The sequence below is a fragment of the Dyella mobilis genome, assembly GCF_016904945.1.
Classification (GTDB): Bacteria; Pseudomonadota; Gammaproteobacteria; order Xanthomonadales; family Rhodanobacteraceae; genus Dyella_B; species Dyella_B mobilis.
On sequence record NZ_JADIKF010000039.1, the window covers coordinates 903,238 to 1,133,923 of the forward strand.

The 230,686-nt window shown below is 60.6% G+C and carries 201 protein-coding genes, 13 tRNA genes and 1 pseudogene (2 of these 215 running past the window's edge); 131 read left to right on the top strand and 84 right to left on the bottom strand.

Annotated features, from left to right (window positions below):
• The 4 genes from phaC to gyrA all read left to right on the top strand — a co-directional run.
• Positions 1 to 904, top strand: partial view of a class III poly(R)-hydroxyalkanoic acid synthase subunit PhaC gene (gene phaC, locus ISS99_RS15205; RefSeq protein WP_204632429.1) — the 3' portion only. It extends 164 nt beyond the left edge of the window; the window shows 904 of its 1,068 coding nt (coding positions 165-1,068); its start codon lies off the left edge, out of view; it ends in the stop codon at positions 902 to 904.
• Between the two features lie 90 nt (positions 905 to 994).
• Entirely contained in the window at positions 995 to 2,023 is a 1,029-nt protein-coding gene (gene mtnA, locus ISS99_RS15210; RefSeq protein ID WP_204632430.1) for an S-methyl-5-thioribose-1-phosphate isomerase, read from the top strand.
• The gene (locus tag ISS99_RS15215; RefSeq protein WP_204632431.1) at positions 2,020 to 2,430 is read left to right on the top strand and encodes a GtrA family protein; all 411 of its coding nucleotides are present in this window, start codon (positions 2,020 to 2,022) and stop codon (positions 2,428 to 2,430) included. The genes mtnA and ISS99_RS15215 overlap by 4 nt, the downstream gene beginning before the upstream one ends.
• Positions 2,431 to 2,566: 136 nt before the next feature.
• On the top strand, positions 2,567 to 5,161 hold the full coding sequence (gene gyrA / locus ISS99_RS15220; protein ID WP_204632432.1) for a DNA gyrase subunit A: 2,595 nt from the start codon (positions 2,567 to 2,569) through the stop codon (positions 5,159 to 5,161).
• Positions 5,162 to 5,209: 48 nt separating this feature from the next.
• Here gyrA and ISS99_RS15225 read toward each other — a convergent pair whose 3' ends face one another.
• Together ISS99_RS15225 and ISS99_RS15230 are read right to left on the bottom strand one after the other, a co-directional pair.
• Complete coding sequence (locus tag ISS99_RS15225) at positions 5,210 to 5,494, bottom strand: hypothetical protein (protein ID WP_204632433.1); 285 nt, start codon at positions 5,492 to 5,494, stop codon at positions 5,210 to 5,212.
• Between the two features lie 174 nt (positions 5,495 to 5,668).
• Positions 5,669 to 6,157, bottom strand: coding sequence for a peroxiredoxin (locus ISS99_RS15230; protein WP_204632434.1), 489 nt, complete (start codon positions 6,155 to 6,157; stop codon positions 5,669 to 5,671).
• Between the two features lie 138 nt (positions 6,158 to 6,295).
• Here ISS99_RS15230 and ISS99_RS15235 point away from each other — a divergent pair, with 138 nt between their 5' ends.
• A complete protein-coding gene (locus tag ISS99_RS15235) occupies positions 6,296 to 6,745 on the top strand; it encodes an Hsp20/alpha crystallin family protein (RefSeq protein WP_204632435.1) in 450 nt (149 codons plus the stop codon).
• Between the two features lie 96 nt (positions 6,746 to 6,841).
• On the top strand, positions 6,842 to 7,741 hold the full coding sequence (locus ISS99_RS15240) for a DnaJ C-terminal domain-containing protein (RefSeq protein WP_204632436.1): 900 nt from the start codon (positions 6,842 to 6,844) through the stop codon (positions 7,739 to 7,741).
• Between the two features lie 76 nt (positions 7,742 to 7,817).
• Here ISS99_RS15240 and pilH read toward each other — a convergent pair whose 3' ends face one another.
• The 8 genes from pilH to ISS99_RS15280 all read right to left on the bottom strand — a co-directional run bounded on the left by pilH (position 7,818) and on the right by ISS99_RS15280 (position 17,680).
• The gene (pilH, locus tag ISS99_RS15245) at positions 7,818 to 8,183 is read right to left on the bottom strand and encodes a twitching motility response regulator PilH (RefSeq protein WP_192674868.1); all 366 of its coding nucleotides are present in this window, start codon (positions 8,181 to 8,183) and stop codon (positions 7,818 to 7,820) included.
• Between the two features lie 78 nt (positions 8,184 to 8,261).
• Complete coding sequence (locus ISS99_RS15250; RefSeq protein WP_204632437.1) at positions 8,262 to 9,266, bottom strand: acrylyl-CoA reductase family protein; 1,005 nt, start codon at positions 9,264 to 9,266, stop codon at positions 8,262 to 8,264.
• 14 nt (positions 9,267 to 9,280) lie between these two features.
• Positions 9,281 to 9,877: an LOG family protein gene (locus ISS99_RS15255; protein ID WP_204632438.1), complete on the bottom strand. Its 597-nt coding sequence runs from the start codon at positions 9,875 to 9,877 to the stop codon at positions 9,281 to 9,283.
• 161 nt (positions 9,878 to 10,038) lie between these two features.
• Entirely contained in the window at positions 10,039 to 11,463 is a 1,425-nt protein-coding gene (lpdA, locus tag ISS99_RS15260; RefSeq protein ID WP_204632439.1) for a dihydrolipoyl dehydrogenase, read from the bottom strand.
• A gap of 118 nt (positions 11,464 to 11,581) precedes the next feature.
• Positions 11,582 to 12,781 (bottom strand): 2-oxoglutarate dehydrogenase complex dihydrolipoyllysine-residue succinyltransferase, encoded by a 1,200-nt coding sequence (odhB, locus tag ISS99_RS15265; RefSeq protein WP_204632440.1) that lies wholly within the window; start codon positions 12,779 to 12,781, stop codon positions 11,582 to 11,584.
• A gap of 81 nt (positions 12,782 to 12,862) precedes the next feature.
• Complete coding sequence (locus ISS99_RS15270; RefSeq protein ID WP_204632441.1) at positions 12,863 to 15,706, bottom strand: 2-oxoglutarate dehydrogenase E1 component; 2,844 nt, start codon at positions 15,704 to 15,706, stop codon at positions 12,863 to 12,865.
• A 247-nt stretch (positions 15,707 to 15,953) separates the two neighbouring features.
• Positions 15,954 to 16,472, bottom strand: coding sequence for a DUF7931 domain-containing protein (locus ISS99_RS15275; protein WP_239537944.1), 519 nt, complete (start codon positions 16,470 to 16,472; stop codon positions 15,954 to 15,956).
• Positions 16,469 to 17,680 (bottom strand): cupin domain-containing protein, encoded by a 1,212-nt coding sequence (locus ISS99_RS15280; protein ID WP_204632442.1) that lies wholly within the window; start codon positions 17,678 to 17,680, stop codon positions 16,469 to 16,471. The genes ISS99_RS15275 and ISS99_RS15280 overlap by 4 nt, the downstream gene beginning before the upstream one ends.
• A gap of 126 nt (positions 17,681 to 17,806) precedes the next feature.
• Between ISS99_RS15280 and ISS99_RS15285 the strand changes: the two genes are divergently transcribed.
• The gene (locus ISS99_RS15285) at positions 17,807 to 18,406 is read left to right on the top strand and encodes a hypothetical protein (RefSeq protein ID WP_204632443.1); all 600 of its coding nucleotides are present in this window, start codon (positions 17,807 to 17,809) and stop codon (positions 18,404 to 18,406) included.
• A gap of 22 nt (positions 18,407 to 18,428) precedes the next feature.
• Here the strand turns inward: ISS99_RS15285 and ISS99_RS15290 are convergent, their stop codons facing one another.
• The gene (locus ISS99_RS15290) at positions 18,429 to 19,178 is read right to left on the bottom strand and encodes a sulfite exporter TauE/SafE family protein (protein WP_204632444.1); all 750 of its coding nucleotides are present in this window, start codon (positions 19,176 to 19,178) and stop codon (positions 18,429 to 18,431) included.
• 67 nt (positions 19,179 to 19,245) lie between these two features.
• Positions 19,246 to 20,613 carry an adenylosuccinate lyase gene (gene purB, locus ISS99_RS15295; protein WP_204632445.1) on the bottom strand — a complete coding sequence of 456 codons (1,368 nt, stop codon included), beginning with the start codon at positions 20,611 to 20,613 and terminating at the stop codon, positions 19,246 to 19,248.
• Between the two features lie 168 nt (positions 20,614 to 20,781).
• On the opposite strand from purB, the gene ISS99_RS15300 reads away from it, so the two are divergent.
• Entirely contained in the window at positions 20,782 to 22,176 is a 1,395-nt protein-coding gene (locus ISS99_RS15300) for a class II fumarate hydratase (RefSeq protein ID WP_204632446.1), read from the top strand.
• Positions 22,177 to 22,211: 35 nt separating this feature from the next.
• Here the strand turns inward: ISS99_RS15300 and ISS99_RS15305 are convergent, their stop codons facing one another.
• From ISS99_RS15305 to ISS99_RS15335, 7 genes are all read right to left on the bottom strand, one after another.
• A complete protein-coding gene (locus ISS99_RS15305; RefSeq protein WP_204632447.1) occupies positions 22,212 to 22,826 on the bottom strand; it encodes a hypothetical protein in 615 nt (204 codons plus the stop codon).
• Complete coding sequence (locus ISS99_RS15310) at positions 22,823 to 23,347, bottom strand: YggN family protein (protein WP_204632448.1); 525 nt, start codon at positions 23,345 to 23,347, stop codon at positions 22,823 to 22,825. The genes ISS99_RS15305 and ISS99_RS15310 overlap by 4 nt, the downstream gene beginning before the upstream one ends.
• A gap of 51 nt (positions 23,348 to 23,398) precedes the next feature.
• Positions 23,399 to 24,355, bottom strand: coding sequence for an ABC-2 transporter permease (locus tag ISS99_RS15315; protein WP_204632449.1), 957 nt, complete (start codon positions 24,353 to 24,355; stop codon positions 23,399 to 23,401).
• Complete coding sequence (locus ISS99_RS15320; protein WP_204632450.1) at positions 24,352 to 25,209, bottom strand: ABC transporter ATP-binding protein; 858 nt, start codon at positions 25,207 to 25,209, stop codon at positions 24,352 to 24,354. Before ISS99_RS15320 ends, ISS99_RS15315 begins: the two co-directional genes overlap by 4 nt.
• Positions 25,206 to 25,580 carry a GntR family transcriptional regulator gene (locus ISS99_RS15325; protein ID WP_204632451.1) on the bottom strand — a complete coding sequence of 125 codons (375 nt, stop codon included), beginning with the start codon at positions 25,578 to 25,580 and terminating at the stop codon, positions 25,206 to 25,208. Before ISS99_RS15325 ends, ISS99_RS15320 begins: the two co-directional genes overlap by 4 nt.
• A 4-nt stretch (positions 25,581 to 25,584) precedes the next feature.
• Entirely contained in the window at positions 25,585 to 25,890 is a 306-nt protein-coding gene (locus ISS99_RS15330; protein WP_204632452.1) for a hypothetical protein, read from the bottom strand.
• A 259-nt stretch (positions 25,891 to 26,149) separates the two neighbouring features.
• Positions 26,150 to 26,806, bottom strand: coding sequence for a YidC/Oxa1 family membrane protein insertase (locus ISS99_RS15335; protein WP_204632453.1), 657 nt, complete (start codon positions 26,804 to 26,806; stop codon positions 26,150 to 26,152).
• Positions 26,807 to 26,954: 148 nt separating this feature from the next.
• Here ISS99_RS15335 and ISS99_RS15340 point away from each other — a divergent pair, with 148 nt between their 5' ends.
• The 4 genes from ISS99_RS15340 to zipA all read left to right on the top strand — a co-directional run bounded on the left by ISS99_RS15340 (position 26,955) and on the right by zipA (position 32,178).
• On the top strand, positions 26,955 to 27,257 hold the full coding sequence (locus ISS99_RS15340) for a YciI family protein (protein ID WP_204632454.1): 303 nt from the start codon (positions 26,955 to 26,957) through the stop codon (positions 27,255 to 27,257).
• Entirely contained in the window at positions 27,254 to 27,514 is a 261-nt protein-coding gene (locus ISS99_RS15345) for a BolA family protein (protein WP_204632455.1), read from the top strand. The genes ISS99_RS15340 and ISS99_RS15345 overlap by 4 nt, the downstream gene beginning before the upstream one ends.
• A gap of 135 nt (positions 27,515 to 27,649) precedes the next feature.
• Complete coding sequence (smc, locus tag ISS99_RS15350; RefSeq protein ID WP_204632456.1) at positions 27,650 to 31,159, top strand: chromosome segregation protein SMC; 3,510 nt, start codon at positions 27,650 to 27,652, stop codon at positions 31,157 to 31,159.
• Positions 31,160 to 31,170: 11 nt separating this feature from the next.
• Positions 31,171 to 32,178 (top strand): cell division protein ZipA, encoded by a 1,008-nt coding sequence (gene zipA / locus ISS99_RS15355; protein WP_204632457.1) that lies wholly within the window; start codon positions 31,171 to 31,173, stop codon positions 32,176 to 32,178.
• Positions 32,179 to 32,257: 79 nt separating this feature from the next.
• Here zipA and ISS99_RS15360 read toward each other — a convergent pair whose 3' ends face one another.
• A complete protein-coding gene (locus ISS99_RS15360; protein ID WP_204632458.1) occupies positions 32,258 to 32,839 on the bottom strand; it encodes an FMN-dependent NADH-azoreductase in 582 nt (193 codons plus the stop codon).
• A 113-nt stretch (positions 32,840 to 32,952) separates the two neighbouring features.
• Here ISS99_RS15360 and ISS99_RS15365 point away from each other — a divergent pair, with 113 nt between their 5' ends.
• The 17 genes from ISS99_RS15365 to ISS99_RS15445 all read left to right on the top strand — a co-directional run bounded on the left by ISS99_RS15365 (position 32,953) and on the right by ISS99_RS15445 (position 45,926).
• Complete coding sequence (locus tag ISS99_RS15365) at positions 32,953 to 33,942, top strand: LysR substrate-binding domain-containing protein (protein ID WP_204632459.1); 990 nt, start codon at positions 32,953 to 32,955, stop codon at positions 33,940 to 33,942.
• Positions 33,943 to 33,987: 45 nt separating this feature from the next.
• Positions 33,988 to 35,133, top strand: a complete 1,146-nt coding sequence (locus tag ISS99_RS15370) for a pyridoxal phosphate-dependent aminotransferase (RefSeq protein WP_204632460.1) — start codon at positions 33,988 to 33,990, stop codon at positions 35,131 to 35,133.
• Complete coding sequence (locus tag ISS99_RS15375; protein WP_204632461.1) at positions 35,121 to 35,924, top strand: amidohydrolase; 804 nt, start codon at positions 35,121 to 35,123, stop codon at positions 35,922 to 35,924. Before ISS99_RS15370 ends, ISS99_RS15375 begins: the two co-directional genes overlap by 13 nt.
• Positions 35,925 to 36,064: 140 nt before the next feature.
• Positions 36,065 to 36,141, top strand: a tRNA-Arg gene (locus ISS99_RS15380).
• Between the two features lie 172 nt (positions 36,142 to 36,313).
• Positions 36,314 to 36,390 (top strand) — tRNA-Pro (locus ISS99_RS15385).
• A gap of 22 nt (positions 36,391 to 36,412) precedes the next feature.
• Positions 36,413 to 36,489: transfer RNA gene (locus ISS99_RS15390), tRNA-Arg, on the top strand.
• Between the two features lie 14 nt (positions 36,490 to 36,503).
• Positions 36,504 to 36,580, top strand: a tRNA-His gene (locus tag ISS99_RS15395).
• 28 nt (positions 36,581 to 36,608) lie between these two features.
• Positions 36,609 to 36,684, top strand: a tRNA-Lys gene (locus ISS99_RS15400).
• Between the two features lie 224 nt (positions 36,685 to 36,908).
• Positions 36,909 to 36,993: transfer RNA gene (locus tag ISS99_RS15405), tRNA-Leu, on the top strand.
• A gap of 82 nt (positions 36,994 to 37,075) precedes the next feature.
• A complete protein-coding gene (tig, locus tag ISS99_RS15410; protein ID WP_204632462.1) occupies positions 37,076 to 38,368 on the top strand; it encodes a trigger factor in 1,293 nt (430 codons plus the stop codon).
• An 81-nt stretch (positions 38,369 to 38,449) separates the two neighbouring features.
• Positions 38,450 to 39,079: an ATP-dependent Clp endopeptidase proteolytic subunit ClpP gene (gene clpP, locus ISS99_RS15415; RefSeq protein ID WP_204632463.1), complete on the top strand. Its 630-nt coding sequence runs from the start codon at positions 38,450 to 38,452 to the stop codon at positions 39,077 to 39,079.
• Between the two features lie 110 nt (positions 39,080 to 39,189).
• Entirely contained in the window at positions 39,190 to 40,491 is a 1,302-nt protein-coding gene (clpX, locus tag ISS99_RS15420; protein ID WP_204632464.1) for an ATP-dependent Clp protease ATP-binding subunit ClpX, read from the top strand.
• Between the two features lie 168 nt (positions 40,492 to 40,659).
• Positions 40,660 to 43,155 (top strand): endopeptidase La, encoded by a 2,496-nt coding sequence (gene lon, locus ISS99_RS15425; protein ID WP_204632465.1) that lies wholly within the window; start codon positions 40,660 to 40,662, stop codon positions 43,153 to 43,155.
• A 334-nt stretch (positions 43,156 to 43,489) separates the two neighbouring features.
• On the top strand, positions 43,490 to 43,762 hold the full coding sequence (locus ISS99_RS15430) for an HU family DNA-binding protein (RefSeq protein ID WP_204632466.1): 273 nt from the start codon (positions 43,490 to 43,492) through the stop codon (positions 43,760 to 43,762).
• Positions 43,763 to 43,779: 17 nt separating this feature from the next.
• Positions 43,780 to 43,854, top strand: a tRNA-Val gene (locus ISS99_RS15435).
• 6 nt (positions 43,855 to 43,860) lie between these two features.
• Positions 43,861 to 43,937 (top strand) — tRNA-Asp (locus tag ISS99_RS15440).
• Positions 43,938 to 44,018: 81 nt separating this feature from the next.
• On the top strand, positions 44,019 to 45,926 hold the full coding sequence (locus tag ISS99_RS15445) for a SurA N-terminal domain-containing protein (RefSeq protein WP_204632467.1): 1,908 nt from the start codon (positions 44,019 to 44,021) through the stop codon (positions 45,924 to 45,926).
• Between the two features lie 56 nt (positions 45,927 to 45,982).
• Here ISS99_RS15445 and ISS99_RS15450 read toward each other — a convergent pair whose 3' ends face one another.
• From ISS99_RS15450 to gloB, 3 genes are all read right to left on the bottom strand, one after another.
• Positions 45,983 to 46,765, bottom strand: a complete 783-nt coding sequence (locus ISS99_RS15450; protein WP_204632468.1) for an enoyl-ACP reductase FabI — start codon at positions 46,763 to 46,765, stop codon at positions 45,983 to 45,985.
• Between the two features lie 67 nt (positions 46,766 to 46,832).
• Positions 46,833 to 47,864, bottom strand: coding sequence for a LysM peptidoglycan-binding domain-containing protein (locus ISS99_RS15455; protein ID WP_204632469.1), 1,032 nt, complete (start codon positions 47,862 to 47,864; stop codon positions 46,833 to 46,835).
• A gap of 221 nt (positions 47,865 to 48,085) precedes the next feature.
• On the bottom strand, positions 48,086 to 48,850 hold the full coding sequence (gene gloB, locus ISS99_RS15460; RefSeq protein WP_204632470.1) for a hydroxyacylglutathione hydrolase: 765 nt from the start codon (positions 48,848 to 48,850) through the stop codon (positions 48,086 to 48,088).
• A gap of 201 nt (positions 48,851 to 49,051) precedes the next feature.
• On the opposite strand from gloB, the gene ISS99_RS15465 reads away from it, so the two are divergent.
• From ISS99_RS15465 to dnaQ, 3 genes are read left to right on the top strand one after another with little or no spacing between them, the layout of a single operon-like run.
• On the top strand, positions 49,052 to 49,729 hold the full coding sequence (locus tag ISS99_RS15465; RefSeq protein ID WP_204632471.1) for a class I SAM-dependent methyltransferase: 678 nt from the start codon (positions 49,052 to 49,054) through the stop codon (positions 49,727 to 49,729).
• Positions 49,730 to 49,774: 45 nt separating this feature from the next.
• Positions 49,775 to 50,218 (top strand): ribonuclease HI, encoded by a 444-nt coding sequence (rnhA, locus tag ISS99_RS15470; RefSeq protein WP_204632472.1) that lies wholly within the window; start codon positions 49,775 to 49,777, stop codon positions 50,216 to 50,218.
• The gene (dnaQ, locus tag ISS99_RS15475) at positions 50,215 to 50,931 is read left to right on the top strand and encodes a DNA polymerase III subunit epsilon (protein WP_204632473.1); all 717 of its coding nucleotides are present in this window, start codon (positions 50,215 to 50,217) and stop codon (positions 50,929 to 50,931) included. The genes rnhA and dnaQ overlap by 4 nt, the downstream gene beginning before the upstream one ends.
• Positions 50,932 to 50,946: 15 nt before the next feature.
• On the opposite strand, the gene ISS99_RS15480 is transcribed toward dnaQ, so the two are convergent.
• The 4 genes from ISS99_RS15480 to ppsA form a co-directional block, all read right to left on the bottom strand.
• Complete coding sequence (locus ISS99_RS15480; protein ID WP_204632474.1) at positions 50,947 to 51,648, bottom strand: PP2C family protein-serine/threonine phosphatase; 702 nt, start codon at positions 51,646 to 51,648, stop codon at positions 50,947 to 50,949.
• A gap of 137 nt (positions 51,649 to 51,785) precedes the next feature.
• Positions 51,786 to 51,875: transfer RNA gene (locus tag ISS99_RS15485), tRNA-Ser, on the bottom strand.
• A 76-nt stretch (positions 51,876 to 51,951) separates the two neighbouring features.
• Positions 51,952 to 52,647: a signal peptidase I gene (lepB, locus tag ISS99_RS15490; protein WP_204632475.1), complete on the bottom strand. Its 696-nt coding sequence runs from the start codon at positions 52,645 to 52,647 to the stop codon at positions 51,952 to 51,954.
• A gap of 142 nt (positions 52,648 to 52,789) precedes the next feature.
• On the bottom strand, positions 52,790 to 55,165 hold the full coding sequence (gene ppsA, locus ISS99_RS15495; protein ID WP_204632476.1) for a phosphoenolpyruvate synthase: 2,376 nt from the start codon (positions 55,163 to 55,165) through the stop codon (positions 52,790 to 52,792).
• Between the two features lie 226 nt (positions 55,166 to 55,391).
• Here ppsA and ppsR point away from each other — a divergent pair, with 226 nt between their 5' ends.
• Both ppsR and ISS99_RS15505 read left to right on the top strand, forming a co-directional pair.
• Complete coding sequence (ppsR, locus tag ISS99_RS15500) at positions 55,392 to 56,207, top strand: posphoenolpyruvate synthetase regulatory kinase/phosphorylase PpsR (RefSeq protein ID WP_204632477.1); 816 nt, start codon at positions 55,392 to 55,394, stop codon at positions 56,205 to 56,207.
• 23 nt (positions 56,208 to 56,230) lie between these two features.
• Positions 56,231 to 56,695, top strand: coding sequence for a DUF1249 domain-containing protein (locus ISS99_RS15505; RefSeq protein ID WP_204632478.1), 465 nt, complete (start codon positions 56,231 to 56,233; stop codon positions 56,693 to 56,695).
• Positions 56,696 to 56,773: 78 nt separating this feature from the next.
• Here ISS99_RS15505 and ISS99_RS15510 read toward each other — a convergent pair.
• From ISS99_RS15510 to ISS99_RS15520, 3 genes are all read right to left on the bottom strand, one after another.
• Positions 56,774 to 56,850 (bottom strand) — tRNA-Asp (locus ISS99_RS15510).
• Between the two features lie 84 nt (positions 56,851 to 56,934).
• Positions 56,935 to 57,010, bottom strand: a tRNA-Glu gene (locus tag ISS99_RS15515).
• An 8-nt stretch (positions 57,011 to 57,018) separates the two neighbouring features.
• Positions 57,019 to 57,094: transfer RNA gene (locus tag ISS99_RS15520), tRNA-Ala, on the bottom strand.
• A gap of 157 nt (positions 57,095 to 57,251) precedes the next feature.
• Here ISS99_RS15520 and ISS99_RS15525 point away from each other — a divergent pair.
• The 5 genes from ISS99_RS15525 (at position 57,252) to ISS99_RS15545 (ending at position 62,287) form a co-directional block, all read left to right on the top strand.
• Positions 57,252 to 59,018, top strand: a complete 1,767-nt coding sequence (locus ISS99_RS15525; protein WP_204632479.1) for a cation:proton antiporter — start codon at positions 57,252 to 57,254, stop codon at positions 59,016 to 59,018.
• A 166-nt stretch (positions 59,019 to 59,184) separates the two neighbouring features.
• On the top strand, positions 59,185 to 59,991 hold the full coding sequence (locus tag ISS99_RS15530) for an FKBP-type peptidyl-prolyl cis-trans isomerase (RefSeq protein WP_204632480.1): 807 nt from the start codon (positions 59,185 to 59,187) through the stop codon (positions 59,989 to 59,991).
• A 147-nt stretch (positions 59,992 to 60,138) separates the two neighbouring features.
• A complete protein-coding gene (locus ISS99_RS15535) occupies positions 60,139 to 61,482 on the top strand; it encodes a UDP-glucose dehydrogenase family protein (protein ID WP_204632481.1) in 1,344 nt (447 codons plus the stop codon).
• Positions 61,483 to 61,484: 2 nt separating this feature from the next.
• Positions 61,485 to 61,697 (top strand): SlyX family protein, encoded by a 213-nt coding sequence (locus ISS99_RS15540; protein ID WP_204632482.1) that lies wholly within the window; start codon positions 61,485 to 61,487, stop codon positions 61,695 to 61,697.
• 29 nt (positions 61,698 to 61,726) lie between these two features.
• Positions 61,727 to 62,287 (top strand): DUF2058 domain-containing protein, encoded by a 561-nt coding sequence (locus ISS99_RS15545; protein ID WP_204632483.1) that lies wholly within the window; start codon positions 61,727 to 61,729, stop codon positions 62,285 to 62,287.
• A 77-nt stretch (positions 62,288 to 62,364) separates the two neighbouring features.
• Here ISS99_RS15545 and ISS99_RS15550 read toward each other — a convergent pair whose 3' ends face one another.
• Complete coding sequence (locus ISS99_RS15550) at positions 62,365 to 64,440, bottom strand: 3-hydroxyacyl-CoA dehydrogenase NAD-binding domain-containing protein (protein WP_204632484.1); 2,076 nt, start codon at positions 64,438 to 64,440, stop codon at positions 62,365 to 62,367.
• Positions 64,441 to 64,665: 225 nt separating this feature from the next.
• Here ISS99_RS15550 and ISS99_RS15555 point away from each other — a divergent pair, with 225 nt between their 5' ends.
• From ISS99_RS15555 to recO, 11 genes are all read left to right on the top strand, one after another.
• Positions 64,666 to 65,145, top strand: coding sequence for a hypothetical protein (locus ISS99_RS15555; RefSeq protein ID WP_239537945.1), 480 nt, complete (start codon positions 64,666 to 64,668; stop codon positions 65,143 to 65,145).
• Positions 65,133 to 67,730: a putative bifunctional diguanylate cyclase/phosphodiesterase gene (locus ISS99_RS15560; protein WP_239537946.1), complete on the top strand. Its 2,598-nt coding sequence runs from the start codon at positions 65,133 to 65,135 to the stop codon at positions 67,728 to 67,730. Before ISS99_RS15555 ends, ISS99_RS15560 begins: the two co-directional genes overlap by 13 nt.
• Before the next feature lie 144 nt (positions 67,731 to 67,874).
• Complete coding sequence (rpoE, locus tag ISS99_RS15565; RefSeq protein ID WP_204632486.1) at positions 67,875 to 68,471, top strand: RNA polymerase sigma factor RpoE; 597 nt, start codon at positions 67,875 to 67,877, stop codon at positions 68,469 to 68,471.
• The gene (locus tag ISS99_RS15570) at positions 68,468 to 69,154 is read left to right on the top strand and encodes a sigma-E factor negative regulatory protein (RefSeq protein WP_204632487.1); all 687 of its coding nucleotides are present in this window, start codon (positions 68,468 to 68,470) and stop codon (positions 69,152 to 69,154) included. The genes rpoE and ISS99_RS15570 overlap by 4 nt, the downstream gene beginning before the upstream one ends.
• 128 nt (positions 69,155 to 69,282) lie before the next feature.
• Entirely contained in the window at positions 69,283 to 70,758 is a 1,476-nt protein-coding gene (locus ISS99_RS15575; RefSeq protein ID WP_204632488.1) for a DegQ family serine endoprotease, read from the top strand.
• Positions 70,759 to 70,920: 162 nt separating this feature from the next.
• A complete protein-coding gene (gene lepA / locus ISS99_RS15580; protein WP_204632489.1) occupies positions 70,921 to 72,711 on the top strand; it encodes a translation elongation factor 4 in 1,791 nt (596 codons plus the stop codon).
• A gap of 22 nt (positions 72,712 to 72,733) precedes the next feature.
• The gene (gene lepB / locus ISS99_RS15585; protein ID WP_204632490.1) at positions 72,734 to 73,630 is read left to right on the top strand and encodes a signal peptidase I; all 897 of its coding nucleotides are present in this window, start codon (positions 72,734 to 72,736) and stop codon (positions 73,628 to 73,630) included.
• A gap of 123 nt (positions 73,631 to 73,753) precedes the next feature.
• Positions 73,754 to 74,140 (top strand): DUF4845 domain-containing protein, encoded by a 387-nt coding sequence (locus tag ISS99_RS15590; RefSeq protein ID WP_204632491.1) that lies wholly within the window; start codon positions 73,754 to 73,756, stop codon positions 74,138 to 74,140.
• 8 nt (positions 74,141 to 74,148) lie between these two features.
• Positions 74,149 to 74,808 carry a ribonuclease III gene (gene rnc, locus ISS99_RS15595; RefSeq protein WP_204632492.1) on the top strand — a complete coding sequence of 220 codons (660 nt, stop codon included), beginning with the start codon at positions 74,149 to 74,151 and terminating at the stop codon, positions 74,806 to 74,808.
• A gap of 121 nt (positions 74,809 to 74,929) precedes the next feature.
• Entirely contained in the window at positions 74,930 to 75,868 is a 939-nt protein-coding gene (gene era / locus ISS99_RS15600; RefSeq protein WP_204632493.1) for a GTPase Era, read from the top strand.
• A gap of 30 nt (positions 75,869 to 75,898) precedes the next feature.
• A complete protein-coding gene (recO, locus tag ISS99_RS15605) occupies positions 75,899 to 76,609 on the top strand; it encodes a DNA repair protein RecO (protein WP_204632494.1) in 711 nt (236 codons plus the stop codon).
• Between the two features lie 5 nt (positions 76,610 to 76,614).
• Here recO and ISS99_RS15610 read toward each other — a convergent pair whose 3' ends face one another.
• Positions 76,615 to 77,358, bottom strand: a complete 744-nt coding sequence (locus ISS99_RS15610; RefSeq protein ID WP_239537947.1) for a response regulator — start codon at positions 77,356 to 77,358, stop codon at positions 76,615 to 76,617.
• 39 nt (positions 77,359 to 77,397) lie between these two features.
• Between ISS99_RS15610 and ISS99_RS15615 the strand changes: the two genes are divergently transcribed.
• From ISS99_RS15615 to ISS99_RS15645, 7 genes are all read left to right on the top strand, one after another.
• Positions 77,398 to 79,425, top strand: coding sequence for a DUF748 domain-containing protein (locus ISS99_RS15615; protein WP_204632495.1), 2,028 nt, complete (start codon positions 77,398 to 77,400; stop codon positions 79,423 to 79,425).
• A 108-nt stretch (positions 79,426 to 79,533) separates the two neighbouring features.
• Positions 79,534 to 80,847 (top strand): 23S rRNA (uracil(1939)-C(5))-methyltransferase RlmD, encoded by a 1,314-nt coding sequence (gene rlmD, locus ISS99_RS15620; RefSeq protein WP_204632496.1) that lies wholly within the window; start codon positions 79,534 to 79,536, stop codon positions 80,845 to 80,847.
• Positions 80,848 to 80,856: 9 nt separating this feature from the next.
• Positions 80,857 to 81,396 carry a CYTH domain-containing protein gene (locus ISS99_RS15625; RefSeq protein ID WP_204632497.1) on the top strand — a complete coding sequence of 180 codons (540 nt, stop codon included), beginning with the start codon at positions 80,857 to 80,859 and terminating at the stop codon, positions 81,394 to 81,396.
• A complete protein-coding gene (gene nagZ, locus ISS99_RS15630; protein ID WP_204632498.1) occupies positions 81,396 to 82,397 on the top strand; it encodes a beta-N-acetylhexosaminidase in 1,002 nt (333 codons plus the stop codon). The genes ISS99_RS15625 and nagZ overlap by 1 nt, the downstream gene beginning before the upstream one ends.
• A gap of 9 nt (positions 82,398 to 82,406) precedes the next feature.
• Positions 82,407 to 82,964: a hypoxanthine-guanine phosphoribosyltransferase gene (locus tag ISS99_RS15635; protein ID WP_204632499.1), complete on the top strand. Its 558-nt coding sequence runs from the start codon at positions 82,407 to 82,409 to the stop codon at positions 82,962 to 82,964.
• Positions 82,965 to 83,013: 49 nt separating this feature from the next.
• The gene (locus ISS99_RS15640; protein ID WP_204632500.1) at positions 83,014 to 83,763 is read left to right on the top strand and encodes an S-methyl-5'-thioinosine phosphorylase; all 750 of its coding nucleotides are present in this window, start codon (positions 83,014 to 83,016) and stop codon (positions 83,761 to 83,763) included.
• A 161-nt stretch (positions 83,764 to 83,924) separates the two neighbouring features.
• Positions 83,925 to 84,131: a cold-shock protein gene (locus tag ISS99_RS15645; protein ID WP_204632501.1), complete on the top strand. Its 207-nt coding sequence runs from the start codon at positions 83,925 to 83,927 to the stop codon at positions 84,129 to 84,131.
• Positions 84,132 to 84,319: 188 nt separating this feature from the next.
• On the opposite strand, the gene ISS99_RS15650 is transcribed toward ISS99_RS15645, so the two are convergent.
• Together ISS99_RS15650 and ISS99_RS15655 are read right to left on the bottom strand one after the other, a co-directional pair.
• Positions 84,320 to 86,092: an ABC transporter transmembrane domain-containing protein gene (locus ISS99_RS15650; RefSeq protein ID WP_204632502.1), complete on the bottom strand. Its 1,773-nt coding sequence runs from the start codon at positions 86,090 to 86,092 to the stop codon at positions 84,320 to 84,322.
• Positions 86,093 to 86,285: 193 nt separating this feature from the next.
• Positions 86,286 to 86,882 (bottom strand): IMPACT family protein, encoded by a 597-nt coding sequence (locus tag ISS99_RS15655; RefSeq protein ID WP_204632503.1) that lies wholly within the window; start codon positions 86,880 to 86,882, stop codon positions 86,286 to 86,288.
• A 69-nt stretch (positions 86,883 to 86,951) separates the two neighbouring features.
• On the opposite strand from ISS99_RS15655, the gene ISS99_RS15660 reads away from it, so the two are divergent.
• Complete coding sequence (locus tag ISS99_RS15660) at positions 86,952 to 87,713, top strand: YdcF family protein (RefSeq protein WP_204632504.1); 762 nt, start codon at positions 86,952 to 86,954, stop codon at positions 87,711 to 87,713.
• Positions 87,714 to 87,753: 40 nt separating this feature from the next.
• Here ISS99_RS15660 and ISS99_RS15665 read toward each other — a convergent pair whose 3' ends face one another.
• Positions 87,754 to 88,815, bottom strand: coding sequence for an NAD(P)-dependent alcohol dehydrogenase (locus ISS99_RS15665; protein WP_204632505.1), 1,062 nt, complete (start codon positions 88,813 to 88,815; stop codon positions 87,754 to 87,756).
• Positions 88,816 to 88,996: 181 nt separating this feature from the next.
• Between ISS99_RS15665 and ISS99_RS15670 the strand changes: the two genes are divergently transcribed.
• Positions 88,997 to 89,956 (top strand): AraC family transcriptional regulator, encoded by a 960-nt coding sequence (locus ISS99_RS15670; protein ID WP_204632506.1) that lies wholly within the window; start codon positions 88,997 to 88,999, stop codon positions 89,954 to 89,956.
• A gap of 55 nt (positions 89,957 to 90,011) precedes the next feature.
• On the opposite strand, the gene ISS99_RS15675 is transcribed toward ISS99_RS15670, so the two are convergent.
• Together ISS99_RS15675 and ISS99_RS15680 are read right to left on the bottom strand one after the other, a co-directional pair.
• Positions 90,012 to 91,442, bottom strand: a complete 1,431-nt coding sequence (locus ISS99_RS15675; protein WP_204632507.1) for an aldehyde dehydrogenase family protein — start codon at positions 91,440 to 91,442, stop codon at positions 90,012 to 90,014.
• Positions 91,443 to 91,459: 17 nt separating this feature from the next.
• Positions 91,460 to 93,103 (bottom strand): acetolactate synthase large subunit, encoded by a 1,644-nt coding sequence (locus tag ISS99_RS15680; RefSeq protein WP_204632508.1) that lies wholly within the window; start codon positions 93,101 to 93,103, stop codon positions 91,460 to 91,462.
• A gap of 761 nt (positions 93,104 to 93,864) precedes the next feature.
• Between ISS99_RS15680 and ISS99_RS15685 the strand changes: the two genes are divergently transcribed.
• Positions 93,865 to 96,807: a TonB-dependent receptor plug domain-containing protein gene (locus ISS99_RS15685; protein WP_204632509.1), complete on the top strand. Its 2,943-nt coding sequence runs from the start codon at positions 93,865 to 93,867 to the stop codon at positions 96,805 to 96,807.
• A 92-nt stretch (positions 96,808 to 96,899) separates the two neighbouring features.
• On the opposite strand, the gene xseA is transcribed toward ISS99_RS15685, so the two are convergent.
• The gene (gene xseA / locus ISS99_RS15690) at positions 96,900 to 98,267 is read right to left on the bottom strand and encodes an exodeoxyribonuclease VII large subunit (protein ID WP_204632510.1); all 1,368 of its coding nucleotides are present in this window, start codon (positions 98,265 to 98,267) and stop codon (positions 96,900 to 96,902) included.
• Between the two features lie 290 nt (positions 98,268 to 98,557).
• Here xseA and ISS99_RS15695 point away from each other — a divergent pair, with 290 nt between their 5' ends.
• The 3 genes from ISS99_RS15695 (at position 98,558) to ISS99_RS15705 (ending at position 103,527) form a co-directional block, all read left to right on the top strand.
• Complete coding sequence (locus ISS99_RS15695) at positions 98,558 to 100,552, top strand: acyltransferase family protein (protein WP_204632511.1); 1,995 nt, start codon at positions 98,558 to 98,560, stop codon at positions 100,550 to 100,552.
• Between the two features lie 49 nt (positions 100,553 to 100,601).
• Complete coding sequence (locus tag ISS99_RS15700) at positions 100,602 to 102,545, top strand: acetyl-CoA hydrolase/transferase C-terminal domain-containing protein (RefSeq protein ID WP_204632512.1); 1,944 nt, start codon at positions 100,602 to 100,604, stop codon at positions 102,543 to 102,545.
• A gap of 169 nt (positions 102,546 to 102,714) precedes the next feature.
• Entirely contained in the window at positions 102,715 to 103,527 is an 813-nt protein-coding gene (locus tag ISS99_RS15705) for an HD-GYP domain-containing protein (protein WP_284343743.1), read from the top strand.
• On the opposite strand, the gene aat is transcribed toward ISS99_RS15705, so the two are convergent.
• The 3 genes from aat to trxB form a co-directional block, all read right to left on the bottom strand.
• Positions 103,496 to 104,260 carry a leucyl/phenylalanyl-tRNA--protein transferase gene (aat, locus tag ISS99_RS15710; protein WP_204632514.1) on the bottom strand — a complete coding sequence of 255 codons (765 nt, stop codon included), beginning with the start codon at positions 104,258 to 104,260 and terminating at the stop codon, positions 103,496 to 103,498. The genes ISS99_RS15705 and aat overlap by 32 nt on opposite strands.
• Entirely contained in the window at positions 104,257 to 105,396 is a 1,140-nt protein-coding gene (locus ISS99_RS15715; protein WP_204632515.1) for a GNAT family N-acetyltransferase, read from the bottom strand. The genes aat and ISS99_RS15715 overlap by 4 nt, the downstream gene beginning before the upstream one ends.
• Before the next feature lie 69 nt (positions 105,397 to 105,465).
• Positions 105,466 to 106,428, bottom strand: a complete 963-nt coding sequence (gene trxB, locus ISS99_RS15720) for a thioredoxin-disulfide reductase (protein WP_204632516.1) — start codon at positions 106,426 to 106,428, stop codon at positions 105,466 to 105,468.
• 306 nt (positions 106,429 to 106,734) lie between these two features.
• Here trxB and ISS99_RS15725 point away from each other — a divergent pair, with 306 nt between their 5' ends.
• Positions 106,735 to 109,098: a DNA translocase FtsK gene (locus tag ISS99_RS15725; RefSeq protein ID WP_425490474.1), complete on the top strand. Its 2,364-nt coding sequence runs from the start codon at positions 106,735 to 106,737 to the stop codon at positions 109,096 to 109,098.
• An 89-nt stretch (positions 109,099 to 109,187) separates the two neighbouring features.
• Positions 109,188 to 109,847, top strand: a complete 660-nt coding sequence (gene lolA, locus ISS99_RS15730; protein ID WP_204632518.1) for an outer membrane lipoprotein periplasmic chaperone LolA — start codon at positions 109,188 to 109,190, stop codon at positions 109,845 to 109,847.
• Positions 109,848 to 109,884: 37 nt separating this feature from the next.
• Here lolA and ISS99_RS15735 read toward each other — a convergent pair whose 3' ends face one another.
• The 4 genes from ISS99_RS15735 to ISS99_RS15750 all read right to left on the bottom strand — a co-directional run bounded on the left by ISS99_RS15735 (position 109,885) and on the right by ISS99_RS15750 (position 114,235).
• Positions 109,885 to 110,475 carry a hypothetical protein gene (locus tag ISS99_RS15735; protein ID WP_204632519.1) on the bottom strand — a complete coding sequence of 197 codons (591 nt, stop codon included), beginning with the start codon at positions 110,473 to 110,475 and terminating at the stop codon, positions 109,885 to 109,887.
• Positions 110,472 to 111,029, bottom strand: coding sequence for a hypothetical protein (locus ISS99_RS15740; protein ID WP_204632520.1), 558 nt, complete (start codon positions 111,027 to 111,029; stop codon positions 110,472 to 110,474). Before ISS99_RS15740 ends, ISS99_RS15735 begins: the two co-directional genes overlap by 4 nt.
• Before the next feature lie 204 nt (positions 111,030 to 111,233).
• On the bottom strand, positions 111,234 to 111,959 hold the full coding sequence (locus tag ISS99_RS15745) for an acid phosphatase (protein WP_204632521.1): 726 nt from the start codon (positions 111,957 to 111,959) through the stop codon (positions 111,234 to 111,236).
• A complete protein-coding gene (locus tag ISS99_RS15750) occupies positions 111,959 to 114,235 on the bottom strand; it encodes a TonB-dependent receptor (RefSeq protein WP_204632522.1) in 2,277 nt (758 codons plus the stop codon). Before ISS99_RS15750 ends, ISS99_RS15745 begins: the two co-directional genes overlap by 1 nt.
• Positions 114,236 to 114,561: 326 nt before the next feature.
• On the opposite strand from ISS99_RS15750, the gene ISS99_RS15755 reads away from it, so the two are divergent.
• The 13 genes from ISS99_RS15755 to ISS99_RS15815 all read left to right on the top strand — a co-directional run bounded on the left by ISS99_RS15755 (position 114,562) and on the right by ISS99_RS15815 (position 129,599).
• Positions 114,562 to 115,896: a replication-associated recombination protein A gene (locus ISS99_RS15755; RefSeq protein WP_204632696.1), complete on the top strand. Its 1,335-nt coding sequence runs from the start codon at positions 114,562 to 114,564 to the stop codon at positions 115,894 to 115,896.
• A gap of 141 nt (positions 115,897 to 116,037) precedes the next feature.
• Positions 116,038 to 116,550, top strand: a complete 513-nt coding sequence (locus ISS99_RS15760) for a hypothetical protein (protein ID WP_204632523.1) — start codon at positions 116,038 to 116,040, stop codon at positions 116,548 to 116,550.
• Positions 116,551 to 116,712: 162 nt separating this feature from the next.
• Positions 116,713 to 117,993, top strand: a complete 1,281-nt coding sequence (gene serS / locus ISS99_RS15765) for a serine--tRNA ligase (protein WP_204632524.1) — start codon at positions 116,713 to 116,715, stop codon at positions 117,991 to 117,993.
• Positions 117,990 to 118,367, top strand: coding sequence for an LrgA (locus ISS99_RS15770; RefSeq protein WP_204632525.1), 378 nt, complete (start codon positions 117,990 to 117,992; stop codon positions 118,365 to 118,367). Before serS ends, ISS99_RS15770 begins: the two co-directional genes overlap by 4 nt.
• A gap of 378 nt (positions 118,368 to 118,745) precedes the next feature.
• Positions 118,746 to 118,835: transfer RNA gene (locus ISS99_RS15775), tRNA-Ser, on the top strand.
• A gap of 85 nt (positions 118,836 to 118,920) precedes the next feature.
• The gene (locus tag ISS99_RS15780) at positions 118,921 to 120,360 is read left to right on the top strand and encodes a DUF6538 domain-containing protein (RefSeq protein ID WP_204632526.1); all 1,440 of its coding nucleotides are present in this window, start codon (positions 118,921 to 118,923) and stop codon (positions 120,358 to 120,360) included.
• Positions 120,361 to 120,595: 235 nt separating this feature from the next.
• A complete protein-coding gene (locus tag ISS99_RS15785; RefSeq protein ID WP_204632527.1) occupies positions 120,596 to 121,753 on the top strand; it encodes a HEPN domain-containing protein in 1,158 nt (385 codons plus the stop codon).
• A 90-nt stretch (positions 121,754 to 121,843) separates the two neighbouring features.
• Complete coding sequence (locus tag ISS99_RS15790) at positions 121,844 to 123,511, top strand: ApeA N-terminal domain 1-containing protein (protein ID WP_204632528.1); 1,668 nt, start codon at positions 121,844 to 121,846, stop codon at positions 123,509 to 123,511.
• 42 nt (positions 123,512 to 123,553) lie between these two features.
• On the top strand, positions 123,554 to 124,276 hold the full coding sequence (locus tag ISS99_RS15795; RefSeq protein WP_204632529.1) for a DUF5677 domain-containing protein: 723 nt from the start codon (positions 123,554 to 123,556) through the stop codon (positions 124,274 to 124,276).
• A gap of 130 nt (positions 124,277 to 124,406) precedes the next feature.
• Positions 124,407 to 124,958 carry a hypothetical protein gene (locus ISS99_RS15800; protein ID WP_204632530.1) on the top strand — a complete coding sequence of 184 codons (552 nt, stop codon included), beginning with the start codon at positions 124,407 to 124,409 and terminating at the stop codon, positions 124,956 to 124,958.
• A gap of 35 nt (positions 124,959 to 124,993) precedes the next feature.
• A complete protein-coding gene (locus ISS99_RS15805) occupies positions 124,994 to 125,965 on the top strand; it encodes a hypothetical protein (RefSeq protein ID WP_204632531.1) in 972 nt (323 codons plus the stop codon).
• A 102-nt stretch (positions 125,966 to 126,067) separates the two neighbouring features.
• Entirely contained in the window at positions 126,068 to 127,807 is a 1,740-nt protein-coding gene (locus ISS99_RS15810) for a hypothetical protein (RefSeq protein ID WP_204632532.1), read from the top strand.
• Positions 127,808 to 127,955: 148 nt separating this feature from the next.
• Positions 127,956 to 129,599, top strand: coding sequence for a MobA/MobL family protein (locus ISS99_RS15815; RefSeq protein ID WP_204632533.1), 1,644 nt, complete (start codon positions 127,956 to 127,958; stop codon positions 129,597 to 129,599).
• A gap of 12 nt (positions 129,600 to 129,611) precedes the next feature.
• On the opposite strand, the gene ISS99_RS15820 is transcribed toward ISS99_RS15815, so the two are convergent.
• Positions 129,612 to 129,929, bottom strand: coding sequence for a hypothetical protein (locus ISS99_RS15820; protein WP_204632534.1), 318 nt, complete (start codon positions 129,927 to 129,929; stop codon positions 129,612 to 129,614).
• Positions 129,930 to 129,949: 20 nt separating this feature from the next.
• Entirely contained in the window at positions 129,950 to 130,576 is a 627-nt protein-coding gene (locus ISS99_RS15825; RefSeq protein WP_204632535.1) for a hypothetical protein, read from the bottom strand.
• Between the two features lie 120 nt (positions 130,577 to 130,696).
• On the opposite strand from ISS99_RS15825, the gene ISS99_RS23795 reads away from it, so the two are divergent.
• Entirely contained in the window at positions 130,697 to 130,993 is a 297-nt protein-coding gene (locus ISS99_RS23795) for a helix-turn-helix domain-containing protein (RefSeq protein WP_204632536.1), read from the top strand.
• On the opposite strand, the gene ISS99_RS15835 is transcribed toward ISS99_RS23795, so the two are convergent.
• Both ISS99_RS15835 and ISS99_RS15840 read right to left on the bottom strand, forming a co-directional pair.
• Entirely contained in the window at positions 130,990 to 132,654 is a 1,665-nt protein-coding gene (locus ISS99_RS15835; protein ID WP_204632537.1) for a site-specific integrase, read from the bottom strand. The genes ISS99_RS23795 and ISS99_RS15835 overlap by 4 nt on opposite strands.
• 820 nt (positions 132,655 to 133,474) lie before the next feature.
• Complete coding sequence (locus ISS99_RS15840) at positions 133,475 to 133,900, bottom strand: H-NS histone family protein (RefSeq protein ID WP_204632538.1); 426 nt, start codon at positions 133,898 to 133,900, stop codon at positions 133,475 to 133,477.
• 91 nt (positions 133,901 to 133,991) lie between these two features.
• Between ISS99_RS15840 and ISS99_RS15845 the strand changes: the two genes are divergently transcribed.
• Positions 133,992 to 134,780 (top strand): DUF6602 domain-containing protein, encoded by a 789-nt coding sequence (locus tag ISS99_RS15845; RefSeq protein WP_204632539.1) that lies wholly within the window; start codon positions 133,992 to 133,994, stop codon positions 134,778 to 134,780.
• A gap of 74 nt (positions 134,781 to 134,854) precedes the next feature.
• Here the strand turns inward: ISS99_RS15845 and ISS99_RS15850 are convergent, their stop codons facing one another.
• Positions 134,855 to 135,958, bottom strand: a complete 1,104-nt coding sequence (locus ISS99_RS15850; RefSeq protein WP_204632540.1) for a tyrosine-type recombinase/integrase — start codon at positions 135,956 to 135,958, stop codon at positions 134,855 to 134,857.
• A gap of 231 nt (positions 135,959 to 136,189) precedes the next feature.
• Positions 136,190 to 136,366 (bottom strand): annotated as a pseudogene (locus ISS99_RS23800) (DUF6538 domain-containing protein); the annotation flags it as partial.
• A 415-nt stretch (positions 136,367 to 136,781) separates the two neighbouring features.
• Here ISS99_RS23800 and ISS99_RS15855 point away from each other — a divergent pair.
• The 5 genes from ISS99_RS15855 (at position 136,782) to ISS99_RS23805 (ending at position 140,404) form a co-directional block, all read left to right on the top strand.
• Positions 136,782 to 137,627 (top strand): hypothetical protein, encoded by an 846-nt coding sequence (locus ISS99_RS15855; protein WP_204632541.1) that lies wholly within the window; start codon positions 136,782 to 136,784, stop codon positions 137,625 to 137,627.
• 207 nt (positions 137,628 to 137,834) lie between these two features.
• A complete protein-coding gene (locus ISS99_RS15860) occupies positions 137,835 to 138,419 on the top strand; it encodes a hypothetical protein (protein ID WP_204632542.1) in 585 nt (194 codons plus the stop codon).
• Entirely contained in the window at positions 138,416 to 139,333 is a 918-nt protein-coding gene (locus ISS99_RS15865) for a Kiwa anti-phage protein KwaB-like domain-containing protein (RefSeq protein WP_204632543.1), read from the top strand. The genes ISS99_RS15860 and ISS99_RS15865 overlap by 4 nt, the downstream gene beginning before the upstream one ends.
• Before the next feature lie 11 nt (positions 139,334 to 139,344).
• The gene (locus ISS99_RS15870) at positions 139,345 to 139,734 is read left to right on the top strand and encodes a DUF4160 domain-containing protein (RefSeq protein WP_204632544.1); all 390 of its coding nucleotides are present in this window, start codon (positions 139,345 to 139,347) and stop codon (positions 139,732 to 139,734) included.
• A gap of 460 nt (positions 139,735 to 140,194) precedes the next feature.
• Positions 140,195 to 140,404: an HNH endonuclease gene (locus ISS99_RS23805; RefSeq protein WP_369418039.1), complete on the top strand. Its 210-nt coding sequence runs from the start codon at positions 140,195 to 140,197 to the stop codon at positions 140,402 to 140,404.
• Positions 140,405 to 141,319: 915 nt separating this feature from the next.
• Here ISS99_RS23805 and ISS99_RS15880 read toward each other — a convergent pair.
• Both ISS99_RS15880 and ISS99_RS15885 read right to left on the bottom strand, forming a co-directional pair.
• Positions 141,320 to 141,640: a hypothetical protein gene (locus ISS99_RS15880; RefSeq protein WP_204632546.1), complete on the bottom strand. Its 321-nt coding sequence runs from the start codon at positions 141,638 to 141,640 to the stop codon at positions 141,320 to 141,322.
• Positions 141,641 to 141,657: 17 nt separating this feature from the next.
• A complete protein-coding gene (locus tag ISS99_RS15885) occupies positions 141,658 to 142,152 on the bottom strand; it encodes a Tse2 family ADP-ribosyltransferase toxin (protein ID WP_204632547.1) in 495 nt (164 codons plus the stop codon).
• 1,800 nt (positions 142,153 to 143,952) lie between these two features.
• On the opposite strand from ISS99_RS15885, the gene ISS99_RS15890 reads away from it, so the two are divergent.
• Positions 143,953 to 145,464, top strand: a complete 1,512-nt coding sequence (locus ISS99_RS15890) for a hypothetical protein (RefSeq protein ID WP_204632548.1) — start codon at positions 143,953 to 143,955, stop codon at positions 145,462 to 145,464.
• 1 nt (position 145,465) lies between these two features.
• Here ISS99_RS15890 and ISS99_RS15895 read toward each other — a convergent pair whose 3' ends face one another.
• Positions 145,466 to 145,921, bottom strand: a complete 456-nt coding sequence (locus tag ISS99_RS15895; RefSeq protein WP_204632549.1) for a hypothetical protein — start codon at positions 145,919 to 145,921, stop codon at positions 145,466 to 145,468.
• A gap of 213 nt (positions 145,922 to 146,134) precedes the next feature.
• Positions 146,135 to 146,647, bottom strand: a complete 513-nt coding sequence (locus ISS99_RS15900; protein WP_204632550.1) for a PH domain-containing protein — start codon at positions 146,645 to 146,647, stop codon at positions 146,135 to 146,137.
• A 581-nt stretch (positions 146,648 to 147,228) separates the two neighbouring features.
• Between ISS99_RS15900 and ISS99_RS15905 the strand changes: the two genes are divergently transcribed.
• From ISS99_RS15905 to ISS99_RS15975, 15 genes are all read left to right on the top strand, one after another.
• Positions 147,229 to 147,528: a hypothetical protein gene (locus ISS99_RS15905; RefSeq protein WP_204632551.1), complete on the top strand. Its 300-nt coding sequence runs from the start codon at positions 147,229 to 147,231 to the stop codon at positions 147,526 to 147,528.
• Positions 147,529 to 148,267: 739 nt separating this feature from the next.
• A complete protein-coding gene (gene glmS / locus ISS99_RS15910; RefSeq protein ID WP_204632552.1) occupies positions 148,268 to 150,097 on the top strand; it encodes a glutamine--fructose-6-phosphate transaminase (isomerizing) in 1,830 nt (609 codons plus the stop codon).
• Positions 150,098 to 150,652: 555 nt separating this feature from the next.
• Positions 150,653 to 151,087, top strand: a complete 435-nt coding sequence (locus ISS99_RS15915; protein WP_204632553.1) for a low molecular weight protein-tyrosine-phosphatase — start codon at positions 150,653 to 150,655, stop codon at positions 151,085 to 151,087.
• 34 nt (positions 151,088 to 151,121) lie between these two features.
• Positions 151,122 to 153,329, top strand: a complete 2,208-nt coding sequence (locus ISS99_RS15920) for a polysaccharide biosynthesis tyrosine autokinase (RefSeq protein ID WP_204632554.1) — start codon at positions 151,122 to 151,124, stop codon at positions 153,327 to 153,329.
• Between the two features lie 220 nt (positions 153,330 to 153,549).
• Positions 153,550 to 154,506, top strand: a complete 957-nt coding sequence (locus ISS99_RS15925) for a Gfo/Idh/MocA family protein (RefSeq protein ID WP_204632555.1) — start codon at positions 153,550 to 153,552, stop codon at positions 154,504 to 154,506.
• 5 nt (positions 154,507 to 154,511) lie between these two features.
• Entirely contained in the window at positions 154,512 to 155,099 is a 588-nt protein-coding gene (gene wbpD / locus ISS99_RS15930) for a UDP-2-acetamido-3-amino-2,3-dideoxy-D-glucuronate N-acetyltransferase (RefSeq protein ID WP_204632556.1), read from the top strand.
• Positions 155,096 to 156,205 (top strand): DegT/DnrJ/EryC1/StrS family aminotransferase, encoded by a 1,110-nt coding sequence (locus ISS99_RS15935; RefSeq protein WP_204632557.1) that lies wholly within the window; start codon positions 155,096 to 155,098, stop codon positions 156,203 to 156,205. Before wbpD ends, ISS99_RS15935 begins: the two co-directional genes overlap by 4 nt.
• A gap of 87 nt (positions 156,206 to 156,292) precedes the next feature.
• Positions 156,293 to 157,531, top strand: coding sequence for a glycosyltransferase (locus ISS99_RS15940; RefSeq protein ID WP_204632558.1), 1,239 nt, complete (start codon positions 156,293 to 156,295; stop codon positions 157,529 to 157,531).
• 129 nt (positions 157,532 to 157,660) lie between these two features.
• Positions 157,661 to 159,100, top strand: a complete 1,440-nt coding sequence (locus ISS99_RS15945; protein ID WP_239537948.1) for an oligosaccharide flippase family protein — start codon at positions 157,661 to 157,663, stop codon at positions 159,098 to 159,100.
• 142 nt (positions 159,101 to 159,242) lie between these two features.
• Positions 159,243 to 160,520, top strand: coding sequence for a glycosyltransferase family protein (locus ISS99_RS15950; RefSeq protein ID WP_204632559.1), 1,278 nt, complete (start codon positions 159,243 to 159,245; stop codon positions 160,518 to 160,520).
• Complete coding sequence (locus tag ISS99_RS15955; RefSeq protein WP_204632560.1) at positions 160,517 to 161,836, top strand: hypothetical protein; 1,320 nt, start codon at positions 160,517 to 160,519, stop codon at positions 161,834 to 161,836. Before ISS99_RS15950 ends, ISS99_RS15955 begins: the two co-directional genes overlap by 4 nt.
• On the top strand, positions 161,764 to 162,930 hold the full coding sequence (locus tag ISS99_RS15960; protein ID WP_338081587.1) for a glycosyltransferase family 4 protein: 1,167 nt from the start codon (positions 161,764 to 161,766) through the stop codon (positions 162,928 to 162,930). The genes ISS99_RS15955 and ISS99_RS15960 overlap by 73 nt, the downstream gene beginning before the upstream one ends.
• Positions 162,918 to 164,885: an asparagine synthase (glutamine-hydrolyzing) gene (gene asnB, locus ISS99_RS15965; RefSeq protein ID WP_204632561.1), complete on the top strand. Its 1,968-nt coding sequence runs from the start codon at positions 162,918 to 162,920 to the stop codon at positions 164,883 to 164,885. Before ISS99_RS15960 ends, asnB begins: the two co-directional genes overlap by 13 nt.
• A gap of 67 nt (positions 164,886 to 164,952) precedes the next feature.
• Positions 164,953 to 166,128, top strand: a complete 1,176-nt coding sequence (locus tag ISS99_RS15970; RefSeq protein ID WP_204632562.1) for a glycosyltransferase family 4 protein — start codon at positions 164,953 to 164,955, stop codon at positions 166,126 to 166,128.
• A gap of 135 nt (positions 166,129 to 166,263) precedes the next feature.
• On the top strand, positions 166,264 to 167,703 hold the full coding sequence (locus ISS99_RS15975) for a glycoside hydrolase family protein (protein WP_204632563.1): 1,440 nt from the start codon (positions 166,264 to 166,266) through the stop codon (positions 167,701 to 167,703).
• A 56-nt stretch (positions 167,704 to 167,759) separates the two neighbouring features.
• Here ISS99_RS15975 and ISS99_RS15980 read toward each other — a convergent pair whose 3' ends face one another.
• On the bottom strand, positions 167,760 to 168,866 hold the full coding sequence (locus tag ISS99_RS15980) for an undecaprenyl/decaprenyl-phosphate alpha-N-acetylglucosaminyl 1-phosphate transferase (RefSeq protein ID WP_204632564.1): 1,107 nt from the start codon (positions 168,864 to 168,866) through the stop codon (positions 167,760 to 167,762).
• Between the two features lie 514 nt (positions 168,867 to 169,380).
• Positions 169,381 to 170,418 (bottom strand): polysaccharide biosynthesis/export family protein, encoded by a 1,038-nt coding sequence (locus ISS99_RS15985; RefSeq protein WP_204632565.1) that lies wholly within the window; start codon positions 170,416 to 170,418, stop codon positions 169,381 to 169,383.
• A 782-nt stretch (positions 170,419 to 171,200) separates the two neighbouring features.
• On the opposite strand from ISS99_RS15985, the gene ISS99_RS15990 reads away from it, so the two are divergent.
• From ISS99_RS15990 to ISS99_RS16000, 3 genes are all read left to right on the top strand, one after another.
• Positions 171,201 to 172,235 (top strand): NAD-dependent epimerase, encoded by a 1,035-nt coding sequence (locus ISS99_RS15990; protein WP_204632566.1) that lies wholly within the window; start codon positions 171,201 to 171,203, stop codon positions 172,233 to 172,235.
• A gap of 447 nt (positions 172,236 to 172,682) precedes the next feature.
• Entirely contained in the window at positions 172,683 to 173,663 is a 981-nt protein-coding gene (locus ISS99_RS15995) for a polysaccharide deacetylase family protein (protein WP_204632567.1), read from the top strand.
• Entirely contained in the window at positions 173,653 to 174,423 is a 771-nt protein-coding gene (locus ISS99_RS16000) for a formyl transferase (protein WP_204632568.1), read from the top strand. Before ISS99_RS15995 ends, ISS99_RS16000 begins: the two co-directional genes overlap by 11 nt.
• Before the next feature lie 6 nt (positions 174,424 to 174,429).
• Here ISS99_RS16000 and ISS99_RS16005 read toward each other — a convergent pair whose 3' ends face one another.
• A complete protein-coding gene (locus ISS99_RS16005; protein ID WP_204632569.1) occupies positions 174,430 to 175,404 on the bottom strand; it encodes a DMT family transporter in 975 nt (324 codons plus the stop codon).
• A gap of 177 nt (positions 175,405 to 175,581) precedes the next feature.
• On the opposite strand from ISS99_RS16005, the gene ISS99_RS16010 reads away from it, so the two are divergent.
• The 6 genes from ISS99_RS16010 to ISS99_RS16035 all read left to right on the top strand — a co-directional run bounded on the left by ISS99_RS16010 (position 175,582) and on the right by ISS99_RS16035 (position 180,572).
• Complete coding sequence (locus ISS99_RS16010) at positions 175,582 to 176,070, top strand: Lrp/AsnC family transcriptional regulator (RefSeq protein ID WP_204632570.1); 489 nt, start codon at positions 175,582 to 175,584, stop codon at positions 176,068 to 176,070.
• 118 nt (positions 176,071 to 176,188) lie between these two features.
• Positions 176,189 to 177,292, top strand: coding sequence for a hypothetical protein (locus ISS99_RS16015; RefSeq protein WP_204632571.1), 1,104 nt, complete (start codon positions 176,189 to 176,191; stop codon positions 177,290 to 177,292).
• A gap of 96 nt (positions 177,293 to 177,388) precedes the next feature.
• Positions 177,389 to 178,435, top strand: a complete 1,047-nt coding sequence (locus tag ISS99_RS16020; RefSeq protein WP_204632572.1) for a Dyp-type peroxidase — start codon at positions 177,389 to 177,391, stop codon at positions 178,433 to 178,435.
• Complete coding sequence (locus tag ISS99_RS16025) at positions 178,428 to 179,234, top strand: family 1 encapsulin nanocompartment shell protein (protein ID WP_204632573.1); 807 nt, start codon at positions 178,428 to 178,430, stop codon at positions 179,232 to 179,234. The genes ISS99_RS16020 and ISS99_RS16025 overlap by 8 nt, the downstream gene beginning before the upstream one ends.
• A 38-nt stretch (positions 179,235 to 179,272) precedes the next feature.
• Positions 179,273 to 179,470, top strand: a complete 198-nt coding sequence (locus tag ISS99_RS16030) for a hypothetical protein (protein ID WP_204632574.1) — start codon at positions 179,273 to 179,275, stop codon at positions 179,468 to 179,470.
• A 178-nt stretch (positions 179,471 to 179,648) separates the two neighbouring features.
• Positions 179,649 to 180,572 carry a bestrophin family protein gene (locus ISS99_RS16035; protein WP_204632575.1) on the top strand — a complete coding sequence of 308 codons (924 nt, stop codon included), beginning with the start codon at positions 179,649 to 179,651 and terminating at the stop codon, positions 180,570 to 180,572.
• 48 nt (positions 180,573 to 180,620) lie between these two features.
• Here the strand turns inward: ISS99_RS16035 and ISS99_RS16040 are convergent, their stop codons facing one another.
• The gene (locus ISS99_RS16040) at positions 180,621 to 180,896 is read right to left on the bottom strand and encodes a hypothetical protein (RefSeq protein WP_204632576.1); all 276 of its coding nucleotides are present in this window, start codon (positions 180,894 to 180,896) and stop codon (positions 180,621 to 180,623) included.
• A 107-nt stretch (positions 180,897 to 181,003) separates the two neighbouring features.
• Here ISS99_RS16040 and ISS99_RS16045 point away from each other — a divergent pair, with 107 nt between their 5' ends.
• A complete protein-coding gene (locus tag ISS99_RS16045) occupies positions 181,004 to 181,207 on the top strand; it encodes a hypothetical protein (protein ID WP_204632577.1) in 204 nt (67 codons plus the stop codon).
• On the opposite strand, the gene ISS99_RS16050 is transcribed toward ISS99_RS16045, so the two are convergent.
• Complete coding sequence (locus tag ISS99_RS16050) at positions 181,204 to 182,115, bottom strand: LysR family transcriptional regulator (RefSeq protein ID WP_204632578.1); 912 nt, start codon at positions 182,113 to 182,115, stop codon at positions 181,204 to 181,206. The two genes, ISS99_RS16045 and ISS99_RS16050, sit on opposite strands and share 4 nt — an antisense overlap.
• A 130-nt stretch (positions 182,116 to 182,245) precedes the next feature.
• Between ISS99_RS16050 and trpB the strand changes: the two genes are divergently transcribed.
• The 3 genes from trpB to accD all read left to right on the top strand — a co-directional run bounded on the left by trpB (position 182,246) and on the right by accD (position 185,372).
• Positions 182,246 to 183,457 (top strand): tryptophan synthase subunit beta, encoded by a 1,212-nt coding sequence (gene trpB, locus ISS99_RS16055; protein ID WP_204632579.1) that lies wholly within the window; start codon positions 182,246 to 182,248, stop codon positions 183,455 to 183,457.
• Positions 183,454 to 184,254, top strand: coding sequence for a tryptophan synthase subunit alpha (gene trpA, locus ISS99_RS16060; RefSeq protein ID WP_204632580.1), 801 nt, complete (start codon positions 183,454 to 183,456; stop codon positions 184,252 to 184,254). The genes trpB and trpA overlap by 4 nt, the downstream gene beginning before the upstream one ends.
• Before the next feature lie 248 nt (positions 184,255 to 184,502).
• Entirely contained in the window at positions 184,503 to 185,372 is an 870-nt protein-coding gene (gene accD / locus ISS99_RS16065; RefSeq protein WP_204632581.1) for an acetyl-CoA carboxylase, carboxyltransferase subunit beta, read from the top strand.
• Between the two features lie 809 nt (positions 185,373 to 186,181).
• On the opposite strand, the gene ISS99_RS16070 is transcribed toward accD, so the two are convergent.
• Positions 186,182 to 186,754 carry a phosphatase PAP2 family protein gene (locus ISS99_RS16070; protein ID WP_204632582.1) on the bottom strand — a complete coding sequence of 191 codons (573 nt, stop codon included), beginning with the start codon at positions 186,752 to 186,754 and terminating at the stop codon, positions 186,182 to 186,184.
• Positions 186,726 to 187,883, bottom strand: a complete 1,158-nt coding sequence (locus ISS99_RS16075; RefSeq protein ID WP_204632583.1) for a glycosyltransferase family 4 protein — start codon at positions 187,881 to 187,883, stop codon at positions 186,726 to 186,728. Before ISS99_RS16075 ends, ISS99_RS16070 begins: the two co-directional genes overlap by 29 nt.
• A gap of 176 nt (positions 187,884 to 188,059) precedes the next feature.
• Here ISS99_RS16075 and ISS99_RS16080 point away from each other — a divergent pair, with 176 nt between their 5' ends.
• From ISS99_RS16080 to ISS99_RS16110, 7 genes are all read left to right on the top strand, one after another.
• Entirely contained in the window at positions 188,060 to 188,494 is a 435-nt protein-coding gene (locus ISS99_RS16080) for a DUF4399 domain-containing protein (protein ID WP_204632584.1), read from the top strand.
• Between the two features lie 100 nt (positions 188,495 to 188,594).
• Positions 188,595 to 189,995 carry a glutamate--tRNA ligase gene (gltX, locus tag ISS99_RS16085; RefSeq protein ID WP_204632585.1) on the top strand — a complete coding sequence of 467 codons (1,401 nt, stop codon included), beginning with the start codon at positions 188,595 to 188,597 and terminating at the stop codon, positions 189,993 to 189,995.
• 54 nt (positions 189,996 to 190,049) lie between these two features.
• Positions 190,050 to 190,319 (top strand): hypothetical protein, encoded by a 270-nt coding sequence (locus ISS99_RS16090; RefSeq protein WP_204632586.1) that lies wholly within the window; start codon positions 190,050 to 190,052, stop codon positions 190,317 to 190,319.
• A 69-nt stretch (positions 190,320 to 190,388) separates the two neighbouring features.
• The gene (locus ISS99_RS16095) at positions 190,389 to 190,847 is read left to right on the top strand and encodes a transcriptional repressor (RefSeq protein WP_425490483.1); all 459 of its coding nucleotides are present in this window, start codon (positions 190,389 to 190,391) and stop codon (positions 190,845 to 190,847) included.
• A gap of 123 nt (positions 190,848 to 190,970) precedes the next feature.
• Positions 190,971 to 191,402: a MerC domain-containing protein gene (locus ISS99_RS16100; RefSeq protein ID WP_204632587.1), complete on the top strand. Its 432-nt coding sequence runs from the start codon at positions 190,971 to 190,973 to the stop codon at positions 191,400 to 191,402.
• A 71-nt stretch (positions 191,403 to 191,473) separates the two neighbouring features.
• Complete coding sequence (locus ISS99_RS16105) at positions 191,474 to 192,433, top strand: cation diffusion facilitator family transporter (RefSeq protein WP_204632588.1); 960 nt, start codon at positions 191,474 to 191,476, stop codon at positions 192,431 to 192,433.
• Between the two features lie 79 nt (positions 192,434 to 192,512).
• Positions 192,513 to 192,677 (top strand): 30S ribosomal protein THX, encoded by a 165-nt coding sequence (locus tag ISS99_RS16110; protein ID WP_204632589.1) that lies wholly within the window; start codon positions 192,513 to 192,515, stop codon positions 192,675 to 192,677.
• Positions 192,678 to 192,727: 50 nt separating this feature from the next.
• Here the strand turns inward: ISS99_RS16110 and hutI are convergent, their stop codons facing one another.
• The 3 genes from hutI to ISS99_RS16125 all read right to left on the bottom strand — a co-directional run bounded on the left by hutI (position 192,728) and on the right by ISS99_RS16125 (position 197,031).
• The gene (hutI, locus tag ISS99_RS16115) at positions 192,728 to 193,942 is read right to left on the bottom strand and encodes an imidazolonepropionase (protein WP_204632590.1); all 1,215 of its coding nucleotides are present in this window, start codon (positions 193,940 to 193,942) and stop codon (positions 192,728 to 192,730) included.
• A complete protein-coding gene (locus tag ISS99_RS16120; RefSeq protein WP_204632591.1) occupies positions 193,939 to 195,399 on the bottom strand; it encodes a chloride channel protein in 1,461 nt (486 codons plus the stop codon). The genes hutI and ISS99_RS16120 overlap by 4 nt, the downstream gene beginning before the upstream one ends.
• Positions 195,400 to 195,468: 69 nt before the next feature.
• Positions 195,469 to 197,031 carry a bifunctional GNAT family N-acetyltransferase/carbon-nitrogen hydrolase family protein gene (locus ISS99_RS16125; protein WP_204632592.1) on the bottom strand — a complete coding sequence of 521 codons (1,563 nt, stop codon included), beginning with the start codon at positions 197,029 to 197,031 and terminating at the stop codon, positions 195,469 to 195,471.
• Between the two features lie 87 nt (positions 197,032 to 197,118).
• On the opposite strand from ISS99_RS16125, the gene ISS99_RS16130 reads away from it, so the two are divergent.
• On the top strand, positions 197,119 to 198,489 hold the full coding sequence (locus ISS99_RS16130) for a formimidoylglutamate deiminase (RefSeq protein WP_204632593.1): 1,371 nt from the start codon (positions 197,119 to 197,121) through the stop codon (positions 198,487 to 198,489).
• Between the two features lie 410 nt (positions 198,490 to 198,899).
• Complete coding sequence (locus tag ISS99_RS16135; protein ID WP_204632594.1) at positions 198,900 to 199,064, top strand: hypothetical protein; 165 nt, start codon at positions 198,900 to 198,902, stop codon at positions 199,062 to 199,064.
• Here ISS99_RS16135 and ISS99_RS16140 read toward each other — a convergent pair.
• Positions 199,061 to 200,011 carry a LysR family transcriptional regulator gene (locus ISS99_RS16140; protein ID WP_204632595.1) on the bottom strand — a complete coding sequence of 317 codons (951 nt, stop codon included), beginning with the start codon at positions 200,009 to 200,011 and terminating at the stop codon, positions 199,061 to 199,063. The two genes, ISS99_RS16135 and ISS99_RS16140, sit on opposite strands and share 4 nt — an antisense overlap.
• A 195-nt stretch (positions 200,012 to 200,206) precedes the next feature.
• On the opposite strand from ISS99_RS16140, the gene ISS99_RS16145 reads away from it, so the two are divergent.
• The 3 genes from ISS99_RS16145 to ISS99_RS16155 all read left to right on the top strand — a co-directional run bounded on the left by ISS99_RS16145 (position 200,207) and on the right by ISS99_RS16155 (position 203,647).
• Positions 200,207 to 201,325, top strand: coding sequence for an aldo/keto reductase (locus tag ISS99_RS16145; protein ID WP_204632596.1), 1,119 nt, complete (start codon positions 200,207 to 200,209; stop codon positions 201,323 to 201,325).
• A 63-nt stretch (positions 201,326 to 201,388) separates the two neighbouring features.
• Complete coding sequence (locus ISS99_RS16150) at positions 201,389 to 202,222, top strand: alpha/beta fold hydrolase (RefSeq protein WP_204632597.1); 834 nt, start codon at positions 201,389 to 201,391, stop codon at positions 202,220 to 202,222.
• Positions 202,223 to 202,369: 147 nt separating this feature from the next.
• Positions 202,370 to 203,647, top strand: coding sequence for an MFS transporter (locus tag ISS99_RS16155; RefSeq protein WP_204632598.1), 1,278 nt, complete (start codon positions 202,370 to 202,372; stop codon positions 203,645 to 203,647).
• 4 nt (positions 203,648 to 203,651) lie between these two features.
• Here the strand turns inward: ISS99_RS16155 and ISS99_RS16160 are convergent, their stop codons facing one another.
• From ISS99_RS16160 to ISS99_RS16170, 3 genes are all read right to left on the bottom strand, one after another.
• On the bottom strand, positions 203,652 to 204,554 hold the full coding sequence (locus ISS99_RS16160) for a LysR family transcriptional regulator (protein WP_204632599.1): 903 nt from the start codon (positions 204,552 to 204,554) through the stop codon (positions 203,652 to 203,654).
• Positions 204,555 to 204,642: 88 nt separating this feature from the next.
• Positions 204,643 to 205,938 carry an alkaline phosphatase family protein gene (locus ISS99_RS16165; RefSeq protein WP_204632600.1) on the bottom strand — a complete coding sequence of 432 codons (1,296 nt, stop codon included), beginning with the start codon at positions 205,936 to 205,938 and terminating at the stop codon, positions 204,643 to 204,645.
• Positions 205,939 to 206,114: 176 nt separating this feature from the next.
• A complete protein-coding gene (locus tag ISS99_RS16170; RefSeq protein ID WP_204632601.1) occupies positions 206,115 to 206,837 on the bottom strand; it encodes a carbonic anhydrase in 723 nt (240 codons plus the stop codon).
• Between the two features lie 226 nt (positions 206,838 to 207,063).
• Between ISS99_RS16170 and ISS99_RS16175 the strand changes: the two genes are divergently transcribed.
• Positions 207,064 to 207,540, top strand: coding sequence for a nuclear transport factor 2 family protein (locus ISS99_RS16175; protein ID WP_204632602.1), 477 nt, complete (start codon positions 207,064 to 207,066; stop codon positions 207,538 to 207,540).
• Between the two features lie 271 nt (positions 207,541 to 207,811).
• On the opposite strand, the gene ISS99_RS16180 is transcribed toward ISS99_RS16175, so the two are convergent.
• The 3 genes from ISS99_RS16180 to ISS99_RS16190 all read right to left on the bottom strand — a co-directional run bounded on the left by ISS99_RS16180 (position 207,812) and on the right by ISS99_RS16190 (position 211,220).
• On the bottom strand, positions 207,812 to 209,062 hold the full coding sequence (locus tag ISS99_RS16180; RefSeq protein ID WP_204632603.1) for a TIGR03862 family flavoprotein: 1,251 nt from the start codon (positions 209,060 to 209,062) through the stop codon (positions 207,812 to 207,814).
• Between the two features lie 116 nt (positions 209,063 to 209,178).
• Complete coding sequence (locus tag ISS99_RS16185) at positions 209,179 to 209,706, bottom strand: methylated-DNA--[protein]-cysteine S-methyltransferase (RefSeq protein WP_204632604.1); 528 nt, start codon at positions 209,704 to 209,706, stop codon at positions 209,179 to 209,181.
• Complete coding sequence (locus tag ISS99_RS16190; protein ID WP_204632605.1) at positions 209,703 to 211,220, bottom strand: DNA-3-methyladenine glycosylase 2 family protein; 1,518 nt, start codon at positions 211,218 to 211,220, stop codon at positions 209,703 to 209,705. The genes ISS99_RS16185 and ISS99_RS16190 overlap by 4 nt, the downstream gene beginning before the upstream one ends.
• A 208-nt stretch (positions 211,221 to 211,428) precedes the next feature.
• Between ISS99_RS16190 and ISS99_RS16195 the strand changes: the two genes are divergently transcribed.
• Entirely contained in the window at positions 211,429 to 213,063 is a 1,635-nt protein-coding gene (locus tag ISS99_RS16195; protein WP_204632606.1) for a tetratricopeptide repeat protein, read from the top strand.
• A 90-nt stretch (positions 213,064 to 213,153) separates the two neighbouring features.
• Here ISS99_RS16195 and ISS99_RS16200 read toward each other — a convergent pair whose 3' ends face one another.
• Both ISS99_RS16200 and ISS99_RS16205 read right to left on the bottom strand, forming a co-directional pair.
• A complete protein-coding gene (locus ISS99_RS16200; RefSeq protein WP_204632607.1) occupies positions 213,154 to 213,696 on the bottom strand; it encodes a cytochrome b in 543 nt (180 codons plus the stop codon).
• The gene (locus ISS99_RS16205; RefSeq protein WP_204632608.1) at positions 213,693 to 214,778 is read right to left on the bottom strand and encodes a catalase family peroxidase; all 1,086 of its coding nucleotides are present in this window, start codon (positions 214,776 to 214,778) and stop codon (positions 213,693 to 213,695) included. The genes ISS99_RS16200 and ISS99_RS16205 overlap by 4 nt, the downstream gene beginning before the upstream one ends.
• Positions 214,779 to 215,068: 290 nt before the next feature.
• On the opposite strand from ISS99_RS16205, the gene hutU reads away from it, so the two are divergent.
• The gene (gene hutU / locus ISS99_RS16210) at positions 215,069 to 216,739 is read left to right on the top strand and encodes a urocanate hydratase (RefSeq protein WP_204632609.1); all 1,671 of its coding nucleotides are present in this window, start codon (positions 215,069 to 215,071) and stop codon (positions 216,737 to 216,739) included.
• 131 nt (positions 216,740 to 216,870) lie between these two features.
• On the opposite strand, the gene ISS99_RS16215 is transcribed toward hutU, so the two are convergent.
• The 10 genes from ISS99_RS16215 to dbpA form a co-directional block, all read right to left on the bottom strand.
• Complete coding sequence (locus tag ISS99_RS16215; RefSeq protein ID WP_204632610.1) at positions 216,871 to 217,191, bottom strand: hypothetical protein; 321 nt, start codon at positions 217,189 to 217,191, stop codon at positions 216,871 to 216,873.
• A gap of 204 nt (positions 217,192 to 217,395) precedes the next feature.
• Positions 217,396 to 218,727 (bottom strand): amidohydrolase family protein, encoded by a 1,332-nt coding sequence (locus ISS99_RS16220; protein WP_204632611.1) that lies wholly within the window; start codon positions 218,725 to 218,727, stop codon positions 217,396 to 217,398.
• Between the two features lie 70 nt (positions 218,728 to 218,797).
• Positions 218,798 to 219,820: a class A beta-lactamase gene (gene bla, locus ISS99_RS16225; RefSeq protein WP_204632612.1), complete on the bottom strand. Its 1,023-nt coding sequence runs from the start codon at positions 219,818 to 219,820 to the stop codon at positions 218,798 to 218,800.
• A 147-nt stretch (positions 219,821 to 219,967) separates the two neighbouring features.
• On the bottom strand, positions 219,968 to 220,852 hold the full coding sequence (locus ISS99_RS16230; RefSeq protein WP_204632613.1) for an AraC family transcriptional regulator: 885 nt from the start codon (positions 220,850 to 220,852) through the stop codon (positions 219,968 to 219,970).
• A 78-nt stretch (positions 220,853 to 220,930) separates the two neighbouring features.
• The gene (locus ISS99_RS16235) at positions 220,931 to 221,503 is read right to left on the bottom strand and encodes a YbhB/YbcL family Raf kinase inhibitor-like protein (protein ID WP_204632614.1); all 573 of its coding nucleotides are present in this window, start codon (positions 221,501 to 221,503) and stop codon (positions 220,931 to 220,933) included.
• A 133-nt stretch (positions 221,504 to 221,636) separates the two neighbouring features.
• Complete coding sequence (locus ISS99_RS16240) at positions 221,637 to 222,860, bottom strand: M48 family metallopeptidase (protein ID WP_204632615.1); 1,224 nt, start codon at positions 222,858 to 222,860, stop codon at positions 221,637 to 221,639.
• 153 nt (positions 222,861 to 223,013) lie between these two features.
• On the bottom strand, positions 223,014 to 224,411 hold the full coding sequence (locus ISS99_RS16245) for a PepSY-associated TM helix domain-containing protein (RefSeq protein WP_204632616.1): 1,398 nt from the start codon (positions 224,409 to 224,411) through the stop codon (positions 223,014 to 223,016).
• Entirely contained in the window at positions 224,383 to 226,686 is a 2,304-nt protein-coding gene (locus tag ISS99_RS16250; protein WP_204632617.1) for a TonB-dependent receptor, read from the bottom strand. The genes ISS99_RS16245 and ISS99_RS16250 overlap by 29 nt, the downstream gene beginning before the upstream one ends.
• Positions 226,687 to 226,849: 163 nt before the next feature.
• On the bottom strand, positions 226,850 to 227,233 hold the full coding sequence (locus tag ISS99_RS16255; protein ID WP_204632618.1) for a DUF2946 family protein: 384 nt from the start codon (positions 227,231 to 227,233) through the stop codon (positions 226,850 to 226,852).
• Positions 227,234 to 227,539: 306 nt separating this feature from the next.
• Entirely contained in the window at positions 227,540 to 228,916 is a 1,377-nt protein-coding gene (gene dbpA, locus ISS99_RS16260) for an ATP-dependent RNA helicase DbpA (protein ID WP_204632619.1), read from the bottom strand.
• A 114-nt stretch (positions 228,917 to 229,030) separates the two neighbouring features.
• Here dbpA and panE point away from each other — a divergent pair, with 114 nt between their 5' ends.
• Positions 229,031 to 229,966, top strand: a complete 936-nt coding sequence (panE, locus tag ISS99_RS16265) for a 2-dehydropantoate 2-reductase (RefSeq protein ID WP_204632620.1) — start codon at positions 229,031 to 229,033, stop codon at positions 229,964 to 229,966.
• A gap of 170 nt (positions 229,967 to 230,136) precedes the next feature.
• A protein-coding gene (locus ISS99_RS16270) for an FAD-binding oxidoreductase (protein ID WP_204632621.1) crosses the window boundary here: on the top strand, positions 230,137 to 230,686 show its 5' portion. 1,265 nt of this gene lie beyond the right edge of the window; only the first 550 of its 1,815 coding nucleotides appear in the window; its start codon is at positions 230,137 to 230,139; its stop codon lies off the right edge, out of view.

A 230,686-nucleotide genomic window follows, 5' to 3' on the forward strand; every position in this document is an offset into this window, starting at 1 on the left:
GCACATCAAGGGCAGCGACCGGCCTACCGCAAAGGTGCCGACGCTCATCGTCTACGCGCTCGTCAACACCGTCTGGATGACCGACCTGCAGGATGACCGCTCGCTGGTGCGCAATCTGCTGGCGCAGGGCGAAGACGTCTACCTGATCGATTGGGGTTATCCGGACGGCGCGGACCGCTGGCTGACGCTGGACGATTATCTCAACGGATACTTGGATCGCTGCGTCGACATCATTCGCCAACGCCATGGTCTGGAAGCTATCAACCTACTCGGCATCTGCCAGGGCGGCACATTCTCGCTGTGCTACACCGCGATGCACCCGGAAAAGGTGAAGAACCTCATCACCATGGTGACGCCGGTGGATTTTCGCACCCCCGACAACATGCTTTCGCACTGGGTGCAAAGCATGGACGTGGATCTGTTCGTCGACGCCATGGGCAATATCCCGGCAGAGCTGATGAATTGGGTGTATCTGATGCTCAAGCCGCTGCGCTTGAATCAGCAGAAATACATCAGCATGGTCGACATTCTCGACAATCCCGCCGAGTTGAAAAATTTCCTGCGCATGGAGCGCTGGATTTTCGACTCACCCGATCAGGCCGGCGAAGCGTTCCGCCAGTTCATCAAGGAATTCTTCCAGCAGAACAAGTTGATCAAGGGCGATTTGCAGATCGGCAGGCAGCCGGTCGACCTGGGCATGATTTCCCAGCCCATTCTCAACATCTACGCCACGCAGGACCATCTGGTGCCGCCGGATGCTTCCCGGCCACTGGGGCGCCACGTCAGCACCACCGATTACACGGAGCTTGCTTTCAAGGGAGGACACATCGGTATCTATGTGTCCAGTCGAGCTCAGCGCGAAGTGGCGCCGGCCATTCATCAGTGGCTGCGCGATCGCACCTGAAACGACACTCCCCAAACGGCACCGGCCGTAGCGGCGTAGGCTGGGTTAGCGCAGCCTGCCGCCTGCGGTCGGGCCTGATAGAATGGGGCGATGACGACCGCCTCCGTTACCCAACAAACCCACGACACCATTCGCGCCGTGCAATGGCATGGTGATTACCTGCAATTGCTGGATCAGCGCCTACTGCCGGCCGAGGAACGGTGGCTCGACTGCCGTGACGCAGCTGCAGTCACGTTAGCCATCAAGGATTTGGCCGTGCGTGGTGCGCCCGCCATCGGCATTGCCGCGGCCTGGGGCGTGGTGCTTGCCGCCAAACAGGGAGCACCGCTTGACCAGGCGCTGGCGCAATTGCGTGCAGCCCGCCCGACGGCAGTAAACCTGATGTGGGCACTCGACCGCATGAAGTCGCGCATCTCGGCTGGCGCGGACGCCGATGCGCTGGAGTGCGAGGCGCAAGCCATTCAGGACGAAGACCTGGCCGCCAACCGTCACATGGGCGAACTGGGTGCTGCGCTTATCGCACCGGGTTCCTGTGTGATGACCCATTGCAATACCGGTTCGCTAGCAACCTCAGGCTACGGCACCGCGTTGGGAGTGATTCGTGCAGGTGTCGCAGCCGGCCGCATTGAGCACGTCTATGCAGGCGAGACCCGGCCTTGGCAACAAGGCGCGCGCCTCACCATGTGGGAGCTGGTTCGCGACGGGATTCCTGCCAAGCTGATCGCCGACTCCGCCGCCTCGCACCTGATGAAAGCGGGTGAGGTGAAGTGGGTGATCGTCGGCGCCGACCGCATCGCGGCCAACGGCGATACTGCCAACAAGATCGGCACCTACCAGCTGGCCATTGCCGCGCGCCATCACGGCGTGAAGTTCATGGTGGTGGCGCCATCATCGACCGTCGACATGGCCACCGCCTCTGGCGACGACATCGAGATTGAATTGCGCGATGCGGCGGAGCTGCTAAGCGTGGCCGGGCGCCGCACCGTGGTGGAGGGTGCGCAAGCCTGGAATCCGGTTTTCGACGTCACGCCGGCCTCGCTGATCGATGCCATCGTTACGGAGCGCGGCGTGATCGAACATCCCACCACGGAACGTATGCGAGCCGTTTTCTCGGTATGAAATTGCGCCACGAAGTGATGCTGTTTGCCGTCGGCGGCGCCATCGGCTTCGTCGTCGATGCCGGCATCGTGCAGATGCTGGTCAGTTTCGTGCATTTCAATCCGTATGGGGGCCGGGTGATTTCGTTCCTCGCCGCGGCCACGGTCACCTGGTGGTGGAATCGAAGCCAGACCTTTGCGGCCCGTCAAAGCAACCGGTCGCTGGTCACCGAATGGCTGCATTGGATGGCCTTGATGGGGGGCGGTGCGGCCATCAATTACGCGGCCTATGTGGCATGTCTCGTCGAGATTCCAAGCTGGCACAAGTGGCCCGTGCTGGCAGTTGCCGTGGGATCGTTTTTCGCGGCATTCGTCAATTTCGTAAGCGCCCGGACACTCCTTTTCAAGCGCGCCAAAACTCATTCATAACTCTTTGATTGGGAAGGGTTATTTGGGCGCCCTCCAAGCCCTTTTGTGGTACACTCCGAAGCTACCGTCTGATCCTTGCCGACAAGCGCACCGCGCCTGTCGCGAGGCTCCTATTTGTTACCAGGGAAGCTGATTGATGGCAGAGCTCGCCAAAGAAGTCATCCGCGTCAATATCGAAGACGAAATGCGCCAGAGCTATCTCGATTACGCCATGAGCGTGATCGTGGGACGCGCCCTCCCGGACGTCCGTGATGGTCTGAAACCCGTGCATCGCCGCGTGCTGTTTGCGATGAACGAGCTGGGCAACGCCTGGAACAAGCCTTACAAGAAATCCGCCCGCGTCGTCGGTGACGTCATCGGTAAATACCATCCGCATGGTGACGCGTCCGTTTACGATGCCATCGTGCGCATGGCTCAGCCATTTTCGTTGCGCTACATGCTGGTCGACGGGCAAGGCAACTTCGGTTCGGTCGACGGCGACAACGCTGCGGCAATGCGTTACACCGAAGTGCGCATGGCCAAGCTTACGCACGAGCTGTTGGCCGATATCGACAAGGAAACCGTCGATTTTGGCCCCAACTACGACGAAAGCGAGCACGAGCCGCTGGTATTGCCCACGCGTGTGCCGAATTTGCTCGTCAACGGCTCGGCTGGCATCGCGGTGGGCATGGCCACCAACGTGCCGCCGCACAATCTGACGGAAGTCGTCTCGGCAACCATTGCGTTGATCGACGAACCGTCGCTCAGCATCGACGACCTCATGCAGCACGTGCCCGGTCCGGATTTTCCGACCGCCGGCATCATCAATGGTGCAGCCGGTATTGTCGAAGCCTATCGCACCGGCCGTGGTCGCATTCTGGTGCGTGCACGCACCGAGATTGAAACCGAATCCAACGGCCGCGAGACGATCCTCGTCCACGAGCTGCCGTACCAGGTGAACAAAGCGCGCCTGATCGAAAAGATCGCCGAACTGGTCAAGGAAAAGCGCCTCGAAGGCATTTCGGAGCTGCGCGACGAATCCGACAAGGACGGCATGCGCATCGTCATCGAGATCCGCCGCGACTCGATGGCCGACGTGGTACTGAACAACCTGTTCCAGCAGACGCAGCTGCAGGTCACGTTTGGCATAAACATGGTGGCGCTGGTCGACGGCCAGCCGCGCACGCTTAATCTGAAGGAAATCCTCGAGGCGTTCATTCGCCATCGCCGCGAAGTCGTCACGCGCCGCACGATTTTCGAGCTGCGCAAGGCCCGTGCCCGTGCGCACATCCTGGAAGGCCTGACGGTTGCGCTCGCCAACATCGACGAGATGATCGAGCTGATCAAGACCTCGGCCTCGCCGCAGGAAGCACGCGAGCGCATGCTGGCGCGCAAGTGGGAACCGGGCATGGTGGGTGCGATGCTCGCCGCCGCGGGTGCAGAGGCTTCGCGCCCCGAAGACATGGATCCGCGCGACGGACTCAAGTCCGGGGGGTATCAGCTTTCCGAAACGCAGGCGCAGGAAATCCTCGCCATGCGCCTGCATCGCCTCACCGGGCTGGAGCAGGAAAAGCTGTCCGACGAATACCGCGAGATTCTGGAAATCATCCGCGGCTTGATCCAGATCCTGGAAGATCCCGCGCGATTGCTCGCCGTGATCCGCGAAGAGCTGGAAGCGGTCAAGACCGAGTTCGGCGACAAGCGCCGCACCGAGATCCAGCATTCGCAAGAAGATCTCAACGTACTCGACCTGATTGCGCCGGAAGATGTAGTTGTCACGCTATCGCACGCAGGTTACGTGAAGCGCCAGCCTGCGAGCACCTATCGCGCACAACGGCGCGGCGGCAAAGGCCGGTCGGCATCGGCGCTGAAGGAAGAGGATTTCGTCGAACAGTTGTGGGTGGTCAATACCCACGACACCTTGCTCACGTTTACCAGCACCGGTCGCGTTTACTGGCTGAAGGTTTACCAGATGCCGGAGGCGGGCCCGAATGCGCGCGGAAAGCCGATGGTGAACCTGCTGCCGCTGGCGGAAGGCGAAAAGGTTCAGGCTGTGTTGCCGGTACACGAGTACAGCGAAGATCGTTTCGTCTTCTTCTCGACGGCGCAAGGCACGGTGAAAAAGACGCCGCTGACCGAATTTGCTTATCAATTGCAGAAGGGCAAGATCGCCATCAATCTGGATGAAGGCGATGCGCTGGTCGGCGTCGAGCTTACCGACGGCAATAGCGACGTACTGTTGTTCGCATCGAACGGCAAGGTGGTACGTTTCGACGAAGGCGAAGTGCGTTCCATGGGACGTACCGCCACCGGTGTGCGCGGCATGAAGCTCGCCGACGGTGCGAACGTGGTGTCGCTGATCGTGGCATCCGAGGGCGATGTTCTGACTGCTACCGAACGCGGTTACGGCAAGCGCACGCAGCTCGAGGAATTCCCCAAGAAGGGGCGTGGTACGCAGGGTGTGATCGGTATTCAGTGCTCGGAGCGCAATGGCGCGCTGGTCGCGGCGGTGCAGGTCACCGATGCACACGAATTGATGCTGATTTCCAATCAGGGAACCCTGGTGCGCACCCGCGTCACCGAGATTTCCCAGCTGGGCCGCAATACCCAGGGCGTGACCCTGATCCGCCTGCCTGCCGAAGAAGCGCTCGTCAGCGTGGTGCGTCTGGACGCCGACGAAAGCAACGGCGAAGAGACGGAAGCCGGCGACGAGCCTGCCCCGGAGCAGGGCGACGCAAACGAAGCATCGTGATGACGCACGTGAGCTTCCCTCTTGAGAGGGAAGCTCACGTCGGCAACATCAACGGTAGGTCACGCTGATCAATTGGGCGTTCTTCGGAGCGTACGTTGCAAAATAATCGAGCACGTCGCTCGACAATTTTCGCTGGGCATCACGGAGCGCGTAGGCTTGGCTGGTTTGTGCCAACTCGGCATGGTTGTGTGGTGTTGCCGGCGAAGACGCTGAGGCCATCTGAACGATGCCCCCTCTGAACGTGATGATCCCGCCGGATGTCGTGCTCGCCTGCACATCGGCCATACACAAAAGGCACAGGGTTGCTGTGGCCAATACGTTGCGAATTTTCACACCGGATCCCCTTGAATCCGGCATGGCCTTGGCGCCCTTTCGGAAATGTCGGCGGGGCGTTGCCAACACGTGCGCAATACAAAGCAGGCGCGGATCGCTATAAGTTGCCCGCTGCTACTTTGTAGGAAAATGACTGCAGACAAATGTGATATTCATCTCGTCATTTTGTAGGGTCTAGCTCAGCAGTTGCTGCAGAACCGCTTCCGCACCGCTCACTCGTAACTCTCCGGGACTCTCGACGCCAATCCATTTGACGATACCGTTTTCGGCATGCAGTGCGAACCGGCGTGAGCGGATGCCCATGCCGTAAGCGCTACCGTCCATCTCCAAGCCCAGAGCCTTGGTCAGTGATGCATTACCGTCTGCGAGCAGCTTCAGGCCTTCCGGCACGTGTTGCGACGCGCCCCAGGCTTTCATGACAAATGCATCGTTGACTGACATGCCATAGACATCCATGCCGCGCGCCTTGAATGTCTGGTAGTGCTTCACGTAGCCGGGTAGATGGCGTTCCGAGCAGGTGGGCGTAAAAGCGCCGGGAACGCCGAACAACACGACGTTCCTGCCCGCGAAAAGCTCGCTGGACGGAATACGCTTGATCTCGGCTGCGCCGTCGACCACGGCAATTTCGACATCGGGCAGGGATTGGCCAATCTGGATGGGCATGAGGGAACTCACTGAAGTGAAGGCAACGGCCGCATGCTACTGCCGTGCGGGGCGGCTTGTCGCCTTGAAATGAAGCACTTCGGAACTATCTAGCTCTCAAGCGGTGGTCGCACCGCACCTATTTCGAGGTAGACAGCTATGAATCCGAGCCGCAGTGCCGTTTGGGGCGCCAACGCTTTTCCGTCGGATGTCCGTCACGTATTCGATCGCTTGTTTCAGCACGACGAGAGCGATGCATCCAATGTGCCGACCGGCCAGTGGGCTCCGCGTGTGGACATCAAGGAAGAAGAACGGCGTTTTGTGATCTTCGTGGACGTGCCCGGGGTCGACCCGTCTTCGATCGAGGTGAGCATGGACAAGGGCGTGCTCTCCATCAAGGGCGAGCGTGCCGTCGAGAAGAGCGAGCAAAACAGCCGCTTTACACGAGTGGAGCGTGCGCACGGTCGTTTCCACCGCCGCTTTACCTTGCCCGACAGCGCCGATGCCGAGAATGTCAGCGCCACCGGCAAACACGGTGTGCTGGAGATCGCGATTCCCAAGAGGGCGCAGGTCGCGCCGCGGCGCATCACCATTCATACCGCGCAGTAACGTCAGCTATCGCTTGATGTTGCATCGGCAGCCCGCCACGGACGATGATCCGTGGCGGGCTGCCTGTGTTGTGCAGATCAATGCTGGGGAGTGGCAGTGGAATTCAAAGATTATTACGACATCCTGGGTGTGAAGCCCGATGCCAGCGAGGCCGATATCAAGGCGGCTTATCGCAAGCTGGCGCGTAAATATCATCCGGACAAGAACAAGGACGCTGGCGCCGAAGAGAAGTTCAAGGCGATCAACGAGGCCAACGAAGTGTTGCGCGATGCCGAAAAGCGCCGTGCTTACGATCAGTTGCGTGCGGGCGGCTATCGGTCAGGCGAGCAGTTCCGCCCGCCGCCGAACTGGCAAGGCCAGGGCTTTGATTTCGGTGAGGCCGGGGAAGGCGATTTCAGCGATTTCTTCGAAAGCCTTTTTGGCCGGGCTGCAGGCGGAGCCCGTCAGGGAACGCCGAAGGCCCGCCGGGGCCGCGATGTGCAGGCTCACGTGCAGATCGACCTGCAGACCGCTTTCGATGGTGGCCGCACCCGCCTCAGTCTCGACGACGGCAGCGGCAGCGAGCGGGTGCTCGAGGTGAAGATTCCTGCGGGCATCCTGCCCGGCAAGGTGATCCGGTTGAGCGGCCAGGGCCAGCCCGGCATGGGAGGCGGCCCGAACGGCGATCTGCTGCTGGAAGTGGGCATACGCGAGGATGCACGCTTCAAGCTGGATGGACACAACGTGCTTTGCTCGCTGCCGATCAGCCCCTGGGAGGCTGCCCTGGGGGCGACCGTGCCGGTACCTACGCTGGCCGGCGCAGTCGACCTGCGTATTCCGGCGGCTACCCAGTCGGGCCGCAAACTGCGCCTGAAGGGGCGTGGCATGCCGGGGCACGTGCCTGGCGATCAACTGGTGGAAATATCGATCCGCGTCCCGGCGGTCGAGAGTGAGGCGCAACGTGAAGCCTATGAAGCATTGCGCGCGCAATTTGCGCACTACGATCCGCGTCACTGAGGGGCTGCCCTCGCGGGTAGGAAACAAAACGGCGCCGTAAGGCGCCGTTTGCGTTTATCGGGTTTGGCTGGACTCTTCAGGCCGGCAGCAGTTCCTTCAGCACCGCGACCAGTTCTTCTTCCTTGATCGGCTTGGTCACGTAGGCTTTTGCGCCCTGGCGCATGCCCCAGACTTTGTCGGTTTCCTGGTCCTTGGTGGTCACCAGCACGATCGGAATGTGCGCGGTTTCCGGATCCTTGCTGATGGTGCGCGTGGCTTGGAAGCCATTGAGATTGGGCATCACCACGTCCATCAGGATCAGGGCAGGCTTTTCCTGCTTGGCTACCGCGACACCTGCTGCGCCGTCTTCGGCGGTCAGCGTCTCATGGCCGAGTTTCTCGACGATGCGCTTGATACCGAGGAGCTGCGACGGCGAGTCGTCGACGATTAGGATGCGTGCCATAAGGTGGGGATCCCCTGTTGTTTCGTTAATTCTAAGTCGCCGTGACGGCGCTTCCAAGTTTAAACGCGGTCGCAGGCGTCAAACGGTGCCGACGCGCACAATGGTACGGCCAAACGACTCGCCTGCCAGCATACGCTCGAACACTTCTGGCAACTGCTCCAGCGTGACCTCCCGGGTGGCGATCCGGTCGAGATGGAGCGGCTTCCAGTCGCTGGCTAGATGTTGCCACACCTCATCGCGCTGGTCGCGGGGTGTGCCGGCGGAAGCGATGCCGAGCAGGCTGGCGCCGCGGATGATGAACGGCATGACGGTCCCGTCGAAGGCGATGCCGCCGGCATTGCCGCAGATGGCGACGTTGCCGTAGGGCACGATGAGCGGAAGCAGCCCGGCCAGCATCGCGCCGCCGACGTTGTCCAGCGCGCCGCCGAAGCGGGCCGAATCCATGGGTTTGCCGCTGAATGCAAGCTGGTGGCGGTCGATGCATTCGGTGGCGCCGAGGCTGCGCAGGAAATCGAATTGCGCAGCCTTGCCGCTGATGGCGTGTACCTCGTAGCCGGCCCGGCTGAAGACATCAATCGCAAGCATGCCCACGCCGCCGCTGGCGCCGGTGACGGCGATCGGGCCCTGCGCCGGTGTCTGGTGGTTGTCTTGCATGCGCAGCAGGCCCAGTGCGGCCGTAAAGCCGGCGGTACCAAGGATCATGCTTTCGCGCAGAGTCAGGCCCTGGGGCAGGGGGATGGTCCAGGCCGCCGGCAGGCAGATGTACTGCCCGTAGCCGCCGTCGCGCGTTTCGGACAGACCGCTGCCGGTGCACAGGACGGCGTCGCCTTCCTTGATGTGCGGGACGCTGGAGGCGGTCACCACCCCCGCCGCATCAATGCCGCCGTTGAGCGGGTATTGGCGAAGAATTTTGCCCTTGCCGGTGCCGGCCAAGGCGTCTTTGTAATTCACCGACGAGTAGGCGACCTTGACCTGCACTTCGCCTGCGCTGAGCTCTGCGGTGTTCATCGTCGCGATGCCGCCACGGTAGCCGGCAGTATCGTTGTGGATGCGAAAGGCGCGGAAATCGGTATTTGTGCTCATGATGGCGTTCTCGATCAGGCTTTGACGCTGTGGTTGTCGATCCATTTGGGCAGGTGATCGCCTTGATAATGCGACATCCATTCGAAAAGCTGCGTCACGTCGTCACCGAACCAGATGCCTTGGCGATTCTCGGTACGCACGAAAGACTCCGAAACCATGTGATCCATCATGTCGCGCAACGCGGTGTAATAGTTGCGCACATTGAAGAAAGCGCACGGGTATCGATGCAATCCCAATTGCGCCCAGGTGAGCATCTCGAACATCTCGTCCATGGTGCCGAAGCCGCCGGGGAGGGCGACGAAGGCGTCCGACAGTTCGTACATGCGGGTCTTGCGCTGGTGCATGGTCTCGACCACGTGCATCTCGGTCAGGCCCGGATGCGCCACTTCGCGTTCCACCAGTTGGCGAGGGATGACGCCGATGGCTTTGCCGCCGGCCGCCAGTACCGCGTCGGCCACCGTACCCATCAGGCCGACTTTGCCGCCGCCGTAGACCAAGGTGATGCCGCGACGGACCATTTCCGTTCCGAACGCACGAGCGGTTTCCACATAGTCGGGGTGATTGCCGGAACTGGAGCCGCAATAAACGCAAAGGGCGGTTGGAAGAGGCATGGTGAAGACGACTCCGTCAGGTGAACACGCACGATATCGATTCGTCGTTTTCGGCCAGACCGAAAACAAAGGCCCGCTCATGTCGCCACGAGCGGGCCATCGATGCTGTATCCCGGAGCCCCACGCGTTCGCGCGTTGTCCCGGGAGGGGTCATCCTGACCTCAGTTGCCCTTGTGAATGGCGCGCTTGTCGACCGAGAGCGCCGCTTCGTGCACGGCTTCCGACAGGGTCGGGTGGGCGTGAACAATGCGGGCCAGGTCTTCGGCGGAGCCCTTGAACTCCATCGCGACCACGGCTTCGGCGATCAGCTCGGATACGCCCGGGCCAACCATGTGCACGCCGAGCAGGCGATCGGTTTCGGCATGCGCAATGACCTTCACCTGGCCGATGGCTTCGTTCATCGCCACGGCGCGGCCGATGGCGGCGAACGGGAAGGTGCCGATCTTATACGGAACGCCGGCGTCCTTCAGTTCCTTTTCGGTTTTGCCGGCCCAGGCGATTTCCGGTTCGGTGTAGATCACCCACGGAATGGTGTCGAAGTTGATGTGGCCCGCCTTGCCGGCGATCCACTCGGCGACTGCAACGCCTTCTTCGGAACCCTTGTGCGCGAGCATCGGACCGCGCACGGTGTCGCCGATCGCCCACACGCCGTCCACGCCGGTGTGGTTGTGTTCGTCGACCACGATGCGACCACGCTCATCCAGCTTTACGCCGGTGTCGTCGGCCAGCAGGCCTTCGGTGTAGGCGCGGCGGCCCACGGCGACCAGCAGCTTGTCGACGGTGATTTCGTGCGAGCCGTCCTTGTCTTCGTAGGTCAGCGCGACTTCGTTCTTTTTGACTTCGGCCTTGGTCAGCTTGGCGCCGAGCTTGATGGCCAGGCCCTGCTTCTCGAATTCCTTCTTGGCGATCTTGGCCACGTCGGCATCGGCCACCGAGAGGAAGTCCGGCAGCGCTTCGAGGATCGTGACTTCCGAACCCAAGCGGTTCCACACGCTGCCCAGTTCCAGGCCGATCACGCCGGCGCCGATCACGCCCAGGCGCTTGGGCACTTCATTGATGTCGAGCGCGCCAGCGTTGTCGATGATGTTCTTGCCGTCGAACTTGGCGAACGGCAGCTCGATCGGCACCGAGCCGGAAGCGAGGATCACGTTGGTGGCGCTGATGGTCTGCTTGCTGCCGTCGTTACCAGTGATCTCGACGTTATTACCTTTCAGCAGCTTGCCCTTGCCGAAGAACGGCGTGATCTTGTTGGCCTTGAACAGCTGGCCAATGCCGCCGGTGAACTGCTTGACGATCTTGTCCTTGCGGCCGATGAAAGTGGCCATGTCGACCTTCGCGTTCTCCACCGAAATGCCGTGTGCCGGTAGGTTGTGCGCGAGGTTGAAATACTGCTTGGAAGAGTCGAGCAGCGCCTTGGACGGGATGCAGCCCACGTTGAGGCAGGTACCGCCGAGAGCCTGCTTGCCGTCCTTGCCCACAAAGGCATCCACGCAAGCGGTCTTGAGGCCGAGCTGCGCGGCGCGAATGGCGGCCACATAACCGGCAGGGCCGGCGCCGATGACGATGACGTCGAATTTGTCGCTCATGGTTTCGAGTTTCCTGGGGAGCGGATCGTGCCGTATATGGCGGCGCGTAAGGGATTTCGAAAGGGGTGTGCCGCGACGGACGGAAGCGCACCAGGGCGCTGCCGTCCGTCAGATCGCATTACATGCCCAGCAGCATGCGCTGCGGATTCTCGAGCTGGTTCTTGATGTCCACCAGGAACAGCACCGCGTCCTTGCCGTCGATGATGCGGTGGTCGTAGCTCAGCGCCAGGTACATCATCGGCGCGGCGATCACCTGGCCGTTCTCGACGATCGCACGTTCCTTGATGGTGTGCATGCCGAGAATCGCGCTCTGCGGCGGGTTGACGATCGGCGTCGACAGCAGCGAACCGAAGGTGCCGCCATTGGTGATGGTGAAGGTGCCGCCCTGCAGGTCATCCAGCCCGAGCTTGCCGTCGCGCGCCTTCTTGGCGTAGTTGACGATGCCCTTTTCGACATCGGCGAAGCTCATGTTCTGCGCATCGCGCAGCACCGGCGTGACCAGGCCCTTGTCGGTGGACACGGCGATGGAGATGTCCTGGTAGCCGTGATAGATGATGTCGTTGCCGTCGACCGAGGCGTTGATGACCGGATGGCGCTTCAGCGCTTCGGTGGCGGCCTTCACGAAGAAGCTCATGAAGCCGAGCTTCACCCCGTTGGCCTTTTCGAACTGCTCGCCCAGCGTCTTGCGCATCTTGCTGACTTCGGCAAGGTTCACTTCGTTGAACGAGGTGAGCATGGCGATCGAGTTCTTCGACTGCATCAGGCGCTCGGCAATGCGGGCGCGGATGCGGGTCATCGGCACGCGTTCTTCCGGACGCGAACCCGGCGTCGGTGCCACGGCAGCGGGAGCTGCGGCAGGAGCGCCGCCCTTGCCGTAGTTGACCAGGTCTTCCTTGGTCACGCGGCCATCGCGGCCGGTGCCGGCGACCTTGGACGCATCGATGTTTTGCTCGGTAGCGACGCGCAGGCCGGCCGGGGAAAGATCCGCGGAGCCCGCGGCAGCCTTCGGCGCGGTTGCAGCGGCCGGAGCGGCGGCGGGTGCCGGTGCAGCAGCGACCGGAGCCGATGCGGCAGCCACAGCGCCTTCCTCGATGACCGCGATCACCTGCTGGCTGTTGACGGTGTCGCCGCTTTGGAACTTGATTTCCTTCAGCACGCCGTCGACCGGTGACGGCACTTCCAGCACGACCTTGTCGGTTTCCAGATCGACCAGGTTTTCGTCACGCTTGACCGCTTCACCGGCCTTCTTGTGCCAGGTGGCGATGGTGGCGTCGGAGACGGACTCGGGCAGAACGGGGACTTTGACTTCGGTGGACATAGATGAATCCTTAGGTTTTAGCGCTCGTCCATGAACGCGTAGATCAAAAAGCGGTCATCCCGGCCGCACTCCTAAACACGTTTATTCTGCTGAGTGATCGAGACCGACCGCTGCAACCAGTGCCTGATCGACCAACGCGGCCTGTTCGGCGACGTGATCGTTGAGGTGGCCGGCGGCAGGCGCGGGCGAACGCGCGCGGCCTGCATAGGACAGGCTTTGCTTGGTGCCCACGCAGGCTTGCAGGTGATGGCGGATCTGGAACCAGGCGCCCTGGTTCATCGGCTCTTCCTGGCACCAGATCACTTCCTTCACGGAAGGATACTTTTCCAGTTCGGCCATGACTTCCGGACGCGGGAACGGATAGAGCTGCTCGACGCGCACGATGGCGACATCGTTGACGCCGCGCTTCTCGGCATCTTCCAGCAGGTCGTAGTAGACCTTGCCGGAGCACAGCACCATGCGCTTGACCTTCTTGGCCGGCAGGTCGCGATGTTCGCCGATCACCAACTGGAAGCTGCCGTTGGCCAGCTCGTCCAGCGTGGACACGGCCAGCTTGTGGCGCAGCAGCGACTTCGGCGTCATCACGATCAGCGGCTTGCGCACTGGGCGCAGCATCTGGCGGCGGATCATGTGGAAATCCTGCGCCGGCGTGGTCGGTACGCAGACCTGCATGTTGTCCAGCGCGCAAAGCTGCAGGAAGCGCTCAAGGCGGGCGGAGGAGTGCTCCGGACCCTGGCCTTCGTAGCCATGCGGCAGGTACAGCGCCAGACCGCACAGGCGATCCCACTTGGCTTCGCCGGAGCTGATGAACTGGTCGATCACCACCTGCGCGCCATTGGCGAAGTCGCCGAACTGCGCTTCCCAGATGTTGAGGGTGTGCGGATCGGTGGTGGCATGGCCGTATTCGAAGGCCATCACAGCCTCTTCGCTGAGCAGCGAGTCGATCACTTCGACATCGGCGTCGGGACGCAAGGTCGCCAACGGCATGTAGGTATGGCCGTCCTTCTGATCGTGCAGCACAGCGTGGCGATGGAAGAAGGTGCCGCGGCCGGCATCCTGGCCCACCATGCGCAGATTGTGGCCTTCGTCGATCAGCGTGGCGTAGGCGAGGTTTTCGGCAAAGCCCCAGTCGCCCGGCAGTTCGCCGCTGGCCATCTTGCGGCGGTCGTCGTAGATCTTGGCAACGCGCGACTGCAGCGTCAGATCCTTCGGCAGGTCGAGGATGCGGTTGGCCAGTTCGAGCAGTTTGGTCTTCGCCACGCCGGTATTGGCAGAGGCGGAAAGCTTCTTGCCGATGAACTGACTCCAGTCCACTTCCACGTCCTTGGTCAGCGACGGGTGCAGATCGGTCATCGCCGCGCCGGCTTCGAGGCGGTCGCGATAGGCGTCGAATTGCTTCTGGGCATCGCCTTCGGCCAGCAGGCCCTGCTTCACCAGTTCCTGGGCATACAGGTCGCGCGTGGTGGGACGCTTGCGGATGATCTGGTACATCACCGGCTGCGTGGCGGACGGTTCGTCGGCCTCGTTGTGGCCGTGGCGGCGATAGCACACCAGGTCGATGACCACGTCCTTGCGGAACTCCTTGCGGAATTCGTAAGCAAGGCGGGTCACCTGGATAACGGCTTCCGGATCATCGCCATTCACGTGGAACACCGGCGCGTTGACCATCTTGGCCAGGTCGGTGCAATAAAGAGTGGAGCGGGCGTCCTGCGGATTGGAGGTGGTGAAGCCCACCTGGTTGTTCACTACGATGTGCAAGGTGCCGCCGATCTTGAAGCCGCGGGCCTGCGACATGTTGAACAATTCCATGTTCACGCCCTGGCCGGCCAGCGCGGCGTCGCCGTGGATCAGCACGGCCAGCGACTGGGTGCGATCGTTGTCCTTGCGGCGGACCTGGCGTGCATGCACCGAACCGGCCACCACCGGATTGACGATTTCCAGGTGCGAGGGATTGAACGCGAGCGCCACGTGTACGCCGCCCTTGGGCGTACGCACGTCGGCCGAGAAACCCATGTGGTACTTCACGTCGCCGGAGTGGGCCGGGTCGTCCACGGCATGCTCGAACTTGCCTTCGAATTCATTGAACAGCGTCTTCGGCGGCTTGCCGAGGATGTTCACCAGCACGTTCAGGCGGCCGCGATGGGCCATGCCGATCACCAGGTCCTTGATGCCGTTGTCGCCGGCCGCGCGGACGACGTCGTCCACCATCGGGATCAGGCTGTCGCCGCCTTCCAGCGAGAAACGCTTCTGGCCGACGTACTTGGTGTGCAGGTAGCGCTCCAGTCCTTCGGCAGCGGTGAGGCCGTCGAGCACGCGCTGCTTGCCTGCCTTGTCCAGGCTGGCGGTGCCGTTGGCCTGCTCCAGGCGGGAGTAGATCCAGTTGCGCTGCGTGTGGTCGGAGATGTGCATGAACTCCGAGCCGACCGTATTGGTGTAGACGCGCTTGAGGCGCGAGAACAGCTCGCGCAGCTTCATGCGCTGGCCGCCACCGGCGAAGTTGCCGCAGTCGAATTCGGTATCCAGGTCGGCGTCGGACAGGCCGTGGAAGGGCAGGTCCAGGTCCGGGGCGTGGGTCTTGTGCGCCAGGCCCAGCGGATCGAGGTCGGCGGCGAGGTGGCCGCGCGAGCGATAGGCCGTCAGCAGGCGCAGGACGCCGGCCTGTTTGCGCGCATGTTCATCGCTGACCGGCGCCGCGACGGCGCCGCTGGGGCGCTGCTTTTGCGCCGCCTCTATACGCGCAATGGCCGCGGAATGAGGAACGTCCCCAGACTCGCGGCCTTTGAAGGTCTTGAAGTACGTATTCCACTCGGCGGGCACCGACTCGGGGTCGGCCAGCCAGGTTTCATACAAGGATTCAACATAATCGGCGTTGCCGCCTGCGAGTTGCGAGGATTCGGAAAACTCGCGGATTAGGTTTGTGCTCACGTCACCACCGGCAGGGAAGGGAGGCCCCCAGCGAGTCACCCGTCGAAGGCGCTTTCGCTGGCGAAAAATCCCGTTAATTATAGCCTGGGGCTGCTGCGACGCGGCAAGCTGATTGGCGATGCGGCATGACGATGGCTGCTACCCACCGACGAGGAAGAGCGCATGGGCAACAAGGCCTTAGCTCTCCCGATGGACTGTTGGAGCGCGAAACCCGCTTGTTTGCTGCGGTTATTGTTCAGCCTGCGGTTTACAAACCCAGCGGTTGGAGCTGGGTGGCTGGCGTGGCGCGCTCCCACATTCGCTCAAATTGCAGTTGCAACGGTGCCTGTCCGGGGCCGTCGCGCAGCGCGGTCCTGCCCTCGGCTCGATCTGCGTCGGGAAGGAACAGGTAGCCATAGACGTCATTGAGCAGCCAGGCGTGGTTGTCGCCTGTGCCTTCGTCCCCTTCTTCGCTGGCCGGGGTGCGGATCTGGAATGCCGTCGGCAGCCGCTGGACGAGATCGATCAGCCGGTGTCCGGCGCGCAGCGCGGCAGCCGGGTCGCCGAGCAGGATGCGGATCTCCGCTCCGCGCCCGGACGTCGCCAGGCGCCGCAACTGGTTCAGCTCAGCCTCGCTGCTGTACAGGTCGGGCGAGAGAACGGGCAGGCGGATGGCCAGCTTGTGCCGGGCGGCAGTCAACAGTTCCAGTCGTGCGGCAGCCAGGTCTTCGCGCCCCTTCGTGGCTCGCGGAGCGTGATCGGGCGAGGAAGGGACGATTTCACTCATTGGCGGCGTCCGCGCAGCTTGCGGGTGATCAGATGCCCGTCGTTGACCAGGGCCAGCATCAACTTGCGCTCGTCAGTTGTCAGCTGGTGCGGCGGTGCCACGACGCGCTGCCCACAGAGCCGCGCTGCCGCGGAAACCGACGCGGGATAGGCATGGCCGTTGGCGAACAAAGTGCAAGCCTGGCGGCGCTGGGTCCACGCCATGCGCGACCAGGGGTGGCGCAGCAACGAAGCACCGCCATCGAGTTGCTTCATCAAGGCCGCTTCGCTGAGCGGCTTGTCCGGCGGGAGCGGTGTTTGGGCGGCGCGGTAGCGGGTGATGAAGCGGCCGAACCAGTCGGCCAGGGTGGCTTCGTCCAACCCCGCGGCGAGCGGCACGGCTTCCTGGGCGCGGGCCAAGGCCGCCTTGTCGATCTCTCCGGGGCGTTTGGCTGGTGCCAGATCGGGATCGGCGTAGCGCTGGTCCTCGGATAGATGCTCGGCCAGATAGTCGGCCAGGTCACCGACCAGTTCGGCTTGCGAAGGCGCACGCATACCTACCGAAAAGGTCATGCAGGGGCCGCCGAAGGCGATGCCGTCGTGGGGCACGCCCGGGGGCAGGTACAGCATGTCGCCCGGCTCCAGCAGCCATTCGTGGGTGGGCTCGAACTGCTGCAATTGTTTGAGTTCCACATCGCTGCGGAAGTCCTTGGGCGCATCCGGGTCCGTGCTGATCGCCCAGTGGCGCTGCCCCAGTCCTTGCAGAAGGAATACATCATATTGATCGACGTGTGCCCCCACGCCGCCGCCCGGTTCGGCATAGGACACCATCACATCGTCCACGCGCCAACTGGGCAGGAAACTGAAATGTTCCAGCAGCGCGGCGACGTCCATATCCCATTTGTCGACGTCCTGTACCAGCAGGGTCCAGTTCGCGTCGCCGGTCTTGGCAAAATCCCCCTCGCTGAGCGGACCGGTTTTCATCCGCCAGCGCTCGCGATCCTCATCGTGCTGGATCAGCCGCGAGAGTGCGTTTTCCTCGCACGCCAGGCCGGCCAGGTCTTCCGGGGCAAGCGGCGGATGAAAGTCAGGAAACGCGTCGCGAATGAGCAGTGGACGTTTTTGCCAGTAATCGCGCAGGAATTGCGCGGTGGTCATGCCTAGTGGCAGCTTCGACGTGCCGCGCACCTCGATCGGTAGCGGCTTGCGGGGGGCTTGGGTCAGGGTCATGGCCGGCATTGTAGGGAATCTGTTTGCGGGAAAGCGCGGGCAGCCCATCTGGCACGTGAGGCGCGATCAAGGCCGGGCGTATGCTGCGGGACACCTTTTCTGCACGGCATGGCACGGGAGGAAGGCATGGCACTGGGAAAGCGGATTGCAACCACGTTCCTCCTACCCTCAATGCTGATGCTGATATCCCTCAGCGGAGCCGCTTTCGCGACCGCAGCGCCCGATCCCACGGCAGTCATGGCCGGACCGCAGCGCGACGGCTCGCACGATTTCGATTTCCTCATCGGGGATTGGAAGGCGCACGTCCGTCGCTTGCCCGATCGCCTGGTCGGCGCCCACGACTGGGTGGATTACGACGGCATCTCCAACCATCACAAACTGTTTGATACCAACGCGAACCTCGAGCAGTTCGACGTCACCAGCACCGACAAGACGCAGCGGCTCAGGGCTCAGACCCTGCGCATGTACAACCCGCACACCCACCAGTGGATCATTTACGGCATCGATGCGGACAACGGCGAGCTCGATCCGGCAGCTCCCGTGGTCGGTGAGTTTCACGGCAACCGCGGCGAGTTCTACAACCGGATTGTCTGGAACGGGCGTGTCGTGCTGGTGCGCTGGGTATGGCTCGACGTTTCGCCCCGTGCGGCGCACATGGAGCAGGCGTTTTCACCGGATGGCGGCAGAAACTGGGAAGTGAACTGGATCTGCGACCTGTCGCGCTAGGTCTGGCGCGGCTGCGCGGTGCTCAGCGCAACAAGTGATAGGCGTTGTACAAGCCCAGCGCCATCACGGTCAGGCCTGCCAGCAATGTCGATACGCGCGGCGGCAACCGGCGCACCAGCCATGCGCCAAAGGGGGCGGCAACGACGCCGCCAATGATCAGGCCGAGCACGATGTGGAGTTTGCTTTCGCCGATGCTCAGCAGGAACGTGATGCTGGCGGCCAGGCTGACGACGCATTTGGCCAGGTGCACGCTGCCGATCACCACGCGAGGTTCCTGCCCGCGCGCCACCATGGTGGTAACGGTCAAGGCGCTCCAGCCGCCGCCGCCTGCCGCGTCGAGTACGCCTGCCACGAAACCCAGCACACCGGTGCCGCGCGGGACGTCCTGCCGGCGCTCCTTGCGGCGAGTGGTGCGAAAGAGCAGGAAAAGCCCCATCAACAACAGATAGGGGGTAAGGAAATAGCGGATCCAGATCGGCGGCAGATGGGCAAGCAAGGTCGCGCCGATGACCGCGCCGATGACACCGGGAATCGCCAAGACCCAGAACAGGCGCTTCTGCACATTGCCGGCCCACCAGTGGCTCAGGCCGGAGGCCCCGCAGGTAAAGGTCTCCGCATAGTGCACGCTGGCGCTGGCCAGCGCCGGTGGCATGCCCATGCCCAGCAGCATGCCCGCGGAGGTCACGCCGTAGGCCATGCCCAGTGCGCCGTCCACCAACTGGGCGAGCGCACCGATGCCGGCAAAGATCAGGAATTCGGAAAGAGGCGACATGATGCTCGTTCAGACCGGGCAGGGGGCATGATGACAAATGCCGCCCCGCTTTGTCCGGTCCGGCGAATCAGATCCTTTTTGCCAGATTAGCGGCCAGACCGGTGTAGGTGCCGGGCGTCAGATCGAGCAGACGCTGCTTGGCGTCCGCGGGCAGCGCCAGGCTGCCGATGAACTGGCGCATGGAGTCGCGGGTAATGCCCTGGCCACGTGTCAGCGCCTTCAACTGCTCGTAGGGCTCCGGCAGGCCATAGCGACGCATCACGGTCTGCACGGCCTCTGCGAGCACTTCCCAGCTGGCATCGAGGTCGGCGGCGAGGCGGTCCGCATTGACGTTGAGTTTGCCCAGGCCCTTCTGCAGCGACTCCAGCGCCACGAGGGTGTGGCCGAAGGCGGTGCCGAGGGCGCGCAGCACGGTGGAGTCGGTGAGGTCGCGCTGCCAGCGGCTGATAGGCAGCTTTTCGGCAAAGTGGCCGAGCAGGGCGTTCGCCAGGCCGAAGTTGCCTTCGGCGTTTTCGAAATCGATCGGGTTGACCTTGTGCGGCATGGTCGAGGAGCCGACTTCGCCAGCCTTCAAGGCCTGTTTGAAATAACCCAGCGAGACATAGCCCCAGACGTCGCGGGCCAGATCGATCATGATCGTATTGGCGCGACGGATCACGTCGCAGTATTCCGCGACGCCATCGTGCGGTTCGATCTGCGTGGTGTAGGGGTTGTAGTCCAGGCCGAGGCTGGCGACGAAGCTCTGCGAAAACGCGCGCCAGTCAACTTCCGGATAGGTGATGGCGTGCGCGTTGTAGTTGCCCACGGCGCCGTTGATCTTGCCGGGTACTTCCAGCGCGGACAGCTGCTTGCGTTGGCGCTCAAGCCGGGCCACGACATTCGCCAGCTCCTTGCCCAGGGTGCTGGGCGAAGCGGTCTGGCCGTGCGTGCGCGACAGCATCGGCAGATCGGCATTGGCGTGCGACAGCTCGCGCAGCTTGGCGATGATCTTGTCGAGCCAGGGCAGCAGTACGTGGGTACGCGCATCGCGCAGCATCAGCGCATAGGAAAGATTGTTGATGTCTTCGCTGGTGCAGGCGAAATGTACGAATTCCTTGGCCTGGGCCAGTGCTTCATCGTTGCCGATGCGTTCCTTGATGAAATACTCCACCGCTTTCACGTCGTGGTTAGTGGTGGCTTCGATGGCCTTGATGCGGGCGCCGTCCTCGACACTGAAGTGGGTGGCAATCGCTTTGAGCTTGTCTGTCTGCGCCGGGGTGAAGGGGGGCAACTCGGCGATGCCTGCCTCGGCGGCCAGGGCCAGCAGCCATTCGATCTCCACATGTACGCGGCGATGCATCAGGCCGAATTCGCTGAAAATGGGGCGCAGCGCTTCGGTCTTGCTGGCGTATCGGCCGTCCAGCGGGGACAGGGCGGTGAGGGCGTGGGTGGACATCGGTCGAGTTCCGGCGGGCTTTGAGAATCCGGCATTTTACATTGCCGCCGGGTTTACGTCGGCGGCCCTATAGTTCCCAGGCCAGGATTGCGCCGTAGGAGCCTTGTGATTTCACGGCACGTTCCTCATCTCGGGCATTCAACCGGTTTCCCAGTACGAGGCACGGCCATGAGCGGTTTTCGCATCGAGCACGACAGCATGGGTGAGTTGAAGGTACCTGCCGACGCCCTGTACGGCGCGCAGACCCAGCGCGCCATCGATAACTTCCCCATCTCGGGTCTGCATCTGCCGCGGGCGTTCATCCGGGCTCTGGGCTTGATCAAGGCTGCTGCGGCCGAGGCGAATCTGGCGCTTGGCCATCTCAAGAAAGGGCAGGCGGCGGCGATCCGCAAGGCCGCGTTGTCGGTGGCCGAGGGGCAGTTCGACGCCCAGTTTCCGATCGACGTGTTCCAGACCGGATCGGGCACCAGCACCAATATGAACGCCAATGAGGTGATTGCGCACCTCGCCGCCAAAGCAGGTGCCAAGATCCATCCGAACGATCACGTCAATTATGGGCAAAGTTCCAACGACGTGATTCCGACTGCGATCCACGTCAGCGCGACGCTCACCGCACACGAGGATCTGCTGCCTGCGCTCAAGCATCTCAAGCGCGTGATCGATCGACGTGCGCAGCAATTGCGCAACGTACCCAAAACCGGGCGTACCCATCTGATGGATGCCATGCCGGTGACCTTCGGGCAGGAGCTTTCCGGCTGGTCGGCACAGGTCGAGTCGGCGATCGAACGCATCCAGGACGCCCTGCGGCGCATGCGGCAATTGCCGCTGGGTGGCACCGCGGTGGGCACTGGCATCAATGCGGATCCGAAATTCGGCCCGGCCGTAGCGCGTGAGCTGAAGAAGCTGACGGATGTGCGCTTCGAATCGGCGGCCAATTATTTCGAAGGCATGGCTGGGCAGGACGCGGCGGTGGAACTGTCAGGCCAGCTCAAGGCGCTCGCGGTGGGGCTGATGAAGATTGCCAACGACTTGCGCTGGATGAATTCCGGGCCGCTGGCAGGGTTGGGTGAAATCGAACTGCCGGCCCTGCAGCCCGGTTCGTCGATCATGCCGGGCAAGGTCAATCCGGTGATTCCGGAAGCCACCGCGATGGTGGCGGCACAGGTGATCGGCAACGATGCGGCGATCACCGTCGCCGGGCAGTCCGGCAATTTCCAGCTCAACGTGATGCTGCCCCTGATCGCCTACAACCTGCTGCAGTCGATCCACATTCTCGCCAACGTGTCGCGTCTGCTGGCGGACAAGGCGATTGCCGGCTTCCGTGTCAACACTGAGCGGGTGGACCAGGCGCTGGCCATGAACCCGATCCTGGTGACGGCCCTCAACCCGGTCATCGGCTACGAGAAAGGCGCGGCGATTGCCAAGCAGGCCTATAAGGAAAAGCGGCCGATCATGGATGTGGCGATCGAAAAGTCAGGCTTGTCCAAGGAGGCGCTGCGGAAATTGCTGGATCCCCGCGCACTCACCAAGGGTGGCATCCATGGCGGCGGTGGCGGTGGCTGACGGGTCGGTTGCAATGCCGCCCGCCATGGGCGGCATCAGTTGACGTAGATGTCTTTCTTGCAGTCGTTGACGTCGCCGCCGTTGACGATCTGGCCGTAGGGCTTGAAGGCCGGCAGCTGTGCTACGAGCTGATCCTGTGCAAGCTGGATGCTGCCCAGATCCTGGCAAATTTTCAGCGCTGCCTGCTTCACGGTTTGCGCCTTTGCTTCGACCTGTTGCTGGATCTGATCGGTGTGGCCGCTGGCCAGACCGCTGGCCACGCTTTTAAGGGCTTGCGCGCCCACTGCTGCACCGGCCTTGCCGGTGGCAATGCCGTCGTTACGGACCATCAATGCGTTCTGGTAATACGACTGGAGCAATGCGCGTACTGCCGGATCGACCGTAACCGCCTGGTCGTTGATTTTCAGATCGCCGTTGGCGCTGATGGTGGCATCCGGCGCGCTGGATGCTCGCAGCGTGATATATCCATCGTGGGCCTGGATGCTGCCATGCAGATTAAAGTCGCCATCGGAGTTGATGGATGCCTGGTTCGATCCGCTGCAGGCAGCGAGCAGGGTGCAAAGCGCCAAGCTAAACGAGACGACGGCTGTCTTCGTGGCGAGGCGTGTTATCTGGCCCACGCGGGGGAAGGTAATGCGGACGGTGCTCATGGTTTGGTGTTGTCCTGGCAGCTTGCGACGCTATCCTGCGTAATGATGTTTCCGTACGGTTTGAACTCCGCCAGTTGCGTGCTCAGCTGATCCTGCACCGTCTTGATGTTGGCGCGGTCCTGGCACATCTTCTGGCTAAGCACTTTCATTTGATCGCCGCCGTGCTGGGCATCGGCGTTCTGCTGCGCGTCCGACTTGCCTTCTATTTTGTTCTTGAGGGCTTCGCCGCCCATCTTGGCACCGACCCTGCCCATTTCCTTGCCGGTTTGATTGACGTCCAGCACGCTCTGGTAATAGAGCATCAGCAAACCACGCTGAGCGGCATTCACCGTCACCACCTTGTCGCCGATCTGCAACTGGCCGGATTCGTTGATGGACGCGTCCGGGTTGCCTTCGGGGTGCAGGCTCACGATGCCGTCTTTCATCGTGATGGCACCGTTCTCCATGGTGGTATCGGGTATGTTGCAGGCGCCGACCGCGGCACAAGCGGCAAGCAGCAGAATCGTGCGCTGGTACTTCATGATGCATCCCCCTCTCGGATCCATGAATGGTGCAGTGGCCAGTGTGTCGCTTCAGGCGTCGTTGCGCCAGCGGCGGAGCCAGATCGCGGCAACCAGCATGGCGCCGCCCACGATGATCCCGATCCATGCATCCGGCGCAGCCAGTGCAGCGTAGTTACCGGCCAGCCCCAACTGATCCAGCATGGTGACGTGGTCCGGCGAATGGACGTGGAGTTTGGATGAAAACTCCAGCCAGTTGACAGGGGGCAGAGCGAACAATAGACGCGCCGTGATGTGCTGGAAATACCAGCTTGCGTTGAGGTTCAGCAGGCCGATGACGTCCAGCCACCACACGATCAGGTTGCTTGCCAGGGGAATCACCAGCGCCCAGAGGAAGGGCATGCTGCGTGCGCTGGCGGAGCACAGCATCAGCCAGCCGATCGTGGGCAGTGCGCAGAGTGCATAGAGCGGGATCAGGGCGATGATGTCGAAGGTGACTTGGATGGGATGCGCGGCGCCCAGGAGATGCCAGGCATTGAATCCGTGGAACATCAGGTAGAAAAGCCCGAGGGCGAGCAGCACCAGCCCAAACAGAACACCGATGACGGTGGCGATGACCGGGGCTACGACGGTGGCACTCAGAACCTTGGAAAGAATCGTTTTCCAGTTCGAAATCGGCAGCGATTCCCAGAACAGAATGCTGCGATCCTTGCGATCTTCGTAAAGCGATCCCAGGCAATAAAAGAACACCACGATCGCCATCACTGCCAGCACCACCACGGCGCTGAAGCAGAGAAAACCGTCGAGTGTCGTCCCAACGTGTTGGAACTGTTCGGGAGTCAAGGGATCGTTGCCGCGCGGGATGTCATTCAGTGGGAACAACCCCATCCGCCGCCCCACGATCTCTCCGCCGATGATCGACATGAGCGCGATCGCCAGGAGGGTTGTGGCCGTGATCGCCGGCGCCCAGAGGAATCCGCCGCGATGTTCCCAATATTCGCGTTTCATCAACCAGTACAGGGTTTTCATGCGTAGGTCCCCTTCATGGTGGCGACGAACAGATCGCTGACCGACGGTCGGCGGATTTCACCAAGCGATTCCAGCCTGGCGTGGTCGACACCGTCGAACAGAAAGATGCTCTTGCCGAAGACTTGGCGTTCGTCCAAGGGATTCAACTGGCGTGCGGTCGAAGCCATCTCGGCGCTGACCATCACTTCGGCAAAGCGTTCTCCGACGGCTTCCATGTCGGTGTCCAGCACGATCTTGCCGTCGCGGATGAACATCAGGTCGGTGAGGATGTGCTCGATCTCCTCGACCTGGTGCGTGGTGACGATAATCGTCTTGTTATCGTCGAAATATTCTTCCAGCAGGCTTTGGTAAAACTGCTTGCGGTAAAGGATGTCCAGGCCCAGCGTGGGTTCGTCCAGCACCAGTACCTTGGCGTCGATGGCCATCACCAGGGCCAGGTGCAACTGCACGATCATGCCCTTGGACATCTGGCGTACGCGCTGGTTGGGCTGAAGCTTGGTACGGGCGAGAAAGGCTTCGCATTTGGCCCGGTTGAAGCGAGGATGCACATTGGCGACGAAGTCGATCGCCTCGCTCACGCGGATCCAGCGCGGCAATACGGCAACGTCGGCGATGAAGCACACTTCTTCCATCAGCTTGTCGCGCTGGGTGCGCGGGTCCAGCCCCAGCACGCTCAGGTGACCCTGAAAGTTGGTAAGCCCCAGCATGGCTTTCAAGGCGGTGGTCTTGCCGGCGCCGTTGGGGCCGATCAGGCCGACGATGCGACCGGGCTGGATGGTGAAGTTCACGTTGTCCAGCGCAACGGCGTCCTTATAGCGCTTGCTCAGACCATTGGCGGTGATGACCGCATTCATGACTGGTTCTCCGTATCCTGCGGCGCTTCGCGCATCAGGGTTTTCAGATCCAGGCCCAGGCGTTGCAGACGTGCGAACAGCGCCGGCCATTCTTCGCGCAGGAAGCGCTCGCGCTCGGACTTGAGCAGCGCCTCGCGAGCCCCATCGGTAACGAACATGCCCAGCCCCCTTCTTTTTTCCACGAGTTGATCGTCGACCAGTTCCTGGTACGCCTTGGAAACCGTCAGCGGATTGATTTGGAAATCCGCTGCCACCTGGCGTACTGACGGCAGCGGGTCGCCCTCGTTCAAGGCGCCGTCCAGGATCATGGCCACTACGCGTTCGCGCAATTGGCGGTAGATCGGGACGCTGTCGTTCCAGGTGATGGACATGGATTTATTCCTTGCTGATGCCGGCGAACTTGGTGGTGCCGAACGAATAGTAGGGCATGGTCAATTGCGCACTGAGCAGGCTGGCGTCGCTCGCGATTCCGCTGGCGGTGGTGAAGCTGGTGGCGGTCAGCAGAGCAGCAGCGCGCTCGTCGTCGGCCGAGGGGCGGACATCGACCGGGGCCAGGTTGATGACTTTCAGGCCATCGATTTCGGCGGCAGGAGACCGTGGGGTGCTCGGGCTCAAGGCAAGCAGGCTGATCGAGGTGAATAGAACCGCTGCGGTGATGGCGATCGGGTTCGGTGTTTTCATGACGGCTCTCCTTAGTGATGTCGTGGACCGGTGTTGTAGTGAACTATAACACCACTTCGAAGCCTGTCAACAAGGGCCTGCTGTGACTGATGGCCTAGGCGAACCTGGATGCCGGAAGCGGTGCTGGACCTGTGATTGAGCGGGCTGGCCAGATGGGCCAGCCCGGTCCGGGTCTGGAGAAAAGCATGCGCTGCGGCGGTCGGAGCGGGCAGCGGCGGATGTCAGATATCGTTCTTGACAGATATCACCCGCCAGGGCGTTACGAATGTTGCGATTGCGCGCCGTGGAGCGAACGGACCACGCGCCTGCGTAGCAGTGCGGATTGGAGCACCCCCACGCTACCGGCCCCCGCCCAGTAGAGGCATAGCCCGGCGCTCAGATGCCAGGTCACCAGCAGAGTCACGATGACCGGCAACCAGTGGAGCAGGGTTCGGACCTGCTCAGGCATCGTCGGATTGAGCAGGATGGCCACGCTGCTGAGCAGTGCCACGATCAGCGCCAGCGACAGATCCGGTCGCGCCAGCTTGGGAATCCACAGAAACGAGCCGGCCCCCGCCACCCCTTGGCGGATGGCTGCATAGATGCCGGCGCCGAGCGGCGCCTGCACGATGGCTGTCAACATGCCGCTGCCCAGCCCCCCGCTTATGCCGTGTTTGCGGTAGAGATCCTGCATCGCGCCCGCGTAGGCGGTCGGATCCTTGGCGTGACGCTCACGCAACCGTTCGAGTTCGGGTTTCAGCCGAAACAGTTTGTGCTGCCGGTGCCACGCCTGTTCGGCCACGCGCAAGGTCATGGGCAACAGGACCAGCCTCACGATCACGGCCATGACCAGTACGGCGAGGCCGTAACTCCCGTTCAGCCAGTGCGCGCCCTGCGCCAACAGCGTGGAAAGGCTCTCAACGAACATCGACCACATGACGACACTCCCCTCGATGAATACCGTACGCGCCAAGTGGGTACGTGGCAGGGCGATTCAAGGCGGCCTTACGCCGCAGGTCGCGCGAAGATCGTAGATGCGCGCTCAGTCGGCTAAAATCACGGATTGCACTTGGGAGCGCGACAGCATGTGGTACGCCATCATCGGCACGGATCATCCCGATTCACTCGAACGCCGCCTGGCTGCGCGTGGCGAGCACCTGGCCCGCCTGGAAAAGCTGCAGGGCGAAGGCCGCATGCTGCTGGCCGGCCCGTTTCCGGCCATCGATGCCGAGCAGCCGGGGCCTGCGGGTTTCTCCGGCAGCCTGATCGTTGCCGAGTTCGCCTCGCTGGCCGAGGCAGAGCAATGGGCCAAGGCCGATCCGTACGTGGCCGCAAACGTCTATGCCAGCGTCAGCGTAAAACCCTTCCGCAAGGTGCTGCCGGCATGACCGTGGCCATGGTGGAGGAAATCCGCCAGCGGCTCGTCACGGCCCTGCATCCCTTGGAGCTCGAAGTGCTGGACGAGGGCTACAAGCACGCAGGGCATGCCAATGAAGGCAAAGGGCATTTCCACGTGCGGATCGTCAGCCCCGCGTTCGCCGGCGCCTTGCCGATCAAGCGGCACCGGCTGGTTTATGCGGCGCTGGGGGAATTGATGGACAACGGAATTCATGCCCTGTCCATCGATGCCAAGGCACCGGATTGAGCCTAATCAATAGCTTGGGCCATTCTTCTCGAGATCGAATCGTCGATCCCGATGCATTGCGGCGCTGTCCCGCGTTTGGCACAGTGACCCGTCACCCGCGGTTGCGGGCCATCACCTTTTGAGCCGCTGATCTCAATGCGCCTAACCACGATCAAACTCGCCGGGTTCAAGTCTTTCGTCGACCCCACCACCTTGCATTTGCCGACCAACATGACCGGCGTGGTCGGTCCCAATGGCTGCGGCAAGTCCAACATCATCGACGCCATTCGCTGGGTGATGGGCGAAAGCGCGGCCAGCCGTTTGCGCGGAGACTCGATCACCGACGTGATCTTTTCCGGCTCGAACGCGCGCAAGCCGGTCGGACAGGCGACCGTCGAGCTGATTTTCGACAACTCGGACGGCACCATCCAGGGCGAATACGCCCAGTACGCCGAGATCTCCGTCAAGCGCCAGGTGACGCGCGATGGCCAGTCGTCGTATTTCCTCAATGGCGCCCGCTGCCGCCGCCGCGATATTACCGACCTGTTCCTGGGCACCGGTCTCGGGCCGCGCAGCTACTCGATCATCGAGCAGGGCATGATCAGCCAGATCATCGAGGCGCACCCGGAAGAACTGCGCACGCACCTGGAAGAGGCTGCCGGCATCTCCAAATACAAGGAGCGCCGCAAGGAGACCGAAAGCCGCATCAAGGCCACGCGCGAAAACCTCGATCGCGTGCGCGACGTGCGCGACGAGGTGGACAAGCAGCTCGAACACCTCAATCGCCAGGCGCGCGCAGCGGAACGCTGGAAAGCCTACAAGGAAGAGCAGATCCGCAAGGAAGCCGAACTGCGTGCCTTGGAATATCGCGGGCTCAAGAGCCAGCACGAAGGCAAGGGGCAGGGGCTCTCCGCCGCCGAGCTCGAAATCGAGAAGCAACTGGCAGCACAACGCCAGATCGAAGCGCAGATCGAAACCGCGCGCGAGCGTCATGGCGGGGCCAGCGAACATTTGAACGAAGTGCAGGCCGAGGTCTACAAGGTCGGCTCGGAGATCGCGCGCGTCGAGCAGCAGGTTCGCTTCAATCGCGAAACCGCCGATCGGCTGCAGCGCGCACAGGCCGATACGGAGCGCGAACACGGTGAGCTGGCCGCCCACATCACCACCGACCGCGATCAGGTGGAGACGCTTCGTCTGGCCTTGTCCGAAGGCGAGCCGAAGCTGGAATCCCTGCAGCAGATGCAGGACGAAACCGCCGAAACGCAGCGTGAAACCGAAATCAAGCTGGCCGATTGGCAGCAGCGTTGGGATACCTACACCCGCACCGCTGGCGAGGCGAGCCGGGCGGCCGAAGTCGAACGCACCAAGCTGGCCTACCTCGACCGCCAGTCGATGGATCTGGGCAAGCGCAAGGAAGCCCTGGAAAACGAGCAGAAAGCCACCGACGTGGCGGCGCTCGATGCGGCCGCCGAGCAAATGCATGGCGAGCACGATACGCAGCGCGAACGCGTTGAATCCCTAGGCGGCCTGCTCGATCAGCACAAATCGAGCTACGAAAAGGTGCTCGACGAGGAGCGCCAGGTTCAAGGCGTGCTGAATGAAGCGCGCCAGCAATTGCAGACGGCGCGCGGGCGCCTGGCGTCGCTGGAGGCGCTGCAGAACGCCGCGCTGGGGCAGGAAGAAAGTGCGGCCAGCAACTGGCTGTCGCAATTCGGGCTGGACAAGAAGCGTCGCCTGGGCGAAATGCTGCAAGTCGAAGCAGGTTGGGAGACGGCGGTCGAGACCGTGCTGTCCGGCTTCATCGACAGCGTGCTGGTCGACGGTGCGCACGATTTGGCGCGCGAATTCCCGGGCATCAAGGATGCCGACGTCGCGCTGCTCGATGCGGCAGAGGGCGGAGTGCCTGCCTCGGGAACGCTGGCGGCGCACGTGCGCGGCCCGGCCTCTGCGATTGCCATTCTCGGCCACGTGCTGATTGCCGAAACGATTGACGATGCGCATCGGCGCGTGGCGGAACTCTCCGCGTTGGCGCCGTATCAGTCGGTGATCACCCGTACCGGCGAATGGCTGGGGCCGGGCTGGGCACGCGTGCGCCGCGCGCAGGGCAATCAGGTCGGCGTGTTGGCCCGTGAACGCGAAATTCGCGTGCTGACCGAGCAGACCGAAACGCTGGAAGCGCAGATCGAGGAGGCCACGACGCGCCTCGATGCCTTGCGTACCAGCAAGTTCGAAGCCGAGCGTGCACGCGACGACGCGCAGCGCGAGTTGTACAACGCGCACCGCCGGCAGTCCGAATTGGCCGGCCAGTTGCAAAGCCATCGCGGCAAAGTGGAAACGGCGCGGGCCCGCGCCGAGAAGGTGGCCGGCGAAATTTCCGTACTGCTCGAGCAGATGGACGAGTTGCAGGTGCAGACGCGCGATGCGCGTGCACGCCTGGACGAGTCGGTCAACAACATGGGCGATCTGGAAGACCAGCGCCGCGAGCTGGAGAATGAGCGGCGTGCCCTGCTGGAGGCTCGCGAAGAGGCGCGCATGAATGCGCGTGAAGCGGCCGACCAGGCGCATGCCCTGGCACTGAGCCTGGAATCGAAACGGTCTTCGCTGACGTCGCTGGAACAGGCGCTGGCCCGCATGGACGGCCAGATTCGCCAGATCGAAGCGCGCCGTACCGAGATTGCCGAACAGCTTGCTGCGGGATCCGATCCGATCGCCGAGCTGGAGGCCGAGCGCCAGACTTACCTCGACCAGCGCTTGTTGGTGGACCGCCAATTGGTGGAGGCGCGCCGCGCACTGGAAGACTGCGACATCGAGTTCCGCAAGCTGGAACAGCAGCGGCACAATTTTGAGCAGGAGCTGTCCGGTCTGCGCGAAAAAGTTTCCGAGCAGAAACTCGCCGCACAGGCGCTGCAGATGCGCGCCGACCAGCTTGCCGAAGCCATTGCGGCTTCCGGCCTGGATCTGGAAACGTTGCTGACCGAATTGGCTGAGGACGTCGATGCGACGCAATGGCGGCAGCAGTTGGCCGATCTGGGGCAGAAGATCGCTCGCCTGGAACCGGTCAATCTGGCTGCGATCCAGGAGCATGCCGAACAGAGCGAGCGCAAGACCTACCTCGACAATCAGCTCACCGATCTGACCAGCGCGATGGAAACGCTGGAAAACGCGATCAAGAAGATCGATCGCGAGACCCGCCAGCGTTTCAAGGAGACTTTCGACCGCGTCAATGCAGGTGTGCAGGAATTGTTCCCGCGCCTGTTTGGCGGCGGCCATGCCTACCTGGAACTCACCGGCGACGACTTGCTGAGCACGGGCGTATCGATCATGGCGCGCCCTCCGGGCAAGCGCGTTTCCAATATCACGCTGTTGTCCGGTGGCGAAAAAGCGCTTACCGCCGTATCGCTGGTGTTCGCTATTTTTGCGCTGAACCCCGCGCCCTTCTGCCTGCTGGACGAAGTGGACGCGCCGCTCGATGAAGCAAACGTGGGACGCTTCTCGAACATGGTGCGCGAGATGAGCGAAAAGGTGCAGTTCATCTTCGTCAGCCACAACAAGGCCACGATGGAAGCGGCCAGCCAGCTTTGCGGCGTTACCATGCGCGAGGCGGGCGTTTCGCGCCTGGTGCAGGTCGATCTTGCCGAGGCGGCCAAATTGGCTGGCGCTGCCTGAGGAGTTACATCATGTCTGGAATTGATTTGGCGTTTGCGTGGAATCCTTGGGTCGGCGTCCCGTTGATGATCATCGGGCTCGTCGTGCTGGTGCTGGTGTGGCTGTTTGGCGAACCGAAGAAAGAGCAGGGCAAGCGTCGCCCCATGCCTGAAGCCGGCGCAGAGCGCCGCGAGCCTACGCTGGGCGGTTCCGCTGACGACGTGGATGCTTTCGGCGACGTGGCCGACGATCGGCGTGATCCGCTGTTTTCGGAGTCGGGTCCGCACCAGGGCGAACTGGATGTCGGCCTGCGCGAGGAGTTGGAGAAGCTGGGCGCGACCCTGGCCGAGGAGCGCCACGGCGGCGCCGCGCACATGCCCAAGCCCACCGGGCACGCCGCTTCCATCGTTGAGGCATTGCGCTCGCCTTCGTTTCCGGAAGCGACGTCCAAGCCCTCCGTCGAGCCGGCGACCACCGCATTTGATCTTCACGAAGCCCCGGTAGTCGCGCCAGCGCCGGTTCCCGCGCCGACGCCTGCGCCAGCTCCTCGTGTTCCGCCTCGTTCCGATCTGGGCAAGCGTCCGGCGCAGATGCCTGTCGAGCGCATCGTCAGCCTGTTTGTGGTCGCCCGCGAGGGCCATGCTTTCAATGGTGCCGACTTGGTCGTCGCGGCGGAAAAGGCCGGGTTGGAATACGGAGACATGGGTATCTACCATCGCCTAGTCGATGGCAAGCGCGAAGTGGGACCGATCTTCAGTGTCGCCAACATGCTCAAGCCGGGCAGTTTCGACCTGACGCGAGTCGATGCGTTACGCACTCCGGGTCTGAGCTTCTTCATGGCTTTGCCAGGAGCGGTGCCTGCCTTGGACGCCTGGGATGCCATGCTGCCGACGGCGCAGCGACTGGCCGAATTGCTGGATGGCCAGGTGCTGGACGAAGAGCGCAACGCGCTCGGTCGGCAGCGCATAGCCCACATTCGCGATGAGCTGCGCGGCTGGGATCGCGATCACGATGGCGGCGAAATCCGCTTCGGACGCTGACCGTTCGTTTGCGCCACGAAAAAAGAGCGCCCGCAAAGGGCGCTCTGCATGCCATCGGGTATTTCTCAGGGGTTTCGGATCAGGCGGCCTTGCTAACCAGGTTACCGATCGTGATGTGGGCGGAGGCGATGGCGTTGGTCTTGTGATCGGCGCTCATATTCACGCCTTCGGCGCGGATGAATTCGATGTCCGTCACGCCCAGGAAACCAAATACCGTACGCAGATACGATTCCTGGAAGTCCATTGCCGCGGCCGGGCCGGTGCTGTAGACGCCGCCGCGCGAGGAAGCCACGATCAGGCGCTTGCCGCTCACCAGGCCCTTCGGACCCGACTCGGTGTAGCTGAAGGTTTTGCCGGCCACCGCGATGCGGTCGATCCAGGCCTTGAGCTGGCTGGGAATGGAGAAGTTGTACATCGGGGCGCCAATGACCACGATATCGGCGGCAAGGAATTCGTCCATGATCGCCTCGCCGAGCTTGGCCGCTTCGCTTTGGGCGTCCACGACCGGTGTCCAGTGAGGCAGCGGCTGCGCGGTAAGGTCGCGGTAGGTCACGGAAAGGTCGGGGGTTTCCCGGGTGATCTGGGCGACGACCGCGGCCGTCAGCGCGCGCGACACGGAATGCTGGCCCAGCGAGCTTGCGTCAAGATGCAGCAGTTTCATGGTGATACCTCGATTCCAGTCGGGTAGTCCGACGTTGGGAATAAGATAAATTCAGAACAAATGAGCGATAAGATGGATCTTTTTGAACTTATTGTTCTAAATAAGGAACGACGATGACGGCCTTACCGGGTGCCATGCAGGACCTGAATGACCTGTACTTCTTCGCGGCCGTGGTGGAGCACGGTGGCTTCTCGGCGGCGGGGCGCGCGTTGGGTGTGCCCAAGTCCCGCCTGAGCAAGCGGATCGCCCAGTTGGAGGACCGCCTTGGTGTCCGTCTGCTGCAACGGACCACCCGGCGCTTCGTGGTCACCGAAGTAGGGGAGCGCTTTTATGGACACTGCCGTGCGGTGCTCGAGGAGGCCAGGGCGGCCCAGGATGCCGTGGATGAACTGCGCGCCGAGCCGCGGGGCGTGGTGCGGCTGAGCTGTCCGATATCGATAGCCCAGACCGTGCTTGCGCACATCCTGCCCGAATTCATGGCGCAGTATCCGAAGCTACAGGTACGCGTACTGTCTAGCGACCGCCGCGTCGACCTGATCAGCGAAGGGGTCGATCTGGCCATCCGCGTGCGTGCCAAGCTCGATACCGATGCCAATATGATCGTGCGCAGCTTCAGCCAATCGCGCGTGCTGCCGGTGGCCAGCCCGTCTTTGCTCAAAACGCATGGTTATCCCAAGCACCCGGATGACCTGGCTCGCTTGCCGGCTCTGTCAATGCAGGAGCACGAAGGTGCGCAGATATGGGAGCTGATCGATGCGCAAGGCGAGCGGGTCAATGTGGAAGTGCAGGCGCGCCTGATCACTGGCGATTTCGCCGTCTTGCTGCAAGCGGCCAGAACCGGGCTTGGCGTGACCTTGCTGCCGGAGTTCATTTGTGCGCCAGCGATCACCGCCGGGGAGCTCGAGGTCGTGCTGCCCGAATGGAGCGCGCCGCAAGGTGTCATGCACTTTGTCTACCCTAGTCGGCGAGGCATGCTGCCGGGCGTGCGCGCATTGGTGGATTTTCTTGCCGAGCGCCTGCCGGAGGCGACGCGCCTGAAGCACGAGCAATGCATGCGGCGGTCGTTGGAATCGCTGGAGATTCCGGGTCAGCCGGCCCCCTGAACGAGCCGTGTTAGTCTTTGCGTTTGGACATCCATACTGCCGCCCATGACCATCGAAACCAAGCTTCCGAAAGTAGGCACCACCATTTTCAGCGTGATGAGCCATCTGGCCGTGCAGCACCGGGCGGTCAACCTCGGCCAAGGGTTTCCGGATTTCGAGCCGCCGCAACCGTTGCGCGATGCGTTGAGCCGCGCCATGGCAAACGGACTCAATCAATACGCGCCGGGTATCGGTACGGCCGCACTGCGCGAGCAGATCGCGTTGAAGACCGGGCGGCTTTACGGCTACGAGGTAAGTGCGGATAGCGAGGTCACTGTCACCTCCGGGGCTACGGAGGCGTTGTTTGCGGCCATTGCGGCGGTGGTGCGCGCGGGCGACGAAGTGATCGTGTTCGACCCGGCTTACGACTCTTATGAGCCCGCGATTGATCTGCAGGGCGCACGAGCGGTGCACATTCCGCTGACGGTGCCGAGTTTCTCGATCGACTGGCAGCGGGTGCGCGACGCCATCACGCCGAAGACGCGCATGATCCTCATCAACAGTCCGCACAATCCGTCGGGGGCGGTGTTGTCAGCGGCGGATCTGGATGAGCTTGCTGCCATCGTGCGCGATACGTCGATTGTGGTGCTGTCGGACGAAGTGTACGAACACATCGTGTATGACGGCGCTGCGCATCAGAGCGTGCTGCGCCATCCGGAGCTCGCCGCGCGCAGCATCGTGGTTTCCAGTTTCGGCAAAACCTATCACTGCACCGGCTGGAAGGTCGGCTACGCCGTGGCGCCGGCCAAACTGTCGGCCGAGTTTCGCAAGGTGCATCAATACCTCACGTTTTGCACCTTTCATCCGGCTCAGGCGGCATTCGCGGAATTTCTCGCCAGCACGCCGGAGCACTACCTGGAACTGCCTGCGTTCTATGAGGTCAAGCGCGACCGCTTTCGCAAGTTGCTGGCTCCTTCGCGGCTGAAGCTGCTGGATGTGCCGGGCGGCTATTTCCAACTGGTGGACTATTCGGCGATTCGCGATGAAGACGACATCGCGTTCTGCGAGTGGCTGGTGAAGGAGGGCGGAGTTGCGGCGATCCCGCTGACGCCTTTCTACGACAAGGCGCCGGGTACGCGTCTGGTGCGACTGTGTTTCGCCAAGAGCGACGCCACCATGGATGCGGCAGCGGAGCGTCTATGCAAGCTCTGAATGTTTCACTGGTGCAGGGCGCGACGCGCTGGCACGACGCCCCTGCCAATCGCGATTACTACGGTGCGCTGGTGCGATCGGTCGCAGGACGCAGCGATCTGATCGTGCTGCCGGAGACATTTCTCTCCGGTTTCAGCAACGACACGGGAAGCGCCGCCGAAGGCATGGACGGCGAAGGCGTGGCATGGATGCGTGCGCTGGCCGGCGAAGTCGACGCCGTCATTACCGGCAGCCTGGCGATCAGGGAAGGCGACAAGGTTTATAACCGCCTGATCTGGGCGCGCCCCGATGGCAGCTTTGCGCAATACGACAAGCGCCATCTGTTTCGCATGGCAGGCGAGCATACCCGCTATGGTGGCGGTTCGACGCGCCTGATTGTGGAATTGAAGGGTTGGCGCATCCTGCCGCAGGTCTGCTACGACTTGCGCTTTCCTGTTTGGTTGCGCAATCGACGGATGGAATCGGCAACGGGCGGCATGGATTACGACCTTGCCTTGTTCGTCGCCAATTGGCCTGCACCGAGACGGCAACCTTGGCGTACTTTGTTGCGTGCACGCGCCATCGAAAACCTGGCCTATGTCATCGGCGTCAACCGGGTTGGCACGGATGGCAATGAGCTTCCTTACGCGGGCGACAGTGCCGTCATCGATCCTGTTGGCGAGCCGCTGGTGGAACTCGGCGTGCAAGAGCAGGTGGTTACGGTGCGGCTTGATCCTGCGCCGCTGCAGGCGCATCGACAGCGTTTTCCAGCCTGGATGGATGCGGACGATTTCGCGCTCGACCTGACCTGAGCAAGCACGAGTTGAACCAAATATTTCAAAAAAATTCACAAAGAGTATTGACGAGTGCGGCCAGTACCTGAATAATTCCGCTTCTTGCTTCGGCGCCTTCCAATAACGGGAACCAGCCGGTAGCGATAAGTTTTGACCACGCGCCCGTAGCTCAGTTGGATAGAGTACCAGGCTACGAACTTGGTGGTCGGGAGTTCGAATCTCTCCGGGCGCGCCAAAATTTTTAGATGCGATAGCAATTGGGTCGTGTCTGTGTTGCAGGCAAAATACCGCTTGCGAAACCGGACAAAAGTTTGAAGTCCGGCGTGTTCGATACGGATTGACGGGCCAGAGTGTCACCCGTAGGATTTCAGGGCTCAGGTACGCGAAAGCTGACCGGGTTTCGAAATCGGGGTATAGCTCAGCCTGGTAGAGCGCCAGCTTTGGGAGCTGGATGTCGTGGGTTCGAATCCCTCTGCCCCGACCAGCAGGTGTTCTGCTTCAGTCAAGCGCCTGTAGCTCAACCGGATAGAGCATCGGCCTTCTAAGCCGACGGTTGCAGGTTCGATTCCTGTCGGGCGCGCCAGATTCGTGGTTACGGTGGGCGTAGCTCAGTTGGTTAGAGTACCGGATTGTGATTCCGGTTGTCGTGGGTTCGAGTCCCATCGTCCACCCCAATTCGCAAGTTTAAAAAATAGGTTTTCCGGGCCGTTAGCTCAGTTGGTAGAGCAGTTGACTCTTAATCAATTGGTCGTAAGTTCGAATCTTACACGGCCCACCAAATGCACGAAGGACCCGCAGCGATGCGGGTCCTTTTTGTTTGCTTTGCCTACAGGCGCCATAGGCGGCTGGCGCTTGTGCTGGGCTGCCACGCAACCGTAAAATGGCTGGCTTGGCATAAGGTAATCATCGACTTAGGGTCGCAGCCTGTCAGCTTTTCTGCATTTTTTTGGCGCATGCGCTGAAAATCGTTGAAAATCTGCGGCTTGCAATCTTTCGGCCGATGCGAAAGTGGCGGAATTGGTAGACGCACTGGATTTAGGTTCCAGCGGGTAACCCCGTAAGGGTTCGAGTCCCTTCTTTCGCACCATCGACCTTGAGCTTGATTTTGCGGGCGGCCGGGGCCGCCGCGGCGCCAGCAAGGGCCATCACAGGTAATTCCAGGAGACGTCATGCAGTTTTCCGTTGAAAACGTCGGCAAGCTTGAGCGCAAGCTCACGGTCAAATTTCCCGCTGAGCGGTTCGAGACTCAGGTGAGCGCTCGCATTGCCGAAATGAGCCGCACGGTGCGCCTGAAGGGCTTCCGTCCCGGCAAAGTGCCGGCCAACGTGATCCAGCAGCGTTTCGGCGCGCAGGTTCGTGGCGAGGTGCTTTCGGACCTGATCGGCAGCACGCTGCGCGAAGCCTTCGAAAAGGAAAACCTGCGTCCGGTCGCCAACCCGGCCATCGATACCACTGGCCAGCCGGAAAACGGCGAGATCGCCTATACCGCCACCTTCGAAGTGATGCCGGAATTCCCGGAAATCGACGTCGCGACGCTGGAAATCAGCCGTCCGGCGGCAGAAGTGAGCGACGCCGATATCGAGAAGATGATTGAGACCCTGCGCCAGCAGCGTCGCAGCTTCGACGAAGTCGAGCGCGGCTCCGCCGAAGGCGACTTCGTGATGTTCGAATACTCCGCCGCCGTCGGCGACTACCGCTTCCCGGCGGAAGGCCTGGAACGCGCCGGCAGCATCATTGGCTCGGGCACGTTGTTCAAGGCGCTCGACGCTGCCTTGACGGGCCGCAAGGCCGGCGAAGAATTCGAGTCCGACATCGAATTTCCCGCTGATTTCCGCAACGACCAGCTTGCTGGCAAGACCGCCAAGGTCAGCTTCAAGATCGTCAAGGTGCAGGAACAGAAGCTGCCGGAAGTCGACGCGGAATTCATCAAGCTGTTCGGCATCGTCGACGGCAACCAGGAGACCTTCCGCAAGGAAGTCCGCTCCAACCTCGAGCGCGAACTGAAGGCTGCCCTGATGGCTCGCCTGAAGTCCCAGGTGGCCGAAAAGCTGGCCGAATCGCACAAGGATCTCGAAGTGCCGAACCTGATGGTTCAGTCGGAGGCCCGCAACCTCGCCGCCAACAGCGTGCCGCGCGGCCAGCAGCCGCCGCAGCCGTTGATCGATTCGGCCGTCCCGGCTGCGCGCATGCGCGTAATCGCCGGCCTCCTGATGGGCGAAATCGCCCGCAAGCAGGAGCTGAAGCTGGATCGCACCCGCCTGGCCGAGCAGCTCGCCGCCATCGCCTCGACCTACGAGGAGCCGGAAAAGGTCATTGAACTGTACAACGGCGATCCCCAACTCATGTCCGGATTGCAGAACCGTGTCATGGAAGATCAGGTGGCGGAGTGGGTGGCCGAACACGGCAAGACCACGATCCAGAGCCTGAGCTTCGACGAAGTAATGCGTCCGGTCGGTGCCTGAGACGATTCGATCAGGTCCGGCTATAGTCTGACCTGATTGCACGAATCGCCATTCAGTCCCCACACGCGGAGAATCACGCGCATGTCCATGGATCCCGTCCACAACCTCAATCTGGTGCCGATCGTCGTCGAGCAAACTGCTCGTGGCGAACGTTCGTATGACATCTACTCGCGCCTGTTGAAGGAGCGCGTGATCTTCCTGGTCGGTGAAGTGAACGACCAGGTGGCCAACCTGCTGGTGGCCCAGATGCTATTCCTGGAGTCGGAAAACCCCGACAAGGACATCCATCTGTACATCAACAGCCCGGGCGGCGCGGTAACCGCCGGTCTGGCCATTTACGACACCATGCAATTCGTCAAGCCCGACATCAGCACCATGTGCATCGGCCAGGCCTGCAGTGCCGCGTCGCTGCTGCTGATGGCCGGCGCCAAGGGCAAGCGCTACTCGCTGCCCAACTCGCGGGTGATGATCCACCAGCCGTCTGGCGGCGCCCGTGGACAGGCCACCGATATCGAGATCCAGGCTCAGGAAATTCTCTATCTGCGCCGCCGCCTGAACGACATCTACGTTCAGCATACCGGCCAGCCCCTGGACAAGATCGAGCGGGACATGGAGCGCGACCGCTTCATGAGCGCCGAGGCCGCCAAGGAATACGGCCTGATCGACTCCGTCCTGGACCGCCGGGCCGTGGAAACGGTCAAGTCGGCCTGATTCCGGTCGATCACAAGCTTAGGCATAGTGGGGTCCCGCGTCCGGGTGCGGACTCGGGACCCTGTGCTATTCTCGGCCCGTAACTGGGATTTTTCAGCAGGATCAAACGAATGAGCGACGAGCGGCAAGGCCGTTCCAACGACAGCGGCAAGATTCTTTATTGCTCCTTCTGCGGCAAGAGCCAACACGAAGTACGCAAGCTGATCGCGGGTCCGTCCGTGTTCATCTGCGACGAGTGCGTGGAGCTGTGCAACGACATCATCCGTGAGGAACTTGAGGAGAAGGCCGCCTCCGGGCGTAGCCAGCTGCCCAAGCCCAAGGAGATCATGGAGACCCTCGACCAGTACGTGGTCGGGCAGACGCGTGCCAAGAAGGCGCTCGCCGTCGCGGTCTACAACCACTACAAGCGGATGGAGTCTCGCCAGCGCAGCGACGATATCGAGCTGGGCAAGTCCAACATCCTGCTCATCGGTCCGACCGGCTCGGGCAAAACGCTGCTGGCCGAAACGCTGGCGCGCTTGCTCAACGTTCCGTTCACGATCGCCGACGCCACCACGTTGACCGAAGCAGGTTATGTGGGCGAGGACGTCGAAAACATTATCCAAAAGCTGTTGCAGAAGTGCGACTACGACGTCGAGAAGGCGCAATCGGGCATCGTCTACATCGACGAAATCGACAAGATTTCGCGCAAGAGCGAAAACCCGTCGATCACACGCGACGTTTCCGGCGAAGGCGTGCAGCAGGCACTGTTGAAGCTGATCGAAGGCACACTTGCCTCCGTGCCGCCGCAAGGTGGTCGCAAGCATCCGCAGCAGGAATTCCTGCAGGTCGACACCAAGAACATCCTGTTCATTTGCGGTGGCGCGTTCGCAGGTCTGGAAAAAGTCATCCAGCAGCGTTCCGAGACCACCGGCATTGGCTTCTCGGCCGAAGTGCGTTCGAAGGAACGCACTGAAAATCTCGGCAAGGTGCTAGCCGAAGTCGAACCCTCGGATCTGGTGCGTTTCGGTTTGATTCCGGAATTCGTCGGTCGCTTGCCCGTGGTCGCCACGCTGGATGAGCTGGATGAACCGGCGCTGGTGAAGATTCTCACCGAACCCCGCAACGCGGTGACCAAGCAGTTCCGCAAGTTGTTCGAGATGGAAGGCGTCGAGCTGGAATTCCGTCCTGAGGCGCTGCAAGCCGTGGCGCGCAAGGCGCTCAAGCGCAAGACGGGCGCTCGCGGCCTTCGCACCATCCTCGAGCAGGTGTTGCTGGACACCATGTACGAACTGCCGTCGCTGGAGCACGTCAGCAAGGTGGTCGTGGATGATGCGGTTATCGAAGGGCAGGCCGAGCCATACCTGATCTACCGCGGAAACTTGCAGCAACAACCGCGCATCAGCAGCGAAAGCGGCGACGCCGCCGCCTGATCACTGCAACCTCGCAGATTGCGGCCCCGGTGGGAGACCCCCGGGGCCGTATTTTTGTTGCGCGGCGTGGGCTTGAGGGCCGGCCCGATCGCCTCCACTTGACGAGACAGTGACCTCGGCGCAGTGTCGTGGTCGTACGCCTCTTTTTTTCGCGAGAGATTTCCTGCGATGGCAAAAACTGCTGCAAATCCAGCTGCCACCGGCGCCTCCCTGGACGCACTGCCGGTGCTTCCCCTGCGCGATGTCGTGGTTTACCCGCACATGGTGATCCCCCTGTTCGTGGGCCGCGACAAGTCCATGCGGGCCCTCGAACGAGCGATGGAGGGTGAGCGCCAGATTTTGCTCGTGGCGCAGAAGAGCCCCGACATCGACGATCCCGCCATCAAGGACCTGCACGAAGTAGGGACTCTGGCCGGTGTGTTGCAATTGTTGAAATTGCCTGACGGTACCGTGAAGGTGCTCGTCGAAGGCCAGTCGCGCGTAGCGATTGAGGAGTATCACGACGACAGCGGCATGCTCACTGCGCGCTCGCGTGTCATCGAACCCATCTACGCCGCCAAGGATCGTGAGCTGGACGTCGTTTCGCGCACCCTGGTGTCGCTGTTCGAGCAATTGGTCAAGCAAAGCCGCAAGCTGCCGCCGGAAGTGCTGGCGACCTTGTCGGGCATCGAAGATCCTTCCCGGCTCGCCGATTCGATCGCCGCGCATCTCACCGTGCGCATGTCCGACAAGCAGAGGGTGCTGGAAACCGCCGACGTGGGCCAGCGTCTGGAGTTGTTGATCGGCCTGGTCGACGGCGAAATCGACTTGCAGCAGGTTGAGAAGCGCATCCGCGGCCGCGTGAAGTCGCAGATGGAAAAGAGCCAGCGCGAGTACTACCTCAACGAACAGATGAAGGCCATCCAGAAGGAACTGGGCGAGGGCGAGGACGGCCCCAACGAAATCGAAGAGCTGCAAAAGAAGATCGAAGACGCCGGCATGCCCAAAGCCGTGCTGACCAAGGCGCGGCAGGAGTTCGGCAAGCTCAAGCAGATGTCGCCGATGTCGGCTGAAGCCACCGTGGTGCGCAACTATCTGGATTGGCTGATCGGCGTGCCGTGGAAAAAGCGCAGCAAGGTCCGCAAGGATCTCGCGCTGGCGCAGGAAGTGCTGGACGCCGACCATTTCGGTCTGGAGAAGGTCAAGGAGCGCATCCTTGAATACCTCGCGGTGCAACAGCGCGTCAGTGCCATGAAGGGCCCCATCTTGTGCCTGGTCGGTCCGCCCGGCGTGGGCAAGACCTCGCTTGGCCAATCGATCGCCAAGGCGACCAATCGCAAATTTGTTCGCATGAGCCTGGGTGGCGTGCGAGACGAGGCGGAAATCCGCGGTCATCGCCGTACCTATATCGGTTCGATGCCGGGTCGCATCGTGCAAAACATGAACAAGGTCGGCAGCAAGAATCCGCTGTTCGTGCTCGATGAAATCGACAAGATGTCGATGGATTTCCGCGGCGATCCGTCGTCGGCATTGCTGGAAGTGCTCGATCCCGAGCAGAACCACGCATTCAACGATCACTACCTGGAAGTCGATCTCGATCTTTCCGAGGTGATGTGGATTGCCACGGCGAACTCGCTGAATATTCCCGGTCCTCTGCTTGATCGTATGGAGGTCATTCGCATCCCGGGTTATACCGAAGACGAGAAACTCGCGATTGCGCAGAGATACCTGCTGCCCAAGCAGATCAAGGCCAACGGTTTGAAGCCGGACGAAGTCGCTGTCGACCAGGAAGCGGTGCGCGACATCGTGCGTTACTACACGCGCGAGTCGGGCGTGCGCAATCTCGAGCGCGAGATTTCCAAGATCTGCCGCAAAGTGGTCAAGCAGCTGACGTTGACCGAACACAAGAAAGCCAAGGCGGCGGAAACGAAGAAGGGCAAGGGCAAGAACGCGCCCGGCAAAGTGCAGATCAATTCGGCCAATCTCGACCAATTCCTGGGTGTGCGTCGCTTCGATTTCGGCCGCAAGGAATTGCAGAACGAAGTCGGTTTGGTCACCGGTCTGGCGTGGACCCAGGTCGGCGGCGATCTGCTCAGCATCGAAGCGTCGATCGTGCCCGGCAAGGGACGCCAGGTGCATACCGGTCAGCTTGGCGACGTCATGAAGGAGTCGATCCAGGCCGCGCTTTCGGTGGTGCGCGCACGCGCCAGCCGTTTTGGCATCGATCCGGATTTCCACGAAAAGCTGGACCTGCACATCCACGTGCCGGAGGGTGCTACGCCCAAGGACGGCCCGAGTGCAGGTATCGCGATGTGCACGGCCCTGGTGTCCGCGTTGACCAAGGTGCCGGTCCGCTCCGAGGTCGCCATGACGGGTGAAATTACCCTGCGTGGGCGTGTGCTTCCGATCGGCGGCCTGAAGGAAAAACTGTTGGCTGCCCACCGCGGTGGCATCACGACGGTGATCATCCCGGACGAAAATCGCAAAGATCTGGCGGACATTCCGGAAAACATCACCAGTTCGCTCGACATCCATCCTGTGCGCTGGATCGACGAAGTGCTGGATATTGCCTTGGAACGGCCGCTGCAGCCACTGCCCGCCAAGGAGGAAACGGAATCCGCAACGGCGGCGACAGAGGCCTCGCCTCACGAAGACTCGGCCGAAGCGCCTACCCGTACCCATTAAATGCGCTGAGTTTCACATCTTGCGATAGGCGGCACGTTTTACGTGCCGCCTGCTTCACGCCGCGCCGTTCCGCCACCCGATAGCGATCGCGTGGGGTGTGCCCGTGCGTGAAGCAATACTGCTGAATCCCTGCAAAGTGTTGGTATTGCTCATATTGCGGACCCCGGGGGGCGCTGGTATAAAGGCTCACCGCCATCCTGGGGCTGCAGCAGCATGCACAGCGATGCGGGATCGCGTGGCAACGCCTTCCTTAGAATCCTTTCGATCCTTTCCTGCGTTGTCCCGTCCCAAACCTATTTCCGCGGGCCGAATACCTGTTTAAGGGAGTTACTCAATGAATAAAACCGATCTGATCAATGCCGTCGCCGAACAGGCCGAACTGACCAAGGCCGACGCAGGCCGCGCGCTCGAAGCGTTCTTCGAGACCGTGCAGAAGGCTCTGAAGAATGGCGACGACGTGTCGGTCGTCGGCTTTGGCACCTTCACCGTGCGCAGCCGCGCCGCCCGTACGGGCCGCAATCCGCGCACCAACGAAGAAATCAAGATCGCCGCCTCCAAGGTTCCGGCGTTCAAGGCTGGCAAGACGCTCAAGGACGCCCTAAACTAAGCGGCCCGCTAGGTTGCGGGCGCTTAGCTCAGCGGTAGAGCGTCGCCCTTACAAGGCGAGGGTCGTAGGTTCGATCCCTACAGCGCCCACCAGTATGTGGAGCGGTAGTTCAGTCGGTTAGAATGCTGGCCTGTCACGCCGGAGGTCGCGGGTTCGAGTCCCGTCCGCTCCGCCACGGTCTGCAAGGGCGCCCCCGTGGCGCCCTTGTTGTTTAGGTAACGCGCGGAAACGCGTCAACATCACAGCGGGAAGATCTATGCTGCAATCACTACGCGACAAAATGCACGGATGGCCAGCCATCGTCGTGCTGGGTATCGCCGTATTTGCGATGTCTTTCTTCGGCATCGAAGGTTATTTCAGCTCGCAGGCCGAAACCTTTGTCGCCAAGGTCGGCAAGCAGGAGATCAGCCAGCAGCAATATCAGGACACGATGAACCGCATCCGTCAGCAGCAGCGTGCGCAGATGGGTGATCAGTTCGACGGCAGCCTGTTCGACAAACCCGAATTCAAGCAGCAGATCCTGGACGAGCTGATCGGCCAGCAGTTGCTGTTGCAGGCCAACCAGGATCTGGGCATGCAGGTGTCCAACCAGTCCCTGCGCGACACCATCGCTTCGACCCCGGCGTTCCAGGTCGATGGCCAGTTCAATGCGGACATGTATCGGGCGCAACTTGCCGCAGCCGGCATGACGCCGGACATGTACCAGAGCAACATTCGCACGTCGCTGGAAAGCGGCCTGCTGCCGGATGCGATCTCTGGCAGCACCATCGTGACTCAGGCTGATATCGACCGTTATCTCGATATCAAACTGCAGCGCCGGGATATCCGTTATTTCGTCTTGCCGCAACAAGCTCCGGCGGATAGCAAGGTTACTGACGCGCAAGTGCAGGATTACTACAAGGCACACCAGGCGGATTTCATGAATCCGGAGCAGGTGTCGCTGAAATACGTCGAAGTGAATGCCGCCGACCTGAAGTCGGAAGCGACGCAGCCTACCGATGACGAACTCAAGAAGCGCTATCAGGACGAGATTGCTCGTTTCGGCCTGCCGGAACAGCGCGAGGTTTCGCACATCCTGATCAACGTGCCGAAAAATGCCACGCCGGCGCAACAGAAGGCCGCGTTGGACAAGGCGAACAAAATCGCCGCGGAAGCTACCCCCGATAACTTCGCCAAGCTGGCACAGCAGGATTCGGACGACGTGGGTTCGAAGCTGCTGGGAGGAGACCTGGGCTGGCTGCAGAAGGGCGTAACCAATCCCGCCTTTGAAGCCGCCATGTTTGCTTTGCAAAAAGGTCAAATTTCCAAGCCCGTGTTGTCCGATGAGGGCTACCACATCATCTATCTGCGCGACGTTCGCAGTGGCCAGACCAAGTCCTTCGCGGACGTGCGCGATCAGTTGCTCAAGGAAGCCACTACCGCCGATCACGATCGCGCTTACAACGACGCCGCCGGCAAGATGACCGACCTCACCTCGCAGAATCCTGGCTCGCTCGAGCCGGCTGCGCAGGCACTGCAATTGCCGGTCAAGGAAGTTCCGCTGTTCAGCCGCACCGGCGGGCAGGGCATTGCCGCCAATCCGAAGGTGATCGCGGCAGCGTTCTCCAACGACGTGCTCAATTCGGGCAACAACTCCAACCTGATCGATCTGAGCAAGACCGATTCGGTAGTGGTGCGCCTGGACAAGCACGTACCGGCCTCGCCGCAGCCGATTGCGCAAGTGCATGACGCGATCGTGCAGAAGATTCTCGACGAGCGCATGGCGGACGCCGCGCACCAGAAGGCTGATGTGCTGGTTCAGCGCTTGAGCAAGGGCGAGGATATGGCGGCGATCGCCAAAGCCGAACACGCTGACCTGCAGACAGTGGGCCAGGCGCAGCGCGTGCAGCAAGGTGTGCCGCAACCTATTTTGGACAAGGCGTTCGTGACGCCGCATCCCGCCGATGGCAAGTCGCAGTTCGCGGACATCGCTACGGATCATGGTGCCTACGCAGTGATCGCGGTCGACAAGGTACAAGGCAGCGATCTGTCCAAGTTCACAGACGACGACCGTCGCCAGCTCTATCGTCAAATGATGCAAGCATATGGCGGTGTGGAAACTCAGGGCTTCGTCGACATGCTCAAGGCGAAAACCAAGATCCAGATCGCCAAGGACCGCATGTAAACTGCGTCGTCACCTTGAAAAACGGCCCCCGAGGGGGCCGTTTTTTTGCCTGTATGCTACGTGCCGGCTATGCCAAGCGTGTTGTAGCCCGCATCCACGTAGGTGATCTCGCCCGTAATACCCGAGGCGAGATCCGAACACAGAAAGGCGCCGACGTTGCCCACTTCGTCGATCGTTACACTGCGACGTAGCGGCGCGTTTTCTTCCACGTGTTCGAGCATCTTGCGGAAATCCGCGATGCCGGCGGCGGCAAGCGTTTTGATCGGCCCGGCCGAGATCGCGTTGACGCGGGTCGTCTCCGGACCAAGGTTGAACGCAAGGTAGCGCACGTTGGCTTCGAGGCTGGCCTTGGCGAGCCCCATTACGTTGTAGTGAGCCATGGCGCGTTCGGCTCCGAGATAGGTGAGCGTGAGGATGGCGCCGTTGCGGCCGGCCATCATGGGCCGTGCAGCCTTGGCCAGCGCGGTCAAGCTGTAACTGGAGATGTCGTGCGCAATGGCGAAATGCTCTCGCGTCAAATGGTCCAGGAACTCTCCCTGGATAGCCTCGCGCGGAGCGAAGCCGATCGAGTGCACCAGGATATCCAGGCCGTCCCAGTGCTTGCCCAGTGCCGCAAAAAGATTTTCGATTTGCGCGTCGTCCGCGACGTCGCAGGGGAGCACGAGGTTGGAGCCGAATGCATTCGCGGCCTCGTCGACACGATCTTTCATGCGGTCGCTGGGGTAGGAAAAGGCGAGTTGCGCGCCTTCTCGATGCATGGCGTTGGCAATTCCCCAGGCGATGGAGCGCTGGCTGGCAACGCCGGTGATCAAGGCTCGTTTACCGTGAAGAAATCCCACGTGACCTCCCACAGGTGACCCGTACCTTACAGCGGCCCGGGTGCCAGCAGTCTAGCAAGCGGAAGACTCAGGGGTTGTCGAGCTTGAGCACTTGTCCTGGCTTGAGCGCCTTGCCGTGCAGATGGTTCAGGCGCTCGAGCGTATTGACGCTGGTCGAGTAGTTCTTGGCGATTTGCCAAAGGCTTTCACCGTTGCGCACCGTGTGCGTGCGGACGCGATGCGACTTGGCCGGCGTGCTGGAGCCGTCGTCGTCCTGATCCGATTTGTCCGCAAACACGGCAGCGGTCGGTGTACTGCCGCTGCCGGACAGGCTGGCCATCATGTCCTGGTCGTTGGCCATCTGCATCGCCGTGCGCAGCTGTTCGGCATTGCGGCGCGGCATCATCAACAGGTAGCCAGGGACGCTGGCTTCCACGTTGTCCGTCTGCAGGGCAGGGTTGAGCCGCTTGAGTGCGTCGGTATCCATGCCGGCACTATTGGCAGCATGGGACAGGGTCATGCCCTGGCGGACCTGGACCGTTTCGAGGTGCTGCTCCGGGGCAAGCGTGGGCAATTCCACGTTGAATCGTTCTGGTTCCCGCACCACGCAGGAAATGGCCAGCAATTTGGTCAGGTGCTCGCGCGTAATGCGCGGAACCGGCAGCTTCGGAATCGCAGGCTCATCGGGAGGCAGGCCGTGTTGCTGCACCATGCGCTGCATGCCGAATTCGCCGCGGTTGAAAGCGTAGTCGACCAGTCGCCAATCGTGCAGGTTGTCGTAGTAATCGTGCAGCATGCGCATGACGCTGTCGGTCGATGCGGCCGTATCCAGGCGGCCGTCATAGCCTCGATTGGAGTGCAGGCCGATGACGCGCGCCGTACTGGATACGATCTGCCACATGCCTGCGGGCAAATTGCGGTGTCCCGGGACCGGGCGATATTGGCTTTCCACCCAAGGGAGCAGGGCGAACTCGCCGGCTACGTCGTATTTTTCGGCCACTTGCTCCACATAGATCAACTGCGGGAGCGCGCTGCTCATCTGCTCTTCGAAGCGTTGCGGATTCTGCGTATAGCGATGCGCCCAAACCATGATCTGCGGATCGGCATCGCAGTCGGACATGGCGAAACTGCCGCGCAATTTGTCCCAGACCTGGGTTGCGTCGGTTTGCGTTGGCGATGTTCCTGGTTGCTGCGCAAGTGCAGGGGCCGGCGCGGGAGCCGGCGTTGGCGATGACGTCGGAGCAACTGTTTTTGACGCGCGCGAGGGACCGGTCGACGGTGGAGTCGCGCAGGCTGCGAGCAATGAAGCGAGGACAATCGGAAGTATTCGTTGCGTTGCTTTCATGCGCGAAATACATCCTTGGCGGAACGCAGCGCTGCAAAGCGGGCAACGGAATCGTTGGCGGCCCCGTGCTGACGGCACCATTCGATGACGTTGGCGCTGTCCACGCGCAAAAACGGATTGCAGGCCAGTTCGCTGGACAACGTTGCCGGCAAGCTCGGCCGATGATCGGCGCGCAGTCTTGCCACTTCGTCCAGCCGCTGCTTGAGCGCGGCATTCTCTGGTTCAATCGTCTGTGCGAATCGGCCATTTGCCGCGGTGTATTCGTGACCGCAGCAGACCAGCGTATCGCCCGGCAGTGAAGCAAGGCGCTGCAGCGAGGAAAGCATCTGAGTCGGCGTGCCTTCAAACAGACGGCCGCAGCCAAGGCTGAACAAGGTGTCGCCGCACAGCAATACGCCTTCGCCCGCATAAACGATGTGGGTCAGCGTGTGGCCCGGCACCGCGATGATCTCGAAGTGCGCTGACGGGTACTGCAGGCGCAGGATTTCCCCGTCTGCGACACGATGGGTCGCCACGTCGATACGCGCGTCGTTGGGAGCGTACACAGGAACGTCATAGGTATCGCGCAGGCGGCCCGCGCCACCGATGTGGTCGGCATGATGGTGAGTCAGCAGCACGGCACGCAGGGTCAACCCGCGCGACTGCAGTGCGGCCTCGACCGGGGCAGCTTCGCCCGGGTCGACCACGATGGCCTGGCGGCTGTCGTCGTGCAGCAACCAGATGTAGTTGTCGGCAAGCGCCGGTAACGGTACGACGTGCAAGGCGTTCTCCGCTCTGTTTCGTATCGACTGGCGCAGGCATCCGGCTTGCGCGTGACCCCGGACTATAGAACCCGGGGGATGCTGGGTCGTTAGATATCCGTTAATCGATATATCTTTCGAACCCTGTTGAGTGCTGGTTCGTGTTTGTGAAGCCAGCCGGTAAACTCTGAGGCCACCCGCCCCGCGACAGGCCCCCGGTACATGCCACAGCGCGCCCACGATATCTATGCCAGTGCGCCTATGCGTGGCCTGCTGGCTGACGAGGCGGTCGCCTACCTGCCGGATCTGCGCCGCTGTGCCGGGACACGCGCGCTGCTGCTCTCTGCGGCCAGCGAGGACGGTCCCCCCAATCCACCCTATCTGGGGCAATGGGTGACGCTCAAGGCGGCCCAGGCGGGCTTGCACGGCGACCTTCGCGCCAGTACCAGCGAACCGCTGCCGTTTGTGGATGGAGCGTTCGACCTGGTCCTGTTGCGCCACGTGCTGGAGCTGGCCCCGCTTCCCCTGGAGGAGATTGTGCGGGTGCTGGCACCTGGGGGGATGTTGGTGCTTACCGGGATCAACCCATTGAGCGGCTGGTCCCCCTGGTGGCTCTGGCAGACGCGAGGCGATCCCCTGCACGCCACCTCGCCCATCCGGCTGGCGGCCCGCTTGCGGCGCATCGATCTGCAAATCGAGCGCGTGCAGCGGGTAGGGCGTGCGCTGCCGTTGCCTTCGAAGGGGCCGAGTGAGGTGTCCGGTTGGCTCGGTGGCGGCTATGTACTGGTAGCACGCAAGAAAGGGCCGATGAGCGTACCAACCCGCTTGCGCCCGAAGGCCGTCACCGCGCCAGTGCGCGCGGGCCTGGCGCCTGGCGCACGGCGCAACGTCGTCGGTTGATAGAAAATCGCACCCGTAACCAAAAAGATAAGCGGAGCAGCACGAGTGGCAGAAGTGGAAGCGTTTACCGATGGGGCATGCCTGGGCAACCCCGGTCCTGGTGGGTGGGCAGCATTGCTGAGAGCCAAGGGGACCGAGCGATTGCTGAGTGGCGGGGAGTCGCAGACCACCAACAATCGCATGGAGCTGCTTGCCGCCATCAGCGCGCTCGAGGCGCTCAATCGCCCTTGCCAAATAACGGTAACGACCGATTCGCGCTATGTGATGCAAGGTATCGAAGAATGGGTGCCGCGCTGGATCAGCAATGGCTGGCGAACGGCGGATAAAAAGCCGGTAAAGAACCAGGATCTTTGGCAGCGACTGGCCGCTGCGGTGGCGCCGCACCGCGTTCGCTGGCAATGGGTACGTGGCCACACCGGGCACGTCGAAAACGAGCGTGTGGATCAAGCCGCGCGCGAACAGGCAGAGCAGTTCAGGGACAAGGCATGAGACAGATCGTTCTTGATACGGAAACCACCGGCCTGGAAGTGCGGCAAGGGCACCGTTTGATTGAAATCGCCTGTGTCGAATTGATCGAGCGCAGGCCGACCGGACGTCACTACCAGACCTATCTCAATCCCGACCGGGCGATCGACGAAGGTGCCCGCGAGGTAACCGGCATTGCCGACGAGTTCCTGCTCGACAAGCCACGTTTTCCGGACATCGTCGAGGAATTCCTCGCGTTCATCGACGGCGCCGAGCTGATCATTCACAACGCAACCTTCGACGTCGGCTTTCTGAATGCCGAGCTCGCGCTTGCCGGCGAGCGCTATGGCCGCATCAGCGATCGTTGCCCGGTGCTGGACACGCTGGTGATGGCGCGAGAGCGTTACCCAGGCCAGCGCAACAGCCTGGACGCGTTGTGCAAACGCCTTGGCGTAGACAACTCGGCGCGCGATTTGCACGGTGGCTTGATCGACGCGCAGTTGCTTGCCGACGTCTATCTGGCCATGACGTCCGGGCAGGTCGTGCTCGACCTGGGTTTCGAAGGCGCCAAAGAAACGGGCGGCAAGGCAGTCGTCACGCCTCTGGTACTGGCGCGACGTCCCAGGGTGCTGCGCGCCAGTGACGAAGAACTCAACGCGCACGCTACCCGGCTCGATGCGCTGGACAAAAGCGCGGGCGGGCAGTCGGTGTGGCGGAAGCAGGAAACGGAGGCCTGAGCCCGCCCAACGGGGTCAGCGCATTCGCGCAAGAATCGCCGTGACGTTGTCGCTGCCGCCGTGATCGAGCGCGGCCAGCAGCAAATGATCGATGCATTCCTGCGCCGCGAGATCTTCGCGGCCAACGATGCTGGCGATGGTTTCGTCGCCGACTTCCTCAGTCAGGCCGTCGCTGCAAACCAGAAAGCTCATGCCGGGGGAAAGCGACCCTTTTGCCATGCTGATGTGCAATTGCCCTGGCGCCGTAATACCTAGTGCCTGGGTCAGCACATTGCGCTGAGGGTGTCGTTTGGCCTGCGATTCGTCGATGACGCCGGCCTTGACGAGGTTTTGCACCAGCGAGTGATCGTGGCTGATCTGACGCAGGCCATTTTTCCATTGATAGATGCGGCTATCGCCCACCCAGGCAACTTCGTAGCCCTGTTCTGAAATACGGATGGCTGCCATGGTGCTACCCATGGGAAGCGCGTCGTCGTAGCGCTGCGCGCGTTTGATCACGGTGGCGGCGGCGTTCTGGATGGCTTCGACCAACGGTTGCGCGCGACGCACCCCTTCCACCACCGCATCCCTTGCCAGTGCCGAAGCGACCTCGCCATGCTGATGCCCGCCCATGCCGTCGGCCACCAGGAACAGGCCAAGCGCAGCGTCGGCGTAATAGGTGTCCTCGTTGCGCGTGCGGCGCAAACCGACGTGGGTTCCGTGTCCGAATTCGATCATGGGCATTCGCTGGGTGAATGGGTGCAGCATGCAGGATGTGGATGTCTGGCGCAAAAAAAATCTAAGGGAAAGGGGCGACTGGCGTCCGGTCTCCGCCAGATACGCAAAAAGCCCCACGAGGGGGCTTTTTGCGTATCTGGCGGAGAGGGTGGGATTCGAACCCACGGTACGCTTACACGTACGCCTGATTTCGAGTCAGGTACATTCGACCACTCTGCCACCTCTCCGGGAAGGTCGCGTGGTCTGCGCGAGCCGGACATGATACGTGCTGGATGTGGTCCTGACAACTGTCTTGCCGGGGATTTACTCAAGCGCGTTGCCCGAGTCATCGAGCCGGGCGGCAAAGCGCCGTTTGCGCGGGAGGTAGTCGTTATCCGGGTCCAGGGACAGCGCGACGTAGCGGGACCGCCCCACGATCTCCTTCCGCGGGAAAAAGCCGAAATAGCGCGAATCCATGCTGATGTCGCGATCGTCTCCCATTAACAGGTATTGGCCGGCCGGGACGGTCACCGGGCCGAAATCGCGCTTTTCGCTCGGGCGGTACAGCGACAGCCGGATCAGGTGCTGCATGCCGGCTACGCGTTCCATTTCGTAACTGGCCGGATCCTGCAGGTCGTCGTGAATGCCCGTTACGGTCACGGGCGAGTAGGTGGCCGGCGTGCCGTTGACGTACAGCACGTTTGCGCGCAGTGCGACTTCGTCGCCGGGCACGCCAATGACGCGTTTTACCAGGCGTTCGTGAGCAGCGTGCGAATCGAGTACCACGATGTCGCCCCGTTGGGGATCGGCCAGATGGATCAGCGAGATGTGGGTAAGGGGCAGACGGATGTCGTAGGCCGCCTTGTCCACCAGGATGCGATCTCCGATCCGGATCGTCGGTTGCATGGAGCCGGTTGGCACCACGCTCCAGTCCGCGCAGGCACTGCGGAACACGATCATGCCGAGCATGAAAGCGATAAAGCCCTTGTTGCGAGAAAGGAGTTGCAGCAATGCGCGCATGGCAGGCCCCAGGTGGGTGGTGAGGTGTAAGGCGACGGACAATGGACCGCGCTGCGCGCGCACAGTTTCTATGCCTGAAGTCACGCAAAAGAAACGGGGCGATGTTGCCATCGCCCCGTCGTTTCAACGCTGATGCCCGGGCTTAGCCGGCCTTTTTCTTCTTGGCCAACCGCAGCCAGGTATCGACCACAGTATCGGGGTTGAGCGATACCGACTCGATGCCCTGGTCCATCAGCCATTCGGCGAGGTCGGGGTGATCGGACGGGCCCTGGCCGCAAATGCCCACGTACTTGCCACGCTTGCGGGCAGTCTGGATCGCCAGCGACAGCAGCTTCTTCACCGCCGGATCGCGTTCATCGAACAGGTGCGCCACCACGCTGGAGTCGCGGTCCAGGCCCAGGGTGAGCTGGGTCAGGTCGTTGGAGCCGATCGAGAAGCCGTCGAAGATGTCGAGGAATTCGTCGGCCAGCAACGCGTTGGACGGCAGCTCGCACATCATGATGACCTTCAGGTCGTGCTCGCCTTGCTTGAGTCCGTTCTTGTCGAGGACTTCCACCACCTTGCGGCCTTCGTCCAGGGTGCGCACGAACGGAATCATCACCCACACATTGGTGAGGCCCATCACTTCGCGCACGCGTTTGACAGCCTTGCACTCCAGCCCGAACGATTCGGCGAAACCGGCATCGACGTAACGGCTGGCGCCGCGGTAACCGATCATCGGATTTTCTTCGTGCGGCTCGTAACGCGAACCGCCGAGCAGGTTGGCGTATTCGTTGGACTTGAAGTCCGACAGGCGCACGATCACCGGCTTCGGATACACCGAGGCGGCAATGGTGGAGATGCCTTCGGCCAGGCGATCGACATAGAAGCTCACCGGGTCGGCATAGCCTGCGATGCGTGCATCGATCTTCGCCTTGGTTTCGGCGTCCTGCTTGCCGTATTCGAGCAGGGCCTTGGGATGCACGCCGATGTGGCTGGCGATGATCATTTCCAGGCGGGCCAGGCCGATGCCGGCGTTCGGCAGCATGCCGAAATCGAAGGCGCGTTCCGGGTTGGCCACGTTCATCATGATCTTCAGCGGCGCTTCGGGCATGGCGCCGAGATCGGCGGTGACGCGCTCGAACTTCAACTGGCCGTCGTAGATCATGCCGGTGTCGCCTTCGGCACAGGACACGGTGACGTCGTGACCGTCCGGAATGGCATCCAGTGCATTGCCGGTACCGACGACGGCGGGCACGCCCAGTTCGCGCGCGATGATCGCGGCGTGGCAGGTGCGTCCGCCGCGGTTAGTGACGATGGCCGAGGCGCGCTTCATCACCGGCTCCCAATCAGGATCGGTCATGTCGGCAACCAGTACATCGCCGGGCTGAACCTTGTTCATGTCGGCCAGCGAGCGGATCACGCGCGCCTTGCCGGCGCCGATCTTCTGGCCGATGGCGCGGCCTTCGGCCAGCACCTTGCCTTTCTCGCTGAGGTGGAAGCGCTCGAGCTGAGTGGCGTGCGCGCGCGACTTCACGGTCTCCGGGCGGGCTTGCACGATGTACAGCTTGCCGGTGTTGCCGTCCTTCGCCCATTCCACGTCCATCGGGCGGCCGTAGTGCTTTTCGATGACGAGCGCCTGCTTGGACAGCTCCTGTACGTCTTCATCGGAGATGCAGAAGCGATTGCGGTCGGCGGCGGGCGTTTCCTCGATGAGCACGCGCTCGCCCGGCTTGCTCGAATACACCATGCGTTGCTGCTTGGCGCCGAGGCTGCGGCGCAGCACGGCCGGCTTGCCTTCCTTCAGCGTGGGCTTGAATACATAGAACTCGTCGGGATTGACCGCGCCTTGCACCACCATTTCGCCCAGGCCGTAGCTGCCGGTGACGAAAACCACATCACGGAAACCCGATTCCGTGTCGAGCGTGAACAGCACACCCGAAGCGCCGACATCCGAGCGCACCATCAGCTGCACGCCGGCCGACAGGAACACGTCTTCGTGCTTGAAGCCCTGGTGTACGCGATAGGCGATGGCGCGATCGTTGTAGAGCGAGGCGAAAACTTCCTTCACCTTGTGCAGCACGTCGTCGATGCCGACCACGTTGAGGAAGGTTTCCTGCTGGCCGGCGAAGGAGGCGTCGGGCAGGTCCTCGGCGGTGGCTGAGGAGCGTACGGCCACCGCGATGTTTTCGCTGCCGGCGTCCTTGCAGAGCTTGGCGTAGGCCTCGCGGATGGCATTTTCCAGCTCGCCGGGCAGGGCGGTGTCGACGATCCAGCCACGGATTTCCTTGCCGCCGGCCACCAGTGCGTCGACGTCGTCCACGTCCAGCGTGGCCAGTCGTTCGGCAATGCGCTTGGACAGGCCGCTCTTTTCCAGGTACTGCTGGAAGGCATCGGCGGTGGTGGCGAAGCCGCCCGGCACGGAGACGCCGAGCTGGGCCAGGTTGCCGATCATCTCGCCGAGTGACGCATTTTTGCCACCGACCTTGCCAAGGTCGGTCATGCGCAGTTGGTCGAGCCAAAGCACCAGGTCGTTCAAGGCAATCTCCTCAAGAGCTCGTCATTAATAAGCCGGGGCGGTGTAGGGGAAATCCGTACCGCGAAAGACTGGTATTGTCTGCTGTCGATGGTGCGTGGCACAAGAAGACCATTGCATACGGATGCAGCGCCAACTGCATACCAGTCAGGTCTTGGTCAAGCAAAGACAGCGATTCCTGCTTGCGATATGGTGCAGGGCAGGAACCCCCTCAGCCCATGGAATACGCATGCAACGTTCGGTTTTTTTCATTTCCGATTCCACTGGTATTACGGCCGAGACGATCGGAAACAGCATTCTGGCCCAGTTCGAGGGGGTGCAGTTCGAAAAGCACCGCCTGCCGTTTATCGACAACCCGCAAAAGGCGGAGGCGGCGGCGACGCGCATCAAGACCCGCTATGCCCAGAGCGGGGAGCGGCCGATCGTGGTCAATACCATGGCCGATCGCGCGCTTTGCGACATCGTCGCGACTAGTGGCGCACTGATGCTGGACGTGTTCGCCCCGTTTATCGGGCCGCTGGAGGAGGAGCTTGGCACCCGCCATTCCGGTGCGGTGAACCGCTCCCACGGCCTGGTGGATTTCGACAAATACGAGGCGCGCATCAACGCCACCAACTACGCCTTGAGTCACGATGACGGCATTGACGTGGACTACGCGCAGGCCGACTTGATCCTGGTGGGGGTGTCGCGCTCGGGCAAGACGCCCACCTGCTTGTACATGGCCTTGCATTATGGGGTCAGCGCCGCCAATTACCCGCTCACCGACGAGGATCTGGAAAAGCTCGAGCTGCCGTCCAGGCTTCGGGCCTACAAGAATCGGCTGTTCGGCCTGACCATTGAGCCGGCGCGTCTGGCGCAGATCCGCGAACAGCGGCGCCCGGGCAGTCGTTACGCCACCCTCAAGCAGTGCAAGTGGGAGCTGGAGCAGGCTGATCGCCTGTTGCGGCAGGCGGGGATACCCTGTCTCAATACCACCCACGTGTCGATCGAAGAGATTGCGAGCAAAATCTTCGATCAGTTCGGTATCGAAAAAACCATGTTCTGACCGATGGAGAAGTTGCTATCCACATGAGCGCCGTACTCGACCGCCGTACTGCCTTGCTGCCAGGCCGCTTTGAGTTCCTGATGGGGCTCTATGCCGAGAACTATCATCGGCTGACGCGTCTGTTCGCGCCGCAGAAGTTGGAAGTAGGCGACTACGTGTCCGACGTCGACGACGGCTTGCCCGTGCACCTGGTCGTGCAGGAGTGTCATCCCTACACGCTGGAGCTGGAGCTTACCTACGGCTTCGTCGATGCGCAGACGGGGCGGCGAGCGCCGTCCGCGCAGTTGCGCGTGTATAGCGATGCGCACGTTGCCGAGGCCCTGCATTGTCATCCGGGGCGGCATCTGTGGCAGGTGCTGGGGCCATTTACGCCGGCTCACACGGTGTTCCAGCATCGGTTGCAGATGAACAGTTTTCTCGCGCGTTGGCTGGAGTACCTGGCAGAGCAGGGGCACTCGTCCGGGACGTTGCAGCGCGTACCTAAATGAAGTGATGGGTGTCTGTTTCGGGCAACAAAAAAGCCCGCGCAGTGGCGAGCTTCCTGTGATAACGGCTTTGATAACAAATGGCGGAGCGGACGGGACTCGAACCCGCGACCTCCGGCGTGACAGGCCAGCATTCTAACCGACTGAACTACCGCTCCGCATTGTTACTGCCTTCCAGCGCACTCCAACAAACTAAGTCCTTTTCCAACCTTGGGCGGTAGCTGGTCGGCTACCGCTCGAATTGGCGTCCCCACGGGGATTCGAACCCCGGTCGCCACCGTGAAAGGGTGATGTCCTAGGCCTCTAGACGATGGGGACGTATTTGTTGGTGGAGCCAGGCGGGATCGAACCGCCGACCTCCTGCATGCCATGCAGGCGCTCTCCCAGCTGAGCTATGGCCCCACGGCTGGAAGCCCGAAAGAATAGGATGGGTTTGGAATTCCGTCAAGCGAATTTTTATAAAAATCTCATCATTCGATGAATCGGATGTTTTGTTCTGGCTGCAGCTCGGTTGTTGCTTCAGTTTAAGCTGGCAAAGAGACAACGCCACGAGGAAGGCATGCACGACATCGGTTTCATTCGCGACCTTGCACTCGTGATGCTGGTGGCTGGCGCCACGACAGTGTTGTTCCAGCGTCTGCGTCTGCCTGTGCTGCCGGGCTACATTCTTGCCGGTGTGCTGATCGGTCCGCACACGCCCGGCGTGCTGGTGGCAGATCCGCGCGCAATCGGCGACATCTCCAACCTTGGCGTGGTGCTGCTGATGTTTACCCTGGGGCTGGAATTCAGTGTGCGCAAACTGCGCCAAGTCGGCGGCGCGCTGTTGCTGGTCACGGTGGTCGAAGTGGGTTTCATGCTTTGGATCGGCTACCAGCTTGGATTGCTGTTCGGCTGGAGTGGCAGAACCTCGCTATTCCTCGGCGCGATCATGGCGCTGTCTTCGACCATGGTGGCAACCCGCACCTTGGCCGAGAGCGGCTTGCGCCAATGGCCGTTTGCGCGACTGGTGGTCGGCATGCTGGTCGCCGAAGACATGCTGACCATCGTGTTGCTGACCTTGCTTTCGGCCATCGCCATCGGCGGAACGGTGCAGACGGTTGCTGCGTTCAGTCTGGTTGGGCATCTGGGCCTGTTTGTCGTTGCGGGGATGATTGTCGGCTTGCTCCTGTTGCCGCGTCTGGTGGACTACATCGCCGGATTCGATCGCGACGAAACGCTGCTGGTCAGCGTGCTCGGCATCTGTTTCGGAACCAGTCTGCTGGCTGCCTGGCTGGGCTTCAGCGTGGCGCTCGGTGCTTTTTTGGCGGGAGCCGTGGTAGCCGAGGCGCGCAGTGCGCCGCGTGTCGTGCATTTGGTGGAGCCTCTGCGGGACATGTTTGCGGCGCTGTTTTTCGTCGCCATCGGCTTGAAGATTGATCCGGTACAGCTCGGCCACTATGCATTGCCGGCGGTGGTGATTGCGCTGGCGGTGATGATTGGCAAGAGCGTGATCTGCAGCATGGGGATGTTCCTCATCGGGCACGATGCGCGGACGTCGTTGCGCACCGGGCTGTGCATGGCGCAGATCGGCGAGTTTTCATTCGTGATCGCAACGCTCGGGCTTACCCTCGGCGCCGTGAACGACTTCATCTATCCGATTGCAGTGGCGGCCGCCTTGATTTGCATGGTGGCATCGCCGTATCTGCTTCGTTGCGCCGACCTGCTGGCGCTCACGGGGCAGCGCGCGGCGCCACGCCCCCTGCGCTTGTTGCTGAGCAGCTATAGCGGCTGGCTGGAGAACCTGCGGCCGGTCGACGAAAATGCTGCCCTGGCCGCGATGTTTCGTCGCCTGCTCTGGCACATCGCCGTGAACATTGCGCTGGTGGTAACGCTTTTTGTCATTGGCGCCTACGTCAATGCGCACAATGCAAAGTGGTTCGAGAGCTGGGGTCTGGACCTCGAGATGCGCCATTCGGTGATCTGGGCGTCGGCACTGTTTCTTTCGTTGCCGCTGCTGATTGCGGTCTACCGCAAGGCCGAGGCGCTGGGCATGCTGCTGGCCGAGATCGGCATACGGGAGCGCTTTGCCGGCGCTTATACACAGGCGATTCGGCAGGTTCTTGCGAAATTGATCCCGTTGGCCACCCTGATGGTGCTGGCCATTCTGGTGAGCGTGCTTGGTTCTGCGATTTTGCCTCCGCGTGGTGTAGCTCTATCCCTCGTCGTGGTGTGCGTCGTGCTCGCTATCGTGCTGTGGCGCGGGCTGGTGAAAATGCATGCCCGGCTGCAGGCTGCGCTGCGCGAAACGCTGGAAAAACCTTCACCTGACGATCACGAATCAAGCTGAACGAACAGCTTCTCTCGCTGTAGAGGGTGAACCTTTGGAATATGCCGCTGTCTAGCCCCAAACGTCGTTGCCAAGACCGGACTGGACACCGCACAATGGGTGGCCAGCCTCCATTTGGGGGAGGTCCGGCCGGCACGCCGGCATATCCATGACGAGGGAGTACCAAATGAAGCAATTTCTGCGACCCACGCTGACGGCGGCCGCCCTGGCTGTTGCGCTGGGCATGACCGCTGGCGCGCAGGCACAGACGTCGAAGTCGACCAGCACTGCTACGACCGGCACGGTAGACAAGATCAAGGCAAGCACCGTGGTTGGTTATGAGTTGGCTGGTTCCGTGCCGCCGATCATGCGTGACGCCGTGGACCCGGCGACCGTTGCCAAGGCTGTCCAGGACGCGTTGTCCGGCAAAAAGCCGCCGATGAGCGAAGCGGAGTTCAACTCCACCGCGCAGGCTTTCGAGTCCCAGTTGCGTGCCAAGGCCAAGCAGGAGTTCGACGCTGCCTCGACCAAGAACAAGGCCGAGGGCGATGCGTTCCTCGCCAAGAACAGGTCGGCTGCGGGCGTGAAGACCACTGCTTCGGGCTTGCAGTATCAGGTGCTCACCCAGGGCACCGGTGCCCGTCCGGGTCCGAACGACACGGTGAAGGTGAACTACACCGGCACTTTCGTAAACGGCGAAGTGTTCGACAGCTCGTCGAAGAACAACCCGCCGGGACCGACGTCCATTCCGTTGTCCCGCGTGATCCCGGGCTTCCGCGAAGGTCTGCAGCTGATGCAGGTCGGTGGCCACTACAAGCTGTTCATTCCGGCCAATCTCGCCTACGGTGCTGAGCCGCAGCGTCCGTTCCCGCCGAATTCCACGTTGATTTTCGACGTGACCCTGGTGAGCACCGGCCCGACGCCGGCCAGTGCGCCGCAGGGTGATGCCGGTGGCAACGGTAGTAGTCCCGCCGGTGGCAGCAGCGAGCAGTAATTACTGCTGATACACCCAAGTGGAAAGAAACGGGGCGCGAAGTCATTCGCGCCCCGTTTGTTCGTGTCTGACCATGCCGCTGACACTGGGGTTTCTTATGTGCCCTGTTAGAATCAGCGTTCTTGAACAAGTCTGCGATCTCATCCAATGAAAGTTACCCTTTTCGGTACTGGTTACGTTGGCCTGGTCACTGGGGCCTGCCTGGCCGAAATGGGCAACCACGTCGTTTGCGTGGATATCGATCAGGCCAAGGTCGAGCGCCTCGAACGTGGCGAGATACCTATTTTCGAACCGGGGCTGGAGCCCATCGTGCGGCGCAATCACGCCAACGGGCAGCTCGAGTTCACTACGGAAGCGGCGCCAGCCATCGGGCATGCGCAAATCATCTTCATCGCCGTGGGTACGCCGCCGGATGAAGACGGCAGTGCCGATCTGCAATACGTTCTGGGCGTGGCCCGATCGATTGGCCAGCACCTGGATCGCTACGCGGTCATCGTCAACAAATCCACCGTGCCGGTGGGTACGGCCGATCGCGTGCGAAAGGCCGTGGCAGAAGAACTCGCCGCGCGCGGCGCGAACATCGAGTTCGACGTCGTATCCAATCCGGAATTCCTGAAAGAAGGCGATGCGGTTGAAGATTGCCTGCGCCCGGACCGCATCGTGATCGGCACCTCCAGTGAGCGAGCGGTCGATCTGTTGCGCAAACTGTATGCCCCGTTCAATCGTAATCACGACCGGACCGTGGTCATGGACGTGCGTTCCGCCGAACTGACCAAATACGCCGCCAATGCCATGCTGGCGACCAAGATCAGCTTCATGAACGAGATTGCCAACATCGCCGAGCGCGTGGGGGCGGATGTGGAACTCGTTCGCCAGGGCATCGGCTCGGACCCGCGCATAGGCTATCACTTCATCTACCCGGGTGCAGGTTATGGCGGCTCGTGCTTTCCCAAAGACGTGCAGGCGCTGGAGCGCACGGCGCGTGCGGTAGGCTACGAGGCACGATTGCTTGGCGCAGTGGAAGCGGTCAACCACGATCAGAAAGCCAAGCTGTTCGAGTTTATTCAGCGCTACTTCCACGGCGACTTGCACGGCCGAACCATCGCGCTGTGGGGGCTCGCCTTCAAGCCCAATACCGATGACATGCGCGAAGCATCCAGCCGTCGTTTGATGGAGGCCTTGTGGAGCGCTGGGGCCAAGGTGCGGGCGTTCGATCCGGAGGCGCGCGAGGAAACGCAGCGCCTGTATGGGCATCGTGACGACATGGTGTTGTGTGACAACGCCTATCAGGCATTGGAAGGGGCGGACGTGTTGGCCATCGTGACCGAATGGAAGGCCTTTCGCAGTCCGGACTTTGCGCGTATTCGCGCCATGCTCAAGGCTCCCGCCATTTTCGACGGACGCAACCTGTATGAGCCCGAAGCGGTTGAAGAAGCCGGTCTGGCGTATTACGGCATCGGGCGCGGGCGCAGTCTGTTGCGGTCCGAGTGATTATGAGCAACCTCGAACAACGACTTACCGAGCTGGAAGTGCGCCTCACCTTCATCGATGAGGCCGTGCAAGCGCTGACTGCCGCGGATGCCGACCAATCCCTGCGCCTGGTCGAATTGGAGCGCCTCGTGCGCGATTTGCGCAACGAGTTGGCGACGGTGAGAACGGGGCAGGGGCATGATCCGCACTCTGAGCCGCCTCCGCCGCATTATTGAAACGCACCACGTAACATCGGATTTCGATCATGGTTGATTCACTGCGAGATCAGCTGCTCAAGAGCGGCATCGTCAAACAGATCAAGGACGAAAAGCGCCAGCAACAGCCGGCGCCCAGGCCGGGCGGTGCCCACGGCAAAGGCAAGCCGCCGCACAAACCCGAACGGCCTGCGCGCAGCCAGGAAGAGATCGATCTGGCCAAGGCCTACGCCATACGCGCCCATACCGAGGCGGCTGAGCGCAAACGCGCCGAACAGGAAGCCGCCGAGCAGGCGCGTCTGAAGCGCGAGCGGAAAGCCAAGGTGCAGCAACTGCTACAAGGCCAGACGCTCAATAAGGCCGAGGCCGACCAGGTGCGCCACTTTGAATACGGCGGCAAGATTCGGCGCATCTACGTCGATGCCGCGCAGCTGGCCGAACTCAACGCCGGCAAGCTGGGCATCGTGCAAAACGGCGGCCGGTACGTGCTGGTGAGTCAGGCGGTCGCCAAGCTGATCAGCGAGATCGAACCGAATCTCGTGGCCCTACTGGTCGATGCCTCATCCGGCGGTATCGGCGAAGATGGGGTGCCGGACGACTTGATGTGGTGAAGAGGTAAAAAAAAAGGTGCCGCCTGGGCACCTTTTTTTGTGGGCGTCTGCGTTTTGGCGTGTCGCGAGGCTGGCGGTCAGCTTGCGGCAGGAAATGCGAAACCGTCCTGCTTCAATGCCGGATGATCCCAGCCGTTCTTTGGCGTGAAACGCTCGCCGTAACGCTTCGCCAGCACGTCGAGTTTTTGGCGGACGTTTTCGGCGCCTTCGGCGCGCACGTATTGAATGGGGCCGCCGCGGAAGAAGGCGAAGCCGGTACCGAAGATCACCCCGGCGTCCAGCAGATCCGCATCGTCGACCACCTCGTCGCCCAGGCAGGCGACGGCTTCATTGATCAGCGACAGGATCATGCGGTCCTGCAGATCCGGCGGCGGGGTGTAGTCGGGGTCCACTTCGGGTTTCTGCGGTTTGCCGTCCTGCCACGTATACAGGCCCTGGCCATCTTTCTTGCCGCGTTTGCCGGCCTGCAGCTTGTCTTCCAGACCAGGAGGCAGCTCAAGGCCAAGGAACGGGGCCAACTCCTTGCCGACCGCGGCGCACACATCCAGCCCAACGGTATCTGCCAGCTCGATCGGCCCCATCAGCATGCCGAAGTTCTTCGCCTGCTTGTCCAGAACCGGGCCAGGTACCCCTTCGCTATACAAGCGCAAGGCTTCGAGCAGATAGGGCATCAGGATGCGATTGACGAGGAAACCAGGCGTTCCCTTGACCGCCACCGGCAGCTTGCCGATGGCTTTGCAGAAAGCCAGTGCACGTTTTTCGATCGCCGGATCCAACTGGTCGTGACGTACCACTTCGACCAACAGCATCTGCGCCACCGGATTGAAGAAATGCAGCCCAAGAAAGCGCTGCGGTGCTTGCAGCCCTTTGCGCAATTCGTCGAGTGGAATCGACGACGTATTGCTGGCCAGGATTTCATCCTTGCGGAATTGAGGTTCGATGGTGGCGTACAGCGCTTCCTTGGCCGGGGCGCTTTCAAAGATGGCTTCGATGGCCAGGTCGGCCTGGGCTATGCCGGAACCCTCTACGTCGGCGCGCAGGCGGCGGGTTGCCGAGTCCACTTTTTCGGGTGTTTTCAGCTTTTTCTCGTACAGCGTGCGAGCACGGTCCAGGGCGGGCTGGATGTACTTCATTTCGCGGTCTTGCAGCGTGACCTCGAAACCCTTCAGTGCCGCCCATGCCGCAATGTCGCCGCCCATGACACCGGCACCGACCACGTGCACGTGCCGGATGCCCGCGTCGACGCCGCTGCCTTGATTTTTCAGGCGCTCCTGCAGGAAGAAAATGCGGATGAGATTGTGCGCAGTCGGCGTATTGGCGAGCTTGGACACCGAACGTGCTTCCAGCTTCAAGCGTTGCTGGATATTGCCGCCGCCGCGCTTCCAGACGTCGATGAGCGCGAAGGGGGCCGGGTAGTGTTCCTTGCGAACTTTCGCGGCGGTCTGCTTGATCACCATGGGCGCCAGGATTTGCCGCGCCAACCAGGTATTGGTCGCCCAGGCGGTGACGCGCTGGGCCAGCGGGCGCGTCTGGGGGTTGCGCAGCAGAGAGCGCGCCTCCGCCAGCAGTTCGTCGGCCCGGGCCAGCCGATCGACCATGCCCAGGTTTTTGGCCCGGCGCGCCGACAGGGGGCGGCCGGTCAGCATGATCGGCAGTGCCTCGGGGGCGCCGATCAGGCGCGGCAGGCGGGCCGACCCACCCCAGCCGGGATGAATGCCCAGTTGCACTTCGGGCAGCCCGATCCGGGTCTTGTCGTCGTCGGCTGCGATGCGCTGTCGGCAAGCCAGCATCAACTCGGTGCCGCCGCCCATGCAGGCACCATGCACGGCCGCCACGGTTGGGCAGGGCAGTCGCGCCAATGCCTCGAAAACACGCTGGCCGTTCTCGATGTTTTCCTGCACGGTGCCGTGCTTGGCGTACTCGACGAATTCCTTGATGTCCGCGCCAACCGCAAATCCGTTCGATTTTGCTGAATGGATGATCACCCCGGCCGGCTTTTCGATGGCAAGGCGCTCGACAATCTGGCCAAGCTCATCGAGCACTTCCCGCGAAATGGCGTTGACGCTGCTGTTGGCGCGATCCAGGGTTAGCGTGACTATGCCGCTGTCGTCCAGGCTCGTTTTCCAATGGTTAAAGCGCAGTCCTTCGAACATGGGGCTAGGGCGGTGGCCGAGAGATCGTCACCATACCGTCCCGCAGCGTTGATTGCGAGACGCTCCGGTCCAGGAAAGGCGCCCATGCCGCAACGCCGCATGAGGGGGAGCCACGAGATGCCGCATGCGTCACGCCACGGCACGCCGCCTATTGCGCTTGGCGCGCGAGTGCGTAACGTACGAGGCGCAACGTTCCTTTCTGACATGGGCGCTATGACTCCCCTGATGGCTCCAGCGCCGCTTGCCGGCAGCGATCTCTACGAGCGCATCCTGACTGCGCCGGGCGGGCTGGTTGTGCTCGAGCACGGCGACAGTGCGGCCCTGGTCGAGCAGTTCCGGGCCCTTGCCAGGCACAACGGGCAGTCCGTCTATGCCTGGAACCCCGAGGGCGGCATGGAGAATCTGCGTGAAGCGCATGCGCGCGTACCGGGATCGCAGCGGCTGAGCAACGCGCTGCGCTACATCCAGCAAAGCATTCATTTCGGTGTTTATCTGCTCGCGCAATTTCCGCTCCCCTTGACGGCGTCGGACAGTACCTTGCTGCGGCAACTGGCGCGCGCGCCGGCCGGACACGTGCGCCGCGTGGTCCTGCTGGATGCGGCGCCCAGCTTGGTGGCGAGCTTCGACGATGTCGCCGTGCGGCTGAGCAGTACTGCGCCGATGGCGCAACGCCCGCGACTGCGAGACGGCCGATGGCTGCTGTGAACGACGCCACCTTGACAACCGGCATTCTGCTGGTGGCATCGCAGCGGGAGCTGCGGCGCGAGTTGTTCGACGTACTCGATCGTGAAGGCCACCCCACCATCCACTCCGCGCGCGATACGACGCACGCCGCCATTCTGCTGGAAGGGCGCGAACCGCTTGCACTGATTGTCGTGGCCATGGATGGCGATGGGCGTTCGAGCCTGACGCTATGCGAGCAATTGCGCTTGCTGCCTCCATGTTCCGACGCGCCCATCATTGCGGTGCTGGTGGACGATACGACGATCAAGCCCACGCAGTTGCCGCCCATGATCGCCAGTTGGCTCTATGCGTCGCAGGTTGCCGCTGAGTTGATTCCTCGTTGGAAGCAACTGCAAGGCGAGGTGCCGGCGGTGGCGCCGGTGAAGCCCGTGGCTCCACCCGTCGCACCGGTATTGCCGTCGTCCGGCGGCGACTATCGGTTTGTTTTCGAAGAGGGTGAGGGCGACTGGCTGATTGTCGATCCGGTCACCGAACGCGTGGTGGAGGCCAGTCCGGCATATACGCGCCACAGCGGCCTGGCCAACAGTGTGTTGACCAGCTTGGCGCTGCGTGAAGTCTTGTCTTTTGAAAGCGCCGGCCTGGAAAAAGTGTTCGGCGATGCTGATCGTCGCTGGCTGGCCTGCCAGCGCAAATCGATTCGCGGGCACGACACTGGCGAAGCAAGCACGCGCCGGGTGAATCATGCCGGCCGTGCTTTGATCGCATTGCAGTTTCGCAGCGATCGCGCAGGCGTCCGTCCTGCCGTGGCGCTCGGCTTGCTCGCGCGCCTTTTCAGCGGTGGGCACGACGACGCCGGTGTGATGGAAGCGGCGCAGTTGCTGCTCGACGAAATGGGCCTGGATTATCTGGCCGTGTGGTCGGCGCGCCCGGAGGAGAGCAGCGTCCCGGCCCAGGTCATCCAGCGCTGGCGTGGCGACGATCATCTTTTGCCGGGTCCGCAATTGCAGAGTTCTCTGCGTCTGGTGCTGGGTGGACGCGCCCTGATGCATCCGCACGATGCCAGGCGCCTGGCGGATGTCGATCCGCTGATCGGCCAGTTGGGATTGCGCGGCTTCGTAGGTCTGCCTTTGCTCGACGAGCGCCGCAACGTGCTCGGCGCCTTGCTCGCCGGCAGTTGCAATCCGTTCGGAAATTCGGAGATCGTGGCGCCGGTATTGCATTGCGCAGCGGCGCACTTTGCGCACACGCTCGAGTTGCGGCGCACGCGCGAACAGGGTCGCGCCGAAGGCCTGCTGGATGCCTTGACGGGATTGCCCAACCGCCTGCTGTTCAACGATCGCCTCGATACCATCATTCGCGAGGCGAACCGTACCGGCGAAACGTTTGCGGTGCTGTTCGTCGACCTTGATCGTTTCAAGTTCATCAACGATACGCTTGGCCACGCCGTGGGCGACCAGGTGCTGGTTGCCGTCACGCAGCGGCTGCGCAGCAGTGTGCGTGCCTCCGATACCGTGGCTCGCTACGCCGGCGACGAGTTCACCATCGTGCTGCGGCACATCGTGAAAACGGATGATGTGCTGCGCGTCGCCGAAAAGATCGTGCAGTTGATGGACGTGCCTCTGCATCTGGACGACGGTCCGGAATTGCAGGTGACTGCATCCATCGGCGTGAGTTTTTTCCCGGAAGATGCGCCGGATGCCGAAACCTTGCTCAAGCATGCCGACGAGGCCATGTACGCGGCCAAGAGCATGGGGCGCAACAACTACCGTGTCTACGACGTCAGCCCGGCCCAGGAGCAGCAAAACGCGGCTCTGAAAGCGCGCCTTCGCCATGCCGAAGGCAACGGCGAGCTGCGCGTGTTCTATCAGCCGCAGATCAATGCGGGGACGGAAGACATCGTCGGCATGGAAGCCTTGCTGCGCTGGGAGCATCCGGAACTGGGCAACATCGGTCCGGGCTTCTTCATTCCGCTGGCCGAGGAAACCGGGCTGATCGTTTCGATCGGCGAGTGGGTGCTGCGCAATGCCTGCAAACAGGCAAAGGCCTGGGAAGACCGTTTCGGCCTGGGTCTGCGGATCGGGGTGAATCTTTCGGCCGTGCAATTGATGCAGCCCGATCTCTCCGAGGTCGTGGCCACCGTGCTCCAGGAAACGGGATTGGACCCGAACCAACTGGAACTGGAGGTCACCGAGAGCATCAGCATCAAGGCGGCCCCAAACTTGATGGAAAACATGCAAAAGTTGCATCGGCTGGGTTGCCACATCGCCATCGACGATTTCGGCACCGGTGCCGCTTCCCTGGACTACCTGCGCAAGCTGCCCGCCGACCGCATCAAGATCGACCAGAGTTTCGTGCGCAATATCGGGGTGGACCCGGACGATGAAGCCATTGTCCGCGCCACCATCGAGATGGCGCATCGATTGAAGCGCGGTGTGGTGGCGGAGGGCGTGGAGATCGAACAGCACCTGCAATTCCTGCGTGCCAATCATTGCGATGAGCTGCAGGGGTATCTGTTCTGCCGCCCGCTGCCCCAGGCCAGTTTCGAGCGCCTGCTGGCAGAGCGGGAGCGCCTGCTGTCCGGCGCCCTGGAAAAGCTGCCGGCTTGAGCCCGGCCTGGATGGCCATATCCTAGAATGCCAACGGGAGCTCGACGTTCGTGCTGAACTTGCGCGTGCGGACAGGGTCAGATCAGCCTACCCATCCGATGGACGGCATTCCGGTATGGTGCAGAAACGAAGGAGACGGCCCGGATGGGCGAGAACGAACTCGATAGTGCGCTGGTTGAGCGTGTTCAAAATGGGGACAAGCGTGCTTTCGATTTGCTCGTGCGCAAGTACCAGCACAAGGTCCTGGGGCTGATTTCCCGGTACGTGCACAATCATGCCGAGTGCGAAGACGTGGCTCAGGAGGCCTTCGTGCGCGCTTGGCGGGCCATTGGCTCGTTCCGTGGGGAAAGTGCTTTCTATACCTGGATGTACAAGATTGCCGTGAATACGGCCAAGAACCACCTGGTGGCCATGGGGCGGCGCCCGCCCATGGACGATATTGCGGTCGAGGACGCGGTTTTCGTGCCCGGAGCCGACCGCATGCAGGAGGGGGCCACCCCCGAGCGCGAATTAATGCGCCAGGAAATTGAACAAACGGTGTTTAACACTGTCCAAGCGTTGCCTGAGGAGCTGCGGACGGCCATCACCCTGCGTGAAGTGGAAGGCCTCAGCTACGAAGAGATTGCCGAAGCCATGGGCTGCCCGATAGGCACGGTGCGTTCACGCATCTTCCGGGCACGTGAGGCGATCGATGAAAAGTTGCGGCCACTGCTTTCAGACCGCGAGGATCGGATGTCATGAGTGAAGCGAACATGGAAAACATTTCCTCGGCGATGGACGGGCAACTGTCCAAAGACGAACTGCGCTTTTTGCTGCGCAGGCTGGATCGCGATGCTTCGCTGGTAGATGCCTGGGCCCGCTATCACGTCGCCGGCGACAGCTTGCGACGCCAGCTGCCGGCGGTGGCCAGTGTCGGCTTCGCGATGCGCGTGATGGAGGTCATCGAAGGCGAGCAGGAGGCAAGTCCGGTAGCGCACAAGCGCCGCGACTGGCTGCGCCTGTCCGTGGGCGGCGCCATCGCCGCCAGCGTGGCCGTGGTCGCGCTGATGGTCTCGCAGCCTACGGCACCTGATTCCGCACGCGCCGCCCGGACCACCGCCGACGTAAGCCCCCAAGGGGGCCATGCCGATGCGGCGCTGGCATCGGTCAATCCGGTGCACGCCAGCAACGATGTACTGGCTGCCGTGCCGCCCTCGCTGAGTGCCTATTCGGCCTCCGGACTCAGCCAGCGTGCGTCCGTGACATTGGGTGATCCGTCCGACAACCCGTTGTTCCAGCAGTATCAGGCGGGGCAGCGCTATTCCGTGAATGGCTATCGAGCCATGAACAATCACGACGGCAGCTACCTGCTGCTGATCGATACGCCGCAGGCCAAGTCCGCGGTGCGGCAGCAGCCGGCCTACCAGGTAGGTGCGGGGCGTTGATGCCCCGCCTTTCCTTGCATCCAGGCTGAGAGGCCTGCAGTCCCTTTCTTAAAAGTTGGCCCCCCTTCTCGTTCCCACGCTACGAGCCACGGAGCGGGAGTCGGGCTGCCCAGAATCGAGGAGGAACCATGAGTCACCCCCGTCTCGTCAGCACTCGTCTTTTCAGCGGCTTGATGTGCTGCGCCTTGGTCGTGGGATTCGCCAGTCCCGGCATGGCGTGGGCGCAAGCCGCCCCGACGGTTGCCGGACTGCCCGATTTCACCGGAATCGTGCAGAAAAACGCCCCGGCCGTCGTGCAAGTGGAGGCGAAGTACACCGGTCGCCGCCCCAAGGGAGCGCGCGGCATGCCCATGCAGGGCATGGATCCGGGACAGGCGGAAATTTTCCGGCGATTCTTCGGCATGCCGATGATGCCCTCACCTGAAGACCAGGCCCACACTTCGCTGGGTTCGGGCTTCATCATTTCCGGCGACGGCTACATCATCACCAACAATCACGTGGTGGAAGGCGCCGATACGGTAACGGTTCGCCTGCAGGATCGCCGCACGCTGACGGCCAAGGTGGTCGGCACGGATGCAACCTATGACATTGCCCTGTTGAAGGTGGATGCGCGGAGCAATCTGCCGGCGGTGAGCATTGGCGACTCGCGCTTGCTCAAGCCGGGGCAATGGGTGCTGGCGATCGGCTCGCCGTTCGGTTTCGACTACACCGTGACGCAGGGCATCATCAGCGCTGTCGGTCGCAACCTGGGCAGCCAGGATCAGCCGGCCACCTCGTTCATTCAGACCGACGTGCCGATCAACCGAGGCAATTCCGGCGGCCCCCTATTCAACCTGCAGGGTCAGGTGGTTGGCGTGAATTCGCAGATCTATTCGAGCTCGGGCGGTTATCAGGGCGTTGCCTTTTCAATCCCGATCGATTTGGCCATGAACGTCGTCGGCCAGCTCAAGACCAAGGGCTACGTCACTCGCGGCCAGTTGGGCGTGGAGGTCAAGCCCGTCGACGACGATGTGGTGAAGGCGCTCAAGCTGGATCGCGCGCAAGGTGCGATCGTGGTGACGGTGACGCCGGGTAGCGCCGCGCAAAAGGCCGGCTTGCAGGCGGGCGACATCATCCTTGGGTTCAATGGGCACACGATCGACCAGGGGGCGGATCTGCCGCCGCTGGTATCGATGACTCCGCCGGGCACCACCGTGCCGGTGCAAATCTTGCGCGATGGCAAGGAAAAGACCATCAACGCGACCATCGGCACCATGCCGCGCAACCAGAATTCGGTTGCCGGAGCCGGGGCGGCTGCGCCGAGCAAGGGGGCTGATGCGCTGGGTCTTAGCGTAGAGAGCGTGGATGCGTCCACGCGCAGCCAGCTCGGCCTGCAAGCGGGCGAGGGCGTAGCCATCACCAACGTGACCGGAACGGTTGCCGCTCAGGCCGGACTGCAGCCTGGCGACGTGATCCTGATGGTCAACCAGAAGAAGGTTGGCAGCGTGGAGGCCTTCCGTGCCGCGACCGCGGGGGTGAAACCCGGGGATACCGTGCTGCTGCTGGTGCGCCGTGGTGACAGCAGCAATTTCATCGCCTTGACCGTGCCCGACCAAAACGACTGACCTCGCCTGACCCAGGGGCCTGTCACGTGACAGGTCCCTGACTGCGGCGCGCCCGGTTCGGTTCGGTTTCTCAATCCATGCGATAATGAACGGCTAATGTCGCCATCCCGGTGATAGGCTGCCCGCGCGTCGCGCCGGGTTGTGACGCTGACAGTGCATTCCATGGACCTGATCCGCAATTTCTCCATCATCGCCCACATCGATCACGGCAAATCCACGCTTGCCGACCGCATCATCCAGATTTGCGGAGGACTGGCCGAGCGTGAAATGGAAGCCCAGGTGCTGGACAGCAACCCGATCGAACGCGAGCGTGGCATCACCATCAAGGCCCAGTCCGTATCCCTTCCTTACAAGGCAAGGGACGGCAAGACCTATCAGCTCAATTTCATCGACACGCCCGGGCACGTCGACTTCTCCTATGAAGTGAGCCGCTCGCTCGCCGCCTGCGAAGGCGCGCTGCTGGTGGTCGACGCCGCGCAGGGCGTGGAAGCGCAGTCCGTAGCGAACTGCTATACGGCGGTGGAGCAGGGGCTGGAAGTGGTGCCCGTGCTCAACAAGATCGACCTGCCCACGGCCGATCCGGAAAAGGTGAAAGGCGAGATCGAGGCGGTGATCGGCATCGATGCCACCGACGCCGTGGCGGTCAGCGCCAAGACCGGGCAGAACGTCATCGAAGTGCTCGAGGCGATCGTTGCGCGCATCCCTGCGCCGAAGCCGCGCGACACCGATCGCCTGCAGGCGCTGATCATCGATTCCTGGTTCGACAACTACCTGGGTGTGGTGTCGCTGGTGCGCATCATGCAGGGCGATATCAAGCCGGGCGACAAGCTGCAGGTGATGTCGACCGGGCGTACCCACGAAGTCAGCGAAGTGGGCGTATTCACGCCCAAGCGCAAGAAGCTCGACAAGCTTTCGGCGGGCGAGGTGGGCTGGATCACGGCCGCCATCAAGGACGTGCACGGCGCCCCGGTGGGCGACACCCTGACCCAGGCCGGCAAGCCGGCGCCGCATCCCTTGCCCGGTTTCCAGACCATGCAGCCGCGCGTGTTCGCCGGCCTGTTTCCGGTCTCGGCCGACGATTACCCCGCCTTGCGCGAAGCGCTGGACAAGCTGCGCCTTAACGATGCCGCCTTGTTCTTCGAGCCGGAAAGCTCCGAAGCGATGGGTTTCGGTTTCCGCTGCGGCTTCCTCGGCATGCTGCACATGGAGATCGTGCAGGAGCGCCTGGAGCGCGAATACGATCTCAACCTCATCACTACGGCGCCGACGGTGGTCTACGAGATCCTCAAGACCGACGGCACGGTGATGGAGCTGGACAACCCCGCTCGCCTGCCGGCGTCACCGCAGATCGAAGAGATCCGCGAGCCGATCATCGTGGCGAACATCCTCACGCCGCCCGACTACATCGGCAACATCATCACCTTGTGTGAAGAGAAGCGTGGTGTGCAGCGCTCGATCCAGTACCTGGCCACCCAGGTGCAGATCAGCTACGAATTGCCGCTGGCCGAAGTGGTGCTGGATTTCTTCGACAAGCTCAAATCGGTGTCGCGCGGCTACGCCTCGATGGACTATCACCTCGAGCGCTTCGATGCCGGTCCGTTCGTGCGCGTGGACGTGCTGATCAATGGCGACCGCGTCGACGCACTCAGCCTGATCGTGCACCGCAGTCATGCCGATCGCCGCGGGCGCGAGCTGGTGGAGCGCATGAAGGATTTGATTCCGCGCCAGCAGTTCGACGTGGCCATTCAGGCCGCCATCGGCGCGCAGATCATCGCGCGTTCCACGGTCAAGGCGTTGCGCAAAAACGTGCTTGCCAAGTGCTATGGCGGCGACGTCAGCCGTAAGAAGAAGCTTCTGGAAAAGCAAAAAGAAGGCAAGAAGCGCATGAAGCAGGTCGGCCGGGTCGAGATTCCGCAGGAAGCCTTCCTCGCCGTACTCAAAGTGGACAAATAGCAACACGCTATGGAGTCATTGCATGGATTTTGATTTTTCGGCCATTTTGCTCGTCCTTACCGTCGTTTTTGGCGTGGTATGGGGCCTTGATCGCCTGTTTTTCTATAAGAATCGCAAGGCGAAATACGATGCAGCGGGCGAGGAGTATCGCGATCCGGCTCCGGTAGATTGGGCGCGTTCGCTGTTCCCGGTGATCTTCGTCGTGCTGCTGCTGCGTTCTTTCGTGGCCGAACCGTTCCGCATTCCGTCGGGATCGATGATGCCCACGCTGGATGTCGGCGACTTCATCCTGGTCAACAAGTTTGCCTACGGCCTGCGCCTGCCGGCCTTCAACAACAAGATCGTCAGCGTGGGCGAGCCCAAGCGCGGCGATGTCGTGGTATTCCGGTTTCCCGGCTTTCTTTGCCAGGACGAAAACGGCAACGTCATTCGCAGTGGCGACGTGACTTGCGCCGATCCTCACGCACCGGTCGCCAGCCAGAACTGGATCAAGCGCGTGGTGGGCCTTCCTGGCGACACCATCGAGGTGCACGACAGCCAGATCGTCATCAACGGCAAGCCGGTCATCGATACGCAGATCGGCCCCTTCAAGGGCAATGTGAGCCGTTCGGAAGACAACTACCTGCTCTATAACGGCGCAACCATCTGGAGCGAGCAGTTGGGCACGGCGAATCACTTGATCGCGCGCATGCCTTCCCTGCAGACGCCGCCTATCCCGAATGCGCGGGTACCGTCGGTCGTGCCGCCAAATTGCTACATCGTGATGGGCGACGACCGTGAAAACAGCGAAGACAGCCGCTGGTGGGGCTGCATGCCGGAGCAAAACCTGGTCGGCAAGGCTTTCATGATCTGGTTCAGCTGGAAGGGCGTGCACACCGGGGCCGTGGATTTCCATCGGATCGGCATGCTCATTCGTTGAGTGGGCGCGCCGGCCCGGACGGAATCGTGAACGCGTCGCTGGCGGCGGGCGCGCCGACCGGGCAAAGTATGCGCAAACGGGTTCAGGCAAGGCGCGCCACAAGGGCGACATAGCGAGGGGACTATGCAATCCAGGCAAACGGGTATTACGTTGTTTTCGTTTTTGATCGTGGTACTGGTGGCCGGCTTTTTCGCCTATATGGCGATGAAGCTGGTTCCCGCCTACACCGAATTCATGGGCGTGCAAAAAGCCATGACCGAAGTGTCCAGCGAAAACGTGGACGGAAAATCGCCGGAAGAAATCCGTCGCGATCTCATGAAGAGAATGAACTACCAATACGTCGGCGACGATACCGTCCAGGCCGGCGACATCTCGATCGGACAAGGCGCGCAGGGGTCGGAATTGCGCGTTGCCTATGACAAGGACATTCCGTTCATTTACAACATCGACTTCCTCGTCCACTTTGAAAAGGCCGTGCCCATCCAGGGCAATATCGCGGCGCCGAACTAAGAACGTAAGTGGAACTGCTTCATCATTTTCGCGATACCTCGCTTGCCGCGCTGGCCTTGACCCATCGCAGCGCGGGCAAGCCCAATAACGAGCGCATGGAATTTCTCGGCGACGCCCTGCTCGGCGCGATCGTCGCGGAAATGCTCTACGAAACGCATCCGAAAGCGTCCGAGGGTGAAATGTCACGCCTGCGCGCGCAACTGGTCAACGGGCAGGCCCTGGCGGTGATGGCCCGGGAGCTGGAACTGGGCGATCGCCTCAAGCTGGGCTCCGGCGAACTGAAGAGCGGCGGTTTCCGGCGCGATTCGATTCTTGCCGACGCGTTCGAGGCCCTGGTGGCGGCGGTTTACCTGGACGCGGGCTTCGAAGCCTGCCGCAAGGCTGTCCGCACCCTGTTTGCCGACCGCGTGGCCGCGTTGCCGCGCTCATCCAAGGATGCCAAGACCCGGCTGCAGGAATGGCTGCAGGCCCGTGGCTGGCCTCTGCCTCAGTACGAGTTGGTGGGGGCCGAAGGCGAGGACCATGCACGGACCTTCGATGTGAATTGCGCGGTGAGCGAACCCTTGGTTGTCACTGCCTCCGGCCGCGGCGGCAGCCGGCGTCTGGCCGAACAGGATGCCGCCGAAATCGTCCTGAGCCGCCTGCAGGAGGCCCAGGACGGGGGCTGAGTCCGCCCTCCCGGCCTGTTCCGGTCTTACCTCCGCTTGTTTAAATCAGTGGCGTTCGCCGGTGTGCGGAGCCATGCTTATACCCGCCTACAAAAAGTATCTATAAAGAGTATTGCGTGCCATGAACGACGAACGCGACGATGACATCGCCCAAAACGAACTGCCCCATCCGGATTTCCGATGCGGTTTCGTAGCACTGGCTGGCCGCCCGAACGTCGGCAAGTCGACCTTGCTCAATGCGCTGATCGGCTTTCGCCTGTCCATCGTCAGCCCACGGCCGCAGACCACGCGCCACCGCATTCTCGGCATTGCCACCAGCGAGGCCGGGCAGGTTCTTTACGTCGACACGCCGGGTCTGCATCGCGGCGCCAAGCGTGCGATGAACCGCAGCCTCAATCGCGCGGTGCGCTCGGCCATCAGCGAGGTTGAGCTGGCCGTGCAGGTGATCGAAGCTGGCCGCTGGACCGATGAGGATCAGGCGCTTTACGAAGCCCTGGCCGAGCAGAACGTTCCCCGGCTGCTGGTCATCAACAAGGTGGACCTCAGCAAAGACAAGTCCACCATGCTGCCCTTCGTCGCGGAGTTGTGCGAAAAGCACAGCTTCGAATCCGTGCATTACATCAGTGCGTTGAAGCGCAAGGGTCTGGAATCGCTGACCAAGGACATTCTGTCCCGCCTGCCGGTGCGTGCGCCGATCTTCGGCGAAGACGAAATCACCGACCGCAGCGAACGCTTCCTGGCCGCCGAAATGGTGCGCGAGCAATTGATGCTGCGGCTCGACCAGGAGTTGCCCTATGCCACGACGGTCGAAATCGAGCAGTTCAAGGATCGCGAGGATGGCGTGGCCGAGATCCACGCCGTGATCTGGGTCGAGCGCGATGGGCAAAAAGCCATCGTCATCGGGCAGGGCGGGGAGCAGCTAAAGGCCATTGGAACTGCCGCGCGCCGGCACATGGAAAAGATGTTCGACCGCAAAGTCTTCCTGCGCCTGTGGGTCAAGGTGCGTGAAGGCTGGGTGGACGACGAGTCCATGCTCAAGCAGTTCGGCTATACCGACTGATACCTGAGCCCGGCAGGGAAAGGCACCAGGATGCTGATCGAGCAACAACCTGCCTTCGTGCTGCACAGCCGGCCGTATCGGGAAACCTCGCTACTGCTTGAATGCTTTACCCGCGACCACGGCCGCCTGGGCGTCGTGGCGCGTGGCGTGCGCAGTGAGCGCGGCCGCATGCTGCGCTCACAACTCGAGCCCTTCCAGCCGCTGCTGCTGGACCTGCAGCTTCGCGGCGAATTGGCTACCTTGCGGACCGCCGAGCCGGCGGGCCCGGCGCAGCGTTTGTCCGGAGATGCCGGCCTGGCTGGCTTGTATGTCAACGAGCTGGTCGTGCGCCTGACCGAACGCCAGGATCCGCACCCATCACTGTATGCCGCCTATGCGCGGGCTCTCGAGCGCATGGCCGGGCAGCCGCCGCTGGCGTGGCAGTTGCGCCGTTTCGAGCGCGACCTGCTCGCGGCATTGGGCTATGCGCTGCAGCTCGAAGAGGATGCGGACCTGGGCGAGCCGCTACAGGCCGAGTCTTTGTATGTCTACCGCCCCGAGCATGGTCCCGTGCGTTGTCGCGTGCCCGAACCCCACGCCGTGCGCGGGGGCGATCTGTTGTCGCTGCAGCGGGATGCCATGCCCGACGCGCAGGGCTTGCATGCATTGCGCGGCATGATGCGCGAGCTGATTCGTTTTCACCTGGGTGGCATAGAACTGCGTGCATGGCGCGTTCTGCGCGGAGCGCTCACGCGACGATGACGCCATCAAGGCGTGCCTAGCGCCTGGATGGTCTGCCGCAGCGATTGGCGAAACTCCCCCAAGGGCAGCATCGCCCCCTGATGCGAGAGTTTCAGGTGCTGCTGCAACGATGCCGCGTGCTCGCCCAACGAGATGGCACCGCAAAAGCCGCAGGATGACCGCAGCTTGTGCAGGCGTGCTTCCAGTGTCTTGGCGTCCTGGCACAACGTTTCCAGTTCCCGGTCGATAGTTATCAGTTCCTGGTAGAACAGGCCGCGCAAGGCTTGCACGACGGCCGGCGAGCCACCTGCACTCAGCGCCTGCCCATCATCCAGCAAGGGCAGCTTCTGCCTGTCCGTCACCGCCAGGGCGAGGATGTCTCTCAGGTCGCTCAATGTGCAGGGTTTCAGCAGCACGGCATGAAAGCCGGCAGCGAGCAACCTCCGTCTAGCCTGTGCGTCGATTTCCGCGCTGCTGGCCACGGCGGGGGCGCAGACCGAATGTGCTTCATGGGTATTGCGCAAATCCCTCAGCACGCTTTCGGCATCGCCGCCCGGCATGCGGCAATCGAGTATCAATAAATCAAATATTTCGCTGCGTGCGCGGTCAAGGGCGGAGCTGCCATCCGGACTCAGTGTGACGATGGCGCCGAGCCGATGCAGCGCATCGCCCAGGAAGCAGAGGCTGGTTTCATCGTCATCGGCTACCAGGACCCGGGGCGCTGATAAACGATCAGAGGGGGGGCTGGATAGTCCCTGCATGCGTTTCATGTCCGTATCGTTCAGCTGAGTTTGGCAGAATGGGCGTACATGATGTGTGCTCCCCTCCGCCTGCTGCTGTGCATGTGTGTGCTTTGCGGCCTCTTCGGGGCGATGCCCGCGTGGGCGGATACCGTGCTGGCAGCCAAGCGGGTCGACGTGTCCGGTGTCAGCCTGCAGGACGTGCGGGCACGGCTGGCCCCTGGTGCCACTCCCGATACGTTGCAGATTACCTTGCAGGCAGCCAAGGCGGACATTCCGGTCTTTGGCTGGCGGCACGTAGGGCTCACGTTAGAGGGCAACCTGCACCGCGACGCGCAGATGCGCTGGATGTTCGATGGCAAGGTGCAATTGAGCGGCGCGCCCGGCGGGGCATTGAGCAATGCCGTCGTGAGCCTGGTGGTGGACGCCTCGGCCAATACCCTGGCGATCAACACCAACCAGGGGCCAACGCTGATCAACACGGCTTTCCCGCTCGATCAGCCCAGCCATGCGCAGATCAACTTGCGCAATCTCCCCGCCGCCTGGCTGCAGGGGATATTGAGCGCGTCGTGGCCCGGACACATTACGGGTGGAAAGCTCGATGCGGATCTTGCGCTGGACATGCGTGGAGAGGGCTATCAGTCGTCCGGCGATTTTACGGTTGCGGATCTCAAGTTCCTCACCCCATCAGGCAATCCGGGCGGAGAGGATCTCGTCGGTCACGCTCGTTTCTCGCTCGACGCCACCGGCCATCCCGCCCAGCTTGCGCTCAACGGCGGCGTGCACGGCGGCCAGTTGCAGCTAGGTCCGGTGCTGGCGCGGCTTCCTGCGCACGATGTGGTGTTCGATCTGGGTGCCAACGTGGAGAAGGGCGGCCTGACCATCAGCCATTTGCGCATGGACGATGTCGACGCCATGCAACTGGACGGCTCGCTTTCCATCGATGCCAAAGGCCGTTTGCAAAAAATCCGGCTGGATCATTTCCAGGCCCGCTTCCCGGCAGCCTACGATCGTTACGGTCAGCCCTGGCTCGATAGCGCCGCTGCGCCCAATCTTCGTGTCGCGGGGCAGGTCGAGGGGCACGTCGACTACGCTGCCGACGCCTTGCACAGCTTTGCGTTCCACACTGACGGACTCGACCTTGCCGATGGCGGCGGGCATTGGCAGGCCGATGGCGTGCACGGCGATGTCGATTGGTCGGCCCAAGGCGACCGGCCGGTAACGATCCTGGGTTGGAATCAACTGGTGCTGCGCCAGTTCGGCATCGGTGCAGAGCAGACTCGCTGGCGTAGCCACGGCGGTGCCTTGAGTCTGCAATCGCCGCTCGAGATCCCGCTGCTCAAGGGGCAGATGCGCGTCGCGAGCTTCGCGTGGCGGCCGGCGGCCGCGAAGGCGGAACGTGTCGATCTGGCGGCAAACCTGTCCAATGTGGATGTGGCTGCACTGGCACAAAGCATGGGTTGGACCCCGTTCCCCGGCCGGCTCGGCGGCAATATTTCTTCGATGCAATGGCTGGACGGCCACTACGCGTTGGAAGGCGAGCTGGCCATCCAGGCCTTCGATGGCTCCGTTGCGATCAATCACCTGTCCGTCGAACAACCTTTCGGCGTCGTCCCGGTCGTAGGAGCGGACATCAGCCTGCATCACCTGGACCTGGCCCCGCTGGCCGATACGTTCAATTTCGGCAGCATGAGCGGATGGCTGGACGGCTCCATCGAGGACCTGCAACTGGCCGGCGGCAACCCGCTCGCCTTCAAGGCGTCCCTGTTGGCCCAGGCCGGTGGGCGCATCAGTCTGCGCGCCGCCAACAATCTTTCCGTCATCACCGGCGGTGCGCCGGCGAGCGGCTTGCAGGGCGCGGTGCTGAAGCTGTTCAAGAACAGCCTCAATTACAAGCGCATGGGCATCAACGCCAGTCTGCAAAATGGCGTATGCAACCTCAGCGGCCTGGATAACGGCGACGCCAGCAACTACACCATTGTCGAGGGGAGCGGCTTGCCCTATCTGCACGTGGTGGGCGAACAGACGCGGGTGGAATGGCCGGTCCTGGTCCATCGCCTGAAAGCGGCCTCCCAGGGGGCGGTCACTGAGCGGTAGGCCCCGCCGGCCGCTGGTATCATGCGTGGCCGGGCTCGTTTCGCCCGATTCCAAACTTTCCTCCGCCCGGGTCGGCCGATCCGGGCTTCACGTTTTCCAAGAGTGCCGATGAACGAGTTCGAAGCCCCCATCACCGATTTGAGTCACGACGGCCGGGGTGTGGCCCGCATCGACGGCAAGACGGTATTTGTCGCCGGAGCGCTGCTCGGCGAGCAGGTGCGGATGAAAATCCGCAAGCGCCACCGCAATTTCGACGAAGCGGAAACCATCGAGGTGATCACCCGTTCCCCGCACCGGGTGGAACCGCGTTGCCGCCATTTCGGCCAATGCGGCGGCTGCTCGCTGCAGCACCTGGATGCGCAGGCGCAGATCGAAGCCAAGCAGCGCGTGCTGGTGGACAACTTCACGCGCATCGGCAAGGTGGAACCGGAAAGCTGGTTGCCGCCGCTGACCGACGATGCCTGGGGCTACCGCCGCAAAGGCCGTCTGTCGGTGCGCGCGGTGGCCAAGAAAGGGCGCGTGCTGGTGGGCTTCCGCGAAGAAAGCAATCCGCGCTTCGTTGCCGACATCATCCATTGCGACGTCGTGCATCCGGCGCTTGGCCCGAAGATCGGCCTGCTCGGCGAACTGGTGGGCGGCATGGATGCGGCGGCCGATATTGCGCAGATCGAGTTTGCCGCCGGCGACGACACCATCGCCCTGGTGTTTCGCCACCTGAAACCCTTGAGCGAAGGCGATCGCGCCAAGCTGATCGCGTTTGCGCAGGAACACGGCTTTGCCATCTATCTTCAGCCCGGTGGCATCAGCAGCGTGCATCCGCTGTGGCCCGAGCATCCTCGGCTCGCATTTCGCATTCCGGCGGGCGAGGGCATCGATGATGTCGAACTCGAATTCCAGCCGCTCGATTTCGTGCAGGTCAACGCCGGCATGAATCGGCGCATGATGGCGCACGCGCTGCAATTGCTCGACCCGCAACGGCAGGATCGCGTGCTCGATCTCTTCTGCGGGCTGGGCAACTTCACCCTGCCGCTGGCGCGCCGGGTAGCCGAAGTGACGGGCGTCGAAGGCGAGCACGGCCTGGTGGCGCGTGCGGCCGAGAATGCAGCGCGCAACGGCATCGCCAATGCGCACTTCCACGTCGCCAACTTGTTCGAGGACCAGCGCGGCACCGATTGGGCGCGCAAACCCTGGGACAAGCTGCTGCTCGACCCGCCGCGTGCCGGCGCAGACAAGGTGCTGGAGTATTTGCCGCACGCAGAGACCCGGCGCATCGTCTACGTGTCGTGCCATCCCGCCTCGCTGGCGCGCGATGCCGGCATCCTGGTCAACCGGCACGGATTCCGCCTGGTTTCGGCGGGTGTGATGGACATGTTTCCGCACACGGCACACGTCGAATCCATCGCCCTGTTCGAACGCAGGTAACATCCGCCGATGGGTATCGAGATCGAACGCAAGTTTCTGCTCGCCGACGACACCTGGCGGGCAGCCGTTACGGGCAGCAAGCCTATCGCCCAGGGTTATCTGGTCGATGTTCGCGCCTTGCGCGACGGAACCGCGCGGGCATCGGTGCGCGTGCGCATCAGCGGCGAGCAGGCATGGCTCAACATCAAATCGGTGGAGCTGGGCGTATCCCGTGCCGAATACGAGCTGCCCTTGCCGCTGGCCGATGCGCAAACGATGCTGGCGACACTGTGCGACGGCGTGCTGGAAAAGACCCGCCATCACGTCGAGGTCGATGGCTGGCTGTTCGAGATCGACGAATTCCACGGGCACAACCACGGCCTGATCGTTGCCGAAATCGAGTTGCCTGCCGCCGATGCAGCGTTTCCGCGTCCTGTGTGGCTGGGGCGCGAAGTCAGCGATCTGGTGCGCTACTACAACGTCAATCTGATCGACCATCCGTTTGCCCGGTGGAGCGACGCCGAACGTGCGGCAGCCGACGCACGGCCTGTTTCCGGAGAGCACGTCTGATGTTGTTGATAGGTATTGCCGGCACCGAGTTGCAACCCCGTGAAGCGGCTTGGCTGACCGCCCCGGGCGTAGCCGGCGTGATCTTTTTCTCGCGCAATTACGCCAGCCGCGAACAACTGCTGGCCTTGGTGGAATCCATCCGCGCCGTGGCGGGTGAAGATTTTCTGCTCGCCGTCGATCAGGAAGGCGGCCCCGTGCAACGTTTCCGCGACGGGTTCACCCGTCTGCCTGCGCTGACGAAGATCGGCGAGGTCTACGACCGCGACCCGGTCGAGGCCGTGCGCCTGGCCGAGGAACATGCGTGGGTGATGTCCAGCGAGCTGCGTGCCAGCGGCGTCGATTTCAGTTTCGCACCGGTGGCCGACCTTGCCCGCGGCAACGCGGCGATCGGCACCCGTGCCTTTCATGCCGATCCGGCGATTGCCGGCGAGCTCGTGCACGCCTACGTTCGCGGCATGCACCTGGGCGGCATGGCCGCCGTCCTCAAGCATTTTCCCGGGCATGGCTCGGTGGCGGCGGATACGCACAAGGCCCAGGCCATCGATCCCCGCTCGTTGGAGGAGATCCGCCAGAACGACCTGCGCCCCTTCGTGGAAGCGTTCCACGCGCACGCTGACGCGATCATGATGGCCCACGTGATCTACCCCGCCGTGGACGATCAGCCGGCGGGTTATTCACGGCGCTGGATCCAGGACATCCTGCGCGGCGAATTGGATTTCCAGGGAGCGGTGATCAGCGACGACATCAGCATGGCGGCGGCCGGTACCGCCGGCGGTGTCAGGGAGCGCATCCATGCCCACCTCGCGGCCGGTTGCGACCTGGTGCTGGCCTGTTTTCCGGAGGTCGTGGAGGAGGCCATTGCCGCGATGCCGTCACCTTCGCCGGCCAGCATGCAACGCGTTGCCAGTTTGCGGGGCGCCATCGGCGCGACCTGGGCAGGCCTGCTCGACAATCCGCAGCGCGACCGTTTTGTCGCGCGCGTCACGGCAATGGATCACTAAGGAACCACCATGACTTCCACCCAGGCACCTCCCTCTTTGGCCGATGCGCTGCTCAGCGCCGACCTGCTGTTCGGGCGCGAAGAGCTGGATACGCTCATCGCCGACATGGGCCGTGCGATCGACGCCGCACTCGACGGCGAACGCGCCGTGTTTCTCACCGTCATGAACGGTGCGCTGATGTTCGGCGGGCAACTGGCGCTGGCTATTTGCACCGACCTGGAATTCGACTACGTGCATGCAACGCGTTACCGCGGCGCTACCGCAGGTAGCGATCTGCATTGGCTGCGCGAGCCGGTCGCTGCAATGCAAGGCCGCACCGTGCTGCTGGTCGACGACATTCTCGATGAAGGCCACACGCTCAAGGCGGTACGTGACGATTGCCTGCGCCGCGGCGCCAAGCGCGTGCTGGTAGCCACGTTGTGCTGCAAGCGGCACGATCGTTGCGTCGAGGGTATCCGCAGCGACTTCAACGGCGTGGAGCTGCCGGATCGGTATGTCTTCGGCTACGGCATGGACTACTACGAGCAGGGCCGCAACCTGCCGGCCATCTACGCGCTCAAAGACTAAGTCTTTTCCAACTACATCGCTCCATCTCAGCTATGGCATCAGGCATCTCATGACTTCATCGATCGATCTGGCCGTCATCGGCGGCAGCGGCCTTTACCAGTTTCCGGGTTTGGAAAATCCCGTGAGGCAAAGCGTCGACACGCCGTTCGGCAAAGCGTCCGGCGACGTGGTGATCGGCGATTTTGCCGGGCGCCGCATTGCCTTCCTGGCCCGCCACGGCGAGAGCCACACGGTGGCGCCCCATCGGGTGAACTACCGCGCCAACCTGTGGGCGCTGCACCACCTGGGAGCGCGCCGGGTCATCGGCGTGAATGCGGTCGGCGGGATTCGCGACGACATGGGGCCGCGCGTGATCGTGGTGCCCGAACAGATCATCGACTACACCCATGGGCGCTACACAAGTTTTTGCGACGTGGAGGGTGCCGAGGTCAAGCACATCGATTTCAGCGAACCTTATACCGCCTCCTTGCGCACCGCCTTGCTTGCCGCGGCCAAACGGGCAGGGGTGAGCGTGATTGATGGCGGTTGCTACGGCGCCACGCAGGGTCCGCGCCTGGAGACCCGTGCCGAAATCGCCCGCATGAAGCGCGACGGCTGCGATCTGGTCGGCATGACCGGCATGCCAGAAGCCGCCCTGGCCCGCGAACTGGAGCTGGATTACGCCTGCCTGGCGCTGGTCGCCAACTTTGCCGCCGGTTGCGGCGACGAGGCGGAAATCAGCATCGAGGAAATCTTCGCCCACCTGGCCGCGGCCACCGCGGAGGTGCCGCCGATCCTCGCCGAACTGCTCAAAGCTTGAGCAAGAGGCCGGGTCCAGATCCCACCAGACGCAGGCGCATATTGCGCTTTACCTGAAAACATGCAGATACTTTCCCTGTGCCAGGGGCGGCGGACCTAGGGGTAGAGGTGGTTCTCGCAGAGACTTGGTGCATCCAGTCCTTAGATTCAGAGGTTCACGCAATGCGTTTCGGTACGGTCAAGTGGTTCAACGACGCCAAGGGTTTTGGCTTTATCGCACCCGAGGACGGTGGGGAGGACGTGTTTGTCCACTTCTCGGCGATCAACGCCAAGGGCTTCCGCAGTCTGCAAGAAGGCCAGCGTGTTAAGTTTGAAGTGACCACCGGCCCGAAGGGAGCTCAGGCTTCCGGGGTCGAGCTCGCTCAGTAATTTCACGCCGTTGCATGCAGTTCCGAAAAAGCCCCGCTAAGCGGGGCTTTTTCTTTTGAATAACACGCTCTTTGCCTTTGCCTCCTCTCCCCTCCGGGGAGAGGATTGAGGTGAGGGGCCACGCTTGCGAAGAGCAGCATCGAAGCGCGCTTCACTCGCTCACCTCTCCGGCGATCAGCGAACTACGCTCAAGCCACAAACTGCAACCGAGCCAGCTCTGCATACAAACCATCTTCGGCCAGCAGGCTTTCGTGCGTGCCTTGGGCCACGATCCGTCCACCGTCCATCACCACGATGCGATCGGCGCGTTGCACAGTGGCCAGGCGATGCGCGATCACCAGCGTGGTGCGCCCTTTTTCCAGGCGCTCCAGCGCTTGCTGGATGGCGGCTTCGGATTGCGCATCCAGCGACGAGGTGGCTTCGTCCAGCAAGAGCAGCGGCGCATCGCGCAGGATCGCGCGCGCAATGGCGATGCGTTGCCGCTGTCCGCCGGATAGCCGCACGCCTCGTTCGCCCAGTTCCGCGTCGTAGTTGCTCTGCAGGAGTTGGATGAAGTCGTGCGCCTCGGCGGCATGGGCTGCTGAGCGCACTTCTTCATCGGTGGCGCTTTGCCTGCCGAAGCGAATGTTGTCGGCAGCGGTACCGCCGAAGATCACCGTCTCCTGCGGAACCAGGGCAATCGCTCCGCGCAACTCCGGCAACGTCAGCGCACGCAGGTCGATGCCATCGAAGCTGATCTGGCCGCGCTGAGGATCATAGAAACGTAGCAGCAGCGCAAACACCGTACTCTTGCCGGCGCCGGAGGGGCCGACCAGGGCTACCGTTTCGCCAGGGCGGATATCCAGGTTGAAATCGTGCAGCGCCGCAGCATCCGGGCGGGTGGGATAACGAAATTCCACAGCGTCGAAACGCAGTGCGCCGCGCACCGGCCGGGGCAGGGTGCGCGGGTGCGGCGGGTCGGCAATCGTGGCCTCTTCGCCCAACAATTCGCTGATTCGCTCGATGGCGCCGGCGGCACGCAGCACGTCGCCCCAAACCTCGGACAATCCCACCACCGAACCGCCCGACAGCATCGCGTACACCAGGAACTGAGCCAGCACGCCGACGTCCAGGGTGCCGGCAAGCGCATCGCGCGCACCGACCCAGAGCACCAGGGTGATGGCGCCAAAGAACAGCGCCATGACCGCCGCGGTGAGTCCTGCGCGCGTGCCGATGCGCAGCCGCGCCGTGCTCAGCGCGCGGAGAATCGAGTTGGCATAGCGATCGCTCTCGATTTCTTCACGCGCATAAGCCTTCACCGACGGCGCCGCATTCAAGGTTTCGTTGGCGATCGCGGCCGCATCGGCCAGCCGGTCCTGGCTGGCGCGGGAAAGCTTCTGCACGCGGCGCCCAAGGATCAGGATCGGCAGCACCACTGCCGGAATCACCAAGCCAGTCAACCCGGCCAGGCGCGGGCTGGTCCAGATCATCGCAGCCGTTGCGCCGATCAGCATCACCGCGCTGCGCAGCGCCACCGAGATGCTCGATCCGACCAGCGTCTGCACCAGTTCGGTGTCCGTGCCCAGGCGCGAGATCAGTTCGCCGACGCGGCTGCGCTCGAAGAAGCCGACGTCCAACCGTATGACGTGGGCATAGAGTTTCGAACGCATCGCCGCGAGCGAGCGCTCGCCCAGCAGGCTGATGCAGTAGAACCGCGACGCGGTGGCGAAGGCCATCACCAGCGCCACTATGAACAGGCCCAGGAAACTGCTGTTGATGGCCGCGACGCTGGAATTGCGGAAGCCGTGGTCGATCATGTGGCGAACCGCGGTAGGCAACACCAGGGTGGCGCCCGAAGAGATGCCCAGGAATACCAGCCACCCGACGACCAGGCGCCAGTGCGGTTTCACGAAGGGCCACAGCAGGCGCAGCGAGCCGACGCGGCCGCGCGGTTTGGGATCGTTCGCCGGGGGTGTACTCATGAGTCCTCGCCGTGTGCAGGTTCGAGTCGACGTTGGGGCCTGCGCCAGGCGATTCAATTGCCTGACCGGGGCAGATTACCTTGCCCAGGCTGGGCCGGGTTGCCAGGGGGACCAACCTGGCTGTACACGGCGCCACAAAACTTGTCATGGCATGCAATGCCGGTGGGCCGCCGCCACAATGGCCGGTGCGCTTTTATTCGAGCGGGTAAGCCTCGCTGCGGCCGCGGCTGATATCGACAATGCGCAGCTTGGCCTCGGCCAGAAGATCCTGCGGCAGGCGCAACTGCAAGGTCACGCCGTCGGCATCGAAGTTTTCCTGTTCGATCTGCGCTCCCAGCTCCTTGAGGCGTGCCTGCATGCGTGCCAGGTCGGCGAAGTCGCAATGCACGCCCAGCCGCGCCATGAGCACGATCGGCTTGCGTTCGGCGAGTCGCAGGCATTCCGCCGCGGTGCCCCCGTAGGCGCGCGCCAGTCCGCCAGCGCCGAGCTTGATGCCGCCGTACCAGCGCGTCACGACCACCACGACGCGATCGATCCCTTGTCCTTCGATCGCTTGCAGGATCGGCCGGCCGGCGGTGCCCCCGGGTTCGCCATCGTCATTGAAGCGGTAATCCTGCCCGATCCGATAAGCCCAGCAGTTGTGCGTAGCCGTTGTATCGCTTATCGCCTGTATGTAGGCCAGTGCCTGCGGCGGCGACTCCACGGGCGCGGCCTGGGCCAGAAAGCGGCTTTTGCGGATCTCTTCCAGATGGCGGGCCGTAGTGGCGAGCGTGTGCGATATCGGTTTCACGGGATGCAGGGTAAGCGAAGTGACGCAGTTGGATACGCTACGCTGCGGACTTTTATCGGAAGGATGGGCATGCTGATCCTGCTGCTGGCATTGTTTCTACTGGGGCTCGCGTTCGGGCGAGTGCGCTGGCGCCGTTGCCAGTGGACGTTTTGGGGGCTTGGCCTGGTGCTTTTTTTCGCCGCCGGCTGCGGACCCTTGCCGGCCCTGCTGCTGAAATACCTGCAGGCCCCGTATGCGACCCGGCCGACCATTGCCTGGGCGCAACGCAATGCCATCGTGATGTTGGGCGCGGGCACGGCGCACGTTGTCGGCACGCCGCAGGTGGAGCCGCACGTGTTCGCCAACGGCCGCCTGATCGAGGCCTATGCGCTTTACCGCGCCTGTCGCCAGGGCGGCAACGAGTGCAAGATCGTGCTCAGTGGCGGCGACCCTCTGCACAACGGCCTGGCCGAAGCGGTGGCTGGCAGCAACGTGCTGGTGTCGATGGGGGTAGACCGTTCCGACCTGTTGCTGGAATCGCGCAGCTTGAACACCTGGCAGAACGCGCAGTTCGTGCAGCCGATACTCAAGGACTACCGGCCGGAGCAGGTCGTGCTGGTGTCATCGGCGACCCATTTGAATCGGGCGCTGACGTATTTCGCGCACTTCGGCATGGACCCCATTCCCGTGCGCGGGGATTACCTCGACGTGCAAATGACCGCGCGGCCCAACGCCTGGAATCTGGCGCTGACCGATCTGGCCGTGCACGAGTATTACGGCGTGATGACTTTTCACTTTTACAACTTGATGGGCTGGAACGCACCGCCGCCCAGCCGCTACGGCGCGCCATGAGCGCCGTAGCCCTCCCCGCGAAGCGGGGAGGGGTAAACCATTACGCCTGGTTTTTCAGCGAAGCCAGATCGATCACGAAACGATAGCGCACGTCGCTCTTGAGCATGCGTGCATAAGCCTCGTTGATGTCCTGGATGTTGATCATTTCCACGTCGGCGTTGACGTTGTGCTTGGCGCAGAAATCCAGCATTTCCTGGGTCTCCGCAATACCGCCGATCAGCGATCCGGCAATCGAGCGGCGACCGAAGATCAGTCCGCCCGCGTGCACCGGCGGCTCGATCGGTTCGACCAGCCCGACCAGTACGTGCACGCCGTTGAGCTTCAGCGTGGCCAGATAGGGGTTCAGATCGTGCGGGTGCGGCACCGTATCGAGGATGAAATCGAACTGTCCGGCGACGGCCTGCATCTGCTTCGGATCAGTGGACAACACCACGTGGTCGGCGCCCAGGCGGAGGGCTTCGTCTTCCTTGTCGGGGGAACGGGTGAACAAGGTGACATCCGCGCCCATCGCCTTGGCGAATTTCAGACCCATGTGGCCCAGGCCGCCCAGGCCGATCACCGCCACCTTCTGACCCTTGCCGACCTTCCAATGGCGCAAAGGCGACCAGGTGGTGATACCGGCGCAAAGCAGCGGTGCGGCCGCCTTGGGATCGACGCCTTCGGGAATACGCAGCACAAATTTGTCCGACACGACGATGCGCTCGGAGTAACCGCCATAGGTGCGCAGCCCGTCTTGGCGATCGTTGCTGTTGTAGGTGAAGGTGGTGCCTTCCTTGCAGTATTGCTCGAGGCCCTGTGCGCAGGCGTCGCAATGCTGGCAGGAGTCGACCATGCAGCCGACGCCGACCATGTCGCCGGGCTTGAAGGCGGTGACTTTGCTGCCGACCGAGGCGACCCGGCCGACGATTTCGTGTCCGGGCACCAGCGGGTACTTGCTGCCGCCCCACTCATTGCGGGCCTGGTGGATATCGGAGTGGCACACGCCGCAATACAGGATGTCCACCACCACGTCGTCCGGACGCGCATCGCGGCGCTCGAACTGGTGCGGAGCCAGCGGGGTCGTGGCGGATTGCGCGGCATAACCACGGATGCTCTGAGTCACGTGTTTCTCCTTGGGGGGACGAGAGAGATAAACCACCACAAGTATGCGGAGCACGCCCGAAAACCGGGTAGCCGAATCCTGCGAAATGTTTGCCTGATCCTACAAACCCTTGCGAAGGGGCTCGCCATCATTCGTAGGAACAGGCAAGCTGTCCGCTCCCCAGGAAAGCCTGATTTTCCTCATGATCGATCCATCAAAGCCCATGGGTTCATCCTCGCGTCTGCAGCTGGATCGCGAGGAATTGACAGTTGCCATTGAACGATACGCCCGCACCGAAGGTGTGACCACGACCGCCTGGCCGGCCTTGTCGTTCTTTCGCGCCGACGCTCCCAGTGACCGCAGTTGCGCCTTGTACGAGCCCTGTCTCGGGCTGCTGCTCCAGGGCAACAAGCACATCCTGCTGGGCGATGAGCGCTTCGAGCAGGAACACGGGGACTATCTGATCAGCTCGATCGACGTGCCGGTATCGGCACAAGTGATGAGAGCCTCGCCGCAAGAACCCTGCCTGTGCCTGACCTTGCGCCTGGACCCTCTGCGCATCGGAGAATGGCTGTCGGAAGTGAAGCTGCCCAAGCCGGCAACGGCGACCGCACGCGGCCTGGCGGTCAGGCCGGCCAGTGGCGAAATTCTCGATCCGCTGTTGCGCCTGGTCCGTCTGCTCGATTCACCGCGCGACCTGCCACTGCTGGCGCCGTTGATCGAGCGCGAGCTGATCTATCGCCTGCTGATCGGCGAACAGGGCGCGCGACTGGCGCTGATTGCCGTCGCGGGCGGGCAAGGACAGCAGATCGCCCGCGCGATCCAGTGGCTCAAGCAGCACTACAACAAGCCGTTGCGCATCGTGGACCTGGCTAGCGTAGTCAATATGAGCGCGTCCTCGTTGCACCATCATTTTCGCGAAATCACCGCCATGAGCCCGCTGCAATACCAGAAGGTGCTGCGCCTGCACGAGGCGAGGCGCTTGCTGCTGACCGAAGGCTGCGACGTGGCGACGGCGGCACATCGCGTGGGCTATGAGAGCCCGTCGCAATTCAGCCGCGAATACAGCCGCCAGCACGGTGCGCCGCCGCTGCGCGACGTGAACCGCTTGCGGCAGGCGAGCGGAGAACTGCGAAGGGCCGGGGCGGTGTCCACGGCTTGAGTGGACGCGGCGCTCTCCGCCGGAGCAGGAGAGCGCCGGATGGCACGCGAACTCGTCAAAGCTCGCGCATCACCATCAAGCGAATCTCGGTCATGTCCTCGATGGCGTAGCGCACGCCTTCGCGGCCGATGCCGGAAAGCTTCACGCCGCCATAAGGCATGTTGTCCACGCGGAAGCTGGGTACGTCGTTCACCACCACGCCGCCTTGCTCCAACTCGTTCCACGCACGCGTGGCGTGGGCCAGGCTGTCGGTGAAGATGCCTGCCTGCAGACCGTAGTCGGAGTCGTTGACCATGGCGATGGCATCGTCCAGCCGCTTGAACGGAGCCAGCAGGGCAAAGGGGCCGAATGCTTCCATGCGATTGACCTTGGCATCGTCCGGAACGTTTTCCATCAGCGTGGCTTCGAGCATGTTGCCTTTGCGCTTGCCTCCGCAAAGAAGCTTGCCGCCGGCTTTTTGCGCTTCATCGATCCAGCCGGCCAGGCGCTCGGCGGCGGCCTCGTCGATCATCGGGCCGAGGAATACGTCCTTCTTTTTCGGGTCGCCGGCCTTGAGTTTTTTCACGGCGTCGACCAGGCGCTTCTTCAGTGCATCGTAGAGCGACGCGTGCGCGTAGATGCGTTGCACGCTGATGCAGCTTTGTCCGGATTGGTAAAAGGCGCCGAAAATCAGCCGCTCGATCACCCGGTCCAGATGCGGCTGTTGATCGGCGTCCACGATGCACGCCGCGTTGCCGCCCAACTCCAATGTCACTTTCTTGTGGCCGGCCCTGGCTTTCAGGTCCCAGCCGATCTGTCCGCCGGTAAAAGACAGCAGCTTCAGGCGCGGATCTTCGACCAGCGGCGTGGCGTGCTTGCCATCCAGGGTCAGCACGGAAAAGGCACCCTTCGGCAGGTCGGTTTCGGCCAGAATCTCGCCGATGATCAGCGCCCCTATCGGTGTCTTCTCCGAAGGCTTGAGCACGAACGGGCAACCGGCGGCGATCGCCGGCGCCACCTTGTGGGCGACCAGGTTGAGCGGAAAATTGAACGGTGTGATGAACGATACCGGCCCCAACGGCACCCGCTTGGTGTAACCGTGATAGCCGTCCAGGCGGGATGCCAGTTCCAGGTTGATGGTTTCGCCGTTGATGCGTACGGCCTCTTCGGCGGCAATTCGAAACGTTTCGATCAGGCGGGTGACTTCGCCGGCCGAATCCTTGATGGGTTTGCCCGCTTCGATGCACAGCGCCATCGCCAGTTCATCGCGACGTTCTTCGAATCGCCGGGCGCAATGTTGCAGCACGGCCTGCCGTGCCCAGGGACGAAAATCCTTCATCGGACCGGCCGCTTTCACTGCCGCCTTGATCGCCTTCTCGGTAGCGCCGGCATCCGGCACCGCCACGCGGGTGGCCACCTTGCCGCTGAATTTGTCGTAGACCTCCATGGTGGTCTTGGAGGTCTGCGCCTGGTTGGCGAGATAGTAGGGGTAGCTTTTCTCGAGCATGATCGGATCCTTTGGAATCAGACGGCAGCGCTCAGGCGACGAATTTCTTCGTCCAGGATGCGGTGATTGTCGGAGTAATCGATGGCCAGATCGATCAGGTGCACACCGCCTTGATCGAATGCGCGCTTGAGCGTCGGCAAAAACTCGTCGGCGCGTTCCGGACGATGGCCGTGCGCCCCGTGCGCTTGGGCGAACAGCACGAAGTCGGGATTGCTGAATTGCATGCCGAAATCCGCAAAGCCCATGTCGGCCTGTTTCCAGCGGATCATGCCGTAGGCATCGTCGCGCAACAGCAGGATCACCAGATCCAGTTTCATGCGCACGGCGGTTTCCAGCTCCTGCGCATTCATCATGAAACCGCCGTCGCCGCAGATCGCCAATACCTTGCGATCCGGATAGACCAGCTTGGCCGCCATCGCCGAAGGCAGGCCCGCGCCCATGGTGGCCAGCGCGTTGTCCAGCAGCACGGTGTTGGCCTGGCGAGCCTTGTAATAGCGCGCGTACCACAGCTTGTACATACCGTTGTCCAGGCACAGGATGCCGTCGTCGGGCATGAACTTGCGCGTGTCGTTCACCACGCGCACCGGATGCATGGGGAAGCGCGGTTCGTCGACATACTGGCCAAGCTGTTGCTGGAAAGCCTTGCGCACTTTGTCGAAATAGCTGAAATCCCACTGAGACTGGGGCGCCAAGGCATCGGTAAGCCGTTCGATGGTATGCGCAATGTCGCCCACCACTTCGATCTGCGGAAAGTAGACCGTATCCACCTCGGCCGACGAGAAGTTGATGTGTATGACCGTGCGCCGTCCGCGCTGCATGAGGAACGGCGGCTTTTCCACCACGTCGTGGCCGGCATTGATGATCACGTCTGCCGCGTCGATAGCACGGTGGACGAAGTCGCCGTCCGACAGTGCGGCATTGCCCAGCCACAGCGGGTGGTCTTCGTCGACTACGCCCTTGCCCATCTGGGTGGTGAAGAAGGGAATGCCGAGCTTGTCGATAAAGGCGCGCAAGGCCACCGCCGTGCGCTGCCGGTTGGCGGCGGCGCCGATCATCAGGATGGGATGCCTGGCATTGCTGATCGCCTCGGCCGCCTGCACCAGTGCCGCGTCGTCGGAGGAGGGACGCCGAGCGTATTCGGTGGGGAGCAGGATGGCGTCCGGGACATCGTCGCGCGCGATGTCCTCGGGAAGCTCCAGGTGCACGGCGCCGGGCCGTTCTTCCTCGGCGCGGCGGAACGCTTCTCGGATGCGCGCGGGAATCGTGGCCGCCGAGACGATCTGCCGCGTGTACTTGGTCAGCGGCTGCATCATGTCGACCACGTCGACCAACTGGAACAGCCCCTGCTTGTGCATGCGGATCGGCTTTTGGCCGGTGATCATCAGCATCGGCATGGCGCCGAGCTGGGCATAGGCCGCGGCCGTGACGAGATTGGTGGCACCCGGGCCCAGGGTGGAGAGCGCCACGCCCGCTTCGCCGGTAAGCCGTCCCCAGGTCGCCGCCATGAATCCGGCCGCCTGTTCGTGGCGGGTGACGATCAGTTGGATCGACGATTCCCTGAGGGCTTCGACCAGGTCCAGGTTCTCTTCGCCGGGTACGCCGAAGATTCGCCGCACCCCCTCTGCTTCCAGCGCTTTTACGAATAGAGCCGCCGCCTTCATACATCGCCTCCGGGTTGAGGAAAAGCAGACGCTATGTGTACACGATTCTTCGATTTGTTCGGAAAAGCGTTTAAGTCGTGCGAGGAATCAAACAGCCGGATCGCGCGCCGGCACTAGTGTTCCGAGCCACGGCACAGGCCGCGCCAGCTTGGCACGACACGGGTACAAACGGCGTGACGGATGTCGATTTGGCGCCTTCCCAATCGTCGTCCAAATGCAGGGTTTTGTTGGGCTGGATGCGCTTGGTCCGGCAGGGCTGAGTGCACCCGGATGCACCGTGCGGGGCGGAAACAGCGGCCCAGAGGAAAAAGGGTCCGCTTTTCCAAAAGTTTGGTTCCACGGATGTTTGACCGGGCCAGGGAAGACGCGCCGGCAAAAATTGCCGCCTCTGCGGCCATGGCTGATCGGGATGCCTTCTTTCCAGAGAGGAAGGGACCGGCGGCATCGCTGCATTACGCAAACGAGCACTCACAAACAAAGGAGTTCGCAGACGAGTCATCACTCTCAATGCAATGGGAGGACCCAGCATGAACGCACGACATCAAAAGATGGCTGATGCCATACACGTGGCGTTGGTTCTCGGGAGTTGCATGTGGGCGGCGGTTGCGGTGGCGCAAACCACAACGTCCGAACCATCATCCCCCACGGTCAATCCACCGGCGGCTTCCCCGGCCGTCTCGCCCGCAACGACAGGCGAGCAGTCACCGTCGGCGCAAACGCAAAACGCAAACGCGCCGCCATCGACGCAGAAGCCCGTTACTTTGCAAGGCATCACCGTGACCGGCTCGATGATTCGCAGCGTGGACGTGGAGACCGCGCAGCCGGTTACCGAGCTCTCGCACGAAGCGCTGCAGCAGCAGGGCTTCGTCAGCGTGGGGCAGATCCTGCAGAACGTTTCATCGGTAGGCTCTTCGGGTACCAGCAGCCAAAGCGCACTCGGCAATATCGTGGGCCAGTACGTGAGCCTGCGCGGCCTTGGCGCGCCGCGCACCCTGGTGCTGGTCGACGGCCAGCGTTGGACCACGGATATTTTCGGCCAGACGGATTTGAGCACGATCCCCAGCTCGATCATCGATCACGTCGAAATCCTGCAGGATGGCGCATCGGCGATTTACGGTTCCGATGCGATCGCCGGTGTGGTCAACATCATCACCAAAAAGGATTTCGATGGCCTGCAGCTCGATACGTACAACAGCACGTACTCCCCGCAGAACGACGGCAAGACCGGCCAGTTCAGCCTGACCGGCGGCAAGAAGTTTTCCAGGGGCTCGATTCTGTTCAACGTTACCGCGCAGAACACCGACGCGCTGATGGCGAACGACCGTGACTACAGCAAGTACGGCTTTTTCAGCTTCGGGCCGAACTATCCCCAGAGCCAGGCCGTTCCTTCGCCCTACGGCACCATCACCGGCGCGCTCAATCCGGCAACGGGTCTGCCGGTCAATCTGGCGCCATTGGCCAATGGCCCGATCACCGTGAACATGGGCCAGAACGGGCTGGATATCGCCAACTACCACCTCAATACGTTCGGTATTCAATACCCGTCGCCTTACTTCAACAACGACTACCAGAACTCGTCCTTCCTGGAGACGCTGACGCCGGACAATCGGCTGCGTTCGTATTTCCTGAAAGGCGATTACAAGCTGACTGATCACATCACCGCGACGCTCATCGGCACCTACAACACCGCCGATTCCAGCACGAGTACCAGCGGTTACGAGCTCAGTTCGCTGACGCCAGCCAACGGTGCGCACCTGGCTCAAGCGCTGGGCATGCCGGCCGGCGCGTTCCCGCAGGTTTACTTTCCAACCTTGTCCTCGCAGAGCTATTACAACCCGCTGCCGGGGAACAACCTCGAGTTCCTGCTGCCGCTGCAATACCCCGATCGCATTACCTACAACAAAATCAAGCAGTACGGTTGGCGCGCGGGCCTGGAAGGCGATTTTTCGATCGGCGAAAGGGAGTTCAACTGGGATGTGGGCTATAGCGACTTTCGCTACGACCAATCGAGTTTCGGTCCCGGTAATCTCAACATGGTCCACGTCGAGCAAGCGGTCGGCCCGTCGTTTCTCGGTCCCAATGGCGTGGTGGAGTGCGGCACGCCGGGCAACGTGATCGCCGGTTGCGTACCGCTCAATCCGTTTTCCGGAGCGGGCGGCATTACACAGGCTGAAATCAATTATCTGAACATCGTTGCCGGCACCAGCTCCTACAGCGAAATGAAAACCGCATCGGCGAATCTGACCGGCGACGTTTTCACGCTGCCACAATCCATGGGCGAAGGCGATGTGACGTTTGCCGTTGGTGCCGATCATCGCGGCATTTCCGGTGGTGCTACGCCGGACCTGTACACGCAGCTCGGCCTCAACACCAACCTGCAGCAGAACATCGGACGAGGTTCGTACGGCCTCAACGAGGCTTATGCCGAACTCAATCTGCCCGTTCTGAAAGACATGCCGGGTGCGCAGCTGCTGGACATCGATCTTGCGCACCGCTTCTCGCGATACACCAACTTCGGCAATACCAACAACAACCAGTTCAAGCTGTCGTGGCAGCCGATCAACGATCTGCTGGTTCGTGCCAGCTATGGTACGGGCTTTCGTGCGCCGGCCATCGCCAATCTGTATGGCGGCACCTTGCAGAGCTTCACCACTTACACCGATCCGTGCGACGTCAATTTCGGTTTGACGGGAAATTCCGTAGTCCAGCAGCGTTGCCTGAACGGATTTGCCGGGCTGCCCGCGGTCGGCCCCGGCTTTACGCAGCTCAATCCGAATGGCCAGCCGGTTCCCGCGCCCAACACGACCAGCACCACGCCGTTTTTTACCGGCGCCAATGCCGGCCTGAAGCCGGAAAGCTCGCGCAGCTATACGGCGGGCTTCGTCTACAGTCCGCATTACCTCACCGGCTTCAATGCCACCCTGGACTGGTATCGGATACGGATCAAGAACGTCATCACGTTGCCGACGGCTTCCAGCATCCTGGACAACTGCTATCTGCTGGGCGATGCGCAGCAGTGCGCGCAATTCCAGCGCTCCACGGCAGGCGGGCCATTCAACGGGCAAGTGATCAACCTGCTGCAAACGCTGGTCAACCAGGGCTTCGTGGAAGAGCGTGGCGAAGACCTGGATCTGAGCTACCGGTTTCCCGATACGCCCATCGGCAAGTTCAAGTTCGACTCGACCAGCACCTATATCGACTCGGTAAAGGAGCAGATCACACCCGGTGGCCCAATCATTTCTAACACATTGGGCGCGTACGACACGGTACTCGGTCCGCTGTGGCGCTTCCGTTCCACCGTCAATCTGAATTGGAGCTACAAACATTTCGGCGCGACCTGGACGGTCCGCTACTACTCGTCGCTGTCGGAGCCGTGCATACCGGCCAATCCGTCATTGAGCGAGTTTCTTCCCTGCAACAATCCTGACAAGGATCTGGCCAACTCGCCGCATGGATTGAACCGGCAGGGCGGCCTCGCCTTCAACGATTTGCAGGTGAACTGGGAGACGCCGTGGAAGGGACGCATCGCGCTGGGCGCGACCGATATCTTCAATCGCAAAGCGCCGCTCTCGTACACCGGCGTCTATAGCGTGGCCGGTCCGCTCGGCCCGACTGGAACGGATGGCTACGGCGATTATCCCTACAACCCGCAATACGATATCGGGCGCGTCATTTACCTCAAATACGAGCAGAAGTTTTTCTAGTTGCCTAGGGCCTGTTAGCACTATTTTCGTAGCCCGCGCCGGCAAGGATGTTTCCTCCGCATGCCCCAAGCGGCATGCGGAGGAGGCGAGCGTCATTCGTCGCTGACCCGCAAAGGTAGTTCGCCGTCGGCGAGGCGGGCGCGTAGCGGTGTGTTTGCGGCGACGTTCTGCGCCGAGCGCAATACTTTGCCGTCGGCATCGAACAGAATGGCGTAACCGCGCTCAAGGGTCGCCAACGGACTTACGGCGTGCAAGGCGCGCGCGGTCTGCTGCAAAGTCAGGCGTTCGCGTTCCAGCTTGTGTTCGACCAGCCGGCGCAAATGCACCGCTTGTTGTTCCAGCCGGTGCCGCAGCAACGCTAGTTGCTGCTTGGGGTGCCGGGCCAGCAGGCGCGCATGCATGCGATCCACGCGGGCGTGCCGCTGCATCAACTGCGTGAGAACACTGGCCTGCAAACGCCGGCGCAGTTGCAGCAAGCGCTCCCGGTCGCGGGCCAGCCGGGCTTGCGGGCGCTGTGCTTGCAAACGGGCCAGCAGGTGGTCGATGCGCTGGATGCGCGCCTGCAACCGGCGTTCCTGGATCGCTACGATGCGTTGGCGCAGTTGGTCCAGATGCCGCTGTTGCGCGCGCATATCGGGTACCAGCAATTCCGCCGCCGCCGAGGGTGTCGGCGCGCGCAGGTCGGCGACGAAGTCGGCGATGCTGAAGTCGATTTCATGCCCCACGGCGCTGACCACCGGCACGGCACTGGCGTAAATGGCGCGGGCGACCTGCTCGTCGTTGAAGGCCCACAGGTCTTCCAGCGAGCCGCCGCCGCGGGTCAATAGCAGTACGTCGTAGCGGCCGCTGGCGGAAGCCTTGCGCAGCATCGACACGATGGCCGGCGGGGCTTCGCGGCCTTGCACGGGTACCGGAAGCACTTCCACGTTCGCGAGCGGCCAGCGTCGTGCAAGCACGCTCAGCACGTCGCGGATGGCCGCGCCGGTGGCCGAGGTGATGATGCCGATGCGGCGCGCGAAGACGGGCAGGGGACGCTTGTGCTCTTGCGCAAACAATCCTTCGGCATCGAGCTGTGTTTTCAGTCGCTCGAATTCGCGCTGCAAGGCGCCTTCGCCGGCCGGCTCAAGGTGCTCGGCGATGAGCTGAAACTCGCCCCGCGGCTCGTACAGGCCCACGCGGGCGCGCACCAGGACCTGCATGCCGTCCGTGGGCTTGAAGCGCAGCCAACTGCTCTTGGGTTTGAACATGGCGCAGCGGACCTGCGCTCCGCTGTCCTTCAGCGTGAAATAAAGATGTCCCGAAGCGGGCCGCGCCACGTTGGACAGCTCGCCCTCGATCCAGATCAGCGGAAGCGCATCCTCCAGCAGGTCGCGCACCAGCCGGTTGAGCGTGCTGGGCGTGAGGATGTGCCGTGGCGGCTGTCCGCCGGCACCGTCGCTGTGATCGTGGGGCTCGTGCATGGAGGCGGGAGACTAGCACGAATGGCTTGAAGAACATCCCATTGCCGCGCGATGCGCAGGTTGCTTCTTATCCAATGAGTATAAGCTATTGGAAGAAATAGATTTTGTGACGCTTTTTCGGCCTGGCTTGAGAGGTGCGTCGGCACTGGCAGCGGGCTGCCCCGGCCTCGGCCCGCCGCTTCCGAAGGCTTTCACCCTATGTTAGGGTCGCGAACCATTTTGTGGGAAAACAGGCTGCTCGCTTCCAGGCAGCTCTTTAGTGACCCCTAGCGAGCGCCGAGCCTGCCTTGATGCAATACCGGAAAGACATCAGCGGCCTGCGCGCAGTGGCCGTTCTCCTGGTGCTGTTGTTCCACGGCCGATTGGCGATGTTTCCTTCGGGATTCATCGGTGTCGACATCTTCTTCGTGATCTCCGGTTATCTGATCACGTCGATCATCCAATCGCAGTTGCTCAAAGGCACGTTTTCGCTGTCCGACTTCTACGTGCGCCGGTTGTGGCGCATCCAGGTCGCCCTGCTGGCGGTGGTGCTGGTCACCTTGCTGGTGGCCTTGGCGTTCTACCTGCCCGCGGATTTGAATGCCTACCTGCGCTCGGCCATCAATGCGCTGGGCTTCATTTCCAACCGGTATTTCTCGCACGCGACGACGGCGTATGCGGCCACCGATTCGCAGGTGCTGCCGCTGCTGCATACCTGGTCGCTGGCGGTGGAGTGGCAGTGGTACCTGATTCTGCCGCTGTGGCTGATGTTGCTGCACCGGTTCGCCACGCCCAGGCAAGGGCGGGCCATCGTCGCGGCGGTGACGGTGCTGATGGCGGCATGGGCCATGGTGATGGTGCAGCGGGATGGCGACAGCGCCTATTTCTATTTCACGCCGCGCATATTCGAATTCCTGGTCGGCGCCAGCGTGGGGTTGTTCAGCCTGCAACGGCCGCCCATGCGCGATGGCTTGCCGGCCAACGTGCTCGGCGTGCTGTCGCTGCTGGCCATCGTTGCGATAGCGATGAAGGCCGGCGTGATCGGCGACTATCCGAATCTCTATGCGATCGGCGCGAGTGTGGCGAGTGCCGGCGTCATCGTGGCAGGGGGCAATGGGCGCAGTTGGGTGGCGCGGGCGCTGTCGTGGCGAGTGCCGGAATTCCTGGGTGAAATTTCCTACTCGCTATACCTGTGGCATTGGCCGATTTTTGCCCTGGTGCGCTACCTGGACATCGCGGAAACCACCGGCGTGCTGCTGGGTTGCTATGCGCTGACCCTGGTCCTGGCTTATCTCTCCTATCGCTATATCGAGGAGCCGTACCGCAAAAAGCATCCGGGGCTGTTCAAGTCGCTGCTGTGGCTGGTGTTCATTCCGGTGTTGCTGGTGTCAGGGTTCTACAGCGTGGCCAACCGGCTGCATTTCATGCCGTCCCGGTTCGGCGCCGAGGTGGTACGCATCGATCGAACCCTGGACAGCTATACGCCTCGGCAACGGCATCGCTGCATGCAAAGCAGCGGTCCGCGCATGACGGATGTGAGCGGTTGCACGTTCGGCAGTACGCAGCCCTCGCGCACCGCCTTGATGATCGGCGATTCCTATTCCAATCAAAGCTGGAATTTCATCGACGTGATGGCGCGCGATTCGGGGCTTGCCGTAACTGCCGTTTCCACGCCGTCCTGCCTTGCCTTTCCGCATCTGGCGATGGAAGGGTGGTGGAAGATGACGCGCCGCCAATACCAGGTGTGTGTCGATCACGTGCAGAGCGACTACCAGCGGATCGAAGCGGGCCACTACAACTATGTCATCGTCGGTGAGAACTGGCTCTACTACGAGCCGGATGACATCGTTAGTGCTGAAGGCGACAGTCATTCCGTCGCTGCCGGCCGTGCAAGGCTGGAAGCTTCCGTTCGACAGGCGTTGGACATCATCGTGAAATCGGGAGCGATCCCGGTGTTGATCGAAAGCCCGGTCACCATGCCGGCGGATTACCAGACCTGTTTCTATCACCATCTGAAATGGCGCCAGCCCGCGAAAGCCGACGCGTGTCCGGTTCTCCTGCAGGACGACGAACAGGCCCGGTGGCTCAACGGCCTGTTCGCACGGCTCAAGACCGACTATCCGCCACTGATCCTGATCGATCCCAAGGATGCGCAATGCACCGGTGGGCAGTGTGCGTCAAACCTCGATGGCATGCCGATTTATCGGGACGTCGGGCACTTTACCGACTACGCCTCCTACCGGTTGGGCCAGATCTACCTTGAGCGCAAGGGCAATCCTTTCCAGTCCGGCGCGACGGCGCGCTAACCGTATTATTCGCTCTTGCTAGCGCGCGGGCTTCTGGCATGATGCCCTCATGTTGCCAGAGCAGCGTTTTACGGACACTGACGCTTGTGCGCAGCTGATTGTCGAACGGCTGGGCGCGGATCTGCGCGTTGCCGCCCCTCTGGGGCTAGGCAAGCCGCATGCTTTGCTCAACGCCTTGTACGCTTTGATGCGGGCCGATACCTGGCGCTCGATGACCTTGTACACGGCTCTTTCGCTCACCCGGCCGCAACCCAGGCCGGGCTTGGAAGCGCGTTTTCTCGCGCCCTTTCTGGAACGCCATTTCGGCGCCGACTACGTCGATCCCCTGTATGCCCTCGACCAGGAGCGCGATCGGTTGTTGCCCAACGTCGCGGTGCACGAGTTCTACGTGCAGTCCGGTGCCTTGTTGCAATCGTCCAGCGCGCAGCGCAACTACATCAGCCAGAACTACACGCACGTTGCCCGCGACCTGGTGGTGCAGGACATCAACCTGCTGGTGCAACTGGTGGCGCGGCACGAAACGCCGGGCGGCACGCGCTACAGCCTTTCATGCAATCCCGACCTGACCCTGGATTTCCTCGATCGGGTGAAGGCGGCGGGCAAGGCGCGTCCGTTGTGTGTCGCGGTAGTGCATCCTGCTTTGCCGTATATCGGCGGACACGCCGAAGTACCGCACGATTTCTTTGACCTCGAACTGACGCCGACGTTTTCACCGCCGTTGTTCGCGCTGCCCAGGCTGCCGGTCGACCTGACCGAATACGCCATCGGCCTGCACGCCAGCGCCCTGGTCAAGGACGGCGGCTGCCTGCAGATCGGTATCGGCGTGCTGTCCGATGCCTTGGTCAAGGGCTTGTTGTTGCGGCACGAAGACAACGTCTCCTGGCGTCAGATGCTGGTGGCGCTCGACAAGGGCGGCGCAACGCATGCTCAGGCCGGTCGCATCGGCGGCCTGGGCAGCTTCAGTAGCGGCCTGTATGGTGCCAGCGAAATGGTCATGGACGGCTTCATGTATCTGGCGAAAGCCGGCATTCTCAAACGGCGCAGTTGGGACAACCTAGCGCTGGAGCGTGCCGGCGCAGCCGGACGCCTGCCCGACGACGTACCAGGCGGCCATTACCTGCGCGGCGGGTTCTTCCTCGGTTCGCGCGAGCTGTATGACTGGCTGGAGGTCACCGCCGGCAGCGACCCCGATGCGATCGACATGACGCGCATCTCCAACGTCAATCAGCTCTATGGCGATCACCAGCAATTGGCCACGCTGCAGCGGCGCGGTGCGCGATTCTTCAACACCTGCATGATGGCGACCCTGCTGGGCTCGGCCGTCTCCGATGCACTGGAAGACGGCCACGTGGTCAGCGGCGTAGGCGGACAATACAACTTCGTGGCCATGGCGCACGAATTGCCGGACGGTCGCTCGATCCTGATGCTGCGCTCGACCCGCAAGGGCCGAAGCGGTATTGAAACCAATATCCGCTGGAACTACGGCCACACCACCATTCCGCGTCATCTGCGCGACATCGTGATCACCGAATACGGCGTTGCCGACCTGCGCGGCAAGAGTGACAGCGAATGCATCGAGGCGATGCTGGCGATCAGCGATGCGCGCTTCATCGACGCGCTGACGGCAGAGGCGAAATCGCACAGCAAGCTGGCGGCTGATTTCAAGATTCCCGATGCCTGGCGCCTGCACCTTCCGGAAACCTTGCGCGAAGCATTGGCCAAGCCGATGCGCAAGGGCCTGTTGCCGACGTTTCCATTCGGCAGCGACTTCACCGAGGTGGAACAACGACTGCTGCCGGCATTGGAATGGCTTCGCTCGTCCGGTGCGAGCTGGAAGGGGCGATGGCAGTTGCTGAAAGCCGTGCTGCGTCCCGGCGAAGCGGGAGCGGAGGAAGCCGTTGCGCTGGAGCGCATGGGGTTGGTGCAACCCACGCGGCTTGGCGATCGGTTGCAACGTCGCCTTTTGCAGGCCGCGCTGCGACGCTCCGGCTGAACCTTGCAAAAGGTTGACGGGCGTGCAAGTTGCACCGATGTCCCGTATAACTTTTGCTTGCTCGTTTGCCGCGCATCCATCGATGATCTGCGCATGGCAGCACATCGGGCCGAGGACGGCCGGTGGCAAAATGCGCTTTCACCAGGCGCCCCCGGGGGAGGGCAGGTTAGTGGTTTTCAGCCCACAGTTTCGAACAGCGGCCACCTATGTGCTGGTTTCCGGTGTGTACATATGGTTCTCCGGGCATCTGCTCGGCAGCCTCGTGCGCGATCCGCATCAACTGGTCGTCTACCAGATCATCAAGGGCTGGATGTTCGTGCTGGGCACGGGCCTGTTGCTGTACTGGATGATCGGTCGCACGGTGCACCGCATGGCCGAGGCCAATCGTCGCCTGCTCGACGGTCACGAACAGGCGTTGCGCGTGCTCGTGGGGGCCATGGACGTGCGCCACAAGGAGACCAGCGATCACTCCGAGCGCGTCGTGCGCATGGCGACGGGGTTGGCCAGGATTGCAGGGGTGGAGAGCGACGCGTTGCGCGACGTCAAATTCGGGGCGCTGCTGCACGACATCGGCAAGCTGGCGCTACCGGACCACATCCTGATCAAGCCAGGCAAGCTGGACGACGACGAAACGCGACTGATGCGCACGCATCCGCGGATCGGCTACGACATGCTGCAGCAGATCGAATTCCTGCGCGGCGCCAGCGACATTCCGTTCAGTCATCACGAGCGATGGGACGGCACCGGTTATCCGCAAGGACTGGCCGGCGAAGCCATTCCGCTGGCGGCGCGCATTTTCAGCGTGGTGGACGTGTGGGATGCGCTCAGCTTTCCGCGCGTGTACAAGCCGGCGTGGCCGGAGGAAGAAGTTCTGGCGTATCTGCGCAACGCGGCCGGATCGCAACTGGACCCGACCCTGGTGCGGACGTTCATGGATCACTACGCCGAGCTCAAGGCGCTTGCCCTGCATCCGGTATCGTGAAGTCGTCGCCCAGCAATACCTGCGATGAGGACGTGGGCGGCACGTTTTTCCATTGTTGAAGATCGAACGGCGCGGTGACCAGGTCCTCGATCGCGTCCAGAAAGACGCTGCGCGGAATTTCGACGGCGCCCAGCCCGAGCAGGTGCGGATTACCGACCTGGGCGTCGATCAACGGAAATTGCCAGCGGCGCAATAGCGCCGCCAGGGCGCACAGCGCCAGCTTCGAGCCGCCGCTGCAGGTGCTGAACATCGACTCGCCGCAGAACAGCCGTCCGATCGAGACGCCGTAGACGCCGCCGACCAGGCGATCGTCTTCCCACACCTCCACACTGTGCGCATAGCCTTGGTCGTGCAGCGCGCCATAGGCGTCGATCATCGCCCGGCTGATCCAGGTGCCCGATTGCTTCGGCCGCGGCGCGGCGCATGCCCGCATGACCTGCCCAAAGGCACGGTCCACCGTCACCCGCCAGTTTTTTTCCGCCAGGCTGCGGCGCAGGCTGCGATTGGGGCGCAACGACGCGGTGTGGAAAATGCAGCGCGGATCGGGCGACCACCAGAGAATCGGCTCGTCCGCGTTGAACCAGGGGAAGATGCCCAACGCGTAAGCGGTCTTCAGGCGCGCAGGCGACAAGTCCCCGCCGAAGGCCAGCAGGCCGTTGGGTTCCTCCAGCGCCGTGTGCGGATCGGGAAAGCGACCCGGGGCGTGTTCGTCGAGCAGGGGCAGGCGGATCATCGCTTGGCGAATGGGCTGTGATCGAGCAGTTCTTCGGCATAAGCGTCCACGCCTTCGCGCTCCTGCGCAAGCGCCCGTGCAACGGCATCACGGAAGCCTTCGTGCAGCAGATAGTGGCGGGAATGCGTATGCGTGGGCAGGAAGCCGCGCGCCAGCTTGTGCTCGCCCTGGGCGCCGGGTTCGAAGCGTTGCAGTCCGTGGGCGATCGCATACTCGATGCCCTGGTAATAGCACAGCTCGAAATGCAGATCGGGCAAGTCGACGCAGGCACCCCAATAGCGCCCGTACAACGTGGTGGAACTGCGCAGCAGCAAACCCATCGCCACGATTTCTTCACCTTGCCACGCCAGCGCCAGTTGCACCGCGTTGCCGAGTTCCTTGCGCAGGTGTTGGAAAAAGGATTCGGTCAGTGCGGCGTGATTGCCCTTGGCATCGAAGGTGGATGCATACAGCGCATGCACGCGTCGCCAACTTTTCGCATCGAGCTCGGCGCCGCCGCGGATACCGATGCGCAAGCCATGGGCGGCGACGCGTTGGCGTTCGTGGCGGATGTTTTTCCGTTTCTTGTGGTTGAGCGTGGACAGGAAGCCGTCGAAGTCGGCGTAGCCTTGGTTGTGCCAATGAAACTGCACGTCGCTGCGGGCCAGCCATTCGCCGTGAAAAGCGCGCAGATCCGGCGCATCGAGAAAATTCGCGTGCACCGACGACAAGCGCAGATCTTCGGCCCGTTGCTGCATCGCCTGCACCAGCAGCTCCCGCAAAGCAGGTGCTTGCCCGGCATCGCGGCCCACCAGCAGGCGTGGACCGGTGACGGGAGAGTAGGGCACCGCATTGAGCAGCTTGGGGTAGTAGTCGCCCCCCGCACGTTCCCAGGCGCTGGCCCAGCTCCAATCGAACACGAACTCGCCGTGCGAATTGCCTTTGAGGTATAGCGGCGCGGCGGCGAGCAGCTCGCCGTTGCGATAAAGACCCAGGTGATGCGCCTGCCAGCCCCAGTCGGGGCGAATGCACCCGGTCCGTTCCAGGCCGGCGAGGAAGGCGTGCGACAGGAAGGGATTGTCGTCCGGACACAACGCATCCCACTTCGCGGCGGGGATGTCGTCGATGCTGTCGTGGAAGCGTGCTTCGATCTGCATGGGGAAACAATACAAGGTTGGGTTACCCCGGACTTGATCCGGGAGTAACCCCACTTACCGGGCTGCGCTTCAGCCGACCGTCTTGCCCTGGTCCAGCCAGCGCTCGGCGTCCAGCGCCGCCATGCAGCCGAAACCTGCCGAGGTGACAGCCTGGCGATACACGTGATCGGCCACGTCGCCGGCGGCGAACACGCCCGGCACCGACGTCATCGTGGCCATGCCTTCCAGGCCACTGCGGATCTTGATGTAGCCATCGTGCATGTCCAGCTGGCCTTCGAAGATACCCGTGTTCGGCGTGTGGCCGATGGCCACGAAGAAACCGGTGGCTTCGATGTCGCGGGTGGCGCCGGTGTTGATGTCCTTCACGCGCACGCCGTTCACGCCCGAAGCGTCGCCCAGCACTTCGTCGATGGTGTGGTTCCACACCAGCTCGATCTTGCCGGCGGCGGCTTTCTCGAACAGCTTGTCCTGCATGATCTTCTCGGCGCGCAACTTGTCGCGGCGATGCACTAGGTACACCTTGCGGCCGATGTTGGCCAGGTACAGCGCTTCCTCCACGGCGGTGTTGCCGCCACCGACCACGACCACGTCCTGGTCGCGGAAGAAGAAGCCGTCGCAAGTAGCGCAGGCCGAGACGCCCTTGCCCTTGTAGTGCTCTTCGCTGGGAATGCCCAGGTATTTGGCGGTGGCGCCGGTGGCGATGATCAGCGCGTCGCAGCTGTACTCGCCGGAGTCGCCCTTCAGTCGGAACGGGCGCTGCTTCAGGTCCACCGTGTGGATGTGGTCGAACACCATTTCCGTCTCGAAGCGTTCGGCATGCTCGGCCATGCGCTGCATCAGCTCAGGACCCTGCACCCCCTTCACGTCGCCCGGCCAGTTGTCCACTTCGGTCGTGGTCATCAATTGGCCACCCTGCTGCATGCCGGTGATCATGGTCGGCTTGAGGTTGGCGCGAGCTGCATACACGGCCGCGGTGTAGCCGGCAGGACCGGAACCGAGGATCAGCAGGCGGCTATGTTTGGGGGTGGTCATTGCTATAATCCTTGAGGTTTTGCTGGCGGCTTGTACGGTGGTTCGCCGGGACGGCGGCATGGGTTGCAGTCGTGCTCCGGAAGTCCGCAAGGATGGGGAAGTCGCCGGGGGTATTCAAGGCATCGATGAGGCCGGCGGCCCATTCATCTGCGATCCAGCCGGTCCGGTCATCCTCACGCAGGGCGTCTCAACTCGCCGATCCGGGCAGGCGCCAGGCCAATCATTCCACGCGGCAATCGAGGCCGGCTTTGAGCCCCGCGTGGCCGCTACGCCCTTGCACCTTGTTACACTGCTTCGCGCAAATTTATGCCAAATCCCGAAACTGCAAGGAAAAAGACCCCGGTGGCGCGTAGCGCGAACGTACGAAAACAGAAAGAAAAGCCGGGCATGAGCGAAGAGCTCAAGCGCCGCCTGCGCGAGGCCGGCGCGCTGCTGCTGTTGCCGCTGGCGCTTTATCTGCTGGTCTGCCTGTTGAGCTACGACGGCACCGATCCGAGCTGGTCGCATGCCGATACCAGCGGACACGTACACAACCTGGGCGGCACCGTCGGTGCCTATATCGCCGATCTGTTGCGCTATCTGTTTGGCGGCGTGGCCTATTTCTTCCCCTTGCTGCTGCTGTTCCTCGGCGTGCAGGTGCTGCGCAACCACGGCGCCCGCAGCGTGCAGCCGTGGGAGCCCTCGCTGCGCCTGATCGGGTCGGTGTTCTTTTTCATCACCTTGCCCGGCCTGTGCTGGATCAATTTTCCCGACAGCAGCATGGGCCCCGAGGGCGCCGGCGGTGTGATCGGTCACGCGGTCGGCCACGGCCTGCTGCGGGCCTTTGGCGACAAGGGCGCGCCGCTGTTGTTGCTGGCGCTGTTCCTGATCGCGGTGACACTGGCTACCGGCCTGTCCTGGTTCAAGGTGATGGACCTGACCGGGCAGGGCGTGCTGAGACTGTTCTCCTGGTTCGGCGGCAAGCTGCGCGAGGCGCCGGAAGTGCTCGCCGCCCACCAGGCGCGGGTCGAGCGCGAAGCGGTGAAGAAGGTCGAAGCGGTCAAGCAGGCCAAGCGCGAGCCCGTGCGTATCGAAGCGCCTGCCGCGCCGGTAGTTAAAAGCGAACGCGCGCGCGTGGAAACGCAGATCCCGCTGTTCGTCGGCGCCGCGCAGCCCGGTGAGCTGCCGCCGCTGTCGCTGCTGGACGAAGCGCCGGAGCAGGGCCCGGGCTATTCGGAAGAAACCCTGGAAGTGCTGTCGCGCCAGGTCGAGCTGAAGCTGAAAGACTTCAAGATCGAGGCCAAGGTGGTCGGCGTCTATCCCGGTCCGGTCATCACCCGCTTCGAACTGGAACCTGCCGCCGGCGTACGCGGTAGCCAGGTGTCGAGCCTGGACAAGGACATCGCGCGCGGCCTTTCGGTGGTCAGCGTGCGCGTGGTCGACGTGATTCCGGGCAAGAACGTGATCGGCCTGGAAATTCCCAACGCCAAGAAACAGATCGTCTACCTGTCGGAGATTCTTCGCTCCGACAAATACGATCAGCAGAAATCGCCGCTGGCGCTGGCGCTCGGCAAGGACATCGCCGGCCGTCCGGCCGTGGCCGACCTGGCTAAGATGCCGCATCTGCTGGTGGCCGGTACCACCGGCTCGGGTAAATCGGTGGCGGTGAACGCGATGGTGCTGAGCCTGCTGTACAAGGCCAGCGCCAAAGACGTGCGCATGATCATGATCGACCCGAAGATGCTGGAGCTTTCGGTCTACGAAGGCATTCCGCATCTGCTCGCGCCGGTCGTGACTGACATGAAGGAAGCCGCCAACGCGCTGCGCTGGTGCGTGGCCGAGATGGAACGCCGCTACAAGCTGATGGCCGCGGTCGGCGTGCGCAACCTGGCCGGCTTCAACAAGAAGGTGAAGGACGCCGAGAACGCCGGCCAGCCGCTGCTGGACCCGCTGTTCCGCCCCAACCCCGAAATGCCCAACCTGGCCGCCGAGCCGCTGGAAACGCTGCCTTACATCGTCGTGATCATCGACGAATTCGCCGACATGATGATGATCGTCGGCAAGAAGGTGGAAGAGCTGATCGCCCGTCTCGCCCAGAAAGCGCGTGCGGCCGGCGTGCACCTGGTGCTCGCCACCCAGCGTCCGTCGGTGGATGTGATCACCGGCCTGATCAAGGCCAACATTCCCACCCGCATCGCGTTCCAGGTATCGAGCAAGATCGACTCGCGCACGATTCTCGATCAATCCGGCGCCGAAACCTTGCTCGGCCACGGCGACATGCTCTACCTGCCGCCGGGCACCGCCACGCCCGATCGCGTGCACGGCGCTTTCGTCGACGACCACGAAGTGCATAACGTGGTTGCCTGGCTCAAGGCGCAGGGCGCACCGCAGTACATCGAAGGCGTGCTGGAAGAAGTGCAGGCCACCAGCGACGGCAAGTTCATCAACGACTCCGGCCTGCCGCAGGATGGCGAAGAAGGCGGCGATGCCGACGCACAGCTTTACGACAAGGCCGTGCGCATCGTCACCGAATCCCGGCGTGCCTCGATCTCCGGCGTGCAGCGCCACCTGCGCATCGGCTACAACCGTGCCGCGCGCCTGATCGAGCAGATGGAACAGGACGGCGTGGTCAGCGCGCCCCAGCACAACGGCAACCGCGAAGTGCTGGCGCCGCCGCCGCCCAAACACTGACGCCTGCCGCCCCCTGCTGGCAGGGGGAGGAGCGGGCATTAAGCATTCCAACTGCAAACTTGTCCCACCCGATTCCAGGAACAGGACCCATGAAACGCCTTCGCTTCGCCGCGCTCGCCGGCTTGTTCGCGTTCTCCCTCAGCACGCTGTCCTACGCCGCCGGCCCCGCACGGGCGCGGCTGGATGCGTTCGCGCAAGGGCTGCATGCGATCTCGGGCAACTTCACCCAGACGCTCACCGATCCCAGCGGCAAAGTGCAGACCAGCAACGGCACCATGGTGATGGAAGCCCCGCGCCAATTCCGCTGGGATACGCTGGCCCCGCAAAAGCAGATCCTGGTGGCCGACGGCAGCCGCATCTGGCTGTACGACCCCGACCTGGAACAGGCCACCGTGCGCAAGCAGGATTCCGAAGAAGCACACAGTCCGTTGATGGTGCTCACCGACCTGAAGATGCTCGACAAGGATTTCAAAGTCACCGAACAAGGTGAACACGACGGCTTGCAGTGGCTGCGCCTGACCTCCACCGGCGCGGACCCGCAATTCAGCTACGTCGATCTCGGCTTCGACGCCAACGGGCTGGTGCGCATGCAGTTCAAGGACCAGCTCGGTTCGGTCAGCGACATTCGCTTCTCCAACTGGCAGCGCAATCCGCCCATTCCGCCGGAAGATTTCAACTTCACCCCGCCCAAGGGCACGGACGTGGTCGGCGACCAGCCGGAACTGACCACCCAGCCGCTCAAGAACTGAAAAAGGACGCCCGCATGGGCGTCTTTTTTTGCCAGGCTCAAGGCTGCTTGGGACAGGCGCCGAATTCTTCGCCGGGAAGCGCGACATAGCGGCCTCGTGCAGCGTTCCACACCAGCGGCGGCGGACAGAACGTTTGAAGCACGCCGGCGTTATCCACTCTCGTGGAGATCCGACCGGGCATATCGCCGTGCCAGTCGCCAAAGCTGATCGTGGTGTCGCCCGGGCCGTCGGAGAACAGCGGTTCGGGCAACGTCCCGACCGCTTTGTCGCCAGCGGTCAGCACGATGGGGTTCGGAACCGGATCCCCAGCGTCGTGCAGCAACGCACCGTTGACACCGTCCCACGGCTTGCCGTGAATGAAATACAAGTGATTGGCGGCGGCGGCCTCGTCTTCCCTCAATGCCAGGATTTTCAGCACTTCCACGCCACGTGAATTCACAACCGGACAGATGACAGCATAAGGCGCATACGTTTTGGCGTGCTCGCCCAATAGTGCTGCAAGATTTTCAGGCAGCCCGCTTGCAGGAGCCCGACAGGTGGCAAGGTCGAGCTTTGCCGTTGGCGCCTTCGCGAATGCGGAAGGCATGGCACCCAGTCCGACCATCAACGCCAGCCACAACCTTTTCATGGTGCGGGCGCCTTCGTCCAGAACGTCACTTTTTGAAAGGTTTTTCGGTCGCCCCAGGGATCGAAGACTGTCTTGTCGCCATCGCTCTTGGCACCCGGCCAATCCCCTAGTGCGGTCGACATCACCAGCGGGTACTGGCCGGTATGGGGCATCACTTTGCCGCGCGCCGTGTAGCCGCCGCTGCTTTTCCATTTGCCGGGCAGCACGATCACCACGTGGCCATGTCTTGCTTCGACCAACCCACCAACGACGACCTGTCCCTGGTCGGCCAACCTTGAAGCTTCTTCGAGCGTTACCTTGCGCCAGCCACTGCCTTTGACCTCAAAAGATGCCAGCAGCTGATTGGCAAGAAGGTATTTTGCGTCCGGATCGACGAGTTGGTTGATGACGTAATGCACCGATCCCGAACAATTGTTGGGAAAGAGCGTGTACGCCTTGTGTGCCGTCGTAAGGAGGTTTTGTACCGCTGCAGGATCGGGAGCCTTTGCCGCATTGGGATCCTGGCTCTGTGTGGCGGCGGCATTGGGGTTTTGCGCGGCGCCGGGGTTCGGCACTTGTGCCGCGGCAGGACTGGTCGGACTGCTTGCCGAACTGGCGGGCGTTGGCATGGCGTCAATACTTCCCTGTGACGTTGACGATGATAGGCCGGATTGTGGCCGTCATCGTGTGGCGTGCCATCCGGCAAGTCAAGTTGTCACGATGCTGGGCGGCAGCGTCGCTCCGGCCGCCAGGAAGGCGGCCGGACACGAGCTTTTCCATCAACGGGCGTCGCCGCCATCCATGGTCTGCGATGGATGATCCGGCAAGCCCAGTGCATGCCGCAATTCCAACCGTGCCGCCTCGTAATCCTGACGCCAGCTCGCATCTTGCATGATGTCGGCCGCAATCACCGTGCCGGCAAGACGGCCTGCTTCGATATCGGTGGGAAAATGCGCGCCCATCACGATGCGGTGTTCGGCATATTCATCCGCACGAGCAAAAATCGCCGCACGTTTTTCCGGCAGCATGTTCGCCAGCAGAACCGCCGTGGTGTAGCCAAAGGTGGCGTGACCGCTGGGATAGCTCCAGTCGTTGGCCTTTTCCTTTGCCAGCGGGTGAACCTGATCGGATACCTCGGCCGGACGCGGGTGATGCCAGAACGTCTTGGCTTCCTTCACGGCTTGCTTGTCCAGCGCCGTCGTGCGTGCGAAAAACGCGGCCGTTTTCGGCAGCATTTTGGCCTGCAAGCCCGGCCCCAGCGTATCGGTAAAACGGAACACCGATCGCTCGGCGTCCGCCTTTGCCGCTGCCGCTTCGGCATCCGTACGCGTTTGTTGCATGGCCAGCACGACCTCCAGGTCGTGCTGAGCCGCAGTCGAACCTGCTGCCGGCGGAGGCGGCAGCAGGTTCGACAGTTCGACGGTGGCGTGACTGGCGTCACCGTCGTCGGCCAGTGCGGTCTGGCCGATCAGGAGCATCGACAACAACAATGCGCAGCGTTTCATCAGAACAGGTCGGCCGAAACGGTGAAGTTGAAGTTGCGCGCCGGAATAGTGAAGAACAGCGGCGTGCCGTCGGCAGCCGTGGTACCGGCCAGGGCGTTGATGTGTGTGTTGTTGAACAGGTTGTTGAGCTGGAAGCCGATCTTCAGGTCCTTCACGTTAGTGATGTGCGGATCGAACTTCCAACTGGCGGTGAAGTTGGTGATCGCATAGCCGCCGATCGGCGTGTCATCGTTGCTGTTGGCGGTGTAGTAGGTCTTGCCCACGAACTTGTCCATCAGCGAGGCATAGATCGAACCGTTGCTGTAGATGAAGCCCACGGCAGCGGTCTTGTGCGGTGTGTTCGGGTTCCAGGTGTTGCTTTCGGTCTGGATCGCGCGGTTCAGCGAGCCGTTGGCGTACGCGCTGAAGCCCGCGCCCAGCATGTAGGTGCCTTCCAGCTCGACGCCTTTGTAATGCACGCCGCCGCCGTTGTAGAAGTAGGTGTTGCCACCGTGCTTCTCGCTCTGGATGAAGTTGTTGAAGTCGATCTTGTAGACGTCGCCCGACACGCTCAGGCGGTCGCTGCTCCAGGTCGTGCCCAGCTGGATGTTGGTGGTCTTCTCCGGCTCAAGCGCGCTGTCGGAGATCGAAGGGTTGGTCACGTAGAACAGGTTGAGGTTCGGGGCCAGGAAGCCCTTGGCCCACTGCGCATACGCCGTCCAGTTGGAGGTGAAGGCATAGTGGAACGAAGCCGAGGGCAGGGTAGCATTCCATTCCTTGGAATAATCCAGCGGCGTACCGGTCTTCTGGTTGTACAGCGAATCGATGTTGCGCTGGAAATCCTCATACTTCACGCCGCCGATCAGGTAGGCCTGGTCGGTGATGTTCCACTGGTATTCCACGAATGGCTGCAGGGTGCGCAGCGAATCGGTCATGAAACGGTCGACCGGGCTGTCGCTGCCCTTGGTCGGCTGGCCGGTCGTATTGATGGCGGGCTCGTCCAGCGTATCGTCGAACTCGTATTCCCAACGCAGGTTGTCCTGGTCGTCGAACCACATGCCGGTACGCAGTTCGCCCGGGCCCAGCTCCTTGCTTACGCGCAGGATGTCGCCCCACGAGCGATACCAGTTGCGCATGTGCTGCGCCGGCACGTCGTTCGGATCCTGGCAATCGTTGCCCTTGCCGTTGCAGAAGGTGCCGTTGGGCGTTTCGCCGTTCGGGTCCAGGCCGTTGAAACCGAAATGGTTGTAGGCGTAGGTGTAGCCCTTGTTGTCGATCGTCCAGCCGTCGAATTCCGAGTGCAGGCCGACGTAACCCATGTACGTGGTGATCTGGTCGTTGGTGTAGCGGTAGTAATCCTGGCTGGTCGGATCGTTGTTCAGGCCGTAGTTCGGGCCGTACTCGGCGATCTCTTCCTTGGTGGCGCCAAAGGGCACGTACTGCTTGATCTTGTTCCACATGCCGCCGAAGGTCAGCGTGGTGTTGTCACCTAGCGGCTGCACGATCTTGGCGAACACGTTCTGGCGCTGCTGGCCGGCGTAGGTCAGGTAACCGTCCGATGAACTGTTCTGCACGTTCACCACCGCGCTGGTGCCGCTGCTGTTGAGGCTGCCGGTGTCGATGCGGGCGCCTTCCACTGCGGTTTCCCAGCTGCCGAAGCTGATGTACGGACGGATGTTGAACTGGCTGGTCGGATTGATCGATTCCACCGACACCGTGCCGCCGAAGGTGGCATCGCCCAGCGTGCCTGCCGTACCCGGGCCGCGATCGACCGTCACGCTGCTGGTGTCCTGGTTGGTGAAATAGGACGTGGAGTGATGCGTGAAGTCGTTGGAGTCGCCCCACGGAATGCCGTCGAAGGTGACGTTGTACTGGCCGTCCTGGAAGCCGCGGATCGAGGCCACCGAGGTTTCCATCAGGCCCGAACCGTTCGGCGCGATGGTGTAGACGCTCGGCGAGATCGCGATGGCGTCGGTGTAGTCGCCGGTCGGTGGAATGTTTTCCTGGATGAAGGTGCTGCCGATGATCGACTGCGGCTCCGTCGCCACGGTGGAACCCTGGGTGGGAGCAATGGTGCTCACCGCCGAATTGGCCGTCACCTGCATGCCGGCGAGGGTTTTCGCGTTCTGGGACGAGGTGCCGTCATTGGTGTCGCCGCTGGCGCTCGGGCCAGTGGCGGCGGGGCCGCCGTTGTTGGTCGCATCCTGCGCGGAAACCGGGGTTGCAATGGCCATGGCCAGGCATAGAGCTAGATAGGCCGGCGGGCAGCGGTACAGCGCACGTGTCGATCGGTTCATTGCTTTTTTTCCGGTGTTGGCGGGGTGTAGAAAGGCCGACACCGTAGGGACGTCACGTGACACTTAGATAACAAATAAATTAAAAAGGCATTTTCTTTTGTAAGAAAGAAAATATGCTAAGCCTGCCCTAAGATTTGAATTAATGCTGTAATGAAAAGCACGTCTTTTGATTATTAATTGAGCAACATAAGCTTGCTCTAAGAAATGCTGAATTAGCCTAATGCGGGATTTAAAAAGATAATAATCACAGTCCGCCCCGGGCCGCAAGGCGTCGGCCACTTCGTGCGCAAACGCGAGCCGCGCATCGGATGCCCTATCATCTGTTGATGGATCGACAGCATCACACCACCGAACTGTTCGCAACCGACTCGGACGAACTCAAGCCACTGGCCGAACGCATGCGTCCGCGCGATCTGCAGGAGATCGTCGGCCAGCAGCGCCTGCTGGCCCCAGGCAAGGCGCTGCGCCGCGCGCTGGAATCGGGAAAGATCCACTCCATGGTGTTGTGGGGGCCGCCCGGCTGCGGCAAGACCACCCTTGCTCTGCTGGTGGCGCGTTACGCCGAGGCGGATTTTAGCGCCATTTCGGCCGTGCTTTCAGGCTTGCCCGAAGTGCGCAAGGCGCTGGCGGAAGCAGAAGCCAATTTTGCCCAGGGCCGACGCACCGTGCTGTTCGTCGATGAGGTGCACCGTTTCAACAAGGCGCAGCAGGATGCGTTTCTGCCGCACATCGAGCGCGGCGTGATCATCTTCGTCGGCGCCACTACCGAAAACCCATCCTTCGAACTCAACTCCGCCTTGCTTTCGCGTTGCCGCGTGCACGTGCTGGACGCGGTGTCGCCCGAGGACATCGCCGCGGCCCTGCGCAGGGCGCTGGATGACGAGCAACGCGGCCTCGGTGCATTGAATCTCGACGTGGCCGAATCGGCGCTGCAACTGATCGCACGCGCCGCAGATGGCGACGTGCGCCGTGCCCTGACCCTGCTGGAAATAGCCGCCGAACTGGCCGAGGACGGCGTCATCGACGACGGGACGCTGGAACAGGTGCTGGCCGATCGCACGCGCCGTTTCGACAAAGGCGGCGAGCAGTTCTACGACCAGATCTCGGCCCTGCACAAATCCGTGCGCTCATCCGATCCCGATGCCGCCGTGTACTGGCTGGCGCGCATGCTCGACGGCGGCTGCGATCCGCTCTACCTCGCGCGCCGGCTCACCCGCATGGCAGTTGAGGATGTCGGCCTGGCCGAACCGCGCGCCTGGCGCATGGCGCTGGACGCCTGGGATACCTACGAACGCCTAGGCAGCCCCGAAGGCGAACTGGGCTTGGCGCAATTGGCGATCTGGCTGGCCATCGCGCCCAAGAGCAACGCTGCCTACGTGGCCTACAAGCAGGCTCGCGCCCTGGTCGGCGAAACGGGCACGCTCGAAGTGCCGATGCACTTGCGCAATGCACCTACCCGGCTGATGAAAGGCTTGGGCTATGGCAAAGGCTATCAATACGACCACGATGCCGAAGGCGGCGTGGCGCTCGGCCAGCAATGCTTGCCGGAAGGCTTGGAAGGCACGGAGTTCTACCAACCGGTGGAGCGCGGCCTGGAGCTGAAATTGCGCGAGAAGCTGCTGGCGTTGCGCGAGGCGCGCAAGCAGGCGCGAGGGAAATAGCCAGTAGGTTGGGTTACCCCGGACTTGATCCGGGGTAACCCAACGGCGCCTCGCGACATCGTTGGGTTACGCTGCGCTAACCCAACCTACGGGGCTGCTTTCCATCAGGAATTCGGCTTCTTTCCGGAATGAAACCGCGCGATGAAAATTGCCCTCAGCTTGTTTCCTCTGGCGGTATGCGCAGCGCGTGACGCCGTGTCTTTTCACGAGCGCCTGCTTCAAAGTGAGACGCTGAAAAAACGCGCCGATTACGAGGAATACCTTTCGCAATTGGCGGTGTTTCTGGACGAGATCGTGCACGCATACCGGAAGACCGAAGCGAGCCTGGGTCTCCCATTGAACCGCTTCTTCGAGTCGGATATTCCGATCATGGCCTATCCGCGACAGGCGGAAAATGGGGGCGGGCAGGGGCGGCAAGACGGCGTCGAGATTTCCGACCCTCATTCGCTGCTCATGGTTTCTTCGGTGCGCGATGCGATGTTGTACCGTGAGAGTCTCCTGCGGAACGAAGCCCCCCCTGAGGTACTCCGCAACCAAACGGAATACTTGGCGCACCTCGCCAGACTCCTCGACTCGATCAAAGCGGAATACCGGAAGGTCGAGTCGCGGGTAGGCGTTCCGCTAGCGAGGCTGCTGCATCAGGAAAGCCGCTAGCTCGGCCGGCTCGCGGGCCACGTGAGCGAGCAAACCCGGTGGGTGAGGAGGGCAGCCAAGTCTCGCCGAAAGCCCGCCCGGCCTGGGTCAGGGCGCCGCGTTGCGACCGTGCGGCCCCGGCAGCGATAATCCCCCGATCTTGCCCTGAAATCGGATCCCAACATGCTGGACCCCGCATTGCTGCGTTCGCGCCTGGCCGAAACCGCCGAGCGCCTGAAGGAAACCCGAGGCTTCGTACTCGACGTGGCCGCCGTCGAGGCGCTGGAAAGCCAACGCAAGCAACTGTCCACCGAGACCCAGGAGCTGCAGAACCTGCGCAACACGCGCTCCAAAGCCATCGGCCAGGCCAAGGCCAAGGGTGAGGACGTCGCCCCGTTGATGGCCGAGGTCGCCGGCATCGGCGACAAGCTCAAGGCCAACGAGCATGCGTTGGCCGAGGTGCAGGGCAAGCTGTCCGATATCGCGCTGCTGATTCCCAATATCCCGCACGAATCGGTGCCGGTAGGCAAAGACGAGGCCGACAACAAGGAAATCAGCCGCTGGGGCACCCCGCGCAGCTTCGATTTCGAAGTGAAAGATCACGTCGACCTGGGCGCACGGCACGGCTGGCTGGACGGCGAAGCCGGCGTGAAACTGTCCGGCGCGCGCTTCACCGTGCTGCGCGGCCAACTGGCGCAACTGCATCGCGCGCTCGGCCAGTTCATGCTCGACCTGCACACGCGCGAGCACAGCTACCTGGAATGCAACGTGCCGGTGCTGGTCAACAGCGATTCGATGTACGGCACCACGCAGTTGCCCAAGTTCGAAGAAGATCTGTTCGCCACCCACGTGGGCGACTCGCGCCGTTACCTCATCCCCACCGCCGAGGTCTCGCTCACCAACCTCGTGCGCGACACCATCCAGGATGTCGAAGCACTGCCGTTGCGCATGGCCGCGCATTCGCTGTGCTTCCGCGCCGAAGCCGGCAGCTACGGCCGCGACGTGCGCGGCATGATCCGCCAACACCAGTTCGAAAAAGTGGAAATGGTGCAGGTGGCACGCGCCGGCGAATCCTACGCACAGCTCGAAGAAATGGTTGGCCACGCCGAAAAAGTGCTGCAGAAACTCGGCTTGCCTTATCGCAAGCTGCTGCTCTGCACCGGCGACATGGGCTTCCAGTCGTCCAAGACTTACGACCTGGAAGTGTGGCTGCCCAGCCAGAACACCTATCGCGAAATCTCCAGTTGCTCCAACTGCGAGGACTTCCAGGCCCGTCGCCTGCAAGCACGCGTACGCAACGCCGAAACCAACAAGCCCGAGCTCGTCCACACCCTCAACGGCTCCGGCCTCGCCATCGGCCGCACCCTGATCGCGGTGATGGAGAACTACCAGAACGCCGACGGCTCCATCACCGTTCCCGAAGTCCTCCGCCCCTATCTGGGAGGCGCAGAGAAGATCGCATGAACACGCCGGCGCGCACGTCCTGGGACAAAGTGGAGTTCTACACCAGCTACTTCCTGATGGCCGTGCTCGCCTCCGTGATCGGCACGCGACTGGGCTTTGCCGGTGTGTGGGAACTGCCCACGCTGGACCTCGTGCTCAGCATCGTTGCCTTGGTGCTGGTGGTAGCGAGCTTCTGGATCGCCCGCCAGCGCCGTAGCTGGCGTCTTTGGATCATTGCCTTCGCTACAGTCACGCAACTTCTGCCGATGATTGTGCGTCACCCGGCTATCTTGTTCCCGGTGCTGGGGGCGTTGATTCCGGTGGTCATCATGGTCTGGGCGCTGATGGCGCTTTCTCGGAAAGGGCCCAATAACCCGCGAGTACGCGGTTCCTGATAGGATTGGCGCCCTTGCAAGGCCGGCTGGGTGCGAAACCGGCAGGCATACAATTCGGAGAGATGGCCGAGCGGTTTAAGGCAGCAGTCTTGACGCGAAGGCAGGAAGCCGAAGCGAACATCGGCGAAGCCGATGGCCCCGAAGGGGCGGAGGGCAGGATGCCCGGAGTCAAACTGCCGTAGAGGTGCGCAAAGCGCACCTGCTCGAAAAGTAAAACGGAGAGATGGCCGAGTGGTTTAAGGCAGCAGTCTTGACGCGAAGGCAGGAAGCCGAAGCGAACATCGGCGAAGCCGATGGCCCCGAAGGGGCGGAGGGCAGGATGCCCGGAGTCAAACTGCCGTAGAGGTGCGCAAAGCGCACCTGCTCGAAAAGTAAAACGGAGAGATGGCCGAGTGGTTTAAGGCAGCAGTCTTGAAAACTGCCGTAGGTGTAAGCCTACCGTGGGTTCGAATCCCACTCTCTCCGCCAGATACGCAAAGGCCCTGTTTTTACAGGGCTTTTTGTTGTACGGAGAAAGTCCAGTCAGTCCACATATCGCTCCACAAGGAACGGTATGCGCATCCCGAATTACCTTCGGCTAGCGACATCTGGAATCTGGCATTTTCGCCAAAGATTTCCGACGCATTTGTCTCGCAAAGCGGGCAAAACTGAAATCACCAAGAGCCTTCGAACCCGTGATCTCTTCACGGCTCAAAGACGTGCTTTGGCATTGGTCCAAGCGTATGCTCAAGCCTTCGCACAGGTCGGGGGGCTGGGTGTGTCAGTCGCTAGGGATGGCTTACCTTCTGTTGAAGAAATCGCCAAGGCCATTGCCTTGGGATATCGGGTCATTGTCAGACCCGATGGCACCGTAGAGATTGAAGCCACTGGCAAAGAAGACCATGAGCTTCTCATGGATGCGGTGGAGCACATCGGTCCTTTGAATAAAGAGCCGTACTATCAGGAATACGTCAAAGCTGAAGCTCAACGCATCATCGACCAAGCCCAAGCTTCTTCCGCAAAAAAAACCGCCAATCCTTCGTCTTCCATTCCCAGCATTGCCATCGGTAAGGCTCTCGTGCAGTGGCTCGCTGAGATCAAGTCTTCGACCAAAACCAAGACGTTTAAAATAAAAACAACTGCGGTTGAAGGGTTCGCCAAACACTATGGTGAAAAGAACCCGTTGAAGGATGCCCAGCGCATCGATGTTGGCAATTGGGTGCAAGCGTTGAGGGGAAGCAAGCTTGAGACACCCACCATCGTCAACAAACTTTCTTACTTGCGCGGGTTCTTTGATTGGGCCAAAGCGCGTGGGTACTACCCATCATTTTCAAAAGACGAGAACCCCGCAGCCGGACAAGTGGTGTATGGGGTTCGAGAAAAACGCCAGCGTCGTGCGCTGGGTTTTAAGCCGTTTTCCAAAGAACAGGTTCAGGCCTTGTATGACTCCAAGGCAATGGAAAAGGGCTTGAGTGAATCGGCCCGATGGGGCGCGTGGATTGGTCTTTACACAGGTGCGCGAGTTGCGGAGGTTGGTCAGCTTACTTTGGCTGACTTCGTGGAAGCCGATGGGATTCCATGTATCCGCATTTGCGATGAGTCAGAAGGTCAGTCCGTCAAATCCGACGTCAGTATCAGAACGATTCCTGTCCACCCTGCCTTAGTGAGGCTTGGTCTCCTAAAACGGGTCAATGCCCTGCGTAAAGCAGGGGAGACACGTCTGTTTCCAAGCGTCAAAACGGACGGTGTCAACGGCATGGGCAACTGGTTATCGAAGGCTTTTAGCCGTCATGTGCTGGCGACGGTTGGAAAACCAGAGAAGGGAAAGTTCGGTTTCCACAGTCTCAGAAAGTCTGTTGTTCAAGGTCTACAGACTTTGGGTGTTCCTTCTGAAGTACGCGCAGCCTATGTAGGGCATGAACTTGATGATGAACATCATGCTTCTTACAGCAGAGCGCCGACCATGAAAGAGCTGTTGGATGCGGTGAAGAAGTTGGATTGGAACCTTTCATGAAAGACGTTTTTTTATGAAAGCAAAGAAAAAGAATAAGCCGAGTTCTCGCGGTGAGCGATGTGGAGAATGGTGATTGCCGATGGTGTCGTTGACAAATAAGCAACTCAGAACCCTCAAGAAGGGCCTAGAAGGATTCTTCGGCAAGAACGGCGTGACTACTTCCATAAGTGCTGGTTGGAAGGGTCCAGATCGGCTTCAACGAGAATTGCGCGTTCGAAACGGGAGGTCTCTGTGGATGACAGACTTGGGCCTGTCCTCCTTAAGAACGATAGTCACCATTTTAAGTGACGTCGACCTGTTTGAAGGATGTGCCGGCTACTCTGACGTGCACAGTGGCTGTTTGAACGTCCTGAACCGATGTCTAGCGGAGAGGGTTCAGCCAGAGAATGCAGAAGAATTGGTTTCTTTGGTTAAGGCCGAAGTTGAAGAAAGTATTGATGATCGAACATTCGTTGTTCCTATGTATGGCATTGAGCTCGTCGATGTCGATGCATTGCAATTGGGAACTTTGCGGATAGTTGATGCGTCCATCGATCTTTTTGATAAAGACATTCTCGAGAGCAATCACGACATGGTTGACTTTTCGATGAAAAAAACGAAGGTCAGGTACTGGTTGATCGGTAGCGTGCATGGAACATCGCGTGTTGCAGAAGAAAAATTCCTACAGAAATCCGAATTCGTTGTTGGTCTATTGGCGCTGTACGCAGCATCCATGTATGAGCGGGGAGATAGTGGCTTTCGTATCAGTGCTGCGATGGCGCCAAAAGATGCTTTTGGCTACTCCGAATGGTTTTCATGGAGAAGTAAGCAGCGTGTCCTGAGTGTTCATAGTAGTTATTTTGCCAAGCAGCCTTTCATGGTGGACAGGGAGTTGATGACTCAGTTCGCTGAAGAAGGTGTTCTGGATGTGGCTTGTCGCATCTTTGAGTCCAAGGAACGAAATCAGCTTGAGGAGGCAATTGCCAAGGCAGTGTACTGGTATGCAGACGCTCATCGGGAAGTTGTTCCTGTGATGAAGCTCATCAAGTATTGGAGCGCCGTTGAGGTCTTTTTTTCGGGAAGTAGAGTCGACATAACAGAATCATCATCCATTGGCGTGGCGACGGTTCTGGTGTTTGGCGGGTGCGGCTTTGTGTCGGACGAGCAGTACGATGAAACCAGAAAGCGTGTGAAAGATCTTTATGCGTCAAGGTCCAAGGCTTTGCACAGTGCGTTTCATGACCATGTGTCAGGAAAAGATGTGGCGGAGATGAGCCAGTTGGTAGCCTGGATGCTGATCAATATGATCGTGCTTCAAATGCGTGGCTATACGACATTGGATGAAGTTAAGAAGCAGGCTGAGCGTTTGGATTGGGTAATGAAATCAGCGAAAGATAGGCCTGAGTTAGGTTAACTAATTTGCAATCTTAGCTAGTCGGATTCATTGATATTTTTCGCATGAAATGTCGATAGCTTGGCGCTAGAAATATTTGGAGGAAGGCCAGTGGTAGAAGATAAGTTCAATTTCTCTAAAAAATTCAAGTACGCCGTCGAGGTGTATCACGACACGCTTGGAAGTTTTGGAAATGCGACATTGGTCTTCGGCAAGCATGACATGGTTCGCCTCAAATTTGAGGGTCACAGTATTAGCGGACATGTTGCCTATGGAAAGAGTTATGACGTTCTAAGAGCTCGTACGAACGATGGCGATTCATTCACGTTGTTCGCCTGCAAGTGTTATGGATTTGCTTGTTATGCGTACTACGTGGTGGTTGGCGATGTTGGCGATAAGTTTAAAGCAATACAGATTCGATACAGCGATGTATCTGAGTGGTTCATGCACTGGCAGAGAGTTGTTGGTGACGTAGGTGAAAAGCTTTCATGGGAAAATATTCCCGATCAGATATCGGCTCACGTAAAAAATGACGGGGAGGAGTTCTCCGTCAAGACAGAGATAGTAGGCAGCCGAAAGAAGACTGGGGAGAACTATCTAATCAATGAGCACATCGTTTTTGTCTTTGAGAACATCGCTTCAATGTTCTGTGCTGAAGACATCAAGAATAAATCCCATGAGATGGCAAACCTATTTTCTATCCTCCTGGCGCATCCCATTTCAGCAATCAGTGCTTGGGTGAGCGAGGATGGCTCGCGCTGGTATGAGGCGTACTTCCCAACGTTCAAAAGGGCTAAGAGGGATATATCGGATGGTGGGTTTTTTATCAGGTGTTTCGCTTCAAGGTCTATGCTCGAAGGAAAGTGGCAAACATTGATAGAAAGTTACTATAAATCTCACTACAGAGACATATCGTGGGTCTGGCTGGCTGGAATGCAGCGTTACAAAGGGTTTTGGCAGTACAAAGTGTTGGGCTACGTCGCAGTTCTGGACAAGTTCGTAAGCCAGTTTTCTAAAGGTCAAAAAGCGCGAAAAGGGCCGTCTGGTAAGGGCTTGAGGAAGTTGGGTAATGCCCTAAAGAAGCTTGCCGACCCACTCACTCAGGCGCAACAGAAAGAAGTGTTGGATCTGGTTGAGAAGTCACTGTCTGGTACTCGTGAACTCAACTTCGGTGAAGAGTACAGATACGCGATAGCCAATTCTGACTCTGACGTGGTCCAGGTCATCAATATTTCCAAGGATGACTTCAAGCACATCAAGAAGGCAAGGGACAAAATTGCGCACGGTGATGCCGTGACCTCGGTGACAAATGACTTCACTAGAGAGAATGGAATCCTAGACAAGATCACGCTCTTGTTGACGTATTGGGCCTTTAGAGACTTTGGGTTGACAAAGAATGACTTCCTAAAGTGTCTTACTGGGAATCACAGCCGCCTTTCACTCAATCCAGCTTTGGATAGAGTCCATCTGGAAAGGGTCACGAAAACCTCGGGCTTCTACGGCGTTTCAAATGCAGAGTTCGAGCGCATATCTAAGGTAAAAAAGAACAAGATGGCCTTCTGTTTTACGCTCGGCAAGAAGGGGCGTGTGACCTATTCAAAGAAATATACAGAGTTGCATGAGGAGGCTATCCATAAGCATCCAGGGAAGGGTGGCCCAGTGAAGATTGAAGACATGCTTGGATTAAGAAAGGAGCAACTCAAGTATTGGCCGAAGGCTTACTTCGAGTGTGGTGATAAGTGCGTGTCGCTACATAGTTGCTATTTTATTAGCGAATGAATCTTCCTTTTGCGACATGTGAAGGGTCGTAAAGAGGTGACCATGATGGACATCAAGAAGATGTTGGATAGGGCCGAACAGTTCAAGGAATCGGTTGATGAATTGTTTGGTCACATTGAAGTGAAGGATTCCGGAGAGCATCGAGTTGCAATGATGTTGATGCTGACCATTGCAGAGCAATACGCGGTAGCGCTTCAGCTTTTCCAATGGGGCTCCTCGTCCCATGCTCCCATTGTATTGAGATCGATGCTTGAAGCTCTTGTTAGCCTTAATCTTCTTGTGAGGGACCCTAAGCATGCTGACCAGATGCGATTTAAGGACGCTTCCGAGAATGTGCGTCTGTGCGATGACTACATCAACGATTTGGATATGCAACAAGACAAGGAGATGGTGGGGTTGCTGACTAAGTTGAAGGCGGAGGCGGAAAAGGATTTCAAAGAACTTCAGGCGAAGGGGTTCAAGAAAAAACATATAGCCGATGAGTTTGAGTTGGCAGGTATCAAAGACAACTATCTAGCCTACCGAGTTTACTGTGGTGCTACACACAACCAATTGACAGCCCTGATGGCACGCCATGCAGGCGACCCGTTGCGTTATCACGAGGAGCCTCCTGAGAGTTCAAGGGAGGCCATACTAAGTTGCATGGTGACCATGCTCGCGCGGGCAGTTCATACGCTACCTGCTTACACCACTGCCAAAGAGGTGGAAGTGGCTGAGTTGGTCGATGGGGTCGACGAAGATTGGAAGGTGCTTCAAGTCAGGTAGTTTGGTGACTCTGGTCAATCTTGCCTTCTCAGTTATCCAAGGGGGGCGAGAAGGTCATGTAGTCACGCGCTCTTGCCAATTCGCGTCAATCGGTTATATGTGAGGGATACCTTCTATTGTCCTTGCGCATATGATTTCAAAAGAATTTACATCTAATTATTTTCTGAATCTTGGCTGGGAGCTAGTTGATGCCCCTGATGATCTCAAGATAAAAAGGCCATGGGTAAAATGGTTGCTCATCCCTCTTCCTTCTTCCAAGGAACGAGAAAATCAATTTGAATCACTGGGTGATGTTTGGCGGCACTGGAAGAAATCGCTTCGACGGTATTTTCTGATCCGTCGTTGTTACGAACTCATACTCGCGCGTTACGAAGTGGCTGATGAGCAAGAGCGCCAAGAGATACGGGAGTGGGTCAAAGAAAAAGGGTGCACTTTCTGGAGGGCCACATTCCACGGAATAGAAGATGAGGCCGCACGGTCTGTTCGTCAGATTAGGCTCAATCCAGGCTGGATTGAACAAATGCGCGACATCTTTCGCTGTTCACCAGAACTTCACTGGGACGGCTTTTATCAGGTGTTGCAAACATTGTTAAGCGAAAGCGACATAAAAAGAGAAAGGCTGGCATTGGATGAGAGTCTTCCAGCGTCGTCGTGTCAGCGGGTAGGTGCTCAAAGAATTTGACTAGGATAGTATGGCTTCTCCAAAAAGGAGGAGTTATGACTTCATCAAAAGATAAGCCTATCCTTCGTGATTTTAAGTCTGTGATGGCTTTCTTGGAAAAAAAGAAGCCAATTGAAGCTGCATTCGAGCTTGCGATAGACGGTCTTGCTCAACGTCTAACAGTTGAGGCTGATGAAGAATCAATAACATCAGCTTTCCTCGGCGGTGTTATCAGCAACTATCCTTGGTGTGCTTTGTTGTCGTCAATGGACGATGATGGGTTAAAAAAATGCTCTTGGGCGCATTATAAGAAGAGTGGAAGCGGAGTAGATGCTGAGCCTCAATCAGGCGCTGATTTTGCTCTAGTTATGCATCGAGACAATTTTGTGCATGTCGCAGTTTTTCAGGCAAAGAAAGGTCATCGGGTGAATGAAAAATATGCAGTAGATGTGCACCGAAAAAGAGAGAAGGAAGGCACCTCATTTATCCAGATTGTTGCCTTGAAGGAAGCAAGTGAAAAATTGGCCAAGATCGCACTTGGTAGAGATATTGAGCCAGCGGACCTGGGTTGGGTTCACTATCTCTGTTACTACCAGGGGAAGGTAGAGTGTGTACAGCTATCTAAACTGGAAGACGTAGTTGAAGATGCGAAAACTAATACTCAAAGTTATATGGATGTCTTCTTGGAAGAAAGGGCAGCGCGGCCTTGGATTAAGGTATTGATGGAAGGCATGTCCAATGGCCCAGTGGATGGCTGGCTTCGCATGAATTTGACGGTGGCCGAAAAGAATCTTCCAACATTGTTGCCTTTGATGAATGTCATCATTGTTGAAGAGGGCAGAGGTGGAAGAAGTCTGAAATTGCCTTCTGGCGAAAAGGTGTTTGATAGATCAATTAACAGACGGGGTATCAAACAAGGATTCGAAAAAAAATTTTCCAAAGTTGAACATCCAGATTCCCAAGGAAAAGAAAAATCTGACAAGACTCAAGGAAAGAGCACGGCTCCTGCTACCAGGAAAAATCCGTAGAGCGCGTCTTAGTGTTGTTCCAACACGACGCTCAAAGCTAAGCGTTAACGAAGGTCCTTCGCTCTTCATCATGAATTAAGTCTAAGGTTTCGAGGGGAAAGCATGCCGTCACTTCTATGTTGGCATTCCTTATGTGTTTTCCCCCTTCCCAAGGATGGGGCGAAGATTTTTGGCTTTCCAGAATTTTTGGCTGCGCTTGCTCTGATGGTCCTGGCATGGACGGTGGGGGATATCCAGTACCGCTTCAGAGGCCGTATTGCACCTGTTCCATTGCCACCGCTTACTTTTTATTCCATCACGACCATAGGGGTGTTGACCCTTCTCACGGACCTATGGCGGGCAGAAGGGTGGCTTGTCCTTGATACGGGTCCGTTTTCCCCGCTGACTTGGCAAGCCTTCTTAGGCTTTGGATTTCTAATAACCTTCCTAACCTGGGGTTGGTATGCGTTTATCAATCCACCGATCTTCAGTGAGAAGAATGCGAAGAGATACGGGCAACTCCTGTACTCAGTGATTCTCAAAGGTTCACCGACCGAAGTCCCCGTTATTGCTTCTGAGTTGGCCGATTCAGCCCATGAAATTGTCTCCAGGTCGTGGTTGATACCTGAGCTGGAAAACAAGGAGCTGATTTCTTCAAGGAAAAAGTTTCGATTCGATCCATTTGGGTGGAAAAGGAAGCGTTACCTTCTGTCCAAAGATGTGGCTTATGACATCCTTCTTCTGATCGCTGACCGTAAGTTTTGTAGGCATGTCGTCCAGTCATCTCAGTGCACGGCTTTGGAAATTTTCGGAGCCATGACTAAGATGGAAAAGTACCAACTTCCTGTTGGACCTTTTGCTAGGAATATCACCGAAGAGGCAATTAAGAACAAAGACTCCTTTGTATTCCATGAGTCAAGCGGATATCAGTCTGGACTGCTTGGTTTCCATAAGCCACTCACTCAAACGCTGTACAGTAACTACCGTATGGTTAAGGAAGTCGAGGACTTCTTTGATGTTGACTACATGGAAACGCAGAAGTGGGACCACGATCAATGGGAAGCATATGGTCGATTGGTTCTTGTTTCTTTTCGTGACTATGCAAAGAAGGAACTTGGCCATCACGCTCCCGTGTTCTGGCGGTCCTTCGAACGCATCCTTCGTTCTGTATATGACCTCTACGAAGTCAATCGACTGGAAAGGAACTACTGGGATACTCCACAGTGCAAGCGATTGGATAAGGTTTGTCACTTTTTTAAAGAAGCGATAAATGTACTTTCGAAGCATCCAGTCCCAGATCGTGTTCATTTGCGAGAGAGGCTTCGTCCGCAACGCACTAGCATTTATGACTTGATTGCGAGGGAAGTGTCTGAGCTAGTTTTTTATGCTGGACAAGTGGCTGAGCCAAGAGAGCTTTGCTGGTCCATACAGCACAATGCGGTATGGTCTGAGATTTTTGATTCGTTCGAAGAGGACTCGGCGGCTAGGAAATTTATCAGGCACAAAGTGCGGCGTGCGCTTTGGGATGAGATAGGAGGAATGACTAAATTTCCCAATTTTAAAGGGGCACGTATGATTGCCTTTCTTTTGAATGTATTAGGATTCGTCGTTCAAAACGACGATAGACATCATGATTGGGTGGCTCTTCACAAAGTGCTGTTGAAGTGGCTAAAGAAAAACTACGCCAAGCTCTACATCTACAATCCTAGCGTCGCATCCGCATGTTTGGTGGCGGGCTATACCTATGACCAGGCTGAAAATCAGTTGATTTTTACAGCGCCTGCTGAAGGCCTTCGTAGAGTGCCCTACACGAACACTTTACCGTTGGGTCCAGCAGATGAGAGCGAAATACCTGATCCATAAGTGTTGTAAAACGGTGCTTGTGAATTTTTTGGTGGAAGAGCCATTGACGGCTCTTGAAAATCTGCTTTGATGTTTTGGCAACCTTAAGCGTTGCACACAGGTCAAGGATTGACCTATCGCTAACTAGCAAATGTCATGGAGGACATCTATGCAAGTACATCAACACGCACGTCCACATATCGAAACCCACAACCGCTCAAAGAATCATTCTTCTGTGGCTGGTGCCGCCTATCGTCTAGGTTTGAAGCTTTATGATGAAAGGGCTGGGATTTGGCATGACTATCGGAAAAGAGAGTTAGGTGAGGAAATCGTCAGAGCATTGACGATTGCTCCTGCTGGTGCACCATCATGGGCAGCTGATCCCGCTCAGTTGTGGAACCGAGTTGAAGCATCCGAAAAACGGAAAGATGCACAGGTCGCCCGAGACTATCGCATCCCAATTCCTTTTGGCTTATCTGACCAAGACGCGGGTGACTTGGCTGAAGAGATGGCGCGTTTTATCTCGGATGAACTACATACACCCGTTTCCCTTGGCTTGCATCGTGATGCAGATAGGGATGCGTTAGGGAATTTGAAGCCTTCAGACAGACAAGGCTTTCACGCGCACTTGTATTTCCCCACCCGCCGCCTTTCTGATGTTATGGCAGGAGAAGGGGATGGTGGTGGCACAGGTTTTGGAGAAAAGCTGACCATTTTATCTAACAAAAACAGTTCAACCGTGTTCGTTGAAATGCTCAATGCGAAGTGGTCAGAGTTAGCCAACGACTTCTCTCGGAAAATCGGTTCTGATCTCAAGTTTGAGTACAAGAGCTACAAACGCTTAGGTTTGAGCCTGACACCACAGCCCACCCTTGGGCAGTCAGCCAGTGCGATGGAACGTCGTGGGATCTACACCAATCGGGGTGACTCACTTCGCGAAGCCTTGGCTGTTGCCCAGGTCTACCAGAAAGCCCATGCAGGCGCTCTGAATGCGCAACACGCTCAGGCCCTTCAAGACGTGAGACGTGAGGCAGGGAGGGGCACACAAGCCCAAACAAAGGCATTGAAGAAGACGATGGTTTCCTTGTTTGGGTCTAGGAAGTCTCAGTCATCGATCCCCGCTATGATTTTTCGTCAGGGCTCATTGGCCTATCGACTCAAAGCCTCTGCACCTGCACCCAAAACGAAAGAAGAGGCCGATGAGCTTGAGAAGTCGCTTGTACTGATTGAGGCGTTGGACAAAGCCTTTGCTGTCTACCACGAACTCATGCAACAGCTTGAAGAAGTGTTGAAAATGATCGAAGTGAGTAGGGCTTCCAAGTTGGATGTGGAGTATCAGGTTGACCGAAGTCGAGAGCATCGCAAGGTTGCACAGGTCAAGCTAAGCAATTGGGAAAGCGAACACCATTGGCGCGTTAAAATGTTTGCCAGCATGGGCGGTGTTCCACATCCAACCCATGAAAAGTTGCGTGCAGATGTTCGACTGCACAACGGCCATGTTCAAGCGGGAAAACAGACCATCGCGCGCCATGCTGAGGATGTGGGCAAAGCGGGGAGGGAGGTCAGTGCCTTGAGGGCGAAAAAACAAGAGACGCTTTCGACCATTCGCAATGCTATCGTCAAGTTGCACGATGCAGAATCTCCACTACTTCAAGAAATGATGAAGGCTCTCTCATCAAGTGAGAGAACCTTCATCAAAGAACAGCTTCCAGTTCTTTTCCCGCCTATGGATGATAAGGGGGTGGAAGGGGAAGATGCGGTGTTTTTTTCTGATAAAGCACCAGCTTTGAAGAAAGAGAGTGTCAGGCCTTGATAAGCCTATCTATCACCAATGGACCCAATGACCATCCGTGCCACGATAGACCTGAATTGGATTGAGGTTGGTGTCACTTTCGCCACCAAACCTGATGTAGCAGTTAAAAAGTACGCCATTGCCACGCGGTTGGTCAGGAGCTTTTTTGCAATGATCAACGATTGCTTCGGGTGGAAGTGGGCGTGTCGGTTGTCCCAATTTTTGCTCAGTTGTTGCCCAATCTTTGTAAGCATTCAATACATCGGTCGCGCTTGGGCTTGATGACCCGCATGCAGTCAGTGTCAGGGCGACGCCCAAAAACAATGCCATTTTAGAAAGAAAAATCTTCATCGCACTCTCCCTGTGTTGAATTAAAAGCCCAGCTTTCGGCTGACCCGAGTCATCAGACCGTGCGCGGTTGTTTCGTTTAAACCGTTGGCAAGTAAGTATCCACGGCCACCCGATTGCGCTTCTAAAATGAAAGAATTTTCGGCAAACCAAGCTGTGCGCTTATCCCTTGCTTGCATACCCCTCGACCCGATTGTTCCAAATGAAGAGTTGGTGGTTTCTTCATGGGCAATCGTTGAGCGGATGACAAGGCGGTCAATGCTGGAGGCATGCAACGTGGTCATGTTGGCGTTGCTGGTTGGGGCGGATGGAATGTTGAGGGTGGTGTTCGAAACATAGAAGCGACCAGGCCGAACACCGTGACGGCGCTCCCTATGCAAAATGCGAAGACACAACCAGGCCACCCCAACCGCCATGATGGTGGTGACCAGAGCAGGTATGAGGTTGCCTGTACCTAAAAGGAAGTAATCCAGCCCGAGAATCGGGACTGCAAAGCCCACAACGATGACGCCCGAGTCAAACGTAAACATGGGCTTGGAGGCGGGGTAGGTCTGGAAGCAAATTTGGCCGTCGGATTGCTCCTGTACCTCATAACGGCTGGTGATGGTTTTGGCGTGGGTTGGTACTACATGAGCGGTTGCGACGTTCATCCAAGATCCCTGTTCCATGAGTTGGTGATCAAAATTTCACCACATGCGAAGATCACATATGTGAAGCTCGCATAAACGGTCATCACATATAGCTTTTCAAGCCACTCAGAGGGTTGAGCGGTGGCAAGGAAAAGCATCTACAGGCCAGAGCACAGAATCTTCGCGGAGTTGCTCCGCGATGTTCGGACCCATGCTGGGTTCACTCAGGAACAACTGTCCCTGGCTCTGGATGTAGACCAAGCCTTCGTCAGTGAGGCAGAGCGGGGCAGGCGCAGGCTAGACACCGTCCAAGTCCATGACTGGTGCCTTGCCTGCAAGACCGACCTCGTTCACATCAGCAAAGAGTTTCAAAAGCGACTGACTGATCCTCAGTATCAGGAACCTCGCGAACCCGATGCTCGGCGCCGAAGCCGTTAGATCAAGGCAACACTCTTAGGTGGGCGCCCCCGCTTCTTTTTGACAACCACGGCCACGCGTTCTTCAGGCGTTGCATTCTTCGTGACCTTGTCCAGATAGTCTTTATATTGACGCCAGTGATAGGGCACCAAGTCTAATTTTGGGAAGACCATTTGGAGCATGGCTTTGTTGCACTCTTCGAGTGTAGCGTCCTTGATGTAATGCACTCGCCAGATGGACATGCCACGCCCATATCCACATAGGCGGATCAGGGCTGTCTCTAAAATTTCGGACCGATCCCCGACGGTCTCAAAATGGTTGCGAAAAGAATGGAAGGTCTTGGTGTCGTCAGGAATCTCACACTGGTTGCGTAGATACCCATTGTTGAACCATGAGCTGACTTCTCCACCAGGGCCGTTCTCACCCCATTTCAGCCCAGGGAACAAGTGTTTGAGACCACGGGCTTTGATGTCGTCCAAATACCTCAGCAAACCAAGCTCAATGAGTTTCGAGTGCATGGGAATAGTTCGCTTCGCATTTCTCGACTTCAGCCTCTTTTTCCCATCCGCGTCCAACTGAACTTTGAAGCAATAGATCTTTCTTGTATCGCCCGTTGCGATATCGAAGATTTCTTCTTGTGTAATGTCACTGGTGTAAAGCTGTGCGATCTCATTGACTCTCATGCCTGTATAAAGCCCAATCAGAGGTATCCAATACTCGTCAGGGTGCTTGTACTTCAGGACCCGTGCATGCGCAAAAATTTTCTCCAGATCATCTTTAGAGAAAGGTGTGCCGGCTTGGTCGTCATCCCGAACATACTGCGTCATATCGACACCTTCGGAAGCGTCCCGATTCAAGTTGAACTTGTCGGCGAACCAGTGGAAGACGGCCTTGAGTATTTTGATATGGCGTTGCTGGGTGGACAGCTCGATAACGGGAGCCCCGATCTGCTGCCCAATCTCTATCATCTCTTTGTAGGTGCAGTTATCAAAAGCCCGGTTCAGATGGGGGTATCGAGGAAGCTTACTGATAGCATTCGCGTAAACATTGGCATCGGCATACCGGTAATCGCTGAGCTTCTTGTCTCCAACAATCTCGATAAAAGACTTAAAGAAGAAGTGGTATTCCCGAATGGTCTTGGGATGTTTCCGCCTGATTCTATCCGTTGCCAAGAAGTCGCTTTGGGCTTGACTGAGAAGACAACTTCCCTCGGGCTGCATGGCCAATGCGTGTTCTTCAAGCTTGGCAGCCATCCTCTCTTCACTGGCCTGGATGGTGTTTTCAACAAGCTTTACCACTTTCTCCAGTAGTTGAGCTGTGGATGGCTCTGTCGACGTTTCGACTGTAGGGGCCTGCCTCTCTAGCACGGGTCCAGGTGTAACAATGGTTGGTTCTGGAATGGCCGTAAGTGCCCCCGAAATGTCGAAGACGACGCTTTCATGGCCGACATGAGCGATGTCATGCCGAGTGATGCTTTCAGAAATGGGGAAGCTTTGGAGAGGGGAGGGCAAGCAAGTCAGGGGCGCAGGTGGTTGCCCCGAAGAGCCTATTTGTTGGATCAAGTGAAGTGCTCTTTCGAGTCCTTCGGCTCCAAGCGTTGCGATGGTGAGGTCGTTCAAATTGACTTCGTAATAAGCGAGCTCTTTTTGCCGAACGAGATTCTTTAAGAAATTAGATAACATGATAAACATCCTTTTGAAGTAATCAGTGCTCCTGTTGGGTCTACGGCACAGAAGATGGCTGACGGTTTTAATAAAAAGACCGCTTCCGTCAATGGATGCCTTTTTGATTTTGTGAGTCAATTCACGAAACGATGAAATAATTTCTTAAAGGATGGCCTAATTTATTTTTAAGCCATTGACAGTTTTGAGTTTTATATTAAATATCTTATTTAATAAGTTATGATTCATGAAGAATCCTACTTCCCTAAATATTTATTAGTCCAAAAAATGAAGCTCCATGGGTTCTGTCGCATAAGTCATATCTCCGCGAAAATCTTATTCATCATACCGGATTATTTTGAACTGTATAAATTTTGACCGATTTGAGTTTTACAAAACCTTCTAAAAAGGACTTTCACGGGGTCATGGATGACCTTCTCGGACGAGGTACAAGGTGGTTTTTAATTACAAGTAATAAGATACATAGTGAGTAATGAAATTTTATTATTTCTATTGACAATGGTAGAAAATCAATTATATTATTCTTAATCGAAGCGATGCTTCTTTTCATTTCCCCGTATTGCGGGGGTGTTCCAGAACTGAAGTTATTTGCGTAAGCAATGATTCTTCGATTTATTTTCCCTGCTCTAGCAGGGATGTCTCAAAAAAGGAAGTTAGTTGCGTAAGCAATGTTCCTTCGATTTATTTCCCTGCGTTAGCAGGGGTGTCTCAAAAAAGAAGCAAATTGCGTAAGTTATGATTTTCTAGATTTGATTTCCCCTCGGGGTAAAGAAAAAGCCATCCATCAGGATGGCTTTTTTGTCTGACAACCCGAAGTTTCCTAGCGCCGAACTTTTTTCCGCGTCGCCTTCTTGGCGGACTTTTTGGAAGCCTTCTTGGTGACCTTCTTAGTAGCCTTTGGCGCGCCACCAATCAGCAGGCTTTCTGCGGTCACACCGCGCTTCTTGATGGCCGAAGCAAACCAGAGAGGGGACCTGCCGCGACCCGTCCAAGTTTCAGAGGGGTTCTCGGGGTTGCGATACTTGGGAGCTACCGAACCCTTGCCACCCCTGGCGCCTCTTTTACCAGTCTTGGCTTGAGTGCCGTAGATATCGGCAAGCGTCAGCCCACTGCTATGGAGGATGGCATCGATCTTCTCCTTGACCGCATGAACTTGGTTGGCCCGTGCTTCCTGCATATGGGATTCGGCGTTTGTGATGAGGGCTTGGAGTTCTTTGGGGGAGAGAGATTTCAGATCGACTGCCATAGATGGTCCTTATAAAGAGATGTGGTGGTAGATTAGCTTGAACGGTGGGTTGGCTCTAGGATTAACATCAAAAGCCGTAAAAGGGGGAAGCATGCAACTCAAAGAATATTACCAGTCGCTGTCAGTTGAGTGCTACGCGCTGAAGAATAGGGTTAGGCACTTTATTGATAGGAAGAATTGGCTGACCGATGGAGAGTGGAAGGAGTCAGTGCTGAGAAGCCTTATCAGTCGAAGTTCACCAGACTCCGTAAAAGTAGGCCGAGGCTTTGTTGTCAGCCATGACTGGGCAAGTACTCAGATAGATATTTTGCTGTACGACTCATCTCATCCAGTTCTTTATCGAGATGGCGATCTGGTGTTTATTTCACCCTCTGCCTGTAGAGGTGTTATTGAGGTCAAAACATCAGTAGATGCGACAACGTTTGCTAAGGCATGCGATAAGCTCGCAGATAACGCACAAAACGTTAGGGAAAGGAAGGGTGAGGAAATATTTGTTGGTATCTTTTCCTATGAAGCCAGTGCAAATGATCTGGATGCAAGAAAGCTGTTGGAGCTAGCCAAATCGTCTGCGAATGGCGACCCACTGAGAATCATAAATCACGTATCGCTGGGTAGATCGTTCTTTGTCAGGTATTGGGCGTCTGAGCCTAATGAAATTCATGGTCCTGAGCGGAGAGTTTCCTCAAATGGTTCAAGGCGTAGAGCAGGCAAATACCAAAGTTGGCATCTTTACAGATTGCCGGACATGGCGTTTGGATACTTTATCCACAATGCGTTGGTGAGCATGGCATCAAACCTATCTATTGAGGAAGAAAATGTTTACTTCCCTTTAGATGGAAAGGAGACACGATGCATCGACGTAGTCTCGTTTAAGCCATAAAAACTTTGGTTCAAAAGATGTTGCATCACAGTGCGGCTTTTAAAGGTTGCTGCGAAAGACCGAAACGAAAGCACTTATCGTTGCTCATCTTTTATTTTTCTTTTGCTTCGCTGTTTTCTTGATTCCAAGATTTTCACCCGTTTGAAGTAGTGCTCGAAGCACCCCTTAGGCGGGACTGGAATCTCCAGAGCTGGAAACCGAATCTTCGCGATGTCTTCAGCTCTTTCTTGCAACGTAGCTGGTTGGATATAGTGTCGCCTCAAAATAGAAGCCCCTATGCTGTGACCGGTGAGGCGCGCAATCCTGTGGTCAGACAGCCCCGACCGTTCTGCTAAAGAAGCGAAGGTGTGCCGAAAACTATGAAAGGTCTTAGCAGGGTCCGTTATTTTGCAGGCCTTTCTTAGGTAAGTCCTGTTGAACCAATCACCGATCCCGTCGCCTGGTCGATGCAAGCTCCAAGGGAGACTAGGAAACAATAAGTCGAAGCTATGGGCCTGAACTTCTTGGACATACTCCACAAAGCCTAGGGGCAGTAGGGAAGGGTGGAGGGGAATGAAGCGTCTGGAGCTACGGTTCTTGACCTGATGACGCACATGGAGTCCCCAGATGTCGTCGATTTGCTCCAAATCATCTGTTCTCAGTTGTCCGATTTCGTTGAGCCTCATCCCCAAGTACAAGGCAAGGATGGGACCCCAATACTTGTAGGGTCTTGTGTGATTGAAGCGCTGGCTGTCGAAGATGAGCCGAAGATCCCTTTCTGAAAATGGCAGGCGGGTTTCCTGGTCGTCTTGCTCCTTATTGGTAATGTGAAGCCCTGCACAGGGGTTGTACGTCAACAATCGCCTTTGCATACAGTTGTTGAAGAAAACTCTTAGGTGATCGAGACGCTTTTCCTTGGTGCGAGGTGCCAGCCCTTTGTCGTGGCGACGCTTGGCCACTTTTAAAACATCTCTTGGGGAGAGGCCCCTGTAAGCAGGCTTCTTGCTGGCATGGGCTGGCCACCTCCCAAGTGCTTCCAGGAACGTGTCTAGGTCAGTTGGGCTAATCTCACTTAAGTCTTTGTCGCCGACCAATCCAAGGAACAATCGAAGCGTGAAGCTCGTATCCAGATAGTTGATTTCGCCTCGTCCCTGAATTTTCATCTGGAATAGGAACGCCTTGATGCGCTCAGACAGCATTCCAACTCTTGGGGCAGCAGGGATACGGGAACTGGGAGAAGGAATAACTCCAACTTTGGTCAGTACATCGATGACGGCTTGGACTAACCGATCTTCGATTGCAGGAGTCAGGTCGAGAGGATTTCTGCTGTGAGGTACATGAACAGCCTGACGCCTTCCACATCGAGCTTTTCGGATGGTGTCATTTACAAGGCATCGGGCATCTAGGTCGCTCTCCAGACGGAGGTGGTCAAACACGTCACACAAGGCGCATTCAAGTGAGGCAGCAATAAGACGTGCCTGGTCTGGTCGTGTTCCTTGGAGACTGCGAACAATGAAGCGGCGGCCTAAGCGACCCCGCAAGTCCGTCGGTACTAAGAAGCGAACGTAAAGGCCTGTCTTTTTCTGGATCAATAAAGGTTTTGGCATATCGAGGCCCCGATATGAAATCCCCCTTTGAGCAGTGAGTATTGCAGATGATCTACGCGGCTGTTTCTTAGGAAAACTTTCTAAAATGGGGTAGGTCAACGCCTGGCGGGTCTACACGTCACGTTAACGACTTGATATGGAAAATGTGAAGTGGGGAACAAAACAGGATGACTCCGAGTGGTAGGGCCGACTCGGATGGGTGTGTCTTAGGGTCATTGTGCCAGTGAATATGACACCACGTCTCCCTGTTTGAATTCCACGGTGCTCATTGGTGAGCGCCATACGGGATGTATTTCATCAGTGTATAGAGCCGAAGAAACAGGGGTGATAGATGGTAGACACGATAAGGCATGAGCCACTTGGAAAATGCTTGTACTGTGGAGAGGACAAGCTATCACTTACAGATGAGCATGTGATGCCGCGCGGTTTGAATGGAGAGTTGCTATTTCCAAAATCAAGCTGCAAGAAATGTCAGGACATGATTAGTGATATAGAGACTCCTATCCTCAAATCAGGATGGTTGTCTGACCCGCGTTTGGTTATGGGTTTGAGGTCATATAAGCCAAAGAAGCAAGCAACACATGTGAAGATGACCTTTTTCGATGCTCGTGATCGAAAGTTTACGGAATACGTGCCTAAGGAAAAGGCAGTGGCATTGATTTCAATGCCAGGTCTAATCGCACCACGTTACCTCACGAACGAATTGCCGTTGAAGGCCACAGATGGGATGGAATTAGATTCCACCAACGATGCGTTTGTGTATAGGGGCGCTGTTGAAGAGGCTGCTGCCGCCCACTCAGAGAAACTCACAGAGGCAATCAGAAGTCTTTGTAAGATTTATGGCGCGGCCAAAATTGACCTATCGGCCAGAATTACGCCACAACCACTCATTCAATTCCTATGCAAGATTGCTCATGGTTTCCATGTTTGGGAGCGAGGTCTTTTTCCTTTGGAGGAAAGTCCCGCTATTGCGCTTCTGAAGTCGGAGCGAACAGATTATTCAAATTGGGTGGGCAGTAAATCCGTTTCGTCAGGCCAAGAACAAAATGCGGCTATGCATGAGATGTCTATCGAGGACGTCACCACGAAGTCTGGCTTGCGGTGCGTTGTGGTCAACATTGCCTTGTTCAATTCCCTTGGACCGAAGTTTGCTTATCAGGTCATTACCCGTGCTCCTGGGTGGCGAGAGCAGATCGTTGAGGCTCCCAATGAACCTAGAAGGACGGGGGAAATTCATTTGACAACGGATCTCTCCACCTAAAGACGCCTGGAGCTAGGGTTCCACGTTATCAAGCGGGTATTTTAATTTTAATCAATGGATTAGAGCGCTAGGGGAAAGGGCTTTCTAGGCCGGAAACTGCAAGAATCCTTGGATTTGAGACAATCCAGGCATAGCTTCTCAGTAGTGGTGGGTGCGCCTGATTTCTAGGCCTGAGATGTCTAAGCAACTGGATAATGGGAGCGAGGGATGCAGTTCCGACTGATATCTGCAATGGTTTTGTTTGTCGGGTCTTACTTCCCGTTGGCACTCATATTGCTGGCGCAGGACGTTCAAAAGAAGTTTCTGGATGCCTCCTTTTGCCGATGGTCTTCCTACTCTAGTTGTTCTTTCCAGATCTTTGACCATCCAGTATCTGCTTGGAGCTGTGTTCTGGTTAGTGGAGTTGCGTTGTTCATCACGCAGTGGGGGCTGCGATTGGTCGAGCCGCATATTGAGGTCACGGTCATTGAGGCGAAGTCCATACCTAATGACCTTATCAATTACGTCTTTCCATATGTGGTTGCCTTTATGGGGCTGAGCTATGAAGACTCGGGAAAGATGATGGGGTTTGTTGTTTTTTTAGTCGTATTGTTCGTCATTACATATCAATCTGGACAGGTCGTGATGAACCCATTTCTCTTTGTCTTTGGTTGGAAAATATACGAAGCAAAGATAGAGGTCGGTCAGAAGAATGAAACCAGGATCACGAGAGTGTTGAAGCGTGGCGAGCTATTCCCGGGAAAGCAAAGAGCTGAAAAAGTACAGGATTTCTACTTTATGGGGGACCCATGACTCAGAAAGCTTTTGTCCGTTTTCAGGACTTCGACTTTGACAATTCAGATGTCCATCTATGGGTCTTCAAGAGAAGTACGACCGAGGCCAAATATGTTGCTAGTTACGTCCGAACAGATGAAGATCTTGATGACGCTTTAATAAGGTTCGCGAAGCATGAGCAGGAGAGAATCACAGAGTGGTCTCCATACAGTTATTTGGCTGAGACCAACCAAAATGGATGTTTGTTGGTAAGTAAGGATGAGACAAATTTTGATTTGTTGAAGGAAGCCGTAGACGAGCATGAGCTCGATCGTTCAATCGATGACGTCAATCAATTTAAGCGAGCTTTGGGCTACTTGGTGAAATTTGTAAACCAAAGTAGGGTTGTTTATGCAGTCAGGAGGTCGCCTTCCACCTGGAAGACTGCATATAGGAAAAGAGGCGTCATTAACGCATTTTTTCGAGATGGAAAATTGTCGGCAGTTGAGGGTGAAGAGTTCGCTATTGAGCCCAATTTCGACTTTTTTGCTTTTGGAAACTTTATCTTTGTTTCCAGTAAGTCTGGGTTTGAATCGATGATGCGGTATCGAGATGGATATGAGAAAGCGTTCGAGACTCTGCAGCAGACTCAGAGCTTTACTAAAATTTTCACTGATATAAAGCCTATGGTTGAGTATGTTGGCAAAAATGCCATGCATTTGAAGCGAATGGCTACCGTTGAGCAGATGAAGTTATATATGAAGCCAAACTTCATTAAAGCGCTGCAGAAGGTAAACAAGCAAAATAATTGGGGCATCAAGTTTGATCAGAACAATCATATCATTTTGACGGCTAAAACGATGCCTGTCATCTTGAAGGTGTTCTTAGATCAGCGTCTACTGAGTGAGGTTACGCATATCACCTACGATGTTCCATCTGGGGTCAAGGTTTAGCAATTCGTCGAATGCATTTGCTTCCGTTTGGGGGACTTATGGAAAGGGAATGGGTTGTTGAAGATGCTGAGTTGACGTCTTCTTTGGAAAAGTCCTTTATTCAGGGGCCGATGATGGAAGATGGTCGGAGGCTCTTAGTTGAAGAAACAGTGGGGCGATTTGGAGCGTTTAAGGTTCAGGTTTTTTCGAATGAGCATCCACCTCCGCATTTTAGAGTTGTCTACAATGGCGAGACTGCCAACTATTCAATTAAGGACTGCACCAAGCTCAATGGCGGCTTGGGTCGTTGGGAATGGAACATCAGGGATTGGCACTCGAAGAACAAACTAAAGTTGATAGCGGTTTGGGATCGCACCCGCCCGGACGACTGTCCAGTGGGTAAGTATCGGGAGGATGGATAACCAACGTTTTGACGCTGGTCTTCGGGTTGATCTCGACCAAGTTCTAAGTCAGGATCAGTCCACACATCAACCCACGGTTTGTGGGCTGGCAGGCCTTGGGGGAGAAGAGGGAGATCGGATCCCACTCTCTCCGCCACCCATAAAAAAACGCCCAATCGGGCGTTTTTTTATGGGTGGCGGAGAGAGTGGTTAGGCAGAACCCACTCGGTTCGACAAATTCGTCTGGAACGAATTTGGACAGCCGAAGGCTGGCCCCGGAGCGCTTCAGCGCGGAGGGGTTCGGCCCATGGATGGGCCGAACAATCCCACCCGTCAGGTTGCGATTATTTCTAAAAGAGGCAAACGCTTTTTTTTAGATGACGAGCTAAACGTCTGTTGGTTAAATTGAAACGAATCTGAGTAACTAGCGGTTCTTTGCAATAAGTGAACCTGGAACCGTTATTTGGACGTAGTCGCTGACGTGTTGCACAGCGCAACTGGGCACTGCGAACGCTGCCAGCGGCCTGCGCCCTTTCGTCGGAAGACCGTTCACACCCCTTATCTGGAAGTCCATCACAAGGTGTGGCTGGCCCATGGCGGGCAAGATACGGTGGAGAATGCGGAAGCACTATGCCCAACCGTCACCGTGAGCAACACCATGATGGTTAGCCGGAGTGCGCATTCCATTTGACAGCTGCTTTGATCTATTTAGGGCTTTCAGAAGCGGCCTGGCTTATCAGATATGCTTCCCACAATGACCATAGGGGAGGGGCGTTATGGGGAACATCACGGACTTCATTTGTGAAGCGATTGAAGGTGTTGGCAATACGGTCGCCAAAGCTATCGAAGTGGGTGGTGACGTGATCATTGACGGCGTCGATTATGTACGTGAAAACCCGGGTAAAACCGCCACAATCGCAGCGGTAACTTTGGTGTCGGGCGGAGCTTGCTGGGCAGTCGCTGGCCCTATTGCCGCAGCCGCCGGAGGGGCTGGCTTACTGGGCTCAGCGAGTACGGGGACTGCTATTGCCACTCTGTCGGGAGCGGCCCTCGAAAGCGCGTCCCTGGCCGCGTTAGGCGGCGGTGCGTTGGCCGCCGGTGGGGCTGGGATGGCCGGTGGGACAGTTGTTGTCGCCGGCACTGGTGCTGCCCTGGGCGGAACAGGAGCGGTTGCCGTAACAAAGCGGATTGGTAAGAACCGCGCTTGATGTCGTGCCTCAAGCTGCGGAGAACAACGTAGAACAATAGAACAACGGGGTCGTGTTGCCTTATTTTTGATCAGACCGGTCAGCCTGCCCGTTTGGCGCGTGGCGGGCGATGCGTGGGTCGAGTTTTAATGCATCTTCCCGTCATGGCTTCAATTTCGCGCTGGAATTTTGTAGAGCCAAGTGCAGGTTGCTGTTGTATGTAGGAGCGGATATCGGCCAGGCGATCATCGTCAATGACCTGGACTGGTTGTAGGAAAGTCAACCTGACCCGGTTATTTTGATCATTTTGAGATGTTGTCGCGATCGCGAGACGCCCAACGGATAAAAGCAACCGGCCAGGCCTTCTTCACTCAACTTCTTCCACCGACCTATCTGACCCTCTCGCCTCAAGGCCAATGTCACTTCAACAAGTGATCAAAGCTTCCTTTTTTGAAGGCCGATTCGACGTAATAAATGGTCTTTTCATATATACCCATCTGCACGTCATCAAATTCCGCTTCGTGCTTCTCGTCGTATTTCGGATGATCCTCATCACGATAAGGAAATTTCAGTCTGGCCTTCTTCTTTTCGATAACCGCAAGGTCGATCAGATCACCGGCCTCTTCTTCGCTTAAAAATATAGGAGGCTGTACGTGCTCGTCGGGAAACGCATCCATCAACGACGTATAACCTTCCTTGTGAACTATTTCAGCTATCTCGCTAACCAGTTCAACTGGCATGATCACTTCTCTTTTAATCATGCGACGGCTACCTTTTTTAGCGCACCGGGATAACTCTCAATGATCTTGCCGAACCTATCGATTTTGACGTCGCACGACTTCATCATTGACGCCAATTCCGTAAGCAGCGCGGTCAATTGAAGTACTGACATGGGCTCGGACACATTAAGCAACGGATGGTCGTAGTCCTTTACATTGAACACCAAACCCTTGGGAATCCTACTTCCCCTTGGAATGATCCAAACTTGTCCCTCCAGGGACTTCGTCGCTAGCGTTTGCACGCTGTCGGCAAAAGACAGCCCTTTGGTGACATTTGGGTACACCATTTCCAGTCCCGATTGCGGGTCCATCCTCACATCCAGATCCTTCCTTCTAGGCCCATCGGCGCGAACAATTTTAGGTGTCGCTGAATTTCCGCCCCCTCTAAATATCCCGTGCAAGTCGTTGTACAACTTCCATATTTCATCCGGGCCAATGACTGTAAACTTGCCCTTGGGAAGGCTAATCGACATGACAATCTCCTTTTGATGCAGTCGCGCAAATAGAGGTAGAAAAAAACTGCGGTCATCCCAGGTGAGATGGATTATGGAACATCTGCATTCATTGGCAATAGCAAACCACGTCTAGCATAACGATTCGCACCTGACGAATTTGTCGAATCGAGAGCACTCATCTCTCTCCGCCACCCATAAAAAAACGCCCAATCGGGCGTTTTTTTATGGGTGGCGGAGAGAGTGATACGCGATGAGAACCCTCGGTTCGACAAATTCGTCTCAGAACAACGGGGTCGTGTCGCCTTATTTTTGATCAGACCGGTCAGTCTGCCCGTTTGGCACGTGGCGGGCGATGCGCGGGTCGGGTTTTAACGCATCTTCCCGTCATGGCTTCAATTTCGCGCTGGAATTTTGTAGAGCCAAGTGCACGTTGCTGTTGTATGTAGGAGCGGATATCGGCCAGGCGTTCATCGTCAATGGCCGATTTGAAAAGCTCCTTATAGGCTTCATGCGGCTGCTTCGCTACTGAGGCGAGTGAGAGGTATTGAGCGTGAGGCTTCACGAGTGGGTGGTGTTGGCCTAGAGCATTGGCATGGTAGCTCGATCATGCGTATTTCTCAGGGCTGTCTACCATCGCGGCTCTGACAGGATTGAGTTCAATGTAGCGATAGCAGGTGAGAAGGTACTCGTCTGTATCAACTAGACACGCCTTGTAACGGCCTTCCCAGAGTGTGCTGGATCGACGGTAGGTGCCATTGATGTAGTTGACGTAGCGTCATCCAAGCATCTGCATCATGTTTCCCAGTGCGCCAATCTTGACGGGTGTCACGAGAAAAAAACCGCCTGCACTTAAGCACTCCGTGCACAGGTGACCGCCTGTTTGTGTAATCCACGTGAAGGATTAGGGGATGTTGATTTGCCGCTGCTAAATCGGCTGACACAACTGGGTTTCCTTCATGTTCGCGAACACCTGACCGCGACGCAAAATCAGAGTTTCCCTAAGCAAGTGCTGGGAGTATATAGTCCCTCCGCCCACCACAATGGTGGGCATCTACGATGTATACATCATTAAGGGAGATCGCTTTGAAAATCATCTCGTGGTCTGCTGCTTTATCGGTGATCGTCGGCTTTGTCGCGCTCAATACAGGGGCAATGAGCACGCCGTCCATTACTGGCCCGAACATGGCACCGGTCTGTCAACAGATGTACCTGGATTGCCTTAAAGCCGGCATAAATCCACAGGTATGTTTGGCTCAATATCGCGGGTGCGAGGGGTCGGGTTCTAGCACCTGATACGTAAAAAAGCGCACGTCAAGTTATTACCCGGCGTGCGCTGTTCTTTAATAGCCTGCACGCAATGTGTTGACGCGCGTGCTTTGTGGCGGCCACCGTCGCATCCGGAGCGGACGTGCAGGCCTAATTGATCTCGAAGAGCGTGACGCTCTCGAATGGGATGCTGGCCTGGAGCCCTGCCAGTCATGCGGGTTGTCTCAGAAAGCATGACCTTGGACGACTGTGACCCGCCTCACGTAAGCGCTCCGCAGGTTCCTGCGCCCCCGCAGTTACACGGCTCTTTCACGCCTCACATTCAATCATGGAGGTTATAGGCCGATAGAGGGTTGGCCTAACGGGGATCAGCCAGGTATCACCTTATCGGGGAAAGGGGCACGGAGCATGGGGAAGGGGCAGTGGGGTAGGGCCTTACTTGCGCAAATCGGGGTTTGTGTAGGTTACGGATCGGCGTTCCTGGCCATTCACGCACTCAACGTCGCACAGAGCCATTGGCATCTCTATGTCGGCCTTCAGCTCATTTGCCTTTTGCTGCTCCCTTATCGCTATTGGGCAGCGCTGCTGATCGGCGAAGCCATCCCCAATGCCTTTTTGGCCTTCAAGTGTCTGGCCGACTTTGGGCCAGCGTGGGTCGCCATTCGCTGCATCCCGGAAATGCTGGTGAGCATGCCGATCGTGTGGCTATGCCGCAGCCAGCTCAACGTGTTCCCGACCCGGCACCTGGTGAACGTCAAGGCGTTGCTGACATGCGTGCTGATGGTATCCATCGCCCTCAGCACCTACGCCTATGTCTTGATGTTTTCGTCGATCCACGTTCCCGCCGCTCTCTACGCAGCTCGACCGCAAGTCATGGGCGTTTACTTGACCGGTAATTTTGGCGGCTTGCTGACGCTCGTGCCTTGGGCTCTGATCGCGCGCCTCGACTACAGGAAGGGGCGCGTAACGGCGCAATTCAAGCGACTCTGGACGAACAAGCTCCTGGTTGATGCGATGGGGATCGCTGTGCCCGTCATTGCGGGACTGACGCTGCTTGCAGCGAAGCTCCACGACGCGCCGACCCAACTGATCGAGCTGGGCATGATCGTCCCCGCCGCCTGGTTGACGGCCAAGCATGGCTGGCGTGCCGCGGCCTTGGCCGGCACCGCGGTGTTGATCTGCGATAGTCTGCTGCACCCCTTGGGTATGCCCACGCCTGCCGCACTCGAAACGATTGCCGGTCTGTGCGTAGCCGTCAGCGGCCTCTATGTGCTGGGCGCCAAGGTCTCTGCCCAGAAGATCCGTGATGAGCATGATCGCGCGGCGGCGGAAGAAGTTCACGACATGGCTCGGCAGCACCTGATGACGACGGAGCGCCGGATGCGGCGTGCAGCCGAACGTCTGGAATTCGTCGCCGGCTCCATGCACGTTGCGAATGCCCAGACGCTTGAGCACATGCGCCGGATTGTGCCCAACATCGAGTCGCACGCCTTCTACAAACAGGCGGTCAAAGCGCACGAGCAGGTTTATCTGCTGGCCGAGAGTCTTCACCCGGCAGCATGGCGCGACCGCGGCCTGCCCGCGGCGCTGAACGAAACACTCGCGCGAGCGCTGGATGAAGCAGGCTTGCAGTATCAATGCGAGATCGACGGGCGGGGCTTCATGTTTCTGGAGGCAGCGGTCCACACCGCCATCTACCGGACCGCTTGCGAGGGCATCGTCTACGTCACATCCGACATCACCTGTTCAAGCGTGAAGCTGGTCGTGCGTGCCGGCGAGACGAGTGGGCGTCGCTGGGTAGTGGTTCGTGTCGAGGGGTATCTCGATGCCAACGATGTGGCAAAGGGTATCTACTTCGGCCAGAACAGGCGCGAGCTGGCTGCGAAGCTGGGCGCGAACCTGAGCAGTGTCAAGGAAATGCGGGCACATGCACGCACCTTCGATGGCATGCTGCACGTCCGGTCGGATGCGCGCCGTGTCGTGGTCTCGGCGCTGCTGCACAGCCAGTCGCTAGGGGTGCAGAAGCACAAAAATTCCGAACCCCTGCGACTGTGGGTGAGCTGAATTACTGAGCTGACCTGGCGACAGCCGAGCAATCCAAAACGTCGGGACACGAAGCTTGCGCGACACTGAAGGTTGTCGCTCCGTTGGTTTGTGGCGTGGCTGTAACGGTCGTGGCGGCATCGCTGTAGACCGGCTGCGCAGCAGACGACGCGCTCGTTGCCGCAGTCTGCACGTTCTGCGAATCGACACCCACCGGTAGGACGAATGTCGCACCTCCAACGGCACCGACAGCGGCATGCACCGTGCCATTCAGATCGTTGATCTGGATGTATTTCACTCCGTTGAGATAGAACACATAGACGTGCCAGTTCGGGCTGGCGCTCTGGTCTGCCGCGTTCGGCCAAGCCTGACCCAACCCCGTCGCAGACGTCGAAGTTTGCGCGAAGGCAGTGGATGTCAAACCGAGGGCAACGAAACCGGCGAGCAGAGCCTTCCGAACTCCGTAGTTGCGTGACATGGGGCTTCCCCTTTGAGGCCGGCAGACCATCTGCCGGATCAGTGAAATTTACCAGCTAAATGTCGATTTCGAGATGAAGGCGACTTGACGTTTGGCTGGAGTTTTGTGAAGGAAACGTCAACGGCATGCCTTGCCTGTATGGGCGAGGCGTGTGGGGGAGAGCGCTTGGCAAGTAAAAGCTGTGAGCGGCGCAATCGAAGAAAGCAAAAGCCGCTATTCACCCCTCAATTGAGACACAAGCTCTGCTTTTTGTGGCGTGCTCAATACAACATCGTAGGGTCCGCTCGTCGGCAGGTAGAGCAAGTCGCTGCCGGTGGACAACGCAAATACCTTCCGACCATTGGCTGACCTGAACCAGCCGAGCCTAAATCCCGGCATTCCGATGCCGTTAGCCCGAAGGACCATGATGCCCCGAGGCAGATCGCTCGTGATGGCATTGAGGTCGATGGTATTCACGGGAACCGTAACCTTGTAGGCGCCGCCCCCTATCGTCAATTGCCTGGACTTGAGGGATATGGAAACGGAACGCACCTGATACAGCATCGCAGCGGTGATGGGGAGGGTGGCCAAAAATATCCCAAGGAGAAGCTTCCCGTTTGAATGCCCGGTCGCCAGGAGCAGGGCAATGAATGTGATCACCACTGGCAGCACGGTACACATCGCGATCGTCATCAGCTCGGGCTTCAAGCCGGAACTCGATACCTGAAAGGTCGTTTGTTCAGTCATTTCCATTTATTCGATTTAGTGAGGGTGTCGCACCCAACCAGGCCGTTATGAATCGCCTCTCCCATTCACGGCTAACCCGTAGCGCTTTATCAGCTTCTCCTGACAGCGGCCAAAGGTTGATTCATAAGAGAATGGAATCGTCGGGCGAGGCCTCGCAGATGGCAACCCATCGCCCGACTAGCAGTGAAGAGCGCGGATCGCATGGGAGGCAACCCATACGACCCGCTAACCACCATTAACTTAAAAGGAGTTAATCATGGCTACGCCCGATGATACGTCACGCGCCAACGCGCGTCCTCGCTCCCGAGCACCCCTCTCGTATTTCTTCACCACCGTAAGGCTGATGCGATGTCGGGCCGTCAGGGCGTCCGACTGATCCGGTCAGCCTATTCCGACTAGTCGTGCAGGATTTTTCCTGCAAGCCCTTCACGCCGTACGCAATGTACGGCGTGATCTAAACGCGTGGAGAAACCCATGAATCATTTGACGCACTCCGATGCGCCCGGCTTGCTGTTGCCAAAAAACAGCCATCTATTCCTGCAACCGGCAACGCATGCATCGATCACCGCAAGGAGTCACCTATGAAGAAGCGCGCCCAAGGTGCCTGGATCACCCTCAACGCCAGTTACTACTGTGCTCCCGTTTGCCATCCCCTGAAAATCGTGGACGACGCCAGCCTTTTGCTTGAAGGTGCGCGTGGGATTACGCAGAGCCTTGCCGATTTGCTGAGCCAGGATGTGGACATCAACCCCGACGACCTCGCCAAAGCGTTGTGGGCTGCTTCCTTATTAATGGAAATGGGGCAGAGCAGTGCGGAGGTGGCGTATGGGCGCATTCGCAAGATGCGCAAAGAAATTTCTAATGATGAAAATGCGAAGTAATGGTGTTGCACGATATGTATCGGGCTACCTTTCTAGTCTTTCGCGTTATTTTGCTCGTCATCCCAGCCTTAGCTCACTGCTGTCCGGCATGATCTTTGCGCACGCTGGAAGGACAGAAAAGTACGCTCCCTCTCCCCGGAGGGGGGAGGGAGTACGCCGCGTAAATCGGGTTGCTTTGCGAGTCTTCCTGCCACCTGACGAACGCAAGCCCATGACGGGCTTTGCATGTTCGTCGGTTCGCAAAAGGCGGGCCGGACAGTAGTGGGCCTTCGCTGGGATGACGGTGGGTGGTCTTGGAATATCTTGATCGACTCGGAAGTCGAGTTGTTGTCGTGGGTGCCATCTTGGATGGAGTCTTTTGTTTGTTGATGTTTGCTCTGTTGAGCGATGCATGCCTGATGCAGCTTGTCGCGTTGAACTCGCCACTATCACGTTGCACGCGCGGATATATGAACGAGTTCAGATATCGGTCATCAAAAACGAAGGCTCTTCACCAAGCAGAACGATACCTGACGCGCGACTGCGTTGATGGCCGATTTGTCTTGCGATAGACGGCTGCGAGGAGTAGAAATTTCCCGCTTCGTCGGGCTTGTGTCATCGGCCTGCCCTTGCACACAACAAGAAAAATTTTTGACGGTCAACCGCCAAGGCGTGCATTTGTCGAAGCGGAAGACTGGCAAAGCTGCCGGTTCCATCGAGGTGTCCGGCTTGCATTGCGCACTGACCGGAGTGACTGCCCATGTGTGGAATCGTCGCCGCTGCAGCTCAACGAGATGCGGCCCCTCTGTTGATCGCAGGCTTGAAAGCCCTCGAATATCGTGGATACGACTCGGCCGGTCTCGCCGTGCTGCAAGGCGGGCAGCTGCGCCGGGTGCGCGCCACGGGCAAAGTGCGCGAGATGGAGTCGCTTTATCTTGCGGACCCGTTTCCAGGAAGTATCGGCATAGCGCATACGCGCTGGGCTACTCACGGCGTGCCCAATGAAGCCAATGCGCATCCCCACGTGGTCGGGCGCATCGCCCTGGTGCACAACGGCATCATCGAAAATCACGCGGCTTTGCGCTCGGCATTGCAGAAGCAAGGCTATGTCTTCAGTTCCGAGACCGATACGGAGGTGATGGCGGCACTGGTCGATGCGCATCTATCGAAGGGCATGAGTTTGCGCGAGGCGGTGATCGCCACTGCTAAGGAACTGGAAGGAGCGTATGCCATTGCGGTCATCAGCAACGATGAGCCCGGGCGCGTGGTGGGTGCGCGCCGTGGTGCGCCGTTGCTGGTCGGCGTCGGCATCGGAGAACATTTCCTGGGTTCGGATGCGCAGGCGCTGGTGCAGGTCACCAACCGGATCATCTACCTGGAAGACGGCGATGTCGTCGAGATAAGTCGCGGCGGTGCGCAGATTTTTTCCCTCGATGGCACGACGGTCGATCGCCCGATCCACGAAAGCGAAATCTCGGCCGATGCGGTAGAACGCGGCGAATACCGCCACTACATGCAGAAGGAAATATTCGAGCAGCCGCGCGCCGTCGCCGAGACGCTCGAGGCGCGCGTTGGACCCAACGGCGTGCTGCCCAATATTTTTGGTGTGGATGGCGAGGAGCTGCTGACCAAGGTGCAGGGCCTGCACATCATTGCCTGCGGCACCAGCTATCACGCCGGGTTGGTCGCCAAATACTGGATCGAAGAGTACGCCAGGCTGCCGGTTAATGTCGAAGTGGCCAGCGAATATCGCTATCGCGAAGCCGTGGTGCCGCAGGGCTCGCTGCTCGTAGCCATCTCCCAGTCCGGCGAGACCGCCGATACGCTCGCCGCCATGCGCGAGTCGCGTCGTCGGGGCTATCTCGGCACGCTGGCCATCTGCAACGTGCCTGAGTCGTCCGTGGTGCGCGAAGCAGACCTGAAGCTGATGACGCGGGCGGGACCGGAAATCGGCGTGGCCTCCACCAAAGCCTTTACGACGCAGCTGGCGGCGCTGGCATTGCTGGCGCTGCATCTGGCCAAGCGGCGCGGGCTGGATCCGCAACGCTACCAGGAGCTGTGCGAGCAGTTGCAGCACCTCCCACGCGCGATCGAGCGGGCTTTGACCATCGAGCCCCAGATCGTGCAGCTTGCCGAACGTTTCATTCATCGTCATCACGCGCTGTTCCTGGGGCGTGGCATGCACTATCCCGTCGCGCTCGAAGGTTCGCTCAAGCTCAAAGAGATTTCATACATCCACGCCGAAGCCTATCCAGCGGGCGAGCTCAAGCATGGTCCGCTGGCGCTCGTCGACGAGGACATGCCCGTCGTTGCCGTCGCGCCAAACGGGCCTTTGCTGGACAAGCTCAAGTCCAATCTTCAGGAAGTACGCGCCAGAGGCGGGGAATTGATCGTCTTCGCGGACAAGGCCGCACACATCGAAGGAAATGCCGCCAATGGCAGCGTTCTTCGCATCGATGCAGGAGGGGACTTTATTGCGCCGGCAGTCTTCACCGTGCCGCTACAACTGTTGGCGTATCACGTCGCCGTGCTGCGCGGTACCGACGTGGATCAACCGCGCAATCTCGCCAAATCCGTGACCGTCGAGTGATCGGCGTTCAGTTAAGTTTTCCCATGAGATTTTGATGAACGTAAATCCATCGTAAATCGCAATTGCTTGCAGTTGCGCGTTTGTGATTCCGTCGAGATTGCGCGTGCACGGCTGGCCGGAAACTTGCGGAAGCTAGCTTGAAGTATGCCAAAAATGCGTAGCGTGTCGCTTCGCTGTCACGTTGAAATGAATGATGTTGCCGCGTGGTGTCAGAGGGCAAATCATTTCACTCCGGTTCACTACCAGACAATTCGATCATGCAATGATTGAAAAGGTCTTGGATATATCGCTCTGGCTTTCGCACCTGTTTTGGACGACGTGCATCGCACCTGCTCAAGGGACGCCAAAGCGCAAGCCGCAATAAAGTCGATGTACGCATCAGTGCTCGTGCGGAAACCATCCTCAAGCTTCGTGGAGATTGTCTAGCCAAGCATCGTTAGTCGTGCGATTCAGGAATCCATCCAGGCATGCGATTTCCGGATCGGACAGGGGGCTTCATTCACCGGCGCCGTTTCATGGCGTCAATCGGCCTACGTCCGGGAGTGTGCCAGCACCGTGTTCAAACGGATCCTGATCGTCTGCATGGGAAATATCTGCCGCAGTCCCGCGGCGGAGTACCTCTTTCGAGAGCGCATCGGCGAACGCGACATTCAGTTGCGCAGCGCTGGCATCGTCGCCCTCGTCGGCAGCCCGATGAACGACACCGTTCTTCAACTGTTGAATGAAGACGGCGTTGACGGCACGCCGCATCGCGCCCATCAGCTCACCTCTCCCATGCTGCTTCAGGCAGACCTCGTGCTGGGCATGGAAAAGAAGCACGTCGACGCGATGGTGCAGCTTGCACCCGAAGCACGCGGAAAGGTCTTCCTGTTGGACAAGTGGCTGGGAGACCGCGATGTTCCGGATCCCTATGGTCGGTCACGCTCGTCGTTCGAGCACGTCCACGAAATGATCGTGGGCGGAGTCGAAAGCTGGGCGGCTTATTTGTGACCCTTATCCTTCTAGTGACGGAATGATTGCTCGCATGTTCAATACTCAAATTCCTTTACAGCGTGATGGTGGCGGTGAAATCGACCTGAGCGAAGTGGTCGGCACGCTCAAGGACCACAAGTGGCGAATCGTCATCATCATTGCGGTATTCGTCGCCATCGCCGTGGCCTATTCCATTCTTGCCACGCCCATCTATCAAGCAAGCGCCATGGTGCAGGTCGAGCAGAAGGTGCCGGATCTGCCGGGACTGAGCGCGCTCACCCAGACACTGAGTGCCGAAAATCCGGTGGCGATGACCGAGTCGGATCTGATCACCTCGCGCATGGTCATCGGCGCGGCGGTGAACAAGCTCAACCTCACCATCGAATCCAGTCCGGATCGCTTTCCGGTGATCGGCAACCTCATCGCGCGCCATTACGCCGCGAGAAATCCGGGCAAGGTTTCCTCGGCTCCCTGGGGCCTGGCCGGATACGACTGGGGCGGCTCCAAGCTCGATATCTTCCAGCTGGACGTGCCGGACAGTCTGCTCGACAAGCCCTTGCAACTGACGGCCGGTGAAGGCGGCATCTACGTGCTGCAGGATAGCGATCACAACGTGCTGGTTATCGGGCGGGCAGGGCAATCGTCCACCGGTCATGGCATCACCATGCAGGTTAAGACGCTGGATGCCAATCCGGGTACGCGTTTCAAAGTCTTCCGCCATCGCGACCTGACCGTGATCAACAGCCTGCAGAAAAAGATCGACGTGAAGGAGCAGGGCAAGGATTCCGGCATCCTGCGCATGACCTACAACAACGCGGACCCGAAAGTAGCCGCCGACGTACTCGAACAGGTTGGCGAGCTTTATGTGCGGCAGGACGTGGACCGGAACTCCGCGGAAGCCACCAACAGTCTGAAATTTGTCCGCGAGCAGTTGCCCAATGTGCGGATGGAGTTGGAAAAGGCTACCGAAGCACTCAACGCCTTCCAGAACAAGGCGCATTCCGTCGACGTCAACTTGCAGACGCAGGCGCTGTTGAATCAGAACGTGTCGATTCAGACCAACCTGGAGCAGTTGCGCCTGCAACAAGCGGATATCCAGCGCCAATTTACGCCGGAGCATCCGCAGTACCGCGCATTGATGAAACAGATCGGGGAACTGGAGTCGAAAAAGGCCTCGATCGACAAGCAAATCGGCACCTTGCCGGATACCCAGAAAACGCTGCTGAAGCTCAACAGTGACGTGCAGGTCAGCAACCAGACCTATCAAAACCTGTTGAATCAGGCGCAGCAGCTGGATATCGCCCGCGCAGGTACGGTCGGAAACGTGCGCATCGTCGATAACGCGGCGGTGGACGTCACCGATCCGGCATGGCCGAAGACCCTCATCGTGGTGCTGGCCGGTGCCGTACTCGGCGGCGTCGTATCCATGCTGTACGTGTTCGTGCGGCAGATCCTCAATCGCGGTATCGAAGATCCTTCCATCATCGAGAATCTCGGGTTGCCGGTTTACGCGACCATTCCGATCAGTACGCGCGAAATCGCGCTTGAGGGTAGGCGAGGGCGAGGCGATACGCGCCAGCACCTGCTCGTTACCGATGCTCCCGCCGATCTGGCTGCCGAAGCGCTGCGAAGCTTGCGAACGAGTCTGCACTTCGCGCGGATGGAAGCAAAAAACAACGTGCTGATGATCACGGGTGCAAGCCCGGACACCGGCAAGACCTTCGTTTCCGCCAACCTTGCCGCCGTTGTCGCGCAAAGCGGCCAGAAGGTGTTGCTGATCGACGGCGATCTGCGCATGGGCACTCTGCACTCGGTAGTGGGCGGTCGCGCCGACATCGGGCTTTCGGAGTTGATTTCCGGCCAGGCCGAATTGAAGGATGCGATACGGCCGGTGGCGCCGTTGAGCAACAACCTGTTCTTCATCGGCCGAGGCAGGATTCCACCCAATCCTTCCGAGCTGCTGATGAATGTGCGGTTCTCCGCGCTGCTCGACCAGCTCAAGCCGATGTACGACCTCATCATCATCGACACACCGCCGATTCTTGCCGTCACCGACGCGGCCATCATCGGCAATCATTCGGGAACCGGTTTGCTGGTGGCACGCTTCGGCGTCAACCAGCCCCGTGAGCTCGACCTGGCCAAACAGCGATTCGAGCAAAACGGAGTCGTGATCAAGGGTGCCATCTTCAACGCCGTGGAGAAGCGAAGCACAGGCTATTACTCATATGCCTACTACGCTGTCGACGCGGCAGCTTCATGAGATCGACAAGTGAACTACAACAAAAACAGGGTCAGCTTTTGACGATCATCCGCGACCGCGGAACAGCTCGTCACCCCGAAGTCAAACTGGATTCCTCAGCTTGCCGCACCGCCTCAACGCGGACGGCAGGTTGGGGAGGGAGCGCGTACGGCCAATCCGGCCGTGGCGCCATTCGCAAGTCCGGTGAGATGGGGGATTACACGCAATTGGGAGCGGTTTCATGTCTGCCAGCAAGAACTTTGCGCTTATCGGTGCCGCGGGGTATATCGCGCCGCGCCACATGCAAGCGATCAAGGCCACCGGCAACCGGCTGGTGGCTGCCCTGGACCCGAACGACTCCGTAGGTATCATCGATAGCCACTTTCCGGATGCCGATTTTTTTACCGAATTCGAGCGTTTCGACCGGCACGTGGACCTGCGCAGGCGGGCCGAGTCGGAGGGCAAGATCGATTACGTCTCCATTTGTTCGCCCAACTACCTGCACGATTCCCACGTACGGTTCGCGCTGCGCTCCGGGGCGAACGCCATCTGCGAAAAGCCGCTGGTGCTCAATCCCTGGAATATCGACGGTTTGCAAGAGATCGAGCGAGAAACCGGCAAGAAGGTCAATTCCATTCTGCAACTGCGCCTTCACCCTGCCATCATCGCCTTGCGCGAAAAGGTGCAGGCCAAGCAGAACGGCAAGAAGCACGAGGTGAATCTCGCCTACATCACCTCGCGTGGCCACTGGTATCTGCAGAGCTGGAAAGGCGACTCGAAAAAGTCAGGCGGCATCGCCACCAATATCGGTGTGCATTTCTTCGATATGCTGCATTTCATTTTCGGCGATCTGCAAAGCAACGTGGTGCACTTGTACGACGACACGAAGTCGGCAGGTTATCTGGAATACGAGAATGCGCGCGTGCGCTGGTTCCTGTCGGTGGACGTGGAAGATGTGCCGCTGGCGCAACGTGAAAGCGGTCAGCGTACGTACCGGTCGATTACGGTGGATGGCGAGGAGATTGAGTTTTCCGGCGGATTTACCGAGCTGCACAATCGCAGCTACGAGGAAATCCTGGCTGGACGTGGCTTCAGCCTGGAAGAGAACCGCACGGCCATCGAGACCGTAGCAGCCATTCGCACGAGCAAGGTAGTTCCCGCGACGGACAACGGTCACCCATTCCTGAGAAAAAAATGAGCAAAATGGACTACTACCAGCATCCATCTGCCATCGTGGACGACGGCGCAAAGATTGGCGCCGGCTCGCGTATATGGCACTTCGTGCACGTGTGCGGCGGCGCGCATATCGGCAAGGAGGTTTCGCTTGGGCAGAACGTGTTTGTCGGCAACAAGGTGGTGATCGGCGACCGCTGCAAGATCCAGAACAACGTCTCGGTGTACGACAACGTGACACTCGAGGAGGCCGTTTTCTGCGGCCCAAGCATGGTGTTCACCAATGTCTATTCGCCGCGCTCGCTGATCGACCGAAAGAGCGAGTACCGCGACACGCTGGTCCGTCGAGGCGCCACCCTGGGCGCCAACTGCACCATCGTCTGCGGCGTCACCATCGGCGAGTTCGCCTTTGTCGGTGCGGGTGCCGTCATCACCCGGGATGTGCCGGCATACGCGCTGATGGTGGGCGTACCGGCGCGGCAGATCGGCTGGATGAGCGAATTCGGCGAACAGCTGAACCTACCGCTGGAAGGCGATGCCGAAGGCATCTGTCCCCACACGGGGGTTCGCTACGTATTGAAAGGTCGCACTCTGTCTAGAGAGGAGCCACGCACGTGATCGATTTCATTGACCTCAAAGCACAACAAATCCGTCTGAAAGAACGCATCGACGCCGGCATCGCCCGCGTGCTGGCGCACGGCCAGTACATCCTCGGTCCCGAAGTATCGGAACTGGAGGAAAAACTGGCGGCCTACACGGGGGCGCATCACTGCATTTCGGTGGCCAACGGCACGGATGCCTTGCAGATCGCCCTGATGTCACTGGGTGTCGGTGTTGGCGACGAGGTGGTCACCACCGGTTTCAGTCACATCTCCACGGCCGAGTCGGTCGCTGTGCTCGGTGCCAAGCCGGTGTATGTGGATATCGATCCGCAGACCTATAACCTCGACGCCGATCTGATTTCCGCGGTGCTGACGCCACGCACCAAGGCGATCATCGTGGTGTCGCTGTACGGCCAATGCGCCAACTTCGACCGCGTCAATGCCATTGCCGAGAAGCACGGTATTCCGGTCATCGAGGATGCCGCGCAGAGCTTTGGCGCCAGCTATCACGGGCGCAAGAGCTGCAACCTGAGCACCATGGCATGCACGAGCTTCTTCCCCAGCAAGCCGCTGGGCTGCTACGGCGACGGCGGCGCGATCTTTACCCGCGACCTGGATCTCGCCAAAGCGGCGCGACTGATCGCCCGGCACGGACAGGATCGCAGGTACCACCACTCGCGCATCGGTGTGAACAGCCGGCTGGATACCCTGCAGGCTGCCATCCTGCTGCCAAAGCTGGAGATCCTCGACGAGGAGATGACGCAGCGGCGCCAGGTGGCGGATCGATACGACCAACTGCTTGAGCCGTTGGACCTTACCTTGCCCGTGATTGAGCGCCACAACATCAGTGCCTGGGCGCAGTACACGGTGCGTGTAACCCATCGCGACGCCTTGCGTGCACGCCTGCTGGAGCAAGGGGTGCCAACCGCCGTGCACTATCCGCTTCCGCTCAACCGGCAGCCCGCGCTGGTGGACGGCAGCGTCTATCACCTGCCCAGGACCGACGAGGCGGCGCAACAGGTGATGAGCCTGCCCATGTCTCCCTATCTCGACACGAAGACACAGGATTTCATCGTTGAAGCGCTGGCTTCGAACACGATGGCCGAGTTATCCGCGAACTGATCCGGTGAGGAAACACGTGCCCGTACCGTTCTACCGGTTGCCCGATCACGCAGGTAGGTACCGCCTGGAACGAATGGGATCGACTCCATGAGAATCGCCTTGCTCACCAATGCCTATCCCTATCATCCCGGTGAGCAATTCATCGAGGATGAGATCGAGTATTGGGGCAGGGACCCGTTGGCGCACGTCACCGTGCTTCCGGCCGTGGCGAGAGGCGAAGCGCGACCCGTGCCCAATGCCGTATCGGTCGACCTGTGCATGGCCAACGGCACGCTGCCGGCGCGGCTTTTCGCGATGTGGCTGGCCTTGTTTTCCGGCACGTTGTGGCGCGAATGGAATTATTTGCGCAGGGCGGGCAAGTGGAGCGGGTATACGGTGGCGCGCGCGCTGCTGCATACCTCCAAGGTCATCGCCCAGGCCAGGAGCCTGCGTCGGTATATACGGCGCCATGGCGAGATCGACGTGGCGTATTGCTACTGGAACGACACCCAGTCCTACGCCGCTTTGCTGGTCAAGCAGGCCGGCGGCATCCGCAAAGTCATTTCACGCATACACGGCATCGATCTTCACGAAGTACGCAAGCCGCACAACTACATGCCGTTGAAGCGGCAGTTTATCCACACCTACGATCGGGTGTTCACCACGTCCGGAGCGGCGCGAGACTATCTGCAGGAAACCTACGGCGCCGCGGCCGCAAGCATCGCGGTAAGTCCGTTGGGCGTACCCCTGGCAAGGGTGTTGTCCAAGCCGAGCCGCGCGGGCGTGCTGCACGTTGTTTCCGTGTCGTTCTGCCTTCCCGTTAAGCGTCTTGACCGGATTGTCGAGGCCATGCAGCTGTTTGCGCTGAGGCACCAGGAGATCGCGATAACGTGGACCCACATCGGCGGCGGCCCGCTGCTGGGAGACATCAGCCGACTTGCCGCGGAGCGCCTTTCCGGGATCGGCAATATCTCCTTCGAATTCCTCGGTGCGATGGAGAACGATGCGGTGAAAAGGTATTACGCGGGCACGCCCGTCGATGTGTTCATCAATGTGAGCGAATCCGAAGGCGTGCCGGTTTCCATCATGGAAGCCATGAGCGCAGGCGTGCCCGCAGTAGCGCCCGACGTCGGCGGTATCTCCAACCTGGTGTCGAACCAGTGCGGCGTGCTGCTTGGCAAATCACCGAGCAGCCAGGACATCGTTCGTGCCGTGGAGACCGTGGCATTCGGCGAAGAGAAAGACGTGTTGCGCACGAATGCCCGCAAGATGGTCGAGGAAAATTTCGATTCCGAAAGAAATTATTCGGGGTTTGTCGCGACCGTCATGGCCATCGGCGCCCATTAGGGAGACGCATAGCGGATACGACACAACGAGGTTCCAGATGATTTCATCACGGACAAAAAAAATACTGACGATTCGGCAACGAGAAATCGTCAGGTTTTGAAAGGTAGGAAAGTGAATATAAAAACAATCATGGCATTCGCTTTTGGACCTATCGCAACCGCTGGCCTCGGTTTGCTGACGGTGCCGGTCATTGCGTGGATTTTTCCGCCCGCGGATGTTGGTCGTCTGAATATCGTTCAGATATCCGTGTCGTTCGGCGTACTACTATTCAACCTCGGTCTGGATCAGGCTTACGTTCGCGAGTATCACGAATGGACTGATCGAGGCGCATTGCTGAAGTCTTGCTTTGCGCCGGGATTTGCAGTGCTCCTGCTGGTCATTGGAGCCTCGCTTCCTTACGACGATCGCATCTCGATGTGGTTGTTCGGCCTCGGGCACGTCGCCTACTACTGGATTCTCATCGCGTGCGTGATAGCGAATTTCATTTCGCGATTCCTGTCACTCATTTTGCGCATGCAGGATCGCGGCATGGCTTTTTCCATGAGCCAGGTGATGCCGAAGATCGTGCTTTTGCTGACCTTGGTCGTGTTGGCATCGCCCCTGTTTTCCAAGACGTTTGCGGAGTTGGAAATCGCCTATCTCATGTCGCTGCTGTCGGTCCTTACCCTGTATACGTGGAACACCCGGCGTGATTGGAGTCCGGCGTTGTCTGCCAGCGTGTCGCGGACGAAAGTCCGCGGGCTGCTCAGCTACGGTGTGCCGCTGATATTTGCCGGCGTCGCGTATTGGGGGCTCGATGCGACCAGCAGCCTGGTATTGCGCTCGATGTCCACGCTGTCGGAACTTGCGGTCTACTCGGTCTCGGTGAGCTTCGCCGGCGTGGGTGTGGTCTTCCAAACCATTTTTACCGTGCTGTGGGCGCCGCTGGTCTACAAGTGGGTGGCTCATGGCGTGGATATGCGCCGGGTGGATCACGTCGCCCAGCAGGCATTGGCCGTGGTGTGCGTGCTGTGGGTGTTGTGCGGGACCTTTTCCTGGGTGGCCGACCTCATCCTGCCTGCTCGCTACGTGCAGGTGAAATACTTCATGTTGTGCTGCATCGGCCAGCCACTGCTCTACACCTTGTCCGAAGTCACCTGCGTGGGTATCGGCATTTCGCGCAGGTCCATGTTTTCCCTGTGGGCGACCTTGTCCGCGTTGATCGTCAATGTCGGGATAAGCACGTGGCTGGTACCGACACGTGGCGCTTCCGGTGCGGTGATTGCCAATGCGCTGGCGTTCCTGGTGTTTTTCGTGGCCAGGACCGAGGCGTCCGCCCACGTGTGGCGCCCCTTTCCGCGTGCAAGGCTTTATGCGTTCGTGGTCACTGCGGTGGCCATGTCCATCGCAACCTTGATATTCGGGCCGGAGCTCCCGGTTCCTTTCGGCTTTATCTGGCTTGCCATCTTGCCGCTCGTCGTTTGGCAATTCCGCGCCGAGTGGCTGGACATGTATCGGAAATTTCAAGCGGCCATGAGTGCCGACGGCTTGCCCTCGCTTGCAGGAAGGGGGCGCAATGTTCGCACTTGATAGGCATGGCTGTCTCGCCACGCTGACCTCTGACGGGAGGTGCGTATAGCGTAGCGACGCAGGGCGCACGGACGCGACAAACGACATTTCATTTCACTGGCGCATTGGGGGTGCGACATGCAGGCTGGCTGAGGGTCAGGCAATGAAGCGCATCAATTTGTTCGTGTTTGCGACACATCACTTGTCCAACAACGTCGCGGCCCAGCGATTCAAAGGGCTGCTGAAATATCTGGATCCCGCGAAATACCGGGTCTTCATCTTTACGCGGGAGCCGCCCGCAGGAGCGCGTGCTCCAGATCTGCCTGCGGCTCTGGACGTGACGGTGATTCCATTGCCCGGGCGCTGCGTGGGCAGCGAATCTTCCGCGGCTTCGTCGCTGCTGACGTTGGCGGCCGCGTTCATACGCCCGCTGCCATTCATGCTCGCCGGTTCAGGCGTCGCATCCGGTGTGTGGTTCGTCTCCGCTTTGACCCAGGCCGATCGGTTGTGCCGGGAGAAGCTGGCCGCTGGCGAGCGTTGTGTGGCTATTGGCACCTATTCCCCGATCGATTCGCTGGTTGCGGCGGCGGCCCTGGCGAGCCGCTGCGGCATTGCCTGCCTGCAGGATTTCAGAGACGGCCTGGTCTTCGAGCCGCTGGGCAGGCCGGGGTGGCTGCGCACCGCTTTGCGAAAGCTGATCGAGTGGCGCGTGGTGGCCGGCAGCAAAATGATTACGTCGGTCAGCGGACCGCTGGTGGACGATTTTCGCCTGCGCTATCCGGGAAAGACCACGCAGGTGCTGCCGAACGGCTATGACCCTGCGGATTTTTCGGGCCTGACGAAAGATGCCGACAGCGAACGGCGCGCCGATGCCATTTTGGCGCGAAACGTCCCGGCGGGTTCCGTGCTGATCGGTCACTTCGGACGCATCGGCGCCAGTGACGGATCGGCATCGCAAAGCCTTGCTTGCTTCATCGAAGCGATGAATGCCTCGGCTTCCGCTTCGGCGAATGTCCACGTGATGTTCGTCGGCGAACTGACTCCTGCCGAGCGGGAGTTGGTAAAAGGCGCAAACTTTTCCACCAGCATGCTGCAACCGGTCGAGCGAACGCTGGCCATCGAGCTCATGAAACGGTGCGACAGGTTGCTGCTGCTGACCGGCTCGCGCGCCAGCTGCGCCACGGGAAAATTGTTTGAGTACCTGGCTGCCGGCGCCGAGGTGCTGTGCATCTCTGGGGTGCACAACGCGGCAACCGACATCCTTGCGGAAACCGGCGCCGGCCAGACCTTGCTGACCAGTGAGGTCGCAGTGAGGGGAGGCGCGCTGCAGGAAGTGTTGGCGCCTGGTGCGAATCGCGCCAACCGCGACATCAAGGCCTATAGCAAGGTCGAGCAAGCCAGCATGCTGGATGGTTGGATTTCACAAATGGTGCTGACATGAGTCCCGCTGATAATCGTTCGCTCGCGCCCCCGATGCCACCGGGCTTGTCGCCGGCGCCATTGCCGCGTGCCAATCACTACCGGTTGACGGTTCGCCACCTGTTTCTCGGCGTAGTGCTGCTATTGCTGCTGTGCGCCGTGGTCGTACCCAATTCGCTGCCCGTCACCACCGCGGTGGCGATGGCGGGTTCGGTTCTGATGGCTCTTCCTGGAATACGGTTCAGCCAGTCGTTGAGGAATTTGCTGGCACTGTATGCGTGCACGGTCATCGTGACGATCGTGTATCTGATCGTGGGCGGCATGCATGGTGCGCCCATGGAGGCAATGGCCGAAGTATCCGCGGTGTACATTGCTTCGCCGCTGGCCTGGATGATCATTGCTGAGGGACTGCATCGGCAACTTGGTGCCGAACGCCTGATCGAGTGGTTCATTTGGCTCAGCGTCTTGTGCGTGATGAGCGTGGCGGCGTTCTTCTATCTCTTCCTGACGCGTGGTGCGGCGGCGGTGGAGTTCTTCTTTCAGGGGGCTAACGTCAACCTGAGCGAAGGGTTCTCCGGCGCAACCATGCACGTCTACGGCTCGTTGATCTTTCTGGCCGGTGGCTTCTTCAGCACGCCGGAACTCATAAAGAACAAGTTGTTGCGATTTTCGCTATTGGTGGCGCTGGTTATTTGCGCCCTTACGTCAGGCCGTTCGGCCTTGATCATTTCCGTGCCGATCGGATTGCTGATCGGCTGGATGCTGTCGTCCCGCACGGTCGAACACGTGGGAAAGTCGGGCATCATCCGCGTGCTGCAATATGGACTTCCGCTGCTGATCGCCTTCGTCGCCGCACTTTATCTGTTGCAGGCTTATACGCAGATCAGCATTTCATCCGTGCTAGACATCGTGTTTGACAAGGTTGCCTCCGGCGGCGGCGAGGCGCGTGCCGAAATGTCGCGTTCGCTTTACCAGGGCATCTTCGAGAACGGCGGGTTGGGGGCGGGTCATGGTGTAGGTGTTACGTTCGTCAGCGATCCTCTGCATCCGTGGCGTTACGAAGTGGTGTGGCTGGCTACGCTCTACAGGGTCGGCATCGTGGGTACGGTGATCTACGTGTTGCCGTTCCTGCTCTACGCAATAGGCGTGACGCGGCTGGCACTCGCCCGCCTTTTGCCGGCACGCCACAAATTCATGTTCAGCGGGTTTGTCTGTGCATTTCTCGCCACCAACACCAATCCCTACATCGAGGCCTTTGCCTTGCAGTGGATGTATGTGATTCCGCTGGTGCTTTGGTACATCGAATATCCAATGATCTTGAAGCGGGTGTCGCAATGAAGCGTATCAAGGTACTTCTCTTTTCAAAGTATTCCAGGCTCGGTCCCAGTTCGCGGCTGAGAAGCCTGCAGTACCTGCCCGCGTTGCAGGAGTACGGGATCGACGTCGAGGTGCACGCGCTGTTTCCGGATGCTTATCTGGAAGAACTCTACCGCGGCAGCTCATCGGCGGCCTGGTATCGCGCCTGGTGGCACGGCATGCAGCGTCTCATGCAGCTTCTCAAGCGCAGCGATCACGACCTCACGTGGATCGAGGGCGAGCTGTTTCCGTACTTGCCGAACTGGATCGAGTCGGCGCTGGCGCGCTCCGTCGCCCCGTATGTGGTCGATTACGACGATGCGCTGTTCCACAAATATGATCTTTCCCATAGCCCGCTGGTGAGAAGGGTGCTCGGCAGGAAAATCGACAAGATCATGCGTAACGCGACCTGCGTCATCGCCGGAAACGGCTATTTGGCATCGCGGGCGCTGCAGGCCGGTGCCGTGCGGATCGCGATTATCCCCACCGTCGTGGACGAACGGCGCTATACCACGGTCAACCACGGCCCAGACCGGCAGCCGGTCATCGGTTGGATCGGCTCGCCGTCCACCGAACACTACGTGCTGGACAACCGCGACGTTCTGCGCAGCGTCTGCGCCAAGTACGGTGCCCGCTTGCTGTTGGTCGGTCCACGTGCCGAGATCGCGAAGCAGTTCGACGGGGTGGCCACGGAAGTGGTGGCGTGGTCCGAGGACAGCGAAGTCGCCATGATCAATCGCATGGATATCGGCATCATGCCGCTGCGCGACGGCCCATGGGAACGCGGCAAGTGCGGGTACAAAATCATTCAATACATGGCCTGCGGTTTGCCGGTGGTGGCCTCCTCGGTCGGCACCAATAACGATATCGTTCGTCACGGCGAAAACGGCTTTCTTGCGGACGATGTGTCCACCTGGGAAGAGCGGCTCGGTCAATTGATCGCCGATGGGTCCCTGCGTTCTCGCATGGGGCAGGCGGGCCGTAGCAGCGTCGAGAACGAATACAGTCTCAAAGCGCAGGCGCCGCGGCTTGCCGAAGTGCTCCGCAATGCGAGACAGGGCACATGTGCGGCCTGACCGGATTTTGGCAATGGCGCGGCGCCAGCCGCGAAGCCCTGCGAAACCAGGCCGAGGACATGTCGAGACGACTGACGCATCGCGGCCCCGACGACGGCGGCCTGTGGTGCGACGAGAGCGTGGGTATAGCGCTAGCTCAGCGGCGTCTGTCCATTCTCGATCTTTCGGAGGCGGGACACCAACCCATGCATTCGGCATGCGGCCGTTATGTCATCACCTTCAACGGCGAGATCTACAACCATCTCCAATTGCGTGGACGGTTGGCGGCAGAGGGGGCTGCGCCGGTTTGGCGGGGACATTCCGATACCGAAACGATCATTGCTTGTTTTGCCGCCTGGGGCATTGAGCGAACGCTGCGTCTGAGTGTCGGCATGTTTGCTTTTGCAGCCTGGGACCGTCAGCAGCGCACACTGACGCTTGCTCGCGACCGCATGGGCGAGAAGCCGCTCTATTACGGGTGGTGCGGAGATATTCTTCTGTTCGGTTCGGAACTGAAGGCGTTGAAGGCGCATCCTTCCTTCGATGCGCGCATCGATCGCGATGCACTGACGCTGTTTCTGCGCCACGACTGCGTTCCCGCGCCGTATACCATCTACCGCGGGGTATTGAAGTTGCAGCCGGGGCACCTGCTGCGCATGTCGATGGATGCGCCGAGAAACGCGCAACCGGAGGCCTATTGGCGCTATAACGACGTCGTGGCCAAGGGACTGAGCGAACCCTTGGAGTGCAGCGACGCCGAGGCTGCCGACGCGCTGGAAAATCAGCTCAGGGAAAGCATCAGTGCGCAAATGCTGTCGGATGTGCCGCTGGGTGCGTTTCTCAGCGGCGGCATCGATAGCAGCACGATCGTCGCCTTGATGCAGGCGTCCAGCCGCCGTCCGGTCAAGACCTTCACTATCGGTTTCGATGAGAATGGCTACGACGAAGCTGTTCACGCCGGCGCCGTCGCGGAACATCTTGGCACGGAGCATACGGAACTCTATATCCGTCCCGAGGATGCGCTGGCGGTCATTCCGAAACTGCCTTCCATTTTTTGCGAACCCTTCGGCGACAGCTCCCAGGTGCCTACGTTCCTGGTCAGCCAGATGACCCGCCGCGAGGTAGTCGTGGCATTGAGCGGCGACGGCGGCGACGAGCTTTTCGGCGGCTACAACCGCTATCTGACGGCGCGCACGACGTGGCGGCGCATGCTGCACGTGCCGCGGTTCGCAAGGCAGGCCGTGGCGGGCACGCTGCGCACGATATCGCCGGCCTCGTGGGACCGACTGATGGAGCGCGCGGGGCCGTTGCTGCCCAAGCGATGGCGTCTGGCCGCTCCGGGCGAGAAGGCACACAAGTTGGCGGAAGTGTTGTTGTCGTCGAACGGCCAATCGTTCTTTCTCAACGTCGCCAGTCGATGGAAAGATCCGGCCAGCATGGTGATCGGTGCGAGCGAGCCTTCCACCCTGCTCACCAATGAGGCTGCGTGGCCCAGTACCGGCGATCTCGCGCAATGGATGATGGCCATGGATGCGCAAAGCTATTTGCCCGACGACATCCTCGTAAAAGTCGATCGCGCGGCGATGGCCAACAGCCTGGAGACACGCGTGCCGATGCTCGATCATCGCGTGGTGGAGCTGGCGTGGCGCCTGCCGTTTCATCAGAAGATCCGCCACGGGCAGGGCAAGTGGCTGATGCGCCAGGTGCTGTATCGGCACGTGCCCAAGGCTTTGGTAGAGCGCCCCAAGATGGGCTTTGCCGTTCCATTGGATAGCTGGCTGCGCGGCCCCCTGCGCGATTGGGCCGAATCCTTGCTCAGTGAAAACCGTCTTCGCCAAGAGGGCTATTTCGATCCGGCCCCGATTCGCCAGAAATGGGACGAGCACCTGAGCGGCCGGCGCAACTGGCAGTACGCATTGTGGACGGTATTGATGTTTCAGGCGTGGCTGGAGGCTAACCAGGGGGTGTTGTCGTGATGTCCCGTTGCGGATGGGGCACGGTTCGCGCCGTCTCCCACCAGCTAACGAAAATCGAAGAGGGTGTATGAAAGCCGTACTATTTGCCAATACCGACTGGTATCTCTACAACTTTCGGCGCTCGCTCGCCTTGTCTTTGCAACGAGCTGGCCACGATGTGCTGCTGATTTCGCCGGATGGACCGTACGGCAGCAAGCTGCGCGACCTGGGGCTGCGCTGGGAGCCGCTTCCGATGCAGCGGCGCAGCCTCAATGTGTTCAGGGAGCTGGCCTTGCTGTGGTATCTGGTGCGTTTGTTGCGCCGAGAGCAACCGGATCTCGTTCACGGCTTCACCATCAAGTGCGCGGTGTATGGATCGCTGGCGGCACGCATGGCCGGCATTTCCGCACGCATCAATGCCGTTGCGGGAATGGGCTACGTATTTACCAGTACGCAATGGAAGGCGCGGCTCCTGCGGCCGATCGTGCGTGCGTTGCTGCGATTGGCGCTGGGAGGGAAGGGCGCCCGGCTCATTTTGCAGAACGCGGACGATGTCGCGCTCTTCGAGCAGGCCAGGCTGGTCGACCCCGAACACATACGCCTGATTCGCGGATCGGGTGTGGATTGCGCTAAGTTTGCCAACGTACCCGAAGCCCGTACCGATGGCACGCGCCTGCGCGTGCTGCTGGCTTGTCGTTTGCTGTGGGACAAAGGTGTCGACGAATATGTCGAGGCCTCGCGAACGTTGCGCGAACGCGGTTGCGCCATCGATGCCTTGCTTGCCGGAACCTCGGACCCGGGCAACCCTGCGGCCATTCCGGAATCCACCGTAAGAGGCTGGGTAAACGAAGGCGCACTCACTTGGCTGGGGCACGTCGAGGATATGGCGAGCCTGCTCGGGTCCGTCGACGTCGTGGTTTTGCCGAGCTATCGGGAAGGGTTGCCGAGAACCTTGGTGGAGGCAGCGGCTTGCGGGCTGCCGCTGATTACGACCGACGTGCCGGGTTGCCGTGAAGTGGTGACCGATGGCGTCGACGGCCTGCTGGTTCCGGTCAAGGACGGCGAGGCATTGGCAAGAGCCATCCAGCGGTTGCGGGACGATCCCGACTTTGCCCGTCGACTTGGTCGTGCGGCGCGCATCAAGGCGCGTGCGCAATTCGACGAACGTATCGTCATCGAGCGCACCATGGATCTCTACGCGGAACTGTGTCAACCGCAGGAGCAATCCGCAACGAGTACCCAGGCCGGTCGCCTGACGCATTAAGTGTGCGGGTGGAAGCGTGGGAGCTGCCGCACGCACCCAACGGGGATGGACTCTCGATAGATGTGGGTTGCAACAGCGAGTCCATCAGAGCCGAGGTGTTTGTCGCCAAGGCCTACTTCAACCGGAGGAATTGCCATGCCAGCTTCGTCGAATGTGATCAATGTACTGAGTTTCCTTCCCGAGGCAGAGCATGCGGGCATTCGCGCCGGGACCAGCGCCTACGATTGCACGGGAGGGATCCAGGCGGCGATCGATAGCGGCGACAAAGTGCTCGTGCCTGCGGGGATTTATCACGTCAGGCAGTTGCGGCTCAAATCCGATCTGGAGTTCTACGGCGAGGGGGCCAGCAGCGAACTGTTGGCTTACGACAACTCGCTTTCCTGCGAATTCATGGTTGTCACGAATGTGGGGGACGAAGGAACTCCCAATGTCGCGGAAAACATGCGAAACATCCATTTGCACGACCTGAAACTCAACGGGCGCGTCAACGAGTTCGGCTACTCGCAGTATTTCTATCTGCTGGCGGTCAATGCCACCTCGGACCTCACGGTGGAGCGGATGGTTTTCTACGGCTTCCGCGGAGACGGCATGTATGTGGGGTCGGGAACGTTGAAATCCACGGAGCGCCACAATCAGCGTGTCGTGGTGCGCGACTGCGTGTTCGACGGTGCGGTGAAGGACAATCGCAACGGCTTGTCCATCATCGATTGCGACAAGCTTACGGTTTACGGATGCACATTTACCAATATAGGAAACAGCAAGCTGTCGCACTCGGTGGGAGGGATCGATTTCGAGCCCGACCACAACTGGAGCATCTATCGCGACGTGACCATATCGCATTGCAAGTTCATCGATATCGATACGGTCAATACCGCCGGCGTGACGTTCTTCAACGGACATCAGGCTGGCGACAACATCCACAACTGGGTGGTTTCCGACTGCCAGTTCAACAACTGCTATTGGGGCATCTGCTGCGCCACGAAACCCAAAAACGCCGAAGACCAGCCGGATAATCTTTCGGTGTTGAACTGCCAGTTTCTCAATTCCATACGTTTCGACATTACCGTCGGCGGGTTGAGCCATACGCAGATAAGCGGATGTACCTTCGAGCGGTCGCCGCCAGGGTCAGGGCCCGGCGGCGATTCGATCCGTCTGGGAATCTATACCTGGAAGACCAGCAAGAACGCCATCAAGACCGTAATTACCGGCAACACATTCAACGGCATCCGTCCCCAGATGGGTGCTATCGGCATCTACGGGGCCATTGGCCTGGTGTGCTCGGGCAATACATTCATCAACATCTATGGGCCTTGCATCAGCTTCGCGCAGGACCAATCCGCCGATGGCCAACGGCGCATCGACAATGTGATCATTTCCGGAAATAAGATCCAACGGCAGCGGCCTGCAGCAGGTCGGCCCGCTCCGATGTCGTTTCTTGGCACCAGCGACGAGCTGCGCGTGGTGAAAGGGCACCTGGTTCTGCAGGGGTCCTACAACTACGACAACGAAGTCCAGGAAGGCGTCACGCAGATGGAAGACTTGGCCGATATCCAGTTTCAAGGAATCGACAAGTAGATAACGCACCGCGATCCGGGACACTGTAGCCAGTGTCCCGGTTGCATCGTCTTGGCTCAGCGACTTGGCAATCTGGCGTGCGCGTGCTCGTTGGTGGCGATCCGATTAGGCGCAGGGCGCTCGCGTTTGCGTTTGGCTTCCTGGCGCGCTCGAACCCGGGTAACCGTGACGATGTACACCATCATGGTGAACAGGAAAGCCGCAAGGTTCAATCCGGCCGAGGTGGCCAGGTGGCTGATGAAGGCTCCTATGAGCGCAAAGCTAACTGCCACTGAGGTGAGCACGAGCAGCGTGGTGCGTGGCCCAAGGCCGGCATCCAGGAGAATGTGGTGCACGTGGCCGCGATCCGGCTTGAAGGGGGATTTCCCCTGACGTGTACGCCGCAGCATTACGGCAAACGTATCGAAGACCGGCAAGGCTACGCACCAGAGCACGTCGACCGGAGACAAATGCGTCTGCGTTGCCTGGCTCATGCGTACCAGCGACCAGGCCAGCAAGTAGCCGATGAGCATGCTGCCTGCATCGCCCAGAAAAATTTTGCGTCCCATGAAACCCAGGTTGGTCAGCAAATAGGGCAGCGAGGCCGTTGCCAGCATGGCCAGCAGCAGCACCATTTCCTGCAGGGCCGGCGGGCTGGCGAACAAGACGATGGCTGCGATGCTTACCAGCTCCAGGCTGCCGGCGAGGCCGTCGATGCCGTCCATCAGGTTGAACGCATTCATCAGGCCGATGATGGCGATCACCGTTACCGGCGGCCCAAGCCAGCCCAGGTTCACTTCATAGCCGAAGATTCGTCCAAGCGTGTGGATGTAGACGCCGGTGCTGGCAATCACCGTGAGAATGGCCAGCGCCTGGATCAGCAGGCGATCGCGCACGCTGAGGTCGTAGCGGTCGTCCAGCGCACCGAGCACGGTCAGCAGCATGGCGGTGAAGATGAGGATCTTCACGAACCAGTGGAAATGGCCATAGGCGGCCGCACCCACGGTTATTCCCATGAAAATGGCCAAGCCGCCTACCAGCGGAACGTCGCCGGCATGTTGCTTGCGCTGATCGGGATGATCCATCAGGCCCAGCATGACGGCGAATCGCCGCAGCATGAAGATGGCCGTTGCGGAGGTGCACGCGCCAACCAGGCAGTCAAAAATTACGCGGGGTTCTAGCATGTCAATTCTTTCCCGTCGCGCTCAGAAGGTCCCCCCGGCCTGCGCGAATTCATTGGTAAGTGATGAGACATCGGGCGGTGGAATGCGCGACGGCTTGAGACTATGAATCCACGATCGACGATATCGCCGCTCCAGCCCTCTTGACGACGCCTTCAGGGTGGAGCCCGAGCCTGCATCCGCGGAGCGATGTCAGGCGTCGAACCAGCGACCAGCTTTGGAACCTATCATCTTTGGATGGCAAATCACGTGTCGGCGATTGGATGTGTTCAGTGCATAACCACTTAGTTCTAGGAATGGTCAACGTCTTGTTAAAAAAATCTCGTGTCGACGAATGTGTGAACGTGCCGGATAGCTGAATGAGTGCTCTCTGCATGGATAAACGATCTCCTCTGCATTGGAGGTTTGTTGGGTGGCGTCGCCACGCACGATCGGCGTGGCAACGCTCAGCCCAGGTGTCTCACCATTGTGACGACGCGTGTGCCTGACACTCGTGCCGTGGTGAGACTGGCGCACATCAGTGAGTCGTCTGGTTCACGGAATAGTTGGTATAGGCCGCCGTACTCAACAGCGTTGCCGAAGGCAGGATCTGGCTCAGCACGCGGTTCCAGCGCGTGATGCCTGCGGGCCCGACAAACACGACATCGCCTTCTTTCACCCTGAATTCGTCGCCAAGCGCGAACGCTGAAGGGGAGCGGGCATCCAGTTGGAATACCTTGGCGGGTGCGTGCTGCAGATCGTTGGCGCCGCGAATGACGTAAACCTGTTTACCGCTTGAGGTAAGTGGATTCAGGCCGCCGACCCGACCCAGTGCCTGGGTCAGCGACAGATGGTCGGCAGTGCCGAAATTAATCGCCATGGGGCGCATGACTTCGCCCATGACATACACCTCGCGGGTATCGTTATACGGCATGTACAAGCGATCCCCGGACTTCAGGAAGATATCTTTGGCGATGCTTCGATCGCCATTGAGAGCAGCCAGGTCCAGATGGTAGTCCTGCCCGTCGCGGCTCAGGATCAGGTCGGAGAGATTGGCTACGTTGTTATTGATGGTGGCCGTGCCAAGTGCTTCCCAAAGGGTCAGCGGAACGGCAGTGATCGGTTGCGGATCGGTTTTCAGGAACGCACCCTGGATCATCACGTGCTGGCTGTTGTAGCCGACTACGTTCACATCCACCTGGGGATCCTTCACATAGGTTGCGAGCTTGCCCGTAATGGCCGCGCGCAGCTGTTCTATGGTCATTCCTGCGACGTGCACGGCACCCAGGTAAGGGTAGAAGAGCGTGCCGTCAGAGCGCACCAGGCGGCCGTTGGCGGCGGTTTGTTGCTGCATACCTGCAGGTGATGTCAGTTCCGGGTGATCCCACACCGTAATGTAAAGCGTGTCGCCGGGACCGATGCGATAAGGTTCAGGTTTGTAGGCCAGCAGCGCGTCAGGTATGGCTGCGCTGAGTGTCGTTGGGCTGTTTGCAGCGAGCAGTTGGGGCGTGATGGTCACCAGCTGAATCTGGCTGTTGTCCGTGGGTGTGCCGCGTACCAATCCTTTGTCCGACATGTATTGTCCTGGCGCCATGACGCAACTTTGAAGAAGAAGGGCCGAGCCAAGGACGATCAAGGAAGATGAGATTTTCACGATCAGCGGGATCCTTTTTTTAAGGAGGCGTACCACGAAGGTCGCCATTCACCAGCACGCCATCAGTGCCATCGAGTTCAGCTTTGTGAAACTGAACCACCGAAACAGTGATCAGAAGAACTTCTCGATTCCCTTCGCAGCGATTCAACCGCGCGCAGTAGCGATGCATGTAATGGGGATATCAAAAAAGCGGGCTACTTGATGACACAGACGGCGTGAACAGAGCATTACAATTTTTAAGAAGTTGAAAATTTTGCGGCATGCAAATTGCGACGACGTCAAATCGTCTTCTCATTCGTGAACGACGAGAAAATGAAATGAGGTGAATGACGTCCAATCGCATCCATCGAAATGCGAGTCGTGCTTTCATTGAAAAGTGACATTCGATGGAGTGCTGAGTTGGATCGGTTGCGAGCGCACGAAGACAAGTGCTCGCGATCATGGCGGACGTGGCAGTCGTGCTTCACGCAAACAGCACGGTTTCCCGTCCAGGAGCTGGGAGCTCATCGTCCACGGAAACCTTTGATGGCTCCATCGACCATGGAGCCCTGGCCGGGATTTCCTTGGATTCACGCAATGCGACTCAAGCGGCCGTCATGCCGACCGGTTCCGACCGGGCGATGGCATAGACGCGATGGTTCAACTTCTGCGCTGAAGGTTATGGGGGGAGCGTCGATACCAACATTTGGATAGAGACTGCCAAAATGAAAGTACTTGTTACAGGTACCGCCGGTTTCATCGGATCCCACGTCGCCACCAAGCTTCTCGATCGCGGTGACCACGTCATCGGCATCGATAATCTCAACGACTATTACGACGTCAATTTGAAGAAGGCACGCCTGGCGCGCCTGGCAGAGCGGCCCAACTACACCCACGTTCACGCGGACCTGGCCGACCGCAAGGCGATCGAGGGTGTTTTTTCCAAGCACCAGCCGCAGCGCGTCGTGAATCTCGCCGCACAGGCCGGCGTTCGATACGCTGCGGAAAATCCGCACGTGTATGTGAGCAGCAACGTTACCGGCTTTCTGCACATTCTCGAAGGTTGCCGGCATCACGGCGTGGAACACCTGGTATTCGCATCCACCAGTTCGGTATATGGCGCCAATACGGCCATGCCTTTTTCCGAACATGAGTCCACCGAGCATCCGCTGACCCTTTACGCAGCCAGCAAAAAAGCCAACGAGCAGATGGCGCACAGCTATGCGCATCTTTACGGCATCCCCTGCACGGGGCTGCGCTTCTTCACGGTATACGGTCCCTGGGGAAGGCCGGACATGGCGCTGTTCCTGTTCACGAAGGCCATGCTGGCTGGCGAACCGATCAAGGTCTTCAATCACGGCAGGCACAAGCGAAGCTTTACCTACGTGGCCGACATCGCCGAAGGTGTCGTAAGAACGCTGGACGTCGTACCTGGCAAGTCGGCCGAATGGAACGGGGCCAAGCCGGACCCGGCCAGCAGCGGCGTGGCTCCCTATCGCATCTACAACATCGGTAACGAGGAGCCTGTGGAGTTGCTGCGTTACATCGAAGTGCTGGAGCAATGTCTGGGGCGAAAAGCAAAAATGCAGATGCTGCCCTTGCAGGCGGGGGACGTGCCGAACACCGAAGCGGATGTCTCCGCGCTGGTGGAGGCAGTGGGATACCGGCCGCAAGTGTCGGTGGAAACGGGCGTTGCCAATTTCGTGGATTGGTATCGCAGCTACTACGGCGTGAAGTCGAGCGCGAGGGCTGTCGCCTGAACCGAGGTGCATGCAGCTATCGCCAATCGGCTCAAAGCCGATGGCGATTGCCTGCTTTTTAATGAAGGTCAACTCATGACCGCTGCTGCAGTGCATTTCGATGCACTGCAGCAGCGTTGTGAGTGATCGGCGCGACGCGGTTTTGCCGGTTCCATATAAATCATTTACTTACGAGGAAGGCAGTCCGCTTTTGTATTTATCCAGGTTCATTTTCCCCACAAATATTGGATGGCGGATGCTTCCGACTTTTCACCCAGGGTCCGTTTCGATGCATTTCCTCATCAACCCTTCAGATTCCCGCATTAAGAATCTGGGCAGTTCGATCGATGCACAGCAAGAGGGTAGGCAAGAAGGGCAAATCGTCCGGATCGCTGCTCGCTGCCATGGCACGTTGGAACTCGTGGTTTCAGCAGGGGGGCGTCCTGACTGATGAGGTTTGGCTCACATATGCCGGGCATCTTTACTATCTCGCTGGATCTAGAGTTGTATTGGGGCGTGCGTGACAGCCGCAGTTTTGGCGACTACGAGGCCAACCTGTTTGGCGAACGCGATGCCATTCGCGGCATGCTCGATCTGTTCCAATCCCATGGCGTGCATGCCACGTGGGCAACCATTGGCCTGCTGTTCTTCAAGGATGTCGGCGAGTTGCGACAGCATTTGCCTCGCGTGCTGCCTGACTACCATCGCCAAAAGCTTTCTTCCTATCGCTACATGGATGAGCGGGCGTGGGGTGACGATGACATCTATCATTTTGCGCCGGACACGATCGAGCTGATCCGCAGTTGTGCCGGGCAGGAGGTAGGCACGCACACCTTCTCGCACTATTACTGCCTGGAAGAAGGGCAAACGATCGAGGCATTTCGTGCGGATTTGCAGGCTGCGGTGGAGACAGCCAAGGCTCGAGGCATTCTCACCCATAGCCTGGTATTTCCGCGCAATCAGGGTAATCCGGCGTATTTGCCCGTGCTCGACGAGCTGGGCATCGCCTGCTACCGCGGCAATGAAAGCGCATCGTTTTACAAGCCAAGGAACCAGCTGGAACAAAGCCGGATGGTACGCGCTTTGCGCCTGATGGACGCGTATATCAACCTGAGCGGCTACAACACCTACAGCCTGGAAGAATGCGCACGACACCGTCCGTTCAATATTCCGGCCAGCCGATTCCTGCGTCCTTATTCGCGCTCGCTGGCTTTTTTGGAAAACCTTCGCCTGCGGCGCATCAAGCGCGCCATGCGCGACGCTGCGATGGGAAACAGGTTGTTCCATTTGTGGTGGCACCCGCATAATTTCGGCGCCGACGTGAAGCGCAATCTCGCTTTTCTCAAGAAAATTCTGGATTACTATGGCCAGCTTCATCAGCGCCATGGCATGCAGTCGTACAACATGGGCGAGATCGCGGCGATGCTGGAACACGTGCATGTCGGCTAGGGCGAAGATCGTGCTGCTTGCCGGCGAAGGATTGTCCACCCAGGTGATGTATCACGGACTTCGGGAGGAATTCGACGTCGTCGAGGTCATCCTGGAACAGAAGCCCTCAGCGCTCAAAATGCTGCGCCATCGCGCGCGCAAGCTCGGCCTGCTTCAGACCGCCGGGCAATTCGCCTTTATCCTGTATAGCCGGCTGCTTGGGCGCGCTTCTCAACCCCGCATCGAGCGATTGCTGGGTTTGCACGGCTTGTCGGATGCGCCCATTCCCGTACAGTCCATCACTCGCGTCTCCAGTGCCAACGAACGAGGTGTCGCGAAACATCTACGCAAGCTTGCGCCGCAGGCTGTGGTGGTGAACGGGACGCGCATCCTGTCCAAGAAGCTGTTGGAGGCGGTAGATGCGCCCTTCATCAACACGCACATGGGTATCACCCCGGCTTACCGCGGGGTGCATGGCGGCTATTGGGCACTGGCTTCCGACGATCTCGCGCATTGCGGCGTTACGGTTCATCTGGTCGACCCGGGAGTGGATACGGGCAGCGTTCTCTACCAGGCGCTGGTCACTCCCGAAGCCGAAGACAATTTCGCCACTTATCCGGTCCTGCAACTGGTGCAGGGGGTGTTGTTGATGAAGGCTGCATTGCGCGATGCCGCGGCGGGACGCCTGTCTCCTCGTGCCAGCGATGGACCGTCGCAGCAGTGGTATCACCCCACCTTGTTCGGATACTGGAAAACGCGCTGGCAACGCGGTGTCAAATAATGCTGGCTAGGCAGTGGTCTGGGTTTGCGAGTCCAGCGGATGCCGATGCGCAGCAATGCAGGACACTACGCTAAGCGCCACCAGTGCAAAGGCAAGCGCTTCCCATGGCGACGGCAGCCGGTGCTCCCACAAAAAGCCGTAGATCAAGGCGAAGAGGGTTTCAAACAGAATCATCTGCCCTACGAGGGTGAGGGGAAGCAGGCGGCTCATGCGATTCCAGAGCGAGTTGCCGACGATCGATGCCAGCACGGCCACGCCGATCGAAACACCGCCAAACTTTGCCCATGCCTGCGTGTCGTGATGAGTGAAATCGAGTGCAAGCGCCAGCGGCAGCAGGACGACCGCCTGGGCGCCGGTGACGATTCCGGTCAGCAGGTTCCAGTCGTGCACCGAAACGTGATGCACGCGCTCCAGCCATCGGCTATTGCCCACTGCATAGATGGTCCACGAGGCGAGCGCCCCGATGGCGCAGAGCAATCCGGTGGCTCTCGCAGCCAAGGGCCCGGACACTGGCGCCGCAAGGGCCTGCCAGCCGATGCAGAGGGTGCCCGCCGCACAGAGCAGCAATGATGGCGCGAGCTTGCGCAGCGGAACGGCATCGCTGTCGCGGCTGCCGATAATGGTTACGGCAACCGGCAGAAAGCCGATGATGAGCGACGTCATGGCGATGCCGCCGGTCTGCACCGCCTGCGACAGCAGAATGTAGTAGAGCGTGTTGCCGCACAACGCCAGCCACAGCAATGCCAGCCATTCGCGTCGCGTGACCGTTGCCAGGAGTGCGCGCCAGCGGGGAGCAATCAACATCGTGGAAATGACGCCGTAGGAAAAATAGCGGCCCACGGCCAGTTCCAGCGGGCTGAATGCGCGCACCAGTTGCGGGGCCAGGAACACCAGTCCCCAGACCGCTCCTGCACCTACGCCGGAGGCTATGCCAAGCGCCGTGGCGTGGCGGCTGGGTCTGCGGCTTGGGGTACTGCTCATGGTGGGTCTCTCGTGAAGAAATCGGCGGAGGAACGGGGCAGAGTGCCTGCGACAAGCAAGCCCGTGAGTCCGCCTTGGGGCAAAATTTTAAGAAAAGTCTGCTTCGGCGATTTTTATCACCGAATCGGTGGGTAAAGTGCTCTTGATCCAGGCCTCAAATGCAACAAATAATCGCTCATGGCAAACCAGACCATTCCCCAGAGCCGCGGAGTCGATGCTTTCGACCGGGCCATCCTTCGCATCATCCAGCGCGACAACAAGACGCCGCAGCGGGTGATCGCCGAGCAGGTCAACCTGTCCGCCGCCGCCGTGCAGCGGCGCATTGCAGCCATGGAGAAAGCCGGAGTCATTGCGCAGAACGTGGCGGTGGTCGATCCGGACGCGATGTCCCTGGCCATCACTGCCATCGTCGAGCTGCACTTGCGCGATGAGCGCCACACGACCGTCGATCCGGCCAAGGCGCTCTTTCGCGATACGCCCGAGATCCAGCAGTGCTACTACGTCACCGGCGGTACCAGTTTCGTCCTGATTATCGTGACGCCCGACATGCGGGCTTACAAAGAACTGACCCGTCGCCTGTTTGCACAGAATGAACTCGTCGACAGCTATCGAACGCTGGTCGTGCTGGACCGGGTCAAGTCGGATCTGGCTATCGTCATTCCTTGAGAGGGACATTCGGAAGGCTGGTGATGCCAAGGAATGTCCTCAGTCGAACGTTTCGCCTCATTCTTTCATCTGTAGCCGTCCCATGCGATTGTTGATGGGCCATTGAAAAGGAACTTTCATGCATCGGATCAGCGTGTCCAATCTGTTCGGATCGAACCAGCCCGCACGTGGGGCAAATGTGCACGCGTGGGAGCATCCGCCGATCGTCGATCTTTGCACGGTCGAGGCGGATTACGGCCATCTGCTCGCCTTGACTTCAGATGGCGCACTGGTGGGCATGAATCTCGACACCGGGATTTGCAACAGGCTGTGTTCCGTTGCGCTGCCGGCGTTGCAGCAGGGAAGCGAGGGGGTGTATTTCAGCGCACCCGGCTACGGGCTGCACGCATCCTCCGATGGGCGATACGCGGCCGTGGTCGTTGATAGAGGGCGAGAAGGAATCGTGGTGGAGGTGGCAACCGGCACGCCAACGATGCGCCTGGATGGCGGGGACTACCATCAGGGTACGGTTCCCTTCAGTGCCTGCTTTCTTTCCCACCGGGGGCGCGATCTGTTGGTTCACCGCACGGCCTGGAACCGGCTCGACGTTGCAGATCCGGTCACTGGAAAATCGCTGACCGAACGCGATGACGAGGCGGCTGATCATCACCTCGATTATTTTCATGGACAGCTCCGGCCGAATCCCGACGGCAGCCGGCTGTTCGACGATGGATGGGTATGGCATCCGGTGTCCATGCCGCGGGCTTGGTCGGTGCGCGATTGGCTGGAAACCAACCCTTGGGAAAGCGAAGACGGCACTTCCGCCGTCTATCTGACCACGCGCGAAGACTGGGGATTTGCCGCCTGCTGGATCGATAACCGGCACGTGGCGATTTGGGGATTGGCCAACTGGGATGGCGAAGAGTTTCAGGAAACGGCACAAGGTCCCGGCGTGCGCATTCTGGATGCCACGCAACGCGAGCAGTCATCCGAGCGGCGCCTGGCGATGGATCTGGATGAAGCGCGCGTGGTCGACCTCTTCAGCGATGGGGTCCATCTTTACGTGGCCTCCTTGGATGGCACAACGATTTGGCACATCGAATCCGGAAAGCAGGTGGCGGAGTTTTCCGAATTTACCGCCCGATTGCATCATCGGGGGCGCAAGGCACTGATTGCCATTCGGCCGGGTGAGATCCTCGAGTTTCCGGTGCGCGACTGGGCGGATGGAGATAGCGAGCGATGAAACGGCCAACGATGCGGCGATCGACGACGAACTTCGGACTTTCAACTTCTTCGGGCCGCGACCATACTACGGCGACCCATTCGTGAGGTGTCGCAAGTGTCTTCCGCCATTCCGCAACCAGTCATTGCAACGCTTACGAAATCGGCCATTTTCCTGGCGGTGACGCTGAAGCCCGAACCGCTCGGCGATACGGCGGTGAGAGCTTTGTGCGGCGATCTGCCGTCGCTTTTGCGCGCGGTGGGATTTCGCGATCCGGGCGGACGTCTTTCCTGCGTGATGGGGTTCGGCTCGGATGCCTGGGATCGGCTGTTCGGCCAGCCCAGGCCCGTGGAATTGCATCCCTTTCGCGAAATTCGCGGGGTGCATCACGCGGTCTCCACGCAAGCCGATCTTCTGTTTCACATTCGCGCCATGCGCATGGACCTTTGCTTTGAGCTGGCCAGCGAAATCATGTCGCGCATTGGCGATGGCGTCGCCAACGTCGACGAGGTGCACGGCTTCAAATATTTCGACGAGCGCGACCTGCTCGGCTTCGTCGACGGCACCGAGAATCCGGTCGACCAGGATGCCGCCGACGCGGCCATCATCGGCGAAGAGGACGCGGATTTCGCCGGCGGCAGTTACGTGATCGTGCAGAAGTACCTGCACGACGTGCGGGCCTGGAATGCGATGCCGGTGGAGCACCAGGAAGGGATTATCGGCCGCAAGAAGCTGTCGGATATCGAATTGGCCGAAGCGGCCAAGCCCACCTATGCGCACAACGTGCTGACGAACATCGTCGAGAACGGCGAGCAGTTGCAAATCGTGCGCGACAACATGCCGTTCGGCGAAGTGGGCAAGGGCGAGTTCGGCACCTATTTCATCGGTTATGCGCGATCGCCGCGCCGGATCGAATTGATGCTCACCAACATGTTCGTCGGCAATCCGCCGGGCAATTACGACCGCCTGCTCGATGTCAGCAAGGCCGTCACCGGGTCGTTGTTCTTCGTGCCATCGGCCACCTTCCTGGCCAACGTTACGGCCGAAGGCGCAGTCGTTGCGCCGGCCGGCACAGAAGGTGCGGCGGATGCGGAAGCATCCCGCCCTGTGTCCGATGGCTCGCTTGGTATCGGTTCGCTCAAAGGAGGACCTGCACGTGAATAATCTTCATCGGAAGCTTGCGCCGATTTCGGAAGGGGCGTGGGAGCAGATCGAGGCGGAAGCCGCCCGAACCTTGAAACGCCATCTCGCGGCGCGCCGCATCGTGGACGTGGTGGGGCCGAAAGGTTTCGATTTTTCGTGTGTGGGTACCGGCCACCTGCAAAACATCAAGTCGCCGGCCGACGGCGTGCAGGCATCGCTGCGCGAAGCGAAGGCAGTGGTGGAACTGCGCGTGCCCTTTGAATTGTCGCGCGAGGCCCTCGATTCGGTGGAGCGCGGTGCCAACGATCCGGACCTGCAGCCGCTCAAGGATGCTGCGCGCAAGATCGCGTTCGCCGAAGACGGTGCGATCTTCGAAGGCTACGAAGCGGCCGGCATTGCGGGTATTCGCCGCGGAACCAGCAACAAAGCGGTAACGCTGCCTGCTGATATCGGCAACTACCCCGTGGCGGTTGCTCAGGCGGTGAGCCGCCTGCGCGAGGCTGGAGTCAATGGGCCTTATGCGCTGCTCTTGGGTGAGCAGGCCTACACCAAGGTGAGCGGGGCCACGGATGCCGGATATCCGGTGATCAGGGACCTGCAGCGCCTGGTGGAGTCGGAGATCATCTGGGCGCCAGCGATCAAGGGCGGAGTGGTGGTGAGCACGCGCGGCGGAGATTTCGAGCTGCACCTGGGCCAGGATTTTTCCATCGGCTACCTGAGCCACTCCGAGCGCAGCGTTCACTTGTATCTGCAGGAGACCTTCACCTTCCTGCAGTTGACCGCGGAAGCTGCGGTACTGCTGACCGCGGGTGGCAAATAAAGGCCGGGCGAGTGGCCTCCTGATTGGAGCCGTGAACCATGCAGTCCTTCGACTTCTACATCAGCCCGGCGCGGCCCACGCTCGGCCTTTACGTACGCCATGGCGCAGGCCTGCCGGATCTGGTCGACGCCAAGCAGTGGCAGCTTGAAGGCCAGGCGTGGGCCAGCGAATTGCAGCCGGCGATCTTGCAGGTGCTGGATGCGAACGGTCACGCCTTTCAAGAGTTGGGAAGTTGAACGAACGCGGCGATTCGGTGAATCGCTGCGCCGGCAACGCAAACGCCATTGATCGCGCCTGCTGAATCGGATCGATGCGCCGTTGCGTTTTGTTCGCCACGGATGAACCTCCTGGCGCCAGGTTTCGAGGATGGCGCACAGGACTTTCCTCGAAAATCACTGCTATCGATGCCCTGACATGATCGTAAGACCGCGCAAGGCACACTCCGTCACGACGCTGCTGTTTGCCCTGAAGGGATCGATCGTCCCGATCATCTGGCCGCGCGTGGCCTACACCATGCTGCTCTCGCTCGCCGTGGTCGTGGCGGAGCGGCATGGGCTGGCGGTCGGCTTTACCTTGAATGCCGCGCCATTGACGTTGTTGGGATTGACGTTGGCGATCTTCCTGGGCTTTCGCAATAACGTGGCCTATCAGCGATGGTGGGAGGGGCGCACTTTGTGGGGCGACCTGTTGATCGCATCGCGCAATCTTGCCCGGCAAACGCGGGCCTTCATGCCCTCATTGGACGAGGCCAGGCATCGCGAGCTGGTCAATGGCCTGATCGGTTTCGCGCATGCCTTGCGCCATCACCTGCGCGGCAGTTCGCCCGATGCCGACCTTGCGCGCTGGCTGCCTGCCGAAGCGAGAGAAAAGGTGCTTGCTTCGGCGAACCGGCCCAATGCGTTGCTGGGATTCCTTGGGGTTTCCTACGCGCGCGCCGCGCGCGACGCCGGTATCGACAGCATGCTGCTTGTCGAAATGGATCACGAGCTCAACCAGTTGTCCCGCACCTTCGGCGGATGCGAGCGCATTAAAGGCACGCCCATTCCCTTTGCCTACATTCTGTTGTTGCATCGAACGGTGCACGTGTATTGCTTCATGCTGCCGTTCTGCCTGATCGGACCGCTGGGCTGGCTGACACCGTTGGCGGTCGGTATTCTCGCGTATACGTTTTTCGGGCTCGATGCGATCGGCGAGCAGATCGAAGATCCGTTCGACCTGCTGCCCAACGATCTGCCGCTCGATGCGATGAGCCGCACCATTGAACGCGACCTGCTCAGCCTGCAAGGGGCTTCGGATTTGCCGCCGCCGCTGGAGCCTCAGGATTTCGTCTTGCTTTGAGTTTTCGTTTGCACCCGGCCTGCAACAGCCGTTGCCGGAGCATGGCGCTCATCCCGATAGCAGATTGTTTTCGGTCTCGTCGACGAAGCGCGAGTAAGCCAGTTCAACCTGACCGTTCGGCCCGATCGTGGCGGTCACCGTCAGCTTGTACTGCGCGGGCGCACTGGCGGTGAACACCGAAGGCTGGCCCGGCACAGGATGAAAATCGGCGCCATTTATTTCGACACCCCAGGGCGTGGAGTTGTAGACATCCCACGCGGCGTTGTCGTCGTTGCCTTGCGGCGGCGGCATCGGAACGGCAAGCTTGAGATTGCCCTTGAGCATGGTCCTCTCCTCGACGTTGCGACGGTGGACTAGCTGTTTTCGCACGATGGCGTGGCATCATAGCGCCGCATGGGCGCGTTGGATGGAAGGCGCCCCGGAGGCTCGAAGTGGCAAAGCCCAACATGCCGCGCAACACCTTCAACCCGTTCGCACTCGGGCTCCTCGTACTGTTCTTGCTGGGCCTCAACCAGGTGATTGCGCATCGCTACTACCCGGCAAGCATTGCCTTGCAGGTGCTGTTTACGACTTGGCTGGTGGTGGGCTCGGCCTGGCTGGTGTGGCGTCGCTGGAAGGCGCGGAAGCGCTTTTAATCCAACGATTTTTGCGCATCCGCAGATGGCGCGAGCGCGCGGCGCAACCACGCAGCCAATGCCTCGATGCGACTGTCGTTGCGCCGGCGTGGCGCAGCCAGAATCCATTGCGCATCGGTTTGCCGGAATCCCCATGGTGCGAGCAGGCGTCCGGCGTCTAGGTCGTCTTGCACCAGTTGCTCCGGCGCAATGGCTACGCCAAGTCCTGCCACGGCCGCTTCCAACATGTAGAACAGGCGCGTAAAGCCCTGGCCGTAATGCAGCGCAGCCTGCACGTCGCCGGCTTTTGCCCAGGTCGGCCATGCCTGCGGGCGCGAGCTGGTGTGCAGCAGCGCCTCGTTTTCCAGGGCTGCCGGGCCGTGCTCGCGCAGACGGACGAGTCCCGGATAGCGTGGGCTGACCACGGGGCCGATGCGTTCCGGTGCCAGTTCATGCACCTGCCAGCCGGCCGGCCACGGGGCGGCGGCGAGCACCAGGGCGGCATCGGGTTCGGCACGCTGTGGCGCCAGGGGGTCTTCTTCGGGCGATAGATGCAGGCGGAGGGCCGGCAGATCGCGTTCCAGCCGGTCCAGCCGCGGGATCACCCAACGCGCCAGCAGGCTGCTGGGACAGCTGAGCACGAACGGAGCCTGGCCCCGGCTGCGCTGCAACTCCGACCAGCCGTCGCGCAGCTGGTCGAAAGCGTTGGCGACCCGGTCGCGCAACTGCTCGCCGACGGCGGTGAGGGCGATGCCGCGCCCAAGCCGCGTGAACAGCGGCTGCCCCAGCGCCTGCTCCAAAACCCGCAGCTGGCGGCTGATGGCGCCGTGGGTGACGTGCAGTTCTTCGGCGGCGCGGCTGACGCTGCCCAGCCGGGCCGTCGCCTCGAAGGCGCGCAGGGCATTCAGCGAGGGCAGGTCGCGGCTCAAGCGATTTGTGAGTTTTTCTGACGAATGGTGGCCATCATATCGCTTTTTTATATGGTGGAATCGCGTTATTTTCTGCCATCTGATGGCTGCGGCCATCTGTGACTTTGGCTGTCAGTACAGGACTTGACCCATGCCCACGATCGAGGATTTCCAGAGCTGGCCGGACGCCCATGGGCGCTTCGGCAATTTCGGCGGGCAATACGTCGCCGAAACCCTGATGGCGCCGCTGGCCGAGTTGACCGAGGCCTATCTGCGCCTGCGTGAAGATCCGGAATTCCTGGCCGAGCTGGACCGCGACCTGACTCACTACGTGGGGCGTCCCAGCCCGATCTATCACGCCGAGCGGCTGTCCCGGCACATTGGCGGCGCGCGCATTCTGCTCAAGCGCGAAGACCTCAATCACACCGGCGCGCACAAGATCAACAACACCATCGGCCAGGCGCTGGTCGCCAAGCGCATGGGCAAGCCGCGCATCATCGCGGAAACCGGTGCGGGCCAGCACGGCGTGGCCAGCGCCACCGTTGCGGCGCGTTTCGGCCTGAAGTGCGTGGTGTACATGGGTGCGGTCGATATCGAGCGCCAGAAGATCAACGTGTACCGCATGAAGCTGCTGGGCGCCGAGGTGGTGCCGGTCACCTCGGGCTCCAAGACGCTCAAGGATGCCTTGAACGAAGCGATGCGCGATTGGGTGACCAACGTCGCCGACACCTTCTACATCATTGGCACCGTGGCCGGGCCGCATCCGTATCCGATGATGGTGCGCGATTTCAACGCCATCGTGGGGCGCGAGGCACGCGCACAGATGCTGGAGCAATACGGGCGCCTGCCGGATGTGCTGACGGCGTGCGTCGGCGGCGGTTCCAATGCGATCGGCCTGTTCCATGCGTTCCTCAATGATCGCCAGGTACGCATCGTCGGCGCCGAAGCGGCGGGCGAGGGCATTGCCAGTGGTCATCACGCCGCTTCGCTGGCCGCCGGAAGGCCGGGCGTACTGCATGGCAACCGCACCTACGTGTTGTGCGACGACAATGGGCAGATCACCGAAACGCATTCGGTGTCTGCCGGCCTGGACTATCCCGGCGTCGGCCCCGAGCATGCTTTCCTGAAAGACGCAGGTCGCGCCGACTATGTGGGTGTGACCGACGACGAAGCGCTGGAAGCTTTCCATCTGCTGGCGCGCACCGAGGGCATTCTTGCCGCGCTGGAATCGAGCCACGCGGTGGCGCAGGCGATGAAGCTGGCGCGCGAACTGCCCAAGGACGGCATCGTGCTATGCAACCTTTCCGGCCGCGGCGACAAAGACGTCCACACGATTGCCGCGCGAGAAGGAGTGCAGGTATGAGCCGAATCGACCGTCGTTTCGCCGCGCTGAAAGCCGCAGGCCGCACCGGCTTGATACCTTTCGTCACCGCGGGCGATCCCGCACCCGAGCACAGCGTGGCGCTGATGCATGCACTGGTCGACGCCGGCGCGGACCTGATCGAACTGGGCGTGCCGTTTTCCGATCCGATGGCCGATGGCCCGGTGATCCAGCATGCCAGCGAACGCGCCATCGCCCGAGGCGTGGGGCTGGCCGACGTGCTGGCCTGGGTGGCGGCGTTTCGCGAGCGCGACCGGGATACTCCGGTGGTGCTGATGGGCTATCTCAATCCGGTGGAAATCCACGGTTATGAGCGTTTCGCCGCCGAAGCTGCCAATGCGGGCGTGGATGGCGTGCTGCTGGTCGATTGTCCGTTGGAGGAGTCCCAGGTGCTCGCGCCTTTGCGCGCAGCGGGTTTGCAGCAGATCCTGCTCGCTGCGCCAACGACCGCACCCGCGCGTATGGCGAAGTTGTGCGAAGCGGCAGAGGGTTTCCTGTACTATGTATCGTTCGCCGGCATTACCGGGGCGGGGCGTTTGAGTACCCAGGATATCGCCGCACGCGTGGCGGATATCCGGTCTCACGCCAAGGCACCGGTGGCTGTGGGCTTTGGTGTCAAGGATGCGCAGAGCGCGAAGGCCATTGCAGGATTTGCCGATGCTGTCGTGATCGGCAGTGCGCTGGTCGAGCGGCTCGAAGGTTTGACCCACGTGCCGGACATCGTGGCAAGGGCGGGAGATTTTCTCCGCCCGATCCGCGCGGCGCTGGACGAAGCTTGATTTCTTGCTCTCCCTTTGAGGAGGGGGTAAGGGCGGGAAGCCGGGATTCGCGGTAATCCAAACAGGGAACGGTTGTGGGCCCGCGTGGTCCTACAGCTTGAACGAGGCCGGGTCGTCCTCGCCCTTTTTCTTTTCGGATCAGGCTCCATAGCAAAGCCTGGCCCGAAACGGCAAAGGGATGCGCGTTTCGTACGCGTGACCGGGCGCGCCGAACAGGCGGCGCTAGTTTCCAGATTGAGGCGTATGCAATGAATTGGCTGCAAAAAATCATGGCACCCCGCGCGCGGACGCAGAGTTCCGCGGCAGGCAAGGGCAAGGTACCCGAAGGTGTATGGGAGAAATGCGCAGGCTGCGGTGCGGTGCTGTACCGGCCGGAGCTGGAGCGCAATCTGATGGTGTGCCCCAAGTGCAGCCATCATCACGCGATCGGTGCACGCGAGCGCCTGCTGGCACTGCTCGATGAAGGCAGCGCGCAGGAGCATTGGGCCAGCATGGAGCCCAGCGACCCGCTCAAGTTCCGCGATTCCAAGAAGTACCGCGACCGCATCTCTGCATCGCAAAAGTCCACCGGCGAGAAAGATGCGCTGATTGCGATGAGCGGCAAGTTGAAGGACAAGCCGCTGATGGCGGTAGCCTTCGAGTTTTCCTACATGGGCGGCTCGATGGGTTCGGTGGTCGGTGAGAAATTCACCCGCGCCGCCGAACGCGCGCTCGCCGAGCGCAGTGCGCTGGTGTGTTTCTCCGCCAGCGGCGGTGCGCGCATGCAGGAAGCATTGTTCTCGCTGATGCAGATGGCCAAGACGTCCGCCGCGCTGGCGCGTTTGCGCGAAGCCGGCGTGCCTTATATCAGCGTGCTGACCAATCCCACCACCGGCGGCGTGTCGGCAAGCCTGGCGATGCTGGGCGACATCAATGTTGCCGAACCGAAAGCGCAGATCGGCTTCGCCGGTCGTCGCGTAATCGAGCAGACGGTGCGCGAAACGCTGCCGGAAGGCTTCCAGACCTCGGAGTTCCTGCTTGAGCACGGCGCCATCGACATGATCGTCGACCGTCGCCAGATGCGCGACAAGCTGACCGACGTGCTCGGCATCTTGCGCAAGGTGCCGCGGGCTGCGTAAGCACGCATCACGTGCGAGCAAAGAGCCGCCTTCGGGCGGCTTTTTTGTTTTTCTCCGTCGTTCGCCGCAGCGGGAGAACAAGCCGTGCGTTTTCCACAGCCCACGTGGACGACCTTTGGAAAAGCCTGTGGAAAAACCTTCTATGCAGTTGTGCCATCAACCACTTGGCACGCAATGATGAAAGTTTGCGCAGAAAGTGCGCGTAGTTTTCCACAGCGATTGTGGAAAGCATCCGGTAGAGCCTGTGGATAGGTGCGCTATGTCGTTGAGCGCAAAGCACGTGCGTACAGTGTGGCGTGCGAATGACCAGCACGCGAGCGCATCAAAATGCTTGCAATGTTGCCGTGCACGTGCGTGATGCGACATTGTTTTCCACAGCGGTTGTGGAAATCATTCGGTAGAGCTTGTGGATAGGTGCGCTATGTCGTTGAGCGCAAAGCACGTGCGTACAGTGTGGCGTGCGAATGACCAGCACGCGAGCGCATCAAAATGCTTGCAATGTTGCTGCGAACGTGCGTGATGCGACATTGTTTTCCACAGCGGTTGTGGAAAGTATCCGGTAGAGCTTGTGGATAGGTGTGCTATGTCGTTGAGCGCAAAGCGCGTACGTACAGTGTGATGAGCGAATGATCAGCACACGAGCGCATCAAAATGCTTGCAATGTTGTTGCGCACGTGCGTGATGCGACATTGTTTTCCACAGCCATTGTGGAAAGTATCCGGTAGAGCTTGTGGATAGGTGCGCTATGTCGTTGAGCGCAAAGCAGGTGCGTACGGCGTGACGAACGATTGATCAAACGCGCCGATGGATCAGGCCAGCCACTGCGGCGCGTCGTGCACCAGCCACAGCGAAAGCGAACCGAGGCCGCTGCCCACGACGATGGCCGCGAGTACGTCGCTCGGATAGTGCAACCCCAGGATGACGCGCGATGCGGCGACCAGCGCGGTGAAGGTCAGCAGCAGCGGCGCCAGCAACGGGTACCAGGCCAGCGCGACGATGGTGAAGCCCACGGCCTGCAGGGTGTGTCCGGAGGGGAAGCTGAATTCATCCAGCGGCGGCACATGCGCGATCACGCCGGGGCAGGTGCGGAACGGGCGCGGGCGACGCGTCCAACGCTTGAGCAGGCGATAGAGCAGCAGCGCCACCAGGCCGGTGACGGCCATGTGCGCGGCAGCTTCCAGGCCGCGGCGGCCATCGATCAGGGCCAACGCCGCCATCAGTGCATACCAGAAGATGCCATCGCCAAGCCGGCTGATGACGCCGAAGAACAGCCCCACGGCATGGCGTGCGCCCCAGCGGTTGGCGGCGATGCACATGCGCCGGTCGAAGGCGTGGCGCGGCAGCGCGACGGGATCAGGCAGGTGCGACGATGTGGCGCTCATGCTCGTTCTCCTCGACCAGTTGTTGCAGTTGATGTTCGAATTCGCGGATCACGGCGTCCGGCGAGAGCCGTTCCACGCTTGCCACGGCAGCGCTGCCCAGGTGGCGGATCAGGCGGATGTCGCTGGCTAGCGTGACCGCTGCTGCGGTGAACGCCTGCGCGTCGCCGGAGGCGATGCGAAAGCCGTTGACGCCGTCGATCAGATGCTCGCGCGCCGCGCCTTCGTTGTAAGCGACCACCGGCAGACCGGCGGACAGCGCTTCCAGAATCACGTTGCCGAAGGTTTCGCTCAGGCTCGGAAAGGAAAACATGTCCGCACTGGCGTAATGCGCGGCCAGTGCCTCGTCGCGCTTCATGCCCACGAAGATGAAATCTGGATGCGCTGCCTGCAGTGCTGCGCGTGCCGGGCCATCGCCCACCCAGACATAGCGCGCGCTCGGCGTTTTTTGCTGGATGGCGCGGAACGTCGATACCGCCAGGTCCAGGTTTTTCTCCGGTGCGATGCGGCCGACATACAACACCACCGGCGTATCGGCATCGACACCCCAACTCTCGCGCAGCGCGTTGTCGCGCCTGGACGGATGGAACAACTTCGTATCCACCGCGCGGCGCAGCAGGCGTGCGTGGTCCACGCCCATCGCCGCCAACTCGGCGGCCAGTGCGTCGGTGGGCACCAGGGTGATATTGGCGCGGCAGTGGAAGCGGCGCAGATAACCGTGCACTACCGGTGTCAGGAAGCCCACGCCGTAGTGGTTGGCGTAAGTGTCGAAGCGGGTATGGAAGCCGGTGGCGACGGGAATGCCCAACCGGACCGCCGTCTTCACCGCCGAGCGGCCCAGCGGGCCTTCGGTGGCGACGTAGATGACATCGGGGCGTTGTTCCGACCAGCGCTTGCGCAAGGTGCGCGGCGCAGGCAGCCCGAAACGCAGGCCGGGGTAGCGGGGCAGGGCCGCGCCGCGCGTTTCCAGGGCATGGATGCCGGGTTCGTCGACGTGGCTGGTTTGCTGGCGGGGACGGATCAGGTCGATCTCGTGGCCGCGTGAGGCCAGACCGGTAGCCAGACTGTGCACGGTGAGTGCGACACCGTTGATCTCTGGCGGATACGTCTCGCTGATGATGCCGATACGCATGGCGCATCCTCGTCTTGTACGGCGGTAGCTTGCGCCTGCGTGGTTTCGTACAGGTGGCGGTCAGGTGACAGGGCGGTTACGGGCGTGACGAAACGCTGAAATCTTGTCGCCAAGCCAACACCCGGTTGCGCTAGATTGCGCGAACCGGTCTTTTCCCTGGATCAGGAGACACGTCGATGAAACGTCTGTTGCTCGCCCTGGCACTGACTACCGCCGCCGGCTATGCAGTGGCCGCCGAGGCCCCCTCGCTGCCGGCTACCAAAGCCCCTGCCGGGGCCGAGGTCTACATCATCTCGCCGCAGGACGGGGCGACCGTCCCCCAGACCTTTACCGTTCGGTTCGGGCTCAAGGGTATGGGCGTGGCGCCTGCGGGCGTGGTGCGCGAAGGCACCGGGCACCACCACTTGCTGGTGGATGTGAAAGATCTGCCGCCAGCCGGCCAGCCGATCCCCAAGGATGCGCAGCACCTCCATTTCGGCGAGGGCCAGACCGAAACCACCCTCAAGCTCACCCCGGGCACGCATACCTTGCAGCTCGAACTGGGCGATTCCAATCACATCCCGTTCGACCCGCCGCTGGTGTCGAAGCCGATTACGGTGCACGTGAAGTAACCCCAAAGAGGACGAAAGCTCCCCGCTTCCTCTTGGGAGGGGGAGTTTGCGCGCGGTATCGGTTAAAATTTCCCGTTCTGTCCCGGCGCATCTAGAGATCATGACCGTCCGCACCCGCTTCGCTCCCAGTCCCACCGGATTCCTGCACATCGGCGGTGCGCGCACCGCGCTGTACTGCTGGCTGGAGGCGCGTCGCCGCGGCGGTGAATTCCTGTTGCGCATCGAGGACACCGATCGGGAGCGCTCCACCGATGCCGCCGTGCAGGCCATTCTCGATGCCATGCAATGGCTGGACTTGAGCGCCGAAGGCACGCCGATCTACCAGACCCATCGCCTGGCTCGCTACAAGCAGGTCGCCGACGAATTGCTGGCCGCCGGCAAGGCGTATTACGCCTACGAATCCAAGGACGAGATCGAAGCCATGCGCGAGGCCGCGATGGCGCGTGGCGAAAAGCCCCGCTACAACGGCTACTACCGCGATCGCAACGAGCCGTACCGCGACGACCCCAACCGCGTCATTCGTTTCAAGAATCCGCTGGAAGGCTCGGTGGTGTTCGAGGACAAGGTGAAGGGCCGGGTGGAGTGGGCCAACACCGAGCTGGACGATCTGGTGATCTTCCGCTCCGACGGCTGGCCGACCTACAACTTCGCCGTGGTGGTCGACGATATCGACATGGGCATCACCGAAGTGATCCGCGGCGACGACCACGTCAACAACACGCCGCGCCAGATCAACATCTATCAGGCATTGGGCGCCAAGGTGCCGGAGTTCGCGCATCTGCCGATGATCCTGGACAAGGAAGGCAAAAAGCTTTCCAAGCGCACCAATTCGGTAAGCGTCATGGAATACCGCGAGAACGGGTTCCTGCCGCACGCCATTCTCAACTATCTGGTGCGCCTGGGCTGGTCGCATGGCGATCAGGAAATCTTCTCGCGCGAGGAGATGATCAAGCTGTTCGACGTCAGCGACGTCAACAAGGCCGCTTCGCGCTTCGATACCGAAAAGCTGGAGTGGCTCAACCAGCACTACCTGAAGACCGACGATCCGCAGGTGCTGGCGGCGGAATTCGGCTGGCATCTTGCCCGTGCGGGCATCGACGCAAGCAAAGGCCCGTCGCCGGCCGACGTGATCGTCGCTTTGCGCGATCGCGTGCACACGCTGAAGGAAATGGCCGAGCGCGCAAAGATATGGTACGGCCCGATCACCGAGTGGGACGACAAGGCCGTTGCCAAGCACCTGAAGAACGACAGCGCCGTCGCGGTATTGCAAGCCGCGCGGGAGTTGCTGGCAACGTGCGCATGGAAGCCCGAGCCGATCCATCAGGTGATCGAACAGGTGGCTGCCAAACTCGAACTCGGCATGGGCAAGATCGCGCAACCGCTGCGCGTGGCGATGACCGGTGCGCAGGTGTCGCCGTCGATCGACCACACGATTTATTTGACGGGGCGGGAGATCGCGCTACAGCGCATCGATCACGCTATCGCGCTGGCGCAGGGGTGATGGCCGCGAATCGGCAATCGCTTTCGCCGTCCGCGGTTGTTAACGATTTCCGCCATGGATGAATTGCTGGCCAAGGCCACCCAAGGTGTCGATCCGGATTCGCCCGGCGCATTCTTCCGGATCTTCCTCAACCTGATGACCATGATTCCCTGGAACGAACTGTTCTGGTGGAATCTGGCGTTCGTCGCCGTGGGTGCTTTGCTCGGCTGGTGGCGCGGGCGCTTGTTGGCGGGTATTGTCTGGGCACTGGTATTGGGGCCGATCGGCTGGATTATCGTGCTGCGAGCCCCCAGATCGGCCAGGCCGCCACCGTTGCCGCGCTGAATGGTCGGTAGCGGGGTGTATGATTTCGAGGAAGAGGTGATCAAGTTGAGCAACGGTTCTTCCGTCAAGGTGCACGCCCACCATCATCACGATAGCCCCAAGGATTTCGTGGCCGCGGTGGAACATGCCAGCGAAGAGCGAGGTCTGCGCCTGACCCCGCTGCGCAAGGAAGTGCTGGAACTGGTCGCCGCTGCCGGCAAGCCGGTCAAGGCCTACGATCTGCTCGATCACCTGCGCGAACGCCACGGCAATGCCGCCCCGCCCACGGTTTATCGAGCGCTCGATTTCCTGCTCGAGCACGGTTTCATCCACAAGCTGGAATCGATCAATGCCTTCGTGTCCTGCCACCATCCGGCCGAAGCGCATCAAGTGCCGTTCCTGATCTGTGACGTCTGCTCCAGTGCCCAAGAGGTGTGCGACGAGCGCGTGGCCGAGCTGATCGAAGCGCAGGCCAAGGCCTTCGGCTTCCGCCCCCAGGCGCAATCGCTGGAAGTGCACGGCATCTGCAAGAACTGCCGCAAGGCCTGACCGCTTTCGCTCCGTCCGAAGGGGGATCGGAGACGGCTTGCGTCCGCGGGTACTGTGTTATATTGTATCAATTCGTCCCGCCGGCCCAACCGGCATCACTCCGCCTGGTGTAGTCCCCTCCCTATGGATTCCACGCCAACGCCGCATACCTCCCGCTGGTGGAATGTGGCGGACCGTCTCGGTGCAACCGCATCGTTTCTCTGCGCGATTCACTGTGCAGCGTTGCCGTTCGTGCTGGCCATCCTGCCGCTGCTGGGCCTGACTTTCCTGGCCGATCACGCTTTCGAGCGCGGTTTCGTGCTGTTTGCCAGCGCGCTTGCCTTGTTTGCACTGGTCAACGGTTATCGTCGCCATCATCGCGCGTTGCCGCTGCGATTGGCGCTGCCCGGGCTGGCCTTGCTGGTGATGGGCGTGACCTTTGCAGAAAATTTCTCGATCGTGCTGCACAGTGTCATGGTGACGTGCGGCGGGTTGCTGGTCGCCAGCGCTCATTTCGTGAACCTTCGTCTGGATCGTCAACACGGGCACGAGCACGGCCCGCAGTGCGCGCATTAAGCGCCTGTCGACGATCGCTTTCCGTTGCGCAGTGATTGTGTAACGGCCCCTCAGCTTCCTAGCATTGCCGCATGAATCACGCGCATAGCCACGCCTGCGATCAACACGATGGTCATTCCCACGAAGCGGGAACGGTTGGCCGCGAACGCAAATTGCTGATCGCCGTCGTACTGACCGCAAGCATGATGCTGGTGGAAGTGGCTGGCGGCTGGTGGTCGGGCTCGCTGGCGCTGATTGCCGATGCCGGTCACATGCTGGTCGATTGCGCGGCGCTGATTTTGGCCTTGCTGGCCGCGCGCATGGCGCTGCGTCCTGCCGATGCACGACGCACTTACGGCTATGGGCGCATGGAAGTGTTGGCCGGTTTCGTCAATGCGCTGACGCAATTCGTATTGGTCGGCTTCATCGCCTACGAAGCCATCGAACGCCTGTTCAAACCGGTGGAAATCCTTTCCGGGGTAATGCTCGGCGTGGCAACCGTGGGCCTGCTGGTCAACCTGGTCGTGCTGCGCAGCCTGCACGGTCATTCGCACGATGACGTGAACATCGGCGCGGCCAGCCTGCACGTGCTGGGCGATCTGCTCGGTTCCGTCGGCGCGATCGCCGCTGCGTTGCTGGTGCGCTGGATGGGTTGGAACTGGGCCGATCCGGTGCTTTCGCTGCTGGTGTCGCTGTTGATTCTGCGCAGTGCCTGGAGCCTGTTGCGTCGCTCAACCCACATCCTGTTGGAAGGGGTTCCCGAAGGCATGGACACGCAGGAAGTGGAAACGGCCTTGCGCGGTTCGGACACCGCCATTCGCGACGTGCACCATCTGCACATCTGGCAGCTTGCTTCCGGTTCGCGCATGGCCACTTTACATCTGGAGCTGCATGAGCAGTCGGAAGGCGCGCGAGCCCTGGCCGCCGTGAATCGCACCTTGATGGAGCGTTTTGGCATCCGCCATGCCACGGTGCAGATCGACCCGGGCGATTGTCCGGATGGCACCCCGGGCTGCAGCGCGCATCCGCCGAGTGCCTCTCACCGCCATTGAGCCGCTCCGGCTTGCGCTTTGGCCTGCCACTGCTAGGATGGCTGACCGTCCACACGTATTACGATTTAAGGAGTTTCCAATGGGTAAGGGCGATCGCAAGACCCGTCGCGGCAAGACCTATCGTGGCAGCTACGGCAACAGTCGCGCGCACTCCGCGCAGCCGGCAGTGGCTGGTGCCAAGGCGACCGTGACCAAGACGGCTGCCGTGAAGAAGGCCGCCGCGCCGAAGAAAAAGTCGGCCTGAGCCTCGAGCTCGCCGCGCAAAAGCCCCCGCTTGCCGGGGGCTTTTTGTTTTCAGCGGGCGACGCCGCCCAGCCAGGCCTGGCGCACCAGCCCGCCGCCGATCCAGTAGCACAGTTCGGCTGGCTGCCTGACGTTCCACACCACGAAATCGGCGCGCTTGCCCACGTCCAGCACGCCGCGATCGGACAGCCCTAGTGCGCGTGCCGCATTCACGGTGATGCCGCGCAGCGCTTCTTCCGGCGTCAGGCGGAACACGGTACACGCCATGTTGGCCGCCAGCCGCAGCGAAAGCAGGGGAGAGGTGCCGGGATTGCAATCGGTGGCGATGGCGATGGGTACGCCGTGCGAGCGCAGGGCATCGACCGGCGGCAGCTTGGTTTCGCGCAGGGCGTAAAACGCGCCCGGCAAAAGTACCGCCACCGTGCCGGCACGGGCCATCGCCTGGATGCCTGAGTCACTGAGGTATTCGAGATGATCGGCAGACAGGCCATGGAATTCGGCCACGAGTGCTGCGCCGTCGAGATCGGACAATTGCTCCGCGTGCAGCTTCACGCGCAAACCCAGTTGCTGGGCGTGCTCGAACACGCGCTGGGTTTCCGCACGGCTGAAACCGATGCCTTCACAGAAGGCATCCACGGCATCGACCAGGCCTTCGCTGGCCAGCGCGGGCAGCAGCTCGTTGCACACCAGGTCGACGTACTCGCCGCGCCGTTCCTTGTATTCCGGAGGCAGGGCATGCAAGCCGAGAAAGCTGGTCCGCACGTTCACGCCCAGCGTTTCGCCGATGCGGCGTGCCACGCGCAGCATGCGCCGTTCCGTTTCCAGATCCAGCCCATATCCCGATTTGATTTCCAGCGTGGTGACGCCATCGGCCAATAGCGCGCGTGCGCGCGGCAGCGATTGCGCCAGCAGTTCATCCTCGCTTGCATGCCGCGTAGCGCGCACGGTGGATACGATGCCGCCGCCGGCACGGGCGATCTCCTCGTAGCTGGCGCCGTTGAGGCGCAAGTCGAATTCCTGCGCGCGATCGCCGCCGAATACCAGATGCGTGTGGCAATCGATCAGGCCCGGGGTGACCAGGGCGCCGTCGAGGTCGTGCACTTCCCGCGCCGTCGCGATCGACGCCTCCGGCAGGTCGCGCATGGCGCCGACCCAGGCGATCTTCCCATCCAGGCAGGCCAATGCCGCATCGGTGATCAAGCCGTGGCTGGCTTCGCCGACAAAGGTGGCGAGCGAGGCGTTGGTCAGCAATACATCCCAATTCATGACTTCGATTCATCCCTTGGCACGTGGGTGGGCACTACCGGTTCGCCATAGGCGCTGATGGCGTCGGCGGCTTCGTCCAGATCCTGATCTTGCTGGTCTTCATCGACGCGGGCGGCTTGCCCTTGCTCGAAGTCGCGGATCATGCGTTCGGCGAAATCCTTGTAGACCGGCGTGGGGCACAACGTCGATGCAACGGCACGAGCCAGCAGACAGGCGGCCATGATCGGTATCACCATGGCCTGGTTGTTGGTGAGTTCCATGGCAATTACGGCCGAGGTGAGCGGCGCGCCAGTGACGCCGGCGAGATAGGCGCTCATGCCGAGCAACACCACTGCCGCTTCGGGAGCATTCGGCAAAAACTGCGCGATGTTGTGGCCCAGGCCGGCGCCTACGGCCAGCGCCGGCGAGAAGATGCCGCCAGGAATGCCGGCCCAATACGACACCACGTTGGCCAGCAGTTTCGCCACACCAAAACTGTGCCCCGGAGTGACCGCTGCGTCCTGCACGAAAGCGCGCGCCTGCACGTAGCCGGTACCGTAGACGGCGTTGTGCGAAAGCACGCCAAGCACGGCCAGCGCGAGGCCGCAGCCGACCGCGAACCACACCGGAGAGCGGTCGCGCAAACGCCCGAGGGCCGCCAGCGGTCCGCTGCGGCTGAGCAGGATCAGGCGTGCGAACAGGCCCCCGGCCAAGCCGCAGATCACGCCGCATGCCAGCACGGCCAGCCACGCATTTCCGAGCGGCAGGCTGGTCTGCACCGTGCCGAAATAGGCGTAATTGCCCAGGAGACCCAGCGATACCACGCCGCCGACGAACACTGCGGTAAGCAGCAGGCCGCTGAAGCGGTGCTCGAAGGTGCCAGCGAGTTCTTCGATCGCGAAGACCACGCCGGCCAGTGGCGTATTGAATGCCGCGGCGATACCCGCTGCACCGCCGGCGAGAATGAAGCGCGACAACGACGTAGGGTCGGTGAAACCGAAGCGACGCCCCAGCCAATGCATCAGGCCCGCGCCGACGTGTACGGTCGGACCTTCGCGACCGATCGAAGCGCCCACGGTCAGCGCAAGCAAGGTCAACGCCATTTTGCTGGCCGCGATGGGCAGGGCAAGCATGCGCGAACGGAAATCCCGGTCTTCGATGTGGATCGTCGCAATCACCTGCGGAATGCCGCTGCCGCGCGCTGCGCGCAACTTTCCAGCTGTCACCCACGAGAGCAGGCCGAACACGATCGGCGTGAGGATCAGTGGAATCCAGACACCGTGCGCCAGAATGCGCAGGAACAGGCCATAAGCCCAGTCACTGGCTTTGGCGAACAGAATGGCCGCCAGCGCCACCAGTACCGCGCCGCTCCACAAGGCGATGCGCCGTTTCCATTGGTAGGGAGCGAAAAACTCGTGGCCGAGTACGGCCCGCAGCCGCGGGTTGGAGTCGTTGGCGGGGGAGGGCTCGTTTGACATGGCGCGATTATGGCAGATCGCCTCGCGCCGGCCTTGCAGCGCCTGTGATCTCCTGGCGTGGGCGCGGCATTACCGCGCCTTGCTCAACCACCGTGTTTCGTACAGGTCGTAGCGTCGGTCCTTGAGGTTTTGCACCGCACCGGCATTGCGCGCCCGCGCCAGGCTTTCCAGGCGCAGATCCGCAAACAGCACCGTTTCGATATTCGGCGTGGTATCGGCGGCGATGCCATCGCGTGCGAACGGGAAGTCGCTGGGGGTCAGGATGCAGCTCTGGCCGTACTGGATGTCGAAGTTGTTCACGCCCGGCAGATTGCCGACGTTGCCGGAAAGCACCACGTAGCACTGGTTCTCGATCGCACGCGCCTGCGAGCAATAGCGCACGCGCAGATAGCCTTCGCGCACGTCGGTACAAAAGGGCACGAACAGAATCAGCGCACCCTGGTCGACCAGATGCTTGGCCACTTCCGGAAATTCCGAGTCGTAGCAGATCATCACACCGATCGGGCCGCAGTCGGTCTGGATGGTGGCGGCGCTATCACCGCCGGTGACGTTCCACACCACGCGCTCGCTTGGGGTTGGATGCAGCTTTTCGCGCTCGTGGATCGAGCCGTCGCGCAGGCACACGTAGCACACATTGTGGATGTCGCCGTTCGACTGCTCGGTCGGATGCGAGCCGGCGACGATATTGATGTTGTAGCTCACCGCCAGGCGGCTGAAGAGTTCTTTCACCTGCGGCGTGTAATGGCTGAGCTTGCGAATGGTCTCGACCGGCGAAAGCTCTTCATTCTCGATCGACAGCAGTTGCAGCGTGATGAGTTCGGGGAAAGTGACGAAATCCGCACTGTAGTCCGCGGCGATATCGGTGAAATACTCCACGTGCGTGGCAAATTCCTCGAAGGATTTTATACGCCTCTGCAGGTACTGCACCGTGGCTACGCGCACGGAATCGGGCAGGTGTTGGGGCGATTTCACCGATGGGATATCCGGCTGATTCATCAGCGCCGGGTTGCGCCACACCAGGTGCGCACCGTAGCCGTGCGAGTCGTAGTCCATCGGCACATAGGCACGCAGCAAGCCGATGAATTCGAAATCGTTGGCGAGTTGGAAGCTGAGCGTGGGGTCGCGCCGCTTTCCTTCGATCACCGCCTGCACATAGGCTTCGGGGTTGCCGTAGCGCTGGATGTTGCGCGCCAAGCCCGGAATGCGCCCACCGAAGGTGATGCCGCGCAGTTTCAGGTCGATGCACAATCGCTTGCGCGCCTGGTACAGGCGCTGGCCGATGCGCATGCCGCGGTAATCCGGATGCACTACCACTTCCATGCCGTACAGCCAGTTGCCGTCTGGATTGTGCCGCGAAGCCATGCCGCCGCCGGTGATCTGCATCCAGGTATGCGGCTTCAAGGCCAGCGATTCGTCGATGCGGAAAGTGGCGCAGTAGCCGACGATGTTGCCTTCGTATTCGACGACGAACTGGCCTTCGGGAAAATGCGTCTGCTGAGAGCGCAGCATTTCTGCCGAATGGCCCCATTCAGCGGTGTAGACGCGGGCGGTGAGGTTGACCAGGGCTGGCACGTCGGCGGGCGTGGCCAAGCGCAAGGTGAGCTTGGGCGCGTTTTCGTTTTTCTTGGCCATATCGTCATCCTTCCGCAGGAAAGGTGAAGCGAACGCGATACTCGATCCCTATTGCCTTAAACTTCGCAAGCCATTTGGAGATTGTTCATGAGCAACGTACCTGCGGTCTACACTTTCAAGGCAAGGCATCTTTGGCAAGCAGCGGCATGGCATGGCGAAGCCGCTTTTTCGGTGGATGACCGGGGCAGGATCGCCGCCGCTTCCGCCGAGTCGCCCCAGCTTCTGGACAGCTGGGTGCTGCCCGGCATGCCCAATCTCCATTCCCATGCCTTCCAGCGCGCCATGGCAGGCCTGGCCGAGCGCCGCGGCCCAGGCGACGACTCCTTCTGGACCTGGCGCGAAACCATGTACGGCTTTGCTGCGCGCATCGACCCGGAAACTTTGCAAGCCATTGCTGCCCAGCTCTATGTGGAGATGCTCAAGGCCGGCTACACCCAGGTCTGCGAATTCCATTACCTGCATCACCAGCCCGACGGTACACCCTACGCGCAACCGGAAGCGATGTCGCTGGCCTTGATCGAAGCGGCACGCGAAGCGGGCATTGCACTGACTTTGCTGCCGGTGCTGTACGTGAGCGGCGGTTTCGACGGCCGCCCGCTATCGCAGCGCCAACGCCGTTTCGGGCACGACGTGGACAGCTATCTGTCGTTGCTCGCAAGCCTGCGCAAGCTCGAAAACGACAACCTCCGCGTGGGTGCGGCGCTACATTCCCTGCGTGCCGTTCCGGAGCAGATCTGGCGCAAGGTCATCGAGAGCGAAGCACTGAAAAGCGGGCCGATCCACATCCACATCGCCGAGCAGATCGGCGAAGTGCAGGACTGCCTCGCCACCCGCGGTGCACGTCCCGTGGAATGGTTGTTCAACCACGCGCAGGTCGATAAGCGCTGGTGCCTGGTGCATGCCACTCACCTTACGGACGCGGAAACTGCGCAGCTCGCGCGCAGCGGGGCGATCGCCGGGCTGTGCCCGACCACCGAAGCCAATCTGGGCGATGGGCTGTTTCCGCTGGCACATTACCTTGATGCGGCAGGCACGCTGGGTATCGGTTCGGACTCGCACATTTCCATTTCGCCGGTGGAAGAGCTGCGCTGGCTGGAATACGGCCAGCGCCTGAGCACGCGCCATCGCAACGTTGCAGCACGACGTGCCGAAGACAGCGTAGGCGAGACCTTGTGGCGGGCTGCATTGAAGGGGGGGGCGCAGGCCGCGGATTTGCCGATAGGTTCGCTCGCCGAAGCACAGCGCGCCGATTTCATCGTGCTGGACCACGAGTCGCCGCTGCTCGCTGCGCGCGACGAACGCTCTGCCATGGACAGTTTCCTGTTTGCCGGCAATACGCCGCTGGTGCGCCACGTGATGGCGGGCGGCCGCTGGGTGGTGCGCGATTTTCAGCATCGCGACGAAGCGCGCATTGCCGCGCGTTATCGCATGGCCATGAAACGACTTACCGAGGCGTGAGCCGAGTCGGCAGGTACATTGACTACGTGCAGCAGGTTTGCAGCCGGAGCCGGGTCATCGGAAGGCTGCTGCCCGCTACCTCGCGTGGCGGCTTCCGGCTGCAAGCCTGCTGCACGTGGTCGTCTGGCAGGGGAATGGATCGACGGTCGTTGCTTTTGGTTTGTGTTCGACGCGCTGCATAGGATGGCGGCAGCGCGATAGAAATCGGATAAAAGTTCTGCGCCGGCGCGTAGAGAATCCGTAACTTTGCCGGCGCAAACGCGGCGTTTGGCCAGGGCGCGCAGCGGAACTTGCTTTCACTGGCCTGACGATGAGGCTGAACCCTCGGCATCAGTTCAGGTTGGCGGCGTCATCGCGATGATTCCGGGCGACGTTTTCCGACGTGAGTTTCAACTCACGAGGAGATCACCATGCGCCGTTATCTTTCTGTTTTTCTGATTGCCCTGGCCGTGCTCGGCGGCACGCTGGCGCAAACGGGTTGTGTCGTCGTGGCGCCGCGCCCGGCCCGCGTGTGGGTGCCCGGCTACTGGGGCTATGGCCACGCTTGGGTGGGTGGCTACTGGCGTTACCGCTAAGCCTTTGCAGAAGGGGCGGAACGATGTCGGCCAGCCGCTTCGCGCGTACCCCATTCACGGATGAAGTCGATGAACACGCGTAGCTTGGGCGGCACCTGGAACCGGCTCGGGTAGTACAGGTAGAAGCCGTCGAACGGCGGCAGCCAGGCTTCAAGCACGCTTTCCAGACGCCCCGCATCCAGTGCGGGGCGCGCGGAAATTTCCAGCAGATTGGCGATGCCCAGGCCGTCTTCGGCGGCGCGCAACGCCAGTGAGATGTCGTTGACGGTCAGGCTCCCGTCAACGGCCATTTCGTACCAGCGGCCTTTTTGCGGGCCGCCGCGATGTGCGAATTCCCAGCGATAGATCGCGCCGCTGCTCGGCAGGCGGAACTTGATGCAGCAGTGGTTTTGCAGGTCCTTCGGATCCTTGGGATAACCGAATCGTTTGAAATACGCCGGCGCTCCAACCACCACTGCGCGCACGGCGCCGCCGATGGGAACGGCGACCATGTCGCGCTCTACGCGTTCGCCCAGGCGAATGCCGGCATCGAAGCCTTCGGCGATCAGGTCGCTGAGCGCATTGTCGACGCGAATATCCAGCTGCACGTCCGGCCAGCGCGCCATGAATTCGCCGAGCATGGGCTCGATGATCGTTTGCGAGACCACGTAAGGCACCGTCAGCCGCAGCGTGCCGCGTGGCCGCTCGCCATGCTGGCGCACGGCATCCATCGCCTGGTCCAGTTCGTTCAGTGCAGGCGTGATGCGGTGGAGCATTTCCAGGCCTGCTTCGGTGAGGCCGACGCGACGGGTCGTGCGTTGCAGCAGGCGCGTGCCGAGCTGGTTCTCCAACTGTTGCAGCGTCTGGCTTAGCGCCGAAGCGGTCACGTCGAGCGCGGCCGCGGCCCGGGTAAAGCTGCCGTGTTCGGCAATCGCGCGGAAGGCGCGCAGGGCGTAGTGGTCGCGCATGGTTCAACACTCCGCGGGTCGAGCCCAAGATTTTTGCCGTGCCAGGAGTTCGCGGGTCCCGGGCTGTGCCGGGGCAACGGTGTCCGGCCTGAAGATTAATTAGTTTTACTAAAAAATGCATCAAGCTAATGACGGTTTTTCAACAGGATCTCGTGGCGCACACTGCACCCCGTCTTCCACTGATGGAGTTCCCCCATGTCGCTCGATCAATACTTCACCCTGGGTCGTTCCGGCCTGCGCGTCAGCCGCCTTTCCCTTGGCACGATGACCTTCGGCGACGATTGGGGCTGGGGCTCCGCCGTCGATACCGCGCGTGCCATGTTCGACCGTTACCTTGAGGCAGGCGGCAACTTCATCGATACCGCCGACCTGTACACCGAAGGCACCAGCGAAAGCATGCTGGGCCAGTTCATCGAGCAAAGCGGCACGCGCGACCGCGTGGTGCTGGCCACCAAGTTCACCTACAACGCGCAGCCCGGCAATCCCAATGCGGGCGGCAACGGGCGCAAGAACATCATGCGCGCGGTGGAAGGATCGCTGCGCCGCCTGCGCACCGACTACATCGACCTTTATCTGTTGCACACCTGGGACCGCATCACGCCCGCCGAGGAAGTCGTGCGCACGCTCGACGATCTGGTGCGCGCCGGCAAGATCCGCTACGCCGGCCTGTCCGACGTGCCCGCCTGGTATGCCGCCCGTGCGCAGACCTACGCCGAAGCCCATGCGCTGACGCCGCTGGTGAACATGCAGCTCGAATACTCGCTGGCCGAGCGCAACATCGAACACGAATACGTACCGCTGGCGCAGAACCTGGGCATGGGCATCACCGCCTGGAGTCCGCTGGCGATGGGCATGCTTTCGGGCAAGTACAAGCCCAGCCAGCAGGGCGGGGAAGGCGAGGGACGCCTGGCCAAGGTGACTGCCGCCCCCGGCTTCGAACGTTTCACCGCGCGCAACTGGAAGATCGTGGCAGAACTGGAACAGGTCGCGAAGGAAGCGGGCCAGAGCATGGCGAGCGTGGCATTGAACTGGGTGGCAACCCAGCCGGGCATTGCTTCGGTGATCATCGGTGCCACCAAGCTGGAACAGCTCGATGCAAATCTTGCGGCGCTGTCCTTCACGTTGCCGGCGCCGTTGCGCGATCGCCTGGACGCGATCAGCGCCATCGACAAGCCATTTCCGTATTACATGTTTACCGATATCCAGCAGACACGCATTCACGGCGGCGTGGCCGTGGGCGACAAGCCGGAAAGCTATGCATCGCGAGTGTTCGTGCCGGCCGTTCAGGCACGTGAGATCAGCGCCAAACGCTAATTCGCGACGCCTTCCCTCTGCATGCAGGGGGAAGGCGCTACCACGCAAATTCGAGGAATAAACATGAGCCATACAACGACCCACTGGATTGACGTTCCCCACGCGCGGCTACACGCCGAAGAAGCCGGCAACGGCGAGGCCATTACCATGCTGCATGGTTTCCTGGTCGACAGCGGCCAGTGGGACGCGGAGTTCGCGGCTTTGGCCGATACCTATCGTGTTTTGCGTTACGACGCACGCGGCTTTGGCCAGTCTGAGATCGAGCCGGGCGCGTATGCGCACCACGACGATCTGGCCGCCGTGCTCGATGCGCGCGGCATCCGCCGTACCGCATTGCTGGCCTGCTCGGGCGGCGCGGCGATCGCACTGGATTTCACCCTTGCGTATCCCGAGCGCGTCAGTGCATTGATCTTCGTCGGTGCCGGCTACTGGGGTCGCTATGCAAGCAGTACGCCCGCCGCCCGCGCCTTTTTGCAGGCGCTGGGCACGCTCGATGCGAATGGCTTGATCGACAGCTCGCTGCGCGCCTTCACCGATGGTCCATGCCGTTCGCCGAATGAAGTGGATCCCGCGGCACGGAAGCATACCGAGGCGATGACGACGCACTTGTTCAAGCGCGAAACCAGCTACTACACACGTGCTGCACAGGATCAGCGCACGCCGCAGCCGGCGGCGTTGGAACGTCTGGGCGAAATCAAAGTGCCGACGGTGTTGATGGTGGGCAGCGAGGACCAGGCCGAAGTGCACGACCTGAACCGTGAACTCGCACGAGGCATCGCCCATGCTCGCGCACTGATGATCCACGGGGCAGGGCATCACGCCAATCTTGAGGCTCCAACCCAGGTACTGACTGAAATACGCCACGCGATGGCGGCAAAGATGGAAGACGCCGCGTAACCGCGACGTGGCCATGGTTCACGGCCGGGCAGCGGTTACGCCCGGGCCGTGATTGATATTCGGCAGCTATCGAGCCGGACCAGCCGCATTATCGATCGTTGCCCGGCTGCCCATTATGCTTGTGCCATTCGTTTCGACGACATCGCCATGGACACCAGCCCTGCCAGCAAAACGCCGGTCCCTTGGACCGATGACGATTTGATCCGTCACGGTACGCCGGCTTTCCGGCATACCAACCTGGCGCTGTTCGCCGCCGGACTGGCCACGTTCGGTCTGCTGTACTGCGTGCAGCCGCTGATGCCGCAATTCAGCGCGCACTACGGTGTCAGCGCGGCCGCCAGTGCCTTGTCGTTGTCGTTGACCACCGGCGTGCTGGCGTTTGCCATGCTTTTTGCGGGCGGCGTATCCGATAGCTTCGGTCGCAAGTCGGTGATGGTGGCATCGCTGCTTTCCTCGGCCGTGCTGGTCCTGCTTACCGCCTGCATGCCGAACTGGTATGCCCTGCTGACTATCCGCACCTTGCTCGGCCTGACCTTGAGCGGCCTGCCGGCGGTGGCCATGACTTATCTCACCGAGGAAATGCACCCCGAATCGATCGGCCTGGGCATGGGCTTGTACATCAGCGGCAGCGCCGTGGGGGGCATGAGCGGACGCTTGATCTCCGGCGTGGTCGCCGACTACTTCGGCTGGCGCGTGGGCGTCGCCGTCGTTGGCGTGATCGGGCTGATCTCGGGGCTGGTGTTCTGGCGATCGTTGCCACCTTCGCGCCACTTTCAGCCAAAGCCGTTGCAGTGGCGAGCGTTGTATGCGCGCTTTACGGGCATGTTTCGCGATCCGGGTCTGCCGTGGCTGTTCGCGGAAGGCTTCTTGCTGCTGGGTGCGTTTGTCACCGTCTACAACTATCTTGGCTATCGCTTGCTCGCGCCGCCCTACAACCTCAGCCAGACGGTGGTCGGCCTGATTTTCGGTATTTACCTGATCGGCACCTTCAGCTCGGCGTGGATGGGACACCTGGGCGGCAAGCTTGGGCGGCGCAAAGTGTTGTGGACGGCGTTTGCGCTGATGCTGCTGGGCACGGCCTGCACGATGACGGCCTCGCTGTGGCTGATCATCCTGGGCATCGTTGCGATCACCTTCGGCTTTTTCGGCGGACACTCCATCGTCAGCAGCTGGGTGGGACGGCGCGGCGGAACGGCCAAGGCGCAGGCATCGTCGATGTACCTGTTCAGCTATTACATGGGATCGAGCATTGCCGGTGCGAGCGGTGGGCTGTTCTACGCGGCGAATGGCTGGAATGGCGTGGCGTGGTTCGTTGGCGTGCTGGTGCTGGCGGGGTTGCTGATCGCGCTCAAGCTCTACCGCTTGCAGCCGCTGCCGCAAATCCTCACGCCGCCGGCACCGATGAGCAAGGGAGCCATGCCGTGAGACCCTAGCGCGGGTTGGTGGCGATCAGCTTGATGAAACGCGGCACCAGCGGAGAGCGCTCGTCTTCGCGGTACACCACGTGCACTTCGGACGTGGCATCGGCATCGGCCAACGGAATGTAGTGCACGTCTTCCACGTGCACGTGCCCGCACGAGGCGGGAAGAATGGAAACACCTAATCCTGCCGCGACCAGGCCGATAATCGTGGATGCCTCGCGCGCTTCCTGCGCGATGCGCGGCGCAAAGCCGGCATTGCGGCACACCGAAAACACGTGTTCGTAGACACCTGCGCCGGCCGTGCGCGCGAACACCACGAAGGGCTCCTGCGCCAGCACCCGTGCGGGCAGCTTGCCGCGGCCGTCGATGCGCTTGAGCGCGGGATGCCCGGCCGGCAAGACCGCGACCAGCGGATCGCGGAACATGCATTTGGAGACCAGCGAGCGGGGCAGCACGTTGGGGCGAAGAATGCCGATGTGCAGCTTGCGCTCGAGCAGGGCGTCGATCTGCTGCAGTGACATCATTTCTTCCAGTTGCAGATGCACGGCGGGAAACTGCTGGCGAAAAGCCAGGATCGCGCGCGGTATGTCCTGCGACAGCGGCACGGTGCGCGTAAAGCCGATGCGCAGCTCGCCCAGTTCGCCGCGTTGCGCGCGCTGCGCCAGCTCGGTGGCGCGGTCCACCTTGGCCAGGATGTCGCGTGCTTCCTGCAGAAACAACTGACCGGGCTCGGTCAGTGCCACGCGGCGGTTGGTGCGGGTCAGCAGGCGTGCACCGACCATTTCTTCCAATTGCCGGATCTGCTGGCTGAGCGGCGGTTGCGACATGCCCAGCCGTTCGGCCGCCTTGCCGAAATGCAAGGTGTCGGCGACGGCGACGAAATAGCGAAGATGGCGCAGTTCGATGCTCACGTGCGTACTTTCGCGGCAATGCGCCCAATGCTCAAGCGTTTTCGCACCATTCCCGGTCCGAATCCGGGAATGGTGTTTCCGACGTACTTTACTGTGCTGCTGCGGGGGCCGGTTTCAGCATGCCTTGCACGTCTTCGAAACGGCCGTCGTTGAAGGCCGGCGGAATGTTGAGCACGTGCGCCATCAACGAATAGACGTCCACATTCGGGAAACTGTGATAGCGGATGCCGCTCTGAAAGGCGGGGCCGTGCGCGATAAACAGCGCCTGCATCAGCGGATCTGCATTGTCGTAGCCGTGCTCGCCCAGGCTCATGGGGCCTTTGTGCTTGGCGAGATACGCCGTGGTGGTAATGCGCCAGCCCACGTCCGCCAGGCACACCAACTGGGGTACGCGCGTGTTGGAACCGTAGTTGAAGCGCTTTGGAATGCGGGTCTTGTCCCAGCAATGCACGTGCTGCTGTGGTTGTTCGAGTTGCTCTTCGATCGCATTGAAATCGTGTTTGCGCTTGGGATTGAAACCGGCCACGGTTCCCAGATTGACTTCCTGCACGTCGTCCATCTTGATCAGCTTGTCGATCAGGATGTTGTTGCCTGCGGGTACGCTTGCCATGCCGTGATCGGCCAGCACGATGATGTTGGTCTTGTCGTACAAGCCGCGTTGGCGCAGGCCATCGACCAGGCGCGCGATTGCGGCGTCGGTATCGCGCAGGGCCTGGTTGACTTGCGGGGAGTCGGGGCCGGCTTTGTGGCCGGCGTGATCGACAGCGTCAAAATACAGAGTGATGAAACTGGGGCGTTGATCGGCAGGCAGATCCAGCCACGCCAATACCTGATCCACGCGCTGGTCGGCTGTCACCTTGCCATCGTAAGGCTTCCAGAAATCCGGGTGCTTGCCCTGGATGTCGGCGGCGGAGCCTGGCCAGAACATGCTGGCCGTGCGCAAGCCGTTCGCATCGGCGGTTTCCCACAGCGGCGTACCCTGGTCCCACCACGCGCCATTGCTCACGGCCTTGTTGTCGCTCAGCGAAAACTTGCCCAGCTCGGGATCGGACATGGTGTTGTTGACGATGCCGTTGTGGTCCGGCACCAGTCCGGTAACGATGGCGTAGTGATTGGGGAAGGTGAGCGAGGGGAAAGATGGCTGCATCGAATCGGCATGCACGCCGGTGGCTGCCATTTGTTGCAGCGTGGGCGTCAAACCGCGGTTGATGTAATCCGCTCGGAAGGCATCGATCGAGATCAGCAGCAGCGGAGTGGTCGCGGCGGCCTTGGCCTGTTCGGCCTTGGTTTCGGGCGCCGGCGCGGTGGCGGCGTGATGAAAAGTGCTGCAACCGGCAGCAAGGGTGACGAGCGAGCAGAGCAGCAGGCGGGCCAGGGGTTTCATGCAGCAGATCCGTTTTTCTTGTTGGAAAGCCCGCCCATCATCGCGCAGATGTGTGACTAATTCAGCTTTTGATGATTCTTTGCGGGACGCAAGTTTTTACTCGCTTTGATGCGCCCCTGGTCTCCAGCACCAGCCGGGGTTCCTCCAGGCTGGTGCGGGAAGGCAGTCAGGAGATGTCAGGCATTGCCGCGCATCGCGACTTTGCCGGTAGCCAGTTGATACACGCCACCCACGACTTTGACGCTGCCTTGCTTGACCGCGCTCGATACCACCGGCTGGGCCGCCGCTATGCGCGCGACGTTGTAATCGACATTGGCGCCTATCGCCGCGTCGAGTACCTGATCGCCACCTGCTTTTACCGTACTTTCGACGCCAGGCCTTATCGCGTCGACGATGTCCCAGATGTGCCCGGGGAGATCGTGCGGGTCCTTGATCTCGGCAACCGTGGCCTTGATCGCCCCGCATTCGGTGTGGCCGAGCACCACAATCAGCGGCACCTTGAGCACGCCTACTGCGTATTCCAGGCTTGCCAGGCTGTCGCTGCTCAAATAATTGCCGGCGATGCGCACGACGAACAGATCGCCTGGACCCTGGTCGAACACCAACTCCGGGGCCACGCGCGAATCGGCACAGCTGAGGATGGCTGCAATCGGATACTGTGCCTTGGCCCGCGCGGCGCGGCCGACCGAGAAGTCCTTCGGGTCGAGCTGATTGGCGGCATAGCGCGCATTGCCGGCCAGCAGCCGGCGCAAGGCGGTGTCGGGCGAAATGGCATTCTGCGGCGGGGCAGCGTCGGCCAGTACCTGTCTTGGCAGCAAGGTGCCCAAGGCAAGCAGTCCAAGGCCCGCTCCAAGAAACTGACGGCGGGACTGCAGCGAATGCGAGGGATCGTCGCACATGGTAAGTCTCCACGAGGTTGTCAGATTGGAAGCCGGAAGGATCCTCCCGGCGGTCGAGCGTTACGCAGCGCAGCTTATCTAGCTGCGCGATTCCGTGCAGGATGCGTGAAAGTCGGTCACTGGGTAAGCTGCGGCCGGATACCTCGCCGAAAAGACCGCCCATCCTCACCGGATCATGGCGGGGCCGGCGGAAAAATCCACCGCGTTGCTGCCTTCTGGAGCTCCCATGTCATCGACCGAACAGCGCCCGCCGTTGCCGCCCTTTACCCGCGAAACGGCTATCCAGAAAGTACGCCTTGCCGAGGATGCGTGGAATACGCGCGAGCCTGCCCGGGTTGCATTGGCGTACACACCGGAAAGTCGCTGGCGCAATCGTGCGGAGTTCGTTCGCGGCCGCGAAGCCATCGTCGATTTTCTCACGCGCAAGTGGGCACGCGAGCTCGAATACCGCCTGGTCAAGGAACTGTGGGCCTTCGAAGGCAACCGGATCGCTGTGCGTTTTGCCTATGAATGGCGCGACGATTCGGGCAACTGGTTTCGTTCCTACGGCAACGAGAATTGGCTGTTCGACGAAAACGGACTGATGGCCGAGCGCCACGCCAGCATTAACGACGTGCCGATTGCCGCGTCGGAACGCAAATACCATTGGCCGCAAGGACGGCGCCCGGACGATCATCCGGGCTTGAGCGATCTGGGCTTGTAACTGCTAGGGCCTGTTAGCACTATTTTCGTAGCCCGCGTTGTCGTTGAGTGGCCGCCAGGTGGTAGTGCGTGGCACTGACTTGGCTGGCTGCCAAGCCGGTGCCGCGTGCTGCCGCATGGCGGCCACTCAACGGCAACCCTTCGGGCCGGGTCTGTTTGCCCGCCACCCGGCGTCATCACTCGGTCGTGTACGGACGTACACTCCCTCACTCTTCCTTGGCTGGCGCGCAAACAGCTCCTGGCGCGGGCCACGAAAATAGTGCTAACAGGCCCTATGCTCCGTGCGCGCGCAGCCACGCTGCCGCGCCGCGCCCAGCGCGATAGCCGCTGGCGAAACAGGCGGTAAGCAGGTAGCCGCCGGTGGGTGCTTCCCAGTCGAGCATCTCGCCGGCACAGAACACGCCGGGCAGGGTGCTGGACATCAGGGTGTCGTCCAAGGCTTCCAGCCGTACGCCGCCGGCGCTGCTGATGGCTTCCGCCATGGGGCGGGCGTGCAGCAGGCGCAGCGGCAGTCGCTTGATCGTGCGCGCCAGCTCGTGCGGATCGTTGAGCCTGGCCTTGTCCAGCACTTCGTGCAGCAAGGCGACTTTCACGCCGCCGAGTCCGGTCTGGCGGCGCAAGTGATCGCTGAGCGAATGGCTGCCGCGCGGCTTTTCCAGGTCGCGCTGCAATCGCTCCAGTGGACGGTCGGGAGCCAGGTCCAGTTCCAGCGTGACGTGTCCATGTTTGGCAATCGCATCGCGCAAGGTGGCCGAAAGTGCGTAGATCAGGCTGCCTTCAATGCCAGTGCTGGTGATCACGCATTCGCCCTGGCGAACGTGGCCGCGTCCCGAGGCATCGCGCCAGTGAGCCGACACCGGCTTCAGCGGCGTACCTGCATAACGCGTGGCGAGGTAATCGCTCCAGCCGATGTCGAAGCCGCAATTGGATGGCTGCAATGGCGCGACGTCGACGCCGTGAGCAGCGAGCAGCGCCTGCCACGTACCGTCCGAACCGAGCTGCGGCCAGCTGCCGCCGCCGAGTGCCAGAACCACCGCGCCAGCCTGGATGACGCGCTCGCCGTCCGGTGTGGCAAAGCGCAGGGCGCCGTCGTCATGCCAGCCCAACCAGCGGTGATGTACGTGAAAGCGCACGCCGCTCTCGCGCAGGCGATGCACCCAGCCGCGCAACAGCGGGGCCGCTTTCAAGTCGTTGGGAAAAACGCGTCCGGAACTGCCGACAAAGGTTTCCACGCCAAGCTCGCCCGCCCACTTGCGCAATGCATCGGCGTCGAAATCGTCCAGCCAGTTGCCGATGTCGGGGGCCCGTTCGCCATAGCGCTGATCGAACTCGGGCCTCGGTTCGCCATGCGTGAGGTTCATGCCGCCCTTGCCGGCAATCAGGAATTTGCGCCCGACCGAACCCTTGGCTTCATACAGATCGACCTCGATGCCGCACGCGCGCGCCGTTTCGGCAGCCATCAGCCCCGCGGGGCCGCCGCCGATAATGGCCAGTTTGGGAGGAGAGGTGAGTGTCGAGGTCATGCTTTGACGCGCCGGCTGGGCGTGCATTGTATGCCTAGCCAGCGTGTCGCATCTCAACGGATGCAGTGGCTTCGTTCCGCTCGTGCGTATGGCATGGCCCGGCGTTGCCTCAGGGATCAGCGCAACGGCATGCCGAACAGATCGCCGCGCGCAATGCCGTCTTCCATGCCAAGCAGGAACCGTTTGGTCGGCAGGCCGCCGCCGAAACCGGTAAGGCTGCCGTCGCTGCCGATGACGCGATGACAGGGCAGCACGATCGGCAGGGGATTGCGTCCGTTGGCTGCGCCGACGGCGCGCACGGCCAACGGCTGGCCGATGCGTCGCGCCAGTTCCGCATAGCTGATCGTGCTGCCATAGGGAATCTTGGCCAGTGCGTGCCACACCTGGATCTGAAACGGTGTGCCCAGCGGATGCAGCGGCAGGTCGAAATGCTGCCGCTCGCCGGCGAAATATTCTTCCAGTTGCGTGCGCGCGAAAGCGAGTTTGCCAGGATCGTGCAGCCAGCTCGGCGGCGGTTCTTTTTTGTGCTTGCCGGTCTCGAACCACACTTCGCGCAAGCCTTGGCTGTCTGCCGCCAACAACAGTTTGCCTATTTGCGTAGAGAGATGGTCGTACCAGATGGTGTCGCGTGCCGCGATGCTCATGCTACGGCTTCCTGCTGCTGGGCAAGGGGGCGTTTGGTCGTTGCGGCGTCGGCCACGCTGCGCCACAAATGCATCACGGCATACGATCGCCATGGGCGCCACGCCTGTGCCGCCTGGGTGAGGGCCTTGGTGCTGAGCATGCTGTCTCCGTCGGACGCGGCGCGGCGCAGGATCAGGTCGGCGGCGGGAAACGCGTCTGGATGGCTGAGTCCGCGCATGGCCATGTAATGGGCCGTCCATTCGCCGATGCCAGGCAGCGCCACCCAGCGTTGCACGAATTCGTCCAGCGGTTGCTCGACCCGGAAATCCACGCGGCCATCCAGCACGGCGCGGGCGACGCCGCGAATGGTCTCCGCGCGTGCGGTGGTGACGCCCAGCGTGCGCAGATCGGCATCGGCCAGCATCTGTGGCGAGGGAAACAGGCGTTCCAGACCAGGTGCAATGGCCGCCGGCAGCGATTCGCCGTATCGCTGCACGATGCGCGAGGCCAGCGTGCGTGCGGCGGCGACACTTACCTGTTGGCCGAGAATGGCGCGCACGGCGACTTCAAAACCATCCCAACTGCCTGGCAGGCGCAAGCCTGGACGTTTGCGCAACAGCGCTTTGAAATGCGGGGTGGCACCCAGTGCCGCGTTGATCGCCTGCGGATCGGCGTCGAGGTCGAACATGCGGCGGATACGCGTGACCACCGCAAGCATTTGTGCCGGTTGCGGGCAATGCAATTGCAGGTGCAAGGCGTGTTCGTTGCCGGGCCACGCACTCAGGCGCAGCCAGCCGGGGGATTCCACCGAGCCGAATACGCGCCCATAGCTGTGATCGTCCACCTGCTCGATGCCGGGTAATGCACGGCCGCGCAGAAACGTCAGCAACGAAGCGAGGTCATACGGAGGGCGGTAACTGAGCCGCAGGCTCAGGAAGTCGTCGCCCGCTGCATGAGGATGGCGGCGCAATTCGCGCGGAGCTATCCGGTTGGCCTGGGCAAACGCGGCGTTGAAACGGCGCAGGCTGCCAAAGCCCGAAGCCAGCGCAACATCGGTGACCGGCATGCGCGTTTCGGTCAACAGCTGTTTGGCGAACAGCAGGCGTCGCGTGGTGTGCACGTCGATCGGCGGTGCGCCCAGCCGCTCCACGAACAGGCGTCGCAATTGCCGCGCGCCGACACCGACGCGCCGCGCGAGCTCGTCCACGGGATGATCCTGCAGCAGCCCGTCCTCGATCAATTTCAGCGCGCGCGTCACCACGTGATCGCCGCGCTGCCACGCATCGTTGCCCGGCGCCAGTTCCGGCCGGCAGCGCAGGCATGGGCGGAAGCCCGCACCTTCCGCAGCGGCGGCAGTGCCAAAAAAACGCACGTTTTCGGGTTTGGCCGTGGGCGCCGGACAGACCGGTCGGCAGTAGATGCCCGTGCTGCGTACGGCAATGAAGAACAGGCCGTCGAAACGCGCGTCCCGGCTCAATCGGGCCCGTTCGCAGGTTTGCAGGTCGAGCGTGGGGATGGGGGCGGCTTGGGACATAGGTGCAGGCTAGCACCGTCGACGATTGGAGACTCGCCGTTTTCGGACATCAATGCTCGAAGGGCTCGTTGTCTCGTTTTCGATGCGGCAGCATGAGCACAAACAACCTGCACGTGGGCGGGCCATCACAGGGATGCCCTTTGTTGGGCGACAACCCCAGCAATGTTTGCTATATCTTGGCCTAGGGGACCCAGGCAAAGGACGCATCATGACTTCTCGGGAGCAAGGACTGCTGGCTGTGCTGGCAGGCGTGTTGGTGCTGAGCGCTTTCTATATTTATTCGCACGCAGAGCTTTGGTCTTTTACCAGTGTTTCGGCGGCCGGGGCGTCCAACCCGGGCACTCAGGTGTATCACTCGGTTGTGCGCCCAAGGCACGACCGGCCTGCAGGTGAATCTTTCAGTAAGGACATCCCTGCGTTTGCTGAAGCGGTGCGTCGCGCGGAAATGCAGTCCGATCTGCTTCAGCGCTGCCTGGACTACCCGGATCCGCCGGGCAGCCATTGGACTCACGATGCGGTGGTTGCGTACTGCCACTACCGCTTTCAACCGACTATCGGTTTTGACGAAGTCAAGCAGTTGATCGAACAAGGTAAAGCGGGCGAACTTGATCACCGCATGGACGAGGCCCTGCAAGCCCAGTTGACGCAACCGGATGCGCGTGGGCGGCTTGACCACATTTTTGTGAACGATTTTGGCGACGGTTCGTTTGCGACCCGCGAGTTGCTGGACGCCTGGAAGCGGGATTCGCCGACTAGCGCCTATGCCTACGCGGCCAGCGGTTATGCGTATGTACAGATGGCGCATGAGCAGCGTGGTGGCAGGTTTGCGAAGGATACGTCTGACGACAAGATGGCAGCGATGGACCGTCTTTTGCGAATGGCCGATGCGGACCTGCAGCATGCGATCAAACTCAATCCGCGTATTACACCCGTCTACGCGGCAATGATTGATGCTGCGGGGCTCGAATTTGGCAGGGGCTATGCAGTGCAAGCGATGAGTCGCGGCTTGCGGGTCGACCCTGCCAACTGGTCCATCTACAGCCAGATGATGTGGGTGCTCCAACCGCAATGGCTTGGTTCGCTTGAAGCCATGCAGCGGATGGCCGACACGGCTGTTGGACACGCAAACCAGAATCCGCTGTTGTGGATGGAGAAGCAGGCGGTAGCGCAGTATCTGGCTAATCTCGATGGTTGCAGTTGTGCACCGCCTCCGCAAGCTTTCAACTTCCCTGGGGCGATGGACGAATTAGTGCGTAGCGGCGGGCTGGAGGCTGCCGGAAATACGGCCGCCGATCAGGGAGCGGCACCTATTGCCGTGGTGTATTTGTCCGAGGCCCTGCGTTTTGAGCCCTCGGAAGCACTTCGCAGGCAGCGCGCGAAGCAACTAGCACTGGCCGGCGAGCCACGGATGGGTTTGGACGAAGCCAATGAGATGGTCGCCGCCGCGCCCAAAGAGGCCGGTAACTATGAAACCCGTGGCTACGTGTACATTTATACCGGCGATACCCAGCACGGTGCGCAAGACCTTGAAGCGGCGCTAGCCATCGACCCGAACGACGACCAAGCACTGGGCATGCTTGGCTTCATCTACACCAATAATACACACGAATGGGACAAAGCCTGGGATATCGCCGACCGCATCATTCGGAAATACCCTGACAGCCCACGCGCGTGGATCATGCGAGCTACGATCCAGGAAAATGAGCCGCGTGCGGGCTTACAAGATACTTACCAATATTTTCTGGCGCACTTCGGCAAAGATCCGCAGATGAAATGGCAGATCAATCACATGCGGGACCTTCTATCGAAGTCCGATGCGAGTGCATCATCGCAACGTCGTTGAACTGCTGATACCGTCATTTCCACGAAACAGGAAATGACGGTATCGAAGAAGCGCCAAGCGACCATGTTCATCGGGCCGGAATCAATCGGGCTATTTGCGCCAGCTCCAAAGCATGCTCGAAAGCACACCGTCCCTGCGAATCAGTCCGTGATAAAGCGCTGCGCCAAGATGCGCAAGAAAGGTCAGGAGCAACAGTATCGCAAGCCATGCATGTGCATGTCTGAGCATGGCAAACGCGATCGCATTGGTCGGAAAAATCGGTGGCAACCGCAGCGACTCACTGAGCATGACGGGATAACCGCCGGCCGAAAGCATGGCCCAGCCCACCAGCGGAATGATCAACATCAGCGCATACAGCAGCCAATGCGAGGCAAGCGCTGCCAATTTCTGGATGGCCGGCAGATCATCGGGCAGCGGCGGCGGAGCGTGACGCAAGCGCACGGCCAAGCGCACCACCGCAAGCAGCAGGATCGCCATGCCTAGCGGCTTGTGAATGCGCAGCAGCCATTCGTGTCGTTCGGACACCGAAGCCACCATACCCACGCCGATAAACAGCATGGCCACGATCATGGCCGCCATCAGCCAGTGCAACACACGTGCAGCAAGCACGAATTGAGTCGGTGAACGTGTCATTGCCGTGCCTCCTGCTGGGTATGAGCGGTGCCGGGCAAACGGGCCTCTTCGCTGGTGCGGCGCAGATACGAGGTTGCATAGGCAGCCGAGCGTGCAGGCAGCAGCGGGTCATCCGAGGCTTCGATGCCATTCGGCAATATCAGCGGGTCGTAGTTGATGTCGCGGCAAGGGCCGCTTTGCTGTGGTTCGGTGGCGGTCAGCACCAGCGTGCCGGCGTCGACGTCGCGGCGATCGGACGGCCAAATCTTGGTGGCGTCGTTGGTGGGGTCGCCGGGATTTGCCAGTGTGAACAGTAAATGCCAGCGTTGCGGCCCTTGCGTCAAGCGCTGCGCCAGATCCGCATCCAGATAATCGGGGTTCGCGCCGCCGGGTGTCGCATCGCCGTTTTCCGAAACCATGCGCCAGCGCACCGGGTGTTTTTCGCCTTGGGCATCGACGAGTACGAAAGCATTCAAGCTCCAATAGGTTTCCGTTGCATAGCTGGACGACGGTTTGGCGGTCTTCACCCAGGCCAGAAATGCTGCCGCTTCCGGGTGCGCGGCAAAGAACGCTGCGATGTTCTTGGGGTTTGGCTTGCCCGTAGCCGGATCGGGTTGCTGCGCTTGCAACTGCTCAAAAAAAGCCTGCGGCGTGGCCACCGGAAACACCGGCATGCTGTTCATGCCGGTACGCCATTGCTGCCCATTGGCCTGATTGAAGCGCAAGGCCATGCTGCGAATCGGCACGCTGCTGTCCGGGGCGTAGGGGTTGCCGCCAGGAACGGCAAAGCGCCCCACCACCGGCGTACGTCCCGGTGCGAACACCTGCGCCGAGGAATACGGCTGCAACTGCCCATTGCTTTCGAAATAGCCCATCACGCATACGCCTTTGGCGTGATTGCGGCGATAGCCGGGAAACACTCCTGCGTTGGTCTGCAGCTGGTTCACCAGGCGCTGCGCGGTAAGCCGCTGCGGGGCGAGCCATCCCCCTACGTAACCGAAAGCAAGCACGGTAAATAGAAGGATGGCCCCGATCAGTGCGAAACGCAGCAGTTTGCCGCCGGTGCCGAGTGGGGGTGGGGAGGACAGGGATGGCTCATTCATGGAAGCAGTTCCTGATGGGAGGGGCTTCATCGATCCACTGGAGCATCGTGCTCCTGTTGGCGCGTGTTGGGGTGTGCTTCGTACGAATACGGGGATCGGTTACCTCGATCCAGCCACTTCAAGGCCTTCGCCTTGCGCGTGGTTGGACGCCGGCCCGCGGGGCAGAGTGAGCAACCCTCGCCTTGCGGCAAAAAGCAGGCAGGCCAAGCCTTTGCCGCACTGCAGTTGGCGGCCATCCGGCGGGGCGACCATAATGGGGATCTTTCCCCATCGCAGTCGCAGGTACCCCGATGAACGCCCCTACACGCATCGACACCACCCGCACCATCCGCGCCCCGCACGGCACGGAGCTGAGCTGCAAGAGCTGGCTCACCGAGGCGCCTTACCGCATGCTCCAGAACAACCTGGACCCGGTCGTGGCGGAAAACCCGGCGGAACTCGTGGTGTATGGCGGCATCGGCCGCGCCGCGCGCAATTGGGAGTGCTTCGACGCCATCCTGCGCGCCCTGCGCGATCTCAATGACGACGAAACGCTGCTGGTGCAGTCGGGCAAGCCGGTCGGCGTATTTCCGACCCATCCGGACGCGCCGCGCGTGCTGATTGCCAACTCCAACCTGGTGCCGGCATGGGCCAACTGGGAGCACTTCAACGAGCTCGATAAGAAGGGCTTGATGATGTACGGCCAGATGACGGCCGGCTCCTGGATCTACATTGGTTCGCAGGGCATCGTGCAGGGTACCTACGAAACCTTCGTTGAAATGGGCCGCCAGCATTACAACGGCAGCCTCAAGGGCAAATGGATTCTTACCGCGGGCCTGGGCGGCATGGGCGGCGCGCAGCCGCTGGCTGCCTCGCTGGCCGGTGCGTGCAGCCTGAACATCGAATGTCAGCAGAGCCGCATCGATTTCCGCCTCAACACGCGCTACGTCGATGAGCAGGCCACCGATCTGGACGACGCGCTGGCGCGCATCGAGAAATACACCAAGGCCGGCGAAGCCAAATCCATTGCGCTGCTCGGTAATGCTGCCGACATCCTGCCCGAGCTCGTGCGCCGCGGCGTGCGGCCCGATGCGGTCACCGACCAGACCAGCGCGCACGATCCGATCAACGGCTATCTGCCGCAAGGCTGGACCGTGGAGCAGTGGTTCGAACGCCGTAAGAGCGATCCGAACGGCACGCGCGATGCCGCCAAGAAATCCATGAAGAAGCACGTGGAAGCCATGCTGGCTTTCCACGCGCAGGGCATTCCCACCTTTGACTACGGCAACAACATCCGCCAGATGGCCAAGGACGAAGGCTGCGCCAACGCCTTCGATTTCCCCGGCTTCGTGCCTGCCTTCGTGCGTCCGCTGTTCTGCCGCGGCGTGGGCCCGTTCCGCTGGGTTGCGCTGTCCGGCGATCCGGAAGACATTATCAAGACCGACGCTAAGGTGAAGGAGCTGATCCCCGACGATCCGCACCTGCACAACTGGCTGGACATGGCCGAACAGCGCATCAGCTTCCAGGGCCTGCCGGCGCGTATCTGCTGGGTGGGTCTGGGTCTGCGCCACAAGCTCGGCCTGGCCTTCAACGAAATGGTGCGCAAGGGCGAACTGAAGGCGCCAATCGTGATCGGCCGCGATCACCTGGATTCCGGCTCGGTCGCCAGCCCCAATCGCGAAACCGAAGCGATGAAGGACGGCAGCGACGCCGTTTCCGACTGGCCGCTGCTCAACGCCATGCTCAACGTGGCCGGCGGCGCGACCTGGGTCAGCCTGCATCACGGCGGCGGTGTGGGCATGGGTTACAGCCAGCACAGCGGCGTGGTGATCGTGTGCGACGGTACCGAGGCAGCAGACAAGCGCATTGCGCGTGTGTTGTGGAACGATCCGGGCACTGGCGTGATGCGCCATGCGGATGCCGGTTACGACATCGCCGTGCAGTGCGCGAAGGAGCAAGGCCTCAAACTGCCGATGATCTGACGATCGCGCTTTTGTCCGCCATTTCACGTATCTCGTTGCGCCCCTTTCGGGGCGCAACTTTTTTTTCGGAGTGCAGTCGCCTGCCGCCTTGGTAATGCGGCGTGCCGCAATGGTTGCCATGTCGTTCGGTATCAAGGCGAGCGGGAAGCGTGGATGGCCGCTTCTCCGATATCTTTGCAGAGGCTGTCCAGCCCGTTTGGACATTGAGAAGCGTCCTGTCTGATCTTGTCCAGATCGCGCGTATCGAGCGTTGTGTTGATGTGCCGCAGCACGAACGGCCGCAATGAAGGCGTTTTCGCCATGAGCCGCGAAAGCTCGGGCAGCGTATCCCAATGATCGACGAGCAGTCGGGCCACGGCTTCGGAGCTTCCCTCTGCGATGCTGCCGTCGTCGCATTGCGCGAATTTGGCGCGGTAGGCGGCAACGGCCTGCCAGCTATCCAGCGTGTCCACCGCTGAGTCCGCCGTTTCGGCCTGGCTGGCTGAGCACGTCGACGCAGGCGTTGTCGCGTGTACGCATGCGGCAGGCAGCATTGCGAGTGCAGCGAAAACTAGATGGCGAGTAACCACGTGATGCACGTCCCTTGGTCGTTTGCTGTCCATGGATTCATCCGCTGCGACAGCCGCTTCGTTGCCTTTCACGCGATGGGAGCCTTCTCAATGTGCGCCCACGTCCTGCTTGTAGATCACTCCGCCTTTCATCACGAACGGCACGTGTTCGATGGCACTGATGTCCGCTGTCGGATCGCCTTGCACGGCGATGATATCGGCATCCAGTCCTGGCTTGAGCTGGCCGAAATGGTCCTGCTGGCGAAGTATTTTCGCGTCGACCGCGGTGGCGGCCAGTAGCGCACGCGACGGCGACATGCCATCGCGCACCATCCATTCCAGTTCCTTGTAATTGGTGCCGTGCGCGAATACGCCCACGTCGCTGCCGGAGCCGATGGTGACGCCGACCTGCATGGCGGTCTTGAACGCGTTTGCCGCCTGCTGCATGTCTTCGGTGGGCGGCAGGCCGGGCTTCCAGCCGTGGAAATATTCGGCGTAGGCGGCTTCGGCTTCGAGCGTGGGCATGTAGGCGACGTCGTGCTGCTTCATCAGTTCAAACACTTCGCGCGTGCCGCCATAGGCGTGCTCGATGGTGTTCACGCCCGCCAGTACGGCGCGGCGCATACCTTCGGGCGTGGTGGAGTGCACGGCCACCGGCAGGCCCATCGAATGCGCGGTTTCCACTGCGACATTCAGTTCTTCCTGAGTGAACGTGGGTACGGAGCCCTTGCTCTTGCCGCAGTGATAGTCGGCATACAGCTTGATCCAGTCGGCGCCGTGGCCGGCCTGATCGCGTACCGCATCGATCATTTGCGCCGTGCCGCTGACCGGAATGCCGCCTTGCGGCAAGTCGATATCGGTACGAAAGCCCAACGGGCCCGGACCGTAGCAGTGCGCGGCGATGGTGGCGCGCGTGGCGACAAACAGATGCGGTCCAGGAATCAGCCCCTGGTCGATGGCGCGTTGCACGTCGACATCCGCATAGCCGGCGCCCTCGGTGCCCAGGTCGCGCAAGGCGGTGAAGCCGGCCATCAGTGTGTCGTGCACGTGCTGTACGGCTTCGATGGTGCGATAGGCCAGGGTTTCTTTCAGTACCTGGTCGTTCCATAGAGTTTCGTTGTAGGGGTGCAGAAAGATATGCGAGTGCGCATCGATCAAGCCAGGCAGCAAGGTGGTGCCGGGCAGGGCGATCGTCTGCGTGCCGGCTGGAACGCTTACCTGCGAAGCGGGCCCTACGGCAGCGATCTTGTCGCCTTGCACCAGCACCACCCAGCCGTTGTGCGTCTGCTCGCTGCGAGCGTCGAAGACGCGATCGGCCTTGAGCAGCCAGGCGTGATCGGCAGGCTTCGGAACGGTATCGGCGAAGGCGTTCGGCGCCAAAGCGGCCAGTCCGACGGTAGCCGCCACCAGCGTGGCGATGGTGCACCTGAAGCGCTGCATGGGCACGCGGGCCTCCCTCGTCGAGTTTTGATGCCGATGCCGGCGAGCATAACGTAGCCGGCACCAGATATCAGTTGGCCCTGGGAGGAAGCGCTGCCGCGACCGACTTGGCCAAGTCCACGAAGATGGCTTGACGCGCATCGTCGGAAGCATGGGATGCCGTCAGGAAGGCGGCCACGATAACCGCATGCCCATTGGGCCAGGTCATGATGCCGATGTCGTTATAGGCCGCGGTGAATCCGTCGATCGTCGGTGACGTACCGCATTTGTCTGCCAATCGAACGCCGTTCGGCAGGCCGGCGCGAAGACGGTTCGGCTTGGTTTGCGCGTACATCAGGTCGAGCAGGTACTGGCTGGAGGCTTTCGAAAGCAGTTCGTGCCGCCACAGTTTGCGCAGGAATTGGACGGCGGCAGCGGGTGTGCTGCGGTTGCCGGGATCAGCAAGAAACGCGTGGTAGCCGCGCAGATAGCGCTGGTCCTGCTGCGCGTCGGTTTCGTCTGCCGGCGGCGTTTCGCCTGTATGGAGGGCTTCGAACAATTGCGTATTGCCGGACTCGTATCTGTCTACGTGCAGACCTTCGATGCCGTGAGCGCGCAGATAGCTTTCCACGATGGCAGGGCCACCCATGAACTTGATCAAGGTATCGGCCGCCGTATTGTCGCTTTCGCTCACCATGTCGCTCATCAGCTGGCGTACGGTGAACGTTTCCTGCGTGCCTTGGAATTGCTTGCGGATGATGCCTCCTTCGAGGTCTTCGCGCTTCACCACGAGGGTTTGATCGAAGCTGTTTTGTCCGTGTTCGATCCGGTCCAGCATCGCCGCCCCGACCGCCGACTTGAACACGCTCATCATGGGGAAGGCTTGATCGGCGTTGACGCGCCAGGTCTTGCCGCTGTCCAGGTCGAGTACGGCGATTCCGAGCGCACCGGGTTGGGCACGTTGGGCCAGAGTTTGCAGTGTTGCCTGCAAGCCTGAATCGCCTGCGGTTGCCGCGACGCCATCGCCGGCCGTCGCACACCTGGGCGATCCGACCCAAGCGCACAGGCATAGTGCTGCCGCCATGGCGGACCGGCGGACAAGAGCAAGCTTCATCGTGCAGTTCCTTTTGCGGGTCACGTGGAAACGATTAGCCTGCCACCGGGAAATGGCAAAACGGGGGCATGCCACGGTCATGGGTCTGGTCTGCTCGCGGGTCATCTGCACGTGCATCGTGCGAATGGGGCGGCGCGAGAGTACGGGTCATTCGATGGGAAGAAAAATATCCACGATGGCTTCGTTCTCCGGTACGTCGGGAAAGAAGCGGACCCTTTGCAGGTAAAGCGGAAAGTCGCGCGGTTCTTCACCGCTTTGCGGCAGCCATTCGGCGTAGAGATAAGTCACCGATTGCGGCAGCGTGTCGTCGGACCCTACGTGCCGCAGCACCGCACAGCGGCCGGCGGGAATGGTTTTTTTGACGATGCCGAACGGATTTTCTGCGATGTCCTGCGTCGTGGCTACGCACAGGTCGAAGCGATAGTCCTGCGGTTCAACCTCGTAAGGGTCATCGTAGAGAATGTTGTAAGTGGCGTGTCTGGCAGGGGGCAAATGGTTCTGTTTGCGCCACGCGATGAAGTTGCGGATCGAATCACCGATCAGGTTCGGGTCGCCGCGATGCTCGAGCACGGCGACCGGGGTTTCCTGGAAATCGATCAACTGGACGTGGCGCGGATGTGCGGGCGTGGGCATGGATGCGTTCCTTAGCTGGGCAAGCGGTTGATAGATGGCATGCCAAGGCGTCCATTGCGGCTGCTTGCGAAACTCGGTGGGCGTCTGCCCCAGGTTTTTCTTGAAAGCACGGGCAAACGATTCGGGGCTGTCGTAGCCGCTGTCCAGTGCAATCTCGATCACCGGCAGGTCGAGGCGGAAGGCCAGTTGCTGCGAAGCACGCTTGAGCCGGTTCAATTGCACGTATTTGTAGACGCCGACGCCGAAGAGCTCGGAAAACTGCCGCAGGAAGTGATATTTCGAGCACGCGGCCAGGTCGCCGAGCCGTGCGAGGTCGAGGTCCTCGGCAAGATGTGCGTCGATGTAGTCGAGGACTCTTTCAAAACGGGCGCGGTAGGTATCGATGGATCGCGGACTCAACGGCGTTTCTCCTTGGCCAGCGAGAAGTTACTCGCGAAGCCGCCGCGATGCCTGACCGAAATTGCGCAATCGACGATATCAGCCGCCACGCTGGTAGGTGCCGGTAAGGATTCCCTGCGCCAGCACGTGCTTGCCGATCGCGGCCTCGAGTTGTTGTCGATCTTCTTCGGCAGGCAGCGCAGGATCGGTGTCGAGCGCATAGACGCGGAACACATAGTGATGCGCAGAACCGCCGGGCGGGCAGGGGCCGCCATAACCGGCGCGGCCGAAGTTGTTGAGCCCTTCGCTGGCACCTTCCAGCCGTTTGGACGCGGACGCTGCGCCTTCCTGGAGGTGGTGGGTATCCGCAGGGAGGTCGTATACGAGCCAATGGGTGAAATCCGATGGGGTATCGGTGTCGTCCATGACGATGGCGTAGCTGCGGGTGCCGGAAGGTGCGCCGGACCACGTGAGGTCCGGCGACAGGTTGGCGCCGTCGCAGCTGAGTCGCTGGGGTATCGGCTGACCGTTGGCGAAGCTCGCGCTGGAGACGCGCAACGGGCTCGCATTCGATGGCATGCCGGGTGGTTGCCGTGCCCATGCCGAAGCGATCGTCAAAAGCACGACGACCATGCCTGCTGCCGCGCGGCTCATCGGTGCGTTCAGTGCCATGGCGGTTTACCGTTGCCGGGGCGTCTGAGCTTAACGCCAAACCGGCGCTATCCGTGACTCACTTTCATCTGGAATCGGGCAAGTGCGGGGTCGCCACCGTTTCCTCGACAGCAGAGCGGTGGCGACGAGCTTTTTAGAAGCTTGGCTGCTGGGATTGCGCATGGCATTCCAGCGGCAACACCGTCGCAGGCACGGTGCCTCCGCACGACCAGCGAATGGCGCCGGCGCTGGAGTAGGGTGTCAGCAGCAGCACGTGGCCTCGCAAGGGAAGCTGGGTAAAGTTGATCGCAAGCGCGCCATTGTCTTCCAGCTCGATGCTTTCCACTTTCTGGTTGCCCGGGAAACGTGCCACGCCCAGCTGTTGCCACGATGCCGGCCACTGTTGGTGGCCGATGCTGTATTGCTCGATCGCCTGCCGATACGGCGCGCTTTCGCTCATGGCAAAGGTGACGGTGGCTCGTTCCACATAATTCTGATACGCCGGGATGGCGATTGCGGCCAGGATCGCGACATAGCAGATGACGATGGCGCCGCCGGCCATCCCCAGCCCGGGAATGCGCGGCAACAGCAGGCTGATGGCGTAGGCGAAAGCGTTGCGTTGACCCAGCTTGGGCTTGCGCTGCTGGGCCAGCGCACGAAGCCATGCGTGGCGCTTGCTCAGCCAGGGATAGTCGCCCACCAGCTCGTGCAGCGACATCCAGAAACCCGGCTGGGCTGCGGCACTGTTGCTGTATTCGTCCAGATCGACGGCACGCCAGCGGCGCTTGCCGGCGGCCAACGCCACCAGGCCGTATTGGGCATCTTCCGGGTTATCGCAAACGGCCAGGCCGTGCCGGTCGCAGGTGTATTCGCGTGCACGCGAATAGGCCGCGCCAAGCAAGGGCAAAAACAATGCGGGGGCGAGGATCTTCGACCAGGTCAGATGATGCCGGCGCAGATGTCCAAGCTCGTGCCCGATATAGAAATCCAGCGCACCGGGACGATCTTCCATGCTGTCGACCACATCCGACAGCAGCACCACGAAGCTGCGGCCAAGAAAACGCGTGGCGAAAGCGTTGAGCACGCCATTGCCGTTGACCAGATACGCTTCGGGCACATCGTCGATATTCAACTTGCGCGCGCAGCGATAAATGCGCTGGCACAAGTCCGGCATCTGTTTGGGCGTGATGCGGATGGCATTGCCACGCAAATGCGCGATGAGCGCAGAGTGTGCCGCCAGTGCAAAAAGCGCGATCAACAAAATGTATGCAAGCAGGGCACCGAACGTGCCCACCAGCAATACGGCCCACATGATGATGGAGAGTACCAGCGCGATGGTGCGCAGGGTCGTCTCGTTCCTATAGACGAGTTCGTTCATATCCTTATTTCCCCTTGTCGCGCATCCCCCGATGCGCCGGGGCAGTCTAAAGCACGGAGCGGGCGACGCGCTAGGGAGGTTTCGATCAAATCCACCTGGTTCGGATGCGGCTCGTCCGTCCGTGGACTTTCCCTTCCAGATACTCAGGCTTGATCAGCGCCACCCCGGCGACAGGCCGAGGAAATGGCGCACGCGCTCGATTCGGCGCAGGCAAAGGTGTTCGGTCAGCCACACCAGTAGCATGGAAATGCCGAGCAGCGGGAGAACGATGCCGAGCAAGGTCAGCAATCCGATCAATACGCGCGGGTATTGCGTCTCGATCGATACCGGCGGCGCGCCAAGCACGCCCGCCGGTCGTCGCCGCCACCACATCACCGCGGCGCTGATGCACATCGTCATCAGCCCCAGCGCGGTAAATACGCCGAGAACCTGGTTGAGCGGCGGAAACAGAGCGCCTTCGTGAATGGCGATGCCGTAGCCGATGATGCGGTCGAGCAACGGCTTCTGCGCAAAAGCCGTGCGATGCAGGATGGCGCCGGTTGCATCCAGCTCGATCGTCGTGCGCAGCGGGCGATCGTCGGCATCCGAGCGCGCGGTCCAGTGCGCGGCGTGCATCGACGGTGGTGCGATCAGCACGGGAGGTGCGATGTGTTGCGCGGCAACGACCGGCAAAAGCCGATCGATCGGCGTGTAGTCGATGCCGGCGACGGCAGGCGCATCGCCCATATCCATGCCGGGCATCGACTCGTGCATGGCATGGTTTCCCTGGGCCTGGGTGTTTTCCGCTTTGATCTGCGCACGTTCCGATGCGCTGCCGGTAGTCCAGTCCTGCGTCGCAGTGCCGGCTGCATAAGTCTGCCGCAGGGAATGCAACGCGCCGCCCCAGAATTTGCTCCACGGCAGGCCGGACAACAACAGCATCAAGGCGAATATCGATACCCACGATCCGGTCACCGAATGCAGGTCACGCCAGAATGTGCGCCGGCCGTGACGAAGACGCGGATACAAAGTGCCGCCAAGACGTGTGTTGCGCGGCCACCACAAATACAGGCCGGTGAGCAGCATCAGGATCGTCCACGAAGCGGCAAGCTCCACCAGCATCGAACCGGTGCTGCCTAGCAGCAACTCGCCATGCAGGTAGAAGATCACCTTCATGAAGCGGTCGTTCTCGCGCACTACGCCCAGTACCTGCAACGTGGATGGATTGACGAACACGCGGATCACTTCGTTGCCCTGTCCCACCAGCACCCGCGTGGCCGCCTGCGGCGAAGTCGGCAGTACATAGGTGTTGAGCACCGAGCCCGGCACCGCGCGCAGCGCCGCGGCAATCTGCGCGGAAGCCGGCTGTGCGGTGGCGAGGGTGACGTGGGCATAGCGCCGTTCCAGCAGCGGCTGCAACTGCGGCTTGAACAGATAGATCAAGCCGGTGGTGGCCAGCCACAGGACAAACGGCAGGCAGAACAGGCCGGCATAGAAATGCCAGCGCCAGATCAGGCGATAGACCTGCCGTCCGCGCGTGGTGTCAGAGTTTGAGCTTGAGGCTGGCGACATAGGTACGCTGCGGGAAGGGGTGATACAGGAAATATTTTTCGTTGTTGAGATTGTCGACGCCGAGCGACGCCGACCATTGCTCATTGATCCGATAGTTCACGCGTGCATCGAACACCAGAAAGCGATCGAACGCGCCGAACACATTGGGCGTGTCGTCGGTATTGTCCAGCGTGGAATATTGCTTGCCGCTGTAACGGCCGGCCAAGGTGAATGCCCAGGCTGCGTCGGGTCGATAAGTGGCCACGGCGGTAGCGCGCCAACGCGGCACGTAGGGTACGTGCTTGCCGTCGGCGGTGGTGCCGGCAGCGCTGACGAAGTTTGGATCGGAGAGAATGGTGGAGTCGACGAAGGTGACGCTGCCGGAAAGCTCAAGGCCTTCGAGCAGCACATTGTTTTGCTGCGCAGCCAGCTCGATGCCGCGGTTGCGCACCTCGCCTACGTTCATGGTGTAGGTAACAGGTACGGCGTAGGCGGGCAGCGTCGAGGTCTGGGCGATCAGCGCATTGCGCGTGTTCTCCTGGAACAGCGACAACCTTACCGAACCGTCATCGAGTGCGCGTTCCACGGCCAACTCGCCGCTCAGGTCGCGCTCCGGCTTGAGGTTCGGGTTCGGCGAGGTAAACGTAGAGCCGGTGGAAACGAGTTGATACAGCTCGCCCACGGTAGGAAAACGCAGGGATTTCGCCACCGATCCGGTAAGTCGCCAGGCGGGCGATACATCCCAGCGCACGGTGGCTTTGGGCGAAAAGCCCGAGGCTTTCTCCATCGGCTGATAGACGGCCGTCTTGCCGCTGAAGTTGAAACCGTCGCTGGCCTGCCATCGCTCGAAGCGGCCGCCGATGGTCGCCAGCCAATCGGGTGCCCATTGCCACGCATCCTGTAGCCACAAAGCATTAGTGCGGGTTTTGCCGCTGCCGGCCGAATACAGGCCGGAAACATTGTCCGGGTCCTGCCATGCACGGGTGCCATAGGTGGGATTGGCCAGCGTGTACTGATCGGCGTGCACGCCGGCGGAAACCTCGTGTTCGCCGCCGTAGCCTTCCGGGCGCCAGGTGCCTTGCAGGTCGGCCGTCGACCAGTTGGTGCCGGCATAGCTAGCCAGCAATCCGTTTGGCGTGAACGTCGTTCCTGCGAGCACGCCATAAGGCGACCATTGGTCGTCCTTGATGAAGTTGTAGTGGGTGATCACCAGCGAACCGTCAAAGTTGCCCTTGGTGTCGGTCTTCAACGATGCCGCCTGCATCAAATGGTGTTCGACGATGACGTACGTATTGCTGGCAAAGCCCGATGCCTTGCCGTAAGTGGGCACGCCGCTTGCGCTGGAGAGATAGGTCTGGTTGCGCGACTGTCCGTCGTTGCTCCAATAGCCCACCCAATAAGCGGCTTGCAGCCACGGGGTGATGTCGTAGGCGAACTTGCCGTCCAGATTGAGCATGCGCGTGTGCAACAAGCCGCCCGCACCGAGCACGTTGGCCGGCTGGCCCACCTTGTTGAGCGCGGGAATCGCGCCATTGGTATGGGCCGGGATGGAGCCACTGGTAATGAAGCTCAGTGGCTGGCTGAAACTGTTGGCCGAGTTCGCCCCCACGAACCAGGAGAACCGGCCGTTCCTGCCGCTGGCCGTGACACTGGTCTTGCTGGTGGCGTAGTTGCCGCGAGTGCCGTAGAGATTGAAAGTCTGCAGCGCTTCGGTCTGCTCGATGGTCACTTCCGGCTTGTCCGGCGTGCGCGTGACGATGCGCATCACACCGCCCATCGCGTTGCCGGGATAGGCGGCGGAGAAGGGGCCGTAGAGCATGTCCACGTGATCGATGTCGTCCGGCGACACCATGCCCCAGCGCGGTGCGCCGATGGTGTTGTTGTTGGCGATCAGTGCGGAGATCGGAATGTCGTCGACATACACCAGCGTGCGTGCGCTGGAGTTCACCCCCCAGTCGCGCGTGGCCAGCACCGGCTGCGTATCGCCTTCGTTGCGCTTGCGGATGAATACGCTCGGCAAATACTTGGCGGCATCTTCCACGTCCAACGCATTGACGGTGTCGTCCATTTGCGCCGCGGTCACGCTGACCTGGGTGGCGGGATAGGCGGGCGTCGTCGCGGCCGGGTGGCTGGCTTGCGCGGTGACGCTGATGGCGTTGAGCGTGACCGGGTTTTTGCTGGTCGTGGTTTTGCCGGGGACTGGCTCGCTCTGGCTGCTTTGAGCCATGGCGACGGACGAAGCCAGCACGGCAAGCGGCAACGCGGCAAGCGCGTTGATGCGTGGGGCAATGCGCATTGAAAGAGGTTCCGTTGAAAGCGTTGTCGTTCCGCGTACGGAACAACAACCGATGCACGCATCCACGCGTCGGTCACGGGCAACACCTGCATGCGCAGGCGTAACGCCAGCGCCCGAGTTTCCCGATACGTGGATGACCATGGCGCCGCAGGCGGGCGCCGGATCAGGTGTTAGCGGTCAACGGAGGTCCGCGTGGATGTGCGCTCAGCAGCGGCGTTGCGGCAATGCTGCCGGGCTTTGCAATTTGCAGCGAAAGCGCGGGCAGGTCCAGCGGAGCGAACAGTACCGCCAGGCCGGAATCGACCACTGGCGTATGCGTGAGCAATACGCAGTAGCCGCAGCGAGCGGTAGGGTCGTCCGGATGGTTGGGCGTGCCGGGATGCGGGTGGCCGGCATGGCCTTCGTGCATGGTGCACCCGGCATCCATCCCCATCATCGGGGCATCGGCCGGCATAGCGCGGGAAAGCACGGGCATCAGCACGACCAGCGCCATGGCGGCGAGAGCCAGCCATGCCACAAACCGTCGATGTGATGCGCGCTTCAACACGCTTGGATCCCTTGCTGTCGTACAGGCCTGGAGTAGGCTCCAGACATGATGACATCAAAGTACGAAAAGGTCACGTGGCAGGGTGCCGCGTCCGCGTGGCGAGCGTGATGGAAAAGGGCTTTGCGCAAGGGAAAACCGCTGCTGCGCCGGCACCCTGGGGAAGGTTTGCCGAAGACATACCTGGGCACGGTTACCGTGCCCAGGTACGGCCCCTGTTCCCAACTGGTACTTAAATTAACTCGAACTGTCTGAGGATGTGCGTGCGAGTTGTGAAGCTTCGGTGAGCGGTCATTTCACGCATCGCCGCTACAGTGTCCTGATCCGGAAATTGCGACCCTTGACCTTGCCGCTGCGCAGACGCTCCAGCGCCTTGTTTGCCAGGTCGCGGCGGATGGCGACGTAGGCGCGAGTCGCGAAAACGTCGATCTTGCCGACATCGTCGGCTGTAAGGCCGGCATCACCGGTGAGCGCGCCAAGAATGTCGCCGGGGCGGAGCTTGTCCTGGCGCCCGGCATCGATCACCAGGGTTTTCATCGGTGCCAGATTCAGCGTCTTGCCGCGTGGGGCCCCCAGCTTCAGCGGATGCCACCCCAGCGGCGTACCCAGCACCTGTTCGATGTTGTCTGCCTTGGGTTTCTCCCTGGGCGTGCACAGCGCGATGGCCAGACCCGATTGGCCCGCGCGTCCGGTTCGGCCAATGCGGTGCGTATGCGTGTCGGGGTCGTGTGCGATGTCGTAGCTGATCACCAACGGCAGCCCGGCAATATCCAGTCCGCGGGCGGCGACGTCGGTGGCGACCAGCACGGCGCAACTGCGGTTGGCGAAACGCACCAGCACTTCGTCGCGGTCGCGCTGCTCCATGTCGCCGTGCAGGGCCAGTGCGGAAAAACCGCGGCGGTCCAGCTCTTCGGCCACGGCGTCCACGTCACGCCGCATGTTGCAGAACACGAGTGCGTGCTGGCCGCGTTCGCCGCTGAGCAACTGGGCCAGTGCGTCGAGCTTGCGTGCCGGCTCCACTTCGATGAACTGCTGCTCGATCGCCGGTCTGGTTTCCGCCGGCGCATCTACCGTCACTTCCACCGGATCGCGTTGCAGGCGCCGGCTCACCTCGCGGATTTCGTCCGGATAGGTGGCCGAAAACAGCAAGGTCTGATGATGCTTGGCGATGCGCTTGACGATGTCGTCGATCGCTTCGCTGAAACCCATGTCCAGCATCCGGTCGGCTTCGTCCAGCACCAGCACGCTGATGCCGCCGCCGTGCAGGCTGCCGCGCTTGAGGTGTTCCTGCACGCGGCCGGGCGTACCCACCACGATGTGCGGATCATGCGCGAGCGAAGCCAACTGCGGACCCAGCGGCATGCCGCCGCACAAGGTCAGCAGCTTTACATTGGGGATGTTCGCGGCGAGCTTGCGGATCGCTTTGCTGACCTGGTCGGCCAGCTCGCGGGTGGGGCAAAGCACCAGGGCCTGCAGGCGGATCGTTTCCACTTGCAGCGATTGCAGCAGGCTCAAGCCGAAGGCGGCGGTCTTGCCGCTGCCGGTTTGTGCCTGGGCGATCACATCGCGGCCTTCCAGCATGGCGGGCAGGCTTTGCGCCTGGATCGGCGTCATCTGCTCGTAGCCGAGCGTTTCGACGCTGGCGAGCAGGGCGGGTTTGAGCGGGAGTACGTGAAAGGCAGTCATGCGACATGATCGCATGGTTGTCCAGCGACCCGGCACAGAGGCACAGGATGACTGCAAAAGCGCGGGCGTGTCGGATAATGCAGCAGGCTTTTTTGCAGCACGAGGAAACGCATCATGAAGATCCTGATGGTCGGTGCAGGTGCCACCGGCGGCTATTTTGGCGGTCGCCTGCTGGAAAGCGGGCAGGACGTCACCTTTCTGGTACGCGCCCGGCGCGCGCAGGAACTGGCGCGGGACGGGCTGGTGATCCGCAGCGCGGCCGGCGATCTCACCCTGCCATCGCCGGCCACTGTCCAGTCGAATGCCCTGGACCGCCATTTCGATCTGATCATCGTCAGCTGCAAGGCCTACCACCTGCCGCAGGTGATCGAAGACGTGGCGCCCGCCGTGGGGCCGGAGTCGACGATCCTGCCCGTTCTCAACGGCATGCGGCACCTCGATGTGCTCGATGAGCGATTCGGTGCGGAACGCGTGCTGGGCGGCTCGTGTTTCATTGCCACCACGCTGGATGCCAAAGGCGTGGTGCGGCATCTCAATCCGGTGCATGGCCTGACCTACGGCGAGCGCGACGGTTCGCGTTCGCCGCGGGTCGAGCGCATCGAGCAGGCGATGGCCAAGGTGCGCTTCGACCCGCGCTTGAGCAGCCAGGTCTTGCAGGACATGTGGGAGAAATGGGTGTTCCTCGCGTCCCTGGCCGGCATCACCTGCCTGATGCGTGCGCCGGTCGGCGACATCGTCGCCGCGCCAGGCGGCGAGCAGGCTGCGCTCGGCCTGCTGGAGGATTGCCGCAAGGTGGCCCAGGCCTACGGCCACCCGCCTGGCGATGCCTCGCTGCAGCGCTCCTGCTCGGTGCTGACCGAGAAAGGTTCTTCGCTGAGCGCATCGATGATGCGCGACCTGGAGCAGGGTGCCGAGGTCGAGGCGGACCACATCGTGGGCGACATGCTCGCGCGGGGCGAGGCCAAGGGACTGGATCTGCCGATGCTGCGGGTGGCGTATGCCCATCTGAAGGCCTATGAGGCGAGGCGGGCTCGTCCCCGCGCGGCGTGAGTCGGTCTTTGGTTTGATCTTTAACTTTGACCGGCGAGGCGTCGCGTTTCATCCCTTGCCGGTCTCCGTTCGTCCCACCATGGGCGCCTTTTGTCCCTCGACGTTAGCCATGAAGGGGGCAAGCCATTGATAGTGGCCACCATCCTGGGTTGAGCAGCGAGAGGGGTTCCATGAACAGGCGCGAGTTGTTGAAGGCGGCAATGGCGGTTCCGTTTCTTGCCGGGTTCTCGGTGGGCGGGGTGGGTACTGCGCTGGCGGAGGCGGGCAGCAAGCTCGCCGGGCGCTTGCGTTCACGCGTACGGCCAGGCAGCCCCGGCTGGCCTTCGGCGACCCAGTGGGACGTCTTGAAGCAGCAGGTGGGCGGGCGCTTGCTGAAACTGCAGTCGCCGTTTGCCGACCGCTCCAGTCCGGCTTACGCCGAGGCACTCAAGCACCTGGACAATCCCTTCTACATCGGCGACCAGCCGGCACTGACCCAGACCAGCGGCTGGGCCAAGGCGTGGACCTCGTGGCCGAGCACCTATGCGGTAGCGGCCGAAAGTACGGCGGATGTGGTGGCTGCGGTGAACTTCGCCCGGGCCCACAACTTGCGCCTGGTGGTGAAGGGCGGTGGGCACAGTTACCAGGGCACGTCCGATTCGGCGGACTCCCTGCTCGTCTGGACCCGGCACATGAATGCGGTGACCTTGCATGACGGCTTCGTTGGGCAGGGTTGCGAGG

Coding starts and splice junctions, on each gene's coding strand:
- trxB (WP_204632516.1), bottom strand. CDS start 106,428: ATGACCACCCCCAAACATAGCCGCCTGCTGATCCTCGGTTCCGGTCCT.
- zipA (WP_204632457.1), top strand. CDS start 31,171: ATGTCTGGAATTGATTTGGCGTTTGCGTGGAATCCTTGGGTCGGCGTC.
- ISS99_RS16185 (WP_204632604.1), bottom strand. CDS start 209,706: ATGAGCATCGCGGCACGCGACACCATCTGGTACGACCATCTCTCTACG.
- ISS99_RS16175 (WP_204632602.1), top strand. CDS start 207,064: ATGTCATCGACCGAACAGCGCCCGCCGTTGCCGCCCTTTACCCGCGAA.
- ISS99_RS15780 (WP_204632526.1), top strand. CDS start 118,921: ATGCGCATCCCGAATTACCTTCGGCTAGCGACATCTGGAATCTGGCAT.
- ISS99_RS15610 (WP_239537947.1), bottom strand. CDS start 77,358: ATGAAACGCATGCAGGGACTATCCAGCCCCCCCTCTGATCGTTTATCA.
- ppsR (WP_204632477.1), top strand. CDS start 55,392: ATGCAACGTTCGGTTTTTTTCATTTCCGATTCCACTGGTATTACGGCC.
- ISS99_RS15615 (WP_204632495.1), top strand. CDS start 77,398: ATGATGTGTGCTCCCCTCCGCCTGCTGCTGTGCATGTGTGTGCTTTGC.
- glmS (WP_204632552.1), top strand. CDS start 148,268: ATGTGTGGAATCGTCGCCGCTGCAGCTCAACGAGATGCGGCCCCTCTG.
- trpB (WP_204632579.1), top strand. CDS start 182,246: ATGCCCACGATCGAGGATTTCCAGAGCTGGCCGGACGCCCATGGGCGC.
- ISS99_RS15335 (WP_204632453.1), bottom strand. CDS start 26,806: ATGTGGTCGATGTTCGTTGAGAGCCTTTCCACGCTGTTGGCGCAGGGC.
- ISS99_RS16100 (WP_204632587.1), top strand. CDS start 190,971: ATGGATTCCACGCCAACGCCGCATACCTCCCGCTGGTGGAATGTGGCG.
- ISS99_RS16105 (WP_204632588.1), top strand. CDS start 191,474: ATGAATCACGCGCATAGCCACGCCTGCGATCAACACGATGGTCATTCC.
- hutU (WP_204632609.1), top strand. CDS start 215,069: ATGAACGCCCCTACACGCATCGACACCACCCGCACCATCCGCGCCCCG.
- asnB (WP_204632561.1), top strand. CDS start 162,918: ATGTGCGGCCTGACCGGATTTTGGCAATGGCGCGGCGCCAGCCGCGAA.
- ISS99_RS15570 (WP_204632487.1), top strand. CDS start 68,468: ATGAGTGAAGCGAACATGGAAAACATTTCCTCGGCGATGGACGGGCAA.
- ISS99_RS15635 (WP_204632499.1), top strand. CDS start 82,407: ATGACTTCCACCCAGGCACCTCCCTCTTTGGCCGATGCGCTGCTCAGC.
- ISS99_RS15290 (WP_204632444.1), bottom strand. CDS start 19,178: ATGTCGCCTCTTTCCGAATTCCTGATCTTTGCCGGCATCGGTGCGCTC.
- ISS99_RS15805 (WP_204632531.1), top strand. CDS start 124,994: ATGACTTCATCAAAAGATAAGCCTATCCTTCGTGATTTTAAGTCTGTG.
- ISS99_RS15235 (WP_204632435.1), top strand. CDS start 6,296: ATGAATCCGAGCCGCAGTGCCGTTTGGGGCGCCAACGCTTTTCCGTCG.
- ISS99_RS15905 (WP_204632551.1), top strand. CDS start 147,229: ATGAAGAAGCGCGCCCAAGGTGCCTGGATCACCCTCAACGCCAGTTAC.
- ISS99_RS15700 (WP_204632512.1), top strand. CDS start 100,602: ATGTTGCCAGAGCAGCGTTTTACGGACACTGACGCTTGTGCGCAGCTG.
- ISS99_RS15345 (WP_204632455.1), top strand. CDS start 27,254: ATGACCGTGGCCATGGTGGAGGAAATCCGCCAGCGGCTCGTCACGGCC.
- ISS99_RS16075 (WP_204632583.1), bottom strand. CDS start 187,883: ATGCGTATCGGCATCATCAGCGAGACGTATCCGCCAGAGATCAACGGT.
- ISS99_RS16005 (WP_204632569.1), bottom strand. CDS start 175,404: ATGAGCAGTACCCCAAGCCGCAGACCCAGCCGCCACGCCACGGCGCTT.
- panE (WP_204632620.1), top strand. CDS start 229,031: ATGAAGATCCTGATGGTCGGTGCAGGTGCCACCGGCGGCTATTTTGGC.
- ISS99_RS15940 (WP_204632558.1), top strand. CDS start 156,293: ATGAGAATCGCCTTGCTCACCAATGCCTATCCCTATCATCCCGGTGAG.
- clpX (WP_204632464.1), top strand. CDS start 39,190: ATGAGCGACGAGCGGCAAGGCCGTTCCAACGACAGCGGCAAGATTCTT.
- ISS99_RS15445 (WP_204632467.1), top strand. CDS start 44,019: ATGCTGCAATCACTACGCGACAAAATGCACGGATGGCCAGCCATCGTC.
- ISS99_RS15880 (WP_204632546.1), bottom strand. CDS start 141,640: ATGCCAGTTGAACTGGTTAGCGAGATAGCTGAAATAGTTCACAAGGAA.
- lepB (WP_204632475.1), bottom strand. CDS start 52,647: ATGCGCGCATTGCTGCAACTCCTTTCTCGCAACAAGGGCTTTATCGCT.
- ISS99_RS16070 (WP_204632582.1), bottom strand. CDS start 186,754: ATGAGCGCCACATCGTCGCACCTGCCTGATCCCGTCGCGCTGCCGCGC.
- ISS99_RS15550 (WP_204632484.1), bottom strand. CDS start 64,440: ATGTTCGAAGGACTGCGCTTTAACCATTGGAAAACGAGCCTGGACGAC.
- ISS99_RS15920 (WP_204632554.1), top strand. CDS start 151,122: ATGTTCAATACTCAAATTCCTTTACAGCGTGATGGTGGCGGTGAAATC.
- ISS99_RS15300 (WP_204632446.1), top strand. CDS start 20,782: ATGAGCGGTTTTCGCATCGAGCACGACAGCATGGGTGAGTTGAAGGTA.
- ISS99_RS15365 (WP_204632459.1), top strand. CDS start 32,953: ATGACGGCCTTACCGGGTGCCATGCAGGACCTGAATGACCTGTACTTC.
- ISS99_RS15255 (WP_204632438.1), bottom strand. CDS start 9,877: ATGCCTCTTCCAACCGCCCTTTGCGTTTATTGCGGCTCCAGTTCCGGC.
- ISS99_RS15835 (WP_204632537.1), bottom strand. CDS start 132,654: ATGTTATCTAATTTCTTAAAGAATCTCGTTCGGCAAAAAGAGCTCGCT.
- gyrA (WP_204632432.1), top strand. CDS start 2,567: ATGGCAGAGCTCGCCAAAGAAGTCATCCGCGTCAATATCGAAGACGAA.
- ISS99_RS15375 (WP_204632461.1), top strand. CDS start 35,121: ATGCAAGCTCTGAATGTTTCACTGGTGCAGGGCGCGACGCGCTGGCAC.
- ISS99_RS15735 (WP_204632519.1), bottom strand. CDS start 110,475: ATGAAAAGGTTGTGGCTGGCGTTGATGGTCGGACTGGGTGCCATGCCT.
- ISS99_RS16195 (WP_204632606.1), top strand. CDS start 211,429: ATGACTTCTCGGGAGCAAGGACTGCTGGCTGTGCTGGCAGGCGTGTTG.
- ISS99_RS16030 (WP_204632574.1), top strand. CDS start 179,273: ATGCAGTCCTTCGACTTCTACATCAGCCCGGCGCGGCCCACGCTCGGC.
- ISS99_RS15845 (WP_204632539.1), top strand. CDS start 133,992: ATGCAACTCAAAGAATATTACCAGTCGCTGTCAGTTGAGTGCTACGCG.
- ISS99_RS15275 (WP_239537944.1), bottom strand. CDS start 16,472: ATGAGTGAAATCGTCCCTTCCTCGCCCGATCACGCTCCGCGAGCCACG.
- ISS99_RS16205 (WP_204632608.1), bottom strand. CDS start 214,778: ATGAATGAGCCATCCCTGTCCTCCCCACCCCCACTCGGCACCGGCGGC.
- rpoE (WP_204632486.1), top strand. CDS start 67,875: ATGGGCGAGAACGAACTCGATAGTGCGCTGGTTGAGCGTGTTCAAAAT.
- ISS99_RS16140 (WP_204632595.1), bottom strand. CDS start 200,011: ATGCGCGACCACTACGCCCTGCGCGCCTTCCGCGCGATTGCCGAACAC.
- ISS99_RS15310 (WP_204632448.1), bottom strand. CDS start 23,347: ATGAAGTACCAGCGCACGATTCTGCTGCTTGCCGCTTGTGCCGCGGTC.
- ISS99_RS15985 (WP_204632565.1), bottom strand. CDS start 170,418: ATGTCGGACAAAGGATTGGTACGCGGCACACCCACGGACAACAGCCAG.
- ISS99_RS15330 (WP_204632452.1), bottom strand. CDS start 25,890: ATGAAAACACCGAACCCGATCGCCATCACCGCAGCGGTTCTATTCACC.
- clpP (WP_204632463.1), top strand. CDS start 38,450: ATGTCCATGGATCCCGTCCACAACCTCAATCTGGTGCCGATCGTCGTC.
- ISS99_RS15625 (WP_204632497.1), top strand. CDS start 80,857: ATGGGTATCGAGATCGAACGCAAGTTTCTGCTCGCCGACGACACCTGG.
- ISS99_RS15250 (WP_204632437.1), bottom strand. CDS start 9,266: ATGAGCACAAATACCGATTTCCGCGCCTTTCGCATCCACAACGATACT.
- ISS99_RS15990 (WP_204632566.1), top strand. CDS start 171,201: ATGAAAGTACTTGTTACAGGTACCGCCGGTTTCATCGGATCCCACGTC.
- ISS99_RS16245 (WP_204632616.1), bottom strand. CDS start 224,411: ATGTCGCCAGCCTCAAGCTCAAACTCTGACACCACGCGCGGACGGCAG.
- ISS99_RS15945 (WP_239537948.1), top strand. CDS start 157,661: ATGGCATTCGCTTTTGGACCTATCGCAACCGCTGGCCTCGGTTTGCTG.
- ISS99_RS15670 (WP_204632506.1), top strand. CDS start 88,997: ATGATCGATCCATCAAAGCCCATGGGTTCATCCTCGCGTCTGCAGCTG.
- ISS99_RS15715 (WP_204632515.1), bottom strand. CDS start 105,396: ATGCAGATCGAAGCACGCTTCCACGACAGCATCGACGACATCCCCGCC.
- ISS99_RS15840 (WP_204632538.1), bottom strand. CDS start 133,900: ATGGCAGTCGATCTGAAATCTCTCTCCCCCAAAGAACTCCAAGCCCTC.
- tig (WP_204632462.1), top strand. CDS start 37,076: ATGCAGTTTTCCGTTGAAAACGTCGGCAAGCTTGAGCGCAAGCTCACG.
- ISS99_RS15825 (WP_204632535.1), bottom strand. CDS start 130,576: ATGAACGTCGCAACCGCTCATGTAGTACCAACCCACGCCAAAACCATC.
- hutI (WP_204632590.1), bottom strand. CDS start 193,942: ATGAATTGGGATGTATTGCTGACCAACGCCTCGCTCGCCACCTTTGTC.
- ISS99_RS15660 (WP_204632504.1), top strand. CDS start 86,952: ATGCTGATCCTGCTGCTGGCATTGTTTCTACTGGGGCTCGCGTTCGGG.
- lolA (WP_204632518.1), top strand. CDS start 109,188: ATGAAACGCCTTCGCTTCGCCGCGCTCGCCGGCTTGTTCGCGTTCTCC.
- ISS99_RS15800 (WP_204632530.1), top strand. CDS start 124,407: ATGATTTCAAAAGAATTTACATCTAATTATTTTCTGAATCTTGGCTGG.
- ISS99_RS15650 (WP_204632502.1), bottom strand. CDS start 86,092: ATGAGTACACCCCCGGCGAACGATCCCAAACCGCGCGGCCGCGTCGGC.
- ISS99_RS16235 (WP_204632614.1), bottom strand. CDS start 221,503: ATGGCACTGAACGCACCGATGAGCCGCGCGGCAGCAGGCATGGTCGTC.
- ISS99_RS15970 (WP_204632562.1), top strand. CDS start 164,953: ATGAAAGCCGTACTATTTGCCAATACCGACTGGTATCTCTACAACTTT.
- ISS99_RS15750 (WP_204632522.1), bottom strand. CDS start 114,235: ATGAACCGATCGACACGTGCGCTGTACCGCTGCCCGCCGGCCTATCTA.
- ISS99_RS15645 (WP_204632501.1), top strand. CDS start 83,925: ATGCGTTTCGGTACGGTCAAGTGGTTCAACGACGCCAAGGGTTTTGGC.
- ISS99_RS15925 (WP_204632555.1), top strand. CDS start 153,550: ATGTCTGCCAGCAAGAACTTTGCGCTTATCGGTGCCGCGGGGTATATC.
- lon (WP_204632465.1), top strand. CDS start 40,660: ATGGCAAAAACTGCTGCAAATCCAGCTGCCACCGGCGCCTCCCTGGAC.
- ISS99_RS15560 (WP_239537946.1), top strand. CDS start 65,133: ATGGCTGCTGTGAACGACGCCACCTTGACAACCGGCATTCTGCTGGTG.
- ISS99_RS15465 (WP_204632471.1), top strand. CDS start 49,052: ATGCCACAGCGCGCCCACGATATCTATGCCAGTGCGCCTATGCGTGGC.
- ISS99_RS15820 (WP_204632534.1), bottom strand. CDS start 129,929: ATGAAGATTTTTCTTTCTAAAATGGCATTGTTTTTGGGCGTCGCCCTG.
- ISS99_RS15280 (WP_204632442.1), bottom strand. CDS start 17,680: ATGACCCTGACCCAAGCCCCCCGCAAGCCGCTACCGATCGAGGTGCGC.
- ISS99_RS15555 (WP_239537945.1), top strand. CDS start 64,666: ATGGCTCCAGCGCCGCTTGCCGGCAGCGATCTCTACGAGCGCATCCTG.
- ISS99_RS15325 (WP_204632451.1), bottom strand. CDS start 25,580: ATGTCCATCACCTGGAACGACAGCGTCCCGATCTACCGCCAATTGCGC.
- ISS99_RS16090 (WP_204632586.1), top strand. CDS start 190,050: ATGGATGAATTGCTGGCCAAGGCCACCCAAGGTGTCGATCCGGATTCG.
- ISS99_RS15455 (WP_204632469.1), bottom strand. CDS start 47,864: ATGTCCGACTGCGATGCCGATCCGCAGATCATGGTTTGGGCGCATCGC.
- ISS99_RS15975 (WP_204632563.1), top strand. CDS start 166,264: ATGCCAGCTTCGTCGAATGTGATCAATGTACTGAGTTTCCTTCCCGAG.
- ISS99_RS15370 (WP_204632460.1), top strand. CDS start 33,988: ATGACCATCGAAACCAAGCTTCCGAAAGTAGGCACCACCATTTTCAGC.
- ISS99_RS15340 (WP_204632454.1), top strand. CDS start 26,955: ATGTGGTACGCCATCATCGGCACGGATCATCCCGATTCACTCGAACGC.
- ISS99_RS15855 (WP_204632541.1), top strand. CDS start 136,782: ATGCCGCGCGGTTTGAATGGAGAGTTGCTATTTCCAAAATCAAGCTGC.
- ISS99_RS15950 (WP_204632559.1), top strand. CDS start 159,243: ATGAAGCGCATCAATTTGTTCGTGTTTGCGACACATCACTTGTCCAAC.
- ISS99_RS16170 (WP_204632601.1), bottom strand. CDS start 206,837: ATGTGCGACGATCCCTCGCATTCGCTGCAGTCCCGCCGTCAGTTTCTT.
- ISS99_RS15305 (WP_204632447.1), bottom strand. CDS start 22,826: ATGAGCACCGTCCGCATTACCTTCCCCCGCGTGGGCCAGATAACACGC.
- aat (WP_204632514.1), bottom strand. CDS start 104,260: ATGATCCGCCTGCCCCTGCTCGACGAACACGCCCCGGGTCGCTTTCCC.
- ISS99_RS16200 (WP_204632607.1), bottom strand. CDS start 213,696: ATGACACGTTCACCGACTCAATTCGTGCTTGCTGCACGTGTGTTGCAC.
- ISS99_RS15995 (WP_204632567.1), top strand. CDS start 172,683: ATGCCGGGCATCTTTACTATCTCGCTGGATCTAGAGTTGTATTGGGGC.
- nagZ (WP_204632498.1), top strand. CDS start 81,396: ATGTTGTTGATAGGTATTGCCGGCACCGAGTTGCAACCCCGTGAAGCG.
- ISS99_RS15590 (WP_204632491.1), top strand. CDS start 73,754: ATGCAATCCAGGCAAACGGGTATTACGTTGTTTTCGTTTTTGATCGTG.
- ISS99_RS16150 (WP_204632597.1), top strand. CDS start 201,389: ATGAGCCATACAACGACCCACTGGATTGACGTTCCCCACGCGCGGCTA.
- ISS99_RS15725 (WP_425490474.1), top strand. CDS start 106,735: ATGCCAAATCCCGAAACTGCAAGGAAAAAGACCCCGGTGGCGCGTAGC.
- ISS99_RS15430 (WP_204632466.1), top strand. CDS start 43,490: ATGAATAAAACCGATCTGATCAATGCCGTCGCCGAACAGGCCGAACTG.
- accD (WP_204632581.1), top strand. CDS start 184,503: ATGAATTGGCTGCAAAAAATCATGGCACCCCGCGCGCGGACGCAGAGT.
- ISS99_RS15285 (WP_204632443.1), top strand. CDS start 17,807: ATGGCACTGGGAAAGCGGATTGCAACCACGTTCCTCCTACCCTCAATG.
- rlmD (WP_204632496.1), top strand. CDS start 79,534: ATGAACGAGTTCGAAGCCCCCATCACCGATTTGAGTCACGACGGCCGG.
- ISS99_RS15675 (WP_204632507.1), bottom strand. CDS start 91,442: ATGCTCGAGAAAAGCTACCCCTACTATCTCGCCAACCAGGCGCAGACC.
- ISS99_RS16010 (WP_204632570.1), top strand. CDS start 175,582: ATGGCAAACCAGACCATTCCCCAGAGCCGCGGAGTCGATGCTTTCGAC.
- ISS99_RS15540 (WP_204632482.1), top strand. CDS start 61,485: ATGAGCAACCTCGAACAACGACTTACCGAGCTGGAAGTGCGCCTCACC.
- era (WP_204632493.1), top strand. CDS start 74,930: ATGAACGACGAACGCGACGATGACATCGCCCAAAACGAACTGCCCCAT.
- ISS99_RS16120 (WP_204632591.1), bottom strand. CDS start 195,399: ATGTCAAACGAGCCCTCCCCCGCCAACGACTCCAACCCGCGGCTGCGG.
- ISS99_RS15870 (WP_204632544.1), top strand. CDS start 139,345: ATGCATTTGCTTCCGTTTGGGGGACTTATGGAAAGGGAATGGGTTGTT.
- ISS99_RS15955 (WP_204632560.1), top strand. CDS start 160,517: ATGAGTCCCGCTGATAATCGTTCGCTCGCGCCCCCGATGCCACCGGGC.
- ISS99_RS15810 (WP_204632532.1), top strand. CDS start 126,068: ATGCCGTCACTTCTATGTTGGCATTCCTTATGTGTTTTCCCCCTTCCC.
- ISS99_RS16015 (WP_204632571.1), top strand. CDS start 176,189: ATGCATCGGATCAGCGTGTCCAATCTGTTCGGATCGAACCAGCCCGCA.
- ISS99_RS16080 (WP_204632584.1), top strand. CDS start 188,060: ATGAAACGTCTGTTGCTCGCCCTGGCACTGACTACCGCCGCCGGCTAT.
- ISS99_RS15795 (WP_204632529.1), top strand. CDS start 123,554: ATGATGGACATCAAGAAGATGTTGGATAGGGCCGAACAGTTCAAGGAA.
- ISS99_RS15215 (WP_204632431.1), top strand. CDS start 2,020: ATGAAATTGCGCCACGAAGTGATGCTGTTTGCCGTCGGCGGCGCCATC.
- ISS99_RS16250 (WP_204632617.1), bottom strand. CDS start 226,686: ATGCGCATTGCCCCACGCATCAACGCGCTTGCCGCGTTGCCGCTTGCC.
- gltX (WP_204632585.1), top strand. CDS start 188,595: ATGACCGTCCGCACCCGCTTCGCTCCCAGTCCCACCGGATTCCTGCAC.
- ISS99_RS16145 (WP_204632596.1), top strand. CDS start 200,207: ATGTCGCTCGATCAATACTTCACCCTGGGTCGTTCCGGCCTGCGCGTC.
- ISS99_RS15885 (WP_204632547.1), bottom strand. CDS start 142,152: ATGTCGATTAGCCTTCCCAAGGGCAAGTTTACAGTCATTGGCCCGGAT.
- ISS99_RS15360 (WP_204632458.1), bottom strand. CDS start 32,839: ATGAAACTGCTGCATCTTGACGCAAGCTCGCTGGGCCAGCATTCCGTG.
- ISS99_RS16190 (WP_204632605.1), bottom strand. CDS start 211,220: ATGTCCCAAGCCGCCCCCATCCCCACGCTCGACCTGCAAACCTGCGAA.
- ISS99_RS15745 (WP_204632521.1), bottom strand. CDS start 111,959: ATGAAACGCTGCGCATTGTTGTTGTCGATGCTCCTGATCGGCCAGACC.
- ISS99_RS16035 (WP_204632575.1), top strand. CDS start 179,649: ATGATCGTAAGACCGCGCAAGGCACACTCCGTCACGACGCTGCTGTTT.
- ISS99_RS15980 (WP_204632564.1), bottom strand. CDS start 168,866: ATGCTAGAACCCCGCGTAATTTTTGACTGCCTGGTTGGCGCGTGCACC.
- ISS99_RS15900 (WP_204632550.1), bottom strand. CDS start 146,647: ATGACTGAACAAACGACCTTTCAGGTATCGAGTTCCGGCTTGAAGCCC.
- ISS99_RS15760 (WP_204632523.1), top strand. CDS start 116,038: ATGAAAATTGCCCTCAGCTTGTTTCCTCTGGCGGTATGCGCAGCGCGT.
- dnaQ (WP_204632473.1), top strand. CDS start 50,215: ATGAGACAGATCGTTCTTGATACGGAAACCACCGGCCTGGAAGTGCGG.
- ISS99_RS15860 (WP_204632542.1), top strand. CDS start 137,835: ATGCAGTTCCGACTGATATCTGCAATGGTTTTGTTTGTCGGGTCTTAC.
- recO (WP_204632494.1), top strand. CDS start 75,899: ATGCTGATCGAGCAACAACCTGCCTTCGTGCTGCACAGCCGGCCGTAT.
- ISS99_RS16240 (WP_204632615.1), bottom strand. CDS start 222,860: ATGAACGAACTCGTCTATAGGAACGAGACGACCCTGCGCACCATCGCG.
- ISS99_RS15895 (WP_204632549.1), bottom strand. CDS start 145,921: ATGTCACGCAACTACGGAGTTCGGAAGGCTCTGCTCGCCGGTTTCGTT.
- ISS99_RS15535 (WP_204632481.1), top strand. CDS start 60,139: ATGAAAGTTACCCTTTTCGGTACTGGTTACGTTGGCCTGGTCACTGGG.
- serS (WP_204632524.1), top strand. CDS start 116,713: ATGCTGGACCCCGCATTGCTGCGTTCGCGCCTGGCCGAAACCGCCGAG.
- mtnA (WP_204632430.1), top strand. CDS start 995: ATGACGACCGCCTCCGTTACCCAACAAACCCACGACACCATTCGCGCC.
- lepA (WP_204632489.1), top strand. CDS start 70,921: ATGGACCTGATCCGCAATTTCTCCATCATCGCCCACATCGATCACGGC.
- ISS99_RS15480 (WP_204632474.1), bottom strand. CDS start 51,648: ATGATCGAATTCGGACACGGAACCCACGTCGGTTTGCGCCGCACGCGC.
- wbpD (WP_204632556.1), top strand. CDS start 154,512: ATGGACTACTACCAGCATCCATCTGCCATCGTGGACGACGGCGCAAAG.
- ISS99_RS15230 (WP_204632434.1), bottom strand. CDS start 6,157: ATGCCCATCCAGATTGGCCAATCCCTGCCCGATGTCGAAATTGCCGTG.
- ISS99_RS15755 (WP_204632696.1), top strand. CDS start 114,562: ATGGATCGACAGCATCACACCACCGAACTGTTCGCAACCGACTCGGAC.
- ISS99_RS15505 (WP_204632478.1), top strand. CDS start 56,231: ATGAGCGCCGTACTCGACCGCCGTACTGCCTTGCTGCCAGGCCGCTTT.
- ISS99_RS15320 (WP_204632450.1), bottom strand. CDS start 25,209: ATGAATGCGGTCATCACCGCCAATGGTCTGAGCAAGCGCTATAAGGAC.
- ISS99_RS15850 (WP_204632540.1), bottom strand. CDS start 135,958: ATGCTGTCTGAGCGCATCAAGGCGTTCCTATTCCAGATGAAAATTCAG.
- ISS99_RS15695 (WP_204632511.1), top strand. CDS start 98,558: ATGCAATACCGGAAAGACATCAGCGGCCTGCGCGCAGTGGCCGTTCTC.
- trpA (WP_204632580.1), top strand. CDS start 183,454: ATGAGCCGAATCGACCGTCGTTTCGCCGCGCTGAAAGCCGCAGGCCGC.
- ISS99_RS15575 (WP_204632488.1), top strand. CDS start 69,283: ATGAGTCACCCCCGTCTCGTCAGCACTCGTCTTTTCAGCGGCTTGATG.
- pilH (WP_192674868.1), bottom strand. CDS start 8,183: ATGGCACGCATCCTAATCGTCGACGACTCGCCGTCGCAGCTCCTCGGT.
- ISS99_RS15680 (WP_204632508.1), bottom strand. CDS start 93,103: ATGAAGGCGGCGGCTCTATTCGTAAAAGCGCTGGAAGCAGAGGGGGTG.
- ISS99_RS15525 (WP_204632479.1), top strand. CDS start 57,252: ATGCACGACATCGGTTTCATTCGCGACCTTGCACTCGTGATGCTGGTG.
- ISS99_RS16130 (WP_204632593.1), top strand. CDS start 197,119: ATGAGCAACGTACCTGCGGTCTACACTTTCAAGGCAAGGCATCTTTGG.
- ISS99_RS16165 (WP_204632600.1), bottom strand. CDS start 205,938: ATGAAACCCCTGGCCCGCCTGCTGCTCTGCTCGCTCGTCACCCTTGCT.
- ISS99_RS16155 (WP_204632598.1), top strand. CDS start 202,370: ATGGACACCAGCCCTGCCAGCAAAACGCCGGTCCCTTGGACCGATGAC.
- lpdA (WP_204632439.1), bottom strand. CDS start 11,463: ATGAGCGACAAATTCGACGTCATCGTCATCGGCGCCGGCCCTGCCGGT.
- bla (WP_204632612.1), bottom strand. CDS start 219,820: ATGAAGCTTGCTCTTGTCCGCCGGTCCGCCATGGCGGCAGCACTATGC.
- ISS99_RS16220 (WP_204632611.1), bottom strand. CDS start 218,727: ATGCAGCGCTTCAGGTGCACCATCGCCACGCTGGTGGCGGCTACCGTC.
- lepB (WP_204632490.1), top strand. CDS start 72,734: ATGGATTTTGATTTTTCGGCCATTTTGCTCGTCCTTACCGTCGTTTTT.
- xseA (WP_204632510.1), bottom strand. CDS start 98,267: ATGCACGAGCCCCACGATCACAGCGACGGTGCCGGCGGACAGCCGCCA.
- ISS99_RS16125 (WP_204632592.1), bottom strand. CDS start 197,031: ATGGCCAAGAAAAACGAAAACGCGCCCAAGCTCACCTTGCGCTTGGCC.
- dbpA (WP_204632619.1), bottom strand. CDS start 228,916: ATGACTGCCTTTCACGTACTCCCGCTCAAACCCGCCCTGCTCGCCAGC.
- ISS99_RS15530 (WP_204632480.1), top strand. CDS start 59,185: ATGAAGCAATTTCTGCGACCCACGCTGACGGCGGCCGCCCTGGCTGTT.
- ISS99_RS15770 (WP_204632525.1), top strand. CDS start 117,990: ATGAACACGCCGGCGCGCACGTCCTGGGACAAAGTGGAGTTCTACACC.
- ISS99_RS16135 (WP_204632594.1), top strand. CDS start 198,900: ATGCGCCGTTATCTTTCTGTTTTTCTGATTGCCCTGGCCGTGCTCGGC.
- ISS99_RS16180 (WP_204632603.1), bottom strand. CDS start 209,062: ATGACCTCGACACTCACCTCTCCTCCCAAACTGGCCATTATCGGCGGC.
- smc (WP_204632456.1), top strand. CDS start 27,650: ATGCGCCTAACCACGATCAAACTCGCCGGGTTCAAGTCTTTCGTCGAC.
- ISS99_RS16040 (WP_204632576.1), bottom strand. CDS start 180,896: ATGCTCAAGGGCAATCTCAAGCTTGCCGTTCCGATGCCGCCGCCGCAA.
- ISS99_RS15785 (WP_204632527.1), top strand. CDS start 120,596: ATGACAGACTTGGGCCTGTCCTCCTTAAGAACGATAGTCACCATTTTA.
- ISS99_RS15545 (WP_204632483.1), top strand. CDS start 61,727: ATGGTTGATTCACTGCGAGATCAGCTGCTCAAGAGCGGCATCGTCAAA.
- ISS99_RS16110 (WP_204632589.1), top strand. CDS start 192,513: ATGGGTAAGGGCGATCGCAAGACCCGTCGCGGCAAGACCTATCGTGGC.
- purB (WP_204632445.1), bottom strand. CDS start 20,613: ATGTCCACCCACGCCCTCACCGCCCTGTCCCCGCTGGACGGCCGATAC.
- odhB (WP_204632440.1), bottom strand. CDS start 12,781: ATGTCCACCGAAGTCAAAGTCCCCGTTCTGCCCGAGTCCGTCTCCGAC.
- ISS99_RS15640 (WP_204632500.1), top strand. CDS start 83,014: ATGACTTCATCGATCGATCTGGCCGTCATCGGCGGCAGCGGCCTTTAC.
- ISS99_RS15865 (WP_204632543.1), top strand. CDS start 138,416: ATGACTCAGAAAGCTTTTGTCCGTTTTCAGGACTTCGACTTTGACAAT.
- ISS99_RS15815 (WP_204632533.1), top strand. CDS start 127,956: ATGCAAGTACATCAACACGCACGTCCACATATCGAAACCCACAACCGC.
- ISS99_RS16000 (WP_204632568.1), top strand. CDS start 173,653: ATGTCGGCTAGGGCGAAGATCGTGCTGCTTGCCGGCGAAGGATTGTCC.
- ISS99_RS15315 (WP_204632449.1), bottom strand. CDS start 24,355: ATGAAAACCCTGTACTGGTTGATGAAACGCGAATATTGGGAACATCGC.